The organism is Micromonospora sp. NPDC048898 (assembly GCF_043198035.1).
Classification (GTDB): domain Bacteria; phylum Actinomycetota; class Actinomycetes; order Mycobacteriales; family Micromonosporaceae; genus Micromonospora.
This window is the reverse complement of record NZ_JBICUF010000006.1, coordinates 223,021-404,345: the sequence shown is the minus strand read 5'-3', so window position 1 is coordinate 404,345 and position 181,325 is coordinate 223,021. Positions and strand designations below refer to the sequence as shown.

At 71.8% G+C, this 181,325-nt stretch carries 172 protein-coding genes and 2 pseudogenes (1 of these 174 running past the window's edge); 92 read left to right on the top strand and 82 right to left on the bottom strand.

Going from position 1 to position 181,325, the window contains the following annotated elements; translation table 11 throughout:
* Window positions 1-169: 169 nt before the first annotated feature.
* Window positions 170-1,897, top strand: coding sequence for an IlvD/Edd family dehydratase (locus tag ACGFIQ_RS19670; RefSeq protein WP_393245425.1), 1,728 nt, complete (start codon window positions 170-172; stop codon window positions 1,895-1,897).
* A gap of 79 nt (window positions 1,898-1,976) precedes the next feature.
* On the opposite strand, the gene ACGFIQ_RS19665 is transcribed toward ACGFIQ_RS19670, so the two are convergent.
* The 4 genes from ACGFIQ_RS19665 to ACGFIQ_RS19650 form a co-directional block, all read right to left on the bottom strand.
* Window positions 1,977-3,695 carry a cellulose binding domain-containing protein gene (locus ACGFIQ_RS19665; RefSeq protein WP_393245423.1) on the bottom strand — a complete coding sequence of 573 codons (1,719 nt, stop codon included), beginning with the start codon at window positions 3,693-3,695 and terminating at the stop codon, window positions 1,977-1,979.
* A gap of 124 nt (window positions 3,696-3,819) precedes the next feature.
* Window positions 3,820-4,119: a hypothetical protein gene (locus ACGFIQ_RS19660; protein WP_393245421.1), complete on the bottom strand. Its 300-nt coding sequence runs from the start codon at window positions 4,117-4,119 to the stop codon at window positions 3,820-3,822.
* Window positions 4,120-4,298: 179 nt separating this feature from the next.
* Window positions 4,299-5,867, bottom strand: coding sequence for an alpha/beta hydrolase (locus tag ACGFIQ_RS19655; protein WP_393245419.1), 1,569 nt, complete (start codon window positions 5,865-5,867; stop codon window positions 4,299-4,301).
* Window positions 5,868-5,924: 57 nt separating this feature from the next.
* On the bottom strand, window positions 5,925-8,720 hold the full coding sequence (locus tag ACGFIQ_RS19650; protein ID WP_393245417.1) for a BTAD domain-containing putative transcriptional regulator: 2,796 nt from the start codon (window positions 8,718-8,720) through the stop codon (window positions 5,925-5,927).
* Between the two features lie 65 nt (window positions 8,721-8,785).
* On the opposite strand from ACGFIQ_RS19650, the gene ACGFIQ_RS19645 reads away from it, so the two are divergent.
* Together ACGFIQ_RS19645 and ACGFIQ_RS19640 are read left to right on the top strand one after the other, a co-directional pair.
* Window positions 8,786-9,253 carry an SAM-dependent methyltransferase gene (locus tag ACGFIQ_RS19645; RefSeq protein ID WP_393245415.1) on the top strand — a complete coding sequence of 156 codons (468 nt, stop codon included), beginning with the start codon at window positions 8,786-8,788 and terminating at the stop codon, window positions 9,251-9,253.
* 108 nt (window positions 9,254-9,361) lie between these two features.
* Window positions 9,362-11,662 (top strand): LLM class flavin-dependent oxidoreductase, encoded by a 2,301-nt coding sequence (locus ACGFIQ_RS19640; RefSeq protein ID WP_393245413.1) that lies wholly within the window; start codon window positions 9,362-9,364, stop codon window positions 11,660-11,662.
* Window positions 11,663-11,685: 23 nt separating this feature from the next.
* Here ACGFIQ_RS19640 and ACGFIQ_RS19635 read toward each other — a convergent pair whose 3' ends face one another.
* A complete protein-coding gene (locus tag ACGFIQ_RS19635) occupies window positions 11,686-12,501 on the bottom strand; it encodes a hypothetical protein (RefSeq protein ID WP_393245411.1) in 816 nt (271 codons plus the stop codon).
* A 142-nt stretch (window positions 12,502-12,643) separates the two neighbouring features.
* A complete protein-coding gene (locus ACGFIQ_RS19630) occupies window positions 12,644-16,915 on the bottom strand; it encodes a hypothetical protein (protein ID WP_393245409.1) in 4,272 nt (1,423 codons plus the stop codon).
* Window positions 16,916-17,118: 203 nt separating this feature from the next.
* Between ACGFIQ_RS19630 and ACGFIQ_RS19625 the strand changes: the two genes are divergently transcribed.
* From ACGFIQ_RS19625 to ACGFIQ_RS19605, 5 genes are all read left to right on the top strand, one after another.
* The gene (locus ACGFIQ_RS19625) at window positions 17,119-17,736 is read left to right on the top strand and encodes a VOC family protein (protein WP_393245407.1); all 618 of its coding nucleotides are present in this window, start codon (window positions 17,119-17,121) and stop codon (window positions 17,734-17,736) included.
* 174 nt (window positions 17,737-17,910) lie between these two features.
* A complete protein-coding gene (locus tag ACGFIQ_RS19620; RefSeq protein WP_393245405.1) occupies window positions 17,911-18,777 on the top strand; it encodes an ABC transporter permease in 867 nt (288 codons plus the stop codon).
* A gap of 35 nt (window positions 18,778-18,812) precedes the next feature.
* The gene (locus tag ACGFIQ_RS19615) at window positions 18,813-19,859 is read left to right on the top strand and encodes a glycine betaine ABC transporter substrate-binding protein (RefSeq protein ID WP_393245403.1); all 1,047 of its coding nucleotides are present in this window, start codon (window positions 18,813-18,815) and stop codon (window positions 19,857-19,859) included.
* Window positions 19,843-20,622: an ABC transporter ATP-binding protein gene (locus ACGFIQ_RS19610; RefSeq protein ID WP_393245401.1), complete on the top strand. Its 780-nt coding sequence runs from the start codon at window positions 19,843-19,845 to the stop codon at window positions 20,620-20,622. Before ACGFIQ_RS19615 ends, ACGFIQ_RS19610 begins: the two co-directional genes overlap by 17 nt.
* Window positions 20,623-20,639: 17 nt before the next feature.
* Window positions 20,640-21,521 (top strand): TauD/TfdA dioxygenase family protein, encoded by an 882-nt coding sequence (locus ACGFIQ_RS19605; RefSeq protein WP_393245399.1) that lies wholly within the window; start codon window positions 20,640-20,642, stop codon window positions 21,519-21,521.
* Window positions 21,522-21,569: 48 nt separating this feature from the next.
* On the opposite strand, the gene ACGFIQ_RS19600 is transcribed toward ACGFIQ_RS19605, so the two are convergent.
* The 7 genes from ACGFIQ_RS19600 to ACGFIQ_RS19570 form a co-directional block, all read right to left on the bottom strand.
* Complete coding sequence (locus ACGFIQ_RS19600; protein WP_393245397.1) at window positions 21,570-22,397, bottom strand: GNAT family N-acetyltransferase; 828 nt, start codon at window positions 22,395-22,397, stop codon at window positions 21,570-21,572.
* A gap of 114 nt (window positions 22,398-22,511) precedes the next feature.
* Entirely contained in the window at window positions 22,512-23,975 is a 1,464-nt protein-coding gene (locus ACGFIQ_RS19595; protein ID WP_393245395.1) for a PepSY-associated TM helix domain-containing protein, read from the bottom strand.
* Between the two features lie 149 nt (window positions 23,976-24,124).
* Window positions 24,125-26,230 (bottom strand): cytochrome c oxidase assembly protein, encoded by a 2,106-nt coding sequence (locus ACGFIQ_RS19590; RefSeq protein WP_393245472.1) that lies wholly within the window; start codon window positions 26,228-26,230, stop codon window positions 24,125-24,127.
* 142 nt (window positions 26,231-26,372) lie between these two features.
* Window positions 26,373-26,969 (bottom strand): copper resistance protein CopC, encoded by a 597-nt coding sequence (locus ACGFIQ_RS19585; protein WP_393245393.1) that lies wholly within the window; start codon window positions 26,967-26,969, stop codon window positions 26,373-26,375.
* Window positions 26,966-28,183, bottom strand: a complete 1,218-nt coding sequence (locus tag ACGFIQ_RS19580) for a Dyp-type peroxidase (protein ID WP_393245470.1) — start codon at window positions 28,181-28,183, stop codon at window positions 26,966-26,968. Before ACGFIQ_RS19580 ends, ACGFIQ_RS19585 begins: the two co-directional genes overlap by 4 nt.
* Before the next feature lie 23 nt (window positions 28,184-28,206).
* The gene (locus ACGFIQ_RS19575; RefSeq protein WP_393245391.1) at window positions 28,207-28,806 is read right to left on the bottom strand and encodes a copper chaperone PCu(A)C; all 600 of its coding nucleotides are present in this window, start codon (window positions 28,804-28,806) and stop codon (window positions 28,207-28,209) included.
* A 65-nt stretch (window positions 28,807-28,871) separates the two neighbouring features.
* Complete coding sequence (locus ACGFIQ_RS19570) at window positions 28,872-31,010, bottom strand: copper resistance protein CopC (protein WP_393245389.1); 2,139 nt, start codon at window positions 31,008-31,010, stop codon at window positions 28,872-28,874.
* 320 nt (window positions 31,011-31,330) lie between these two features.
* Between ACGFIQ_RS19570 and ACGFIQ_RS19565 the strand changes: the two genes are divergently transcribed.
* The 4 genes and pseudogenes from ACGFIQ_RS19565 to ACGFIQ_RS19550 form a co-directional block, all read left to right on the top strand.
* Window positions 31,331-32,323, top strand: a complete 993-nt coding sequence (locus tag ACGFIQ_RS19565) for a zinc-dependent alcohol dehydrogenase family protein (protein WP_393245387.1) — start codon at window positions 31,331-31,333, stop codon at window positions 32,321-32,323.
* A gap of 187 nt (window positions 32,324-32,510) precedes the next feature.
* Window positions 32,511-32,822, top strand: coding sequence for a hypothetical protein (locus ACGFIQ_RS19560; RefSeq protein ID WP_393245385.1), 312 nt, complete (start codon window positions 32,511-32,513; stop codon window positions 32,820-32,822).
* 972 nt (window positions 32,823-33,794) lie between these two features.
* Window positions 33,795-33,974 carry a hypothetical protein gene (locus ACGFIQ_RS19555; protein ID WP_393245383.1) on the top strand — a complete coding sequence of 60 codons (180 nt, stop codon included), beginning with the start codon at window positions 33,795-33,797 and terminating at the stop codon, window positions 33,972-33,974.
* Window positions 33,931-34,507: pseudogene (locus ACGFIQ_RS19550) on the top strand (transposase); the annotation flags it as partial. The gene ACGFIQ_RS19555 and the pseudogene ACGFIQ_RS19550, both read left to right, overlap by 44 nt.
* Window positions 34,508-35,235: 728 nt before the next feature.
* Here the strand turns inward: ACGFIQ_RS19550 and ACGFIQ_RS19545 are convergent.
* Window positions 35,236-35,475: a GntR family transcriptional regulator gene (locus tag ACGFIQ_RS19545; protein ID WP_099854800.1), complete on the bottom strand. Its 240-nt coding sequence runs from the start codon at window positions 35,473-35,475 to the stop codon at window positions 35,236-35,238.
* Window positions 35,476-35,888: 413 nt separating this feature from the next.
* Between ACGFIQ_RS19545 and ACGFIQ_RS19540 the strand changes: the two genes are divergently transcribed.
* From ACGFIQ_RS19540 to ACGFIQ_RS19525, 4 genes are all read left to right on the top strand, one after another.
* Window positions 35,889-36,107 (top strand): flavin reductase, encoded by a 219-nt coding sequence (locus tag ACGFIQ_RS19540; protein ID WP_393245381.1) that lies wholly within the window; start codon window positions 35,889-35,891, stop codon window positions 36,105-36,107.
* Window positions 36,104-36,277, top strand: coding sequence for a hypothetical protein (locus ACGFIQ_RS19535; RefSeq protein ID WP_393245379.1), 174 nt, complete (start codon window positions 36,104-36,106; stop codon window positions 36,275-36,277). Before ACGFIQ_RS19540 ends, ACGFIQ_RS19535 begins: the two co-directional genes overlap by 4 nt.
* A gap of 106 nt (window positions 36,278-36,383) precedes the next feature.
* Entirely contained in the window at window positions 36,384-37,244 is an 861-nt protein-coding gene (locus tag ACGFIQ_RS19530; protein WP_393245377.1) for an alpha/beta fold hydrolase, read from the top strand.
* Between the two features lie 473 nt (window positions 37,245-37,717).
* Window positions 37,718-38,221, top strand: coding sequence for a hypothetical protein (locus tag ACGFIQ_RS19525; RefSeq protein ID WP_393245375.1), 504 nt, complete (start codon window positions 37,718-37,720; stop codon window positions 38,219-38,221).
* A 127-nt stretch (window positions 38,222-38,348) separates the two neighbouring features.
* Here ACGFIQ_RS19525 and ACGFIQ_RS19520 read toward each other — a convergent pair whose 3' ends face one another.
* From ACGFIQ_RS19520 to ACGFIQ_RS19495, 6 genes are read right to left on the bottom strand one after another with little or no spacing between them, the layout of a single operon-like run.
* A complete protein-coding gene (locus ACGFIQ_RS19520; RefSeq protein ID WP_393245373.1) occupies window positions 38,349-38,723 on the bottom strand; it encodes a hypothetical protein in 375 nt (124 codons plus the stop codon).
* 48 nt (window positions 38,724-38,771) lie between these two features.
* A complete protein-coding gene (locus ACGFIQ_RS19515) occupies window positions 38,772-39,449 on the bottom strand; it encodes an ABC transporter ATP-binding protein (protein ID WP_393245371.1) in 678 nt (225 codons plus the stop codon).
* Complete coding sequence (locus tag ACGFIQ_RS19510; protein ID WP_393245369.1) at window positions 39,446-40,450, bottom strand: ABC transporter ATP-binding protein; 1,005 nt, start codon at window positions 40,448-40,450, stop codon at window positions 39,446-39,448. Before ACGFIQ_RS19510 ends, ACGFIQ_RS19515 begins: the two co-directional genes overlap by 4 nt.
* Window positions 40,447-41,325 carry an ABC transporter permease gene (locus tag ACGFIQ_RS19505; protein WP_393245367.1) on the bottom strand — a complete coding sequence of 293 codons (879 nt, stop codon included), beginning with the start codon at window positions 41,323-41,325 and terminating at the stop codon, window positions 40,447-40,449. The genes ACGFIQ_RS19510 and ACGFIQ_RS19505 overlap by 4 nt, the downstream gene beginning before the upstream one ends.
* Window positions 41,318-42,337: an ABC transporter permease gene (locus ACGFIQ_RS19500; protein ID WP_393245366.1), complete on the bottom strand. Its 1,020-nt coding sequence runs from the start codon at window positions 42,335-42,337 to the stop codon at window positions 41,318-41,320. Before ACGFIQ_RS19500 ends, ACGFIQ_RS19505 begins: the two co-directional genes overlap by 8 nt.
* The gene (locus tag ACGFIQ_RS19495; protein WP_393245468.1) at window positions 42,307-43,896 is read right to left on the bottom strand and encodes an ABC transporter substrate-binding protein; all 1,590 of its coding nucleotides are present in this window, start codon (window positions 43,894-43,896) and stop codon (window positions 42,307-42,309) included. Before ACGFIQ_RS19495 ends, ACGFIQ_RS19500 begins: the two co-directional genes overlap by 31 nt.
* A 278-nt stretch (window positions 43,897-44,174) precedes the next feature.
* Between ACGFIQ_RS19495 and ACGFIQ_RS19490 the strand changes: the two genes are divergently transcribed.
* Entirely contained in the window at window positions 44,175-44,873 is a 699-nt protein-coding gene (locus ACGFIQ_RS19490; RefSeq protein WP_393245364.1) for a hypothetical protein, read from the top strand.
* Here the strand turns inward: ACGFIQ_RS19490 and ACGFIQ_RS19485 are convergent.
* The 3 genes from ACGFIQ_RS19485 to ACGFIQ_RS19475 are packed head-to-tail and all read right to left on the bottom strand — an operon-like array spanning window position 44,862 to window position 47,619.
* On the bottom strand, window positions 44,862-45,470 hold the full coding sequence (locus tag ACGFIQ_RS19485) for a lactate utilization protein C (protein WP_393245362.1): 609 nt from the start codon (window positions 45,468-45,470) through the stop codon (window positions 44,862-44,864). The genes ACGFIQ_RS19490 and ACGFIQ_RS19485 overlap by 12 nt on opposite strands.
* Window positions 45,467-46,912, bottom strand: a complete 1,446-nt coding sequence (locus tag ACGFIQ_RS19480) for a lactate utilization protein B (RefSeq protein ID WP_393245360.1) — start codon at window positions 46,910-46,912, stop codon at window positions 45,467-45,469. The genes ACGFIQ_RS19485 and ACGFIQ_RS19480 overlap by 4 nt, the downstream gene beginning before the upstream one ends.
* Window positions 46,909-47,619, bottom strand: a complete 711-nt coding sequence (locus ACGFIQ_RS19475; protein ID WP_393245358.1) for a (Fe-S)-binding protein — start codon at window positions 47,617-47,619, stop codon at window positions 46,909-46,911. The genes ACGFIQ_RS19480 and ACGFIQ_RS19475 overlap by 4 nt, the downstream gene beginning before the upstream one ends.
* A 106-nt stretch (window positions 47,620-47,725) precedes the next feature.
* Between ACGFIQ_RS19475 and ACGFIQ_RS19470 the strand changes: the two genes are divergently transcribed.
* From ACGFIQ_RS19470 to ACGFIQ_RS19455, 4 genes are all read left to right on the top strand, one after another.
* Window positions 47,726-48,565: a fumarylacetoacetate hydrolase family protein gene (locus ACGFIQ_RS19470; RefSeq protein WP_393245356.1), complete on the top strand. Its 840-nt coding sequence runs from the start codon at window positions 47,726-47,728 to the stop codon at window positions 48,563-48,565.
* 45 nt (window positions 48,566-48,610) lie between these two features.
* Complete coding sequence (locus ACGFIQ_RS19465) at window positions 48,611-49,408, top strand: SDR family NAD(P)-dependent oxidoreductase (RefSeq protein WP_393245354.1); 798 nt, start codon at window positions 48,611-48,613, stop codon at window positions 49,406-49,408.
* 33 nt (window positions 49,409-49,441) lie between these two features.
* A complete protein-coding gene (locus tag ACGFIQ_RS19460) occupies window positions 49,442-50,350 on the top strand; it encodes a hypothetical protein (protein WP_393245353.1) in 909 nt (302 codons plus the stop codon).
* A gap of 138 nt (window positions 50,351-50,488) precedes the next feature.
* Entirely contained in the window at window positions 50,489-51,850 is a 1,362-nt protein-coding gene (locus tag ACGFIQ_RS19455; protein ID WP_393245351.1) for a carbohydrate-binding domain-containing protein, read from the top strand.
* A 47-nt stretch (window positions 51,851-51,897) separates the two neighbouring features.
* Here the strand turns inward: ACGFIQ_RS19455 and ACGFIQ_RS19450 are convergent, their stop codons facing one another.
* The 6 genes from ACGFIQ_RS19450 to ACGFIQ_RS19425 all read right to left on the bottom strand — a co-directional run bounded on the left by ACGFIQ_RS19450 (window position 51,898) and on the right by ACGFIQ_RS19425 (window position 58,228).
* Window positions 51,898-53,721, bottom strand: a complete 1,824-nt coding sequence (locus ACGFIQ_RS19450; protein ID WP_393245349.1) for an ATP-binding protein — start codon at window positions 53,719-53,721, stop codon at window positions 51,898-51,900.
* Window positions 53,718-54,419 (bottom strand): response regulator, encoded by a 702-nt coding sequence (locus ACGFIQ_RS19445; RefSeq protein ID WP_393245347.1) that lies wholly within the window; start codon window positions 54,417-54,419, stop codon window positions 53,718-53,720. The genes ACGFIQ_RS19450 and ACGFIQ_RS19445 overlap by 4 nt, the downstream gene beginning before the upstream one ends.
* A gap of 73 nt (window positions 54,420-54,492) precedes the next feature.
* Window positions 54,493-55,722 (bottom strand): ABC transporter permease, encoded by a 1,230-nt coding sequence (locus ACGFIQ_RS19440; protein ID WP_393245345.1) that lies wholly within the window; start codon window positions 55,720-55,722, stop codon window positions 54,493-54,495.
* Complete coding sequence (locus ACGFIQ_RS19435) at window positions 55,719-56,408, bottom strand: ABC transporter ATP-binding protein (protein WP_393245343.1); 690 nt, start codon at window positions 56,406-56,408, stop codon at window positions 55,719-55,721. Before ACGFIQ_RS19435 ends, ACGFIQ_RS19440 begins: the two co-directional genes overlap by 4 nt.
* The gene (locus ACGFIQ_RS19430; protein WP_393245341.1) at window positions 56,405-57,637 is read right to left on the bottom strand and encodes an efflux RND transporter periplasmic adaptor subunit; all 1,233 of its coding nucleotides are present in this window, start codon (window positions 57,635-57,637) and stop codon (window positions 56,405-56,407) included. Before ACGFIQ_RS19430 ends, ACGFIQ_RS19435 begins: the two co-directional genes overlap by 4 nt.
* Window positions 57,638-57,643: 6 nt before the next feature.
* Window positions 57,644-58,228: a hypothetical protein gene (locus ACGFIQ_RS19425; protein ID WP_393245339.1), complete on the bottom strand. Its 585-nt coding sequence runs from the start codon at window positions 58,226-58,228 to the stop codon at window positions 57,644-57,646.
* A 188-nt stretch (window positions 58,229-58,416) separates the two neighbouring features.
* Here ACGFIQ_RS19425 and ACGFIQ_RS19420 point away from each other — a divergent pair, with 188 nt between their 5' ends.
* Complete coding sequence (locus ACGFIQ_RS19420; RefSeq protein WP_393245337.1) at window positions 58,417-58,995, top strand: sigma-70 family RNA polymerase sigma factor; 579 nt, start codon at window positions 58,417-58,419, stop codon at window positions 58,993-58,995.
* A 130-nt stretch (window positions 58,996-59,125) separates the two neighbouring features.
* Here ACGFIQ_RS19420 and ACGFIQ_RS19415 read toward each other — a convergent pair whose 3' ends face one another.
* Window positions 59,126-64,615, bottom strand: a complete 5,490-nt coding sequence (locus ACGFIQ_RS19415) for a carboxyl transferase domain-containing protein (RefSeq protein WP_393245335.1) — start codon at window positions 64,613-64,615, stop codon at window positions 59,126-59,128.
* Between the two features lie 277 nt (window positions 64,616-64,892).
* On the opposite strand from ACGFIQ_RS19415, the gene ACGFIQ_RS19410 reads away from it, so the two are divergent.
* The 7 genes and pseudogenes from ACGFIQ_RS19410 to ACGFIQ_RS19380 all read left to right on the top strand — a co-directional run.
* On the top strand, window positions 64,893-65,825 hold the full coding sequence (locus ACGFIQ_RS19410) for an amino acid ABC transporter permease (RefSeq protein WP_393245333.1): 933 nt from the start codon (window positions 64,893-64,895) through the stop codon (window positions 65,823-65,825).
* 5 nt (window positions 65,826-65,830) lie between these two features.
* The gene (locus tag ACGFIQ_RS19405) at window positions 65,831-66,586 is read left to right on the top strand and encodes an amino acid ABC transporter ATP-binding protein (RefSeq protein WP_393245466.1); all 756 of its coding nucleotides are present in this window, start codon (window positions 65,831-65,833) and stop codon (window positions 66,584-66,586) included.
* An 11-nt stretch (window positions 66,587-66,597) separates the two neighbouring features.
* Window positions 66,598-67,557 (top strand): ABC transporter substrate-binding protein, encoded by a 960-nt coding sequence (locus ACGFIQ_RS19400; protein ID WP_393245331.1) that lies wholly within the window; start codon window positions 66,598-66,600, stop codon window positions 67,555-67,557.
* Window positions 67,554-68,276 (top strand): GNAT family N-acetyltransferase, encoded by a 723-nt coding sequence (locus tag ACGFIQ_RS19395; RefSeq protein WP_393245329.1) that lies wholly within the window; start codon window positions 67,554-67,556, stop codon window positions 68,274-68,276. The genes ACGFIQ_RS19400 and ACGFIQ_RS19395 overlap by 4 nt, the downstream gene beginning before the upstream one ends.
* A 51-nt stretch (window positions 68,277-68,327) precedes the next feature.
* The gene (locus ACGFIQ_RS19390) at window positions 68,328-68,495 is read left to right on the top strand and encodes a phosphodiester glycosidase family protein (RefSeq protein ID WP_393245327.1); all 168 of its coding nucleotides are present in this window, start codon (window positions 68,328-68,330) and stop codon (window positions 68,493-68,495) included.
* Window positions 68,496-68,622: 127 nt separating this feature from the next.
* On the top strand, window positions 68,623-69,720 hold the full coding sequence (locus ACGFIQ_RS19385; protein ID WP_393245325.1) for a winged helix DNA-binding domain-containing protein: 1,098 nt from the start codon (window positions 68,623-68,625) through the stop codon (window positions 69,718-69,720).
* 58 nt (window positions 69,721-69,778) lie between these two features.
* Window positions 69,779-70,150 (top strand): annotated as a pseudogene (locus ACGFIQ_RS19380) (glycosyl hydrolase family 28-related protein); the annotation flags it as partial.
* 23 nt (window positions 70,151-70,173) lie between these two features.
* Here ACGFIQ_RS19380 and ACGFIQ_RS19375 read toward each other — a convergent pair.
* Both ACGFIQ_RS19375 and ACGFIQ_RS19370 read right to left on the bottom strand, forming a co-directional pair.
* A complete protein-coding gene (locus tag ACGFIQ_RS19375) occupies window positions 70,174-70,386 on the bottom strand; it encodes a hypothetical protein (protein ID WP_393245474.1) in 213 nt (70 codons plus the stop codon).
* Between the two features lie 56 nt (window positions 70,387-70,442).
* Window positions 70,443-70,796, bottom strand: coding sequence for a TraR/DksA family transcriptional regulator (locus ACGFIQ_RS19370; RefSeq protein ID WP_393245323.1), 354 nt, complete (start codon window positions 70,794-70,796; stop codon window positions 70,443-70,445).
* 109 nt (window positions 70,797-70,905) lie between these two features.
* Here ACGFIQ_RS19370 and ACGFIQ_RS19365 point away from each other — a divergent pair, with 109 nt between their 5' ends.
* Both ACGFIQ_RS19365 and ACGFIQ_RS19360 read left to right on the top strand, forming a co-directional pair.
* A complete protein-coding gene (locus ACGFIQ_RS19365; RefSeq protein WP_393245321.1) occupies window positions 70,906-71,496 on the top strand; it encodes a TetR/AcrR family transcriptional regulator in 591 nt (196 codons plus the stop codon).
* 125 nt (window positions 71,497-71,621) lie between these two features.
* Window positions 71,622-71,972, top strand: a complete 351-nt coding sequence (locus tag ACGFIQ_RS19360; protein WP_393245319.1) for a DUF1330 domain-containing protein — start codon at window positions 71,622-71,624, stop codon at window positions 71,970-71,972.
* Between the two features lie 123 nt (window positions 71,973-72,095).
* Here ACGFIQ_RS19360 and ACGFIQ_RS19355 read toward each other — a convergent pair whose 3' ends face one another.
* Together ACGFIQ_RS19355 and ACGFIQ_RS19350 are read right to left on the bottom strand one after the other, a co-directional pair.
* Window positions 72,096-73,043 (bottom strand): ion transporter, encoded by a 948-nt coding sequence (locus ACGFIQ_RS19355; protein WP_393245317.1) that lies wholly within the window; start codon window positions 73,041-73,043, stop codon window positions 72,096-72,098.
* 48 nt (window positions 73,044-73,091) lie between these two features.
* Complete coding sequence (locus ACGFIQ_RS19350) at window positions 73,092-73,928, bottom strand: alpha/beta fold hydrolase (protein ID WP_393245315.1); 837 nt, start codon at window positions 73,926-73,928, stop codon at window positions 73,092-73,094.
* On the opposite strand from ACGFIQ_RS19350, the gene ACGFIQ_RS19345 reads away from it, so the two are divergent.
* Window positions 73,927-74,145 carry a hypothetical protein gene (locus tag ACGFIQ_RS19345; RefSeq protein WP_393245313.1) on the top strand — a complete coding sequence of 73 codons (219 nt, stop codon included), beginning with the start codon at window positions 73,927-73,929 and terminating at the stop codon, window positions 74,143-74,145. The genes ACGFIQ_RS19350 and ACGFIQ_RS19345 overlap by 2 nt on opposite strands.
* Before the next feature lie 95 nt (window positions 74,146-74,240).
* On the opposite strand, the gene ACGFIQ_RS19340 is transcribed toward ACGFIQ_RS19345, so the two are convergent.
* From ACGFIQ_RS19340 to ACGFIQ_RS19330, 3 genes are all read right to left on the bottom strand, one after another.
* Window positions 74,241-75,098: an SDR family oxidoreductase gene (locus ACGFIQ_RS19340; RefSeq protein WP_393245311.1), complete on the bottom strand. Its 858-nt coding sequence runs from the start codon at window positions 75,096-75,098 to the stop codon at window positions 74,241-74,243.
* Window positions 75,099-75,186: 88 nt separating this feature from the next.
* Window positions 75,187-76,221 carry a phosphotransferase family protein gene (locus ACGFIQ_RS19335; protein ID WP_393245309.1) on the bottom strand — a complete coding sequence of 345 codons (1,035 nt, stop codon included), beginning with the start codon at window positions 76,219-76,221 and terminating at the stop codon, window positions 75,187-75,189.
* The gene (locus ACGFIQ_RS19330; RefSeq protein WP_393245306.1) at window positions 76,214-77,176 is read right to left on the bottom strand and encodes a helix-turn-helix transcriptional regulator; all 963 of its coding nucleotides are present in this window, start codon (window positions 77,174-77,176) and stop codon (window positions 76,214-76,216) included. Before ACGFIQ_RS19330 ends, ACGFIQ_RS19335 begins: the two co-directional genes overlap by 8 nt.
* A 418-nt stretch (window positions 77,177-77,594) precedes the next feature.
* On the opposite strand from ACGFIQ_RS19330, the gene ACGFIQ_RS19325 reads away from it, so the two are divergent.
* The 3 genes from ACGFIQ_RS19325 to ACGFIQ_RS19315 all read left to right on the top strand — a co-directional run bounded on the left by ACGFIQ_RS19325 (window position 77,595) and on the right by ACGFIQ_RS19315 (window position 82,073).
* Window positions 77,595-78,257: a hypothetical protein gene (locus ACGFIQ_RS19325; RefSeq protein WP_393245304.1), complete on the top strand. Its 663-nt coding sequence runs from the start codon at window positions 77,595-77,597 to the stop codon at window positions 78,255-78,257.
* A 120-nt stretch (window positions 78,258-78,377) separates the two neighbouring features.
* Window positions 78,378-80,375 (top strand): Xaa-Pro dipeptidyl-peptidase, encoded by a 1,998-nt coding sequence (locus tag ACGFIQ_RS19320; protein WP_393245303.1) that lies wholly within the window; start codon window positions 78,378-78,380, stop codon window positions 80,373-80,375.
* Window positions 80,376-80,573: 198 nt separating this feature from the next.
* Window positions 80,574-82,073, top strand: a complete 1,500-nt coding sequence (locus tag ACGFIQ_RS19315) for a phosphoesterase (RefSeq protein WP_393245301.1) — start codon at window positions 80,574-80,576, stop codon at window positions 82,071-82,073.
* 109 nt (window positions 82,074-82,182) lie between these two features.
* On the opposite strand, the gene ACGFIQ_RS19310 is transcribed toward ACGFIQ_RS19315, so the two are convergent.
* A complete protein-coding gene (locus tag ACGFIQ_RS19310; protein ID WP_393245299.1) occupies window positions 82,183-82,764 on the bottom strand; it encodes a MarR family winged helix-turn-helix transcriptional regulator in 582 nt (193 codons plus the stop codon).
* Between the two features lie 115 nt (window positions 82,765-82,879).
* Here ACGFIQ_RS19310 and ACGFIQ_RS19305 point away from each other — a divergent pair, with 115 nt between their 5' ends.
* The 3 genes from ACGFIQ_RS19305 to ACGFIQ_RS19295 all read left to right on the top strand — a co-directional run bounded on the left by ACGFIQ_RS19305 (window position 82,880) and on the right by ACGFIQ_RS19295 (window position 86,573).
* Entirely contained in the window at window positions 82,880-84,589 is a 1,710-nt protein-coding gene (locus ACGFIQ_RS19305; protein ID WP_393245297.1) for an LLM class flavin-dependent oxidoreductase, read from the top strand.
* Window positions 84,590-84,654: 65 nt separating this feature from the next.
* Window positions 84,655-85,272: an ArsR/SmtB family transcription factor gene (locus tag ACGFIQ_RS19300; protein WP_393245295.1), complete on the top strand. Its 618-nt coding sequence runs from the start codon at window positions 84,655-84,657 to the stop codon at window positions 85,270-85,272.
* A complete protein-coding gene (locus ACGFIQ_RS19295; RefSeq protein ID WP_393245293.1) occupies window positions 85,269-86,573 on the top strand; it encodes an MFS transporter in 1,305 nt (434 codons plus the stop codon). Before ACGFIQ_RS19300 ends, ACGFIQ_RS19295 begins: the two co-directional genes overlap by 4 nt.
* Window positions 86,574-86,845: 272 nt before the next feature.
* On the opposite strand, the gene ACGFIQ_RS19290 is transcribed toward ACGFIQ_RS19295, so the two are convergent.
* From ACGFIQ_RS19290 to ACGFIQ_RS19280, 3 genes are all read right to left on the bottom strand, one after another.
* Window positions 86,846-87,541: an alpha/beta fold hydrolase gene (locus ACGFIQ_RS19290; protein ID WP_393245291.1), complete on the bottom strand. Its 696-nt coding sequence runs from the start codon at window positions 87,539-87,541 to the stop codon at window positions 86,846-86,848.
* Between the two features lie 180 nt (window positions 87,542-87,721).
* Window positions 87,722-88,759, bottom strand: a complete 1,038-nt coding sequence (locus tag ACGFIQ_RS19285) for an L-dopachrome tautomerase-related protein (RefSeq protein ID WP_393245289.1) — start codon at window positions 88,757-88,759, stop codon at window positions 87,722-87,724.
* A gap of 124 nt (window positions 88,760-88,883) precedes the next feature.
* On the bottom strand, window positions 88,884-89,306 hold the full coding sequence (locus ACGFIQ_RS19280; RefSeq protein ID WP_393245287.1) for an MmcQ/YjbR family DNA-binding protein: 423 nt from the start codon (window positions 89,304-89,306) through the stop codon (window positions 88,884-88,886).
* Between the two features lie 154 nt (window positions 89,307-89,460).
* On the opposite strand from ACGFIQ_RS19280, the gene ACGFIQ_RS19275 reads away from it, so the two are divergent.
* Complete coding sequence (locus tag ACGFIQ_RS19275) at window positions 89,461-91,263, top strand: acyl-CoA dehydrogenase (RefSeq protein WP_393245285.1); 1,803 nt, start codon at window positions 89,461-89,463, stop codon at window positions 91,261-91,263.
* 12 nt (window positions 91,264-91,275) lie between these two features.
* Here the strand turns inward: ACGFIQ_RS19275 and ACGFIQ_RS19270 are convergent, their stop codons facing one another.
* Both ACGFIQ_RS19270 and ACGFIQ_RS19265 read right to left on the bottom strand, forming a co-directional pair.
* Complete coding sequence (locus ACGFIQ_RS19270) at window positions 91,276-91,449, bottom strand: hypothetical protein (protein ID WP_357076185.1); 174 nt, start codon at window positions 91,447-91,449, stop codon at window positions 91,276-91,278.
* 207 nt (window positions 91,450-91,656) lie between these two features.
* On the bottom strand, window positions 91,657-92,376 hold the full coding sequence (locus tag ACGFIQ_RS19265; RefSeq protein WP_393245283.1) for a spermidine synthase: 720 nt from the start codon (window positions 92,374-92,376) through the stop codon (window positions 91,657-91,659).
* 126 nt (window positions 92,377-92,502) lie between these two features.
* Between ACGFIQ_RS19265 and eccB the strand changes: the two genes are divergently transcribed.
* The gene (gene eccB / locus ACGFIQ_RS19260) at window positions 92,503-93,879 is read left to right on the top strand and encodes a type VII secretion protein EccB (protein ID WP_393245281.1); all 1,377 of its coding nucleotides are present in this window, start codon (window positions 92,503-92,505) and stop codon (window positions 93,877-93,879) included.
* Window positions 93,880-93,911: 32 nt separating this feature from the next.
* Here the strand turns inward: eccB and ACGFIQ_RS19255 are convergent, their stop codons facing one another.
* Genes ACGFIQ_RS19255 through ACGFIQ_RS19240 form a run of 4 tightly spaced genes read right to left on the bottom strand, consistent with a single transcriptional unit; the run spans window position 93,912 to window position 97,788 of the window.
* The gene (locus tag ACGFIQ_RS19255; protein ID WP_393245279.1) at window positions 93,912-94,517 is read right to left on the bottom strand and encodes a class I SAM-dependent methyltransferase; all 606 of its coding nucleotides are present in this window, start codon (window positions 94,515-94,517) and stop codon (window positions 93,912-93,914) included.
* 54 nt (window positions 94,518-94,571) lie between these two features.
* Window positions 94,572-95,438, bottom strand: coding sequence for a carbohydrate ABC transporter permease (locus ACGFIQ_RS19250; protein WP_357559530.1), 867 nt, complete (start codon window positions 95,436-95,438; stop codon window positions 94,572-94,574).
* Entirely contained in the window at window positions 95,438-96,397 is a 960-nt protein-coding gene (locus ACGFIQ_RS19245; protein WP_393245276.1) for a carbohydrate ABC transporter permease, read from the bottom strand. Before ACGFIQ_RS19245 ends, ACGFIQ_RS19250 begins: the two co-directional genes overlap by 1 nt.
* The gene (locus tag ACGFIQ_RS19240; protein WP_393245274.1) at window positions 96,394-97,788 is read right to left on the bottom strand and encodes an ABC transporter substrate-binding protein; all 1,395 of its coding nucleotides are present in this window, start codon (window positions 97,786-97,788) and stop codon (window positions 96,394-96,396) included. Before ACGFIQ_RS19240 ends, ACGFIQ_RS19245 begins: the two co-directional genes overlap by 4 nt.
* A 115-nt stretch (window positions 97,789-97,903) precedes the next feature.
* Between ACGFIQ_RS19240 and ACGFIQ_RS19235 the strand changes: the two genes are divergently transcribed.
* From ACGFIQ_RS19235 to ACGFIQ_RS19220, 4 genes are all read left to right on the top strand, one after another.
* On the top strand, window positions 97,904-98,941 hold the full coding sequence (locus tag ACGFIQ_RS19235; protein ID WP_393245272.1) for a zinc-binding alcohol dehydrogenase: 1,038 nt from the start codon (window positions 97,904-97,906) through the stop codon (window positions 98,939-98,941).
* A gap of 2 nt (window positions 98,942-98,943) precedes the next feature.
* The gene (locus tag ACGFIQ_RS19230; protein WP_393245270.1) at window positions 98,944-99,765 is read left to right on the top strand and encodes a TIM barrel protein; all 822 of its coding nucleotides are present in this window, start codon (window positions 98,944-98,946) and stop codon (window positions 99,763-99,765) included.
* Window positions 99,762-101,231 carry a hypothetical protein gene (locus ACGFIQ_RS19225; protein ID WP_393245268.1) on the top strand — a complete coding sequence of 490 codons (1,470 nt, stop codon included), beginning with the start codon at window positions 99,762-99,764 and terminating at the stop codon, window positions 101,229-101,231. The genes ACGFIQ_RS19230 and ACGFIQ_RS19225 overlap by 4 nt, the downstream gene beginning before the upstream one ends.
* Window positions 101,232-101,364: 133 nt before the next feature.
* Entirely contained in the window at window positions 101,365-102,021 is a 657-nt protein-coding gene (locus tag ACGFIQ_RS19220; RefSeq protein ID WP_393245266.1) for a DUF2267 domain-containing protein, read from the top strand.
* A gap of 227 nt (window positions 102,022-102,248) precedes the next feature.
* Here ACGFIQ_RS19220 and ACGFIQ_RS19215 read toward each other — a convergent pair whose 3' ends face one another.
* Window positions 102,249-102,872: a TetR/AcrR family transcriptional regulator gene (locus tag ACGFIQ_RS19215; protein WP_393245264.1), complete on the bottom strand. Its 624-nt coding sequence runs from the start codon at window positions 102,870-102,872 to the stop codon at window positions 102,249-102,251.
* 70 nt (window positions 102,873-102,942) lie between these two features.
* On the opposite strand from ACGFIQ_RS19215, the gene ACGFIQ_RS19210 reads away from it, so the two are divergent.
* Window positions 102,943-103,707 carry an SDR family oxidoreductase gene (locus ACGFIQ_RS19210; RefSeq protein WP_393245262.1) on the top strand — a complete coding sequence of 255 codons (765 nt, stop codon included), beginning with the start codon at window positions 102,943-102,945 and terminating at the stop codon, window positions 103,705-103,707.
* 59 nt (window positions 103,708-103,766) lie between these two features.
* Here ACGFIQ_RS19210 and ACGFIQ_RS19205 read toward each other — a convergent pair whose 3' ends face one another.
* Both ACGFIQ_RS19205 and ACGFIQ_RS19200 read right to left on the bottom strand, forming a co-directional pair.
* Window positions 103,767-104,999 (bottom strand): hypothetical protein, encoded by a 1,233-nt coding sequence (locus ACGFIQ_RS19205; protein ID WP_393245260.1) that lies wholly within the window; start codon window positions 104,997-104,999, stop codon window positions 103,767-103,769.
* 26 nt (window positions 105,000-105,025) lie between these two features.
* Window positions 105,026-105,541: an NUDIX hydrolase gene (locus tag ACGFIQ_RS19200; RefSeq protein ID WP_393245258.1), complete on the bottom strand. Its 516-nt coding sequence runs from the start codon at window positions 105,539-105,541 to the stop codon at window positions 105,026-105,028.
* A gap of 50 nt (window positions 105,542-105,591) precedes the next feature.
* On the opposite strand from ACGFIQ_RS19200, the gene ACGFIQ_RS19195 reads away from it, so the two are divergent.
* Window positions 105,592-106,083 carry a type II toxin-antitoxin system PemK/MazF family toxin gene (locus ACGFIQ_RS19195; RefSeq protein ID WP_210785052.1) on the top strand — a complete coding sequence of 164 codons (492 nt, stop codon included), beginning with the start codon at window positions 105,592-105,594 and terminating at the stop codon, window positions 106,081-106,083.
* Between the two features lie 83 nt (window positions 106,084-106,166).
* Here ACGFIQ_RS19195 and ACGFIQ_RS19190 read toward each other — a convergent pair whose 3' ends face one another.
* Complete coding sequence (locus ACGFIQ_RS19190) at window positions 106,167-106,811, bottom strand: flavodoxin family protein (protein ID WP_393245255.1); 645 nt, start codon at window positions 106,809-106,811, stop codon at window positions 106,167-106,169.
* 129 nt (window positions 106,812-106,940) lie between these two features.
* Between ACGFIQ_RS19190 and ACGFIQ_RS19185 the strand changes: the two genes are divergently transcribed.
* Window positions 106,941-107,963, top strand: coding sequence for a phosphotransferase enzyme family protein (locus ACGFIQ_RS19185; protein WP_393245253.1), 1,023 nt, complete (start codon window positions 106,941-106,943; stop codon window positions 107,961-107,963).
* Between the two features lie 161 nt (window positions 107,964-108,124).
* Window positions 108,125-109,552 carry a rifampin monooxygenase gene (gene rox / locus ACGFIQ_RS19180; RefSeq protein ID WP_393245251.1) on the top strand — a complete coding sequence of 476 codons (1,428 nt, stop codon included), beginning with the start codon at window positions 108,125-108,127 and terminating at the stop codon, window positions 109,550-109,552.
* Between the two features lie 4 nt (window positions 109,553-109,556).
* On the opposite strand, the gene ACGFIQ_RS19175 is transcribed toward rox, so the two are convergent.
* Window positions 109,557-110,207: a GGDEF domain-containing protein gene (locus ACGFIQ_RS19175; protein ID WP_393245249.1), complete on the bottom strand. Its 651-nt coding sequence runs from the start codon at window positions 110,205-110,207 to the stop codon at window positions 109,557-109,559.
* 265 nt (window positions 110,208-110,472) lie between these two features.
* On the opposite strand from ACGFIQ_RS19175, the gene ACGFIQ_RS19170 reads away from it, so the two are divergent.
* The 3 genes from ACGFIQ_RS19170 to ACGFIQ_RS19160 all read left to right on the top strand — a co-directional run bounded on the left by ACGFIQ_RS19170 (window position 110,473) and on the right by ACGFIQ_RS19160 (window position 112,675).
* Window positions 110,473-110,712 (top strand): DUF397 domain-containing protein, encoded by a 240-nt coding sequence (locus ACGFIQ_RS19170; protein ID WP_204945210.1) that lies wholly within the window; start codon window positions 110,473-110,475, stop codon window positions 110,710-110,712.
* A gap of 149 nt (window positions 110,713-110,861) precedes the next feature.
* Window positions 110,862-111,743, top strand: coding sequence for a helix-turn-helix domain-containing protein (locus ACGFIQ_RS19165; RefSeq protein ID WP_393245464.1), 882 nt, complete (start codon window positions 110,862-110,864; stop codon window positions 111,741-111,743).
* An 89-nt stretch (window positions 111,744-111,832) separates the two neighbouring features.
* Window positions 111,833-112,675, top strand: coding sequence for an SAM-dependent methyltransferase (locus ACGFIQ_RS19160; protein ID WP_393245247.1), 843 nt, complete (start codon window positions 111,833-111,835; stop codon window positions 112,673-112,675).
* A 28-nt stretch (window positions 112,676-112,703) separates the two neighbouring features.
* Here the strand turns inward: ACGFIQ_RS19160 and ACGFIQ_RS19155 are convergent, their stop codons facing one another.
* Entirely contained in the window at window positions 112,704-112,910 is a 207-nt protein-coding gene (locus ACGFIQ_RS19155; RefSeq protein ID WP_393245462.1) for a winged helix-turn-helix transcriptional regulator, read from the bottom strand.
* Between the two features lie 76 nt (window positions 112,911-112,986).
* On the opposite strand from ACGFIQ_RS19155, the gene ACGFIQ_RS19150 reads away from it, so the two are divergent.
* The 5 genes from ACGFIQ_RS19150 (at window position 112,987) to ACGFIQ_RS19130 (ending at window position 117,464) form a co-directional block, all read left to right on the top strand.
* Window positions 112,987-114,051: a LacI family DNA-binding transcriptional regulator gene (locus ACGFIQ_RS19150; protein WP_393245245.1), complete on the top strand. Its 1,065-nt coding sequence runs from the start codon at window positions 112,987-112,989 to the stop codon at window positions 114,049-114,051.
* A 2-nt stretch (window positions 114,052-114,053) separates the two neighbouring features.
* The gene (locus tag ACGFIQ_RS19145) at window positions 114,054-114,257 is read left to right on the top strand and encodes a hypothetical protein (RefSeq protein WP_393245243.1); all 204 of its coding nucleotides are present in this window, start codon (window positions 114,054-114,056) and stop codon (window positions 114,255-114,257) included.
* A gap of 98 nt (window positions 114,258-114,355) precedes the next feature.
* Window positions 114,356-115,849, top strand: coding sequence for a protein kinase (locus ACGFIQ_RS19140; RefSeq protein ID WP_393245241.1), 1,494 nt, complete (start codon window positions 114,356-114,358; stop codon window positions 115,847-115,849).
* Window positions 115,850-115,882: 33 nt separating this feature from the next.
* Window positions 115,883-116,524, top strand: coding sequence for a histidine phosphatase family protein (locus tag ACGFIQ_RS19135; protein WP_393245239.1), 642 nt, complete (start codon window positions 115,883-115,885; stop codon window positions 116,522-116,524).
* A gap of 64 nt (window positions 116,525-116,588) precedes the next feature.
* Window positions 116,589-117,464 (top strand): alpha/beta fold hydrolase, encoded by an 876-nt coding sequence (locus tag ACGFIQ_RS19130; RefSeq protein WP_393245237.1) that lies wholly within the window; start codon window positions 116,589-116,591, stop codon window positions 117,462-117,464.
* A gap of 8 nt (window positions 117,465-117,472) precedes the next feature.
* Here the strand turns inward: ACGFIQ_RS19130 and ACGFIQ_RS19125 are convergent, their stop codons facing one another.
* The 3 genes from ACGFIQ_RS19125 to ACGFIQ_RS19115 form a co-directional block, all read right to left on the bottom strand.
* Entirely contained in the window at window positions 117,473-117,970 is a 498-nt protein-coding gene (locus ACGFIQ_RS19125; RefSeq protein WP_393245235.1) for a DinB family protein, read from the bottom strand.
* 47 nt (window positions 117,971-118,017) lie between these two features.
* Window positions 118,018-118,560, bottom strand: a complete 543-nt coding sequence (locus ACGFIQ_RS19120) for a VOC family protein (RefSeq protein ID WP_393245233.1) — start codon at window positions 118,558-118,560, stop codon at window positions 118,018-118,020.
* A gap of 64 nt (window positions 118,561-118,624) precedes the next feature.
* Entirely contained in the window at window positions 118,625-119,407 is a 783-nt protein-coding gene (locus ACGFIQ_RS19115) for a carbon-nitrogen hydrolase family protein (protein WP_393245231.1), read from the bottom strand.
* Here ACGFIQ_RS19115 and ACGFIQ_RS19110 point away from each other — a divergent pair.
* The 5 genes from ACGFIQ_RS19110 to ACGFIQ_RS19090 all read left to right on the top strand — a co-directional run bounded on the left by ACGFIQ_RS19110 (window position 119,406) and on the right by ACGFIQ_RS19090 (window position 124,129).
* Window positions 119,406-120,200, top strand: coding sequence for a DedA family protein (locus tag ACGFIQ_RS19110; protein WP_393245229.1), 795 nt, complete (start codon window positions 119,406-119,408; stop codon window positions 120,198-120,200). The two genes, ACGFIQ_RS19115 and ACGFIQ_RS19110, sit on opposite strands and share 2 nt — an antisense overlap.
* A gap of 55 nt (window positions 120,201-120,255) precedes the next feature.
* Window positions 120,256-121,401 (top strand): sensor histidine kinase, encoded by a 1,146-nt coding sequence (locus tag ACGFIQ_RS19105; RefSeq protein WP_393245227.1) that lies wholly within the window; start codon window positions 120,256-120,258, stop codon window positions 121,399-121,401.
* On the top strand, window positions 121,392-122,036 hold the full coding sequence (locus ACGFIQ_RS19100; protein WP_393245225.1) for a response regulator: 645 nt from the start codon (window positions 121,392-121,394) through the stop codon (window positions 122,034-122,036). The genes ACGFIQ_RS19105 and ACGFIQ_RS19100 overlap by 10 nt, the downstream gene beginning before the upstream one ends.
* Before the next feature lie 603 nt (window positions 122,037-122,639).
* Window positions 122,640-123,200, top strand: coding sequence for a hypothetical protein (locus ACGFIQ_RS19095; protein WP_393245223.1), 561 nt, complete (start codon window positions 122,640-122,642; stop codon window positions 123,198-123,200).
* 509 nt (window positions 123,201-123,709) lie between these two features.
* Entirely contained in the window at window positions 123,710-124,129 is a 420-nt protein-coding gene (locus tag ACGFIQ_RS19090; RefSeq protein WP_393245221.1) for a protein-tyrosine phosphatase family protein, read from the top strand.
* A 21-nt stretch (window positions 124,130-124,150) separates the two neighbouring features.
* Here ACGFIQ_RS19090 and ACGFIQ_RS19085 read toward each other — a convergent pair whose 3' ends face one another.
* On the bottom strand, window positions 124,151-126,445 hold the full coding sequence (locus ACGFIQ_RS19085) for an ATP-binding cassette domain-containing protein (RefSeq protein ID WP_393245219.1): 2,295 nt from the start codon (window positions 126,443-126,445) through the stop codon (window positions 124,151-124,153).
* A 166-nt stretch (window positions 126,446-126,611) separates the two neighbouring features.
* Between ACGFIQ_RS19085 and ACGFIQ_RS19080 the strand changes: the two genes are divergently transcribed.
* The 3 genes from ACGFIQ_RS19080 to ACGFIQ_RS19070 all read left to right on the top strand — a co-directional run bounded on the left by ACGFIQ_RS19080 (window position 126,612) and on the right by ACGFIQ_RS19070 (window position 129,562).
* Complete coding sequence (locus ACGFIQ_RS19080) at window positions 126,612-127,340, top strand: MerR family transcriptional regulator (RefSeq protein WP_393245217.1); 729 nt, start codon at window positions 126,612-126,614, stop codon at window positions 127,338-127,340.
* Window positions 127,341-127,387: 47 nt separating this feature from the next.
* Window positions 127,388-128,599, top strand: coding sequence for a D-alanyl-D-alanine carboxypeptidase family protein (locus ACGFIQ_RS19075; protein WP_393245215.1), 1,212 nt, complete (start codon window positions 127,388-127,390; stop codon window positions 128,597-128,599).
* Between the two features lie 123 nt (window positions 128,600-128,722).
* Complete coding sequence (locus ACGFIQ_RS19070) at window positions 128,723-129,562, top strand: peptidylprolyl isomerase (RefSeq protein ID WP_393245213.1); 840 nt, start codon at window positions 128,723-128,725, stop codon at window positions 129,560-129,562.
* A gap of 120 nt (window positions 129,563-129,682) precedes the next feature.
* Here ACGFIQ_RS19070 and ACGFIQ_RS19065 read toward each other — a convergent pair whose 3' ends face one another.
* Entirely contained in the window at window positions 129,683-130,717 is a 1,035-nt protein-coding gene (locus ACGFIQ_RS19065; protein WP_393245211.1) for a LacI family DNA-binding transcriptional regulator, read from the bottom strand.
* A gap of 184 nt (window positions 130,718-130,901) precedes the next feature.
* On the opposite strand from ACGFIQ_RS19065, the gene ACGFIQ_RS19060 reads away from it, so the two are divergent.
* Entirely contained in the window at window positions 130,902-131,870 is a 969-nt protein-coding gene (locus ACGFIQ_RS19060) for an acetylxylan esterase (protein ID WP_393245209.1), read from the top strand.
* A 101-nt stretch (window positions 131,871-131,971) separates the two neighbouring features.
* Window positions 131,972-132,826 (top strand): M15 family metallopeptidase, encoded by an 855-nt coding sequence (locus ACGFIQ_RS19055; protein WP_393245207.1) that lies wholly within the window; start codon window positions 131,972-131,974, stop codon window positions 132,824-132,826.
* Here ACGFIQ_RS19055 and ACGFIQ_RS19050 read toward each other — a convergent pair whose 3' ends face one another.
* Window positions 132,827-134,014, bottom strand: coding sequence for a spore photoproduct lyase family protein (locus ACGFIQ_RS19050; RefSeq protein WP_393245205.1), 1,188 nt, complete (start codon window positions 134,012-134,014; stop codon window positions 132,827-132,829).
* Between the two features lie 158 nt (window positions 134,015-134,172).
* Here ACGFIQ_RS19050 and ACGFIQ_RS19045 point away from each other — a divergent pair, with 158 nt between their 5' ends.
* Together ACGFIQ_RS19045 and ACGFIQ_RS19040 are read left to right on the top strand one after the other, a co-directional pair.
* On the top strand, window positions 134,173-135,480 hold the full coding sequence (locus ACGFIQ_RS19045; RefSeq protein WP_393245203.1) for an RICIN domain-containing protein: 1,308 nt from the start codon (window positions 134,173-134,175) through the stop codon (window positions 135,478-135,480).
* Between the two features lie 66 nt (window positions 135,481-135,546).
* Complete coding sequence (locus ACGFIQ_RS19040; RefSeq protein WP_393245201.1) at window positions 135,547-136,095, top strand: hypothetical protein; 549 nt, start codon at window positions 135,547-135,549, stop codon at window positions 136,093-136,095.
* Here the strand turns inward: ACGFIQ_RS19040 and ACGFIQ_RS19035 are convergent.
* Together ACGFIQ_RS19035 and ACGFIQ_RS19030 are read right to left on the bottom strand one after the other, a co-directional pair.
* Window positions 136,083-137,042 carry a helix-turn-helix transcriptional regulator gene (locus ACGFIQ_RS19035; protein ID WP_393245199.1) on the bottom strand — a complete coding sequence of 320 codons (960 nt, stop codon included), beginning with the start codon at window positions 137,040-137,042 and terminating at the stop codon, window positions 136,083-136,085. The genes ACGFIQ_RS19040 and ACGFIQ_RS19035 overlap by 13 nt on opposite strands.
* 36 nt (window positions 137,043-137,078) lie before the next feature.
* Window positions 137,079-138,470 carry a glycosyltransferase family 39 protein gene (locus tag ACGFIQ_RS19030; RefSeq protein ID WP_393245197.1) on the bottom strand — a complete coding sequence of 464 codons (1,392 nt, stop codon included), beginning with the start codon at window positions 138,468-138,470 and terminating at the stop codon, window positions 137,079-137,081.
* Window positions 138,471-139,048: 578 nt separating this feature from the next.
* Between ACGFIQ_RS19030 and ACGFIQ_RS19025 the strand changes: the two genes are divergently transcribed.
* Complete coding sequence (locus tag ACGFIQ_RS19025; protein ID WP_357523555.1) at window positions 139,049-140,248, top strand: RtcB family protein; 1,200 nt, start codon at window positions 139,049-139,051, stop codon at window positions 140,246-140,248.
* 41 nt (window positions 140,249-140,289) lie between these two features.
* Here the strand turns inward: ACGFIQ_RS19025 and ACGFIQ_RS19020 are convergent, their stop codons facing one another.
* From ACGFIQ_RS19020 to ACGFIQ_RS19010, 3 genes are all read right to left on the bottom strand, one after another.
* Window positions 140,290-141,081 carry a maleylpyruvate isomerase family mycothiol-dependent enzyme gene (locus tag ACGFIQ_RS19020; RefSeq protein ID WP_393245195.1) on the bottom strand — a complete coding sequence of 264 codons (792 nt, stop codon included), beginning with the start codon at window positions 141,079-141,081 and terminating at the stop codon, window positions 140,290-140,292.
* A 108-nt stretch (window positions 141,082-141,189) separates the two neighbouring features.
* Window positions 141,190-142,683, bottom strand: coding sequence for an MFS transporter (locus ACGFIQ_RS19015; protein ID WP_393245193.1), 1,494 nt, complete (start codon window positions 142,681-142,683; stop codon window positions 141,190-141,192).
* 33 nt (window positions 142,684-142,716) lie between these two features.
* Window positions 142,717-143,346, bottom strand: a complete 630-nt coding sequence (locus tag ACGFIQ_RS19010; RefSeq protein WP_393245191.1) for a TetR/AcrR family transcriptional regulator — start codon at window positions 143,344-143,346, stop codon at window positions 142,717-142,719.
* 262 nt (window positions 143,347-143,608) lie between these two features.
* On the opposite strand from ACGFIQ_RS19010, the gene ACGFIQ_RS19005 reads away from it, so the two are divergent.
* The 3 genes from ACGFIQ_RS19005 (at window position 143,609) to ACGFIQ_RS18995 (ending at window position 145,442) form a co-directional block, all read left to right on the top strand.
* Window positions 143,609-143,944, top strand: coding sequence for a PadR family transcriptional regulator (locus ACGFIQ_RS19005; RefSeq protein ID WP_393245189.1), 336 nt, complete (start codon window positions 143,609-143,611; stop codon window positions 143,942-143,944).
* Window positions 143,941-144,882, top strand: coding sequence for a hypothetical protein (locus ACGFIQ_RS19000; RefSeq protein WP_393245187.1), 942 nt, complete (start codon window positions 143,941-143,943; stop codon window positions 144,880-144,882). The genes ACGFIQ_RS19005 and ACGFIQ_RS19000 overlap by 4 nt, the downstream gene beginning before the upstream one ends.
* A gap of 233 nt (window positions 144,883-145,115) precedes the next feature.
* Window positions 145,116-145,442, top strand: a complete 327-nt coding sequence (locus tag ACGFIQ_RS18995) for an L-rhamnose mutarotase (RefSeq protein ID WP_357078604.1) — start codon at window positions 145,116-145,118, stop codon at window positions 145,440-145,442.
* Window positions 145,443-145,650: 208 nt separating this feature from the next.
* On the opposite strand, the gene ACGFIQ_RS18990 is transcribed toward ACGFIQ_RS18995, so the two are convergent.
* On the bottom strand, window positions 145,651-146,436 hold the full coding sequence (locus tag ACGFIQ_RS18990; RefSeq protein ID WP_393245184.1) for a glucose 1-dehydrogenase: 786 nt from the start codon (window positions 146,434-146,436) through the stop codon (window positions 145,651-145,653).
* A gap of 119 nt (window positions 146,437-146,555) precedes the next feature.
* On the opposite strand from ACGFIQ_RS18990, the gene ACGFIQ_RS18985 reads away from it, so the two are divergent.
* From ACGFIQ_RS18985 to ACGFIQ_RS18960, 6 genes are all read left to right on the top strand, one after another.
* A complete protein-coding gene (locus ACGFIQ_RS18985) occupies window positions 146,556-147,176 on the top strand; it encodes a TetR/AcrR family transcriptional regulator (protein WP_393245182.1) in 621 nt (206 codons plus the stop codon).
* 195 nt (window positions 147,177-147,371) lie between these two features.
* The gene (locus tag ACGFIQ_RS18980) at window positions 147,372-147,785 is read left to right on the top strand and encodes a DUF6069 family protein (protein ID WP_393245180.1); all 414 of its coding nucleotides are present in this window, start codon (window positions 147,372-147,374) and stop codon (window positions 147,783-147,785) included.
* Between the two features lie 40 nt (window positions 147,786-147,825).
* The gene (locus ACGFIQ_RS18975) at window positions 147,826-148,179 is read left to right on the top strand and encodes a YciI family protein (RefSeq protein WP_393245178.1); all 354 of its coding nucleotides are present in this window, start codon (window positions 147,826-147,828) and stop codon (window positions 148,177-148,179) included.
* Between the two features lie 20 nt (window positions 148,180-148,199).
* Window positions 148,200-149,399: an RNA polymerase sigma factor gene (locus tag ACGFIQ_RS18970; RefSeq protein ID WP_393245176.1), complete on the top strand. Its 1,200-nt coding sequence runs from the start codon at window positions 148,200-148,202 to the stop codon at window positions 149,397-149,399.
* Window positions 149,396-149,974 carry a dihydrofolate reductase family protein gene (locus tag ACGFIQ_RS18965; protein ID WP_393245174.1) on the top strand — a complete coding sequence of 193 codons (579 nt, stop codon included), beginning with the start codon at window positions 149,396-149,398 and terminating at the stop codon, window positions 149,972-149,974. Before ACGFIQ_RS18970 ends, ACGFIQ_RS18965 begins: the two co-directional genes overlap by 4 nt.
* Window positions 149,975-150,233: 259 nt before the next feature.
* Window positions 150,234-150,995 (top strand): hypothetical protein, encoded by a 762-nt coding sequence (locus ACGFIQ_RS18960; protein ID WP_393245172.1) that lies wholly within the window; start codon window positions 150,234-150,236, stop codon window positions 150,993-150,995.
* Window positions 150,996-151,018: 23 nt separating this feature from the next.
* On the opposite strand, the gene ACGFIQ_RS18955 is transcribed toward ACGFIQ_RS18960, so the two are convergent.
* Entirely contained in the window at window positions 151,019-151,855 is an 837-nt protein-coding gene (locus ACGFIQ_RS18955) for a DUF3152 domain-containing protein (protein ID WP_393245170.1), read from the bottom strand.
* Window positions 151,856-151,992: 137 nt separating this feature from the next.
* Between ACGFIQ_RS18955 and ACGFIQ_RS18950 the strand changes: the two genes are divergently transcribed.
* Window positions 151,993-152,493, top strand: a complete 501-nt coding sequence (locus tag ACGFIQ_RS18950) for a SigE family RNA polymerase sigma factor (RefSeq protein WP_393245168.1) — start codon at window positions 151,993-151,995, stop codon at window positions 152,491-152,493.
* Window positions 152,490-153,242, top strand: a complete 753-nt coding sequence (locus ACGFIQ_RS18945) for a hypothetical protein (RefSeq protein WP_393245166.1) — start codon at window positions 152,490-152,492, stop codon at window positions 153,240-153,242. Before ACGFIQ_RS18950 ends, ACGFIQ_RS18945 begins: the two co-directional genes overlap by 4 nt.
* Window positions 153,243-153,314: 72 nt before the next feature.
* On the opposite strand, the gene ACGFIQ_RS18940 is transcribed toward ACGFIQ_RS18945, so the two are convergent.
* A complete protein-coding gene (locus ACGFIQ_RS18940) occupies window positions 153,315-156,095 on the bottom strand; it encodes an ATP-binding protein (RefSeq protein WP_393245164.1) in 2,781 nt (926 codons plus the stop codon).
* A 203-nt stretch (window positions 156,096-156,298) separates the two neighbouring features.
* Between ACGFIQ_RS18940 and ACGFIQ_RS18935 the strand changes: the two genes are divergently transcribed.
* Entirely contained in the window at window positions 156,299-157,747 is a 1,449-nt protein-coding gene (locus ACGFIQ_RS18935; RefSeq protein ID WP_393245162.1) for a M28 family peptidase, read from the top strand.
* A 135-nt stretch (window positions 157,748-157,882) separates the two neighbouring features.
* The gene (locus ACGFIQ_RS18930; RefSeq protein ID WP_393245160.1) at window positions 157,883-158,389 is read left to right on the top strand and encodes a hypothetical protein; all 507 of its coding nucleotides are present in this window, start codon (window positions 157,883-157,885) and stop codon (window positions 158,387-158,389) included.
* A 111-nt stretch (window positions 158,390-158,500) separates the two neighbouring features.
* On the opposite strand, the gene ACGFIQ_RS18925 is transcribed toward ACGFIQ_RS18930, so the two are convergent.
* Window positions 158,501-159,199 carry an SDR family oxidoreductase gene (locus tag ACGFIQ_RS18925; protein WP_393245158.1) on the bottom strand — a complete coding sequence of 233 codons (699 nt, stop codon included), beginning with the start codon at window positions 159,197-159,199 and terminating at the stop codon, window positions 158,501-158,503.
* Window positions 159,200-159,348: 149 nt separating this feature from the next.
* Between ACGFIQ_RS18925 and htpG the strand changes: the two genes are divergently transcribed.
* From htpG to ACGFIQ_RS18905, 4 genes are all read left to right on the top strand, one after another.
* A complete protein-coding gene (gene htpG / locus ACGFIQ_RS18920; protein ID WP_393245156.1) occupies window positions 159,349-161,277 on the top strand; it encodes a molecular chaperone HtpG in 1,929 nt (642 codons plus the stop codon).
* A 198-nt stretch (window positions 161,278-161,475) separates the two neighbouring features.
* Window positions 161,476-161,973, top strand: coding sequence for an SDR family oxidoreductase (locus ACGFIQ_RS18915; protein ID WP_393245154.1), 498 nt, complete (start codon window positions 161,476-161,478; stop codon window positions 161,971-161,973).
* A complete protein-coding gene (locus ACGFIQ_RS18910; protein ID WP_393245152.1) occupies window positions 161,948-162,133 on the top strand; it encodes a hypothetical protein in 186 nt (61 codons plus the stop codon). Before ACGFIQ_RS18915 ends, ACGFIQ_RS18910 begins: the two co-directional genes overlap by 26 nt.
* A 16-nt stretch (window positions 162,134-162,149) precedes the next feature.
* Window positions 162,150-162,812, top strand: coding sequence for a ThuA domain-containing protein (locus ACGFIQ_RS18905; protein ID WP_393245150.1), 663 nt, complete (start codon window positions 162,150-162,152; stop codon window positions 162,810-162,812).
* Window positions 162,813-162,971: 159 nt separating this feature from the next.
* On the opposite strand, the gene ACGFIQ_RS18900 is transcribed toward ACGFIQ_RS18905, so the two are convergent.
* The 3 genes from ACGFIQ_RS18900 to ACGFIQ_RS18890 form a co-directional block, all read right to left on the bottom strand.
* On the bottom strand, window positions 162,972-163,337 hold the full coding sequence (locus tag ACGFIQ_RS18900; protein WP_393245148.1) for a hypothetical protein: 366 nt from the start codon (window positions 163,335-163,337) through the stop codon (window positions 162,972-162,974).
* A gap of 123 nt (window positions 163,338-163,460) precedes the next feature.
* On the bottom strand, window positions 163,461-164,648 hold the full coding sequence (gene dinB / locus ACGFIQ_RS18895) for a DNA polymerase IV (protein WP_393245146.1): 1,188 nt from the start codon (window positions 164,646-164,648) through the stop codon (window positions 163,461-163,463).
* Window positions 164,649-164,705: 57 nt separating this feature from the next.
* The gene (locus tag ACGFIQ_RS18890) at window positions 164,706-165,143 is read right to left on the bottom strand and encodes a VOC family protein (RefSeq protein ID WP_393245460.1); all 438 of its coding nucleotides are present in this window, start codon (window positions 165,141-165,143) and stop codon (window positions 164,706-164,708) included.
* A gap of 86 nt (window positions 165,144-165,229) precedes the next feature.
* Here ACGFIQ_RS18890 and ACGFIQ_RS18885 point away from each other — a divergent pair, with 86 nt between their 5' ends.
* Complete coding sequence (locus ACGFIQ_RS18885) at window positions 165,230-166,201, top strand: helix-turn-helix transcriptional regulator (protein ID WP_393245144.1); 972 nt, start codon at window positions 165,230-165,232, stop codon at window positions 166,199-166,201.
* Here the strand turns inward: ACGFIQ_RS18885 and ACGFIQ_RS18880 are convergent.
* The 4 genes from ACGFIQ_RS18880 to ACGFIQ_RS18865 form a co-directional block, all read right to left on the bottom strand.
* Window positions 166,096-166,701 (bottom strand): GNAT family N-acetyltransferase, encoded by a 606-nt coding sequence (locus tag ACGFIQ_RS18880; protein WP_393245142.1) that lies wholly within the window; start codon window positions 166,699-166,701, stop codon window positions 166,096-166,098. The two genes, ACGFIQ_RS18885 and ACGFIQ_RS18880, sit on opposite strands and share 106 nt — an antisense overlap.
* Window positions 166,698-167,249 (bottom strand): GNAT family N-acetyltransferase, encoded by a 552-nt coding sequence (locus ACGFIQ_RS18875; protein WP_393245140.1) that lies wholly within the window; start codon window positions 167,247-167,249, stop codon window positions 166,698-166,700. Before ACGFIQ_RS18875 ends, ACGFIQ_RS18880 begins: the two co-directional genes overlap by 4 nt.
* Before the next feature lie 154 nt (window positions 167,250-167,403).
* The gene (locus tag ACGFIQ_RS18870; protein WP_393245138.1) at window positions 167,404-168,978 is read right to left on the bottom strand and encodes a glutamate synthase-related protein; all 1,575 of its coding nucleotides are present in this window, start codon (window positions 168,976-168,978) and stop codon (window positions 167,404-167,406) included.
* Between the two features lie 85 nt (window positions 168,979-169,063).
* Window positions 169,064-170,194, bottom strand: coding sequence for a peptidoglycan-binding protein (locus tag ACGFIQ_RS18865; RefSeq protein WP_393245136.1), 1,131 nt, complete (start codon window positions 170,192-170,194; stop codon window positions 169,064-169,066).
* 186 nt (window positions 170,195-170,380) lie between these two features.
* On the opposite strand from ACGFIQ_RS18865, the gene ACGFIQ_RS18860 reads away from it, so the two are divergent.
* From ACGFIQ_RS18860 to ACGFIQ_RS18850, 3 genes are all read left to right on the top strand, one after another.
* Complete coding sequence (locus tag ACGFIQ_RS18860; protein WP_393245134.1) at window positions 170,381-170,851, top strand: DIP1984 family protein; 471 nt, start codon at window positions 170,381-170,383, stop codon at window positions 170,849-170,851.
* A gap of 362 nt (window positions 170,852-171,213) precedes the next feature.
* Window positions 171,214-172,353, top strand: a complete 1,140-nt coding sequence (locus ACGFIQ_RS18855) for a hypothetical protein (protein WP_393245132.1) — start codon at window positions 171,214-171,216, stop codon at window positions 172,351-172,353.
* 212 nt (window positions 172,354-172,565) lie between these two features.
* Complete coding sequence (locus ACGFIQ_RS18850; protein ID WP_393245130.1) at window positions 172,566-173,852, top strand: MFS transporter; 1,287 nt, start codon at window positions 172,566-172,568, stop codon at window positions 173,850-173,852.
* A 40-nt stretch (window positions 173,853-173,892) separates the two neighbouring features.
* Here the strand turns inward: ACGFIQ_RS18850 and ACGFIQ_RS18845 are convergent, their stop codons facing one another.
* The 7 genes from ACGFIQ_RS18845 to ACGFIQ_RS18815 all read right to left on the bottom strand — a co-directional run bounded on the left by ACGFIQ_RS18845 (window position 173,893) and on the right by ACGFIQ_RS18815 (window position 179,255).
* Entirely contained in the window at window positions 173,893-174,279 is a 387-nt protein-coding gene (locus ACGFIQ_RS18845) for a VOC family protein (protein WP_393245128.1), read from the bottom strand.
* The gene (locus ACGFIQ_RS18840) at window positions 174,276-175,040 is read right to left on the bottom strand and encodes a hypothetical protein (RefSeq protein ID WP_393245126.1); all 765 of its coding nucleotides are present in this window, start codon (window positions 175,038-175,040) and stop codon (window positions 174,276-174,278) included. Before ACGFIQ_RS18840 ends, ACGFIQ_RS18845 begins: the two co-directional genes overlap by 4 nt.
* 189 nt (window positions 175,041-175,229) lie before the next feature.
* Complete coding sequence (locus ACGFIQ_RS18835; RefSeq protein WP_393245124.1) at window positions 175,230-175,649, bottom strand: YchJ family protein; 420 nt, start codon at window positions 175,647-175,649, stop codon at window positions 175,230-175,232.
* Window positions 175,650-175,734: 85 nt separating this feature from the next.
* Window positions 175,735-176,835: a magnesium and cobalt transport protein CorA gene (locus ACGFIQ_RS18830; RefSeq protein ID WP_393245122.1), complete on the bottom strand. Its 1,101-nt coding sequence runs from the start codon at window positions 176,833-176,835 to the stop codon at window positions 175,735-175,737.
* A gap of 101 nt (window positions 176,836-176,936) precedes the next feature.
* Window positions 176,937-177,548 (bottom strand): class F sortase, encoded by a 612-nt coding sequence (locus ACGFIQ_RS18825; protein ID WP_393245120.1) that lies wholly within the window; start codon window positions 177,546-177,548, stop codon window positions 176,937-176,939.
* 88 nt (window positions 177,549-177,636) lie between these two features.
* Window positions 177,637-178,122, bottom strand: coding sequence for a hypothetical protein (locus ACGFIQ_RS18820; protein WP_357523608.1), 486 nt, complete (start codon window positions 178,120-178,122; stop codon window positions 177,637-177,639).
* Between the two features lie 296 nt (window positions 178,123-178,418).
* Entirely contained in the window at window positions 178,419-179,255 is an 837-nt protein-coding gene (locus ACGFIQ_RS18815; protein WP_393245117.1) for an ArsR/SmtB family transcription factor, read from the bottom strand.
* A 203-nt stretch (window positions 179,256-179,458) separates the two neighbouring features.
* On the opposite strand from ACGFIQ_RS18815, the gene ACGFIQ_RS18810 reads away from it, so the two are divergent.
* Both ACGFIQ_RS18810 and rnhA read left to right on the top strand, forming a co-directional pair.
* Complete coding sequence (locus ACGFIQ_RS18810) at window positions 179,459-180,721, top strand: lycopene cyclase family protein (RefSeq protein WP_393245115.1); 1,263 nt, start codon at window positions 179,459-179,461, stop codon at window positions 180,719-180,721.
* A gap of 183 nt (window positions 180,722-180,904) precedes the next feature.
* On the top strand, window positions 180,905-181,325 hold the 5' portion of the coding sequence (rnhA, locus tag ACGFIQ_RS18805) for a ribonuclease HI (protein ID WP_357078479.1). Its footprint extends 53 nt past the window's final position; the window shows 421 of its 474 coding nt (coding positions 1-421); the start codon lies at window positions 180,905-180,907; the stop codon falls past the right edge of the window.

Sequence of the window (181,325 nt, the reverse complement as noted above, 5' to 3'; positions counted from 1 at the left end):
GATACAACACCGGTATCCGGACCAATCTCCGCCTTGCCGGATCGCCGCCTGGACTCCGCCTCGGCTCGACCGAGGGCTTTGACACAGGCCCTAGGAGCAGCTCCGGTAGGTGCCACCCCGTGACCGCCGCGCACCCCCGCGGCCGCACGCATGACAGAGAGGTGTGCTGATGTCGACGACGGATCGTCCGCTGCGCAGCGGGCAGTGGTTCGGTGCGGAGGGCCGCAACGGGTTCATCCATCGGTCCTGGATGCGCAACCAGGGTTTCGCGGACGACGTCTTCGACGGTCGCCCGGTGATCGGCATCGCCACCACCTGGTCGGAGCTGACACCCTGCAACGCCCATCTGCGCGATCTGGCCGAGTCGGTGAAGCGCGGCGTGTGGGAGAGCGGCGGCCTGCCGTTGGAGTTTCCCGCCATGAGCCTGGGTGAGCCCCTGATGCGGCCCACGACCATGCTCTACCGCAATCTGCTGGCCATGGAGTTGGAGGAGTCGGTCCGCGCCAACCCCCTCGACGGGGTGGTGCTGCTCTCCGGCTGTGACAAGACCACCCCCGGCCTGCTGATGGGCGCGGCGAGCGTCGACCTGCCCACCCTGATGATCACCGGCGGTCCGATGCTGAACGGCAAGTTCCGGGGCCAGGACATCGGGTCGGGCACCGTCGTCTGGCGCTTCACCGAGGAACAGCGCGCCGGTCGGATGACCGCGGCCGACTGCGCGGAGGCGGAGGTCGGCATGTCCCGCAGCCGGGGGCACTGCATGACCATGGGCACCGCCTCCACGATGGCCTGCGTGACCGAGGCGTTGGGCGTGCAACTGCCGGGAGCGGCCGCCGTGCCGGCTGTCGACTCGCGCCGGTACGCGCTCGCGCAGGCCGCCGGCCGCCGGATCGTCGCCATGGTCGCGCAGGACCAGCGGCTGTCCACGGTGCTGACCCGGGAGGCGTTCGAGAACGCCATCCGGGTCAACGCCGCGATCGGCGGTTCCACGAACGCCGTCGTCCACCTGCTGGCGATCGCCGGCCGCCTCGGCGTCCCGCTGACCCTGGAGGACTTCGACATCCTCACCGCCGACGTGCCCATGCTCGTCAACCTGATGCCGTCCGGGGCGTACCTGATGGAGGACTTCGCCTACGCGGGCGGCGTGCCGGCGGTGATGAACGAGATCGCCTCGCTGCTGCACCTGGAGCACGTCACCGTCAGCGGGAAGAGCGTGGCCGACAACATCAGCGGCGTCCAGTGCTGGAACCGGCAGGTCATCGGCACGATGGCCGAGCCGTTCCAGCCCGCCGGCTCGGGCACCGTGGTGCTGCGCGGGTCACTCGCGCCGGACGGGGCCGTGCTGAAGGTGTCCGCCGCCTCCGCGCACCTTCTCGCGCACACCGGGCCGGCGCTCGTCTTCGACCGGATCGAGGACTACGTCGTCGCCGCCGACGATCCGGCCCTGGAGGTCACCCCCGACACGGTGATCGTGGTCCGAAACGCGGGCCCACGCGGCTATCCCGGCTTCCCGGAGGTGGGCAACGTGCCCATGCCGCGTCGGCTGCTCGCCGCCGGCATCACGGACATGGTGCGGATCTCCGACGCCCGGATGAGCGGCACCGGGTACGGCACCTGCGTCCTGCACGTGGCCCCGGAGGCGGCCGTGGGTGGCCCGCTGGCGCTGGTGCGCACCGGCGACCTGGTCCGGGTCGACGTCGCGACGCGGCGCCTGGACCTCCTGGTCGACGACACGGAGCTGGCGCAGCGCCGTGCCGCCTGGCAACCGGCACCGCCGAGCGCCGACCGGGGCTGGGCAAAGCTGTACAGCGAGCACGTCCTGCAGGCCGACCAGGGCGCCGACCTGGACTTCCTGGTCGGCGGCAGCGGCAGCGCCGTGCCCCGCCACTCACACTGACCGTCGCGAAACGGGAGCCCCGGCGGGTTGCCGGGGCTCCCGTGACGTCGGGCCGCTTTTCAGCGTCGAGCGGTGGTGTTCAGAGGGTGAAGACGAGCGTGGAGATGCTGCGCGCGCCGACGTTGATGGTGGCCTGACCGCCGTTGACGCTCGTCGGCTGGCTTGCCGCGTTGGCGTTCTGCGAGGTCAGGAAGTGCTCGGCCTTGGTGACGTTCTGCGGTGCCTGGATCACGGCGTTGTTGACCGCGCTGTTCGACCGGTTGAGGATCACCAGGGTGATCTTGCCGTCGCCCTGGTAGGCGGTCACCTCCAGCGGTGACGCCTTGGAGCTCTTCGTCAGGCCGACCCGCTGGTAGCCGGGGCGGACGTACTTCGCGTACTGCGAGAAGGCGTACCCGCGCTTGAGCGGAGCGCCCGCGACGGTGCCGAACGCGGCCTCACCGTCACCGATGAACGAGTAGTAGCGCTTGCCGTACCACCAGATGTAGGCGCTCCAGTTGGCCTCCATCGACCGGTGCACGGTGCGCATGATGTCGTCGAGGGTCTCGTTCCAGACCGTCACGTTGGCGGGGTTGCCCCAGATGTTGGAACCGCCACCGTCGGCCTCGTGCAGGTTCCACTCGGTCATCCACACCGGCTTGTTGTGCTGCGCGGCCAACGGGTACGGCTTGAGCCGGCCGGACTCCTCGGTGCCGTACAGGTGCCCGCCGATGTAGCCGATGTTGTTGCGGGCGGTGGTGTCGTTCAGGGTCGGGTCGGTGAAGTTGTAGTTGAGGTTCACCGCCTCGGCGACCATCAGCTTGGTGTTCTGCACCTTCGTGCCCTGGTCGCGGACGAAATTGCGCAGCTCGGTGCCGCTCCAGTCCATCGAGTCGTAGTTCGGGTGCCAGTCCGGCTCGTTCTGCACCGAGGTGACGTCGACGTTCACACCCTGGCCACGCATGTACTGCACGTAGCTGTTGAGATGGTTGGCGTAGTCGTCGTAGTAGTCGGTCTTCAGCTTGCCGCCGTTGACCCGGCTGTTGTTCGTCTTCCACGCCGCCGGGGCGGTCCACGGCGAGGCGAGGATCTTCACGTTCGACCCGGACGCCTCCGCCGTCTTCAACGAGTCGACGTGCGTCGCCCACTCACTGGACTCCGGCGACAGGCCGGTCCGCACGATGGACAGCCCCAACTGGTTGGCGCCCATCCCGACGAGCGTCTGCGTGTCCGTCGTCGACCAGGCGCTGCCCCAGATCGACTGCGCGGCCCCGAACCCGTCCACGGTCTGGTACCTGGTGGCGCTGTTCACCGTGATGTCCGCCGGCCCGTTCGGCGGCGGAGTCGTCGGCGGCGGGGTGGTGGGCGGTGGGCTGGTCGGTGGTGGCGTGGTCGGCACGGGGTCACCGGTGCAGACCACCCCGTTGAGCGTGAAGCTTGTCGGAGCGGGGTTGCTGCCGGTCCACGAGCCGTTGAAGCCGAACGAGACTGTGGCGTTGGTGGCGATGGCCCCGTTGTAACTGACGTTCTTTGCGGTGACCGCGGCGCCGCTCTGCGTCAGCGTGGTGTTCCACGCCTGGGTGACGGTCTGCCCGGCGCCGTAGGACCAGCCAAGCGTCCAACTGCTGACCGGATCCCCGAGATTGGTGATGGCGACGTTGGCGCCGAAGCCACCCTGCCACTGCGACGACACGCTGTAATCCACCGAGCAGCCAGCGGCTGCCGCCCCGGCCGGCATCGCCAGGGCGACCCCGGCCGATGCCAACAGGACGGCGCTGGCCGACACCAGCGCCGTGTTTGTCCCTCTTCGTCTTCTCATGCGACCTCTCCTGACATGGTGGTGGCGGTCGACGCGTCCAAGGGCCCGACCGTTCGTCGAGCACATGGGTGGCTCGGCGACTGGGAGCGCTCCCAATCGCCTCGTTGCCAGGAAGTTAATTCGTCTAATGATGTATGTCAATGCCGTAACGTCCCGGCCCGCCGGCCGTCATCGTCCGCAGGCCCCACGCGCCATCGGGCCGCCACGTCGTCGTCCGGTCCAGCGCCACCGCCACCACGGCCACGGCCAGGCACAACGCCACCGACCACCAGGCGGTGAAGCCCAGCAGGTCCGGCCCGAACCGCCGGAGGGCCGGAGCCTCGCCGACGGTCCACGCCAGACGCACGCCCCCGTATGCCGCGGCCCAGCCGAGCACAACGTACGTCTGGCGGTGGCCCGTCCTGCGGGCGACAGGTGTCGCCATGCATCCGATCTTTACGCCGCTTCGGCGCGGACGAACCCCGCTGACAGGGGAAGGATGCTCCCTCGCGGGAGGGATCTGCTCTCCTCGCTCCGGACGCGGCGCGGCGCCGGGTCGGCACCGAGGCTGCGGCCTCCGCACCGACCCGGGTGTCCGGCACGTGCCCGGACGGCACCGCCGCGTCAGGCCGGGGCGGCCGGGCAGCTCGCACCGACCGGCGGGATGACCCTGCTGATCAGGTACCGCTCGACGAGGCTGCGGGTGCACTCGGTGCGGGGGTAGCTGGCGTGGCCCGACCCCTCGTAGGTGAGCAGGCGACCATTCGTGCCGAGTTGGCGCGCCACCCGCTGCGCCCCGTCGTACGGGGTGGCCGGGTCGTAGCGGCCGTTGAGCAGCAGCAGCGGGGTGTTCGTCCGCACCCGCAGCTGATGTTGCGGGTTGTTCGCCGTCCAGCCCAGGCAGATCGCGGTGAAGCGGACGACCACCGGAGAGGCCCGCAGGCGCGGTGCCGCGGCGCGGGCCAGTTCGAGGTACTGGTTCCACTCGGCGAACCCGTCGACCGGCAGCGACCAGTCCTGGCAGAACGCCGGCAGGGCGTACTCGGTCAGGCCCTCGTTGCCGTCGACCGGCACCATCGGGGACGCGAGCGGGTAATCCTCGCCGCGCTCCAACGCGAGAAGCATGGTCGCGAGGTCGGGCCAGGTCGCGTCGAAGAAGTTGACGAATGTCGCGAACCCGAGCTCGAACCAGCTGAGCGTCCGGCCGGTGCCCGTGTCGACAAGCGTGCCGGCGTCGGCGCGGCGCATCAGTCGGTCGTACAGCGCCGGCACGTCGCGTCCGTGCAGTGCGCAGCTGGGGGTCCGCTCGCACCAGCTCACGAACTCGTGGAACAGGGCCTCGTTGCTGGCAGCGCCGCTGCGGACGTACCCCCTGACCCCCTGGCTGTGGTCCATCACGCTGTCCATGGCCAGGGCCCGGACCCGGTCGGGGAACAACTCGGCGTAGGCCTGCCCGACGAGGGTGCCGTAGGACCACTGGTAGAAGCTGAGCTGCCGTTCACCGAGTGCCGCCCGGATGGCGTCCGTGTCCCGCGCGACGCTCACGCTGTCGAGGTGGTCGAACAGTGGGCCACTCTGCGCGCGGCAGTCGTCGCGCAACTGCCGGTTGTAGGCGCGGAGTCGCTCGAACTCCGCCGCGTTGGCGGGCGTCAGGGAGGGGTGCCGGCCCAGCAACGCCGACGAGCAGCGCACCGGCGCACTACGGACCGTGCCCCGGGGATCGAAGCCGACGAGGTCGAAGCGGCGCAGCACGTCCGGCCCGAGCTGGGTCTCGGCGGTCAGCGCCACGTCCACCCCGGACAGACCGGGACCGCCGGGGTTGAAGACCAGCACACCGATGCGGGCGGCCGGGTCGGTGGCGGTGCGCCGGGCCAGGGCCAGCTCGAAGGTCTCCCCACCCGGTCGGGCCCAGTCGACCGGGAGCCGCAGGGTGCCGCACCGCGTACCCGGATCGTCGGGCCGTTCCGGGCACGCCCGCCAGTCGATGCGGCCGTTCCACCCGCCGGTGCCGCTCCCGGCGACCGAGCCGGTGCCGCCGGACGACGCCGGCGTGGGGTCCGCGAACGCCGGTGGGGCGTTGAGCGACAGGGCGACGAGGACCGCGACGACGGCCGGAAGGCGACGAACACGTGGTGGGCGCCGGCGGTCGACCCCGCCGCGACGCCAGAGAGTGGTTCTCTTCGTGGTCAGCATTCGCCCAGCCTGCCGACGCCCGGTCCACGCCGGATCCATGCCGGTCCGCGGGCAGGCTCAGCGCGAGGTCGCCAACCGCTCGGACAGCTCCCCGGCCTGCGGATGACCGACCCGGTCGAAGATCTCCAACGCCTGTCGCCAGAGATCCGTCGACGTGTCGTGGTCGCCCGCCGCCCGATGGGTGTCGCCGAGCCGGACGAGTGTCTCGGCCCGCCCGCACTGGTCCTGAGCGCCGGAGTACAGCGCGAGAGCGCGCCGGTAGCAGGCCGCCGCCGTCGGGTGCGCACCGAGACCCTGATGGGCGAAGCCGAGGCTGTCCCACGTGTGGGCCGAGCCCACCCGGTCCTCGACCTCCTCATGGATTGCCAGTGCCTGCTCGCAGTAGGCGATGGCACGCACGTGCTCGTCCAGCCGGGCGTGACCCCACCCGATCGCGTTCAGCGCGGCGGCCACGCCGCGTCGGTCGTCACTGCCGCTGGACAACGCCAGCGCCTTCTCGGCGTGCGACAGCGCTGCCCGCGGGTTGCCCTCGGTGTCGTACACCCAGGCGAGATGCAGGTGGGTGCTCGCCTGCCCCGGCCGGTCACCGAGCCGGTCGTACCGTGCCATCGCGCTGCGCAGGTGACGGCGGGCCGCATCGTACCGGCGCAGCTGGAGGTGTGCCAGCGCGAGGTCCCGGTGTGCCACCGCCTCGGCCCGCGGCTCGCCCCGGCGTCGGGCGACCGCGACCGCGACCGACTGTACGGCGCTCAGGTCGTGCCACCGCGACATCCGGCTGAGCAGCGGGGTGAGGGCCTGGGCGAGCTGCCCGGCGTGCGCCTCGAAGCGGTGGGTGGCCGCGTCGTCGACGGCGGCCAGCAGCGCCCCCTGCTCGTTGCTGAACCAGGCCAGTGCGGCCCGGTGATCGGCGAACGTCGGTGTCGACCAGTCGGCGGGCAGCGGATCGGCCGGCTGGTGGCCGGCGTCGACAAGCCTCGCCGCGGCGAGCGCCGCCCGCAGGTAGTGGTCGAACACGCGCCTGCGCGCCGCGCCACGGTCGGCCGCGGAGTCGTGCGCCTCCGTCAGCTCCTCCCCGTAGGCCCGGAGCAGGTCGTGACAGCGGAAGCGGTTGGGGGACTGCTCCGCCAGCAGGTTCGCCCGGGTCAGCTCGTCGAGTGCCGGTCGGATCAGGTGCGGCGGTGCCCCGGCGAGGCTGGCCGCCGCCGCCGCGCTGATGTCCGCCGTGGGGTGCAGGCTGATCTGCCGGAACAGCCGGGCCGCGTCCGGGCTGAGCAGACGGTACGACCAGGAGAGGACCGTCCGCAGGTCGGTGGCGGCGTCGTCGGTGGCCAGGGCGGCGAGCCCACCCCTGCTCACGGCCAGATCATCGGCGATGGCCTGGAGCGGGAACGTGGGCCGGGCGGCGGCCCGCGCGGCCACGATGGACAGTGCGAGGGGCAACCGCGCGGTACGGGTGATCAGCTCGTCCACCGCGGCCGGCTGGGTGGCGGCCCGCCGTGCACCCAGTCGCCGGACGAGCAACTGGCGTGCCTCGGGGGTGCTGGGCAGGTCGAGTGCGACGGTGTGGGCGCCTTCGGCGGCGACCAGGCCGGGCAACGTGTGGCGGCTCGTCACGATCACGCCACACCGACTGGACCCGGGAAGCAGCGGTCGCACCTGTTCGGCGTCGCGCGCGTTGTCGAGCAGCACGAGCAGCCGTCGGTCGGCGGTCAGACTCCGGTACAGGGCGAACTGGGCCGCCGGCTCGGCGGGTATCTCCAGGGGCTTGACGCCCAGGGCGGGCAGCAGCGAGCGTACGACGACGGCGGACGGTGCGGCCTCCTGGGTGGCCGTGCCGAAACCGCCCAGGTCGACGTGGAGTTGCCCGTCCGGATAGTGGCGCAGGCTGTCGTGTGCCCAGCGCAACGCCAGCCACGTCTTTCCGACGCCTCCGGTGCCGGTGACGACGACGGTGCCGGCCGGGTCGGTGTCGTCGAGCAGCAGCGTCGTGAGCCGGGCCAGCTCGCGGGTCCGGCCGGTGAACAGCGTCGGCGGGGCCGGCAACTGCCGGGGCACGATCCGGGGCGTGGGTCGTCGCGGCGGTCGCGCCCCGGGTGTCGACACCTCCCGGTCGGCCCGCAGGATGCCGGTGTGCAGCCGTTGCAGCTCGGCACCGGGCTCGACGCCCACCTCCTCGGACAGGACCCGGCGTAACCGCCGGTACGTCGCCAGCGCGTCCGCCCGCCGACCGGCCCGGGCCAGGGCCACCATGAGCTGCCCCCAGGGGCGCTCGCGCAGCGGATCCCCGTCGATCCGCGCCCGGAGGGGCTCGATCAGCTCGTGGTGCCGGCCGGCGCGCAGCTGGAGGTCCGCGACCTCCTCCAGCAGAGTCGACCGCTGCTCCTGGAGTCGGGCCCGGACGGAGAGCAACACCCCCGCGGCGGGCAGGCCCGCGAACGGCTCGCCCCGCCACAGCGCCAACGCCCCCTCGAACGCCCGCAGGGCATCCGGGGCGCGGTCCTGCCGCAACGCCTGATATCCCTGCTGGGCCAGGTCGTCGAAGGCGACGGTGTCCACCGTCTGCCCATCGATGACGAGCCGATAGCCGGTGGCCCCCGCGAGGATGGCGGGGTCGGGTGCCCCCGGGGACCGCAGCGCCCGGCGGAGCGCCCAGACGTAGGTCTTCACGTTGCCGGCTGCCGTCTTCGGTGGGCGGCCCTGCCACAGCTCGTCGACGAGCTGGTCGATGGACCACGCGCTGCCCGGCTGCGACAGCAGGACGGCCAGCAGGCGCACCTGCATCGGCGTGCCGAGGGCCAGCCGTTCCTCCGCGGGAGACCACACCTCGACCGGCCCGAGCAGGTGGTACCGCATCGCCGGCCTCCCCCCGTCACGCTGGCCCATCACCCCACCGTACGGCCTGGCGGCGGTCCACTGTGTTGGCCCACGCCCGTGCGTTGCTGGTCGGCACGGCCGAGGGCAGGATCGCCTATATCGACGGCGATCTGCACGACCCGGCCGCGGTCATCGCCGAGGCCGGCAGGACGCTCGACTTCCAGCAGCCGATCGGCCTCATCCTCAGCGGTGTGCTGGGCCACGTGCCCGACTACGAGGCGGCCCGCTCGATCACGCGGCAGTTGCTGGCGTCGCTGCCCAGCGGCAGCCACCTCTCCCTCGACGACGGCACGAGCCTGATCAGCGCCGAGATGCAGCAGGCGCAGGACGACCACAACGACAGTGGTGCGGTTCCGTACACGCTTCGCTCGCCGGATCAGATCGCCGGGTTCTTCGACGGCCTGGAGTTGGTGGAGCCCGGCGTCGTGCCGTGCCCGCAGTGGCGACCTGACGACGCGGTCGACACGCCTGCCGACATCGACGCCTTCGGCGGGGTGGGCCGCAAGCGGTAGGACGCCCGCACGGTCGCGGAATGAGCCCGTGGGGAAAGTGTGTTGTCCAGAATACGGTCTGAAAAACAGATCGTATTCTGGACACACGACCACGGAGATGGCGAAGAGATGCCTGACTACGGGCACGAAATCCTGTTTGGGACCTTTCTGACGCCCAAGGCGCAGAACCCGGACCAGGTGGTGGCGCTCGCCGAGCTGACCGAAGCGGCGGGGCTGGATCTCACCTCCTTCCAGGACCACCCCTACAACGCCGAGTTCCTCGACACCTGGACCCTGCTGAGCTGGGTCGCGGCCCGCACGCAACGGCTGCGGATCTCGGGAAACGTCCTCAGCCTTCCGCTGCGTCCGCCGGCCGTGCTGGCGAGGGCGGCGGCGAGCCTGGACCGGCTGTCCCACGGCCGCTTCGAGCTGGGCCTCGGCGCCGGCGCGTTCTGGGACGGGATCGAGGGCATGGGCGCCCGCCGGCTGACGCCGGGGCAGGGCGTGGAGGCGCTCCGCGAGGCGATCGACATCCTGCGCGGTGTCTGGGATGTCACCGCGGCCGGGCCGCTGCGGCAGGACGGTAGGTACTACCCGACCCCCGGCACGCAGCGCGGCCCCGAGCCGGCACACGAGATCGACATCTGGCTCGGCGCGTACCAGCCGAAGATGCTGGCGTTGACCGGCCAGAAGGCGAACGGCTGGCTGCCGACACTGGAGTACCTGCGCTCGCCGGACCGGGTGACCGCCAACCGGCTCATCGACGAGGCGGCCGTCGCGGCGGGACGCGACCCTCGGGAGATCCGGCGGTTGCTCAACCTGTTCACCGTCGACGTCTCGTCGCGCAGCCGTGGCTTCCTGCAGGGGCCTGCCGAGCAGTGGGTCGAACAGCTCCTCCCGATGGTCCTCGAGGAGGGGTTCAGCACCTTCCTGATCGGCCGCGACGACCCGCGCCTCATCCAGACTCTCGGTCAGGAGATCGCCCCCGCCCTGCGCGAGGCGGTCGCCAAGGAGCGCGCGGCGGGCGGACCCGACACCGGACGGGTCCGCGGCGTCGCCGCCCTGGCCGAGCGTCACCCGGGCGTCGACTACGACGCGCTACCGGAATCGTTGGCCGCCCGGGCCGTCGAGCCGGGCGACCCGGAGTACGACGGCGTCCGTCACAGCTACAGCTGGCCCGGCTCACCGGCCCTGGTCATCCGACCGCAGGCCGTCGCCGAGGTGATCGACGCCGTGTCGTACGCGCGGACGCAGAACGTGCCGCTGTCCGTGCGCAGCGGTGGGCACGGCATCAGCGGTCGGTCGACGAACGACGGGGGAGTCATCATCGACATGTCGATGATGAACAAGGTCGAGGTGCTCGACCGGGCGACCCGCCGGATCCGGCTGGAGCCGGGCGCCCGCTGGGGGCACGTGGCCCAGACGCTCGCCCCGTACGGCCTGGCGATGAGCTCGGGCGACTACGGTGACGTGGGCGTCGGCGGCCTCGCCACCACCGCCGGCATCGGATACCTGGCGCGCAAACACGGCCTGACCATCGACCACATCGTCGCCGCCGAGATCGTGACCGCGGACGGCCGCCTGCTCCGCGTCGACGACCAGCACCACCCCGACCTGTTCTGGGCCGTACGCGGCGCCGGCGGCAACTTCGGCGTCGTCACCGCCATCGAGATGGAGGCGTACGAGGTCGACAACGTCGTCTACGCCCAACTCGTCGCGGACGCGACCGACACCGCCCACCTGCTGCGCCGCTGGGGCCAACTCGTCGAGGAGGCGCCACGGGACCTGACCAGCTTCCTGTCCCTCTTCCCCGGTCGTCGGGGCGACCCGGCGACGGCCCAGGTCACCCTCGTCTTCGCCGGGGACGACGTCGAGGCGGCGCGGTCGGCCCTGAGCCCGTTCCTGGAGATCGGACCGATCCTCGACCAGCAGGCGCAGCTCGTGCCCTATCCCGCGATCGTCGCGCCGCCCGGCAACCGGCACCGGGGTCAGGGGCTCAACGACACCCGCAGCGGGCTGCTGCACCACATCACACCCGAGGTGGCGGACCACATGGCGACCATGATGGACTCCGGCGATGTGATGATCATGCAGGTCCGATCGGTCGGCGCGGCGGTCAACGACGTCGCCGGCGACGCGACCGCCTACCCGCACCGGACGCAGAACTTCTCCGTGATCGCCGCCACCGTGCCGGACCGCAGGCCCCACCTCGACAAGCTGTGGACCGAGCTGTATCCGCACCTCGACGGCCTGTACCTCAGCTTCGAGACCGACACCGATCCGGACCGCCTGCTGGACGCCTGGCCCGAGCCCACCCTCGGCCGGCTGCGCGCTATCAAGGCCACCTACGACCCGGACAACGTCTTCAACCGAAACTTCCCGATCCCGCCGGCAGGCGTCACCGGGGACGAGCCGGTCGCCGACTCCTGACGGGCCGGGCGGCGTGCGTGCGGTCAGTGGCCGGCGGCGCGAGCGGCGACCTTGGTAAGGATCTTGTTCCAGAGAGCTTCCGGAATCGGCTCGTCGATGCTGGCCATCACCACCTGGACCTCGATGAGCGGCCCCCGGATGAACGCGGTGCGGTCGTACTGGACCAGGTCCTGGCCGGCGATCGTGCCGACGAGCTTGTTGTCCACGACACCGACGACGTTGGGTGCGCTTCGGGTCGGCGCGAGGGTGACCTTGGTGGACATGGAGTCCACGGTCCAGTCGAGCTGCTCGTAGATCAGCCGTGTGATGCGCTCCATGCAGGGCTGCAGCCTCGGGTTGGTCAACATGCCGTAATCGACGTCGAGATCAGCTTCTGATCGGTAGCTCGCCGCCACGGACTGGACGGACGCCGGCCCGCCAGAGTAAGGCTGTGACTCCACGCCGGCGACCATATTCGGGGTGGTGTCGCGTACTCCCATACACTCCGCCATTGCGAAGTTGGCATCCGGGTTGTTCAGCGTGTTGAACGACTCCGTGGCGACCCAGTCAGAAGGCACGTCCGTCGCTCGTACAATGATCTTTTGCAACTGTTGCTCGGTGGCTGGAGTCCGCTTCGCCTGTTGCGTGGTGGCTGACGTGCGCGGCGTTGTCGGCCGCCGGGTCGGCGTGGTTGACCGCCCAGGAGTGGTGGCCCGCGGTGCGGGCGTCACCGTGGGAGGAGGCGGGACCGGTGTTGTCGGTGCGGCGGCTGGTGAGGTGGCCGGATCGCTGGCCGAGGCAGCCGGGTCGGCACCGCGCGCAGGCCGCTCGTCACGTCCGCAACCGGCCAGCAGGACCACTCCGAGCCCGGCTACGCAGAGCCGGGTGAGACACCGCGAGAACATGGCACGGAATTTAGCATCCTCATATCGCCCTATTCATGATCGATAGGAATCTTTGCCGTACGGGAAAGGCTAATTGTTTGATCGGCTGCCTGTCGCGCTACGGGCAGACGGTTGCGAAGGGCCTTCCGGGGAGGTATGTCTTCCACTCATCGCTGGCCAGCGACCCGTAGAGGGAGCAGACCGTCCCGAACGTATCGGCGACGACAGCGCGGTCGGTGATGGATAGTCCGCGTATACTGATGTGCGCGATGATTTTGCCGTTCGGGCTGAAGGTCAACGCGTTGACACCCAGTGCACTTGTCAATTCGGTCGCGACGGATACCGGTCGTCCGATTTCCCGGCCGTCTGCCGGATCCCACAGGCGTACGGCGTCGTCCTGGCTGACGCCGCTGGCCAGGACGCTCCCGTCCGGACTGAAGTCGAGGCCGGAGACGCGGACGGAGTTTCCGGCGGTCATCGTGCTCAGTTGTCCGCCGGTGGCGGGGTTCCACACGCGAATGGTCCCGTCCTCACCGCCGGCGGCCAGCAGGTGTCCGTCGCGGCTGAAGCGCACCACTGTCACCGGGCCGCGATGGCCGGTCAACGGATGGCCGACGGCTTGGCCGGTGGCGGGGTTCCACAGGCGAACCGTGCCGTCGTCGCCTCCCGTGGCCAGCAGGTCGCTGCCGAAGCTCACCGCGTTCACCGTGCCCGGATGGCCGGCCAACGGGTCGCCGACCGGCTGGCCGGTGGCGGGGTCCCACAGCCGTACCGTCTGCTCGTCACCGCCACTGGCCAGCAGCGTTCCGTCACGGTTGAAGGCCAGTGCGGTCACCCCCTTCCGGTGGCCGGTCAGCGGGCGGCCGATTGGCCGGCGGGTGGCGGGGTTCCAGAGCCGGATGCTGCCGTCACTGCCGCCGCTGGCCAGGATGGAGCCCTGCGGGCTGAACGCGACAGCGGTGACGTCTTGCTGCTGGGCGTCGATCGACTTGCCGAGTGGCCGCCCCGTGGCAGGGTTCCAGAGGCCGATCGTCCGGTCGTTGCCGTTCGCGGTGGCAACCAGGCTGCCGTCCGGGTTGAACGCCACGTCGCTCAGGTAGCCCCGGCCGATCCCCGTCGACCTGGTAACCGGTTGGCCGCTTGCGGCATCCCACAGCCGGATCGTGCCGTCGCTGCTGCCGGTCGCCATCAGCTGTCCGTGAGGGCTGAACGCGACACTCCACACCCAGTTGCCGTGGCCGGTCAGCGGTGCGCCGATGGGCTTGCCGTCGACCGCGTTCCACAGCCGGATCGTCCGGTCGGCGCCGGTGCTGGCCAGCCGCGTACCGTCCGGGGTGAACGCCACCCCGGTTACCTTGCTGCCACTGCCGCTGAGCACCGGTCCCGCCGAGCCGCCCGTGGACGGCTCCCACAGCCTGACGCTGCCGTCCAGGCCGGCGCTGGCCAGCCGACCGTCGCGGCTGAACGCCAGGCTCCAGATCCAGTCGGTGTGCCCTGTCAGCGGCCTACCAACGGTGCGGCGGGTGGCCGGATCCCAGAGCTGGATCACACCGTGCCCGTCGGCCGATCGGGATGCTGCGGCAAGTAGCCGGCCGTCCGGGCTGAACGCGACCGCGGTGACCGGCCCGGAACGGGAGGTCAACGGTTGACCGACCGGGGAACCGGTGTCGGGGTTCCAGAGCCGAATGGTGCCGTCGTCACCGGCGCTGGCGAGCAGGCGATCGCGGGGGTGGAACGCGACAGTTGCCACCGGGCCCTCGTGGCCGGTCAGAGGGCCACCGACCGGGCCGCCGGTGGCCGGGTCCCACAGGCGGACGGTGCCGTCGTCGCTGACGCTGGCCAGTAGTGATCCGTCGGCGTTGAATGCCACGCGGCTCACTCTGCCCTCGTGACCGACCAGCGGGCGGCCGATCGGCAGGCCGGTGAGCGAGTCCCACAGCCGTACCGTCGCGTCGCCGCCGGCGCTGGCCAGTAGCTGTCCGCGTGGGCTGAACGTCACATCATGCACGCTCGCCGTGTGGCCGTAGAGCACCGAGCGGGGTTCCGCGATCAGCATCCGCATACTGGCGAAGGCTTCGTCGGTGGGAGCCATCCGCCATGCGGCGGCGGCCAGCCTGCCGGCGAGGAGAGGGTCATGCTGGCGGGTGACCTGACTCTGCGCGGCCAGTTGGCGCGACAATGCCACGGCCTGCTGCCGGCGCAGGTCCGCTTGGCGGCTGGTGGCAAGCCCGGCCGCCACCAGTGCCGCAATCGTCAGCATCGACAGAGCCGCCATGACCGCGCGGCGTACCCAGGCGTTGCGGTCCGCGGCCCTCTTGCTGGCGGTCAGGAACTCCTGCGTACCCGGCGCCAGCGCCGGAAACCGGTTCGCTGTCGCGCTCCAGCGCTCGGCCGCCCGCACGGCCGAGCCCAGTTGCGAGCCGCGATAGAGGAACGACACGTCGCGTCCGCGTCTGTCCCAGAGCGACGCGTCCTCCGCCAGTTCCCGATAGAGCGTGCGGTCGGCCTGTTCGGCGTCCAGCCAGCCGCGTAGCCTGGCCCACCCCAGTAGCAGGGCGTCGTGGGCGATCCGGACTGTGTGACGCTCCAGCACGATCAACCGGCGGCCGGCGAACGAGGCCAGAACCGCGTCGAGGTCTTCCTGCGGAACGCCCGTCGCGACCCCCAATTCCTCGCCGGTCGCCCGGCGGCAGGCCAGCTGTCCGCTGCCGGTGACAACCGTCAACTGAACGAAGACCGAGCGTGCGGCCTCGCGACTGGCGGCCGGTAACGCCTGGTACACCGACTCGGCGGTGCTCTGCACGGCCTGCCCGACCCCGCCCATCCGCCAGTAGGCCCGCACCGTCAGCGGGCCTCCGTCGCGCGACTCCCACAGGGCGAGCATCGCTTGGGACAACAGGGGCAACACACCGGCGTCGAAGCCGGTGACCAGCGTGCGATCGCGCAACTCTCCGAGGATCGCCTCGTCCAGGCCCCGCTCGAGTGCCACGCCGGCCTCGGCGGCCGGCCCACAGATCGCCAGGCGCAGCTCCGCCTCGGTCATCGGCCCCAGCAGGAACGAGTCGGCCTGCAACGCCTCGCGCAACTCGGGATAGGCGGCGGCCCGGTCCAGGAAATCGGCGCGCACCGCGACGACGAGCAACGCGGCGGGTAGATCGCCCGTGCGACGCACGGCCGCCATCGCCTGCAACGCGGCGACGAATGCCAACCGCACCTGCCGACCCGGCGGATCATCGGCGACCAGGGTGAACAACTCCTCGAACTGGTCGATGACCAGAACCAGACGCCCGGAGAGCACACCGTCCCCGCCGGACGCATCGCCACGCGTGGCCTGCAGCGCCAGCAACCGGGCACTGGACGGATCAGCGACCAGGGACCGATGAACCGCGGCAGCATCCGTGCCGGCGAGGTCCGCCAGATGAGCGGCCAGCTCCTCCAGCGGGTTACCGGTCGGCGTCATGACCCGGCGTGGCCAGGCGGCCGAGCCCGGGACCAGCCGATCGCCGGCCAATCGAGGAATCAGACCGGCCCGGAGCAACGAGGACTTGCCCGCGCCCGACGCGCCGACCAGGAACAGCATCTGGCCGTGGGCCAACCGGGCAGCCAACTGCTGGACGAGACGCGAGGTCGCCTCGGCGCGCCCGTAGAACACGCCCGAGTGGCGTTCCTCGAACGGCGCCAGGCCCCGGTACGGACACCCCACCCAGGGCGCCGCCCGCACGGACGCGCCCGGATCAGCGCTCGTACGAGCCTCCACGGCGGAGACCTTCTCCAAGACCAGCCGCAACGTCACCTGCTGGTCGGCAACCCGTTCCAGCCCGACACGCTGCAGTTCCTCCTGCCGACGCAGCGCGGCCTCGACACGCCACAGCGCCTGTCGCGCCTCCGCCACGACGAACCGGAACTCCGCGAACCGGCTCGCGAGCGATGCCAGAGTTTCCAGAACGCTGTCCCGCAGCTCCGCGTCGCCCGCCTCAACCAGGGCACCCACCGCGTCGATCCGCTTGAGCAACTCCGCGATCTCGGCCCGCGCGACGCTCGCCCGCTCTCCATCCTCGGACAGCACCTCGTCGAGCAGGACGATCAGCTCCCGCTCGATCGCCTCGGGCGAAGACCGATCGGGCTCAGCCCCACGCAGGTGCTCGATCGCCGTGGAGACGACGTTCGTCAGAACGTTCGCACCAACCGAGCCGAGACCCGCCGAGATCGCCAGACCGACAGACGTGTGGGTCAACCCGGCCGCCACCACGGGCACCAAGCTCGTGGCGCACAAAAGGCCGACCAGGTACGGGCCGGAGGACTGTTTGAGAACTCCGCCGCGGCGAGCGAGCCCGGCCACCGCCGCGCGCATCTTGTCGCGCAACTGCGCGTCGTCGCTCTCGCTGGTCAATCGTTCCCACCCAGGGCCGGACCTGCCGAACATCGTAAACCGGGCGGGCCCACACCGATCTGTCGGAAAGGCGGCAGCCCTCGAATGCCCGTCTGCTAGTCGGTCGCCCTGTTCGGGGTGCGCCGGGGTGTCGTCCGGCCGATGCCGGGAAGGCGGCATCCGGCACGTGGTTTCGGTGATCGGCGGATCGGGAGGGGACAGCGATGAGCCCGAAGAGTGCCCAGGGTGCGGCGAGCATCGAGAGCGTCGACGTGAAGCTGGAGGTGATCGTCATCCCGGTGTCGGACGTCGACCGGGCGAAGGCATTCTACGAACGGCTCGGGTGGCGGCTCGACCAGACACCGCCGGGCATCGTGCAACTCACGCCGCACGGCTCCCCGTGCTCGGTGCAGTTCGGCCCCGGGCTCACGTCGGCGGCACCCGGCTCGGCCGTGGCGTACCTGGTCGTGTCCGACATCGAGGCGGCTCACGACACCCTCGTCGCCGCCGGTGTCGAGGTCGGCGACGTCTTCCACGTCAGCCCGGACGGTCCGGTCGACGGGCCGGACCCGCAGCGGCGCAGCTACTTCTCGCGCGCCACGCTGCGCGATCCGGACGGCAACACCTGGCTGCTCCAGGAGATCACGACCAGGCTGCCCGGGCGCATCGAGGGAGGCCTGACGTCGTTCGGCTCCACGAGCGACCTGGCGGACGGGCTTCGGCGCGCGGCCGCCGCGCACGGTGAGCACGAGAAGCGGACCGGCCAGCACGACGACAACTGGCCGGACTGGTACGCGGCGTACCTGGTGAGCGAGCAGTCGGGGGCCAAGCCGCCCGAGTGAGCCCGGGTGGGGGTCGGCCTGATGCCGGTGGGTCAGCACGACGACTCGCCGGCGTCGTCGTCTCCCGCCGCAGGCTGAGCCCGTCCCGCGCCGAGATTCCACGCAGTGGGCGATCCCTTGTGTATATCCCACTAAAACTGTAGGAATAGTAGGTCATCCTGATCGGGAGAAGCCATGACTGTTGTGACCGCGGCGCAGACCGTGGGCTCCGATGTCGGTGCCCCACCACCGACACGTCCACCGCGGGCGGGGGAGCGGGCCGGGTGGTGGCGACGCGTCGCGCTGCGCGCCGTGTCCCTGGTCGTCCTGCTGGCGCTCTGGCAGATCCTCGCGGTGTTGACCGACAACCCCACGTTCATCCCGTCGCCGGGCGCGGTGTGGGCCCGCCTGGTGCAGACGTCCACCACGCACGACGGTGTCCGGGGCTACAGCGGTCACCTGCTGATCGAGCACCTCGGCGTGAGTCTGCGGCGCATCCTCATCGGCTCGGTGGTGGGCGTGGCCGCCGGGCTGGTGCTCGGCCTGGTGATGGGCACCGTCACCTGGGTGCGGGTCGCGACCGAACCGGTCGTCACCTTCGTCCGTGCGCTGCCGCCCCTGGCGTACTTCAGCCTGTTCATCATCTGGTTCGGCATCGACGAGACGCCGAAGCTGTGGCTGCTGTCCATCGCCGCGCTGCCCCCGGTCGCGGTCGCCACGGCCTCCGCCGTCAAGGCCGCGCCCGCCACCCTCGTCGAGGCGGCCCGGGCGTTGGGCGGCGGGCGCTGGGCGGTCACCCGCGACGTGGTGCTGCCGCACGCGCTTCCGGAGATCTTCACCGGCATCCGGCTTGCCGTGGGCATCGCCTACTCGTCGGTGGTCGCCGCCGAGACCATCAACGGCGTACCGGGCATCGGGGGGATGGTCCGCGACGCGCAACGGTACTCGCAGACCGACGTGGTGGTGCTCGGTCTGTTCGCCATCGGCCTGTCCGGCCTCCTCATCGACGCACTGCTTCGCACCGCGGAGGACCGGCTCGTTCCCTGGCGCGGTCGAAGCTGACCGCGCTGTTCCCCACCTCGCAGAACGGACGTCCCGTGCGCAGACCACTTGTCGGAACTCTCCTCGCGACTGCCCTGCTGCTGGCCGCCGTCCCCCTCGCCGGGTGCGGCAACGGCGCCGCCAGCGGCGGCGGCGACCCGCAGCGCAAGAGCATCCGGCTCGCCTACCAGGCGTTCCCGAGCGGCGACCTGATCGTGAAGAACCAGCGGCTGCTGGAGGAGGCGTTGCCGGACTACGCGATCACCTGGACCAAGTTCGACTCCGGCGCGAGCATCAACACCGCGTTCGCGGCGGGCAGTGTGGACATCGCCGCGATCGGCTCCAGCCCGGTCGCGCGCGGTCTGTCGGCGCCCCTGAACCTGCCCTACAAGGTGGCCTTCGTCCTCGACGTCGCCGGTGACAACGAGGCGCTTGTCGCCCGCAACGCCGCCAACGTCGCCACCATCACCGACCTGCGGGGCAAGAAGATCGGCACCCCGTTCGCCTCGACCGCGCACTTCAGTCTGCTCGCCGCCCTGGAGCGCGCCGGAGTCAAGGAGAGCGAGGTGACACTTGTCGACCTGGAGCCGCCGGACATCCTCGCCGCCTGGACCCGGGGCGACCTCGACGCCGCGTACTCCTGGCTGCCCTCGCTCGACGACCTGAAGAAGACCGGCAAGGTGCTCGTCACGAGCCGCGAGCTGGCCGCCGCCGGCAAGCCCACACTGGACCTCGGCGTGGTGTCCACCGCGTTCGCCGACGCCCACCCCGAGGCCGTCGACGCGTGGCGCAGGGCCGAGGCGAAGGCCCTCGACCTCATCGCGACCGACCCGACCGCCGCGGCGACCGCCGTCGGTCGGGAGCTGAACCTGGACACCGCCGCGGCCCAACACCAGCTCAGTCAGGGCGTGTTCCTCAAGCCCGCCGACCTGGCCAGCCCCGAGTGGCTGGGCTCGCCCGAGAAGGTCGGCGCGCTCGCCGACAACCTGTACAACGCGGCGGTCTTCCTCAAGGGGCAGAAGAAGGTCGACGCGATACCGGACCGGTCGGTGTTCGAGGCGGCCGTCTACACCAAGGGCCTGCCGAGTGTCCTCCAGCCCTGACGCCGCGGTCGAGGTCCGCGACGTCACCCACACGTACGGCACCGGGCCGGCGGCGGTCACCGCCCTCGGCCCGCTCGACCTCCGCGTACCCCCGGGCACCTTCCTGGTCCTCGTGGGCGCCTCCGGATGTGGCAAGACCACACTCCTGCGGCTGATCGCCGGCTTCGAACGGCCGACGGCCGGCATGGTGACCGCCGCCGGCCGGCCGCCGGTGCCCGGCCGCAACGCCGGTCTGGTCTTCCAGCAACCCCGGCTGCTGCCGTGGAAGACGGTCGGCGGCAATGTCGGTCTCGCGCTGCGCTACGCCGGTGTGCCCCGGCCCGAGCGGTCTCCCCAGGTGACCGCCCTGCTGGACCGGGTCGGCCTGCCGCACGTCGCGCACCGCCGCACCTGGCAGCTCTCCGGCGGCCAGCAGCAACGGGTGGCCATCGCGCGGGCGCTGGCCGTGGACAACCCGTTGCTGCTGCTCGACGAGCCGTTCGCGGCGCTGGACGCGCTGACCCGGGAGCGGTTGCAGGAAGACCTGCGCCGGGTCACCGCCGAGACCGGCCGTACGTGTGTGTTCGTCACGCACAGCGTGGACGAGGCCGTCTTCCTCGGCAGTCGGGTGATCGTCCTGACCCGCCGGCCCGGCCGGGTGGCCCTCGACCTGGACGTCGACCTTCCGCGCAGCGGCGTCGAACCCGACGAGTTGCGCGGCTCACCGGAGTACGCGGCCCTGCGCGCCACCATCGGCCACGCCGTGCGTGCCGCCGCCGCCTGAATGTGAGGGGCACCACCATGACCGACACCCTGCTGCACCTGACCCTGGACCCACTCGGGCCGCACTTCGGCGCCGAGGTGCGCGGCCTCGACCTGCACCGAGCCACGGACGACGACCTCGCGGCGGTGCGCGCCGCACTTGTGGACCGCAAGGTGCTGTTCTTCGCCGACCAGCGCCTCGACGACGACGGGCAGGTACGCCTCGGTCGCCGGCTCGGCGAGCTGACCGCCTCGCACCCCGTGGTCGGCGGGGTGGACGCGCGGCACCCCGAGGTGTACGCCCTGGACAGCGCCGACGACGGTTTCGCCGACGTGTGGCACACCGACGTCACCTTCGTCGCCCGCCCACCGCTCGGGTCGATCCTGCGCGCGGTGACGCTGCCGCCCAGTGGCGGCGACACGACCTGGGCGGACAGCCAACTCGCGTACGACTCGCTCGCCGAGCCGGTGCGCCGACTGGTCGACACGTTGGTGGCCGTGCACGACGGCAACCGCGAGTTCGGCTACTACCTGGCCCAACGCCGTGGCGGTCGGGGCAGTGTGTGGGACGGCGAGGTCGTCACCCGACTGGACCCGGTGGAGCATCCGGTCGTGCGCGTCCATCCGGAGACCGGCCGCCGGGGCATCTTCGTCAACCCCGGCTTCACCTCGCACATCGTCGGGGTGTCGGAGGCCGAGAGCCGGGCCATCCTGGACCTGCTCTACGCCCACCTCACCAAGCCGGAGCACCTGGTCCGACACCGGTGGCGCCCCGGCGACGTGGCGATGTGGGACAACCGCAGCACCGCCCACTACGCCAACCGCGACTACGGCGGCGCACGGCGGGTCGTGCACCGCATCACCCTGCGCGGCGACCGCCCCCAGGGTCCGGCCGATCCCTGGCGTGGCCCGCCGCGCTGAGCCGCGGTGGCCCTCCTCGCTCGCGGGGAGGGCCAGGCCAGGATGGGGTCAGGGCGCCGGCCGCCAGACCCAGTTGCGGCGCTCGTAGAGCGGCACCAGGCCGGCCCGGCGCAGATTGTCCAGCGACGGGTTCCGCGTACCGGCTGTGGGTTTTCCGGTCTCGGCGAACAGCCACCGGCACCCGGCCTCCGCCGCGGCGCGGGCGCGGGCGGCGATCAGCGCCGACTGCGCACCGAGGCCGCGGTGCCCGGGTGCCGTCGCGGCGGCGTTGAGCGAGGCCGCCTCGCCGTGCAGGAACAGGTTGCCGCCGGCCACGACCTCGTCGCCGTCCCACGCCGCGTGCGGCCGCCAGGCCGACTCGCCCACGGTCGACGCCAGCATGTCGGTGAGCCCACCGGCCGGCATGCCGAAGCCGGCGAGCAGCACGTCGGCCCAGCGCCGCGCCTCGGCCGCCGGCACCGGGGCGACCCGCAGGCGGGTCTGCGCCGCGGCGACGTCACCCGCTCGGGCGGCGAGCTTGATCCAGGTGCTGCCCGGCTCCAGCCCACGTGCGGCGGCGACCGCGTCGAAGCCGTCGGGCAGGACCGCCGGGACGAGCTGGAGGACCGCCTGGTCGACGCCCTGCTCCCGGTAGAAGTCGAGGACGCGATCCAGGACCCGCACGGTGAACGGTTCGGTGACGCCGAAGCCGAGCGCCTTGCTCCAGTACCCGCCGGAGGGGTCGTTGCGCATGGCGAGGGCGACACCGCCGCCGATGCGCGTGGTCGCAACCCCCAGATCGGTGTACGCGGGCTCGGGCGCCCGCGACTCGTAGGCGTACATGAACTCGCCCTCCACGCCCTCGGCGAGCGGGGTCAGGTCGGTCGTGTCGGTCATCAGCCGATTCTCGCCCGGTGCCGGTCCCAGGCCCGACCTACCGCATCCGATGATGAAGCCCAGCTTGTGATATATGGAGCGGAGTTGCCTCGGACGGGCAACCGGACCGCTCGGTCAGCTCCCGGCGGGTGCCGGCGAGGTGGGAGCCTCGGCGGGTCGTCGGCGTCGGGACACCGCACCGGCCACGACGTCGATGACGAGGAAGGCGAGCAGGGTGAGCCCGAACAGCGGCAGCGCCCAGCCCACCGCCACGACCACCGGTACGCCGATCAGCAGTGCCCACCGCGGCAGGCCGCGTACGCCGCCACGGGCCGGCGGGGTGCCGGCGAGGGCGCGGCGGTCGGTGCGGGTGGGTCGGCGTTGCCACCACATGCGGTAGCCCCAGACGATGACGCAGAGCAGCCCGAGGGCGAGCGCGGCGAGCAGGATCTGGTTGACCAGGCCGAAGAGCAGACCCATGTGGGCCTGGATGCCGAGGCCGCTCAGTTTGGCCAGCAGCGGCCAGTCGGCGAAGTCGCTGCGGGCGGTGATCGTGCTGGTGGCCGGGTCGACGGCGATGCGGTCCTTGGCGACCGGCCAGGTGTTGTCGATCTGCGTGACGGTCCAGGCGAAGCCCGGCTCCGGTGCGGGGATGATCTCGACCGGCCCGGAGAGCCCCGCGTCGCGGGCGACCGTCTGGACCCGGTCGAAGGCCGCCGACTCGACGGTCCCGCCCGCCCCGGCGTCACCGTGGTGGTGACCACCGCCGGTCTCGGCCGGAACGGCGGCGAGGCTTGTGGAGATCTCCGGCGTGCGGGCGTTGAGCGCGTCCAGACCGGAGGTGAAGTTCGCGCCGGCGTAGCGGGACCAGGTCAGGCCGGTGGCCGAGAGGAAGAGCAGGCCGACGGTGAGCCAGATGCCGGTGGTGGCGTGCCAACTCCGGGTGCGGCGGACGCCCCTGCCGGTGGACAGGTCCGGCACGAGCAGGTGCCGGGCGGTGGCTCGGGCGGCGCTGCGTCGCCGCCACCAGAGGATGACTCCGCCGAGCGCCAGCACCCACAGCCAGCTCGCGGCCAGCTCGGAGTAGTTTTCGCCGACCGTGCCCAGGTGCAGGTGGCGGTGCAGGTCGTCCAGCCACGTCGTGGCCGGGGTGGAGCCGAACCAGGTGGTGAGCTGTCCCTGGGGCTCGGCCGTGTACGGGTTGACGTAGACGGTGTGCTGGTTCTCGCCGAGCTCCGGCAGGGAGAACACGACCTTGGTGGTCCGGTCGCCGTCGCCGGGCTGCACGGCGGCGATGCTGCCGGTGGGGTGCGCGTTCCGCGCGGCCCCGACCTGCTCCGCCAACGGGAGCTGACGCTCACCCACCTGGGCGACTGTCAGCTTGTCGCCGTAGAGGAACGAGTCGAGTTGCGGGGTCGTGGTGTAGGCCAGGCCGGTCAGCGCGGCGACCACCAGGAACGGGGCGACGAGGATGCCGGCGTAGAAGTGCAGCCGCAGCAGCAGCGCGCCGAACGGTGACGGGCGCCGGGGCGGCCGGGTCGGTCTGTCGGGTGTGGAGGTTTCCGGCGTCGGCGTGCCGGACAGCTCGGTAAGAGACATGGTGATCCGATCGGAAGAGTCGGGAAGCACCCGAGGGCGTTTCCCGTCCTGGTCTGGTCGCCCGGTGCCGTGTCGCGTCGGCCCAGTCTGGTAGTCGGGCCATCGACCCCTGTGGTTCCCGGAAGATGTCGAAGATCGAGGCTGCGAGGTCAGGGTTGGTCGGGCCCGCCCGTGCCGCGCCGATCGCGGTGGGTGCCGGCGGCCGCGGCGAGGAACGCGTTGTAGCGGGCGAGGTCGTCCTCCGCACCGGTGGCGTCGGCCCGGTCGGTGGCCCGGTCGAGGCGGCCCTGCTCACGCGTGTCGGCGCGCATCCACTGGCGAATCAGGATGATCATGACGACAACGGCGGGCAGCTCTCCGAACGCCCAGGCGATGCCCGCGCCGAGCCGCTGGTCGGCCAGCATCGACGCCGCCCAGGTGGGGTGCACAGCGATGTACCAGTCGGGGGCGAGGACGGTGGTCGTCTGGAGCAGGACCAGGCCGAAGAACCCGTGCGCCATCATCGACGCCAGATGGATGATCACCAGCAGGGGAGGGGGTAGGCGTCGGCGGCCGGGGTCGACACCGATGAGCACCCAGAACAGCAGAAAGCCCGCGACCACGAAGTGGGTGAGCATCGCGAGGTGACCGAGGTGGGAGCGCATCAGCGCACCGAGCAGGTCGCTGAGGTACAGGCCGAACAGGCTGGCGGTGTAGACGCCCAGCGCGACGAGCGGGTGCGTGAGCACTCTGGCCACACGACTGTGCAGTGCGCTCAGCAGCCATTCGCGCGCGCCGCGTACGTGCGGGTCGGCCGGTCGACGCAGGGCGCGCAGCGCGAGGGTGACCGGTGCGCCGCCGACCAGCAGGATCGGCACCAACATCGACAACACCATGTGCTGTGCCATGTGCACGCTGAACAACACGTACGCGTAGCGGGCGACGCCGAGGTTGGTGACCGCCGCCAGCAGGAGCAGCCCGCCCAGCCAACTCACCGTACGGGTGACCGGCCAGCGGTGACCCCGCGTGTGCAGTCGGCGCACCCCGGCCAGGTAACCGGCGACGCCGAGGACGCCGATGGTCAGGAAGAACATGTCCGGCAACGGCTGCCCGAGCAAACGTTCCACAGTGGGCGCGGCGGGCATCGGGAAGCCGAGCAGCTCGGTGATCGGGTCGGCGTCGATGCCGTCGTCGGGGATGGGCGTGGGGCTGCGCGACAGCGCCACCGCCAGCCCCACCGTGGCGGCGAACACGGTCAGCTCCCCGGCGGCCAGCCGGCCGAACGCCCCGCGCCTGCCGGCGCGCAACGCGGGCAGCGTACGGACGCGGTGGGCCGCGCCGAGCGTGCCGAGGATCAGCAACGCGGCGAGCTTGCCGAGGACCAGCCAGCCGTAGCGGGACTGCCAGAGCTGGTCGACGGTGCCGAGTCGGACGGCGGCGTTGGCCAGCCCACTTGCCGACACGGCGACGAAGCAGCCCAGCGCGAGGCGACTGTAGCGGGCGACGGCGTCGGCCAGCAGTCGGCTGCGCCGCACCATCCACAGGGCGACGAGGCCACCGATCCACACCGCGGCTGCCAGGATGTGCAGGGCCAGGCTGGTGACGGCGATCTGGTGGTTGCCCGCCCCGGCGGCGTGGCCGGTGAAGGCCGGGGGCAGCACCGCCACCAGGGCCAGGATCGTGACGGTCGCGGCCAGCCCTCGGGACACCCCGGACCGGGACAGCACCGCGACGGTGAGGGCCAGCCCGGCCTGCACCGTGAGCGACTGTCCCTGCGAGATGGTGGTGGCGAAGCTGATGACCGTCGCCGGGGCGAGCGTCGCCAGCGGTTGGCCGAGCAGGTCCGAGACCGTCAGCACCAGCAGGGCCAGAGCCGTCGCGGACCAGCCGAGCGCGGCGACACCGGCTCGCCGCAGGAGCAGGTAGCCGTGCGGCGAGACGCTGCGTCCGTCCCCGGGCAGCAGGAACGCGGCAGTCACCAGCAGACCGACGGTGAGGGTGGCGAGGCCGTCGGAGAGCAACCGGACCGCCGGCAGCGCCCAGGTCGTGATCGGTCCCGCGTCGGGAAGGCCCGGCAGCGCGGCCGTGAAGGCACCTCCGACCCGGAGGCCGAGCGCCAGCAGAGCGGCCCCCGCGACGACGGCGGCGACCGCGACGAACCAGCCGGGCCGCGCAGACCCCCGCCGCCGAGCGGCGGACGGCGCCGCCGCCGTGGACGCGACCGACCCGGTGGACGGGGCCGACCCCGTGGGCCGGGTCGGCCCGCCGGACGCCACGGTGGTGGCCGCCGACGTGGTGGCGACCGTGGGCTCACCGAGGGAATCGTCGCTGGCGAGCTGCCGGGGATGTGTGTCGGACACGTGTTGACCTTGCCCTGTGAGGTGATGAGGTACCGCGACCGCGCGAGAGCGGGTCGGATCAGCGACGGGTGGCCCGCCGCCGCCACAACAGCCCGGCGGCCACCGCGACGAGGACGGCAAGCACGGCCCCCGCGACGAGTACGCCGGCACCCATGCCGCCGTCCCTCCGCACCCCGGCGACGGCGGAGGGGGTGGCCGCCGACGTACCGGCGTCGGCACTCGGCGCGGCGCTGGCCGCGGGGTCGGCCACCGTGAACGGGTACGACCCCTGCACCGGGTGCCCGTCGACGGAGACCACCCGGTAGGCGACGGTGTACGTCCCGTTCGGCAGTGTGTCGGTCACCTGGACCGTGCTCTTCGCACCGGCGACCACCGGTTCGCCGGTGGCGAGTTTCCGCTTGGTGGCGTCGGTGAGCACGATTGTCGTGAACGCGGGGTCGAGCCGCTGCATGAATTCGAGGGCGACCTCGGTCGGTGCGCTCGGCACTGTCGCGTCCCGGGCCGGCGTCGCCGACTTGAGCGAGTTGTGCGCCCAGGCCGGGGCGGCCGGGACGAGCAGCGTCACGAGGACGGCGAGCACCGCCGCGCCGAAACGGACGGCGGTGGGGCGGGACGGCGGTACGGTCACGGCGATTCTCCGGGTTGGCTGACTCATCCGAGCACCTGCTCGCCGACCCATCCGCCCGGTTGGCAGCCGGGCGGGATGGCGAAGACGGCGGACCCGATCGGCGTGGTCCACTCGTTGAGCAGGTCCCGGTCGGCCAACCGGCGTTGGATGGGCAGGTACTGCCGGGCGATGTCGGCCTGGTACGACGTGAAGATCAACCCGCTGTCGGCGTGGCCCTCGGCCGTCGGCACCCCGTCGTAGTTGTAGGGCCGGCGCAGGATCTTCAACCGGTCGTCGGTGACGTGCGCCCGGGTGAGGTGCGAGAAGTCGGGGATGACGGTGAGCCCGTCGGCGCCGGTGGCGGCGAAGTCGGGCTCGTCGTGCTCGGCGGTGCCGGTGAGGGGGGCGCCGGTGTCGAGTCGCCGCCCGATGGCCAGCTCGCGATCGGCGCGACCGAGCAGGTCCCAGGTTTCCATGTTCATGCTGATCCGCCGCACCACGAGGGTGGTGCTGTCGCGTAGCCACGCCGGGCCGTCCGGCACCCACAGGGCGGTGTCCAGCGGGGTGCCGGGCCGGGGGTTGGCGGTGCCGTCGAGCTGGCCGAACAGGTTGCGTTGGGTGTGGCCGCCCGGCTCGACGCCGGGGCTGCGCCGGAAGCCCTGCTGGACCCACCGGACGGTGGCGAAGGGCCGGCTGTCCTTGATCAGGACTCGTTGGGCGTGGGCGACGGTGACCGCGTCGTCCGCGCAGATCTGCACCAGCAGGTCACCGCCGGACCAGGCCGGCTGGAGGCGGTCGACGCGGAACGAGGGCAGGTCGGCGACCGAGGCCGGCCGACGGTCGTCGACACCGGCGGCCCGGTACAGGCCGGGCCCGAAGCCGAAGGTCACGGTCAGCCGTGCCGGCAGCAGCCCGAGTTCGGCCTCGGTGTCGGCAAGCGCGGGTTGGCCCCGGGTGAGACGGGCCGCGTCGTCGGTGAGCAGCCGCAGCATCCGACCCAACGCGGCCCGGTCGGTGCCGGCCCGCAGGGTGAACGCCACGAACGAGGCGTGCGCCTGTGGCTCGGTGGCCACGCCGGCCTGCCGGGGGCCGTGGAACGGCTCGACCAGGCCGCCGACGGTCGCCGCCAACGTCGTGTCGGCGGCGGCGGTCGCCGCCGGTGGCTCGGTCTTCCCAGCGCGGGTCGCGGCGATCGCGGCTGCGCCGGCCAGGGCTCCTCCGGCGGCCAGGGCTCCGCCGGTGAGCAGACCACGCCTGCTCACCGGCCGCACGGGTGGTGTCTCGGTCACGACGCCGGGCTCATGCTCATTCCCGGCGTGGCACTCGTGCCGGTCATGGGCTCGCCGTGCCCGGGGGCGTAGCTCTCCTGCGCGCCGGTGAACGGCTTGGCCACCGCGGTGAACTGCTGGGTCCTGCCGTCGCCGAAGGTCAACGTGACAGTCAACTCGTCGCCGGCCTGGACGGGCTTGGTGAGGTTCATCAGCATCAGGTGGTCGCCGCCGGGCTCCAGGGCGTGCGTGCCCCTGGCCTTGACGACGATGCCACCCTGCTTCTGCCGCATGACCATCTTGCCGTCCTGCATGGCCATCTCGTGCAGCTCCATCGGCGACACCGAGGTGGTGGCGCTGGTCACCGTGACATCGCTGTCGCCGTTGTTGACCAGGGTCCCGAACGCCGCCGTCATGCCCTTGTCGGCCGCCTTCACCCACGGGTCACGAATGCCGACCACACCGGCGTCGGGGTTGGCCGAGGCCGACGCGGACGGGCCCGGCTGTGCCGTCGCCGGGGAGTCGGACGAGCCGCAACCCGCGACGCCGGCCGCCATGATCGCGGTGGCGAGGACGGTGGCCGAGCGGCGTAGACCGAGCGGGCTGGTGGTGCGCATGTGTTCTTCCTCCGTTGATCGCTGCTGGCTGTTAGGTCGGCCGCAGCGGGGAGAAAGTTCCGGTCTCAGGGCACGTTGATCGTGAACTCGGCGGTGTGCACCTTCCCGGCGATCTGGAAGTCGAAGAACGCCCGGTACCGGCCCGAACTCGGTGCGGTCAGCCAGAACTTGACCGTCCCGTCGACCAACTCCTGCTCGGGGTGGACGTGCACGTACCCGAGATCGCCCTCGCGGACGACGACCAGGTGCCCGTACGCGCCCAGGTACCGCTCCAGCTGGGCGGGAATGGTCGGGTCGGCGCTGACCTGGAAGTGCATCGGCGCCGTCACCCCCACCGTCGGGGTGCCGTTCATCGACACCTTGTACGGCCCGGCCGTCGCCTCGGCCCGCGCCGGCGGCAGCGCGGTCGGGGTGTGCGCGCCGGGCACGGTGTGGTCGACGCCCAGCACCAGCGGGATCTGCGTGCCGTTGGTCGCGGTGACGGAGAAGTCGGCGTAGACGCGGTAGCCGCCGGGCCGCGCCAGCGTCAGGGGGACGCTCCAGGTGCCGTCGGGCGCCATCGTCGGGTGCAGGTGCTGGTAGCCGGACAGGTCGCGGCCGACCACGATCAGGTGCAACGGCTTGTCGTGGACGACCGCGAAGCGGGTCGCCGGCTGCCGGTCGGTCCCGACGATGCGGAACCGGTAGTCGACGCGTACACCGGGGGGTTGGGTCCGCTCCAGCGGTTGCAGGGTGTAGCCGCCGGCGCTGACCGTCGTGCCGGTCGCCAGCGCCGCGCCGGTCGCGTCGTCACCTCGATGCGTGTGCGGCCCCGTACCGGACGGATGTTGGTGCCCGTCGGTCGCGGAGCCCTCCTGCCCCGCGGCGGCCGGACCGCCCGCGGGCTGTCGGGCGTCGCGGCCCGCCGGGTTCTCGTCGCCGGTCCCGATGCGGGCCAACCCGAACCCGGCCAGCAGCGCGAGCACCAGCCCGCCGACGAGCAGCGCGAGGTGGGTGTTGCTCAGCCGGGACCCGGGCGTCGCGGCGGCGAGGTCGGTGTCGGGCCGTGGCCCGGGGTCGACCGCCGGCTCGTCGTCCGTGCTGGCGAGGGGCTTCTCCACCTGGTCGGTCGGCGTCGGCTCGACGGTGACGCCCGTGCGGGCCGTGACGACCGTGTCGCCCTTGCGCGCCGCCGGCACGGTGGCGGGCCGCCGCCTGTCGCTCGCGGTACGCGCGACGACGCCGGCCGCCGCGCCGACCTCGCCGGCCTTGGCCCCGCTGGCCCTGCCGCCGCCGGTCTTGTCCCCGGCGGTCTTGCCCCCTCCGGTCTTGTCCCCTCCGGTCTTGCCAGCGCCGGTCTTGCCTCCGGCGGTCTTGTTCCCGGTGGTCTTGCCGCCGGCGGTCTTGCCAGCGCCGGCCCTGTTCGGGGCGCGGGTGCCACCGCCGCGTCGTCCGGAGGTCGCCACCGAGGTACGGCCCCGGCCCGTAGGAGCCGATCGGCGACGCCAGACGACGAACCCGGCCACCGCCCCGACCGCCGCGACCAACGCCAACCCGGTCCAGGCCAGTGCGCCGGGACCGCTCTCGTCGGTCGACCCGGTCGCCGGGGGCGCCGCAGCCGCCGGGGTCGACGGATCGTCCGCCGTGGTCGGCACCGCCGACGCCTGCCCGGACGTGTTGTGCTGCTCGGCGGCGGCCACCAGCGCCGGGTCCGGCTGGGTCGACGGCGGGCTCCACCCCTTCGGCGCTGCCGTCACCCGCCCCTCGTAGCGGAAGGTCAGGGTGCCCCGCACGGGGTCGCCGTCCGAGGCGACCGACAGGTAGCTCACCGAGTACTGGCCCTTGGCGGGCAGGTGGGCGACGGCCACCACCGCGGGGAACCCCGTCGTGTACTCCCGAGGCTCGAACTTCCCGTTGACCAGGAAGTACTCCCGTACCGGCTTCTCCAGCGGCTGCGGCTCCCCCTGCGACCAGCCGTTGTCGACACGAGTGCCGCCCGGGGCGGTGATCGTGAAGAACGCGTTGGCGGCGGCCTTCTCGGTGAAGAGGAGCCGCACCGACGTCAACGGCTCGCGCACGGTGGCGCCGCTCGCCGGTGTGGACGTGGCGAGGGTCCCGTGCGCCGCGGCGGGTTGGGCGGACGCGAGGAGGGCGACCGCCGAGGCGAGGAGGAACGCGAGGAGGCCCGAGACCACCCGCCCGCAAGTCTGGGGGAGACGACGCATCTGGATATCCTCACCCGCGCGAGACTTTTTTCAAGAGGTGACGATCTTCTTCCTCGAACGACGAAAGTCGACGATGAGGTCGTACGCCGCCGGGGCAGGACGCCCCGGGTGGACAGATCCCCTGGCCAGCGACGCTGCCGGGAGGCGGAGATCCGCCGGAAGCACCGCCTGGCGCTGCGACGCGCACTGCTCGACGGCGCCAAAGACGACTGACAGGTGCGCGGCCCGCCGGTGGGGCGCTGGCGCGGTTCGAGGAACCCGCCCCACCGCCGAGCCGGTCGGATAGCGTCCACGTGAAGACTCGATCACGGAGAGTGTGGATGGTTATGCGCGCTGCGGTGCTGCGGGAGTTCGACGCTCCGCTGACGGTCGAAGAGATCGATCAACCCACCCCCGGGCGCGGGCAGGTGCTGGTGCGGATCGTCGCCAGCGGCGTCAACCCGCTCGACACCAAGATCCAGGCAGGAAAGGCCGCGCACGCGCGCGTCCAGCCTCCCGCGGTGCTCGGCTTGGACCTCGCCGGCGTCGTCGCGGCGGTCGGCACGGAGGTGACCGGCTTCGCGCCCGGAGACGAGGTGTACGGGCTGTGCGGGGGCGTGGGCGACCTGCAGGGTTCACTCGCCGAGTACGCCGCCGTGGACGCCCGACTGCTGGCCCGCAAGCCGAACACCGTCTCGATGCGGGAGGCCGCCGCGTTGCCACTGGCGGCGATAACCTCCTGGGAGGGGCTCGTCGACCGGGCCGGCGTCCGCGCCGGGCAGAAGGTGCTGGTGCACGGCGGTGCCGGTGGTGTCGGCTACGTGGGCGTGCAGCTCGCGCAGGCGCGCGGCGCCGAGGCGTACGCCACGGGCGGGCCGGCGAGCCTGCGGGTCATCGAGAGCCTGGGCGCCGTGCCAATCGACTACTCCTCGACGAGTGTCGAGGAGTACGTGCAGAGGTACACCGGCGGCGAGGGGTTCGACATCATCGCCGACAACGTCGGTGGCTCGACGCTCGACGCGTCGTTCGCGGCGGTGCGCACCTATCACGGGCACGTCGTCAGCGCGCTGGGTTGGGGGTCGCACTCGCTCGCCCCGCTGTCGTTCCGGGGAGCGACCTACTCCGGGGTGTTCACCCTGCTGCCGATGCTCACCGGGCGGGGCCGCGAGCACCACGGCGAGATCCTGCGCGAGATCGCGACGCTGGCCGATGCCGGTGCGTTGCGCCCGCGACTGGATCCACGCACGTTCACGCTCGACACGGTCATGGACGCCCACCGGCTGGTCGCCAGCGGCACCGCCGAGGGCAAGGTGGTCGTGAACGTCGCCGGTTGAGCCGAGCCCTTCGTTCACACCGAAGAGGTCACCTTCGTCCCCCGCGACCGATCGAGGAAGGTCAGCCGCGCGTCACACTTGGGCCGTGCGTAGGTCACTGGGCGATGGTTGGTCGATCGAACTCTCCGATGCTTGGGCGCGGGACGGTGCCGCAACGTGGCGTGCGCCTGGCCGCACAATGCGCGTCGTGCCAGGACGTCCCTGGCGGTGCGCCGATGGGGCCGACATCATCGCCTCGCTCGATGCCGAACTGCCGCCGGACCCGGCAGGCAGGGTGGGTGAGGGCGGCCGAGACGGGGTCGGCCATCGTGCCGCCTGGCTCTATCGCCAAGATGTCCACGTCAAGTTCGTCCTCTACGGCTACAACTTCACCGACAGTAGGTACTTGGAAACGGTCTTCATCAGCGCGGACACGGCCGACCTCAGTTGGGCCTTCGACGCTTGGCGTTCGGTAAATCGATCCAGCGGTTGGGGATCAGGCGACTTGCCCGCCTGGTGACCAACTGAGTGACGGTCGGTCGGTTCGGACATCGTCGAACAAGCATGGGCGATGACGGGCACCGGCATCCAGGTCAAGGGCTACGTAGCTGTCAGGCGGGCTTCGAATGCTGATCCGCTATTGGCAGTAGATGCTTTCAATCTTCGCCCGAGCGATTCCGTTAATTCGAACCCACTGACTCTTGCTGTGGCCGCGTCGATCTACCGAATGCGTGCTAGAGGTGCCCTCATATTTCCAGTTAACTCGGCAGCCTTTGTAAACGCGAAATGCGTCAGTGTCGTAGTAGTATGAGTAGTTGATGGTGCTTGATCCGACGGGAAGCTGGAAATCGGCATTACGTGCATATCGGTTGTCAGGACTCTTTACGCACGGGAGCGGATCGCCTTCGTAGACGGATGGAAAGCTGCTCGGCCAGCAGTTCGCAACTTTGATTGAATGATTGGTGCTGCTGTTGTTGGTGACAACGCCGCCGCACCCAGGTGTCCCGCAGGTGCCTGCGATTGCAGGAGTGACCACCAATCCGAGGGCGCTTAACATGGTTGCGCTGACGGCAGCAGCGAGGACGCCTAGCTTCTTAAACAATGCTCTCTCCCTGGGGTCGGGTGGTGGGGCGCGAGATCCTTCTGTCGGACCCATAATCACTGAATCTCCTGCCGGGATGACAACAATATTCGACCCGGAAGGGAACGGGTAGTGAGAGTAAAGAACCTTACATCGGCACTGCGCGTCTCTTGGAAGCCGTTGCGGTCGAGTAGTTGACAGTTAGGGAGGTCGAATTACGTGCCCGGCCAATGTCCCGCGTTGGGTCAACGCCGGCCCGCAGAGGGCATTGACGTTAGCGGAAAGCTGCTAGGCTCTGTCTCTTGGATTCTGGTCGTCATGGACGGCGTGTAACCAGTCTCTGGTTTCGATCAGGTCGAGCGTGGCTTGAAGATGAGCAGCGAGTTCGTAGCGGACGGCTAGCCAACGCCAATGTTCGCGCCGGTCTGCGGACGCGCGACGGTGACGCAGGTAAGCGGGGCGTCCGGGCGGCGGGACAGCAAGAAGACAACGCGAGCGTTGATGCGCGTCAGCTTCGAACGGCAAGCGACGACGGTCGACACCTGCACCTCGACGCTGGCCGCCATCGCTTGGCAGCAGCCGGAAGCTTGACGCCGCATCCCCTGGCGAGGGTCGGCCCGGGGTCGCCGATGGAGCGGCTGTCGACAGCAACGCTGGCAGCAACACCGCCGGACGGCGGCACCCTGATGGGGGCGGGCCCGGTCGAAACTCCGAGTGTGCACCCGTTTGCCGGGCGCCAAGCCGGCGACAACCCGCAACTGATGGCGCTGCTGGACGCGATCCGGGTCAACGAGCCCGGCCCCGGACGGCCCCGCAAGCGCCCCGAAGTGCTCATCGCGGACAAGGGGTACGCGCACGACGCAACCCGTAGAGCGCTGCAGCACCGTGGGATCCGGCACGTCATTCCTGAACGCACGGACCAGGTCGCCCGCCGGGCCGCCAAGGGCAGCGTCGGTGGGCGCCCACCGGCCTTCGACAAGGCGATCTACCGCAAACGCAACGTCGTGGAACGCTGCTTCAACAGGCTCCAACAGCGGCGCGACCTAGCCAGCCGCTACGCCAAACGGGCATCCCTCTACCGGGCCAGCCTCGTCCTGATCGCCGCCATCACCTGGCTTCCATGATCGACAGGACAGGCCCTAGGCGCGACCAGCGACGATCGACAGTGCCAAGCGTTCTTGCAGGTCAATGCTCTATGAATGTGCGATCCCGACAGCCCGGTCGCCTGGGGAAGGTCAACGCCCAGTGAGGTGTGGCCCTGCACTCTCTGGTTCTAGCCGCCCTCTGGTTTGAAGAGAGCAATCCAGCCAGCGATCGTTCCAAGGATGGTCATGGCGAGCGTCGTTCCCTCGTACACTTTGCGGGCCAGCCCCAGCATGCCGGGCGGCTCTGCTGTCGGAGGGGCTGAGTGTGAGGGGACGCGTTGGACTCGTGATGGTTGACGAGAGGCAGCCACGGTCGTCCTGCTGAAGACTCGTCTCATCTTGAAAAGGCGATGTGTGTGGCATCCAACGAGCACACCCCAGCCTGCGTTTCGACAAGGACTGCCATCCTTGCGGACCGGCTCTCGACATTGGAGCGGTGCAACGAACGCGATGTACGGCAGGAGTGCGGCGAGGACTGTGAACCACCCGTACCGCGCTTGCTCCCCGGCGAAGAACGCTGCCGCGATTCCGGCGATGACGCCACCGATGACCAGTCTGTCCGTTCTGGTTGTTCTCCGGCCCGCCACGCTTAGGAGGCTAAGCGTGATGCCATAGCTGCAGGCTGCAACAGTCGGGTTCGCGACTCATCGTGATTGGTGCCTGGTCGGTCGATGGTTCGAAGGGTCCGACGGCAGTCCGAACCGCGGCTATTCGGCGACGAAAACTCCTACGCCGGGCAGGGTCTCGGTCATCCCCTTGATCCGTAGTACCTGCATGGCTCGATCGATCACGGGCTCTGTTACACCGTAGTGCTCGATCAACTCTCGCCGGCTGGGCAGCTTGGAACCGGGCTGGAACTCGCCGGACTTGATGCGTTCGGCGAGGTCGTCGGCGATCTGCTCGTAGCGGTAACGCGGCGGCACGTGGCTCTCCTCGGTTGGCAACACGAGTAGACCACCTACGTCAGCCCTTGACTACCCAACGGTACCTGTGGGAGGTTGCCGAGGAGGTCGATTCCCTCGGTTGGCGCTGCGGGCCGTCCTCGCCGGCGTGGATGTTCGGCGCGTCCCCCGCGTTCGGGCATCCACGCCTCCAGATCGCTCCGGCACAAGGAGACGGCATTGCTCCCTTTGGCAACGACAGGGCAGACCCTGGCTAGCAGGCGAGACGAACCGGTGAAGCGAGTGTCGTACGACGAGTACCTCCTGGCCGTAGCGCTGACGCTGGCCCGCCGTCACCGGCCAGTCTGGTCCTGGCGACATTGGCGGCGCGTCTGCCGCTGCGGGGGCGATCTGCCATGCCGGAGCCGCCACCGCATCCCGATCAACCGTGGCCACTGGCCCAGCCAGGACGGCCCGCAGTGATTACTCACCACCCGATCAAGCCGGCCTGGACGTGCCGGGGCTGTGCGGGGGAGTGGCCCTGCCATACCCGACGCCGCGAGCTGCGAGCCGAGTACGAACGAGCCCCGGTGTCCCTGGCCATCTACCTGGCCGCTCAACTCGTCGACGCCGTCCAGGACCTGGCCCACGTTCCCGCCGGCCATCTGCACTACCGATTCCTCGGCTGGACCCGATGAGCATCCTGCGGTCGGGTGACGAGAAGTTCCACTACAGCGACGGCTCGCACAGGTGGATCCCGCCGGACCCGGACTACGACCAGGAGGTCTGGGACGAGCAGGTCCGTCAACACAAGCACGGCCACCTCAGGAACGAGCGCCCGAAGGTCCGCATCCAACGGCTGATCTGACGCCAAGCAGTGCAGCAGCGAAGCACAGCAACCGTGCCAGCCGCACCGAGCCGACAAGCGCGCCAGCAAGAGGTTGCAGGCAGGAGGCGCTGGGTACCCCCTGCCCATGTTCGAGGGTTTTACAGACGAGCGGGTCGACGTCGGTGAGGTGGAGCTGCGGGTCCGGTACGCCGGACAGGGTCCTGCGGTCCTGCTCGTCCACGGGCATCCGCGTACCGGATCGACGTGGCACCTGGTCGCACCGCGACTGGTGGATCTCGGCTTCACGGTGGTCTGCCCGGACATGCGCGGCTACGGGCAGTCGGGAAAGGCGCGGATCCGCCCCGACCACTCCCAGCAGTCCAAGCGCGCGGTGGCCGGGGACATGCTCCGTCTGATGAACGCGCTCGGCCATCCGACGTTCGCCGCGGTCGGGCACGACCGCGGTTGCTATGTGGCGTTACGTCTGGCGCTCGATCACCCCGACGCGGTCAGCCGGCTGGTGGTCATGGACGGTGTGCCCATCAGCGCGGCCCTCGCCCGATGCGACGCGAGGTTCGCTCGGGACTGGTACCACTGGTTCTTCTTCGCCCAGCCGGAGAAACCGGAGCGTGCCATCATGGCCGATCCCGACGCCTGGTACGACAGTGCCGACCCCGAGCGGATGGGGGCCGAGAACTATCGGGAGCTGCGGGAGGCCATCCACGATCAGGCGACCGTGCGGGCGATGTTGGAGGACTACCGCGCCGGCCTCGGCGTGGATCGGGAGCATGAGGAGGCCGACCGGCGTGCCGGCCGTACCGTCCGTTGTCCGACGTTGTTCCTGTGGTCGACAGGTGACGACATGGAAGATCTCTATGGTGACCCACTCGCCGTCTGGCGGCCCTGGGTCGTGGACCTACGCGGCGAACCGATCCGGTCCGGACATCATGTCGCCGAGGAAAACCCCGACGACCTGACAGGCGTGCTACACCGCTTCCTCGCCTGACCGTTGCCGCCGGCCCGCATCCGTGGTCGCGCTGCCGGGGAGTGGACGTGGCTCGGTCGTGCCTGGTAGGCAGGCGGTTGTGCGCATCGTTTCCCTGCTGCCGGCGGCCACCGACATCGTGGCCATGCTTGGCCTGACCGGGCATCTGGTCGGGCGTACCCATGAGTGTGACTGGCCGCCGGGGGCGCTGGCCGACATCCCGGCGGTGACCGCGACGTCCCTGCCCGAGGCCCTGACGAGCCGGGAGATCTCGGCGGCGATCGCCGGTGACGCGCACCGGGGGTCGTCGATCTACCAGCTCGACGTCGCCATGTTGGAGGACCTGAAGCCGGATCTGATCCTGACCCAGGATCTGTGCGATGTGTGTGCGGTCTCCTACGAGCGGGTCAACGACGCGGTGCGTCTGATTGATCTCGACACCAGGGTGGTGTCCCTGGAGGCGCGGACCATCGACGGCATCCTGGACACGGTCGATGCCGTGGCCGCTGACCGGCACCGAGGGCAGGGCGGCGGAGATCCGCGCCGACGCCGGGCGTCGCCTCGCCGCGTTGCCGGGACCGGTGACCGGCGCGCCGACGGTGCTGTTCGTCGAGTGGCTCGACCCGTTGATGCCGGGCGGGCACTGGGTGCCGGAGCAGATCGCGTACGCGGGTGGGCGGTCGCTGCTGCTCGGGCCGGGCGCGCACAGCACCCCGCACCGGTGGTCGGTGGTCGCCGACCTGGCTCCCGAGGTGGTGGTGTTCGGGCCGTGCGGGTTCACGCCGGAGCGCACCTTCGCCGAGGTGTCGGTGGCGGCGGCGCAACCTGGCTGGGCGGACCTGCCCGCGGTTCGTCAGGGGCAGGTGTGGGTGGTCGACGGGCCTGCTTACTTCAACCGCCCCGGCCCGCGGGTCGTCGACGGCGCGGAGATCCTCGCCGGCATCCTCGCTGGCCGTCCCGACTCCCGCGCTCGGCGGGTTTCCCCCGACGTCGGGTGACACTGCCGCTCCCGAGTGGCCAGTGCGGACAGCGTAGCCAGGAGCCGCAGTGGGGCGAACCAGCACTGCCGCCCATCGCACGGTGTCTGATCTGATCCGCGGTGCCGTCGTGGTAGCCCACCCTCGCTCAAGCGGATAGCGCCCGGTCGGTGCTGACGTCAGGCTTCGCCGCGTTCACCACCGCTCGCGCTGCCCGGCTGGTGTTCCATTCCATGAGGCCGATCATGAGCGCGACGGCGCCGCCAGGGATGACGACAACTCCCGCGCCGAGCCACGACCCGAGCGCCATGACCGCCAAACATGCCGTGGGCTGCGTCCAGCCCGGAATCTTGTTCCACCACGCGCGGCGCAGCACGGCTCGTGACCATTGCTCGACGATCCCGGCCACCGCAGGGTCCGGGTGCCGATTCCCGTGGCCGGCCCTGCGGATCGCCTCCCGTCGCTCTCCGCTCGGGAGCTGACGGAACGCCTTCACCGCGGCCCGCCGTTCGTCCTTGGTCACGTCAAAGAGCCTGTTTTCCACAGCGCCATCATGGCCGATCTCGCAGCGTCAGGTGCGTGCCCGCGCTGCTCCGGCCAGGTCGACGATCCGGTCGCTCCAGCGGTCCAGCAGGGTCTGGTCGTGGGTGATGACCAGGACACCGGCGCGCTGCGTCCGCTGATAGTCGCGGATGACGGCGGCGACGTGCGCCTGGGTGGAGGCGTCGAGCATCGCGGTGGCCTCGTCGCAGAGCAGGTAGTCGGGGCGGTGCACGAGGGCCCGGGCGAGGCAGGCGCGTTGCAGTTGCCCGTCGGAGACCGCGTGGGGACGCCGACCGCGCAGGTCCGCGGTGAGGCCGACGAGGTCGGCGAGTTCGGTCACCCGTTCCCGGACGACCGACTCGGGCGTCCGGGTGGCGCGCAGCGGTTCGGCGATCAGGTCGGTGAGGCTCAGGCGGGGGTCGGCGGCGGCGCGCGGGCTCTGGAAGAGGGCGGCGACGCGGGTTCGTAGGGCGACCGGCACGGCGTACCGGACGGCGGCGACCGGGGTGCCGTCGATGCTGACCCGGCCGTGGTCGGGGCGGTGCAGGAGGGCGAGGACCCGGACCAGTGTCGACTTGCCGCAGCCGGACGGCCCGCGCAGTCCGACCGTCTCGCCCCGGTCGATCCGCAGGCTGACGTCGTCGAGGACGACCTGACTGCCGTACCCGACGGTCACCCGGTCGGCGAGGAGGTGCGTGCTTGTCACGTGATGGCTCCGGCGACGATCGGGTGGTGGCAGGCTACCGTGCCGCCGCCGGTGACAGGTGTCGGCAGTGGTCGGTCCGCGCAGGTGTCGGTGCGGCGTGGGCAGCGGGGCGCGAACGCGCACCCCGGGGGCAGCGCGGTGAGCATCGGCGGGTCGCCCGGCACCGGACGGAAGGCCCGGTCCGGCAGGGCGTCGAGCAGCGCCGACGCGTACGGGTGGGCTGGCGTGGTGAAGAGTTCGTCGGTGTCCCGGTGCTCCACGATGCGGCTGGCGTACATCACGGCGACGGTGTCGGCGACCCGGCGTGCGGCGGCCAGGTCGTGCGTGATGAGCACGACGGTCGAGCCGTTGTCGCAGCGGCGGCGCAGCAGGTCGAGGGTGTGGTCGACAAGGGGCCGGTCCAGCCCGGTGGTGGGCTCGTCGGCGATGAGCAGCGACGGGTCGGGTGCCAGCGCGAGCGCGGTGACCAGGCGTTGTGCCATGCCGCCGGACAACTCGTGCGGGTAGCGGTCCAGGTCGGCCGGATCGAGCCCGACATCGACCGCGAGCCGGTCGGCGTCGGCACGGTCGCGGCCGTGCGCCCGCAGCGTCTCGGCGAGCAGTCGCCGTCCGGTACGGACCGGGTTCAGGGCGGTGGCCGGGCTCTGCGGGACCAACCCGACCCGGCGCCCGCGTACCCTCCGGGCCAGGTGGCGCTGGCCGCAGGTGACCAGGTCGACCGGCTCGGCGCCGGGGTGGTGCAGCAGGGCGTGGCCGGTCGTCGTGGCGTTGCCCGGCAGGAGGCCGAGCAGGGCGTGGGCCAGGACGGACTTGCCGCAGCCGGACTCGCCCACGATGGCCACCAGTTCGCCGGCCCGGACGGTGAGGCTGAGGTCGCTGACGGCACGCACGCGCGCGTCGCGGAGTCGGAACTCGACGCCGAGGCCGTCCACGGCGAGCAGCGGCTGACGCGTGGCGGCGCGGGACGACGCCGGGGCGGGAACGGATTCGGTGGTGGTCACAGGTGCAGCTCCGCTCGGACCCGGGGATCGAGGCGGTCGCGCCAGCGGGCGGCGAGGACCGCGATGGCGAGGGTGACGACGACGATGACCGCGCCCGGTGCCAGGCTGGCCCACCAGGCGCCGGTCAGCAGCGACCCCTGACCGTCGTTGATCATGTTGCCCAGCGAGGCGAGGTGCGGCGGCAGGCCGAGACCGAGGAAGGACAGGGCGGTCTCGTGCCACACCGCGTGCGGGATCATCAGGGTGGTGGCCAGCGCCAGCCGGGGCAGGACGTGCGGCAACAGGTGTCGCCTGAGGACCCGCAGGCGGCCCGCTCCGCCGCCGATGGCGGCGTCGATGAACGGTCGGGTCCGAAGGCTCAGCAACTCGGACCGGACGATGCGGGCGGTGGACAGCCAGTGGGTGAGCCCGACGGAGGCGATCACGGCACCGAGGCTGGGACGCAGCATGGCGACGATGAAGATGCCCAGCAGCAGGTGCGGCATCGCGGCGATGGTGTCCACGATCCGCATCAGGACGCGGTCCACCCGGCCACCGAGCGTGCCGGCGATCCCGCCGACCACACCGCCGAGGACTGTGGCGACGAGCGCGGCGGTCGCGCCGACGAGCAGCGACACCCGCAGCCCGTAGACGGCCCGATGCGCCACGTCCCGGCCCAGGTCGTCGGTGCCGGCGGGGTGGGCCCAGGACGGTGACAGGCGGGTCTGGTCCAGCGCGACCGCGCTCTGGTCGAGTGGCCAGACGAGCGGGGCGAGCAGCGAGCCGACGACGGCGACGAGGAGCACGAGGCCGGCCGTGACGACACCGGCCTGGCCGGGCCGCAGCCGCAGTCGGGTGATTCGGAGCAGCGGCGGTCGGGCGGCGAGGTCAGCCATCGAGTCGTACCCTCGGGTCGGCGGCGGCGTAGGCGAGGTCGGTCGCGAGGTTCGCGGCCAGCACCACCGCGGTGGTGACAAGCGTGATCGCCGCCAGCAGCGGGAAGTCGCTGCCCAGCGCCGCGGCGACCGTGACGGCGCCGAGGCCCGGCAGCGAGAAGACCGTTTCGACGAGCACCGCGCCGCCGACCAGCTCGGGCAGGTGGGTGCCGACCAGGGTGAGGAACGGCAGCAGCGCGGTCCGCAGCGCGTGCCCGAACAGCACCGTCCGACCGGGCAGACCGCGCGCCCGCGCGGCGAGCACGTGGTCGTCGCGCAGGCTCTCCGCGACCGCGTCCCGGACGAACAGCACGAACCATGGCGCCTGGGACACGGCCAGCACCCCGACCGGCAGGATCAGGTGGTGCGCCACGTCGGACCAGGAGGTGCTTGTCGCGGTGACGTCGGTGAGGCCGCCCGCCGGCAACCATCCCAGGGCCAGCGCGAACACGGCGATCGCGGCCAGGCCCAGCCAGAACACCGGCATCGACTCGACCGCGTAGGCCGCCGTCCGCAACGCACGGTCGAAGAGCCCACCCCTGCGGTACGCGGCCAGCGCGCCCAGCAGCAGGCTCGCGACCAGGACGAGGGCGAGGGTCACGCCGATCAGCAACAGCGTCCAGCCGGCCCGGGCGGCGAGCACCGAGGCGACCGGCTCGTGTCGACTTGTCGACCAGCCCAGGTCGCCCTGGACCAGGTTGCCGACCCAGCGCAGGTACTGCACCGGCAGGGGGTCGTCGACGCCCCAGTTGGCGCGCAGCTGTGCCAGGTTCTCCTCGCTGGCGGTGAAGGCCGCCGCGCCCGCGTACTGCTTCGCGGGGTCGACCGGCGACGCGGCGCCGAGGGCGAACATCCCGACGCTTGTTGCGGCGAGCACCGGCACGGCGACCAGCAGCCGACGCCGGACCACCGCGCCGGCTCCGGCCAGGCGACCGGAGCGGGTCACGACCGGGTCCAGGTGTCGATGTTCCACCAGAGGCTGTTCGCCACCCCGTGTTCGTGCGCCTCCACCCGGGGAGCCACGCCCCGCACCGAGGACTTCAGCACGTAGGTGTGCCGCAGGTAGGTGAGGAACAGCCACGGTACGTCGGCGGCGAGCTGCTTCTGGAACTGCGCGTACGCGGCCTTGCGCAGGGCCGGATCGATCTGGTCGCGGCCCTGTTGCAGGGCCCGGTCGGTCACCTCGGAGCGGTACGAGCCGGGGTTGAAGTAGCCCTGCCCGGCGAACCGTGAGCCGAACAGCTTGTACGAGACGAAGTCCGGGTCGTACGGCGTCCCGTACCCCATCAGTAGGGCGTCGGACTTCATCCGCGGGTCGATGGCGTCCCAGGTCAGCCCGGCCGGGGTCACCTCGATGCCGATCTTCTTCGCGTCGGCGGTGACGGCGAGGGCCAGGTCCTTGCGGAGCGTGTCGCTCGCCGGGTACATCAGCGTGAACCGGGCCGGTCGGCCGTCCTTGACGCGTACCCCGCCGGGGCCCGGTGTCCAGCCGGCCGCGTCGAGCAGTGCTCCGGCCGCCGTCGGGTCGGCGGTGGGCCTGCCGATGATCGAGGGGTCGGCGAACTCGGAGGTCGGGGGGATCGGGCCGAACGCCGGTTCGCCGGCGCCACCGAGGAGCCCGGACACCATCGCGGCCCGGTCGACGGCCAGGTTGAGCGCCCGGCGGACCGCGGGGTCGGCGAGGACCGGGTTGCCCGTCGGCAGCATGACGCCGCGGTAGTCGGCGGTCGGCACGCGCTGCACCCGGTACGTGGCGTCGGTGTCGAACCCGGAGGCGAGCTTCGGCGGCAGCTCGGCGGCGTCGAACTCGCCGGCCCGCATCCGCTGGGCGCGGACGTTGTCGTCGGCGACGAACGCGACCACCACCCGGTCGTTCTTCGGCCGGCCACCGAAGTAGTGCTCGTTGGCCGTGAGCACCAGGCGGTCGCCCGGCGTCCAGGACTCGACCCGGTACGGCCCGGTCCCGATCGGCTTGCGGTTGAACCCGGCGGTGTTGATGTTCTGCCCGCCGAGCAGCTTGGCCGGCACGATGCCGAGGGTGAGCCGTTGCAGGAAGGGCGCGTACGGGTGGCGCAGCCGGAACACGACAGTGGCGGCGTCGGGCGCGGTCACCGACTCCACCATGTCCAGGTCGGAGCGGAGCGTCGAGTCGACAGCCGGATCCAGCACGGCCTGGTATGTGAAGACGACGTCCTGGGCGGCCAGCGTGGTGCCGTCGTGGAACCGCACGCCGTCGCGGAGTTTCGCGGTCACGGTGCGCCCATCGGGGGACAGCTCCGGCAACGCCGTGGCCAGACCGGCGACGAGGCGGTTGTCGTTGTCCCGGCTGAGGAGGCCGTCGAAGATCAGTGCGGCGCCGTCGACGCCGTAGTTGAGCACCGGGTTCAACGCGTCCGGCTCGTCGGAGGTGGCGACGACAAGCGTCGCGCCGCCGGTGGAGCCGTTGGGGGTGGCCGGGGCCGAGCAGCCGGCGAGGACGAGCATCCCCGCCGCCGCGGTCGACGCCACCAGACGTCGGAGGGTCGGACGCATCCGGGTCACGGAGGGCTCCTGTGGTGTGGGGAGGAGTCGTTGGTCGGGTGGGCGCGGGGCCGTAACCGTTGATCATCACGGTGGCACAGTTGCCATGCTTTGGCAATTGCCATAATTGTGCGTCATGCCGAGGGCCGACTGTTGTTCACGTCGCGGTCTGGTGTGGATCACCCGCCCGGAGCTGCCTGTTTCCGCACGTTCGACACGGTGGGCGCGATCCTGCCGCCGCTATCCCGGAGCGTTTCGTGCCCCTGCCCAGACGTCGTCGACGGAGCGCGGTGACCGCCCTCCCACTGGCGGTGCTCGCCGTCGCCGCGACCGTCCTGGCCGTGCCGGCCCCGGTGTCCGGGCACCCGTCCGGTGACCCGCAGACCGTGTCCATCGCGCGCGACGACCAGCGCCCAGAGGTCGTCCGGGTGCGGTGGCGCGTCGGCGGGCCCGACGACCTGACGCTGCTCGGCGTCTCCCTCGGCCTGCTGCCGTCCGACCGCGTGCTGCTCGACGGTGCCGTGGACTACCGCGCGACGGATCCGGCGGTGCTCGCGTCGTCCGAGCTGTTCTCCGCGTACCTGCTCAGGCAGATCACGGTGGCCGACGGCACGCGTGCCTGTCCCGGCGCTGTCGCGGAGTCGAAGGCCCTGGCGAGGGTCGGTGCCACAGTCGACTACACCTGCCCCGGGCCGGTCCACACGGTCACCGTCGCGGTGCGGATGCTCACCGACCTCGACCCCGCGTACCGTGCGGCGGCCACCGGCCCGGACGGACAACGCGCGGTGTACGGCGCGGGCGAGGACTCCCACGACTGGATTCTCGACGGCACGCCGGCCGTGGTCAGCACCCGCCGTGGCAGCGGCGCGGCCGTCCCGCCGGGGATCGGGGTCACGGCTCTCGTCGGTGGGGCACTGGTGGTCGCGGCCGGGGTGCTGCTGGTGTCGAGGCGACGGCGACGAATGCGGGCCGTGGCGTCACGCCCCTGAGGTGCCGTCGACCAGCACGACCTCCAGCCGGCGTGGGCCGTGCACGCCCTCGACCCGGTTGAGCTCGATGTCGCTCGTCGCGGACGGGCCGGAGATCCAGGTCTGGGGCGCGCGCGGGTCCAGTCGGGTCAGCGCCTCCGGCAGCAGGCCGACGACCTGGTCGGCGCGGACGACGCAGATGTGCCGGTCGGGCACCAGGGTGAGCGCGCGCCGCCCCTGGGCAGGGCCGGCGTCGAGGATGATGGTGCCGGTGTCGGCGACCGCCACGGCACAACCGGTCAGGACCGCGTCCATCGTGTCGAGCGCGGCAGGTGTCAGCGGGGGAGCGTCGCGGTGCAGTTGCCCGGTGTGGCCGGCCAGCCAGTCGGCGGGGACGTCGGTGGGGACGGCGAGTCGGTCCACCTCGGTTAGCAGCCCGGCCAGGGCGTCCAGCCCACGGTGGACCGTCGCCCGGTAGTCCACCAGGCGGTCGACGAGGACCGCGACCAGGTCCGTGCGGTCGTCGGCCCGGCGGTATCGGCTGGGCACCTGCACCGGGGGCGGGTTGTCGGCCAGGGCCATCCGCAGTCGCGCCAGGATCTCGTCGCGGGCGTTCACTGCTGCTCCCACCATTCCCGGAAGGTCTGCGGCGCGGGCAGCGGCAGGTCCCGCGAGCGGGTCCACGCCGAGGCGGGCCAGGGCAGCCGGCGCAGCGTCCGGGCGCCGGTGCGCCGCTCGCGGTACGCCCCGAGAGGGCCCGCGCCGGTGCGGGCCAGGCGCAGGGCGGCGGCCCAGCGTCGAGGGCTGCGCATCACCCAGGACAGGACGCGCATGGTGGCTCGTTCCGCAGGTGGATGCGGGGCCTGCTGGCGGAGGTGGACCAGGATCTCCGGGATGTTGATCTTCACTGGGCAGGCGTCGTAGCAGGCGCCGCAGAGCGTGGACGCGTACGGCAGCGAGGCGTTGTCGGCCACGCCGGTCAGTTGGGGCGACAGGATTGCGCCGATCGGCCCCGGATACACCGAGCCGTACGCGTGCCCGCCGGCCCGCTCGTACACCGGGCAGACGTTGAGGCACGCGGAGCAGCGGATGCAGGACAGCGCCGGCCGCCCGACCGGGTCGGCCAGCACCGCGGACCGGCCGTTGTCGACGAGCACGACGTGTACGTCCTGCGGGCCGTCACCCGGGGTGACGCCCGTCCACATCGAGGTGTACGGGTTCATCCGCTCGCCGGTCGAGGAACGCGGCAGCAGTTGCAGGAAGACCTCCAGGTCGGTGAAGGTCGGCAGCAGCTTCTCCACGCCCACGACGCTGATCAGCGTCTCCGGGAGGGTGAGGCACATCCGCCCGTTGCCCTCGGACTCCACGACCACGAGCGTGCCGGTGTCGGCGATGGCGAAGTTGGCGCCGGACACGGCGACCCGGGCCGAGAGGAACCGCCGTCGCAGGTGTGCGCGGGCCGCCTCGGCCAGGGCGGCCGGCTCGTCGCTGAGGTCGGCCGGCGCGTCCGGCATGCGGCGGAGGAAGATCTCCCGGATCTGCGTCCGGTTGTAGTGGATCGCCGGCACCAGGATGTGCGAGGGGGTGTCCTCGCCGAACTGCACGATCAGCTCCGCCAGGTCGGTCTCGTACGCGGCGATCCCGGCCGCCTCCAGGGCCTCGTTGAGCTCGATCTCCTGGGTCGCCATCGACTTGACCTTCACGACCTCGTCGGCCCCGGCGGCCCGGGTCAGCTCGACCACGATCCGGCAGGCCTCGGCCGCGTCCCGGGCCCAGTGCACGGTGGCGCCGGCAGCGGTGGCGGACGCCTCGAACTGCTCCAGCAGCTCCGGCAGCCGCCGTTGGACGTCCGCCTTGATCGCCGAGCCGGCGTCGCGCAGAGCCTCCCAGTCGGGCACCTCGTCGACCACCCGGGCGCGCTTGCCGCGGATGGTGCGGGTGGCCCGGTGCAGGTTGGCCCGCAGTTGGGTGTCGGCGACTGCCGGCTTCGCCGCGGTGGGAAAGGGCAGCGGGGTGCGGATCCGCCCGTCTCCGGTGGCCGGTGCGACCGGGCGGGTCACGAGGTGGCCCCCGTCGCGGCGAGGATCTCGGCGTAGTGCAGGGCCCGCACGCCCGACCGGTGCCGGGCGAGGCCACCCCCGATGTGCGCCAGGCAGGAGTTGTCGGCGGCGGCGAGCACCCGCGCCCCGGTCTCGCCGACCCGGGCGCACTTGTCGGTGAGCATCGCGGTGGAGACGTCCGGGTTCTTCAGGGCGAAGGTGCCGCCGAAACCGCAGCACTCCTCGGCGTCGGCCAGCTCGACCAGCCGGATGCCGCGCACCTCGCGCAGCAGTCGCAGTGGCCGGTCACCCAGTCGCAGCAGTCGCAGGCCGTGACAGGTGGGGTGGTAGGTCACCGTCTCCGGGAACTCGGCACCGACGTCGGTGACGCCGAGGACGTCGACCAGCAACTCGGACAGCTCGTAGGTGCGGCCGGCCACCGACGTGGCGGGCGGGTGCAGCCGCGGGTACTGGTCGCGGATCATCGCGGTGCACGACCCGGACGGCACGACGACGGCGTCGTAGGTGTCGAAGACGTCGACAAAGTGGCGCACCATCGGCATCGCCTCGGCCCGGTAACCGGTGTTGGCGTGCATCTGCCCGCAACAGGTCTGGCCGGTGGGGAAGTCGACGGTGTGGCCGAGCCGCCGCAGGACGCGGGTGACCGCGATGCCGGTGGACGGATAGGCGAGGTCGTTGACGCAGGTGATGAACAGGGCAATCCGCATGGCGGCGTCGACCCGCCTTGACTGTGTTGGTGTGAGCGAGTACACACTGGCGAGCAAGATCCTATCGGAAACGGCTCTGCCGCCACCAGGCACCGGAGGATGGTTCGTGAGATTCATGCGCGTCGGCCCCGTCGGCCAGGAACGCCCCGTCCTGTCCGTCGACGGGCGGCACTTCGACCTCTCGTCGCTGACCGCCGACATCGACGCGGACTTCCTCGGCGGAGACGGCGTCCGGCGCGTCCGCGAGGCCACCGACCTGCCCGAGATCGACGTCACCGGTCAGCGGGTCGGCGCGCCGGTCGCCCGTCCCGGTGTGGTCCTCTGCGTCGGGCAGAACTACGCCGCGCACGCTGCCGAGTCGGGCGCCGAGCCACCCACCGCCCCGATCATCTTCTACAAGGCGCCCAACACCGTCGTCGGCCCCCACGACGACGTCCTGATCCCGCGTGGCTCCACGAAGACCGACTGGGAGGTGGAGCTGGCGGTGGTGATCGGTCGTCGGGCCCGCTACCTCGCCTCGCCGGCCGACGCCGCCGCGCACATCGCCGGGTACGTGCTGTCCAACGACGTCTCCGAGCGCGACTTCCAGCTCGCCGTCTCCGGTGGCCAGTGGTCGAAGGGCAAGTCCTGCGAGACGTTCCAGCCGCTCGGCCCGTGGCTGGTCACCCCCGACGAGATCGACGACGCGCAGGCGCTGCGGCTGCGCTCCTGGGTCAACGGCGAGCCCCGCCAGGACTCCACCACGAAAGACATGATCTTCGACGTGGCGTACCTGGTCTGGCACCTGTCCCAGTACACGGTCCTGGACCCGGGCGACGTCATCAACACCGGCACCCCGCAGGGTGTGGCGCTCTCCGGCCGCTTCCCGTACCTGGCCGCCGGTGACGTGATGGAGGTCGAGATCGACGGCCTCGGCCGGCAGCGCAACACGCTGCGCAGCGCCTGACGGCGGTGCGTCGACTCGGAGGACTGCTCAGGAGGGGAGAGAAGGATGCGGTGTGACGGTCTCGTGGCGGTGGTGACCGGAGGTGGCTCGGGGATCGGCCACGCCTGTGTGCGGGCGTTCGTGGCCGCCGGCGCCCAGGTGGGCGTACTGGACCTGGACCTGTCGGATCTCCCCGAGGATCCTCGCGTCCACGGCGTCCGGGCGGACGTGGCCGACCGGTCCTCCCTCGGTGCGGCCGTCGCCTCGGTCGCCGAGCGGTTCGGCGGCATCGACATCCTGGTCAACAACGCCGCCATCTCCGCCGTGGGCACGGTGGAGGACGACGACGACGAGGTGTGGAGCCGGGTGCTCGACGTCAACGTCTCCGGGGTGGCCCGCACGAGTGCCGTCGCGCTGCCGTACCTGCGCCGGTCGTCGGCCGCGGCGATCGTCAACATCTCCTCGATCGCGGCGACCGTCGGCCTGCCCCGACGTGCCCTGTACTCGGCGTCGAAGGGTGCCGTGCACGCCCTCACCCTCGCCATGGCCGCCGACCTGGTGGCCGAGGGGGTCCGGGTCAACTGTGTCGCCCCCGGCACCGTGGACACGCCCTGGGTGGCCCGCCTGCTCGCCGGCGCGGACGATCCGGCGGCGGAGAAACGGCACCTCGCGTCCCGACAGCCGACGGGCCGCCTGGTGACCGCCGACGAGGTGGCCGCCACCGTCGTCTACCTGGCGTCGCCCGCCACCGGGTCGGTGACCGGGTCGTCACTCCCGGTGGATGGCGGCATGTCCGGCCTGCGGGTACCCGCCCGGGTCGCCCCCGCATCCGGCCCCGCCGGGCCGGGAGCGGTCGTCTCCTGAGGGTCGCCGGCGGCCCGTGACATGATTGCGCCCATGGGGAAACAGCAGGACGTCGGCGAGCCCGACCGTCACAGCGGGTCCGACGTCACCGACCACCGTCCGATCGGTGGCGACGCTGACGCACGGCTCGCTCTCGCACAGGACCCCAGCACGCCGCAGATGACCCTCATCGACCTGGCGTCCGACCCGTCGGCCGTGGTCCGCAAGGCGGTCGCCGCTCGGGCCGACGCACCCGCGCAGGCCCTGCGCCCGCTGACCCGCGACCATGATCGGCAGGTCCGGGAGGCCGTGGCGAGGAACCCCTCGACCTCGATCGCCAACCTGATGCGTCTGGTCAAGGACGCCGACCGGTGGATCCGGTGGGCGGTCGCCAGCAACCCGGCCTGTGACGAGTCGGTCCGCCGGGCCATGTCCGAGGCATCGGACAAGGAGCTTCGCGGTCTCCTCGCCGAACGGCGGGACCTCGAACCGGAGCTGGCCGCCAAGCTCGTCGACGACGTCTCACCCGAGGTACGCGAACGACTCGCCACCCACACCCACGACCCGGGCGCGATCACCGCCCTGCTGGCCGATCGCACCGCACGCGTACGCAAGGGGGTGGCCCGCAACCCGCGGACCACCGCCGCGCAGCGCAGCGCGCTCGCCGCGGACCCGGTGGTCGACGTCCGTGCCGCGCTGGTGCGTGCGGTCGAGCTGGGCGAGGCCGACCTGGCGTTGCTGCTCGACGACCGTTCGGTCCAGGTCCGCCTGGCCATGGCGACGAGCGAGATCGTGCCGGCGCACATCCGGCAGGCCCTCGCCCGCGATCCCGACGAGATGGTGGCCAGCGCGGCCCGGGACTTCCGCCCGGGATCCGGCAACTCCTCGGCGGTGCGGGCTCCCCGCATCGCCCACCGGCCCTCCACCGCCGGCGCTGGTCGACGCGGCGGCACCTCGCGGTAGGGCGGAGCCGGTCGCCTCCCCGGGGAGTGCAGCCCGCGTACTCAGGATGGTTTCCAAACATTCACATGCGTTGTACAGATCCTCTCTAGGCTGCGAATGTCCAGTTCTTGGGCCTATGTCGGCAGGAGAGGACCAGCGGTGCGTATCAGAAGATCCAGGTCAAGGTTCGGGGCGATTGCCGCGGCGGTGACGCTCGCCGCGGCGGGGGCAACATTCGTCGGCGGTACCGGGCACGCGGCCGAGCCCTCCCCGTTCAGCGTCGTGGGCGGTGCGATCCGACCGGCGACCGGCACCCCGGTGCCCGCCTCCGGAACGCACGCGTCGCTGTGGAGCAATTCCCATCACGCCACCACGAGCGTCAACGGCTCCGGGCGGGTGCTGATCGGTGCCATCGGTGACAACTGCCAGGGCTGGCCGACCGTACGGGTGACCGTCGACGGCGTCAGTGTCGGCGAGACCACCATCGTCAGCGCGACCAGCTACGGCACGTACCCGGTCGGCACGGCGGTCGGCGCCGGCCAGCACACCGTGCGGATCCAGTTCGTCAACGACTTCCGGGACGACGCCTGCGACCGCAACGTCCACGTCGCGTACGCGCGGATGGAGACCGCCGGCGCCACCGACACGAAGTTCAGCTTCGCCGTCCTGCCGGACACCCAGCAGGAGGTGCTCAACACCAGCGACACCCGCTTCCTCAACCGCACCAACTGGCTTGTGCAGAACCGGTCCGCGCTGGACCTGCGCTTCGTGACCTCCTCCGGTGACGTGGTCAACTGGGACACCCCGGACCACGCGCAGTACGTCATCGCCCGCAACGCGATGCGGCCGATCGAGAACGCCGCCATCCCGTACGCGCTGGCCCTCGGCAACCACGACACCCAGGCCACCGGCCCCGGCGGCTCGGCCCGCGACCCCGCCCGCACCCGGGAACTCCTGCGCGACACCACCGTGTTCAACAGGTACTTCACCGTCAGCCAGTACCGGGCGGTCACGGGGCAGTTCGAGGCTGGCAAGGTCGACAACTCGTACTCGACCTTCGAAGCCGGCGGCGTGCGGTGGATGGTGCTGACCCTGGAGCTGTGGCCCCGGGTCGCGGCCGTCAACTGGGCCAGGAACGTCGTCGCCGCCAACCCCCGGCACAACGTCATCGTCGTCACCCACGACTACATCGACGGCAACGGCGCCATCGAGCAGAGCGCCGGCTACGGCGAGACCAGCCCGCAGTATCTGTTCGACAACCTGGTCAAGCAGTACGCCAACGTCCGGTTCGTCTTCTCCGGTCACACCGGCATCGCCGGCAACCGGGTCGACACCGGGGTCCACGGCAACAAGATCTACTCGTTCCTCCAGACGTTCCACTCCAACTCCACCAACCCGGTCCGCCTGGTCGAGGTCGACACCGCCGCCAACTCGCTGCGGACCTGGATCTACGCGCCGCACGACAACCGGTCGTTCACCGAGTACGACAGGTCGTTCACCGGCATCGGGGTGGTCCGCTGACGCGTACCCCTGCTGTGGTCTTGGCGGTTGGCGGCGGAACCGCCGTTTCAACCGCCGAGGCCCGGGAGTCGGATGGTGAAGTGCGTGCCCCGGCCCACCTCGCTCCGCACCTCGATCGTGCCGCCGTGTGCCTCGGTCAGGTGGCGCGCGATCGCCAGGCCGAGGCCACTGCCGCCGGTCACCCGGCTGCGCGACTCGTCGGCCCGCCAGAAACGGTCGAAGATCTTCGGCAGGTCGGCCGGGGCGATGCCGCTGCCGGTGTCCCGTACGGAGATGGTCGTGCCGTCCGCGTCGACCGCGACCGAGCCGCCGGGCGGGGTGTACCGGATGGCGTTCGAGATCAGGTTGCCGACCACCTGCCGCAGGCGTACCTGATCGGCCTGCACCACCGGGTCCGCCACGACGCTGAGCTCCAGGCGCACCCCGGCCGCGAGCGCGCTGCCCCGGTGGCTGTCGACCACCTGCGTGAGCACGTCCCGCAGGTAGGTCGGTTCCGGGTCGATGCGCAGCGTGCCCGCGTCGGCGGCGGCCAGGTCGCCGAGGTCGTCGATGATGTGCTGGAGCAGCAGCGCCTCCTCGTGCAACAGCGCCAGCAGTTGCGCGTCGGTCGGGGCCAGGTCGTCCTGCGCCGCCTCCAGCCAGGTGCGGATGTTGCTCAGTGGCGTACGCAGCTCGTGTGCCACGTCGTTGACCATGGTGCGGCGTTGCGCCTCGGCCCGTTCCCGGCGTTGCGCGGAGTCGTTGAGGGCGCGCGCCAACCGGCCGATCTCGTCGCGGCCGGACACCGGGGCGGGCGTGCGCTGATCGGCCGCGTCGGCGAGGGTGCGCAGTGGCCGCACCAGGCGCCGGCCGACAAGCACTGTCGCCGCGACGGTGGCGAGCAGGACCGCGCCGGTGACCGCCACGATTCGTCCGATGCTGCCGCCGGACAGGCGCAGCGTGGTGTCGCCGGTGCCGGGGGCGGTGACGAACAGCAACGCGCGGGGCGCCACGTACGGCCGGAGTTGGGTCCTGCGCGCTGATTCGACGCAGCCCCGCACGACGCCGACCGGCCCGGCCGGTTCGAGCAGCGACGGTGGCTTCACCTCGGTCTTCTCGTGCGCGGTCCGGACGACCGCCGATTCACCCAGATAGGCATCGAAGGTCGGCGTGATGCGCAGCTCGGAGGCACGGTCGCCGAGGTTGAGACAGCGGGCGGTCAGGGTGCTCAGCGTCTGGAGTGCCTTCTTCTCGGCCGCGCTGACCAGGCTGTCGAGCGCGAACCCGCAGCTCTCGGTCACGGACCGGGTCAGGGGTCGCTCGGCCTCGGCGCGGACGTTGGTGAGCACGACGCTCGGGCGGCCGGTCTCCGCGACCTCGATGACCCCGTCGTAGCCCACCTTGTGGAAGCAGGCCAGGCTGTTCTTGGCCACCTCGCTGAGCACGTACCGGTCTTCGGTCGGCACGACGTAGGGCCCGACGGCCCGCTCGTCGATGTGCTCGTCGCCGCCGGTCAGGCCCAGGTCGACCTGCAGCGGATCCACCACGGCCGCGGGACTGGTGTTCCGCAGCGCCGGCCCGGTCTGCGAGTCGAGGATGACCCGGTGGTCGTCGGTGGTGAGCGTGATGCGGCGGTCCAGCTCGGCGGCGCGCGATCGCACCAGGGCGGCGGCCCCGGACCAGTCGTGGTGGGTGGCCGCGTAACCGAGCAGCGCCTGGTAGAGGGCCTTCTGGTCGGCGACCGCGCCGCCCTGCTCGTAGTTGATCGCTCGGGTGGTGGTCGTCGCCGCCAGCCAGGCGGTGGCCGAGATCGCGGCCAGCGCGATGACCACGGCGGCGACCAGCAGCCGGGTCACCAGGCTGTGCCGCAGCGGCACCTGGTCCCCGCTCACGGTGTCGGGCCCAGCGCCAACTTGTAGCCCACACCGTGCACGGTGAGCAACTGCCGAGGTCGTCTCGGGTCGGTCTCGATCTTGCGGCGCAGGTTCATCATGTGGACGTCGATGGTGCGCTCGGTCGAGCTGCGATCGAGGCCACGGGTGTGGTGCAGCAGCTGCGCTCGGGTGAAGACCCGGTCCGGTTGCTCGGACATGGCGGCCAGGATGGCGAACTCGCCACGGGTGCACTCGATCCGCTCGCCGTCGACAGTCACGTGGTGCCCGACCGGATCGACGCTGATCCGACCGATCTGCCGGACGCCCCGGTCGGTCGGCGCGGGCGCGCCCCGGGGCGCGCGGCGCAGCAGGGTACGGGTGCGGGCCACCAACTCCCGGGGGCTGAACGGTTTGGTCAGGTAGTCGTCGGCGCCGAGTTCCAGGCCGAGCAGCAGGTCACTCTCGGCGCTGCGGGCGGTGAGCATGAGCACCAGGACGTCCGACTCCTGCCGCACCGTGCGGCATACCTGTAAGCCGTCCAACCCCGGCATCATCACGTCCAGGATCAGCAGGTCGGGCCGGGCCCGGCGGGCGGCGTCCAGCGCCGCCCGCCCGTCGTGCACCACGATCGTCTCGTGGCCGGCGGCCACGAGATAGCGCCGGATTCCCTCCGCGTGCCGCGGATCGTCGTCAGCGACCAGGACCATCGCACACATGCCGGCGATGATAGGCCGGCGATCCGGCACCGAACCGGTTCCAGGCCCGACCTGACAGATTCCTAACGACTGCTCAGACACTGGACAGTGACTCGGTGGGGTCGAGCGAGGCCGCCCGCATCGCCGGGTAGACCCCGGCCAACACCCCGATGATCAGCGCACCCCCCAACCCGGCGGCGGCCGCCGTCGGTGGGATGGTCACCGGCCAGTGCTGGAGGGTGGCATAACCGGCGACGGCCACCGCGCCGGCCAGCACTCCGGCCGCTCCGCCGAGCGCCGACAGCACGATCGACTCGGTCACGAACTGGATGCGTACCTGGCCCCGGTTGGCGCCCAGGGCCCGACGCAGGCCGATCTCGCGGCGTCGCTCCAGCACCGAGATGTACATCGTGTTGGCCACCCCGATACCGCCCACGAGCAACGCGATCCCGGCCAGCCCGAGCAGCAGCGAGCTGAAGGTCTGCCGCACGGCCTGCTTGGCGGCGAGCCCGTCCGAGGGACGACTGACCTGCACGTCGCTGGGATGCTCCGGGTTGGCCGTGGCGGCCAGCACCTGGCGTACCGCCACTACCTGGGCGTCGGTGGTCTGCACATAGATCCGGGTCGGGTGCCCGTCGAAGCGCAGCCAGCGGTTGGCCGCCTCCCAGCCGATCATCGCGGAGCGGTCGATCTCGGGGGCGAGGGGCACCGGGTCGAGGATGCCGATCACGGTGAACCGCTGCCCGCCGAGGTGGACCTGGAGCGGCTCGGAGAGGTCGACGGTGGCGAAGCCGAGCCGCTGGGCGGCGACCGAGCCGAGGACCACCGTCGGCAGGCGTTCCATCGCGGGATCCAGGAAACGGCCGGAGCGTACCCGGCCGTCGATCGCCGCGAGCAGGTTCGTCCTGGTGGCGACGACCGCGATGGCGTTGTAGTCGCCGGCGCCGGTCCGGTCGGAACGGGCGACGTTCAGCCCGAAGTCGGCGGTCGCGCTCGCCACCGTCACCGGCGCGATCCGGGACACCATGTCCACCGACTCGACGGGCAGCTGGACCGGTGGCTCGCGGTTGGGCGCCGGTGTGACCTGCAGTCGGTTGGTGCCGAGGGCGGCCAGTTTCTCCTCCAGTGCCCGCTGGCTCGACGCGGGGATCCCGGTGACCAGGACCAGGGTGGCGATGCCGATGGCGATGCCGAGCGCCGACAGGGCGGCCCGGGCCGTGCGCGTCCGGATGCCGAGCAGACCCAGGCCGACCAGGTCGGCCGGGGCCAGCCGGACCGGTGCGGCGTCCCGATCCAGCCTCGCCTCGTGCCGGGTACGCCTCATGCCGGCCCACCGCCCGCCGCGGAGTCGGACACCAGGCGGCCGTCGCGGATGCGGAGCTGTCGGGGCACCCGGGCGGCCACCTCGTGATCGTGGGTGATCAGCGCGATCGTGGTCCCCTCCCGGTTCAGTTCGGTCAGCAGGTCCAGCACGGCCGACCCGGTGGCCACGTCGAGCGCCCCGGTCGGCTCGTCGGCCAACACCAGGGCGGGCCGGTTGACGAGCGCCCGGGCGATCGCCACCCGTTGGCGTTCACCGCCCGAGAGCGCCTGCGGGTGGTGGTCGGCGCGGTGGGCCAGACCGACCCGCTCCAGTGCCGCCAGGGCCAGCGCCCGGCGGTGCCGGCGGTGTACGCCGGCGTAGAGCAGACCGGTCGCGACGTTCTCGGTCGCGGTCAGCCCGTCGGTGAGGTGGAACTGCTGGAACACGAAGCCCAGCCACCGGCCACGCAGGCTGGACAGGTGCCGGTCGGACATGGTGGTGACGTCCCGCCCACCGATCAGCACCCGACCCTCGGTGGGCCGGTCCAGCGTGCCCATGATGTTGAGCAGGGTGGATTTTCCCGATCCGGACGGCCCCAGGATGGCCACGAACTCGCCCGTGTCGATCCGCAACGAGACGTCGCGCAGCGCCGTCACGTCCTCGCCGTAGCGCCGGGTGGCACCGTCGATCTCCAAGACCGCGGTCACGACGTCGTCACCACCTTGGTGCCGACGGTGATGCCGGTACCGCTGATCTGCACCATGCCGTCGGCGAACAGGCCCACCTTCACCGCGGTCAGGGCACCGTCGGAGATCTGTACGCCGTAACCGCCACCGCTGAGCGCGAGCAGTGCGCCGACCGGGACGGCGAGTACGTCGCGCTCGGTGGTGCCGGTGAACCGGACCTCGACGGTGGCCGAGCTGATGTTCTGGATCGCCGAGGCGTCGTCCACCGCGATGACGACCTGCACCTTCGGCCCCTCCGCGCCCGGATTGTCGCCGTCGGACTGGGCGGCCTGGACGTTGCTGCTCACCGACGTGATGGTGCCACTGGTGTGTGCGCTGTCCGGAAGGGTGATCTGCACCTTCTGCCCCGCACGAAGGTCGTCGGCCCGGCTGGCGTCGATCTCGACGGTGACCGCCTTGGCCTGATCGCTGATCGCCATCAGGTTGCCGGTGGCGTCGTCGCCGAGTTGGGCCGAGGCGGTGCCCACCCGCACCGCACCGGGCAGCACCAGGATGTCGCCGAGTGTCACGGTGCCGGTGGCCGGACGTACCCCCTTGGCCGTCTGCCAGCGTTTCACGGCGTCCTTGAGCGATCGGGTGAAGACGGCGTCCTGGCTGGTCACGACGGTCTGGTACGCCCCCGTGCCGGAGGCTGTCGGCGGCGAACCCGGCTTGCTGGCCCCCTCGTTCGTGGCCTCCCCGCTCGTACCCTGCTCGTTCGTGCCCGGGTCGTTCGCGGCCGGTGGCGGCCCACCCTGGACGGTCACCCGGGTCCCCGGTGCGGGTTGGGAGCCGATCCGGTAGCCGAGCGCCCGAAGGTTGTCGGCCAGCACCTTGACGTCGCGGCCGACCATGCCGACCACGTCGATGTCGCGGAACATCGGCGACGACCCGTAGAAGAGGATCACCGGGCGGTCACCGGAGCGGTACATGATGTCGCCGCGGGCGATGGTGCTGCCGGACTGGGGCAACCAGGTGAGCACCCCGGGCGCGACACCCCGCAGGGTGCGCTGCTTGCGATAGCCGACCGTGCCGCTCTCGGCCCAGTAGTCGGAGAGGTCGGTCCGGACCACCTCGGCCGTGGCCACCCTGGCCGCGGCCGGCTGCGCGGCCGGAGAGTCGTCGCCGGCGCCGGCGTGGACGGCGTAGGCCACGCCGCCCAGCGCGAGCACGCCGCACGTGATGGTGATGATGAGGGATTTCGTCCGCACGGTCGGCTACCTCTGCGTGAAGGCCGAGATCTCGCACTGACGCTGGATCTCCATCCCCGCGTCGCTGTTCGCCTTCTCCAGGTTGGCCTTGGTCTCCGGCGCGACCCAGATGTTGGCGTTGTCGGTGCCCCCCTGCCGGATCTCCATCGACAGGCCCTGGTCCCGGACGCACTGCAGCTTCTCGCGCAGGTCGTCGGCGAAGTTCGGGTTCTGGTGCGGGTCCAGCTCCGGCGGGCCCAGCGGCTCCTTGTCGGCGCACGCGTCCACGGCCGGCTGATACTTCTTCTCGTCCATCTTGTAGCTGAGCAGCGGACCACCGTTTCCGCCCTTCCCCGGCGCCGACGGCACACCGTGCTGCGTCCAGCAGGCGTAGTAGGCCTCGTAGAGGCGGTCGACCTCCTGCTTGGTCGCGCCGAGGGGGAGCTGACGGTCGGCGGCGTTGCTCGACGCGGCCGGGCCGGCACTCGCCGACGTGGTCGCGCCCGGGAGCGCGGCCACCTGCGGCTCCGCCGCCTTCGGGTCGTCGCCGCAGGCCGCGAGCGACAACAGCAGGACCGCCAAACCGGTGATCTTCACATTCGCTTTGTGCATGCGAGCCAGCCTGATCGCCGCATGTCAGCTATTTGTTAGGTACGCACGCCGTTTTCGCACAGGTGCGGTCAGGTCTCGGGAACTTTCCCGGGCCGGCCACCGACCATCAGAGTGCGCGGCTGAGCGGCGCGATCCGACGACGGCATCTCGGCATGGAGGAGCGCCCGTGGCACCCAGGACGGTGGTCTGTGCGCAACGGCGCCGCTGACGACGACCAGGTGACCCGGTGGGCGCAGGAGGCGGGCCGGGGCGACCGGCAGGCCGCCACCGCGTTCGTCCGGGCCCTGCAGGATCAGGTCCGGCGTTTCCTGTCGCACCTGGCCGGGCCGGGTGAGGCCGACGACCTGACCCAGGAGACGTTCCTGCGGGCGTTTCGCAACCTGCCCGGCTTCGCCGGCCGGTCGTCGGCGCGCACCTGGGTGTTCACCATCGCGCGACGCGTTGCCGTGGATCACGTCCGGACGGCGGTCGCCCGGCCACGGTTGGCCTCGGTGGCGGACTGGCAGGCGGCGGCCGAGGCCGCCGGTGCGATCACCGCCGGCGCCGACGAGGGCGTCACCCTCCAGCAGATGATCGCCGGCCTGAGCCCGGAGCGTCGCGAGGCGTTCGTCGCCACGCAGGTGCTCGGCCTGTCCTACGCCGAGGCGGCGGACGTCTGCGGTTGCCCGGTCGGCACCATCCGTTCCCGGGTCGCCCGGGCCCGCGAGGATCTCGTCGCCGCCTGGCAGGCCGAGGGCGGCCCGACCCGCGAGCAGCGAACCGGCTGACGGTGGGTACCGCCGCGGTGCTCGACGCGCTATCGAGGGCTCAACTCTGCGGGTAGCGGGCCCCCGTCCAGCGGTAGGTGCCGGGGACCAGCCTGATCAGGCTGGTCCCCGGTCGACGCCAACCCTGGCGTTACGCCAGGCGGGCCTCGATGGCCTCGATGATGCGCGGACGCAGCTCGGCGGCGCGGATGACGGCGTCCACCGAGCCGACCTCGACGGCGCGTTGGATGTTGTGCACCCGGTCGAACTCCGTCGCCACCTCGCCGACCTTCTCGGCGCGCACCGACGAGCGCAGCTCGTCGAGTTCGGCGGTCAGCGCGGCGCGTTCGGTGCCGGCGGCGGCCGCGGCGCGGGCCTCCAGGTCCCGCACCCGGGGGTCGGCCGCCGTGCGGGCGTTGACGTCGGCGGAGAACACCACCGCGGCGGCCGGGGCGCCACCGAGCACCGAGGCGAACGAGCCCTCCAGGGCGAGGACCGTCATGTTCGGGTTCAGCGCCTTCGAGAACACCACGAACGCACCGCCGTGGTAGCGCGAGATCACGCAGAAGACGATGGGCCCCCGGAAGTTCACGATCGCCCGGCCGATCTCGGCGCCGTACTCCAACTGCAGCTTGCGCATCGACTCCGGTGAGCCGTCGAAGCCGGACAGGTTGGCCAGGACGACGAGCGGCCGGTTGCCGCTGGCCGCGTTGATCGCCCGCGCCGCCTTCTTCGACGAGCGGGGGAACAGCGTGCCCGCCGTGTAGGTGTCCGGCCCGTCGGTGGGCGGGAAGCCGTGCCGCGGCACCGACCGGGACTCGATGCCGAGCAGGCAGACCGGGATGCCGCCGAGGTGGACGTCCTGCACGACGGCGGTGTCCGCATCCGCCATGCCCGCCCAGCGCTCCAGCACCGGGTGGTCCTGGTCGGAGAGGGCCCGCATCACCGTACGGATGTCGAACGGCTTCTTGCGGTCCGGGTTGGACTCGACGGAGAAGATCTCCCCGACGGTGCGGAAGGCGCTGCCCGCGACGTCGTGCGGGAAGTCGGAGATGTCGCGGTCCGCCGGGTCGGTGGTGACCGCCCGACGCGGGGCGTCCTCACCGGGCGCGACGTACGTGTGGTCGTAGTGCGACATCACCACGTCGCGCGCGGCGGTCAGGGTGGGCGCCCAGTACTGTGCCTGCCCGTTCGGCCCCATCACCCGGTCGTAGCCGCCGATGCCGAAGTTGTCCTCGGCGGACACGCCGCCGGAGAAGTCGAGCGACTGCTTGCCGGTGAGCACCATCGCGGAGTCGGGTGTCATCACCAGGATGCCCTTGGTGTGCATGAGCATCGTCGCCTCGGCGTTCCAGTAGGGCTGCGCGCCGACGTTGATGCCCGCGACGACGATGTTGATCTCGCCGCCGGCCTGGGTGAACTCGACGATCCGCTTCAGCGCCGCGGCCACCCAGTCCATGTTCTCCGTGCCGGTGGTCATGGAGATCCGGGCCCCGGCGGACAGCGCCCACCACTCCAGCGGCACGTTCATCCGCTCCGCGAGGTCCAGCGCGGCGATCACGCGCCGGCACTCGGGCTCCGACAGGGCGCCCAGCGCCTTGGTCGGGTCACCGAGCAGCACCACCCGGGTGACGCCCTGCGGGTGCCGCTCGGTCGGCGTCGTGACCACCCCGGCCACGATGGCGGCGCTGTTGCGCCCCTTCGGCCGGTCCACCGGCACCAACGCGTGGTCGGCGTCGAGGTCGTGCTCGACGAAGGCACCGAGTCGGCCGGTCAGCTCGTACGGGTACACGGTGTTGCGGCTGCTGGCGCGCAGCACCTTGAGCCGGTACTCGTCCAGCGGCTCGATCGGCTCGACCGGCGGCTCACCGACGGCCAGCTCCGCGCCGCCCGTGGCGTCGAACGTGATCCGTACGGCGATCTTGGTCAGCTCGCCGGTCCGACGGTCGCGCTGCCGCGCGATGAACAGGATCTCCTCCAGGCCGGCACCCACTGTCGTCGGGCGGACGCGCCCGGCGATCATCTCCATCTCCTTGCGGGTCAGCTCGCTCGGCGGCCAGACGTAGACCACGATCCGGTTGGTGTTGAAGCGGGTCTTCGACGGTCGCCGCGACTGGGCACGGCGGATCGAGTCGAGGCAGGCGGCGATGGCGTCCTCGGTCGTCGGCAGCGAAACCAGGCGGCCGTCCTGCTCGCGAAGCTCGGTCAGGTCACGCACCTGCGCGAACGCGACGAGGCGGTCGTCCGCCCGGTTGTCCCGCGCCACGCACTGGAAGAGGTAGACCTCCTCGTCCGTCGCCGGCAGCCGCGTCAGGTCGAACTTGTGCAGCCGCTCCAACTGCATCCGCTGCGCGATGTACGGGTGCAGGCCACGGATCAGCCGGTCCTCGGTGAGCTGGGTGCCCGACGGGCGGAAGGTGAAGTGGTGGTGCATGACCGCCCCGCCGCGACCCGCGACGGTGGTGGTGACCCGACGCACCTGGGGCGGCAGCGGGTGCGCGGCGATGACCTCGGCCAGCGCCGCCGCCAACGCGTCGAAGTCCTCCGGCTGGTTCTCCCAGCCGAGATAGATGTCGGCGTCGACGGAGTCCTCGTCGGTGGCCAGCTCGGCCAGCCCGCGCAGCGCGCTGCCCAACGTGTCGAAGCGCACCGCGGCGGAGACGACACTGGAGTAGGCACGCTCGGCGACGACGAACGTGCAGCCCGCGACCTCGTGCGTGCGTACGCTGGTGAGCGCCCTGTTGCCGTAGTACCGCCGGGTCAGCACCTCCAGCATCACCGCGTTGTCGAGGTGGTCACGGACGAGTCGCTGGCCGAGCAGCCGGACCAGTGGTTCGGTGCTGCGGACCATCTCGGCGACGCGCTCGGCGCGGTCCGGGGCGTCCGGGTGGGCGTCCAGGTGCCGCAGGTGCCCACGGACCCCGGCGTAGACGCGGGCGCGGTTGCGGCGCAGCAGTGGCTGGGCGAACCAGGCGAACACCACGCCACGGGCGAGGTCCGCGATCGCGGGGAAGCGGACCTGCGTCGCGGCGATCAGCCGTTCCAGGGCGAGTCCGGCGGGCTCGCGCAGCGCCTCGTCCGGCGGGGTCTCCCGCAGCCAGGCGCGCAGCAGCGTCGCGATGACCGTGGCGTCGGCGGACGCGCGTTGCTGGGCGAGGAAGATCCGGAAGACCGCCGCTTCGAGGGCGGGGGAGCGCTCCAGGTCGGTGACACCGTAGTGGCCGAGCGCCTTGGCGAGCTTGGTCTGGAAGGCGTCCGGCACCCCGGCCCGCTCGACGTCGAGGCTCTGCAGGTAGGTGTGGAAGTACTCGCGGGCGCTGTGCACGTGCGCGGCGCCGCCGTCCTCGCCGGTCGGCCGGTTGCGACTCAGCTCGGCGAGGTCGGCGAACACCTCGATGAGGTCGAGTTCGGCGGCCAGGGGCCGCCGGCTGGTCGCCGCGCCCGAGGATCGCGGACCGGCCCCGGTGGCGGCCCGTCGGGCGGTGAGGTAGTCGTCGAGAACCCGCCCTTCGTCGTGCGGGTCGACGTCGAAGCCGAGCAGTAGGCCGCGCAGGTCCTCCTGACCGCGCCTGCTGCGCTCGTACGCCGGCACGTCCTCGGTGGCGGTGGGCAGGTCCAGTTCGACGGCCTCGGCGGTCGGGCCGGCAGCGGTCTCGCCTGCCTCGTCCGCGATCGGCTCCAGGCGCAGCAACGGCGCGCCCGCCTCCACCTGGCTGCCCACCGAGACGGCGCACTCCTTCAGCCGCGCCTTGAACGGCGCCCGCAGCACCGTCTCCATCTTCATCGCTTCCAGCACCAGCACGGGTGCGCCCGCCTCCACCTCGGCGCCGATCTCCAGCGGCGTGGCGACGACGAGCGCGGGCATCGGGGAGCGCAGGACGCCGCCCTCGTCGCGGCTGACCCGGTGCGTGACCCCGTCCACCTCGACCAGGTGCGTCGGGCCGTAGGTGCCGGTGAGCAGGCGGTAGCGGATGCCGTTGACGACGATCTGGCCGGTGTGCCGGTCGAAGCGGTCCAGCTCGACGTCGGCGGTGCGCACCACGGGGCCCACCTCGATGCCGACGCGGAACCGGTGCGCGCCGACCCGGGCCACGCGCGTGCGGTAGCCGACGCCGCGCAACTTGAGGTCCAACGGGCGACCGCTGGCGTGCTGCACCTGCGGGCGCCCACCGGACGCCGTGGACAGCAGCCGCTGCCGCTCGATGCGCTCGTCCTCCTCGTACGCCTCGATGGCGGCGGCGGCCAGCGCGACAGCGGAGTGCCGGTGCGTGACGAGCCGGCCCTCGGCGCGGACGCGGTCGATCCAGCCGGTGTCCGCGCTGGCGTCGATCACCTCGGGCTGGTCGAGCAGGTCGAGCACGAAGCTCTTGTTCGTCGCGCCACCCTCGATGATCACCGTGGTGTTCGCCATCGCCCGACGCAGCTTGCCGAGTGCCTCGTCACGGTCGCGGCCGTACGCGATGATCTTGGCGATCATCGAGTCGAAGTCGGCCGGGATGGTGTCGCCCTCGCTGACGCCGGTGTCCACCCGGATGCCGGGGCCGCTGGGCAGGTCCAGCCGCGCGATACGCCCCGGCGACGGCGCGAAGTCACGGTCGGGGTCCTCGGCGTTGAGCCGCGCCTCGATGGCGTGCCCGCGCTCGGCCGGCGGCGCACCCTCCAGCCGTCCGCCCGACGCGACGTGCAGCTGCGCCTTGACCAGGTCGAACCCGCATGTCAACTCGGTGATCGGGTGCTCGACCTGGAGACGGGTGTTGACCTCGAGGAACGCGAACAGCCGGTCGCCGGGGTGGTACAGGAACTCGACGGTCGCCGCGCCCCGGTAACCGACCGCGATGGCCAGTCGCTCGGCCGACGTCTTGAGCTCGGCGGCCTGCGCCGGGTCGAGCACCGGCGACGCCGACTCCTCGATGACCTTCTGGTTGCGTCGCTGCACCGAGCAGTCGCGCACGCCGAGCGCCCACGCCGTGCCCTGCCCGTCGGCGATCACCTGGACCTCGACGTGCCGAGCGCCGGTGACCAGGCGCTCCAGGAACACGATGCCGCTGCCGAACGCCCGCGCCGCCTCCTGGCTGGTCCGCTCGTACGCGTCGACAAGCTCGGCCTCGCTGCGGACCACGCGGATGCCGCGCCCGCCGCCGCCCGCGGTCGCCTTCAACATCAGCGGGTAGCCGATCTCGTCCGCCGCCGCCCGGGCCGCGTCCAGGGTCTCGACGGCGCCGCGGCTCCACGGCGCGACGGGCACGCCGACCTCCTCCGCGATCAGCTTGGAGCCGATCTTGTCGCCGAGTTGGCGCATGGCGTCCGGGCTCGGCCCGACGAACGTGACGCCGATCTTCTCGCACAGCTCGGCGAACGCCGGATCCTCGGCGACGAAACCCCAGCCGACCCACGCGGCGTCGGCACCGGTCTCGGTCAGGGCACGCTCCAGCACCGCGAGATTGAGGTACGGGCGAGCGGATGCGGGACCGAGATCGTAGGCGATGTCCGCTTCGCGGACGAAGGTGGCGGTGCGGTCGACGTCGGTGTAGAGAGCGACGGTTTCGAGCTGTCTGCCGGTTTCCGCAGCCAGCTCGCGGACCGCGTGGATGAGCCGCATGGCGGCTTCACCTCGGTTGACGATGGCGACACGGTTGAACACCCGACTGACCCCTTAACTAGACCTCGAACTGCGTACCGCGAGAGGACGGCTCCCAGCAGTGATCACCCTTCCGTCTGGAGGCGGCCAGCGCTATGGCGCAATCACCGAACCAACGCCCCCTCAGTTGTAGGAAGTGCACAAAAGTTTTTGGCTGTCGCACATCGGCGACGACAGGCCTGGCCCGTCGGGTCCAGCGTAATAACCTATTTCTCAGATAGGGATAATTGGTTAACCGGTCGTCCCTATGGTCATGGGCAACCGTGACCCGGAGGTGCCCGTGAGTCTCCTGTCCGCGCCTGCCGCAGCCCCCAGCACGACGGACCCGCCCCTGTTGACCGTGGTGCCGGCCCGCCATCCGTGGCGTTGGGTCGCCTCCGTCGTCGCGCTGGTGCTCGCGGCCCAGTTCACCCACGGGCTCGTCACCAACCCGGGCTGGGACTGGCCGACGTTCGCCGGCTACTTCCTCGAACGGTCGGTGCTCCGCGCGCTGTTGACCACCATCGAACTCACGGTGGCCGGCGCGGCGCTGGGTTTCCTCGCCGGGATCGCGCTGGCCGCCTTGCGGCTGTCGCGCAGCCCCGTCCTCCAGGCGCTCAGCTGGACCTACATCTGGGTGTTCCGTTCGGTGCCGCTGATCGTGCAGCTGCTGTTCTGGGCGAACCTCGGCTACCTCTACGACACACTGCAACTCGGTGTGCCGTTCGGTCCGGGCTTCTACCAGGTGCAGACGGCGAACCTGATCGGACCGTTCGGTGCCGCGCTGCTCGGCCTCACCCTGCACCAGTCGGCCTACGCGGCGGAGATCGTCCGCGCCGGCATCCTCTCGGTCGACCAGGGTCAACTGGAGGCTGCCGCGGCGCTGGGCATACCTCGGCACCGCCAGTTCCGCCGCATCGTGCTGCCGCAGGCGATGCGGGCGATCCTGCCCAACGCCGCCAACGAACTGATCAACCTCCTGAAGAGCACGTCTGTGGTCTACGTGCTGGCGATCGGTGAGATCTTCTACCAGGTCCAGGTGGTCTACGGCCGAAACGGCAGAGTGGTGCCCCTGCTCATGGTGGCCACCGTCTGGTACGTCGTGCTCACCGCTCTGCTGTCGATCCTCCAGTTCTACGTCGAGCGGCACTTCGCCCGGGGTGCACTGCGGACCCTGCCCCCGACGCCCCTGCAACGCCTGCGCGTCGTCCTGCGCCAGGCGGTGACGCGGTGACCGTCATGGTGGACGTGCGGGACGTCCACAAGACGTTCGGCACGCACGAGGTGTTGCGTGGCATCGACCTCACGGTGCAGGCCGGCAGCGTGACGGTGGTCCTCGGGCCGTCGGGTTCCGGCAAATCCACCCTCCTGCGGGCGATCAACCATCTGGAGAAGGTGGACCGAGGCACGATCCGGGTGGACGGTCAGCTCATCGGCTACCGCGAGGTCGGCCACCGGCTGCACGAGCTCAGCGAGCGTCAGATCCTGCGGCAACGCGCCGACATCGGTTTCGTGTTCCAGAACTTCAACCTGTTTCCGCACCTGACCGCACTCGACAACGTCGCGGAGGCGCCGCTGGCCACCAGGCGCCGACGGCGGGCGGCCGCTCTCACCCACGCCCGGGAGTTGCTCGACCGGGTCGGGCTGGCCGACAAGGTGGACGCCTACCCGCGGCAACTCTCCGGGGGCCAGCAACAGCGCGTGGCGATCGCCCGCGCGCTGGCGTTGGACCCGAAGCTCATCCTCTTCGACGAGCCCACCTCCGCGCTCGATCCCGAGTTGGTCGGTGAGGTCCTCGACGTGCTCCGCGCGCTGGCCCGGTCCGGCACCACGATGATCGTCGTCACCCACGAGATCGGCTTCGCCCGGGAGGTCGCGGACACCGTCGTGTTCGTGGACGCCGGACGTGTCGTCGAGAAGGGGCCGCCCACACAGGTTCTCGACAAACCCACCCACGAACGCACCAGAACCTTCCTGTCCAAGGTCCTGTTCTGAGGAGACGCACCATGCGCACCCGCCCCCTCCTGCTCGCCGTCGTGCTCGCCCTGGGCCTCACCGCCTGCGCCGCTCCGGAAGAGGCTCCCCGGGCCTCGGCCGCCATCCCCGGCACCGTGAACGACAGCCCCGACCAGAAGCGGATCGTCCCGGCGAAGGTCGCCGCCGTCGCCGCGCTCCTGCCGGCGGACCTCCGCGCCGGCGGCACGCTCGCCATCGGGGTCGGCGCTGCGGGTGCCGGCTCGCCACCGTTGGCTTTCACCGCTACCGACAACAGGACCCTGATCGGCAGCGAACCCGACATCGCGGTGGCCGTGGCCGGGATCCTCGGCCTGGAACCGCGTCTGGAGAACACCTCCTGGGAGAACCTTTTCGTCGGTCTGGACAGCGGCAAGTACGCCGTTGGCGTCTCCAACATCACGGTCACCGAGGAACGGAAGCAGAAGTACGACTTCGCCACGTACCGGTTGGACAACCTCGCGTTCGAGGCGAAGAAGGGTGCGGGTTGGAAGGCGACCGGGCCCAGGGACGTCGCCGGCAAGCGAATCGCGGTGGGCTCCGGCACCAACCAGGAGAAGATCCTCGTCGAGTGGAGCGCCGAGGCGAAGCGGCAGGGTCTGGCACCTGTGGACATCAAGTACTACCAGACCAACCAGGCCACCCACCTGGCGTTGGCCTCCGGGCAGATCGACGCGTACCTCGGCCCGAACCCCAGCGTCGCCTATCACGTGGCGGTCGCCGGTGAGACCGAGATCATCGGGACCTACTCGGGTGCCGGCGCCGCGCTGCAAGGGAAGATCGCGTTGACCACGAAGAAGGGCAGCGGCCTGGTCGGCGCGCTCGCCGCCGCGGTCGACGAACTGATCCGCTCCGGCGACTACGGCAAGATCCTGGCCCGCTGGAACCTCGGTGACGAGACGACCAGCAAGTCGGAGATCAACCCGCCGGGCCTGCCGATCGAGGGCAAGTGACAGACACGCACACCGACGAAGCCCTGGACAACCCGGTGTGGGCCGCGCTGACCGGCCCGCACCGGCGGTTCGCCGAGATACACGGCCGGGCCGCCCGTTACCAGCCGGACGTCGCGCCGTTCACCTGCGTCAGTGTGGGAGACGATCCCGGTGTCTGGGCCGACCTCGCCACGCTTGTCGGGCCGGGCGCGGTGGTCGCGGTGACCGGGACCGCCGCACCCCTTCCCGACGGTTGGGCTGTCGACGCCACCATCGCCGGGGTGCAGATGGTCGACGTCGGAGTCGATGCGGCCGACGACCCGGAGGCGGTGCGGCTCACCGCCGCCGACCTACCGGAGATGTTCGCTCTGATCGCCCGCACCGAACCGGGCCCGTTCCTGCCCCGGACCGTCGAGCTCGGCACCTACCTGGGCATCCGGCGGGGCGGTGCGCTGGTGGCGATGGCAGGCGAGCGTCTGCACCCGCCGGGCTGGACCGAGATCAGCGCGGTGTGCACCGCACCGGAGGTCCGCGGTCAGGGCCTGGCGACCCGACTGGTGCGGGCCGTCGCGGCCGGCATCCGCGCTCGGGGTGGGCGACCGTTCCTGCACGCGGCGGCCAGCAACACCACAGCGATCCGGCTGTACGAGTCGCTCGGCTTCAGGTTGCGGCGGCACACCACGTTCCGTGCGGTCCGGGCGCCGGGCACACCCGGGGTGGACCGCCGGATCGAAGTCTGAGCAGCTCAGGCCCGCGCAACCGTTGGCGCCGTCGCCGGCGTCAACGGGCTGATGCGAACGCTCGGCGCGCACGACGCGGTGAACCTGGACGGCGGGGGTTCGAATACGGTCGCGGTCCGCGAGCCGGGCCAGGCCGCGGCCACCGCCCGCAACAGCCCATCCGACGGTACGGAGTGTCTGGTCGCCAACGGCATCGGCATCTTCCTGAGCAAGCACTGATCGGTGCACCAGCTCGGATTCGCCCCGCCCGGTGCCACCGGACGGGGCGAATTCGCGTAACCCGGGACGTCGGGCACCCAGACTTGTCGGCCCCGGGTCGGACAATGAGGTCGACCGAAAGGACCCGATGACCGTTCTCGACACCCGGGCGCTCAACCGCGCGACGCTCGCCCGTCAGTTGCTGCTCGACCGCACCGACCTGCCGGCGCTCGACGCCGTCGCCCACCTCGGTGGCCTCCAGGCCCAGGAGCCGCAGGAGCCGTTCGTCGGGCTGTGGTCGCGGCTGCGCGCGTTCGACCCGACGGTGCTCTCCACCCTGCTGATCGAGCGGCACGTGGTGCGTACCCACCTCATGCGGCGCACCGTCCACCTGCTCGTCGCCGACGACGCCGTGGCCTGGCGTGCCCGTCACGACGCCATGCTGCGCCAACGCGTGCTCGGGGTCTACCGCGGCGAGCTCGACGGGGTCGACCTCGACGACCTCGCCGCCGCAGCGCGGGCGGTCGTGGCCGACGGTGAGCCCCGCTCGATGTCCGAGATCGGGCGGGCGCTCGGCGAGCGCTGGCCGACGCCGGGGCCGCGGGTGCTGGGCGAGATGGCGGTCGCGCTGCTCCCGATGACACAGCTGCCGCCGCGCGGGGTGTGGCGGGCGAAGGGAGGCGCGCGCTACGTCCTGCTCTCCACGTGGCTCGACCGGGAGATCGCCCCGCCGACCGCGGACGGCGCCGATCCGGTCGGCCAGCTGCTCGTACGCCGCTATCTGGCCGCGTTCGGCCCGGCGGCCACTGCCGACCTGCGGGCCTGGTGCGGCCTCGCCGGGCTGCCGGCCGCGGTGACCGCGATGCGCGACGAGCTGGTGGTCTTCCGCGACGAACGTGGCCGGAAGCTGATCGACCTTCCCGACGCGCCGCGCCCCGACCCGGAGACACCCGCCCCGGCGCGGTTCCTTCCGGCGTTCGACAACGCGATCCTCGGCTACGACGACCGCAGCCGGATCATCGACGACGCCCACCGTGGCCTCTCGGTGGCTGGTGAGCGTGTGGTGCTCGTCGACGGGCGGGTCGCGGCGACCTGGAGCGTCGAGTCGGGCACGGTGACCGTCAGTCCACTCCGCGGCTTCTCCCCAACGGACCGGGCGGCCGTGACCGAGCAGGGGCAGGCGCTGGCGTCCTTCCTCTCCGACAACGAGAGCGACCGGGTGCGGGTCGGTTCGTCTCCCCGTTGACGGGGCGGGGCGCAAGCGTGCCCCTACGGCCGAGGCGGGACGGATAGGGTGCGCGGCGATGGTGATTGGGCACGTTTCACCGGGAGGCGATCACATGACATCGATGGGACGACGCGCGGCTCTACGCGCTGGCCTGGCGGCTACGGCGCTGGCGGGCGGGGCCGCGCTGGCGGCCAAGCCGGCTGCGGCTGCGCTGCCCGCCACCGACGACGGCTGGGTCTCGGTGCTGACGCACGGAGCGGTCGGCGACGGAGTCACTGACGACACCGCGGCGATCCAGGCGGCGTTCAACGCCGCGCGGGCGGTTTCTCCGAACCTGGGTGTGCTGTTCCCGGCCGGCCGGACGTACCGGGTCAGCAACCGGGTGACACTTTCGGGGCTGACCGACACCGCGCTGCGGGGCCACGGGGCGACGTTGGCGCTCGTCGACGCCAGCCCGGTGACGGTGAAGGATCAGGTCCGGGGTGTGCTCCAGATCCAGGACTGCCACCGGCTGAAGGTGCTCGGGCTCAACCTCGTCGACAACACCGCCGCGTACTGGTACAGCGGCCTGATCATCACGGCGTCGAAAGGCATCGTCGTCGACGGGGTGGTGTCCCGCGGGTTCCGCCACACCGGCATCAGCGTGTGGGACAACACCCCCGGCACGTCCAACGACATCCTCATCACGAACTGCACCACCGAGGACGTCCGGTCAGCGGTTCCGTGGTGGACGGGTGCCGTCACCGTCGGCTGGCGCAGGCGACACACGTCCGCGCCGACGGGCGGGCGACGAGCCGTTCGGCGGGGATCGCTCGGGAGCACCGTTCGCAGCTGCCGTAGCTGCCGTCGTCGATCCGCCGCAGCGCGACGTCCAGTTCCGCCAGGCGTCGGCGGGCCGCGTCCAGGACGGCGGTGAGCTGCGCGCGTTCGAAGGCGATCGTGCTGCCCTCAGGGTCGTGCTCGTCGTCGGCGTTCGACGACCGGGACGCCTCGAAGAGGCTGCGCAGGTCACCGTCCAGGGCGGTGGCCTGCGCCTCGGTCTCCTGGCGCAGGCGCAGCAGTGCCTGGCGAACCGTGCTGGCGTCGCTGGTCATGGCCACCCACCGTACTGCGGAATGACTGTGGTCACATCGCTGGCATTCCGAGACGACCGGTCATATTGTTGTCGGTGTCAGCCACACCCGAGCGGAGGAGCGTCACGACATGGCACGACCCAAGTCGCCGGCCTCCGCCGGGACCAGGCAGCGGTTGTCCGACGCCGCGTTGGATCTGTTCCATCTGCGTGGCTACAACGGGACGAGCGTTCAGGACATCGTCGCCGCCGCCGGGGCGCCCAAGGGCACCTTCTACAACCACTTCGCCAGCAAGGAGGATCTCGCCCTCGACTCGGTGGCGAGATACTCGGCGGCGATGGGGCTGGAGATGCTGGACGAGAAGTGCGGCGGGACGCCGCGCGAGCGGATCGTCGGCCATCTCCGTTACATCACCGGCCTCGGCGACACCATGGGGGACCGCGGGTGTCTGCTCGGCAACTTCGCCAGTGAGATCCCGGCGCACAGCGACGTCCTGCGCACCGCCGTCGACGCCGGCTTCGGCCGTTGGGTCGCCGCGCTCGCCGTGACGATCGAGCAGGCGCGCGCTGCCGGCGAGATGCACGGTGACGAACCCGCCGGTGACCTGGCCGGCTTCATCGTCTCCAGCTACGAGGGCGCGGCGGCGCGGGCGAAGGCCTCCGGTGACCTGACCGCCCTCCACGAGTTCCTCGCGATCACCACGACGCGGATCCTCACCTGATCCGCGTCGGTCCCCAGCCACGCTGACGCGCGCGTCAGGCCAGCGGGCGCGGCGTGTAACAAATCTAAGACGACCGGTCGTACGCCTTCGGCCGGAGACCCATCACACACCTTGAGGAGTGCGACATGAGCACGTACCTGATCAACCACCTGCGTATCCCCGGCGGTGTGCCTACCGAGGAGTCCCTGCGTTACCTGGAGCAGGTGCAGGCCACCACCGAGCCGTACGGCGCCAAGTGGCTCGTCCTGGACGCCGAGGTGCAGGTCATCGAGGGCAGTTGGCCCGGCTCGGTCGTGTTGATCGAGTTCCCGGACGCGGCAACCGCCAGGACCTGGTACAACTCGCCCGAGTACCAGGCCATCCTGTCGCTGCGCGTCGATCACACCATCAACGACCTGATCCTGGTGGACTCCGTCGGCCCGGACTTCACGGTGGCCGGCTACGCGCGTCAGATCCGGACCCTGCTCGGCCAGTGACAACCGCTCGCTGACCTGCCGTCCGACGATCCCCGCGCACACCACGACGTGCGCGGGGATCGCCTACCTGAAGTTGCGGGGTGTGCAGGGCGGAGAAAGGGAGTACGGAGCGCGAGCGTCGGATCATCGTCTGGTGCGGGTGCCGTCCCGGTGCGGCCGGCCGTGCCCGTCGTCCCGGTCGATCCGCAACTCGCGCTCCAACTCGGCGATGACCGCCCGCAGGTCGTCCAGCCGTTGGGTGAGCGCGATGCGGTCCACCTCGTCCGGTACGCCGTCGCCGTCCTCGTCGTAGTCGGGGGCCAGTCGTTCGGTCATCTCCAACCGGCGTGCCTCCTCCATCGAGTTGACGATGACGGCGATGAGGATGTTGAGCAGCAGGTTGACGGTGATGACCACGTAACTGACGTAGTAGAGCAGCGTCCACGGTGAGATGGCCATGCCCTGCTCGATGAGGTCCGGCAGCGTCTCCAGCGACAGCAGCACGAACAACGTCAGCAGCGACCTGCCGATGTCGCCGTACTCGTCCGGGTACCTGCTGCCGAAGATCAGCCAGCCGGCCATGCCGTAGACGTAGAGCGTCACCACGGCCAGGGCGAGGAACCCGGTCACGCCCGGCAGGCTGCGCCACAGCGCGGAGACGATGGTCCGCAGGCCCGGCGAGAACCGCACCAACCGGACCATCCGGGCGACCCGCACGACCCGCAGCAGTGCGGGGTCGCCGTGCAGGCCCGGTATGAAGATCGCGGCGATCACCACGAAGTCGAAGACGTTCCAGCCGTGCCGGAAGAAGTCCTGTGGACGCCTGCCGTACGCCGCCAGCCGGATGCCGATCTCGACGACGAAGACGGCCCGGAAGAACAGCTCCAGCCAGTGCAGTGCGGTGCCCGCCGGAGTCAGGTCGTCGTACGTCTCCAGGCCGAGGACGACCCCGTTGGCGAGGATGACCACCACGATGACGATCTCGAAGGGGCGCGACCCGGCGAGTCGGGCGCAGTGCGCGGCCCAACGGGCTCGGTGCCGCTCGGGAGGGCCCGGCTCACGCCGCTGGGCGGGCACGGGGCTGGCGGGCATGCCCGCCAGCCTAGCCAAGATCAATGATCGTGGGCGACCGTGATCCGCTCAGGCGTGGCTCGTCCGCTCTGGCGTCACCGGGGCCGCGAAGAAGTCGGCGAGCGGGTCGACAATTCTGGGGTACGCCCGGTTGATGGCGTCGTGGCCGCTGCGCGCAATCGTCAACGTCCGCGCTCGTGGCAGTGCGCGGGCCAGCGCCGCGTTCTGACCCGGGTAGTAGGGCGGACCGTCGGCACCACACGCCAGCAGCACGTCGGCCCTCACCCCGGCCCACTGGCTGGCCGGGCCGTCGTGCGCTCGGATCAGCGCGGATTCGTCAAGCGTCAACGGCAGCAGGTCGGCCATCGTCCGACCGGTCGGTGTGCGCATGAACGCGCGGATGATCGCGATCTGTATGCCGAGCGGAAGCTTCCCCGCCGCCATCTGTGGGTTGATCCCAGCGGACGTGATGGCGAGGGCCCGGGCGATGTCGCCGGCCCGCAGCGCCGCCTGGGCCGCTGCGAGCCACGCCGACGGAAATCCGCCGTCGATGCAGACCGCGGCGTCGTAGAGGGCGAGCCGGTCGATCGGCAGCCGGAGCGCCGCCTCCAGCGCGATGAACCCGCCGGAGCTGTGGCCGATGACGTTGCCGGACCCGGTGTGCTCCAGCACGACGGCGAGATCGTCGATCTCCTGCTCCAGGGTGTAGGGCATCGACCTGGGTGGTGCGTCGGCCCGGCCCCGCCGGTTGTAGAGGTGCACGGTGAACCGGTCGGCGAGCGCCGTCGCCAGCCGGCGGTAGACGTCGATGGTGACACCGCCGCCGTGCACCACCACGATGCCGGGCCCGTCTCCCGAGGAGTGCAGCACGACGCTCGCGCCATCCCGTGCCTTGATCCGCTCCATGATCGCCCACCCGAACGGCGTGGTGACCCTCTTCGCCCGCAGCGAGGCCGCCTCCGGGGCGTTCAGCTTCGCCGGTGCCGACCTCGCGGCGTACCCGCACCTGGTCGCGGCGTTCCGCCAGCCCTCCGCGCCCGCGCCCCGAACGGACCTCTTCGAGCGGGCCCTGCGCAGTCTGCTGAGCGGTCTGCTGCTCGCCGAGCCGTCCGAGGCGGGCTGACGGGCTCGCCGACGCGGGCAATCGCGACGCCGCCGACGTGCTGGCCGACATCACCGACCAGGAGGACGAGGCGGAGCAGACGCCGAAATCCGGACTCAGGCCCGCACGGCCCGGATGGCGTCGCGCAGCGGGGTGCTCGGTCGACCGAGCAGCCGGCTGAGGTCGTCGCTGTCGGTCGCCAGCTCACCGAGGGCGATCGAGTGGTCGAGCGCGGCGACGAACCCGGCGGTGCCGGCGTCGAGCCCGACGTTCTCCAGGGTCGAGGCCAGTTCGGCGGTCGACAGGTCCCGGTGGACGACGGTGCTGCCGGTGACCTCCGTGACGGCCTCGGCCAACTCGTCGAAGGTGAACGCGGTGCCGCCCAGTTCGTAGACGGCGTCACCGTCCGCCGGGCGGGTCAGTGCCGACACGGCGGCTTCCGCGTAGTCCGCCCGGGTCGCGGCGGAGATCCTGCTGCCACCGGTGGCACCGAGGATCGTGCCGGTCCGCAGGTACTGCGGCAGCTGGTCGGTGTAGTTCTCGATGTACCAGCTGTTGCGCAACACGGTGTGGGTCAGACCCGACGCGGCGAGGACCTCCTCGGTGGCCCTGTGCTCCGGGGCGAGCGGGTTCGTGGTGGTGTCGGCCTTCAGGATGCTCGTGTAGATCAGCCGCTCGACCCCGGCGAGCGTGGCCGCGTCGATGACCGCGGTGTGCTGCGCGAGACGCTGACCGGGAGTGTCGCCGGAGATGAGCAGCAGGCGGCGTACGCCGGCCACGGCACCGGGCAGCATCGACGGGTCGTCGTAGGTGGCCTCGCGGATCTCGACTCCGCGCGCGGCCAGGTCGGCGGCCTTCTCCGGGCTGCGGACGATGGCGGCGATCTCGGTGGCGGGTACGCCCGAGGCGAGCAACTGCTCGATCACCAGGCGGCCCAGCCGGCCGGTGGCGCCGGTGACGGCATAGGTGGGCACGGGAAACCTCCGGTCGGGCGGTGACAAGTCGGGCCTGGCGCGGCCTACCCAGAAATTCGTCAGCGATGTCTTCGCGGGGGGTGCGGCGTCAGAGCGGGGCGAGTGCTTTGGCGATGTTCCACTCGGCGAGGTCCAGCATCCACTGCCGGTTGGGGAAGTCCGTGGCAGCGATACGCAGTGGGCCCTCGATCAGGGACAACACCTGCGCGTACCGGTAGAGCTCCAGCCGGCGCGGGTCCAGGTCGACGGGGCGCAGCGCCGGGTACGCGTCGCCGAAGCGCATCTGGAGCCAGGCGTGCTCCCACTCGACGTCGAAGTACGTCAGGCCCTCGAAGTCGATCAGGGCGGGTTCGTTGTCGCGGGTGACGAAAACGTGATCGGGGCCTAGTTCGCCGTGCACCAGCCCGTACACCCGTCGTGCGGTGACCGCGCCGCGCAGCTGACGCACATGGGTGGCGACCCGGTCGTGGGCGTCCGCGAGCCGCGCGTCGCGGGTCGCCACCGCGTCGAGATGACCGAGTGCCCGGTCCGCGACGACGTCCTCCGCGGGGCGGGTCCGGGACGCCTTGCCGTGCGTGCTGGTCGCGAGTTTGCCGTAGTGCGAGCCGAGGGTGGTGTGCATGCGGCGCAGGGAGTCACCGAGCGCGGACAGTGGAGTGGCGGCGCCGACCGGGTCACGGGCCAGCAGCGCCTCGAGTGTCAGGTCACCGACGTCCTCGACGAGCGCGATGTCGGAGGGGAGGTAGCGGCCGTCCCGGTCGAGCATCAGCAGCCGCGGGACCCGTACGCCCGTGGCGGTGAGGGCCGCATGGCTGATGGCGAACAGGTCCGCGCCGGACGCGTCGGTGAACGGGTCGTCCGGGACGGTCGGCGACACGGGCCAGAAGTTCTCGGCGGCTGCCCACACATAGAGAACCACGGTTGTCCGGTCGTCCAGCCGAATTCGGTAGACACCCTTCTTGCTGCCGCCGGTGAGCCGGTCCAGAGCGGTGAGACTCCGGGTGCTGCCAAATTGGTCCGCCACCAGGTCGCGTACATCCTCGGCCCGCAGGAAACTGCGCCGCGCGGCATCCGGCTCGTTCGTCCCGTACCCGTGGGGGTGTGCCCTGCCCGCCTCAGGCATGCAGCGTCTCGCGGGGTGGTACGCCGTAGCTGGCGTGGTAGCGGGCGGTGAACCTGCTGTGACTGGCGAAGCCCCATCGACTGGCGATCGCCGACACCGTCTCCTGTCGGGGGTCGGCGCGCAGCAGGTCGTGGTGCGCCCGAGCGAGCCGGATCCGACGCAGGTACGCCATCGGGGTGGTGCCGCGATGACGACGGAAGGCCAGTTGCACCGCCCGCAGGGAGACGCCCGCGGCCGCGGCGACGTCGGCCGCGCTGATGTCGCGGTCGGCGTACTCCTCCATGAAGGTGATCGCCCGCCGCAACGTGGCGGTGCTGGCGTCGTGTCGGTCGGCGGCTGTCGGTTCGGTGAACGCGGTGTTCGGGAAGACCGCGAGCGCCGCGGCGGCGAGCATCCGCGCGGCGTTGCCGATCACCAGCGGTTGCGTGCTGGCGGTCGGGCTGTTCAACACGACATCGCTGACGAAGCTCGTGGTGTTGCGCCACTGCCGGGCGAGCGCCGCGTCGGCGGGACCCAGGTCGGTGAATCGGATCCGACCGGGCCGCCGGGCCGGCGCGGCGGTGGCCACCTGCTCCAGAACCGAGAGATCCAGTACGCAGAGTTCCACCTCGCCGGGATGCCAGCGTACGGTGCACGGCTCCTCCGGCTTGGTGACGAGGAAGACCTCACCGGGGCCGAAGCGGTTGGCTGAGCCGGCGCAGACGCGATCGACGCGGGCGGTGCGGGTGCGGCCGAGGACCAGCCCGTCGAGGGTGGTGGCGCCGATGTCGAGTTGTCCGGTCTGGCGGGTGGTCGCGAGGGCGAAGGGGCCGGCGTCGACGCGGTGATGAGTGAGCCGGAACCTGTTCCTGCTGTGCAGGCGCAGTCTCGGGTCGTACGTGGCGGACAGGAACTCGTGAATGGCCACCGGGTCACGGCTGTCGAACTGTCGGGTCTGCACGGGTATTGACGTCATCCGCTGTCTCCGTCCGGTGGAGGTGCCGCCGGGTGGTGAACTGGTGCCGGCGGCCAGATCGGGACGTGCCGGGGTGCTCGGCGGTGACCCGGTGTGTGGCTGGCCGGCGGTGCAGTGAGGTGGAACGTCGCGAGCGGGACGGCAGCGACCGGTGGAGGTGGCGTCGTGTCGGGCTCGGTGGGGAGCGGGATATCTGTCGATGGGAATGTCACCATACGACAACCGCCCTCGGTCGTCCGACGAATCGCCGAGGTTGTCGGCAGGCCGACTTCGCTTTCCGACTAACCCGTCGGCGGATTCTGCGTCTGCTGTCCTAGCCATCGTCGTGGGGGACAGCGAAATCTTGTTCATGATTCTCCGGAGGCGTCGCCGGGCGATCGGGCGCCGCCGGGTGACCGGCCTACGAAAGGGGTGAGCCTTGGACAGTACCGATCCTGACCGCGTCGTTCGACTGGCCGTGGCGGAGGCGCTGGCGCGGGTGGCCGACGGGGACAGCCTGGGGCTGGGCGAGAGCGACGCGGTGCAGCGCCTCGGGGCCGATCTGCGCGAGGTGCTGCGCCGCGCGCTCGACAACCGGGTGCCACTGACCACACCGGACTTCGTCGACCTCTGCCGTGATCTTGGTCTGAGCCGTGAGGCGCTCGACCTGCTGGGGCACTACCTGATGACCGCGTTGCTGACCCACCACGTGGGGCCGGACGCCCTGATCCGCGTCGGGGTGCTCCTCGGCACCGTCGGGCGTTACCTGCCGGGTGCTCGCCCGGTCGCGCACCGCAACGAAGGCCCGACGACGCGCCGACGCGACGTGCGCGCGGACAACAGCGTCGTCGGCCGGTACCGCCGCGCCAAGCTGCCCGAGCACCTTCCCAACCCACCGAGCTGGACCTGCACCGGATGTGGACGTGAGTGGCCCTGCGCCACGAAGCAGAGCCAACTGCTGGCCGAGTTCGGTGGCGCGCGCACCGCCCTCGCGGTCTACCTGGGTTCCTGCCTCGTCGCCGCCGCCCAGGATCTGCCCACCGTGCCGCTGCCCCGGGTCCGGCTCCGGTTTCTCGGTTGGCTGCCCCGCGCCCGGATCTGAGCAGGCCGCCCGGTCGCCCGGAGGCTGTTTGTCCGGCACCGGGTCCGCCGTGGGCACTAGGCTAGACAAACATCGATTCGATGGAACGTGATGCGTCTGGCGCTCCCCAGGAGGACATCGATGAGGTTCACGCCGTCGTCCGTGGGCACCCGCGCACGGCTCGCCGCCGTCCTGGCCGGCCTGCTGGTGGCCGTACTACCCGTGACCCCGGTGACCGCCTCTCCCCGGGCAGCCGCCCCGACGGCGGCCGAGGCGGGGGCCCAGCACCGCCCCCGTCCGCCGCACGTGGTGGGCGACCAGACCGTTCCCGCCTACTCCTACGCCGACGCGATCCGGGAGAGCGTCTGGGTCCAGACCCGCGCCGACAGCGACGGCGACGGGGCGCCCGACCGGGTGGCGGTGGACCTCGTCCGGCCCCGGGAGGCCGCCGCCGCCGGGGTGCGGGTGCCGGTCATCATGGACGCCTCGCCCTACTACCTCTGCTGTGGTCGGGGCAACGAGGGCGAGACCAAGACGTACGACGCGGCTGGCGTGATCGCGAAGGTCCCGCTCTTCTACGACAACTACTTCGTCCCACGCGGGTACGCTTTCGCCGCCGTGGACCTGGCCGGCACCGCCCGGTCGACCGGCTGCGAGGACGTCGGCGGCCCGGCCGAGGTGGGCAGCGCCACGGCGGTGATCGACTGGCTCAACGGGCGGGCTCGCGCGTACGACGCCGCAGGGCGGCCGGTCAGCGCCGCCTGGAGCACCGGGCAGGTCGGCATGATCGGCAAGTCGTGGGACGGTTCGGTCGCCAACGGCGTCGCCGCCACCGGCGTGCCGGGGCTGGCCACCATCGTGCCGATCTCGGCGATCTCCAGCTGGTACGACTACATGCGCTACCAGGGGTCACTTGTCGCCACCGACTACCCCGGTTACCTGCACTCGGCCGTCAACGGGCGCCCCGAGGCGGCCTGCGCGGAGATGCTGGCCCGGCTGCGTGCGGACAGCGCCGACGAGACCGGTGACTACAACGGGTTCTGGGCACAGCGTGACTACCGACCCTCGGCCGACCGGGTCCGGGCCAGTGTCTTCCTGGCGCACGGCCTCAACGACCTGAACGTCACGACCAACCAGTTCGCCCTCTGGTGGCAGGAGTTGGCCGAGCAGGGTGTGCCCCGCAAGCTCTGGCTCCACCAGACCGGCCACCAGGACCCGTTCGACGTTCGACGCGCCGAGTGGGTCGCCGCCCTGCACCGCTGGTTCGACTACTGGTTGCAGGGGCTGCGCAACGGGGTGATGGACGAGCCGCGGGTCGACCTGGAGACCGCGCCGCGTACCTGGACGACCCAGCGCGACTGGCCCGCCCCCGGAACCCGGGACGTGCCGGTGGCCCTCGGCGTCGGCGACGGCGTGCCCGGCACCCTCGGCGGGCGCGGCGCGCGGCCGGGTCAGGAGCAGGCGTACGTCGACGAGCCGCTGTTCGAGGACGAGGTGGTCGCCGCACCGAGCACCGCGACCTCCGGGCGACTGGTCTTCCTGTCCGGCGTGCTGAGCACCGCGCTGCGCATCTCCGGCAGCCCGTCGCTGCGGCTGCGGGTGCGGGTGGACCGGCCGACCACCCAGTTGACCGCCCGGCTCGTCGACTACGGCACCGCCGAGCGGGTGTCGCTCGCCGGTGCGGGGGGCGTGCGGACGTTGGACACCGAGTCCTGCTGGGGTGCCTCCACCGACGTCGACGACGCCTGTTACCGGGACACCGAGGAGGTCACCGAGGTCTCCGACCACGCCGTGTTGGCCCGGGGGTGGCTCGACGCCGCGCACCACCGTTCGCTGCGGTTCACCACACCGCTGCGGCCGGACCGCTGGTACACGGTGACCATCCCGCTCAACGCGTACGACGCGGTGGTGCCCGCCGGGCACGTGCTCGGCCTGGTGCTCGGTCAGAGCGACCCGCAGTTCACCGACACCACAGACCGCGACGCCACAGTTCGCGTCGACCTCGGCCGCAGTGCGCTGACCCTTCCGGTCACCGGCCGTGCCGGACTGCCCGCCGTCGATGTCGCACCGCCGGTGGTCACCGCGCCGGTCGACCCGTCGGCCGCCCGGACGCCCCACGACACCCGGCAGGTGCCCTGACCGGCCCGGCCGGGTTCGGCCCTCCACCGGGCACGCCCTGCGGTCGAGGTGTGACCCGCTGCTATCGTCAACAGGTCTTTTGGCAGGTCAGGCCTGGGTGTTCATCGTGGACCCGCTCTCCGTACGACGGATGTTCACGACGTTCTTCGAGGCTCCTTGATCGAAAGAGCATTCGCTTGATCGAGGAGAGGCCCCCAGGTGCGAGACAAGCAACCCGAAGAGACCGAGCACACGCAGTTGTCCCGGCGCAAGCTGGTCAAGTACGCGGGCGTCGGCGCGACGCTGGCCGCGGCCAGCCCGCTGGTCGGTGCCAGCGCGGCGTGGGCCGACGAGGAGCGTCGGCCGGGCGGCGACCGGGGCAACTCCAAGAACCGGGTGTGGCGCGCCGGTGACCACCACGTCCACTCCGAGTACAGCGGCGAGTTCGACACCACCAAGAGCCCGATCGTCTTCCACAAGGGCGCCGACGCGGTCTACCCGATCGTCACCAACGCCATCATGGCGAAGAACTTCGGCCTGACCTGGGCCATGTGCACCGACCACGGCGGACCCACCCACTCCAAGGTGAACATCGAGCAGGCCTACCCCGACCTGCTGCGTTCGCGCAAGCTGGTCCCCGAGGTGCTGCAGTTCTGGGGGATGGAGTTCGACGCGCCCTCGCTGGACCACCACACGTTGATGATCCCCCGCCACGACGACGAGGCGAAGCAGCTCTTCGAGTTGGAGAGCCGGTTCGCCAAGTACGACGCGTTCCCCACCGACCCGGCCCGCGACACCGAGGCCAAGATGGTGGAGTTCCTCAAGGTCGCCCGGGGCATGCCGCACAAGCCGCTGGTGATCGCCCACCACGCGTCCCGCTCGGCGCCCGGGCTCGGCGTCTACGGCCAGGACACCCCGCGTGAGTTCCGCAACGGCAACAACGCCGCACCGGACGTCTACATCGGTTTCGAGGGCGCACCCGGCCACCAGGCCGGTCCGCTCAACGGTGGCAAGCGAGGCGGGTACGGCAACCACCCCACCTACGGCGGCTTCGACCAGATGACCGCCCGGGTCGGCGGATTGTGGGACTCGCTGCTCGGTGAGGGGCGGCGCTGGTGGATCACCGCGACGTCCGACTCGCACGTGCACTGGACCCGCGGCGGCTCCGACTTCTGGCCGGGCGAGTACAGCAAGACGTACGTGCACGCCCGTCAGGACTACGGCGACATCATGGACGGTCTGCGCAACGGCCGGATCTGGGTCACCACCGGCGACCTGATCCGCACCCTCGACATCAGCGCCAGGTCCCAGGGCCGGACCGCCGAGGTGGGCGAGACCATCACGGTCAGCCGTCGTAGCCGCACCGATGTCGAGATCGAGGTCAGGTTCCGTCCGTTGGGCGGTGTGAACGCGAACGGGGACCGGCCCGAGGTCCGTCGGGTCGACCTGATCGTTGGCCAGATCACCGGCCCGAGCGCCAGCCTGGACGCCGACACCAACCCCACCACCAAGGTGGTGGCCCGCTTCGGCCCGCGGGACTGGCGGCGCCAGGGCGAGGAGTACGTCATCCGGCACACGCTGCGCAACGTCGAGGCCGACACCTACGCGCGGGTGCGGGGCACCAGCACCGACGAGGCCGAGCCGCTCGCCGACGGGCTGGAGAGCCCGTGGGACGACCTGTGGTTCTACTCGAACCCGGTGTTCGTGCACGTGCGCTGATCCCACGCTCCGGGCACCGCGGGTCCGGCCGGCTCCGCTCGACGTACCACGTCGGGGGAGCCGGCCGGGCCCGCGTCGCGTTTCCTCCCGGCGGCGGCCGTCCGCCGGGTCAGTCGGCGCCGCGGCGACGGCCTCGGGGAGTGGCGGCCCGGCCGCCGCCTCCGGCCTTGGTCGCGGTCTGGGTCGGCTCGGGTTGGACCTGCGACACCACCTCGCACAGGTCACGCAGGGGGTCCATCGCCTGGGCCGAGCAGGCGACCCGCTGCAGCAGTGCCCGCAGCGTCTCCGACTCGGTCGGCGTGAGCGCCCCCAACAGGTGCGCCTCGACGTGCCGCAGCGCCACGCGCCGTTGCTCCCAGGCGGCGCGGCCGACGTCGGTGACGTCGACCAGCCGGTTGCGCCGGTCGGCCGGGTCCGCCCGACGGGCGACGAACCCGGGCCGTTCCAGGTCGTCGATCAGGTACGTGAGGACGGTGCGATCGATGCCGAGCTCCTCCGCGATCGCACCCTGGTTTCGCGCCGGACCGGTGCTCGCCGCGGTGAGCACCTGGTAGCCGCGGGGGCCGCCGGGGAAGTCGCTGAGCGCGTGCTCGGCCGCCCGGACGTAGCCACGGAAGACGACGCCGAGCATCCAGCCCAGGTCGTCGTCGAGCGGATCGGGCCGGTCCGGCCGGTGAGGGGCACCCGTCATCCCCCGACAATAGCGCAGTGACGAAGACCTTGTTGGCAGAATATGTTCTGCGTGGCATAAGGTTGACACCAGGCGCATCGTTCGAGGCGTCGCGCGACATTCGGGAGGCTCGCAGATGAGCGACTACGGCCACGACCTGCTCTTCGGATCGTTCGTCACCCCCCGCGGTGACGACCCCGGCCGCACGGTCGACGTCGCCGTCCTGGCCGAGCAGGTCGGTCTGGACCTGGTCACCTTCCAGGACCACCCGTACCAGCCGGCATTCCTCGACACCTGGACGTTGCTGAGCTTCGTCGCGGCCCGCACCAACCGCGTCCACGTGGCGGCGAACGTCACGAACCTGCCACTGCGCCCACCGGCGGTGCTCGCCCGCAGCGTGGCCAGTCTGGACCTGCTCAGCGGTGGCCGGGTCGGTCTCGGCCTCGGCGCGGGTTCGTTCTGGGAGGCCATCGAGGCGATGGGTGGCCGGCGCCTGACCCCCGGGCAGGGCGTACGCGCGCTGGAGGAGGGCATCGAGGTCATCCGCCAGATCTGGGACACCGAGGCGCGTGGTGGAGTGCGTGTCGACGGCGAGTTCTACCGGGTGCGCGGCGCCAAGCGCGGGCCCGCCCCGGCCCACGCGGTGCCGATCTGGCTGGGCGCGTACAAGCCGCGGATGCTGCAGCTCACCGGCCGCCGGGCCGACGGCTGGCTGCCCTCGCTGAGCTATCTCCAGCCCGGTGACCTGGCCAAGGGCAATGCGATCATCGACGACGCCGCGCAGCAGGCTGGCCGCTCCCCGCGGGCCGTGCGGCGGCTGCTCAACATCGCCGGCCAGTTCTCGGCCGTCGGCCGGGGTCCGCTGGACGGGCCGGCCGAGCAGTGGGTGCGGGAGTTGACCGAGCTGGCGCTGGGGGAGGGCGTCAGCGCGTTCATCCTCGCCAGCGACGACCCCGACGACCTGCGGCGCTTCGCCGGCGAGGTGGCTCCGGCGGTTCGCGAGTTGGTCGCGGCCGAGCGCGCGAGGGGTGCGGCACCGCAGCGTGCGCCGGAGTCGGCGCGGGAGCCGGAGCGTACGCCGCAGTCGGCGCGGGAGCCGGAGCGTACGCCGCAGTCGGGGCGGGAGCCGGAGCGTGCGCCGCAGTCGGGGCCGGGGCATGCGTCGGAGCCGGCGGCGGGACGTGTGCCGGAGTCGGGGCGTGCGTGGGAGTCGGCGGCGCGGCCGAGCCGCGCGACGGTGGCCGGCGGTGCGTTCGCCGTGGTGCCGACCCCCGACGACGGCGTGCGGCGCAGCGACCAGCAGGTCTGGGACGAGTCGACCCGCCCGACCGGGCCGACGCCCGACCCGGAGCGCACGTACACCCCTCACGAGCAGGCCACCGGCGCGCACCTGGTGCAGGTCCACGACGGCCTACGTGCCGAGCTGGCCCAGATCCACGACCTGATCGAACAGGTGGCCACCGGTGAGATCGACGCCGGTGTGGCCCGGTCCCACATCAACACGATGACCATGCGGCAGAACCGGTGGACGCTCGGCGTCTACTGCGAGTCGTACTGCCGCATCGTCACCACCCACCACACCATCGAGGACCAGTCGCTCTTCCCCCGGCTGCGGGCGCGTGACCCCCGACTCGGCCCGGTCGTCGACCGGCTGGAGCAGGAGCATCACGCCATCCACGACGTGCTGGAGGGCGTGGACCAGGCCCTGGTCGCGTACGTCGGGTCTCCGGACGGTCTCGCCGAGCTGCGGGCGGCGGTGGACCTGCTGACCGACGCCCTGCTGTCGCACCTGAGCTACGAGGAGCGTGAGCTGGTCGAGCCGTTGGCGCGGTTGGGCATCGCCTGATCGTTTCGGCCTCCGCGCCGTGGCGGGGGGTTGCCGCGCCTGATCTGAGAGACTACTTTCGAAACATGTCTCTCAAGAATCCGTACGGGGATTTCGAGATCACCGAACCGCAGGCGTTGCGGGCACTGGCCCATCCGGTGCGGCTGGCGATCCTCGAACACCTTCAGCGACACGGCCCCGCCACGGCGACCGGGCTCGCACCGCACGTCGGCGCCACACCGTCGGTGGTCAGCTGGCACCTGCGGCACCTCGCGACGTTCGGTCTGGTCACCGACTGGGATGGCGCCACCAGCAAACGGGAACGCTGGTGGCAGGCGACTGCCCGGGGCTTCCGTTTCACCCCTACCGACAGCGTTGAGGGGCAGTCCGCCAGCCACCAGCTGCGCGGCGAGATGTTCGCCCGAAACGCCGACGCGCCGCAGCAATGGCTGCTGCACGAGGAGCCCCGGTTGGACCCCGAGTGGCGCGCTCTGGCCGGCATGGCCGACACCCGATTCGTGGCCACCGCCGACGAGCTGCGGCAGCTCGAGGAGTCGATCGAAGAGCTGATCGCCCCGTACGTGCGGCGCAAGGAGGAGTCGTCCCCGGACGGCGCGCGGATCGTCCGGATGCTGCGCTACCTCCTGCCCGAGGCCGGCGACGACGCCCCGGCCGAGTCCGGCGACGCACCGGCCGCGTCGTGAACACCACCGGGACCGACACCCCGCGCGCCCCCGGCGCCGAGGTGGTGCGCGCCCCCGGCGCCGTGCCCTCGCCGGCCCTGTTTCGCGACCGGCGGTTTCGCACCTTCTGGTTCGGGCAGACGATTTCCGACTTCGGTGATCGGATCAGCGAACTGGCCCTGCCACTGATCGCCGTCACCCTGCTCGCCGCGACCCCTGTGCAGGTCAGCGTCCTCACCGCGTTGATCTGGCTGCCCAACCTGCTGGGCCTGTTCCTGGGCGCCTGGGTGGACCAGCGCACCCACAAGCGGCGCCTCCTGGTCATCGCGGACCTGCTCCGGGGCGCGGTGCTGCTCAGCCTGCCGCTGGCCTATCTGTTCGGCGCGGTCACCCTCGGCCAGCTCTACCTGGTGGCACTGCTCACCGGCTTCGGTGCGGTGCTGTTCGCGATGGCACGTCAGGCGTTCTTCGTGGCCCTGGTGCCGCGATCGGCGTACGTGGACGCGAACAGCAAGCTCAGCATGAGCCGGTCGCTGTCGTTCATCGCCGGTCCGGCCGTCGGCGGTGGACTGGTCCAGGCGCTGAGCGCCCCGGTCGCGATCGTCGTCGACGCGGTGTCCTTCCTCGGCTCCGCGCTGCTGCTCAGCCGCATCCCGGTGACCGAGGTGCCTCCGCCGCCACGTCGGACGTCCACCCTCGGCCTGGTCCGCGAGGGACTCGTGCTGGTGCTGCGGCATCCGGTGCTGCGTGCCGCGCTCGGCTGCACCAGCACCGTCAACTTCTTCACCTTCATCTCGGGCGCGTTGCTGGTGCTCTACGCCAGCCGCGAACTCGACCTGTCGGCCGGCGCGATCGGCGTCGCCCTCGGATTCGGGGCAGTCGGCGGGTTCGCGGGCGCGGCACTCGCACCACGGATCTCACGCGCCATCGGCCTGGGCCGTACCGCCATGATCGGCACGGTGCTCTTTCCCGCGCCGCTGGCACTGACCGCGCTGGTGTCCGGCCCCACGTGGACGAAGGTGGCCATGCTGGCGGCCATCGAGCTGGTCTCCAGCGTCGGGGTGATGCTGATGGACGTCAACCTGAACGCCCTGCTCACCGCCGTGACACCCGACGACGCGCGAGGACGCCGCGCCGGCGCGTACAGCGCTGTCAACTACGGAGTGCGCCCGCTCGGCGCGCTGGTCGGTGGCGCGTTGGGCACCACCATCGGGCTGCGACCCACCCTGGTCGTCGCCGGCCTGGGTGGCGTGCTCGCCGTGCTGTGGTTGCTCGCGTCACCGGTCCGCCACATCAGGACCCTGGACGACCAGACGGCCTGATCGACCCGGGCTGGCTCGCCCGGCCGTATCCCGGACGCTGACCCGCCGTCTCCCGGACCCTGGGCCGCCGTTGCCCGGGGCGCTGGTCACCGCATCGACCCGGTTGGGGATCGGCCCGCCGGCGCGATCGGAGGCGGTGCCGGAGAGGGCACCACCCGGATGAGCGATGCCTGTGAGTCATCGTTATGACTCACAGGCATCGCGGGCGATGAGGGCTTGGCGGTGCGGCCACCAGCGGCCGTTCCGGTGGAGGTCGGGCCTGCGTCGCGTCGTCAGCTGGTCTCCGTCAGCAGCACGCCGGCCAACTCGGTGGGCTGGGAGATCATCGGCCAGTGACCGGTGGCCATCGTGACAAGTCGCCAGTGGTCGCTGGTCAGCAGCTTGGCCACGGTGTCGTTGGGCTCGGGCCCGTCGAGCAGGCACTTGACGTACGTCGCCGGGAGGTCGCCCAACGGCCGGGTCAACACGGCCGGCTCACTGAGCGTGGCACCGGGATGCGGCGTGGAGCCGTCGATCAGACGGGCCACCTGCTCGTCGGTGAGCCCCTGACCGTCGAAGTCGGCCGCACCGAGCGGCGGCCAGTAGCCGCCATTGTCGGCGATCACCGACTCCAGTGCCGACGGCCCCTGCCACCACTCGGACACGAACGACGCGCCGTCGACCGGCACCTCAGAGTCGACGAAGATCACCCTGGTCAGCCGGTCACCGATTCGCCCGGCGGCCTGGCCCACCGGGATGCCCGAGTAGCTGTGCCCGACCAGCACCACGTCGCGCAGGTCGCGGCGCTCGACCTCATCGACGATGTCCCGCACGTGGGTCTGCTGGCCAGCGGCCACGCCCTGCTTGTCGGCGAGGCCGGAGAGCGTCAACGGGTAGGTGTCGTGCCCGGCCGCACGCAGTGACGGAACCACCTCGTCCCATGCCCACGAACCCAGCCACGCCCCCGCCACCAACACGAAATCAGCCATGGCCGGCACCCTAGCGCCGCCCTGTGACAGCCCGGCGGCTCAGGGCCAGGTGCGGGCCCGCGCCGCGAAGACCTCCGGTGGGCCCGCCACCGGCAGCACGCACAGTAGATGCCCACCGGGGGCCCGCAGCATCCGACACTCACGATGCATGCGGGGCAACATACCGACGCCGGTGTGCGCTCAGGTGTGGTCCAGTGCGGGCGGACCGACGTCGACCGGCATCCGATAGATCCACACCGGGTAGTCGACCGCCGAGTGCCCGCCGTTGAGCCCGGCGGTCAGGTGCAACTGCGCCACCGGCATCCAGAGCCGGGCATCGGCATCGAGCCACATCGCGTCCACCCAGGCCAGTCGGGGGTCCGCGACGAGCGTACGCACGCTGCGGTCCGGTGCGAGGGCGAGGACGCGTCGTCGCCGCACGTCGCTGAGGTAGATGGTGCCGTTGGCGTCGATGGCCGTACCGCCGGTGCTAGGCGTGTCGCACCACCGTTCGACCCGTCGAGCCATCTCGTCGGCGGACACCGACGGGTCGTCCAACCAGCGGGTGGCGATCCGGGACATCCCGCCGGAGGCCGGCTGGTAGTGGAGCCACCGCCCGTCCGGCGACACCTCCAGTTGGTCGACGTGCAGGCGTACCTCGGCACCGTCCGGGTCGCGCAGCGCCCGACCGTCGGCTACCAACGGCCCACCCACCGTGCTCGGATGCCCGTCCAGCACCCGGCGGGGCCGACCCGAGTCGAGGTCGAGCACGATGAGACCGGGCACCCCCGCGTCGCTGAGGTACGCCGTCGGGCCGTTGAACCGGACGTCGTCGACGTAGCTGGTCGGACGCACCGCCCGGTCGAGGTGGTAGACCCGGTCCACCCGGTCGCCGTCCGGGTCGACCACGATCAGTCGGGCGCCGCCTGGCACCTGCTGGCCGCCGATCTGCGGCGTACCCGAGTCGACGATCCACAGTCTGCCGTCCGGGCCGGCGCGCACGCTGTTGACGTGCACGAACGCGCCACCCGGCGGCTGGTCGGGCCGATTCCACGCGACATCGGGGTACGAGTCGCGACTGCCGTCCGGCAGCGCCTCGACCACCTGCACGCCGGGCCGGTCGGCCGATGGATAGCTCAGGAACACCCGCCCGCGCAGGGTCGTCACGCCCGTGCACACCCGGTCCTCGCGCAGCACCGGTGTCAACCGGGGATCCTCCTCGGTGGGCAGCGCCGTCATCGGCCCGCTCCTCACCCGCCCGGTGGCGTCCTCGGCTCCAGTCGGTGACCGACGGCTCCGGCCACCCGGCGCGGTATCCCCGGAGCACACCTGGCGAAACCGCCGGCCGAGCGACAGCCAGCGCTCAGCCGGTGTCCGGTGTCGGGGGACCGACCAGGGCGGCGAGCCGTTTCGGAGCCTGCACGCAGTAGCTCTCGGTGAGCAACTCGCCCACCTCGCCCCAGTCGGTGTCCCCGTCCAGGAGCACGCCCAGCACGTTCGGGCCCCAGTCCGGTTTGTAGAAGGGGTGTCCGCTGGCGAGGAGCCCGGCGATCTCGTCGAGTGGCGACCGGAAGACCAGCCGGCAGGTGGGACGGTCGAGCGCGGCGGCCCGGCCGTGCGTCACCTGGCGGTCGGGGTCGACGGTGTGCACGTGGGCGAAGGTCCGCTGGCGGATCCGCCAGCGGATGCCCACCCAGGCGGGCTCCTCGTAGGTCTCCGGCAGCCCGAGGCAGATCGGCCGCAGCCGGTCGAGGATCTCGGGTGGGACGTCTCCGGGTTCGGTCACGGGCAGCGACGGTAGTCGGGTGGTGTGACAAGTTCCGCTCGTCGACGGCCTCCCCGCCCGGTGGTGCGTGCACCGTCGATCCGCGAGGATGGGCGTGGTGATCCTGGGCCGTCGTCCGGGCCCACCCCACCCCCCGTGCCCGTTGAGGAGTGCCGTGCCGTCCAGTCTGCTCTCCCGCCGTGACCTCGACTTCCTGTTGCACGACTGGCTGAAGGTGGGTCAACTCGTCGAGCGACCCCGCTACGCCGAGCACTCCCGGGAGACCTTCGACGACGCCCTGGACCTCGCCGAGCGGGTGGCCACCGAGCAGTTCGCCCCGCACAACCGGGCCGCCGACCTCGCCGAGCCCACCTTCGACGGGCAGCGGGTGCGGCTCATCCCGCAGGTTCGCGCGGCGCTGGACAGCTTCGCCGAAACGGGCCTGCTCAGCGCCGGCCTGGACGCCTCGGTCGGCGGCCTGCAGTTGCCGCACGCCGTCGCGGCGGCCTGCTTCGCCTGGTTCCAGGCCGCGAACGTGGCCACCTCGGCGTACCCGTTCCTCACGCTGGGCAACGCCAACCTGCTGCTGGCGCACGGCAGCGCCGAGCAGGTGGACACCTACGTCCGGCCCATGCTGGAGGGCCGGTTCTTCGGCACCATGTGCCTGTCCGAGCCGCACGCCGGCAGCTCACTGGCCGACATCACCACCCGCGCCGAGCCGCAGGCGGACGGCACGTACCGGCTCTTCGGCACCAAGATGTGGATCTCCGGCGGCGACCACGAGCTGGCCGAGAACATCGTCCACCTGGTGCTGGCGCGGATCCCCGGCGGGCCGCCCGGGGTGAAGGGCATCTCGCTGTTCATCGTGCCCAAGGTGCTCGTCGGTGCGGACGGTTCACTCGGCGACCGCAACGACGTGGTGCTGGCCGGGCTCAACCACAAGATGGGTTTCCGGGGCACCACCAACGCCCTGCTCAGCTTCGGCGACGGCGCGCACGCCCCGGGCGGTCGCGCCGGTGCGGTCGGTCACCTGGTCGGCCCGCCGCACCAGGGCCTGGCGCAGATGTTCCACATGATGAACGAGGCCCGGATCGGGGTCGGGGCCGGCGCCACCGCGCTGGGTTACACCGGCTACCTCAAGAGCCTGGCGTACGCCAAGGAGAGGCCGCAGGGCCGGCCGGTCGGTGCGAAGGACCCGGCCTCGGCGCAGGTGCCGATCATCGACCACCCCGACGTACGCCGGATGCTGCTGGCCCAGAAGAGCTACGTGGAGGGGGCACTGGCGCTGGTGCTCTACTGCGCGCGGCTGCTCGACGAGCAGCAGACCGCCGACGCCGACGCCGACCGCGAGCGCGCGCACCTGCTGCTGGACGTGCTCACGCCGATCACCAAGAGTTGGCCGTCGCAGTGGTGCCTGGCCGCCAACGACCTGGCGATCCAGGTGCTCGGAGGTGCCGGCTACACCCGCGATCACGACGTGGAGCAGCACTACCGGGACAACCGGCTCAACCCGATCCACGAGGGCACCCACGGCATCCAGGCGCTGGATCTGCTGGGGCGCAAGATGACCATGCGGGGCGGTGCCGGTCTCACCGTGTTGACCGCGACGATCGGCGACACCGTCGAGCGGGGCCGGAAGGCCGGCGGTGAGGCGGCCGATCTGGCGGACCGGCTGGCGGGTGCGGTGGACCGCGTCACCGAGGTCACCCGTCGACTCTGGGCCGACGGCGATCCGGTGCTGGCGCTGGCCAACGCCAGCGCGTACCTGGAGGCGGTCGGGCACGTGGTGATCGCGTGGATGTGGCTGGAGCAGGTGCTGACGCTGCCGCCGGAGGAGGACGGCGACGGGTTCCACGCGGGCAAGCGGCAGGCCGCACGCTACTTCTTCAGGGTCGAGTTGCCCCGAACCGGCCCGCAGTTCGACCTGCTGGACAGCCGGGACCGGACGACCCTCGACATGCGCCCGGACTGGTTCTGACCGGGCCGGCCGTCATCGTCGGCCCTGGTGCCGCATCGCCTGTCGCCCCTTGACCACGCCGAGGATGATCACGATCACCAGCGCGATCAGACCGATGATGATCAGCCAGCGGACGGCCTCGAGGATCAGCCCGAGCAGGATCAGCACGCCGGCGACCACGCCGACGACCCAGAGCAGTGCACGCATGTCCACCTCCGGTAACCGGCCGCGCCTGGTGCGGCGGGCACGAAGGTCACCTTCCCGATCCGGCCGCCACCATGCCCCGCCTGCGGTGAGAAGCGCCCCTGATCGACTCGGGTTCCTTGAACTCGGGGGGTCCGGGACGCGGGGTTGACCCGACTTCCGGGAAACCGAGTCGATCACCGGCGCGCTTGACCGGGCCGCCGAGCCGGCTCAGCCCTTGGTGCGCGCCACGTAGACCGTGTTGGCGGACTCACCGCCGGTCAACGGGTTGGCGAACGGCACGACGTGTGCCCGTACGTCCACGAAGACCTCGGCGAGCGCCGCGGTGAACTCGGCGTCCGGCGGGTCGTCCGACCAGAGCGCGAACACCCCCTCGGGGCGCAGCAGGGCGGCCAGCCGGCGCAACCCGGCCGGCGGGTAGAACGCCGCGTGGCTGGGGTGCAGGACGTTGCGCGGGGAGTGGTCGACGTCGAGCAGCACGGCATCGAACCGCCGGCCGGGCACCTCGGCGTCGAAGCCGGTCGTACCGGCCACCGCCGCGAAGAAGTCGGCCTGCACGAACCGGGTCCGCGGGTCCTCGGCGAGCCCCGCCGCGAACGGCAGCAGACCCCGGCGGTGCCAGTCGATCACGTCCTCGATCGCCTCCACCACCAGCAGCGACCGCACCCGGGGGTCGCCCAGCGCCGCGCAGGCGGTGTAGCCCAGCCCGAGACCGCCGACGACCACGTCGAGCGAGTCACCTGTCACCTCGGCGAGGCCGAGCCGAGCCAACTCGATCTCCGCGACCGGGAACAGGCTGGACATCAGGTACTCGTCGTCGAGCTTGACCTCGTACACCTCGACCTGGAGGGCCGGGTCCCGGCGTCGGCGCAGGCTGATCGCGCCGATCGGGGTCTCCCGCCAGGCCAGCTCTTCGAAACGCGCGCCCACGGGTGCCCTCTCGCCGCCGGATTCGTCCCCGGATGGTACCGGTTGCCCCGGGCCGGCCACGCAGGGTCCACGCGACATCGACGCAACGCATATTCTGTGCCCGGCCGATCCACCGGAGGGACTCTCATGCCGTCGCGGCAGGACCAGCTGCACTCCTACCAGTTCAGCGTGCAGCGGGCGGTCGCCGCCCTGGTCATGCGGGAGACCGACCCGGCACAGTCACCGTTTCGGCGGCTGGCCGGCGCCGGCCTGGCCAGCGTCCTGGTCGCGGCGATCGCGCTCGGCGGCTTCGCGCTCTACGGCCTGTTCGCCGGCGGCGGCAACGGCTGGCGCGACCCGGGTGCGGTGATCGTGGAGAAGGAGTCCGGTGCCCGGTTCGTCTATCGCGAGCAGCGGCTGCACCCGGTGCTCAACTACGCCTCGGCGCTGCTGATCGTCGGCGCGGACCAGTCGAAGACCGTGCTGGTCTCCCGACGCACGATCGACGGTGTGCCGCGCGGGCTGCCGCTGGGCATCGCCGACGCGCCCGATTCGCTGCCCGCCCCCGGCCGGCTGGCCACGGCGGCGTGGACCGTCTGCTCGACGGCCCCGGCGGGCGAGGCACCCCGCTCCGCGCTGCTGATCGGCACCGAGCCCGACGGCGGCCGACTGCTGGGCGACGAGGCGTTGCTGCTGCGGCACCCCGACGGCGGGCTGCACCTCGTCTGGCACCAGCGGCGCCACCTCGTCCGCGATCCCAGCAGGGTGCTCGCGGCGCTCGCCACCACCCGCGCGCAGGCGGTGGCGGTGGCGCCCGCCCTGCTCAACTCACTGCCCACCGGCGCCGACCTCGCCCCGCTGGACCTTCCCGGGCTGGGGCAGCCCGCGACCCGGGTGGCGGGCGCCACGGTCGGCACCGTCTACCTGGTGAGCAACTCCGGTGGCGGCCGGCAGTACGCGGTGGCCGTCGACGCCGGCCTGGCCGGCATCACCGAGTTGCAGGCCGGGCTGTTGCTGGCGCGCACCGGGCAGGGCGAGCCGGTGCCGATGACGTTGGGCCGTTTCGCCGCGCTGCCCACGGTGCCCGACCTCGCCCCGGGCGGCGCCACCGCCCCACCGCCGACCCCGCCCCGGCTCGCGGCCAGCGACGACGGGGCCCTCTGCGCCCGCGTCGCCGACGACGGTGGGGTTGCCGAGGTGCGCTGGGGCGTACCGCTGCGGGACCTGGCGGCCATGCCACGCACCGCGCCCGGCGGCGACGCGGTGCTGGCCGACCACGTGGTGGTCGAGCCGGGTCGCGGCGCGGTGGTCGAGGCCGCCGCGGCGCCCGGCGCGTCCGGCGGCGCGGTGTCCGTGGTCACCGACCTGGGCCGACGGTACGTGGTGGCGGACCGGGAGGTGCTCCCGATGCTCGGTTACCGCAACGTGCGTCCGTTGCGGCTGCCGGCCGGGCTGGTCAGCCTCGTGCCCGCCGGGGCGACCCTGGACCCGGCCGCCGCACGGGCCGTCGCCGCCGGAGACTGAGGGTGACCCGGCCGATCAGGGCCGGGCCGGTGTCACCCGGCCGGGCGGCGCAGGATCGTCACCGCGAACGCCGCGTCGTCGCGCCACGGGCGCAGATCCCAGGTGGCGAAGCGCTGCTCCACGCGCAGCCCGGCGGCCACCGCGTCGGCGTCGAACGCGGTCAGCGGGTAGCCACGCTCGGTGCCGAAGCCCACGGTCAGCACGCCGTCGGGTCGCAGGTGCGCCGCCACGCGGCGCAGCACGTCCGGTTCGGTGCCGACGGCGACGAAGGCGAGCACATTGCCGGCCAACACCGCCGCGTCGAACGGCTCGGCCTCACCCTGTGACGGTAGATCCAGCTCGGCGAGGTCGGCGACCAGCCACGTCGGGCCGGGATAGTCGGCGCGGGCGGCATCCACCAGCGCGGGGTCGGCGTCCACACCGACCACCGTGTGCCCCCGCTCGGCCAGCGCGGCACCGACGCGGCCGGTGCCGCTGCCGGCGTCGAGAATGCGGGAACCGGGCGCGACGAGGGCATCCACCAGTCGGGCCTCGCCGGCCAGGTCCGCGCCCTCGGCCACGAGCTTGCGGAACCGGTCGATATACCACTGTGAGTGCTCGGGACCGGTGTCGGTCGCCCAGCGGGTCGGGTTGGCCATGAGGCCACCGTAACCGGGTCGGTGGGGGTGCGGCGGGGGACCCGGGGGAGACGATCAGCCCTTCTCCGCGCCGCTGGTCAGCCCCTCGGTGAGCAGCCGCTCGCTGGCGAAGAAGAGGATCACGATGGGCAGGGTGAGCACCACCGACCCGGCCATCAGCACCGTCTTGGGCACCTCCACCCCGTCGGCGAGCAGGGACAACCCCAGCGACACCGTCCACCTGTTGGGTTTGTCGACCAGGAACAGCAGGGCGAAGAGGAACTCGTTCCAGGCGATCATGAAGTCGTAGAGCGCGACCGCCATGATCGATGGCATGGCGAGGGGCAGGCTGACGCGGCGGATGATGCCGAGCCGACCGGCGCCGTCGATGGCGGCGGACTCCTCCAGACTGACCGGAATGGTCTCGAAGTAGTTCCTCAGCATGTAGACCGACACCGGCAGCGTCTGCGAGATGTAGACAAGCACCAGGCCGAACAGCGAGCCGCGCAGCTCGGCGAGGCTGAACACCACGAACAGCGGGATCGCGATGACGATCGACGGAAACAGGTAGACCGCCAGGAACAGGAAGTCGACCTGCCGCCGGCCGAAGAACCGCAGCCGGGCCACCGCGTACGCGCCGGGGATCGCCACCACCAGGGTGAGCACTGTCGCCGCGACCGCGACCAGCCCGCTGTTGCGGATGAACGTCAGGAACCCCTGGCCGCCGTCGTCGGTGGCCTTGAGGACCTCGGCGTACGTGGCCACCGTCAGCTCGCCGAAGCCGACGAGCAGCGCACCCGGGTCGAGCAGCAGCTGCTCGATGGGGCGCACCGAGAGCACCAGCATGTAGTAGAAGGGGAAGACGGTGACCACCAGGAACACGGCGATCACCAGGCGGCGCAGCCAACGCAGGCTCACCGTCTCGACCACGTCCCGGTCCATCAGCCCACCCTCCGTCCGAAGAAGCGCAGATAGATCACCACGAACACGATGAGCACCAGGGCCAGCACGACCGCCTGCGCGGAGGCCGCGCCGATGTCGGTGCGGGCGGTGAGGAACTCGTACACCCGCACGCTGACCACCTCGGTGCCGGCGGCGCCGCCGGTGAGCAGGTAGACGTCGTCGAACTTGTTGAACGTCATGATGAAACGCAGCACGCCGAGCAGGGCGATCACCGGCAGCAGTTGCGGCAGCAGGATGTGCCGGAAGCGTTGGGTGGGTGTGGCGCCGTCGACCCGGGCCGCCTCCTCCAACTCACCGGGCACCGCCTGGAGCCGGGCCAGCAGGAACAGGAACGCGAACGGGAAGTACCGCCACGCCTCGAAGACGATCACCGTGGTCAGCGCTGTCGACTCCTGGGACAGGAACGGCACCGGTGCGTCCCAGCCGAGCAGGCGTTGGCCCCACGCGTTGACGATGCCGAGCTGTGGGTCGAGCATCACCTGCCACACGAACGTCACCGCGACCACCGGCGCCACGTACGGCAGCAGCATGGACGCCCGCACCAGCGTGCGGCCCCGGAACGGTCGGCGGACCACCAGGGCGGCCACCAGACCGAGCAGGATCGACCCGACCGTACCGCCGATGCTGTAGATCAGCGTGACCCACAGTGTCTCGGCGAAGCCGGGGGTGTGCAGCACCCGGTCGATGTTGTCCATCGTGAACTCGCCGAACAGGCCGGTCTTGCGCAACGTGGCGAGCCGGACCCGCTGGAAGGCGAGCACCACCGTCCACACGATCGGGATGCCGATGACCGCGACGGTGACGAGCAGGGTCGGTGCGACGAGCGCGAGCCCGGCACGGGACTCGCGGCGGCGCAGGGTCAGTGGGCGACGGCGGCCGGGCCGTCCCGGCCGGTCCCGGGTGGGGGAGCGGCCGGTCTCCGGCGCGGTGGTGGTCAATTGACGCCCGCCTTGATGGCCTCGACGTCCTTCTTGGCGCGGCCGGCGGCGGCCGCGGCGTCGGACTTGCCGGAGTAGACGTCACTCAACGCCTTGGGCACCGGTAGCTCACCGAGCATGGCGCCGACCAGCTTGCCCTGCCCCTGGGTGAGCCCCCAGCGCTGGAAGGTGTCCGGGCTGCGGCGCAGGTCGGCGAGCACCTCGTCGCCGAACACGTCCGCGAGGGGCTTCTTCGCGTCCACACCGGCCTGGCTGGTGTTCCAGGCCGTCAGGTACGCCTCGGGCTCGGCCGGGGTGCCCTTGCGCACTGGGAAGCGACCCTCGGGGGACATGCCGAACCAGCGCGGGTAGCCGTCGCCGAGCATGTACTCCACGAAGGACTTCGCCGGGTCGGCCGCCGCGCCGTCGAGCACGGCCCACGAGCTGATCTCGCCGTACTGCGCCGGCTCGGTGCCGTTCGGGCCCTTGATCGCGGTGACGAACCCGCTGTTCTTCGCGAGGAACGCCGGGTCGGACTGGCACTGCGGGCAGGTCGGCTTGGCGTCGTTGCGCAGCCCGGCCAGCTCGTCGAGGATGAACGGCGACCAGATGACCATGGCCGCCTTGCCCGCGAAGTAGGTGGCCCGGGTGGTGTCCACGTCCTGTGCGCCCTTCACCGAGCTGGTGCGGATCAGGTCGCCGTAGAAGCGGAACGCCTCGACGCACTGGGGCGAGTCGAGGGTGACCTTTCCGGAGTCGTCGGCGAGCTGGCAGCCGTTGGCCAGTGCCAGGTGCTCGAAGGTCTGCTGGGTGAACACGTCGCTGGGCGAGGTCGCCGCGGTGATGCCGGCAACGCCGCCGGTGTTGAGTTTCGCCGCGGCGTCGGTGATCCGCTCGTACGTGTCGGGGGCGGGCAGGCCGGCGGCGGCGAACAGGTCCTTGCGGTAGACGAGCAGCTGCCCCCACCCGTCGCTGGGCACGGAGAGTTGTTTGCCGTCGTCGGAGGTGAGCTCCAGCGCTCGGGGGGAGAACGTCTGCTTGCCCAGCCTGTCGACGACCTCCGCGTTCGCCGAGGCGTGCAGCAGCTCGTTGCCGGCGAGCGTACGGATGCCGGCCAGGGAGACCGAGCCGACCACGTCGGGCAGGTCGCCGGCGGCGGCGTTGGCGGCGATCAGGGAGGGGAACTGGTCCTCGTTGACTGTCACGAGGTCGACCTGGATCCCGGTCTTCGCGGTGAAGTCGGCGATGATCGCCTTGGTGGCGGTGACCCGGTCGGCGACGTCTTCCAGGCTCCAGACGGTGATCTTCTTGCTGTTGCTGTCCGGTTCGTCGTCGCCGCAGGCCAGCAGGGAGGACGCAGTCAGTGCCATGATCAGGGTGGTGGCGAGTATCCGCCTCGGAGGTGCTGACATCGGTGGCACTCCTCTCGAAGGGTACATGACGGATTCAACACGTTCGATAGATCAATAACAAGACATATCGCGATTTTTTGCTATCCTGGAGCCCAGTGCTACCGGGATGTGACGCATGGGCAACTGGGTTGTCTCTCTCGCCGGGCCTCGACGGATCAGCCTCGAGCCCTGCCCGCCAGATCCGCTCGGCCCCGGCCAGGTCCGGGTCCGCACCTGCTACTCGGGCATCTCCGCCGGCACCGAGCTGACCCTCTACCGGGGCAGCAATCCCCGGCTCAGCAAGGACTGGGACGACGTCGCCCGGATGTTCGTCCCCCGACAGAGCCCGGTGCCCTACCCGCTGATCGGCTTCGGCTACGAAGAGGTCGGCGAGATCGTCGAGGTGGCCCCGGAGGTCACCGACCGGCACCCCGGGCAGCTCGTCTGGGGCATCTGGGGGCACCGGGCCGAGGCGGTGCTCGCCGCCGACGCGGTCCGTCCGCTCCCCGCCGGGCTGGACCCGCTCGCCGCGGTCTTCGCCCGACCCGGCGCCATCGCGCTGACCGCCGTGCTCGCTGGTGACCTGCACCTCGGCGACTGGGTCGGCGTCTTCGGGCAGGGCGTCATCGGGTTGCTCGCCACCCGACTCGCCGTGCTCTCCGGGGCGCGGGTGGTCGCCGTCGACCAGCTGCCCGACCGGCTGGCGCACGCCGCCCGCTACGGTGCCCGATCCACCGTGGACGTCGGCGTCGAGTCCGCCGCCACCGTGCTGCGGCACCTCACCGCCGGCCGGGGCGCGGACGTCTGCCTGGAGATGTCCGGCACGTACCCGGCGCTGCACGAGGCGATCCGGTCCACCGCACACGCCGGCCGGGTCGTGGCCGCCGGCTTCTACCAGGGCCAGGCCGACGCGCTCGGCCTCGGCGAGGAGTTCCACCACAACCGCATCCAGTTGGTGGCCGCCCAGGTCTCCGGTCCCACCCCCGCGCCGAGCATGGCCGGCCGGTGGACCGGTGACCGGGTCGCGCAGACCTTCATGGATCTGGTGGCTGAGCGCAGCCTCGACCCGATGCCGCTGGTCAGCCACATCGTCGACGCCAGCGCCGTCGCCGACGCCCTCGCGCTGCTCGACCGCGGCGCCGGTGACGTCCTCCAAGTGGTGTTGAGGTTCTAAAGATGACCACCATCGCGCTGGCCTGCCAGGAACAACTCCTGCCGGGCACCGACCTGATCCAGAAGTACGCCCTCGCGACCGCCCTCGGCTACCAGGGCATCGAGCTACGCGGGCGCGGCGACCTGGCGTTCGCCCGCCGCCTGCCCGAGCTGCGCCGAGCCCGCGCCGCCGGGGTGGTGATGCCCACCGTCTGCGTCGAGATGGACCACTTCATCGGCGACTTCGACCCCGCCCGCTCCGGTGACGCCGTCGGCAACCTGCGCTCGCAGCTCTCGGTGATCGCCGAGTTGGGCGGCGTCGGGGTGATGACCCCGGCGGCCTGGGGGATGTTCTCCCGGCGGCTACCACCGTTCGAACCGCCGCGTCCGCCGGCCGGCGACCGGCAGGTTCTCCTCGACGCCCTGGGCGAGCTGGGCGAGCACGCCGGGGCCGAGGGGGTCAGCCTCTTTCTCGAACCCCTCAACCGGTACGAGGATCACATGGTCAACCGTCTCGACGAGGCGGTCGCGCTCTGCGCCGCGCTCGGGCTGCCGTCGGTGCGGGTCGTCGCGGACACCTTCCACATGAACATCGAGGAGGACGACATGCATCGCGCCCTGCGTGCCGCCGCGCCGTACCTCGGGCACGTGCAGGTCAGCGACTCCAACAGGTTCCAGCCAGGTGCCGGGCACCTGGACTGGCCGGCGCTGGTGCGCACCCTGCTGGAGCTGGACTACCGGGGCTGGTTGGCCCTGGAGTGCCGGCTGCGCGGCGACCCGGTCCGGGCCCTGCAACAGGCCGCCACGGTCCTGCGACACGCGCTGCCCCGGCGGGCCGCCGCATGACCGCCGGTGCGAACCCGACGCGCGTCGACGGGGCCGTCACCGCCGAGCCGACGGGCGTCGATGGGAGCGTCACCGCCGACCCGACGCGCGTCGGCGCCGAGGTCCATCCGATCCGCGCCGACCCGACCCGCGCCGCCGGCGGCCCGGCCGGCTCCGGCGGGCCGACCGACCCGGCCGGGCTGCGTCGGCTCGCCGTCGACACCCTCGACGCCAACTGGGAACACGACCACACCGTGCCCTCGCGCACCCTCTACCCGCACCAGTGGAGTTGGGACTCCGCGTTCATCGCGATCGGGCTGGCCCAGATCCGCCCCGAGCGGGCCTGGCAGGAGCTGGCGAGCCTCTTCCGGGCGCAGTGGGCCGACGGACGGGTGCCGCACATCGTGTTCAACCCGGCGATGCGGGTCGGCGCGTACTTCCCCGGCCCGGAGCTGTGGCGCTCGGCCAGCGTCGAGGGCGCACCCGCCGTGGACACCTCCGGCCTGGTCCAGCCACCGGTGCACGCGCTCGCCGCGTTGCTGGCGTACCGGCGGGCACCCGACCCGGCCGGCCTGGCAGCACTGCGTCGGCTCTATCCCGCGCTGGTCGCCCAGCAGCACTACCTGGCGACGCGGCGGGACGTGGCCGGTGACGGGCTGGTCTGCATCGTGCACCCGTGGGAGTCCGGGTTGGACAACAGCCCGGCCTGGGACGAGCCGATGGCCGCGGTGCCGGCGGAGGCGTCCGTCATGCGCGCGTACCGTCGGCACGACACCGTGCACGCCGACGCCGCGCACCGCCCCACGGACCTGGACTACGCGCGCTACCTGGCGATCGTCGCGGCCTACCGGGACCACGGCTACGCCGACCGCCCGCTGGCCGACCACCATCCCTTCCTGGTGGAGTGCCCGCTGTTCAACGCGGCCTTCGGGTCCGCCGAACACGCCCTCGCCGAGATCGCCGTGCTTGTCGGCGCCGACCCGGGGCCGCACCGGGCTCGCGCGGCCCAGATCACCGAGGCGCTGCTACGACGGCTCCACGACCCCGGCACCGGGACGTTCCAGCCCCGTGATCTGCGCACCGACCGGCTCGTCAGCGCCCGTACCGTGCTCGGGCTGGCGCCGCTGATCCTGCCCGACCTGCCCGCGCGGCAGGCCGATGCGATTGTCGTCGAGGCCCGGTCGGCGCGCTTCGGGGTGGCCCGCCGGATGGACCGGCCGTTACCCACCCACGACCGCACCGCACCCGACTTCGAGCCCCTGCGCTACTGGCGTGGGCCGAGTTGGCTGAACATCGGCTGGCTGGTCCACCGCGGGCTGCTCACGCACGGGCACCCGGAGTTGGCCGCCGGGCTGCGCCGCTCCATGATCGACCTGGTCGGCGGGGCCGGCTGCCACGAGTACTTCCACCCGGACACCGGCGCCGGGCTGGGCTCGCCAGCGTTCAGCTGGACCGCCGCGCTGCTGCTCGACCTGCTGGCCGACTGAGCCCGCCCTCGGCGCGTACCAGGTGGTGGCCGTGCCCGGTCCCGGCTGCCCCGCTCGGCGCCACCTCAACGGTCGACCGCCGCTGCGCTGGCGGCGCAGTTTGTCGCGGCCGGGTGGGGGTAACCGCCCGGACGTGACCGACCGCGACGGGTTCCCGTACTTCATCGACGCGGTGTCCCGCCGGTCCGGCCTGCCGACCGAGCAGGCCGCCGCACTCGCCCGCGCCGTACTCCAGACGTTGGCCGAGCGGGTGACCGGTGGCGCGCCCGACGACCTCGTCGGGCACCTCCCGAACGAGGTAGACGGCTACCTGGCCGGTCCGGCCTCGGACTTGGGTGGTCCGGCCCCGGACCTTGTTGGCCCGGACCTTGTTGGCCCGGACCTTGCTGGTCCGGCCCCGGAGGTGGCCGGGGCGGTCGGTTCTGTCCTGGACCCGGCCGGCTCGGCTCTGGATCCCGCCGGGCTGGTCGGCCCGGATGGTGGCGTGGACGGGCTGGACACCGGGGTGGGCCTGGATGTGGGCGGCGTCGCTGCGGCTCCTGCGTCGGCGGGCGCCGGTCCGGTTCCCGCGTCGGCGGGCGTAGGTCCGGTTCCCCCGCCGGCGGGCGCCGGTCCGGCGGAGTTCCTGCGCAGGGTGGAAGAGCGCGCCGGAGTGGATCCGGAGACCGCCCGCGCAGGAACCGGCGCCGTCTTCGGCACGTTGCGCTCGGCGATGACCGTACGGGAGTTCCGACAGTTGGTGGCGCGACTCCCGCGCGACGGCGAAGGCGGAGTCGCGTACCGGCCCTGACCCGAGACGGTGCCCGCCGGCCCGGCGCGGCCCGGCGCGGCGCGGCGCGGCGCGGCGCGGCGCGGCCCGGCGCGGCGCGGCGCGGCCCGGCGCGGCGCGGCGCGGCGCGGCCCGGCGCGGCGCGGCGAGATCCACTCGTGTTTCTTGAAGTCGCGGTGTCGCGGTGACCGGGACACCCCGGGTTCCTGAAACACGAGCCGATCAAGGCAGGCTGGCCGCGCGAGCGGTCATCGCGCCCCCGGGTGGGCGTTGACGGTGTCGTCGCCGAAGGCGGCGGTGAACGCTTTCGCGATCAGCTCGGGCAGCTCGCTTCGTCCGTCGTCCTCGGCCCAGCGCATCACCGCCGTATGCAGGGCGGCGAGGCAGGCACTCGCCGCCGCCTGGACGTGGAACGCCACGTCGGGGTCGGTATCGGTGGCGTCGTCCCGGACGGCGGCGACGATGGCCTGCTGCAGGGCGTACTGGTTGTCCAGGTGTTTGGCCCGCAGGGCCGGCGTCGAGATCATCAGGCGGAGGCGGGCGAGCAGGAACTCCCGCTGGCTGCCACCGGTCAGTGTCGCGGCCGATTCGACGAGCGCGCCGCCGATGCGCCGGACCAGAGGCTGCGCGGCGGGCGCCGCGGCGATCCGCTCGGCGAAGAGTTGGCCGTGCTGGTCGAAGAGGACGAGGTCCTCTTTGGTGGGGAAGTGCCGGTACACGGTCATCGGGGACACCCCGGCGGCCTCGGCGACGTCCTGCACGGTCGTGGCGTCGTAGCCGCGCTCGCCGAACAGCCGGACCGCCTGCGCCTGGATCGTGCGTTGGGTGTCGGCTCGTCGTTGGGCTCGCAGTGTTGAGCGTTGGTCGGGCACGTGATAGACACTACCTCAGTGAGAGTCACTACCAGATTGGTGGTGACTAACAGGTTTGGGGTGGGTTGGCATGGGTGATCTGACCGGCAGGACGGCTCTCGTGACCGGAGCATCGCGCGGCATCGGCCAGGCGATCGCGATCCGGCTCGCGGCGCAGGGCGCGATGGTCTTCGTGCACTTCGGTACCGACCAGGGCGGCGCGACGGCGACTGTCGACAGGATCGAACGTGCCGGCGGCACCGCGCTTGCCGTCCGCGCGGAGTTGGGCGTGCAGGACGACGTCGAGACGCTCTTCGCGGGGGTCGAGGCCGGTCTGGCCGGGCGGCCACTCGACATCCTCGTCAACAACGCGGCGACCGCGCCGGCCGGTCCACTCGGTGCCACGACGCGGGCGGAGTTCGACCATCTCTTCGCGGTGAATGTGCGAGCGCCGTACTTCATCACCCAGCGGGCACTGGCACTGCTGCGCGACGGTGGACGCGTCATCACGATCTCGTCGGTGGCGACCCGGATGGCCAACCCCACCCAGACGTCGTTCGCCATGACGAAGGGCGCGGTCGAGACGATGAGCATGACCCTGGCCAACCAGGTAGGGGCCCGGGGCATCACGGTGAACGCGGTTGCTCCCGGTGCCACCCGGACGGCGACCAACGGGTCGGTCTTCGAGGCGCCGGGCCTGGCCGAATTCATCAAGGGTGCGACCGCGCTCGACCGGCTGGGCGAGCCCGACGACGTCGCCGAGGTGGTCGCGTTCCTCGCCTCCGACGGCGCACGCTGGATCACCGGTCAGGTCATCGACGCCAGTGGTGGCCTGTTCCTCGGCCCGCGCACCTGATCGCGGCCATCGTCTCGCCATTCACCGGGGAGCAACGGTCGGCCGGCCCACCCCCGCGCTCACGTCGCGGAGTCGTCCAGGTCCTCCGGGTCGGTGATCCAGGCGGAGAACACCGGCACCCCGTGCCACGGCCCGGTGGTGCCGTCGGCCCGGGTGTCGGTGGCGACTGCCACCACGGCGTACGGATGGCCGAAGCGCAGCTCGGCGGTGCGGGCGACGCCCTCCGGTGGCAGGCTGACCAGCCCGAACATTCCGGTCACCGCGGCCGCCTCGAAGCCGTACCGGTCGTACCGGGCCACCGCCGTCTGTCGTGCCTCGAAGCCCCGCACCGGTCGGGCCAGCGCCTTCGCCAGCGCCAGCGTGGCCGCCGGAAAACCCAGCGCCGGAGCGCTCAGGTCGTGCTCACCGCGGGCCGACCAGCAGGGGAGTATCGCCTGGTGTCGCTCCTCGCGGCCGTCGGGGGCCCGGGTCCGGACCCGTTCCTCGCGCACCGTCCACAGCGCGGTCTCGCCCAGCGGCAGGTCGAACAGCGAGCGGCTGCCGGCCGGTGGCGAGCCGTCGGCCGCGCCGGCACCGAGGTCGTACGCGACGGCCAGCACCTCGGCTGGCGACACCTGCGGTGCGGCGGCCACCGAGAGGACGACCAGCCCCGCGCCGTGACTGCTCTGGGCTGGCGCGGCGTGCACGATCACGTCACCGACCCGGGTGCCGGACACGATGGCGCACCGGTGGCCCTGGCTCGGGCTGCGCAACACCCGGCGTAACCCGCGCGCCCAGGCGCTGCCCGCACCGAGCGCGCGGGCGTCGACGTCGTCGAACGGGGTCGCCCAGGAGATGCGGGTGGCCAGCGCGCTGGCCAGGGCGAAGACCACATCCGGGCTGACCTTCAGGGGAAACGTGTCGATCAGGCCGTCGGTGTGCTCGCGCGCCCAGGCGTCCAACCCGGCCTGGTCGGGCAGCGCACCCACCTCGGTCGTCGCGGGCAGCGCGGCCCGCCACCCGGTCGACCCGCCGTCGCCCTGGCCCGGCAGGTGCCAGAGCGCGGTCGCCGAGGCGACAAGCGGATGCGGCGCGTCCAGTAGTGCCCGGGCGACCTTGGCCGCGCTGGCCAGGTCGGTGCCCAGAGCGCGAGCCAGATCCTCGGCGGCGGGGTCGGAGCCCTCGGCCCCGGTGGCGCAGACCGCGAGCAGCAGCCAGGCGCCGAGCGGGGAGGCGACGTGGTGCCGGTCGCCGATCGTGGCGTGCAACCGCGCGGCGTACGCGGAGAGCGGCCCGTGCAGATCGGTCGTCATGCCCCCACTCTGCCCGCCTGCTCGGCTCACGACCACAGCTCGAACGGCTCGTCGATCTCCTCGCCGGCCAGGAAGGGCGTGATCAGCCGGGGGAGTTGCCCGGGGTAGAACCGGTCCCGGCTGGCCACCACCTCCGCAAGCGGCCACCAGCGGAAGGCGAAGTAGTCCTCCACCTCGTAGTCGAGCCGGTGCGCCTCGTCCACGTCCGGGCCGGGGCCCGCCAGACGTACGGTGACGACCACCTCGTCCTGGACGTGCCGCACCTGACGGTGCAGGAAACTCGCCCGTCGTCGCCAGGTGGGCGCGCCCACCTGGTCAGCGGTGACCACGATGCCGGTCTCCTCGCGTAGCTCGCGCACCGCCGTGTCGCGATAGGTCTCCCCCGGGTCCATCCCGCCGCCCGGCAGCTCCCACCAGGTGCCCAGCCGGGGATGGTCCGGGTCGTGGGTGTGGAACAGCAACACCCGATCGGTGTGGTCGACGACCACCACCCGCACCGCGCGTCTCTGCAGGATCGGTAGGTCGCGGGGAAGATCGTCCATCGGCCCAGTCTGTCGCAACCCGCGGTGCGGCGGCGGGTAGGCTGCCCGCCGTGGCTGGTCTGTTGAGGAATGTCGCGGCTCGCATCTCCCGGGTGGGCGCGGTGATTCCGTCGCCCCGGCGTACCGGGCCGGCTCCCGCACAGGTGGCCCGCCGCCGTCAGGTGAGCGCGTTGCAGCGACGGGAGCTGACCTACGCCCCGGAGCGGGACGGTCAGGCCGACCCCGGCGAGATCGTCTGGACGTGGGTGCCGTACGAGGACGACCCCCGGCAGGGCAAGGACCGGCCGGTGCTGGTCGTCGGGCGACACAGTCGGACGCTGTTCGGGCTGATGCTGTCCAGTCAGAGCGAGCGGCACGGGCAGCGGCACTGGTTCGCGCTCGGGCCGGGTGAGTGGGACCGCGACAACCGGCCGAGCTGGGTCCGGCTGGACCGGGTGCTCACCATGCGCGAGGACAGCATCCGGCGCGAGGGTGCCGTGCTGGACCGGCCCCGGTTCGACCGGGTCGGGCAGGCGCTGCGCGCCGGCTACGGCTGGCGCTGACCGCGTCCGGACCGGTGGCGAACGGCGCATCCGGCTGCCCCGTAGGCGGGGCAGCCCCACAGTGACGCACCTGGTGGTCGTGCCTACTCGCGGCTCGGGCCGACCGCTGCGTCCCGTGCGTCCGGCGGCGGGTACGGCTGGTCGGCGAGCAGCCGGGCCAGGTGCGCGGTGTTGAGCGCCAGTGCCTTCGTGGTGCGGCCGGTCGTGTCCGGCTTGGGGCCGACGTCGCGGTAGTCCACCGTGTGCAGTGCCTCGCCCACCCAGTAGGTCGCGGCGGCGGCGGCGAGGGTGAACCCGACCTCGTTGAGCGCCTGCTGTACCTGACCGATGGTGTGGTGCGCACCGTCCTCGTTACCGACGACGGCGACGCCGGCCACCTTGCCGTAGGTCAGGAGTCGGCCCTCGGCGTCGGTCTCGGACAGTTCGGCGTCGAGGCGTTCGAGGACCATCTTGCAGACGCTGGCCGGCTGACCGAGCCAGATCGGCGTGGCGATGACGAGAACCTGGGCTGCCAGCAGTTTGGCGCGGATCGCCGGCCAGCCGTCACCGCTGCCCTCATCCGTGGACACACCGAAGCGCACGCCGTGATCGACGACCCGGACCAGTTCGCCCTCGACGCCCTGCGCGGCCAACTCGGCGAGCACCTCCCGGCCGAGTTGCTCGGAGCTCGACGGTGCTGGCGAGGGCTTGAGGGTGCAGTTGAGCACGAGGGCACGAATGGCCGCCACGTCGGTTCCTCCCGGCAGTTGTTTGGGATGCCGCTATCCCATACCCGGTCAGCGGGACCCAAACATCCATAAACGTGGCGGCGAAGCGATTGACGAGACGAAGTTGAGCCGTATATTCGACCGATACTGATGACTGAGGACGTCGCGCGGCGGGTGGCCGAGCAGGTCCGGGTGTGCTTCGGCCTGCGGCTGTCCGCGATGCAGCGGGTGACCCACGGTGCGGACCAGTACGCCAGTCTGTGGCTGGCGTCCACGGTCGACGGTGCCCGGTACGCGGTCAAGCTCAGCGGCGGTGGCACCGCCGCCGGTCTGGCCGTGACGGCGTACCTGGCCGGGCAGGGTGTGCCGGGCATCGCCGCGCCGGTGTCGACCCGCGATGGACGGCTGTGGGTCGATCACGATGGCCACCGTCTCTCGGTGGTGCCGTGGGTCTCCGACCGCCGGGCGCTCGACGGCCCGATGACCACGGCGCACTGGCGTGGGTACGGCGAGGTGCTGGCCGCCGTGCACGCGGTGCCGGTCAGCGACGAGTTGAGTCGACTGCTGCCGGTGGGTGGTGCGGCGTACCCCTCGATCGTGGCCGCGACCCGCGCGATGGCCGAGCGGCTGCGCGACCCGGACCCGGCCGACCCCGCCGGCCCGGTGGTCGCCGACCTCGCGGGGGTGTGGTCCACGGTGGCCGACCGGGTGCGGACACTGACCCGTGAGGTCGAGCGCCTGGCCGTCGACCAGCGGGACCGGCCCGCGCCGTTGGTCGTCTGCCACGGCGACCCACACCTGGGCAACCTGCTGCTCGGCGCGGACGGGCAGGTCTGGCTGATCGACTGGGACGACGCGGTGCTCGCTTCGCGTGAGTGCGACCTGATGTTCGTGCGCGGCGGGGTGCTCGCCTTCGCGCCGATCACACCCGAGCAGCAGCGGGCCGTCCTCGCCGGCTACGGCACGACCGACGTCGACCCGGCGCGGGTGGCCTGGTTCCTCGCGGTGCGCGCGCTCGACGACCTCAGCGACTGGACCCGCCAGGCGTTGGACACCGACGCCGAGGCCGCCGACCGGGACCGGGCGGCGCGGATCGTGCGCGGACTGGTGTCGCCGGTGGGTCTGGTCACCCTCGCCGACGCGGCGCTGCGCGATCTCGGTGCGCGTCACTGAGCGGCGACCGCGTCAGGGTTGGCGGGCAAAAAGAACGGCAAGGAGGTCATCCCCTCCCTGCCACTCCCAACATATACCGCACCGGGGGCCTTGCGGCAAGACCCGGGTGGTGCAGCAGAATCACCAGCCGAAGCTCAAATCCGGGAAAATCGGGGGATTCTGTGATCGATGTGATCATTGCCGGCGCTGGACCGACCGGCCTGTGGTTGGCCAGCGAGCTGCGGCTGCACGGGCTGCGTCCCCTCGTGGTGGAGAAGGAGGCCGAGCCGACCAGGTATGTCCGCGCGCTCGGCCTGCACGCGCGCAGCATCGAGGTGCTGGACCAGCGCGGCCTGCTGGAGCGGTTCCTCGCGCTCGGCACGCAGTACCCCGTCGGTGGCTTCTTCGCCGCCATCCCCAAGCCGTCGCCGGGCGGGCTGGACACCGCACACGCGTACGTCCTCGGCATTCCGCAGACCAGCACCGACCGCCTGTTGGCCGAGCACGCCAGCGACGTCGGCGTCGAGATCCGGCGCGGCAGCGAGCTGGTCGGGCTGAGCCAGGACGACCACGGGGTGACCGTGGAGCTGGCCGATGGCACGCGGTTGGGCGGGCGTTACCTCGTCGGCTGCGACGGTGGCCGCAGCACCGTACGCAAGCTGCTCGGCGTCGGCTTCCCGGGTGAGCCGTCGACGGTCGAGACGCTGCTGGGCGAGATGGAGGTGGGGGTGCCGCCGGAGACGGTGGCGGAGATCGTGGCCGAGGTCCGCAAGACCCACCTCCGGTTCGGTCTCGGGCCGCTCGGCGACGGGGTCTACCGCGTCCTCGTCCCCGCCGAGGGGGTGGCCGAGGACCGCGCGGTCCCGCCGAGCATCGAGGACTTCAAAGACCAACTGCGGGCGTACGCGGGCACCGACTTCGGCGTCCACTCACCGCGCTGGCTGTCCCGCTTCGGCGACGCCACCCGGCTGGTCGAGCGTTACCGGGTCGGGCGGGTGTTGCTGGCCGGGGACGCGGCGCACATCCACCCGCCGACCGGCGGGCAGGGTCTCAACCTCGGTATCCAGGACGCCTTCAACCTTGGCTGGAAGTTGGCCGCCGACATCTCGGGCTGGGCGCCGGAGGGGCTGCTGGACACCTACCACACCGAACGGCACCCGGTGGCCGCCGACGTGTTGACCAACACCCGCGCGCAGATGGAGCTGCTGTCGCCCCAGCCCGGCCCTCGGGCGGTGCGCCAGTTGTTGTCGGAGCTGTTGGATTTCGAGGACGTCAACCGGTACCTGATCGAGAAGATCACCGCGATCGGGGTCCGCTACGACATCGGCGAGGGCCACGACCTGCTCGGCCGACACCTGCGCGATGTGCGGCTGCGGCGGGGGCGTCTCTACGAGCTGATGCACGCCGGTCGCGGACTGCTGCTCGACCAGAGCGGTCGGCTCTCGGTCGCCGGGTGGGCGGATCGGGTCGACCACGTCGTCGACACCAGCGAGGAACTGGACGTGCCCGCGGTGCTGCTCCGGCCGGACGGCCACGTGGCGTGGGTCGGCGACGACCAGACCGACCTGCTCGGTCAGCTGCCCAGGTGGTTCGGCGCGCCCGCCACCTGAACGGTCAGCGCTCCACCAGGCGGGCGCTGTCGACCAACTGTCGGGGCGACCGGGCGCCGCCGAGGCTCTTCGCCTGGTACATGGCGGCGTCCGCGCGGCTGAGCGCGTCGGTGAGCTGGGCCGGACCGGTCACCGGGGCGAGCCCGACGGACGCGGTGACCCGGACGCTGCAACCGCTGAGCCGAATGGGCGCGGCGACGGTTTCACTGAGACGGCGGGTGGCGTGGTCGATCCAGCGCCGGTCGACGGTGGGGGTGGAGAGCAGCCCGGCGAACTCGTCGCCGCCGAGGCGGGCGACGAGGTTGTCCCCGGCGAAGCCGGCGAGCCGCTCGGCCACGCTGATCAACACCTGGTCGCCGGCGGCGTGCCCGTACTGGTCGTTGATCTGTTTGAAGTCGTTGAGGTCGAGCACGACGGCGATCAGCGGTTGGCCGGCCGCGTCGGTGAGCAGGGCGGCCGCCAGGCGGTAGAAGGCGCGACGGTTGGGCAGCCCGGTGAGCGGGTCGTGGCTCGCGGCGTGCCGCTCGGCGGCCAGCTCGGCCTGGAGGTGCCCGATCTCGACCTCGGCGCGCAGCGCCCGCCGACGCAGTTGCCAGGAGGAGAGAAGCGCACCGGCGGCACAGATGCCGGAGGCGACACTCATCGGATCCGGCACGAACCCTCCCATCGCCTCGACCGCCTCCAGCCTCCGGCCGACGCGGCGTGCCGCGTCGGGGCCATGTTTTGCCTGATGGTTGCCCCTGCGGGGGTAACACAAAGTGAACGGATGGCCACCGATCACGTGCGTTATCATGCTCGCCGTCCGATGCAGATGCAATAGCAGATGCACGTGCATGAACGTCCAATGTCGTTGAAACACCCCTCGCCGTCACCGCTCCTCCCACGGCCACCGGCGGGCTCGTGAGCAGAAAGACGCCTCCATGCAGCAGCCACCCAATGGCGTACCGATCCATCAGTTGCCCCCGCTGAGCTGGCAGAAGAGCCGCCGGAGCAACCCCAGCGGCAACTGTGTCGAACTCGCCGAACTGCCCGGGGGAACGGGCATCGCGGTCCGCAACTCGCGGCATCCGGAGGGGCCGGCACTGATCTACACGGTGGACGAGATCGCCGCCTTCGTGCTCGGTGCGCGCGACGGCGACTTCGACCATCTGATCAACTGACCGTTCGTCGTCCGCGGCGTCCCGGCGACGAGACCGAATCGCCGGTGCGGAGGAGTTCACCTCACTGTCGGTCCATGGCATGCTTACACGTCGGCCGGGCCGGGGCGCCCGGTCACCGTGGGTCGGTGTCCGGAGGTCCGCACGTGACGATGGTTCCTGCCGAGGGTGGTCCGACGACCGGGCCGACCGTCCTTCGGATGCTGCTCGGCGCCCAGTTGCGCCGCCTGCGGGAGTCCAGCGGGGTGACCCGGGAGGGCGCCGGCTGGGAGATCCGTTCCTCCGAATCCAAGATCAGCCGGATGGAGCTGGGTCGGGTCGGCTTCAAGGAGCGCGACGTGTCCGACCTGCTGACCCTCTACGGCGTCACAGAGGAACACGAGCGTGACGCTCTGCTCAAGCTCGCGCGTGACGCCAACAGTCCCGGCTGGTGGCACCGCTACGGTGACGTGTTGCCGACCTGGTTCCAGTCGTACCTCGGCCTGGAGGCCGCGGCGGCGCTGATCCGCAGCTACGAGGTGCAGTTCGTGCCCGGCCTCCTGCAGACCCGGGAGTACGCCAGGGCGGTCGTGCTGCTCGGGCACGGCGGGGCCGGTCCGGGTGAGATCGACCGACGCGTCGCCCTGCGGATGCAGCGCCAGCAGTTGCTTCGCCGGGACAGCCCGCCGCAGCTCTGGGCGGTGGTGGACGAGGCGGCCCTGCGTCGGCCGATCGGCGGTCCCACGGTCATGCGCGGCCAGCTCACCGCACTCATCGAGGCGACCAAGTCGCCCCACATCCGGCTCCAGGTCATCCCGTTCGCGGCCGGAGGCCACGCCGCCGCGGGGGGCGCCTTCACCATCCTGCGTTTCGGTGACCAGGAGTTGCCCGACATCGTCTACATCGAACAACTCACCAGCGCCATCTACCTCGACAAGCGCGACGACCTGGATTACTACGCGGTGGCCATGGAACGACTCTGTGTCGAGGCCGAGCCACCGGAGCGTACGGCGGAGATTCTCGGCCGACTGCTGGACGACCTCTATCCCGCCTGATCACCGACCGGGGCCGCGGCCCCGCCTGCCGTGGCGCTAGCATGGTCCACGATCGACGACAGTGCACAGACGTCATTGCGGGAGCTGCCTTGACCACCGACGCCACGGGCACGACGGCCGGTTCGCCCAGCGACCGGATCGACACCTCGGTGGCGCACCCGGCCCGCCGCTACAACTACTGGCTGGGCGGCAAGGACAACTTCCAGGCCGATCGGGAGTCCGGCGACGCGGTGGCGGAGGCTTTCCCGACCATCCGCACCGCCGCCCAGGAAAACCGCCGGTTCCTGCGGCGGGCGGTGGACTACCTGGCCCGCGAGGCCGGCGTCCGGCAGTTCCTCGACATCGGCACCGGCATCCCGACCGCCGACAACACCCACGAGGTCGCCCAGGCCATCGCGCCGGAGACCCGGGTGGTCTATGTGGACAACGACCCGATCGTGCTGGCCCACGCCCGCGCGCTGCTGACCAGCTCGACGGCGGGTGCCACCGCCTACATCGACGCCGACCTGCGCGACCCGCGGCGGATCATCGCCGACCCGGAGCTGAGACGCACCATCGACCTGTCGCAGCCGGTCGCCCTCATGCTCGTCGCGGTCCTGCACTTCGTGCCGGACGAGGACGATCCGTACGAGCTGGTGCGGCAGTTGCTCGACGCGCTGCCGGCGGGCAGCTTCCTGGTCGCGTCGCACGCCACCCACGACTACCTGCCACCGGAGATCGCCGAGGAGGCCCGGGTGGGGGCTCGCAACGGCGGCCCACACGGCATGATCAGCCTGCGCACCCGGGATGAGTTCACCCGCTTCTTCGCCGGCCTCGACCTGGTCGAGCCGGGCGTCACCTCGGTCGCCGAGTGGCGGGCGCAGAGCGAGCGAGGGCCGCGTCCCTCGGCCGCCGAGGTGAGCATGTACGCCGGGGTCGCCCGCCTGTCCTGACCCCGTCGACCGTCCCGGGCGCGGGCGGTCAGTTCTCCGGGGCGTCGTAGCGGGCCCGTCCGGCGTGCACCGCACCGATGTGCGTCTCGGCCCACGCCTTGATCGCCCGCTGCACCGGCGGCAGGCTCTCGCCCAACGGGGTGAGCTGGTAGTCGACCCGGGCCGGCGCGCCTGGTGCTGGAGCCCTGAGGCCGACGCCGCCGGCCGCCGTGCTGGCCGGCGGCGTTCTCCGGATCCACGTATTGACCGACGCCGACTGGTCGAGCTAGTCTCTGTATCGATACAGACTGAATCGATACAGAGAGGTGCCGGTGAAGCCAACACTGCAAGCCGTGGCCGACGCCGTCGGCGTCTCCCGCAGCACCGTGTCCAACGCCTACAGCCGCCCCGACCAGCTCTCGGCCACCCTGCGCGAGCGGATCCTGGATGCTGCCCGGCAACTCGGTTACCCCGGTCCCAACCCCACCGCACGCTCCCTGCGCCGGGGCTTCGTCGGGTCGATCGGGGTGCTGTTCACCTCGCACCTGTCGTACGCCTTCACCGACCCGTTCGCGGTCCGCTTCCTCGCCGGGGTCAGCGGGGCCGCCGAGCGGCACGGCACCAGCATGCTGTTGGTGCCGCTGCCGCCGGCCGTGACCGACGCCCGGCGGGCGGTGGAAAACGCCGCGGTCGACGGCTTCTGCGTCTACTGCGTGGCCGACGAGGAATGGGCGTTGGACGTGATCCGCGCCCGCGGGCTGCCGTTCGTCAGCACCGCCGCGCGCGACGATGCCGGCCCGGACGAGCGGTTCGTCGGCATCGACGAGCGGGCCGCCGCGCACAGTGTCGCCGCGCACGTCGCCGGGTTCGGCCACCGTCGAGTGGCGCTGCTCGCCGACGCCGTGCTGCCCGACGCGCCGGCCGGTCCGCTCACCCTGGCCGGGGTCGACCAGGTGCCGCACCCGACCACCCGAGGTCGGCTCACCGGCTTCGCCGACGCATTCGCCGAGGTCGGCGTCGGCTGGGCCGAGCTGACCCTGGTCAACGTCCTCGGCAACAGCCGCCCGGCAGCAGCAGCGGCCGTCGCCGGACTGTTCGACCAACCCGCACCGCCGACCGCCGTGTTGGCCGGCTCCGACGTCCTCGCGCTCGGTGTGCTGGACGCCCTGGCCGCGCGACCTGCCCATGATCGTCCAAGCGTCTCGGTGACCGGTTTCGACGACGTCCCCGAGGCCGCCGCGGCCGGCCTCACCACGGTTCGGCAGCCAGCCGAGGAGAAGGGCCGGATCGCCGCCGAACTCCTGCTCGACCCGCCCGCGGACGCCGCGGCCGGCCATGTGTTGTTGCCCACCGCACTCGTCGTCCGGGACTCCACCGGACCTGTCCCGAGGAGTTGACCATGGAACTTCCCAGCGGATACGTCACCGCGCTCGACGCCATGAACCGGCACGTCAACTCGGCCCGACCGGACGCCCCGGTCCAGGTCGAACGCGACCGTCCGGCCCTGCTCGCCCCGACCCGGCAGGCCGCCGCCGTCGCCCTGCGCCGGCTCGCCGACCGCATCCAGCCGCGGCCGTTGCCCGCCGCGCCGCCCTGCTCCTGACCCGATCGAAACTCATTGCGGCACGCACGGGACGAACAGTGTGGGTCCGGGCACGCAGGGTGGTCGAGGAGGGCGCGGCCAGGCAGACTGGTGAAGCCATGTCGCCCTTCACGCCCACCCTCCGTCTGCACGACCGCTACGTACTGCACGAGCGGATCGGCCTCGGCGGCATGTCCGAGGTGTGGCGGGCCGACGACGACGTGCTCGGCCGACCGGTCGCGATCAAGGTCCTCGCCGGGCAGCTCGCCGCCGACCCGCAACTGCGGGCCACCATCCGACGCGAGGCCCGCGCGGCCGCCCGGCTGACCCACCCCCACGTGACCCAGGTGTACGACTACGCCGAGGCGACCCTGGCCGGCGGCGTCGTGGTCCCGTACCTGGTGATGGAGCTCGTCGACGGCCATAACCTGGCCGACCGGCTGCGGACCGGGCCGCTGCCCTGGCCGGAGGCGGTCCGGGTGGCCGGGCAGATCGCCGCCGCGCTCGCCGCCGCGCACCGCATCGGCGTCGTACACCGCGACGTCAAACCGGGCAACGTCATGCTCACCGACACCGGCGCCAAGGTGCTCGACTTCGGCATCGCGGCGCTCGGCGGCCTCGACAGCCAGTCCGGCGAGCCGCTGATGGGCACACCCGCCTACTTCGCCCCGGAACGGCTGGCCGCCGGCCCGCCCGACCCGGCCAGTGACGTGTACGCCCTCGGCGCGCTGCTCTACCGCACCCTCACCGGGCAGGCGCCGCTGCCGGTGCAGAGCTGGGAGGACGCCCTGGAGGTGCACCGCCGCGGCACGCCGGTGCCGCCGCTGCGGGTGCCCGGCCTCCCCGCCGACATCGCCGCGTTGACCCTCGCCTGCCTGGCCGCCAACCCGGCCGACCGGCCCAGCGCCGCGCACCTGGCCCGCCGCTTCGGCGCCGGCCAGCCGGTCGAGCCGCCCACCGAGCTGCTGCGCGTCTCACCGGCGGCGCACCCGCCCACCGAGCTGCTGCGCGTCCCGCCGGCGGCGCACCCGCCCACCCTGATCGACCGCTCGGCGGCCCGCCCCGCCCCGGTCGCCGCCGAGCCGCCCCGCCGCCGGTCGCGCCGGCCTCTCGCCGTGCTTGTCGCGGCCGGCCTCGCCGTGCTCGTCGGTGTCGGCGCCCTGCTCGCCGAGGGCCCCTTCGGCACACCGAGCGCGCCCAGCTCGCCGCAGGTGGCCGCCCCGCCGTCGACCTCCGCCCCGAAACCCGCACCCACGACGCACTCGCCGACGCCGGCGGCGCCCTCCTCGCCCCGACCCAGCGCCAGCACCGCGCCCCCGACCGCCGGGCAGCAGCTGCCGGTGAGCCTCCGGGAGGTGACGAGCGAGTTCGACGCCGTCCTCGCCGGGGCGGTCGCCCGCGGCGACGTGGACCGCAAGACCGCCGAGGACCTGCGTGACGACCTCGCCGACCTGAACCGGCACACCAGGGACCGGTCCAGGCGAGTCGCCGACCTGCGCGCACGCATCGCCGAGTTGGTGGAACGCGACCGCCTACCAGCGCAGACGGGTGCCCAACTGGACGCTCTGCTGTCCCGGGCCAGCGGCTTCTCCGTCGACCGTACGGACGACTGATAACGCTGTCGATGCCGCTGGCATGATGTGCCGATGCGGACACGTCTGATCTTCGTGCGACATGGCGAGTCGCTCCACCAGCTCGAAGGAATCGTGGGCGGGCCACGGGGCTGCCGGGGCCTCACCGCCCTCGGCCACGAGCAGGCACACGACCTGGCCAACCGGCTCACCCGTGACGTTGCCGCCGACGGGCACGTGGCGGTCTACTCGTCCGTGCTGCGCCGAGCCGTCGAGACCGCACAACCGATCGGGGCGGCGTTCGGCGTCCGACCGGTGGCCGACTGCGGCCTGTGCACCTGGCACACACCCCCGTACGCCGACGGCCTGCCGACCGCCCGCTTCCGCACCGAACACGCGGTGGCCGGTGGCGGTGTGTTCCGGCCGTTCGAGGAGGGCAACGAGAGCTGGGCGGAGCTGGTGGTCCGGGTCAGCCGCGCGATCATGGAGATCGCCCATCGGCACCGGGGCGCCACCGTGGTGCTGGTCGGCCACAGCGAGACCGTCGAGGGCGCGTTCCACGCGCTCGCCGCGCAGCCGATCTTCCGGGCGTTCGACCTCGACGTGCCCCCGGCGTCGATCACCGAATGGACAAGCGACCACGACCCCGGCGGTTGGCCGCCGGCCCGTTGGACACTGCGTCGCTTCGGCGACGTCGGCGGGTGGGCCGGCGCGTGATCCGTGGATGTCGCCGGCACGGCGTGGTCAACCACCGCTTCGCGACGGTCGTAGTGTCGGCGGCATGACGACAACGCAGACGCACACCCTCGCCGTACCCGGCGTCGACCTGGTCTACGACGTCCGCGGCCCGCTGCCCCCGTCCGCCGGGCGCCCCGTCCTGCTCCTGATCGGTCAACCGATGGCGGCGGAGGGCTTCACCGCGCTCGCCCCGCACTTCACCGACCGCACCGTGGTCACCTACGACCCTCGCGGCCTCGGGCGGAGCGTCCGCACGGACGGTCGCACCGACCACACGCCCCAGCAGCAGGCGGCCGACCTGCACCACCTGATCGAGGCGCTCGGCGCCGGCCCGGTCGACCTGTTCGCCAGCAGCGGCGGTGCGGTGACGGCGCTCGAACTCGTCGCGGCCTACCCGGGCGACGTCGTCACGTTGGTGGCGCACGAGCCGCCGATCAACGCGGTGCTGCCCGACGCCTCGGCCGCCGAGCGCGCCCGGGCCGACTTCTACCAGGCGTACCAGACGAAGGGCGCCGGTGCCGGCATGGCCGCGTTCATCGCGATGACCTCGTGGCAGGGTGAGTTCACCGACGCCTACTTCGCCCGGCCCGCGGCCGACCCGGTGACGTTCGGTCTGTCCACCGAGGACGACGGCAGCCGCGACGATCCGCTGCTGTCGGACCTCTCCTGGGCGATCAGCGACTACCGCCCCGACGCGAGCCGGCTCGCCGCGGCGCCGACGCGGATCGTGGTGGCCGTCGGCGAGGAGTCGACGGGCACGTACACCGCGCGTACGGCTCTCGGCCTGGCGGCCCTGCTCGGCCAGGAGGCCGTGGTGTTCCCGAGTCACCACGGCGGTTTCCTCGGTGGCGAGTTCGGCTATGCGGGCAAGCCCGAGGAGTTCGCGGCGCGGCTGCGGGAGGTGTTGGACGCCGCCTGAGTCCCGCGTCACTCCGCCAGGAGCTGCTCCCGCAGGATCTCGGCGTGCCCGCAGTGCTGGGCCAGCTCGCGCAGCACGTGCAGGTACACCCAGCGCAGCGGCAGCGGGCCGCGCCGGTTGCCGCGGAGCACGTCGTCCAGGCCCAGCGAGGACGTCGCGCGGCGGGATGCCTCGCAGGCCTCGCGGTGTGCGCGCTGGACGCTGGCGATCGTGTCGTCGTCGTCGAGGATGAACGACTCGTCCGGCGTGGCGGGGATGCCGATCTCGGCGCGGGACCGGCAGGTGATGGCCTCGTCGAACCAGACCTTCTCCACGACGGTGGCGTGCTTCACCAGACCCAGCAGCGTGGTCCGGGACGGCACCAACGAGCGGCGCGCCTGCTCCTCGGTCAGCCCGTCCAGACAGCCGTTGAGTGCTCTGCGGTGCTCGTCGATGAACGTCTCGATCTGCGTCTGCGCCGGCTGGTCGATCACATCGTCGGCGAAGGTGCCCGGAAAAGTAGTCACAGGCGCAGCATTCCAACCCTCACGGTCGCGGCGCAAACACCAGCCACTCAGCCGAAGGAGAGGAGAGCACCACGCTCGTCGAAGCGGGCCGAGCCGGCCCAGGCGATCTCCCAGCGGTTGCCCTCCGGGTCGGCGATGTAACCGGAGCGCCCACCCCAGGGCCGGTCGGTCGGCTCCGCCACCACGGTCGCGCCCGCCGCGACCGCCGCGGCGAAAGCCCCGTCGACCTCCTCGCGACTGTCGACATTGCAGGCCAGGGTGACACCGGACCAACCTCCGGCCGGGGCGGGCACACCCGGCGCGGCCTCGGCGGCCAGCTCCGGCAGCCCGAAGAGTGCGAACAGCACACCACCGAGCAGGAAGGCCGACCAGTCGTCGTCGCTGGACGGCAGCTCGGGCCACCCCAACGACCGGTAGAAGGACCGCAGCACGCCGATGTCACGTGCTCCCAGCGACCTCATCGGACCCATCTCGCGGAATCCGCCCGCCGCGTCCACCAGGATCACCGGCGGGCCGGTGCCGATGCGCTCGTACGCGATGGTGGTGCCGTCCGCCGAGCGGACCGTGCCGGTCGTCGCGGCCTCGTCCACGGGCCCTCCTCGTGTCGATGACGTGGCCCCACGGTAGGCGGTGGGCCCGACATCAACGGCCCGTTCAACCGAGGCTGGCGCTGACCGACTCTCCCGGCTCGGTGCCCGCGCGCGCGACGACCTTTCCCTCCGGCGTCCACACCCCGGACCGTCCGGCCGCCTCGGTGTAGCCACCGCCGGTCGAGCCGGCGCAACTCGCCACCGCCACCCAGACCCGCTGGGCGGTCGCGATCCGGTGCGCCCGCTGGTCGATCACGGCGGCGTCGCGTGCGGACTCCACGACACCCGCCGCGTACACGTCGATGCCGAGCGTCGCGGTCCGCTCCGCGTGCGCGGCGACGCCGGTGTCCTTGCAGACCGCCAGCCCCACCCGCCAGCCGTCCACGGTGAGCACGGCGGGCGTGTGACCCGGCCGGAACCGGTGGGCTTCCGCGTCACCCAGCCACATCTTGCGGTACGCCACAGTCACTCCGTCGCCGGTCACGGCCAGCATCGCGATGTGGTCGCCCGCGACCGGTGCGCCGGCCAGGGCCAACGTGCCGGTCTCGGCGCACGCCTCGACCAACGGCGCCAACCGCGGGTCGTCGACCGACACGACCGGCGCGTCCAACTCGTACCCGGTCAGGGACAGCTCCGGAAAGACCACCACCCGGGCGCCCGCCGCCCGGACCGCGGCGGCGTGTGCCCGCGCGTTCGCCGCGACATCCCGGGGTACGCACAGTGGCTGCGCCACCGCGAGCCGCAGTGGGGTGTGGTCTTCCGCACCCCCGCCGGTGTGGTCGACCAGCGGGACCGGGCGGTCAACCGCATGGTCGGCTCTCAGGATCACTTCGTACGGTGGGTGCATGATTCGAACGTCCCACGCCGTGCTCGCCACCGGAACCCCCACCGCCGCAGCGGAACCACCGCAGGGTGGGATCGTCGGCTACGTCAGTGACCTGGTGGAACGACTCGGTGGGCCGGGGGCGGGTCTGGCCGTGGCGTTGGAGAACCTGTTCCCGCCGATCCCCAGTGAGGTGATCCTGCCGCTGGCCGGGTTCGTCGCGGCGCAGGGCCGGATGAGTCTGCTCGGCGCGATCTTCTGGACGACGCTGGGCTCGGCGGTGGGCGCGCTGGCGCTCTACCTGGTCGGCGCGTCGCTGGGGCGCGACCGGATGCGCGCCATCGTGGCCCGGCTGCCGCTGGTGAAGCTCAGCGACGTGGACCGGACCGAGGCGTGGTTCCTCCGGCACGGCGTGAAGGCCGTCTTCTTCGGCCGGATGATTCCGATCTTCCGAAGCCTGATCTCCATTCCGGCCGGGGTGGAGCGCATGCCGATGGGCACGTTCCTGCTCTACACCACACTGGGCAGCCTGATCTGGAACACCACCTTCGTGCTCGCCGGCTACTTCCTCGGCGACAACTGGCACCTCGTCGAGGGGTACGCGGGCACGCTGCAGAAAATGGTGATCGTGGTCTGCGCGGCGGCGGTCGCCTGGTTCGTCGGGTCCCGCGTGCTGCGAGCCCGCCGTGCCGCCCGCGACCCCGAGCGGGCCGATCCCGATGCCGCCGGTTACGGCGAGCCGACGCTCGGGGTGCCCGATCCGGGTGGGCGCGGCACCCTCTACCGCAGCGGTACGTGGACCTCCGACGAGCGCTAGCCGGGCCCCGGTCACCGCGGGAGTGCGGGCGACGGACTCGGCACGGGAGGTGACGGTGGAGCGTCACGTCGGACCTCGCCTTCGGCTGCCGGTTCTCGTCGCCGCCGGCAGCGCGACAGGGGCCGTCGCGCTTGTCTTCCTGGTCGTCGCGGCCGTCGCGCTCGCCGTGTCCGCGCCGGTGCCTCCGGCCGCTCGCGTGGCCGCCAGGCTCACCCAGCGGTACGCCGACCGGCTCGTCCGCCTGGAACGCGGCCGGCTCGATCGACTGCTGCCCGGCAGCGAACTGCCCGCGGTCGACGCGCTGGCGACCCGGCGGCAGGTCGGCTACCTGGCCGCCCGACTCCTGCCCGCTGCGCTCGGCCTCCTGGCGTACGCGATGCTGGGCGTCGGCCTGGTGCTGGCCGGGATCGTGCTGCGCGCGGCGGTACGCGGCGAGCTGTCCCTGCTCGACACCCTGGCGCAGGTCGCCGTCGGAGTAGTGCTGCTGCTGCTCAACGTCCAAGCGCTCGCCAGCATCGCCGCGCTGGACGTACGGATGGCACGACGGCTGCTCGGCGCGGGAAGTCGGGCCGAGCTGGCGCGGCGGGTCGACGAGCTGACCAGCAGCCGGGCCGGAGTCATCGCCGCGGTCGACGCCGAACGGCAGCGCATCGAACGCGACCTGCACGACGGCCTCCAGCAGCGGCTGGTCGCCCTCGGCATGCTGCTCGGCCGGGCTCGGCGTGCCCGCGACGCCGACCGGACCGCCGCACTGCTCGTCCAGGCGCACGAGGACGTGCAGCGGGCCATCACGGAACTCCGCGAGGTGGCGTGGCGGGTCTACCCGTCGGCGCTGGACGGCAGCGACCTCGGCGAGGTGCTCGCCATGGTCGCCCGTCGCTCCGAGGTGCCGGTGCGGATCCGCTGCGATCTGCCGGTCCGCCCCGATCGGCAGATCGAGACGGTGCTGTACTTCGTGGCCTGCGAAGCGCTCACCAACGCCGCGAAGCACGCCGCCGCTACGCTGGTCGCGGTCGAGATCGGGGTACGGGAGGGGTGGGTCCGGATGCGCGTACACGATGATGGCGTCGGCGGCGCGGACCCCGGCGGGCGCGGCTTGTCCGGCCTGGCCCGACGGGTCGCCGCACTGGACGGCCGGCTGCGGGTGACCAGCCCGGCCGGCGGTCCGACCACCGTGCTGGTGGAGCTGCCGTGCGGCTAGTCCTCGCCGAGGACTCGACGCTGCTCCGGGAGGGCCTGACGCGCCTGCTCGCCGAGGAGGAGCACGAGGTGGTCGCGGCGGTCGGCACCGCCGACGAACTGGTCGAGGCAGTCGGACGGACCCGTCCGGAGGTGGTCGTCACCGACGTCCGGATGCCGCCCACCCACACCGACGACGGGCTGCGTGCCGCCCTGGAGATCCGTCGACGCTGGCCCGACACCGGCGTCCTGGTGCTCTCCCAGTACGTCGAGCGGCGCTTCGCTGGCCGGTTGCTCGCGGACCGTCCGGAGGGAGTCGGCTACCTGCTGAAGGACCGGGTCGCCCAGGTGGACGACTTCCTCGACGCACTCGACCGGGTCGCCGCCGGGGGCACGGCGCTCGACCCGGAGGTGGTTCGTCAGGTCGTGGCCGGCTCGGAACGGCCCGACCCGTTCGGGCGGCTCACACCACGCGAACGGGACGTCCTGCACGAGATGGCACAGGGCCACACGAACAGCGCGATCGCCCAACGCCTGCACGTGTCGCAGAGCGCGGTGGAGAAGCACGTCAACGCCATCTTCGACAAGCTCGGTCTCGCGGAGGTGACCGGCTACAGCCGGAGGATCCTCGCCATCCTGCGCTATCTGGACACCTGACCCACGTACGCCGGGCGTGCGGGTGGGCCTGGGGTGCGGGGGCCTGGGGGTGGGCCTTGATCGACTCGGTTTTCTTGAAATCGGGGTGTCCGGGGGTCCGGGATGACCCGACTTTCATGAACGCGAGTGGATCATGCCCGGCTGGGTTCGGTTCGGCGGTGTCGGTGCGAGGGTTATGGGCGTTTTGTCCGCTCCTGCGGCTCTGTGGGTTGTGACCGGTCGCATCCGTGGGCCGGAATCGTGGCCGGGTCGGGGTCGTTACACACCCTGACGATCGCAGCACCGCCGGCTCGATGCCCGACCCGCAGGGGTGTGGGATGCAGGCCCGGCAGGTTGGAATGCCGACCCGGGCCCGGTCGTTGCAGTCCCCACGAACGACCGTAGGCACCGCCCCGACGAGGGTGCCGGCAGGTGGGCCAACCCGGAATGACCCCGGCCCCCCGGTCGTTACACCTGGACCCCGGCGCCACGAGCCCCCGCTCGCAGGTCGCCGACGCCGAAGACTTTCCCCCTTGTATGTGCAGTGCCGGACGAGGTGCTCACACCCGCGTCACCGTTCCCCTCTTGGTGGCCGGGTGTTCTACCCCCGAAGGAGCTACCCCCATGAACACGATCATGCGTAAGAGTGTGCTGTCCGTTGCTGGTCTCGCGTTCGCCGGTGGTGTGTTCGCCGGTCCGATCGCCGCGCACGCCAACCCCGTCGACGCCAAGCCCGTCGCGGCGGCTGTGCAGAGCACCGCACCGAAGCCGCAGGGCGAGCAGTCCCACATCACCCTCAACGGTGAGCAGACCGCGAACGTCAAGGCGATCATCGCCGCGACGAAGAAGGCCGGCCTGCCCGAGCGGGCCGCGGTGATCTCGATCGCGACGAGCCTGCAGGAGTCGAAGCTGGAGAACCTGGGTCACCTGGGCGACGCCAACGACCACGACTCGCTGGGCCTGTTCCAGCAGCGCCCGTCCAGCGGTTGGGGCACTCCGGAGCAGATCACCGACCCCGCCTACTCCACCACCGCGTTCCTCAAGGGCCTCAAGCAGGTCGACGGGTGGCAGGACATGCCGCTGACCGAGGCCGCGCAGACCGTGCAGGTCTCCGCGTACCCCGACGCCTACGCCCAGTGGGAGCAGCAGGCCACCGACCTGGTCGGTCAGTACTGGAACAGCTGACCCCCGCGCAGGACAGCGCTACCGCAGGACAGCGCTACCGCAGGATCCAGCACCACCGCAGGACATCGACCGCTGGCCGGCACCCCGCAACTCGGGTGCCGGCCAGCGGCGGTTCCGTTGGCCGGTATCGCTAGTCCGGCGGGGTGCGCGAGGCGCTGTCCGGTGGTCAGGGAGGTGACTACCCGGTCTGGTGGACCGATGTTCGGGGATCTTGGACAGTTTCCGTTCACGCTGGACTATTCCGGTCTGGACGGAAACTGTCCAAGATCTGGTGCGCGGCCATGCGGTGGGGTGGGGAACAACGTGGGCGCCGGGCCGGTTGTGGAGGGGTGTCGGTGTGACTCAGTGTCCCCGGGCCTCACCTAAATAGCCTTCGCGGAATACCGTTCGGCTGGAGCCGCGTCGTGCCACTCGCCGAGAGGCGACCTGCACACCGACACCAGCGCCGCCCCCGGCCCACCGGCCTGGGGCGGCGCTGTTGGTCGGGCCGGAGCCGGCACAATTGTCGGGTGACCGATTTTCAGCCCTGGTCCGAGCAGTCGGGTCTGCTCGTACTCCCCAGCGGGACGACAGTGCGCGGACGCCGCATCGCCGCGTCGACCTCGCCCGCCGACTTCGCCCTGCTGTTGGCGGATGGTCCGGAGCCGGCTTGGCCACATCGGCGGATCCGGTGGCCTGATTTCTGGGTGCCGACCGATCGGGCGGATGCCCTCGACGCGCTGCGGGAGGCGCTGCGGCGGGCGCACGACGGCGAACGCGTCGAGGTGGCCTGTCGAGGTGGGGTGGGGCGCACCGGAACCGCACTGGCCGCGCTGGCGATCCTCGACGGCCTACCCGTCGAGCGGGCGGTGCCGTGGGTTCGGGCCGGCTACCACCCGAAGGCGGTGGAGACCCCCTGGCAGCGGCGCTGGCTGCGCCGCGTCACCTGACCTTCACCGTACCCCGCCGCCCTACCTCTGGCCGACCATCGCCGGCGCGTTGACGTACTCGCGTAGGTGGGTGGCGGTGAGCGTGTCACCACGGGCGATCAGGTCGGCGGGCGTGCCGGTGAAGACGATCTGCCCGCCGTCGTGGCCGGCGCCCGGGCCGAGGTCGATGAGCCAGTCCGCGTGGGCCATGACCGCCTGGTGGTGCTCGATGACGATCACCGTGTTGCCGGCGTCGACCATCCGGTCGAGCAGGGCCAGCAGTTGGTCCACGTCGGCGAGGTGCAGGCCGGTGGTGGGTTCGTCCAGTACGTACGTGGTGGTCTTCTCCGCCAGGTGGATGGCGAGCTTGAGCCGTTGCCGTTCCCCGCCGGACAGGGTGGTCAGCGGCTGGCCGAGGCTGAGGTAACCCAGCCCGACGTCGACCAGCCGGCCGAGGATGAGGTGCGCCGGACCTCCGGGGAAGAACGCGTACGCCTCGGTGACCGACATGGCCAGCACCTCGCTGATGTTCTTGCCGCGCAGCGTGTACGTGAGCACCTCGTCGGTGAAGCGTCGCCCCTCGCACCGTTCGCAGACGCTGGCGACGCCGGCCATCATCGCCAGGTCCGTGTAGATCAGCCCGATCCCCTTGCAGGCCGGGCAGGCGCCCTCGGAGTTGGCGCTGAACAGGGCCGCCTTGACCCCGTTGGCCTTGGCGAAGGCGGTACGGATCGGGTCGAGCAGCCCGCTGTAGGTGGCCGGGTTGCTGCGCCGGGACCCGCGGATGGGGGACTGGTCCACGATGACCACCCCGGACCGGCCGCGCAGCGAGCCGTGGATCAGCGAACTCTTGCCGGAACCGGCCACGCCGGTGACCACGGTGAGCACCCCGAGCGGGATGTCCACGTCCACGTCGCGCAGGTTGTGCAGGTCGGCCTGGCGGATGGCGAGGTGCCCGGTGGGCTGGCGTACCGCCTCGCGCAGGGTCACCCGGTGGTCCAGGTGCCGGCCGGTGAGGGTGTCGGAGCGGCGCAGGGCGGGCACGTCACCGGTGAAGCAGATCCGGCCACCCGCGGTGCCGGCCCCCGGCCCGAGGTCGACCACGTGGTCGGCGATCGCGATGGTCTCCGGCTTGTGTTCGACCACCAGCACCGTGTTGCCCTTGTCGCGCAGTCGCAGCAGCAGGTCGTTCATCCGGGCGATGTCGTGCGGGTGCAGGCCGACTGTGGGTTCGTCGAAGACGTACGTGACGTCTGACAGGCTGGAGCCGAGGTGCCGGACCATCTTGACCCGTTGCGCCTCGCCGCCGGACAGGGTCGCGGATTCGCGGTCCAGGCTGAGGTAGCCCAGCCCGATCTCGACGAGGGAGTCCAGCAGGTCCCGCAGGTTGGCGATCAGTGGCGCCACCGATGGGTCGTCGATGCCCCGGACGAACGCGGCCAGGTCGCTGATCTGCATGGCCGAGCAGTCGGCGATGGTGCGCCCGGCGATCCGCGACGACAGGGCCGCCGCGTTGAGTCGGGTGCCACCGCAGTCGCCGCAGGTGGTGAAGGTGACGGCCCGGTCGACGAAGGCGCGGATGTGCGGTTGCATCGACTCGCGGTCCTTGGCCAGGAGGAGCCGCTTGACCTTGACCGCCAGACCCTCGTACGTCCAGTTGTTGCTGCCCACCTTGATCTTCGTGGACGGCTTGTGCAGGAGGTCGTCCCACTGTTGCGGGGTGAAGTCCTGGAGTTTGACGTCCGGGTCGAACAGGCCGGAGCCGACGATGGTCTGCCAGTACCAGGAGCCGACCGCGAAGTTGGGCACGGTGATCGCGCCGTCGTTGAGGGAACGCTCGACGTCGACCAACTGGTGCACGTCGAGGTCGGAGACCCGGCCCAGCCCCTCGCAGGTGGTGCACATGCCCTCGGGGAGGTTGAAGCTGAACGCTCCGGCGCCGCCCACCTGCGGGTCGCCGAGCCGGCTGAAGAGGATCCGCAGCATCGCGTACGCGTCGGTGGCGGTGCCGACGGTGGAGCGGGAGTTGACCCCCATCCGCTCCTGGTCGACGACGATGGCCGCGCTGAGGTTGCGCAGCGAGTCGACGTCCGGCCGGCTGAGGTTCGGCATGAACGACTGGAGGAAGGCGCTGTAGGTCTCGTTGATCATGCGTTGGGACTCGGCGGCGATGGTGCCGAAGACCAGCGACGACTTGCCCGAGCCGGAGACGCCGGTGAAGACGGTCAACCGGCGCTTGGGGATGTCGACCGAGACGCTGGCGAGATTGTTCTCCCGCGCTCCGCGTACCTCGATCATGTCGTGGCTGTCGGCGGCGGACCATGCTGGCTGCGACATGCGAACCCTTCACAGAGTCGTGGCGGGACTCGTCCCCCGCCGAAGCTGACGGGTTCCATTGTCTCATTCATCCCCACGTAGAGACTTTCGGCGAGATCGCAGCGCACGCTCTGGCAGCACGCCCCGGAAAGTCTCAAATCACGTCGTAAGCGGTACGGTGGCTGGCGTGGACGTCGCCCCGGAGGATCGGTTACGCGCCGTGGACCTGGCGGCCACCGTCGGGATCTCGGTGCAGCAGGTGCGCAACTACGTCGAGTTGGGTGTGCTGCCGCCGGTGCGGCGCACCCCGAGCGGTTACCGGATCTTCACCAGCGAGCACGCCCGGGCGCTGACCGTGGCGCGGCGGCTGGCCGAGGGGCACGGCTGGAGCCGTACCCGGGAGGTCATGGCCGCGGTGCACCAGGGCGACCTGCCGGCGGCCCTGGCGGCGCTCGACGGCGGCCACGCCGAGCTGGACCGGGAACGCGCCGAGATCCGCCGGGTGCTCGGCGCCTTCGAGACGGTGCTGGCCAGCCCACCCGCGGCCCGGCCCGCGGCACGCCACGGTGCCCGCATCGGCGAGGTCGCCGCCCTGGTCGGGGTGCGGACCTCGCAGCTGCGTCTGTGGGAGCAGCGCGAACTGCTGCGGCCGCGCCGCACCCCGGGCACCAACTACCGGGTGTACGACGAGGCGGAACTACGCGCCGCGCAGGTCATCGCGCTGCTGCGCCGAGGCGCGTACCCGTTCGAGATCATCGCGGCGGTGCTGGGGGAGTTGCGGACCACCGGCAGCGCCCAGCGGGTCCGCGCCGAGCTTGCCCGCCGCGAACAGGACCTGCACGCGCGCAGCCTGCGCAGGCTGCGGGGCAGTGCCGCCCTGCACGACTACCTGCGCGCTCGCGGCGACGCGGGTTGACAGTCATCCCGTCCCGCCGGGCGATCTTGTTGACTAGGGTCGGGCACATGAGAGCTGCGCTGCTGGCGGCCACGGCGTCCGCCATCCTGCTCGCTCCCGCGCCGGTCGCCGCCGCGGGAACGCCCGCCGAGGCAACCGTGCGCTGCCCGCGGGTGCCGGCCCCGGCGATGTCGCGTCCGCCCCGGCCCTCGCCCCCGCCCGCCGTGCCCGAGCAGCGGGTGGTCGGCGGTGCGGCGCTCGACACGGCCGGCCTGGTCGTGCCGGCCGACGCCGCCGCGCCACCGGCGATCACGGCCACGTCGTGGCTGGTCGCCGACCTGGACAGCGGCCAGGTGCTCGGCGGTTGCGGCCCACACGAGTACGGCACGCCGGCCAGCGTGCAGAAGCTCCTGCTGGCGGCCACGATGCTGCCCCGGCTGGACCCGAAGCAGACGGTCACCGTCACCGAGGACGACATGCTCATCGAGCCGGGCTCCTCGGCGGTGGGTCTGGTCGCGGGCGGCCGCTACACCATCGAGACGGTCTGGCTGGGTCTGCTGCTCAACTCCGGTAACGAGGCCGCGAACGTGTTGGCCCGGATGGGTGGTGGGGCGGACGGTGCGGCCGGCGGCGTACGCGCCATGAACGAGCAGGCCCACCGGCTCGGCGCGCTGCAGACGCACGCGGTCACCCCGTCGGGGCTGGACGGCAGGGGGCAGTTCACCAGCGCGTACGACCTGGCGCTGATCGCCAGGGCCTGTTTCGCCGAGCCGACCTTCCGCCGGTACGCGCTGACCGAGCAGGCGGAGATTCCCACCCAGGCGGCGCAGCGCACCAAGGGTTTCCAGATCCAGAACGAGAACCAGCTCATCTACCGGTACCCGGGTGCGCTCGGGGGGAAGACCGGCTTCACCGACCTGGCCCGGCACACCTACGTGGGTGCGGCGGAACGCGACGGGCGGCGTCTGGTGGTGACCCTGTTGGGTGCCGAGTCGGCGCCGAAGCGCGGGTGGGAGCAGGGTGCGGCCCTGCTGGACTGGGGCTTCACGCTGCCCCGGGACGCCTCCGTCGGCCGGCTGGTCGAGGCGGGGGAGTTGACCGCCACGCCGACGGCGGGGCCGTCCGCGCTGGCGGCACCCGGTGCGCCCCGGCCGGCGGCGGCCAGCGGGCCCGCGCGTACCGGCTCGGGGTGGTTGTGGGCGGTGACCGCGACGAGCGGCGCCGCGGTGCTGGCGCTGTTGGGTGGGCTGCTGTGGCGGCGCCGCCGCCGGCTGCCCTGAGCCGCAGACCGCACCGAGCGCCGCCGGCGGCCCTGAGCCGGCGGGTGCCCGGACGGATCGACATCGGGCGCGGGCCTCCATAGACTCCGGTCTTTCTGGCACCACGAGTCCAGGAGGATCACCGTGTCGAGTGAACTCGAACCGCGCCCCGGCGGGGCGGCCCCCCGCCGACCGCTGCGCGCCCTGTCCCGCCTCGCGGGAGCGACAGTGTTCGCCGGGGCGCTCGTCGTCGGGGCGTCCGCGAGCGCGGTCGCCGCGCCCGCCGCCCCGGTGGGCGCTTCCACCGCGTCGTCCACCGCCGCTGACGCCGCCACCCGACCGCCGCGCACCACCCACGGCCCGTGCGCGTACACCGAGACACCCGAGGAGCCCGCGGCCCGGCCGGTGCCGCTGCCGCCCGACCCGCGACGGACCCCGGACCGGGGCAGCGTCCGGGTGACCCTGAAGACCAACCACGGGCCGATCGGGCTGACCCTGGACCGGGCCGCCGCGCCGTGCACCGTGCAGAGCTTCCTGCACCTGGTCGGCAAGCGCTTCTACGACCGCACCCCGTGCCACCGGCTCACCGCGTACCCCACGCTGAGCGTGTTGCAGTGCGGCGACCCGTCCGGCACCGGCGAGGGTGGCCCGGGATACCGGTACCGCGACGAACTGCCGACCGGCCTCCCGCCGGCGCCCACCGACCCGACCGGGGAACGCCGGGTGTACGCCCGGGGTGTGCTGGCCATGGCCAACGCGGGGCCGGACACCAACGGCAGCCAGTTCTTCCTGGTCTACGCCAACTCGGCGCTGCGGCCCAACTACACGATCTTCGGCGAGGTCGACGCGGCCGGGCTGGCCACCCTGGACCGGATCGCCGCCGGGGGAGTGGCACCGACCGCCGAGGACCCGGCGCCGGTCGACGGCGCGCCCGCGCTGCCGGTGACCATCCACAAGGCCGTCCGCGCACACCACCACCACTGACCGTGCGGCGCGGTGGGCGACCCCCGGTCGTTCACCGCGCCGGCGTGGTCATCCCGGCACCCGAAATTTTCGGGATCGGACCGGAACTGGTCCACCCGGTCTCCGACCCGGTTCCGACCGTCACGACGGGCCGGACGACCCGGACGGTGGGGCGGTGCTGTCACGGACGACCAACTCGGTGGCGAGTTCCACCCGCGGCGAGTCGATGCCCTCACCCTGGGCCAGGCGCAGCACGGTCCGTGCCGCCAACCGTCCCATCTCGACCAACGGTTGGCGCACAGTGGTCAGCGGTGGCGAGGCCCAGCGGGCCTCCGGCAGGTCGTCGAAGCCGATGACGCTCACGTCGTCGGGCACCCGCAGCCCTCGGCGCCGGATGGCCTCATAGACCCCGAAGGCCATCTGGTCACTCGCGGCGAAGATGCCGGTCGGCGGATCGGGGAGGTCGAGCAGCGCGGTCCCGCCGGCGAACCCGGAGGAGTGGTAGAAGTCGCCCGGGTAGATCAGCGCGTCGTCCACCGGCACTCCGGCGCTCTCCAACCCGGCCCGGTAACCGTCGAGCCGCGCCCGGCTGCACAGCAGGTGCGTCGGCCCCGCCACCAGGCCGATGCGCCGGTGCCCGATCGCGAGCAGGTGCTCGGTCGCGGCCATCCCGCCGGCCCAGTTGGTGGCACCGATCGTCGGCACGTCCATGGCCGGGACGCCGGCCGGGTCGACGACCACCACCGGCACGTTGAGCCGGCGCAGTTGCGCGTGCAGCGGTGGGCTCAGGTGTGAGGTCACGAAGATGACGCCGTCGGTGGCCCGGGTGCGCAGGTTCTGCAGCCACTGCCGGGCGGCGGTGGGCTGTCGGTGGATCGCGGAGACCACCGTGCCGACGCCCGCGCCGTGCCCGACATCCTCCACGCCCCGGATGATTTCCACGGCCCAGGGGCTGTCCAGGTCGTTGAAGACCAGGTCGACGAGGCCGGCGCGGCGGACGCTGCGGCTGGTGCGACGCCGGTAGCCGTGGTGGCGCAGCAACTCCTCGACCCGCTCCCGGGTGCCCGGGGCGACATCGGAGCGACCGTTGAGCACCCGCGACACGGTTGGCACCGACACCCCGGCCTCCCGTGCGATCGCGGTGATGGTCACCCTGCGTCCGTCGTCCGCGCCCACCCGCGTCTCCTTCACCGAGCCGGAAGAACGACCACGAGACGTCGTCAACCGAGGATCCCGGAACGGTGTGCCCGTTCCACGCGCCATCTTGCCTCACCGACGGGGGTTGACGACATGCCAGGTCGGTTCTAGCGTTCGGCAAAGTTGCGGAAGCTTTCCGGAAGTTCGGCGGACCGAGGGCGGCATGTACACCGATCTACCTGAGGAACAGCTGCGCGACTACCGGGGCATCGTCCGGGACCCGGCGGACTTCGACGATTTTTGGGCCGACACCCTGGCGGACGCCCGGGACGCCGGCTGGCCGGTCCGGGTCGAGCCGGTCGCGACCGAGTTGACGAGCATCGACGTCCTCGACGTGACCTTCGCGGGGTTCGCCGGCCAGACCGTGCGAGCCTGGCTGCGGGTGCCGCACGGCGCCGACGCGGCACTGCCCACGGTGGTTGAGTTCGCCGGCTACGGCGGCGGGCGCGGGCACCCGTTGGAGAACCTGCTCTGGGCGGCGGCCGGGTTCGCGCACCTCCAGATGGACACCCGGGGGCAGGGCTCGGGATGGAGCCGAGGCGACACCCCGGATCTCGGCGCGGCCGGCCCGGAGGCGCCCGGCGTCACCACCCGCGGCATCACCGACCCGAAGACCTACTACTACCGGCGGCTGATCACCGACGCGGTCCGGGCGGTGGACGCCGTCCGGACCCTGCCGCTCGTCGACCCGACCCGGGTGGCGGTGCTCGGGCACAGCCAGGGCGGCGGGTTGGCGCTCGCCGCCGGTGCGCTGGCACCCGGGGTGCGGGCGGTGGTCGCGCACGTGCCGTTCCTCTGCGACATGCCGCGCGCGGTGGTGACCACCGCCGCCCGCCCCTACCGCGAGATCCGCGACTACCTGGCGATCCACCGCGACGCCGAGGAGCGGGTGCTGACCACCCTCGCGTACGTCGACGGGGTCAACTTCGCCCGGCGCTGCCGCCGCCCGGCGAAGTACTCGGTGGCGTTGATGGACGACATCGTGCCGCCGTCGACGGTGTACGCGGCGGTCAACGCACACGCCGGGCCGACCGAGTTGGCGGTGTGGCGGTACAACGGCCACGAGGCCGGCGGGATCGACGACGACGAGTCGGCGCTGGTCTTCCTCCGCGACCACCTGACCGAGGGCTGAGCCGGCACCGGGTGCCGGGCGGGGCTGAGCCGGCACGGCGTGCCGGCCGGGGCTGAGCCGATCCGGCACCCCGTGCCGGGCGGGGCTGATAGACAGGACTCGTGCGCCATCGCATCGCCGTCGTGCTCGCGTTCGCCGCGCTGCTCGGTGGTTGTTCGCGACCGGAACCCCGCCCCGCGCCGGCCGCGCCGCCGTCGACGCCGGCCAGCCCCACCCCCGCCCCCAGGCCCACCCCCAGCACGTCGGCCGCCGCCGCGCCCCGGCTGCCGGGCTTCGTGGTGCTGACCGACCTGGACCCGCGCATCCACGCCGACATCCGCTACGCCACGGCGCACAACTTCGTCGGCCGCCCGATCACCGGCTACGCCGAGCCGCTGTGCCTGCTCACCCGGCAGGCCGCCGAGTCGCTGCGCCGGGTGCAGGACGCCGCGCTGGCCGGTGGGCACAGCCTCAAGGTGTACGACTGCTACCGCCCGCAGCCGGCGGTGGACGACTTCGTGGCCTGGTCGAAGCGCCCCGGCGAGCAGCAGACCAAGGTCGAGTTCTACCCGGACGTGGCCAAGGACCGGCTCTTCGCCGAGGGCTACATCGGCGCGCCCACCGCGCACAGCCGGGGCAGCACCATGGACCTGACGCTCGTCGACGAGCCCGCCGCCGGCCAGCCCGCGTACCGGGCCGGGCAGCCGCTTGTCGCCTGCACCGCACCCCGGGGGCAGCGCTTCGCCGACAACAGCATCGACATGGGTACGGGCTTCGACTGCTTCGACTCGCGGGCGCACACCGCCGACCCCCGGATCACCGGGACGCCACGGGACAACCGGCGGTTGTTGCAGCGGCTGATGACCGACGCCGGTTTCGTCAACTACGACCGGGAGTGGTGGCACTACAGCCTGCGCGACGAGCCGTACCCGGACACGTTCTTCGCCGCGCCGGTCGCCCGCTCGTCGCTCGGGTGATCAGGTCCAGTAGAGGATCCGGCAGGCCGGCACCCGGGTCGCCAGCTCGGTGGTGAACCAGGCGCGCAGCTCGGTCATGGTGTCGCGCGGGTAGACGTACTTCACCGCGCCGAACTTGCCGCGCTTACGGCTGCGCGCCTCCTCGTCCATCTCCAGCCGGGTGCGCGGATACCAGCCGAGCAGCACCTCCTTGCTGCCCGGCGTGAACCGGTGGGTGATCAGCTCGGCGGTCAGGTCCAGCTCCGGCACCCCGTCGACCGCCGCGCGGACCTGGTCGAGCAACTCGCCGTAGCGGTCCCGCCAGTCGGGCAGCGCGATGATCGGGGCGATGGTCAGCCCGACCGGGTAGCCGTCGAGGGCGAGCCGGCGCAGTGCGGCCAGCCGCTCCGGCACCCGGGCGGTGCCGCCCTCGAAGCGTTCGCTCACCGGGGCGCAGTTGACGCTGAAGCGGACCCGGGTGCGGCCGGCGTGCGGCAGCCCGACGAAGGTGTCCACGTCGGCGTACTTGGTGGTCCAGCGCAGTTGCACCGGCGCGTCCCAGTCGGCGAAGTGTTCCACCGCCCGCCGCCAACTGCCGGTCAGGTGCTCCAGCGCCAGGGGGTCGGTGTAGCAGGACGCCTCGAAGGTGGTGCCCTCGTCGGCGCGCCGCGCGTTACGGCTGGTCACCGTCCCGCGCCCGGCGTACGCGGCCAGCCCGGCCAGGATGTCGTCGAGGTCCGCGTACACCCGGGTCACCGGTGGGCCGGACAGCGATCCGGCGAGATAGCAGTACTGGCAGTGCGCCGGGCAGCCCTCGGCGAGGTCGACCCGCCAGTCGGCGCTGGGCGCGATGGGTTGCAGGGTGCGCCGCGAGGGTGGGCTGACCACGATCGCCATGGTGGCCTTGGCCCGCGCGTACGTCTCCCGGTCGGTCTGTCCGCGTACCCCGGTGAGCCGGTTGGAGCGCAGGTGCTCCACCTCGATGCCCTGTGCCCGCACCCGCTCGACGATCCGCTGACCGTGCGGGTGGTCCAGGGCGGCCGGGGTGGCCACCACCCGACGCGGGGTCCAGCGACGGGCCGGCCGGGCCGCGGGTGCGAGCCCGGCGAGGTCACGGGTCGGCACCCACTCGCCGCTGGCGTCGTGCGGCGCGGCGGGCACGTCGACGGCGAGTGGCTGGTCGACATCGACGGCGTCCGGGCTGGTCATCCGGCCGGGGTACCCGCTGTCGCGAGAATCCCACCCGATCGGCCGACCCGCGATTGACGCCATCGGTGACACCGCATAACCTTTCGTCTATCTGTAAACCTTGTGAACAGATGCAGGTCGACGCGGCGGCGCGCGTCCCCCACCGAAGGGACGATCAGGTGATCGCAGAACTCTCCTCCCGTACCCGACGAATCCTGTCGTTGTTCGTCGCCCTCGTCGTCGCGGTGAGCGCCGGCCTCGCGGTCAACGCCTCGCGTTCCGCGCAGGCCGCGCCGACGTTCAAGGTCCTGGCCTTCTACAACGGCACCTGGGACGCCGCGCACATCGACTTCGTCAAGGACGCCCGCGCCTGGTTCCCGCAGGCCGCCGCCCAGTACGGCTTCTCCTGGGAGGCCACCAACAACTGGAGCCTGCTGAACTCCGCCAACCTGGCCCAGTACAAGGTCGTCATGTTCCTCGACGACGCACCGCCGACCGCGCAGCGGGCCGCGTTCCAGCAGTACGTGCAGAACGGCGGGGCGTGGCTGGGCTTCCACGTCAGCGCGTTCACCACCAACCCGTCGAGCTGGAGCTGGTACTACAACACCTTCCTCGGCACCGGCTCGTTCCAGACGAACACCTGGGGACCGACCCGGGTCACGATGCGCGCCGACAACCGCACCCACCCCGCCACCCGGAACCTGCCCGCGACGTTCCCCTCGTCGATCAGCGAGTGGTACTCCTGGAGCAACGACCTGCGGCAGAACCCCAACATCGACATCCTCGCCTCGGTCGACGCGTCCAGCTTCCCGGTCGGCACCGACCCCAACCAGTCCTGGTACGGCGGGTACTACCCGCTGGTGTGGAGCAACCGGCAGTACAAGATGCTCTACGCCAACTTCGGGCACAACGCCATGAACTACAACACCAACACCGGTCTGTCGTCCACGTTCGACAGCGCACAGCAGAACCAGCTGCTGATCGACGGGCTGCACTGGCTCGCCGGTGCCGGCACGGTCCCCCCGACCACGCCCCCGCCGACCGACGGCATCTCGCCGACGGCCTGGCACACCGTGGTCAACCGGGGCAACGGCAAGTGCGTGGACGCGCGGGCCGCCGCCAGCGCGAACGGCACCGCCATCCAGCAGTACGCGTGCAACAGCAGCGCCGCGCAGCAGTACCAGTTCGTGCCGACCAGCGGCGGCTACCTGCGGGTCAACAACCGCACCAACGCCGTCCAGGTGCTCGACGTGACCGACCGCTCCACCGCCGACTCGGCGCCGATCCAGCTCTGGTCCTACAGCGGCGGCAACAACCAGCAGTGGCGTGCCGAGTCCGAGGGCGGCGGCTACTACCGCCTGGTCAACCGGCTCAGCGGCAAGTGCCTCGACGTGCCCGGGGCGTCCACGGCGGACAGCGTCCAGCTCATCCAGTACGCCTGCAACGGCACCGCGGCGCAGTCGTTCCGGCTGGTGCCGCAGGCCTGACCCGGGGGAGCGCACTCCCTCGCCGGAGGGAGGTGCCGCGCACGCTCGGTTCCTAGCGTGAGCGGCATGACGACAAGTGACCGGCTGGCCGGGGCGTGGCGCGCTGCCCACGCCCCGGTGGCGGGAGTGCCCCGCTGGGCGCGAATCGCCGCGTACACCATCCCGTTCACCGTGTTGCCGTCGGGCCTCTGGCGGCTCCCGGTCGCGTTCCGCGACGGCGTCGGGTTCGACGGGCGGGTGTACGTCGTCTGCCTCTCGATCGTGGCGGAGCTGATCGCGTTCACCGCCGTCGGACTCGTCGCCGCCTGGGGAGAGCGGTTCCCGCACTGGATTCCCGGGTTGGGCGGCCGCCGGGTGCCGACGCCGGCCGCCCTCATTCCCGCGACGCTCGGGGCGACGGTCCTGGCCGTCCTGTGGACCACCGCCTTCGCCCGGATATTCGCCGGGGCCACCGTGCGAGGCACGCCGCTCCCGCCGGACTTTCCCACCCAGGGCGGCGCGTGGGAGGCGGCGATCTTCTATGCCTGCTATCTCCCGCTGCTGCTGTGGGGGCCACTGCTCGCGGCGGTCGCCTACGCCTATCACCGGCGACGGCAGGGCCGCTACGACACCTGAGCGGCCCGACCGAACCGGCCGGCGACGGCACGCACGACGGCGTGCAGCTCCGGCGGGTCGAGCACGTCGAAGTCGACCTCCAGGGTGCTGATGAAGGCGGCCAGGTTGGTCAGCGACTCCCCACCGGTGTGCAGCAGGCAGCTCCGCTCGTCGATCGCCTCCAGCAGGCCCGCCGTGCTGGGGATGCGTTGCGCCATCTGGTCCGCCGACGCGTGCAGGCGTACCCGTGCCGGATGCGGCCAGGCGGCGGAGCCGACGCCGCGCAGCACGTGCGCGACCGCGTCACCACCTGGCGGCTCCCGGGGTGCGAAGCGCGGGCCGGTCGGCACCCGGGGCTGGATCCGGTCGGCGCGGAAGGTGCGCCAGTCGGCCCGGTCGGTGTCCCAGCCCAGCAGGTACCAGCGCCGACCGGTGTAGACCAGCCGGTACGGCTCGACGTCGCGCACGGTGGCCGTGCCGTCGTGCCCGGCGTAGTCGAACCGCAGGCGCTCCGCCCGGTGCACCGCCGTCGAGATGGTGGTGATCGTGTCGGCGTCCACGGTCGGGCCACCGCCCGCAGCCGAGACCGTTGCCGCCCGCAGGGCGTCCACCCGGTGCCGCAGCCGCGACGGCAACGACTGCTCCAGCTTCGCCAGCGCGCGCAGGGACGTCTCCTCGATGCCGGTCACCGAACCGGCGGCGGCGGCCCGCAGCCCGACGGCCACCGCCACGGCCTCGTCGTCGTCGAGCAGCAGCGGCGGCAAAGCCGATCCCGCACCGAGCCGGTAACCCCCGGCGACCCCCGGTTGGGACTCGATCTGGTAGCCCAGCACCCGCAGTCGCTCCACGTCGGTGCGGACGGTGCGGGTGGTGACCGCCAGCCGGTCGGCCAGCTCCGCGCCGGACCACGCCCGGCGAACCTGTAGGAGGGTCAGCAGCCGCAGCAGGCGCACCGAGGTCTCCACCATGCCCGCGAGTCTGCCCTACCGTCGCGGAGCCGGCCCTCAGGTCGTGCGCTCCAGGAGGGTGATGCTCAGCAGCGGGTACCGCCAGCGCTGTGCCTCCCGGTAGCCGGCGCTGATCCGCTCCCGCTTGCCGGGCACCATGTCGTGCAGCGGGTCGGCCGAGGGATCGGCCCCGACGACCCAGACGCGCGGTGGTGTGCCGAGGCAGGTGGCGTCCGGGCACTCGGTTGCCAGGAACCTGCCGTCGCGGCGTTGCGGGGCGACGCGCAGCACGTCCGGGGGGCGCGGGGCGGGCAGGTAGCGCTCGTAGATGTCGCGTGGTGACCAGGGGATGCTCGGGTGGCTGTCCGGGAACACCACGACGTCGCCGGGTTGGTAGCGGGGGCCGATGACCGCCGCGATGCGGTACGAGTCCTGGCCGTGGCCGGCGTGGGCGCGCACGGCGACGTGTGCGGGGACGGCCAGGCCGACGGCCAGGCCGACCGCGACGACTGCCGACGACCGCCCGACCTGGGCCAGGGCGGACGCCGCGAGGACGGCAAGCGCCGGCAGCACGACCAGCACGTAGCGGGCCACCCAGACGTGCAGATGGGTGCCGGCGAGCAACAGCAGCACCATCGGCACGAACGCCGCGCCGGCCAGGCAGACGGACGCCGGTGCACGGCGTACGCCGAGAACCGCGAGGACGAGGACGAGCCCGCCGACGGCCGCGGAGTGGAAGAGCCGTTCCGGGAACGCCTGAAGGGCGGCCAGGTTGACAAGCGCGATCCAGGACACCTGGGCCGCCTGACCCCAGCCCCAGACGGACAGCGCGAGCGCCGGCAGCACTCCCACACCGGCCGCCGTCACCCAACGCCCCACGGTCCGCCGGCCCTGGGTGCGTCGGTGAAACTGCCACCAGCCGACCGCGACGGCGTGACCCGCGAGCATCAGCAGACCGTTGAGCGGATGCAGCAGCCCGACGAAACCGACGGCGGCGGCGTACCCGGCGAGGCACCGTCGCGTGGGCTCCCCCAGCAGTCGGATCAGCAACCACACGGCGACAGCGGCACCGAGGATCACCAGGGCGTAGGACCGGGCCTCCTGCGCGTACCGGGAGGTCACCGGCAGGATCGCGAAGAGCAGCCCCGCCAACAGACCCGTCCCGGTGCCGCCGAGTCGACGCCCGAGCGCGGTCACCACCACCGTGGCGACGGTGACGGCGGCGACCGAGGGCAGCCGTAACGCGGCCGTGGACGTGCCGGCCACGGTGGTGTACGCCTTCATCAGGGCGTAGTAGGGCGTCAGGACCGCGTCCACCGAACCGGCGAGTTGCCACAGCTGCGACCAGCTCAACCGGACCGCGCCCCAGGTGGCCAACTCGTCGGCCCAGAGCGCCGGACCGGTCAGCCGCCACCAGCCCAGCACCAGCGCCACCAGCGCGGGGGTCACCCAGCTCACCACCGCCCAGTCAGACCCCTTGTCGTACGCCTTCCGATCCGCGTCAGTCCCGGTCAGGTCCGCTGCGGTGTCGATCGTGCCGACGCGGTGCGACGGCCAGGTGGTGGTGATGGTGGTTCTCCCGGAACAGGGGCGGACAGTGCCCGCGCGAAGCTAGCCGCGCCAGGTGAGCACGTCACGTCGCGCAGTCGGACATACGGTGAACAGCGCGCCGGCAGCCGGGAGCGGCGATATCCATTGCGGACGCGCCGCAGCCCTCCTAGTCTCGTCGGTGCAAGCTCGACCGAGCACACCCGAAGGGAGTACGCCGTGCCACGACGCATCCGCACCGATGCCGCCCGGCGCCTGCTTCCTGCCGGCGCGTCTGTGCTTGGCAGTGCCACATCCTGTGCCGATGGCGGCTTGCGGGGCAACGAGCCGGGGTGGCGCGACTGACGCCGACGCTGACGCGTCCGCCGGCCGCCCATCCCACCGGGATCGGGTGGCCGTTTCGTATCCGCGCCCGCCGCCGGACCCGGCCGGACAAAACTTGATCACTATCGGTCACCGCACGACAGAAGGAGACCACGATGGGATTCACCCCCCTCGCCGGCACCCGGGCACCGGTCCGGGTCTGGACCGACCCGTACGCCATCGAGCCGCAGGCCGCCCGGCAACTGCGCAACATCGGCGCGCTGCCCTGGGTGCAGGGCGTCGCCGTCATGCCCGACGTGCACTTCGGCAAGGGCGCCACGGTCGGCTCGGTCATCGCCATGCGGCAGGCCGTCTCGCCGGCCGCGGTCGGCGTCGACATCGGTTGCGGAATGTCGGCGGTGCGCACCTCGCTGACCGCCGCCGACCTGCCGGACGACCTGGCCGGGCTGCGGTCCGCGATCGAGGCCACCATCCCGGTCGGCTTCGCCCAGCGGCAGGACTCGGTCGACACGCGTCGGATCCGTGGCCTGGAGCAGGCCGGCTGGGACGACTTCTGGGGCCGCTTCGCGGGCCTGGACCGGCGGGTGGCGCAACTGGAGACCCGCGCGCGGCGGCAGCTCGGCACCCTCGGCGGGGGCAACCACTTCATCGAGGTCTGCCTGGAGCAGGGCGGTGCCGACGAGGGCCGGGTGTGGCTGATGCTGCACTCCGGGTCCCGCAACATCGGCAAGGAACTGGCCGAGCGGCACATCGGGGTGGCCCGAGGGCTGCCGCACAACGCCGACCTGCCCGACCGGGACCTGGCGGTGTTCCTCGCCGGTACGCCGGAGATGGACGCGTACCGGCGGGACCTGTGGTGGGCGCAGGAGTACGCGCGGCGCAACCGGGCCGTCATGCTGGCCCTGCTCTGCGGTGTGGTGCGCGAGCACTTCCCGCAGGTCGGCTACGACGAGCCGATCTCGTGCCACCACAACTACGTCTCGGAGGAGAGCTACGACGGGGTGGACGTGCTTGTCACCCGCAAGGGCGCGATCCGGGCCGGCCGGGGCGACCTGGGCATCATCCCCGGCTCGATGGGCACCGGGTCGTACATCGTGCGGGGTCGGGGTAACCCGGACGCGTACTGCTCGGCCTCGCACGGGGCCGGGCGGCGGATGTCGCGGGCGCAGGCCAAGCGGACGTTCAGCACGGCGGACCTGGCCACGCAGACCGCCGGGGTGGAGTGCCGCAAGGACGCCGGGGTGGTCGACGAGATCCCCGGCGCGTACAAGGACATCACCGAGGTGATGGCCCAGCAGGACGACCTGGTCGAGGTGGTGGCGCACCTCAAGCAGGTGGTCTGCGTGAAGGGCTGAGAGGCCGCGCGGGCCGGGCCGACCGGCCCGCGCGGCGACGCTCAGAAGCCGACGAAGACCCGGCGCAGGTCATCCAGGGTGAGCGGGCCGGTGACCTCCACCCCCTCCGGGGTGTACGCGGAGCCGAGCCGACCGACCGCCAACCGCAGCCAGGCCTCGGCCGGGGCGACCAGCTCACCGTCGGCCTGCTCCGGCGCGTCGACGACCTCGACCTTCTCGCCCAGCCGCAGCCCGAACGTCCGCTCCGGTGCGTGCAGGCGAACCAGCAGGGTGGCCTCCCGCCCGGCCAGCTCCTGCGGCCGGCTGGTCCAGCCCAGCATGCCGGCGATCTGGTCGAGCAGCAGCGGCACCGCATCCGGGGTCACCGCCGCGAACGGGTTGAACGCCACCTCGGCGTCCCACTGGTGCAGCGCGAACTCGCTGAGCCGGAACCGGGCCGCGGTGGCCACGTCGACCGGTTCCGGCAGGAAGCCGAGGTCGATCCGCATCGACGCCCGGGTCTCGGCGTCCAGCGCCTCGTACGCCTCGACCAGCCGCTCGTTGGCGGCCAGGAACCCGGCGGCGTGCTCGGTCGGCGACATCGCGTCCCAGCGCGCCCAGACGCCACGGTTGAAGTCGCCGTCCGGGCCGGGCGCGCCGGTGCGGGCGGCGTCCAGTGTCGCCAGGTTGATCTCGGCGCCGCTGCCCAGGTGACTCAGCACCTGGGACACCTGCCACTCGCTGGCCCCCGACGGGCGGAGCAGGTCGTCGTCCTTGAGGCCGCGGACGAGCGCGGCCAGCTCCTCGTGGCCCGCGCGCAGAGCGGTGATGATCTGGTCAGCAGGGGTCGACATGGATCTCCTCAAACGGATTTTCGACGATGGTCGGGACGTTACCGGACACGACCGCCGGCCGGCCCACCCCACGCTCGGGGCGTCCGACCGGCGGCCACGTCGATCGGGTCAGCCCATGTGCACGGTGTTGCCGGTTGGGATGTCCTCCTTGCGCACCTTCACCAGGAACAGGGTCGCCAGGCCGGCGAGGATGATCAGTACCGCGCCCCACGCGAACGCCACGCGGTAGCCGTGCACCAGGCCCGCGACCTGGTTGACCGGGTTCGGCGCCCGGCCGACCAGGTAGGCGGCGACCGCGCTGGTGTAGAAGGTGTTCAGCAGTGCGGTGCCCAGGGAACCACCGACCTGCTGGGTGGCGTTGAGCGTCGCGCTGGCCGCGCCGGCGTCGTGCTCCGGCACCCCGACCAGGGCGAGACTGGACAGCGGCACGAAGGTGAAGCCCAGCCCCAGGCCCAGGATCACCTGGGCGGGCAGCAGGTGGGTGAGGAACGAGGTGTCCACGTCGATCTGGGTCAGCACCAGCATGGCCACGGCGGCGAGCGCGGCACCGGCGAGCATCAGCGGCTTGGCGCCCAGTCGCGGCATCAGTTGGCTGGCGCCACCCGCGGCGATCAGCACACCGGCGGTGACCGGCAGCGACGCGAGACCCGCCTCCAGCGGCTTGTACTGCAGCACCACCTGGAAGTAGAAGGTCAGGAAGAGGAACGCCCCGAACAGGCCGGCGCCGATCAGCGTGGAGGTGAGGAACGCCCCGCCCCGGTTGCGGTCCAGGACGATTCGCAGCGGCAGCAGCGGGTGGCTGGAGCGCAGCTCGATCACCACGAAGGCGGCGAGCAGGACCACGCCCGCGGCGATGAAACCGAGCGTCGCGGTGGCGTCCCAGCCGTCCTCGGCGGCCTTGGTGAAGCCGTACACCAGGGAGACCAGGCCGGCGGTCACCACGACCGCGCCGGGTACGTCGTAGCGGGTGTTGCCGTGCGCCCGGCTCTCCGGCACCAGCGGGATCGCGAACGCGATGGCGATGGCGGCGACCGGGATGTTGACGAGCAGGCACCAGCGCCAGTCGGCGTACTCGGTGAGGACCCCGCCGAGCAGCAGCCCGACGGCCGACCCGCCGCCGGCGATCGCGCCGTACACCGCGAACGCCTTGGCCCGCTCGGTGGCCTCGGTGAAGAGAACGGTGAGCAGCGCCAACGCGGCCGGGGCGAGCAGCGCGCCGAACGCGCCCTGCAACGCGCGGGCGGCGAAGAGCATGCCGCCGGTGGTGGCCAGGCCACCCAGGGCGGAGGCGAGCGCGAAGCCGGTCATGCCGACCAGGAAGGTGCGCTTACGGCCCCAGAAGTCGGCGATCCGGCCGCCGAGCAGCAGCAGCCCGCCGAAGGCCAGCGTGTAGGCGGTGATCACCCACTGCCGGTTCGCGTCGGTGATGCCCAGGTCGTCCTGGGCCTGCGGCAGTGCGATGTTCACGATGGTGGCGTCCAGGACGACCATCAGCTGCGAGACCGCGATGACCGCCAACGCGATCCAGCGCCGCGGGTGCGGCGCGCCTGTCGACGCCCCGGCGCCGGGTGCGCCAGGTGCGGTCGAGGTGGTTCCGGGCATGGTGAAGCCTTCCGTGTTGCGGATGTCGATGAGTCAGGCCTGAGATGGGCGGTCGGGCTGGTAGCGGAGGACCGGGATGAGCACCTGGTCGACGACCTGGATGAGGAACGTGTCGTCGGCGGGCAGGCCGTGCGCGACGATGCGGGACAGGGTGAGTGCCGGCGCGAGATCGTGGAACAGCTCCCGTTCGCCGGCCTCGGGCGGGATCTCCCCGCGGGCGGCGGCACGGACCAGGATGGCGGTGCTGGCCACCCGTCCGGCCGGCAGCACCTGGTGGCGCACCAGGCGTTCCAACTCGGGGTTGGTCCGCATGGCGAACGTCAACGCCTGCATCAGGTCGCAGTCGGCCACGCAGATCGCGGCCGTGGCGCGCAGCAGCTCGATCAGGTCGCCGCGCAGGGTGCCGGTGTCGGGCGGGTTGTGCACCCCGACGTGCCGGTCACGCAGGGCGGCCACCACCAACTCGGCCTTGCCGTCCCAGCGCCGGTAGATGGTGGCCTTGCTGACGTGGGCACGGGCGGCGACGGCGTCGATGGTCATCCGGTCGAAGCCGACCTCGCGCAGCAGGTCGATGACCACCGCGAACAGGTCGCCCGCGATGCAGCGAGGCGCCCGGGCCACCGGGACCCCGGCACCCGCTCCCACCTGCTGACCACCCAGCATGCCCGCACCCCCCGGCGAAACGATGTCGTACCGACCCTAGTTCGCGGTTGTGTGATCGTGCAGGTTTTCGTGAGTTGCGTCGCACCGCATCCAGGAAACGATTGCGTTTCCACGAGGAGTCCGACGGATGAATCAGGTGGTCAGAATCAGGACGGCCGCGGCGGCTTCCGCGCGATGGCAGGCGGCTTTCTCAGGGATCCGCGCTTGACCAATGGGTTGTTGATCTGCTTATGTAGGTGACATGCCTAAACGCTCCGTGCCGATGCGTGAACCCACCTACTTCATCCTCGCCGCGCTGCAGGACGAGCCGTTGCACGGCTACGCCATCGTCAAGCGCGTGCAGGACCTGTCCGACGGGCGGGTGCGGTTGACGACCGGCACGCTGTACGCCGCGTTGGACCGGCTCGCCGGCGAGGAGATGGTGCGACTTGCCGCGGAGACGGTGGTCAACGGCCGCGCCCGCCGCACCTACGAGCTGACCGCGCACGGGTTGTCCGCACTCCAGGAGGAGGCGGCGCGGTTGGCCGCTGCGGCTCGGATCGTTCGAGATCGTTCCCTGCCGTCGACGGCTGCGACCGTGCGGACGGTGCCGGCATGACCGGGCTGGAGCGCCGCTACCGGTGGCTGCTGCGCGCCTACCCTCGGGCCTATCGGCAGTACCGCGCCGACGAGATGTTGGAAACGCTGCTGGGTGAGGGTGAGACGGACCGGAGGCACCTGAGCCTTCGAGAGTCCGTGGCGCTCGTGGTGGCAGGTCTGCGGGTCCGTACCGGGGTGGACCAGCTCTGCTCCCGAGCCGCACTGCTGCACTCCGCGCTGCGACTGACCGCGCTGTCCCTGCTCGTGAGTGGCATCGCCCTCGCGGCCAAGCCCGTCGTGGTGCAGTTGCTGCTGCCCGGGCTCCCTTTCGACCTCTCGGTTTTCGCGGGCAGCCTGGCCACACCCGGTCTACTGCTCCTTGCGTTGGCCGCTGCGGCATGGGCTCGCTACCGCCTCGCGTTCGCCCTGACCGTCGGCGCTTTCGGTGCGAAAATCTGGTTCTCCGGGTGGTACGCGGATCCGGAGATGGCGGGCGAGGCACAAGCGTTGGGGCTCCAGGCAGTTCTCCATCTGGCCATGCACCTTCCGACGTGGGCATGTTTGCTGGCCGTGCTGACGATGGTGCCGCTGCTTCGAGGGCGCCAACCACGGGGCACGCGACCGTGGGCCTGGCTTGTCGGCGCGGCGATCATCGTGACGGTCCTGACGCCCAATCCGCTCAACGGATGGGAAGACCCGCTCACGCTGCCGGTCATCGCGGCCGGTGGGCTGGTGGCGGCCCTCGTGGGTGCGGCGTTGGATGTGCGGATGTCGATCGCGGCCAGCGTGCTCCTTCTGGTGCCGATCCTGGCTACGCTGCCGTACCAGCCAGCGGACTGGCAGCGCGAGTACTGGGAACTGAGCCCCCGAACTGTGCTCCTGGGAGCCGTGGCCGGGATTTTCGCCATCAACGTCGCGATCAGCAGGATGGCCGCCCGCCAGCAGGTCGCCCTCTAGACGGCGTGGTCGCTCCGCGTAGACACCTCGTACCGGCGGAGTGTTGATCTCGGCGCGGGCTGCTGAGATCATCGGTCGCTCGGACCGGCACACCGCCTGGTCCGGCGGTCAGCGCGCAATCGTCCACCACGGCCACCGGCCGGCGGACGGTGTGGGGCCGTTGATCGTGGCCCCCGGGCCAGCTCGAACGACCAGCTCACACGAGGGGGCACGACGTGCAACGTCATGGCTGCGTGATCCGACTCCGCCCGGAGCAGCGGGAAACCTATCTGCGGTTACACGCCGACGTCTGGCCGAGCGTCGAGCAGACGCTGCGGGAGGCGAACTTCCGCAACTACACCATCTTTCTCCACGGCGACCTGCTCTTCGGCTACTACGAGTACGTGGGCGACGACTACGAGGCCGACCTGCGGCTGATCGCAGCGGACCCGCAGACGCAGGAGTGGTGGAAGCTGACCGACCCGTGTCAGGAGTCGATCGCCGAGCCCGGCTCGGGGGACTGGTGGGCCCCGATGCGAGAGATCTGGCACCTGGCCGACGAGGCGCCCGCCCAGGCCTGACTTTCGGGGTGGTCGAGCGCGTCGATCATGGAGTTGTGGTGCCCGGTGTAGCGACGAATGGTCGCTTTGTCGCCCACCACAACTCCATGATCGACGCGGCGAGTGACGCGGACCCGCAGCCTCTTTCTCGGCTACCGGGGCCCGTTCTTGCGGTGGAACGTTAAAACACGGTTGCCCTGCTCCAGTGCCCACCGAATGTCCCAGATGATCAGGCGACGCCAATCGGCAGGGCGGGCCCCAGCAGCAGGCCGCCGTCGAGCACCAACTCGGTACCTGTCGCGAACGACGCCTCCGGCGAGGTGAGGTAGAGCAGTGCTGCGCTGACGTCGGCGGGGTCGCCGAGGCGCGGGATCGCGAACGGCTTCGGGTCGTAGAAGTCCGAGATCGGCCGTTCACCGGGCGCGGCTGGCTCGTGGATCAGTTTGGTCGAGACCACTCCGGGGTGGATGGCGTTCACCCGGATGTTGTCCCGGCCCAGTTCGAGTGCGGCGCTCAGCGTCAGGCCCCGGATCGCCCACTTGCTCGCGGCGTAGGAGGCGTAGAGGGCGGTGCCGCCGTACGCCATCGTCGAGCCGATGTTCACGATCACGCCGCCACCGGCTCGCCGCATCGCCGGGGTGGCGGCTTTGATGCCGAGGAACTGCCCGGTCACGTTGATCGCGAAGGTGCGGTCCCAGAGGGCCAGGTCGGTGGACTCGATCGTGGTGGCGGGATTCTGGACGCCCGCGTTGTTCACCAGGATCGTCAGCTTGCCGAAGGTGTGCTCGGCCGCGGCGACGGCGGTTGTCCAGTCGTCTTCACGGGCGACGTCCAGGCGGACCGCGAGGGCGCGTTCGCCCAGTTCCGCGGCGAGTTCCGTGGCCCTGCTCAGGCCGCCCGCCGTGCTGCCGATGACGACGTTCGCGCCCTCGGCGTAATAGGTCCGGACGTGGCTCTCGCCGAGCCCGCCGGTGCCGCCGGTGATCAGTGCGGTCTGGTTGGCGAAACGTGACATAGTGCGTCCTTTGCAGAGTGACCGTGGTGAGCTGACCGACTCACCTCACCACCTAAGGCTACGGGTTGGGGGAGAGGTGAGTCAAGTGACTCACCTCGCCATCGGGCATACTGGGGCCCATGAGCACCGTTCCCTCGGCGTACCACAGGCGCGTGGCCGAAGAGAAGCGCGCGGCCATCCTCAAGGCCGCCACCGACCTGTTTCTGGCCTCCGGCTACGACGGAACCTCGCTCGCCAAGATCGCGGAGTCGGCCGGGGTCTCCAAGGCCACGCTCTTCAAGCAGTTCCCGACGAAAGCGGCGCTCTTCGACGCGATCGTGACCGAGGCCTGGCAGGTCGAGGACGCCGACGGTCCGGAGCCGTCGGTCGAGGATCTGACGGCCGGCTTGACCACGATCGGTCACCGGTACGTCGAACTGCTCACCCGCCCGGGGATGACCGCGCTGTTCCGCATCGTCATCGCGGAGCTGCCGCGCTTTCCCGAGCTCGGAGAGGCGCAGTTCAGCCGAGGAAAGATGCCCTACTTCGAGTCGGTCAGCCGCTACCTGGCCGCCGCCAACAGTGCCGGCTCGGCGAAGGTTGACGACCCTGATCTCGCCGCGACCCAGTTCCTCGGGATGATCTCCAACTTCGTCTTCTGGCCCACGCTCCTGCTCACCGACTGGGCGCCGGAGCGAGCCGCGACAGAGCAAGCTGTGGCTGAAGCGGTCGGCACCATGTGTGCTCGGTATCGGATCTGACCGGGCCGGGCGTCACCCAGCCGGCGGTCCACCCCGTTTCGCCTCTCTGGGCGCTGTTCGTCTACCGCCCCTCCTGAGCGCGCTCGCCACAGCGGGGAAAAATATTTGGCGTGCCTGTCGATTGGGATCGGTTCAGTTCGTAGCCCTGGTGAGAGCCCGCCACCGCGGCGGGCCACACACCCACCGGAGGGCACGATGACCACCACAGCGACCGCCACCCCCGCCACCACGTCGACCCTCGGCGCGCTGATCCGGACCGGCGTCCTCGCCACGGTCGCCGCGAGCGCCGCCACCATGGCCGTCGCCGCCGTCGGCCGCGCGGCGGGGATCAGCCTCGACGTGGCCGACGCGCCGATTCCGGTGTCGGGCTTCGGTGTGCTGACCGCCGCGTTCTCGCTGGTCGGGGTGATCCTCGCCGCGGTGCTGTCGCGCTTCACCCGGCACCCGCGGCGCGTGTTCGTTCGCACTACGGTCGTGCTGACGGTCCTGTCGCTGGTGCCGGACGTGATCGTCGACGCGGGGGCGGCCACCAAGGCGCTGCTGATGCTCACTCACCTGGTCGCGGCCGCGATCGTTGTCCCTGCTGTCGCACGCCGCCTGGCCGCCTGACCGACCGCCCATTCCACAATCGAACCAGCGGAGGATCGTCATGAAGCAGTACCTGCTGTCCGTGCACGTCGTCGAGGGTGAGCCGGACCCGTCCGACGAGGAGATGCAGATCATGTTCCGGGAGACCGGCCGGATCAACGACGAGATGCAGGCCGCGGGCGCCTGGGTCTTCGGCGGAGGGCTCCGGTCGCCGGACAGCGCCACAGTCGTTCGGATCGAGAACGGCGCCACCGCCATGAGCGATGGGCCGTTCGCCGAGACGAAGGAGCACATCGCCGGGTTCTGGGTCATCAAGTGCGCGGACCTGGACCAGGCGCTGGCCTGGGCCGAAAAGTGCGCGGCGGCCTGCGGCCCGATCGAGGTGCGCCCCTTCGACGACCTGTCCCAGGCCTGAACGGGAGCCGGTCGGCCGACATGGACCTGGCGAGCATCTACCGCGCGGAGTACGGCCGCTGTGTCGCCACCCTGACCCGCCTCCTCGGTGACCTCAACCTCGCCGAGGAGGCGGTCCAGGACGCCTTCACCACTGCTGTGCAGAAGTGGCAGACCCCGCCGCCGAACCCAGGTGCCTGGATCGTGACCACCGCCCGCAATCGGGCGATCGACCGGCTCCGCCGGGAGTCGACCCGGGAGGCCCGGCACGCCCAGGCCCTGCTGTTGCACCAACAGGACCAGCCCCGAGAGGTGGGACCGGTGCAAGACGACCAACTGCGACTCATCTTCACCTGCTGTCACCCGGCGCTCGGCCCGGACGCGCGGACCGCCCTCACGCTTCGCCTGCTCGGCGGTCTCGACGTACCGGAGATCGCCCGGGCTTACCTGACCCAGGAGTCGACGATCGCGCAGCGGATCGTGCGCGCGAAGAAGAAGATCCGCGACGCGGGCATCCCCTACCGCGTACCCGCCGACCACGAGCTGCCGGACCGCCTGCCGTACGTGCTCACCGTGCTCTACCTGATGTTCAACGAGGGCTACGCGTCCACCGCCGGCCCCCTGATCAGAACGGACCTGTGCGCCGAGGCGATCCGACTCGCCCGCGAGCTGGCCGCGCTGATGCCCGACGAACCCGAGGTGCTGGGCCTGCTCGCCCTGCTGCTGCTGACCGAGGCACGCCGCCCCGCCCGGCTCGGCCCGACCGGGGAGTTGGTGTTGTTGGCCGACCAGGACCGGTCACTGTGGAACCGGACACTCATCGCCGAGGGGCACGACCTGGTCCGGCGATGCCTGCGGCGCAACCGGCCCGGCCCGTACCAGATCCAGGCCGCGATCGGCGCGGTGCACACCGACGGCGCCGCCACCGACTGGGCGCAGGTCCTGGCGCTGTACGACCAGCTCCTCGCGCTCGCGCCGACCCCGGTCGTCGCGCTGAACCGCGCGGTCGCCGTCGCCGAGGTGCACGGACCGGCGGTGGCCATCGCCGAGTTGGCGGACCTCGACCTTCCGGGCTACCACCGGCTGCCCGCCACCCGAGCCGAGTTGCTGGTCCGGCTCGGACGCGACGACGAGGCCCGAGCCGCCTACGACCAGGCCATGGCACTGACCAGCAACGAGACCGAGCATGCCCACCTGCGGACACGTCGTGCCGCACTCACCCACAGCAGGAGCGCCTCATGACCGCCACCTACACCGTCGACGTCTTCTCCAGCCTGGATGGCTTCGGCACCACCAGCGGAAACTGGGGCGGCTACTGGGGTAAGCAGGGCCCCGAGCTGCTCGCGCACCGACTGGCCACGTACGGCGCGGAGCAGCGCATGGTCTTCGGGGCCCGCACGTACCGGGTGTTCGCGCAGATGCTGGCCGCGAGCACCGAGGAGTCCGAGGTCCGCGACGCCTGGGTGACCCGGATGAGGGCCCTCCCGGCGACAGTGGTGTCGAACACGCTGGAAGGCCCCCTCGACTGGCCGGACGCGACAGTCGCGCGCGGCGACGCCGTCGACGTCGTCGCCCGGCTCAGGGAGGAGTCCGACGTGCCCCTGCGCTCGCACGGCAGCCTGTCGATGAACCGTGCGCTGATGGCCGCCGGTCTGGTCGACCTCGTCCAGGTGACGGTCTTCCCGGTGATCACCGGGAAGACCGGTACCGAGCCGATCTTCCAGGGCGCGGCCGACTTCGACCTGGAGCTGATCGAGAGCCGGACCCTCGACGGCCGCACCCAGGAGCTCATCTACCGGCCCACCCTGCACCTCTGAGCCGTCCAGGCACCCCTGCTCCCGCTGAACCACGTCGCGACGCGACGTCGGTCAGGGATGCTGGCGTGCCTCGCCGGTACGACGCTTCCGTTCTGCCGGACATCGTCCCACCCGGGTCGGCGGTCTGCCCGTCGGACCATCCGGGACACCTCGGCGGGGACGCGCGCGTCGCGTCCCCGCCGCCGGCCGGGCGGGGTCACCCACACCTTTACACCCTGCGGTACGGTGCCGGACACACCGACACCCCGGAGGTGGAGCCGTGCCTGCCGTCGTCGCCCTCTTGTTGACCCTGGCCCTCGCGCCCGCGCCGTCCCCGTCGACCACCTCGGACCCGGTGGGGGACCTCCTCGGTGGCGTCGGCCGCATCGTCGACGGCCTGCTCGGCGACGGCAAAACGCCGAGCGCGACGCCGTTCGCCACCCCGGCGGCCACGCCCGGGTCGACGGCCGACCGCCCCACCCCGGCGGGGCCCGGCGCGACCCCTGCGCCCGCCGGGTCGTCGGTCGCTGTCCGACCACCGGCGGGCCCCGCCGCCCCCGCCGACCCCGCAGCCCCTGCCGGCCCCGCTACCGGCACGGGCACCCGCGAGGCCACCCTGCCCCCGCGCGACGGCGCCGACACCACCGCCTCGGCTGCCTCGCCGGTACTCGCCAGCCCCGCTCGCGACGGTTGGCCCCTCGCGTACTCCCTGCTGGTCGCCGCAGCCCTCGCGGTGCTGGCACTGCTGTTCCTGCGCCGCCGCCGGGCGGTCGCCGCGCCCGCGCTGTCTCGCGGCCCTGAGCTGTCTCACGGCCCTGAGCTGTCTCGCGGCCCTGAGCTGTCTCGCGGCACCGCGCTGACCCTCGACCCTGAGCCGGGTTTCGACCCTGAGCCGGGTTTCGACCCTGAGCCGGGTTTCGACCCTGAGCCGGGTCTCGACGCCGCGCCGGACAATGTCCGGCGGCTGCCGACCAGCCTCAACGACATCTACGAACTGGGTCGGCTGGACGAGCGACTCGAACAGGAGCGTCGCCGCACCTGAGGCACGGCCTCCGGTCGTCGGGATCAGGGCGCCGAGTACGCGCCCTCGCGCCGTGGGATGTCGTCGTCGTACGCCCCGACCGGCCCGCTGTAGCGGACCGTGCCCTTCGGGTACGGCCAGGCGTTCGCCGTGCAGCCGTGCAGGCCCAACGTCTGCTGCTGCATCACCGGCGCCGGCCGGCCCCGCCCGGGGCACCGCTCGTGACCGAACCCGAGTTTGTGCCCCACCTCGTGGTTGACCATGTACTCCCGGTAGGTGGTCAGGCTCGCGCCGTAGCCCGGCACCGCCTTGACCCAGCGCGCCACGTTGAGCACCACCCGGGCACCGTTGCGGCACGAGGTGTAGGCGTCCGGCACGTCCTGGCAGAGCGTGTCACGGGTGCCGGGGGTCGCCAGGTAGATGGTGAAGTCGGTCGGGTCACCGGCACCCACCCGGCGCAGCCGCCACGCCCCGCCGGCCGTCCACCCGCGGGGGTCGTTCAACGTCGTGGAGATCGCCGTGGCGATGTCGCCCACCGGCAGGCCCCGGATGTCGCGTTCCACGGTCACCCGGTAGCGCAGCAACCGACCGCCGGTCCCGTGTGCGGGTGCGGCCTCGGCGGACGCCGTCGACCAGCGGTTGCTGCCGGAGGCGGGGTACGCGACCGGGACGGCGGGCGCGGACGTGGGCGGGACACCGGCGACTCCGGTCGGCCGGCCCGCGGCGGTGGTCGGCGCCGGCCCGCCGGGCGGTGGTGCGGCGGCGACGGGGTCGGCGTCGGCCGGCCCCGTGGCTGTCGGACCACACCCGGTGAGCAGCGCCACCACCAGCAGTGACGCCCCCGAGGCGGTACGCCATCGGCGGGTAACCTTCGTCGACATGTCTCTCCCCTCGCGTGCCGATCGGCGGCAGCGGAGGAGAAGACGGGTGACCGCGGCGAAAGGTTGAAGTGATTTTGGCTCAACCTTTTTCCGGTCTCGCCCGTCCCTAGCGGTGGTGGCACGGGGGAGGGTTCACGGTGGCGCGGGGTGACGCGGAGTTCGTCGAGTTCGCGAGAGCGGCGTCGGCGCGACTCGTGCATGCCGCGTTCCTGATGACCGGTGACCACCACCAGGCCGAGGACGCCGCGCAGACCGCCCTGGTCCGCACCTACGCGTCCTGGTCGCGGGTCCACGACGACGATGCCTACGGGTACGCCCGCCGCACCCTGGTCAACCACCTGGTCGACGGGTGGCGGCGACCGATGCGGGAGTATCCGACCGACGAGGTGCCGGAACAGCGGCGCGACGACGTGGCCGACGAGGTGGCCACCCGACGGTGGTTGATCACCATCCTGGGCGCGCTCAGCCCTCGTGAGCGGGCCATCGTCGTGTTGCGCTACTACTTCGACCTTCCGGAGGCGCAGGTGGCCCGGGAACTCGCCGTGTCCGTGGGCACGGTCAAGAGCACCAGCTCGCGAGCTTTGGAGAAGCTGCGCACCGCCGCGCCGCGGACGGCCGACAGGGAGGCGCGCCGATGAGCGAGTGGGAACGGCTCCGCGACGCCATGCGGGCGACCGAGCGCCCCGACACCATGCTCGACCTGACCCTGGTGATGCGCGAGGGACGTCGGCTGCGTACCCGTCGGCGGGTTGCCGGGGCGGGAGCGGCTACGCTCGCGGCCGGCGTCGCCGCCGTCGTCGTGGTGGGGGTCGTCGCCGGGCCGGGCGATCCGCCCGCCCCCGAGCGCCCACCGCCGGTCGCCGTCGGGTCGCCGTCGGCCGGTGTCTCGATGGTGCCGGAAGCGATGAAGCCCACGCCACCGCCGACGAAGCTCCGCGACGTCCCGGCCCCGAAGCCCCTGGGCCAGCTGATCGACAGCGGGGTGCGGCACGGCTCCGACCGCCGGGTCTACTACATGATCGGGCTGTCGGTGCCCGGCGAGCCGGGGGTGACCATCGGGTTGGCCGCCGGTCGCCAGGATCCGGACGGCCTGCTGACCACGGACCTCCTGGTCAACGACGTCGAAGGGTCCGACCGCAGCGCCGGGTTCCACGAGATCGGCTACGACGAGAGTTTGTCAAACGAACCGGTGCCCACCTTCGGCTACTTCGTCGGCCCCGCCGTCCGGATCATCGGCACCGTGGACGGTCGGCAGGTCGATGCCCGGTTGGCCCGGTGGAGTCTCGACAAGCAGGTGGTGATCTTCTGGTTCGAGCCGGCCACGCTGACCCCGGGGGAACGGCTCGACGGCATCATCGCCCGCGACGCCGAAGGCCGCCGACTCTGACGCGCAGGCCCGATCACGCAGGGCCGGATCGGGCCGGGCTGGCTCAGGTCGGGTCGACCGGGTCGGGCTGGCTCAGGCCGGATCGTCCAACCGGCGCTCGATGGTCACCGTCGTCCCCTCGGCGGTGGAGACCAGCCGCACGTCGCCGTAGGCGTTCATCAGCAACGCGCCGCGCCCGCGATCCATCGCCGGGCGGCGGTCCCGCCAGGTGCCGAAGTCGCGCACCGAGACCCGGATCAGCCCGCCGCCCACCTGGAGCCGAACCCGCACCTCCGGACGGGTGGGCCGCTGCGCGTGCTCGACCGCGTTGTTCATCGCCTCGGACGCGGCGAGCAGAAGATCCTCCACCACGTCCGGGTCGACGTCGAGGTCGCCGAGCGTCAGCCGGACGTCCCGACGCATGGCCGCCGCCGAGGTGGGTGTGGACGGGTAGGTCCACCCGGCGTCCAGGATGTCGCCCAGCCCGCTCAGGTGGGTCGGGACCTGCGCCAGGACCGGCGCGTCCCGCCCGCCTGCGACCGTCCGGGGTGGTGCGACGGCGTTGCGGGGATCGGGCCGCGCCGGCGCCGCCTCGACCGCCGAAGGTGGGGTGCCGGCGACGGCCGAGTGGCGGCGGGCCCGCCGGATGCCGGCCCGGACCCGGGCGATCAGCTCGGCCGCGGCGAACGGCTTCACCAGGTAGTCGTCGGCACCCAGGGTGAGGCCCTCCACGCTGGCCTGACCGCCGGCACGGGCGGAGAGCACCAGCACCGGCAGGGACCGGGTCGCCGGGTCGGCACGGAGCCGGCGGACCAGGTCGAAGCCGTCCAGCACCGGCATCATCACGTCGGTGAGGACCAGGTCCGGACGGTCGCGGTGGACCTCGTCGAGGGCCTGCCGGCCGTCGGTGACGGCCCGGACCCGCCAGCCCTGCCCGGTGAGCAGCCGGCTGAGGTACGCCCGCATGTCGGCGTTGTCGTCGGCGATGAGGATCCGTGCCCCGGCCAACTCGTCCACGGCCGGACCGGAGGCGTCGCCGGGCCCGGTCTGGTCGCCGCCCGGCTCGGTGAGCCAGCCCATCGCCTCCTGGGCGGTGGCACGGGCCGCGTCGCCGCGTCCGACCGGCGACGGCTCGCTCACCGCCGCGCGGCGAGCCGCCGACCAGGGCAGCGCCACGGTGAACGTACTGCCGACACCCACCCGGCTCGCCACCCGCACCTCGCCACCCTCCAGCCGGGCCAACTCGTACGCCAGGGCCAGGCCGATGCCCGTGCCCTCGTGGCTGCGGGAACGGGCACCCCGGACCCGGTGGAAGCGTTCGAAGAGTTTCGGCAGGTCCGGTTCGGCGATGCCGATGCCGGTGTCCGCGACGGTGAGGCGGACCTCCTCGTCGTCGGCTTCCAGGGCGACCCGGATGCGGCCGATGAACGTGTACTTCAGGGCGTTGGACAGCAGGTTCGTGACGATGCGTTCCCAGTTGACCGGGTCGACCGAGACCGGGCGGGGCAGCGGCGGGCAGACCACTTCGAGAGTCAGCCCGGCCCGCTCGACGGCGGCCCGGAACACGCCGGCCAGCTCGGCGGTGAGCGCCGCCAGGTCGACCACGCGGGCGTCGCTGCGGGCCCGTCCGGCCTCCAGGCTGGAGAAGGTGAGCAGGCTGTTGACCAGGGTCAACAGTCGGGTGGCGTTCCGCCAGGACGTCTCCACCCGCTCCCGCTGCACCGCCGCCAGCGGTGCGCTGGTGTCGGCGAGGGCGTCGGTGAGTGGGCCGAGGATGAGGGTCAGCGGGGTACGGAACTCGTGGCTGACGTTGGCGAAGAAGTCGGTCTTCACCCGGTCCAGTTCGGCGAGCGCCTCGACCCGACGCCGCTCCTGCTCGTACTCCTGTGCGTTGCGCAACGCCACGGAGATCTGCTGGGCCAGGAGTTGGTAGAAGGACCGGTACGCCTCGTCGAGCCCTCGGCTGGGGCTGACCCCGGCGAGCAGGACACCGAGCGGCTGATCCTCACCGCCCGAGGGCAGCGGCAGCGCCAACGCCGTGCGGACCGGGTCGCCCCACGGGCCGCCGGGCAGTGGCAGCCGGTCGGCGACGTCGGGCACCGCTGTCGCGCGGCCCTGCGCGGCGTCCGTCAGCCCCCACGCGCCCGCGACCGGGTCGGGGTCGGGGTCGGTCAGCTCGACGGTGTCCGGCAGTGCCCCCGCGTACCCCTGGTCGCCGCCCGTGCAGGCGACTCGCCGCAGCAGCGTGCCGTCGCGCAGGTAGATGGCGGTGAACGGCACGTCCAGCGGTTGGCTCTCGATCACCTCGGCCAGCCGGGCGCCGGTGGCGTGCACCTCGACGGTGCGCCCGTCGCCGAGAACGGACAGGTCACGCAGTAGCCGCAGCCGGCGTTCGCCGACCACCTGCTCGGTGACCTCGCTGCACACGGTGAGCACGCCGACGGTGCGGCCGTCGTCGTCGCGGACCGGGGCGTGCGAGACGCTGAAGTACGCCTCCTCGCGGTAGCCGGCCCGTTCCAGCAGCAGCCGCAGGGCGGGGACCCAACTGGCCACCCCGGTCGCCGTGGCCTGCTCGATGAGTGGGGCGAGGACGTCCCAGCCCTCGGCCAGGGTGACCCGTACGTCGTCGCCGAGCGCGGCCGGGTGCTTGTCGCCGATCAGCGCGGAGTACGCGTCGTTGTAGAGCTGGGAGAGGCTCTCTCCCCAGAGCAGCAGCATCGGGTACCGGGACGAGAGCACCATCCGGACCGCGGCGCGCAGGCTCTGCGGCCAGCCGGTCACCGGGCCGAGTGGGGTGCGTGCCCAGTCCAGCTCTGCCATCAACCGGCCGGTGTCACCGCCACCGGTGAACAGGTCGCTGCGGGGTCCCGTCACGCTCGACCCGACCCCATCGCAAGCCCCCGTTCCGGGCCCCACGACCCCTGCTGGCGTTACCTACCCATCCTGACACCTCTACTCACCTGTGCCGACGCCGGTACCTATCGTCGAAGCGGTGGCGGTTCGAAACGAACGACCGATGCTCGTGACATAGACATCTGTAAGTCTCACGGGTATCTCTCCAACCCCGAGGAGCCCCCATGAGAGGCAGAACGCTGAGCGCGGGTGTCGCGCTCGCCGTGTTCGCCGGGATGACGGTGACGCTGGCCGCCCAGCCGGTGACCGCGTCGCCCACCACCGCGACAGTGGCCCGGCCGATCGCCGCGCCCGCCGCCGCCCTGGCCGCACCGGACATCTCCGTCAGCAACGTCCAGGCCCACCTGACTCAGTTCAACGCCATCGCCAGCAGCAACGGCGGCAACCGACGGGCCGGCTCGGCCGGCTACACCGCCTCGCTCAGCTACGTCAAGACCAGGCTCCAGTCGGCCGGCTACACCGTCAGCGAGCAGTACTGCTCCAGCTGCACATACCCCTCGAACAACCTGATCGCGGAGTGGCCGGGCGGTCCGGCCGACCAGGTCGTCATGTTCGGCGCGCACCTGGACGGCGTCTCGGCCGGTCCGGGCATCAACGACAACGGCACCGGCTCGGCGACCCTGTTGGAGAACGCACTGGTCCTGGCCACGCAGAACCCGACGATGACGAAGCGGGTCCGGTTCGCCTGGTGGACCGACGAGGAGCAAGGGCTCAACGGCTCCCGGTTCTACGTCAACTCGCTCAGCAGCACCCAGCGCGGCTACGTCAAGGGCTACTACAACTTCGACATGGTCGGCTCGACAAACGGCGGCTACTTCATCAACCGGGTCAGCTCGACCACGGCGGCGCCACTGAAGGCGTACTGGGACTCGTTGGGCCTGTCGCCGGAGGAGAACGTCGAGGGTCAGGGCCGCTCCGACGACTACTACTTCCAGCAGGCCGGCATCCCCACCTCGGGCTACGCGGCGGGCGCCAGCGCCCGCAAGACCAGCTCCCAGGCGGCCAAGTGGGGCGGCACCGCCAACTCCGCGTACGACCCGTGCTACCACCGGGCCTGCGACACCACCGCGAACGTCAGCGCCACCGTGTTGAACCGGGCGGCCGACGGTGTCGCGTACGCGCTGTGGCAACTCGCCGTCAGTGGGGGTACCCCGAGCTGCACCGGCGGTCAGGTGGTCGGCAACGGCGGCTTCGAGAGCGGCGGTACGCCGTGGACCGCGTCCTCCGGTGTGATCACCAACGCCAGCGGCCAGCCGGCCCGGACCGGGTCGTACAAGGCGTGGCTCAGCGGCAACGGCAGCACCAGCACCGAGAGCCTGTACCAGTCGGTGACCCTGCCGGCCGGCTGCGCCAGCTACACGCTGTCGTTCTGGCTGCACATCGACACGGCCGAGACCACCGGGTCCAGGGTGTACGACCGGCTCACCGTGCAGGTGGGTTCGACCACGCTTGCCACGTACTCGAATCTCAACGCCGCCGCCGGCTACGTCCAGCGCACCTTCAGCGTCGCCGGGTTCGCCGGGCAGACGGTGACGCTGCGGTTCACCGGCACCGAGGACTCGTCGTTGCAGACCAGCTTCGTCATCGACGACGTGACGTTGCAGGCGAGCTGAGGGACGTCGGGTGGAGGTGGGCGGCGAGCGTCCCCTCCACCCGACATCTAGTCACACCCGTCCATCTCTGGTAGAAATCCGTCAAGGCCGGCCCCTGATTCGCAAAATTTCACCCCTCATGCGAACGGGAGTGCCATGTCATCCACCCGACCCACCCTGCGCCGCCGCGTGCTCACGCTGCTCGTGGCCACCCTCGCCACGGTCGGCGCCGCGCTGGGCCTGGCCGCCCCGGCCTTCGCCATCAGCCACTCCAGCGCCACCTCGCAGCTGCGCGCCGCCGGCATCTCCTGGACCTCCAGCGGCAACTGTAGCGACCGCAACGTGCCCACCTGCACCTCGTTCGACGGGGTGCGGCAGGCCACCATCGACGGCATCATCACCTTCAAGCGGGCCAGCGGCTGCGCGGTCACCGTCACCGCCGGCACCGAGGTCGGGCACGCCGGGGGCACGTACAGCCACTGGAACGGCTACAAGCTCGACATCGCGTTGAGCACCTGCATCCAGAACTACATCTCGGCGAACTACACCTACGTCGGCTACATCTCCGGCTTCGGCTACCAGTACCGCGCTCCCTCCGGCAACCTCTACACCAAGGAGGGCAGCCACTGGGACATCCTCTTCTACAGCTGTGGTGGCTGCTGAGCGACGTGCGTCGAGCCGGGTACGCGGGGACGAAGGCCGCCCGCGTACCCGGGGGACGGGCCGCCGCCGCGGGAGTTGGCGGCGGCCCGGTCGCGGCCGTGGTGTCGCGGGTCAGGGGAGCTGCGGGTAGAGCGCGGCGACACCGCCGGCCAGCCCGGCCTGCACCTGCCGGCTGAGGTCGTCGGCGACGATCTCGTACGCGTCCGCCTCGATGCCGTCGACGCCGATCCGGGCGATCGCCGCCGGGTCGGACTTCGGGCCGGTGACGTCGGCGGCCATGTCGGTGTCCAGGTAGCCGACGTGCAGGCCGGCCACCCGGACGCCCCGCTCGGCGAGCTGGACGCGCAGGGTGTTGGTCATCGACCACTCGGCGGCCTTCGCCGCGCCGTAGGCCCCGTGGATCGGGGCGCCGAACCAGGACAGCACGGAGAGCACGTTGAGGATCGTCCCGCCGCCGTTGCCGGCGAGGACCGGCGCGAACGCCCGGACCATCGACAGCGTGCCGAGGTAGTGGGTCTCCAACTCCAGCCGGAGCAGGTCCAGGTCGCCGTCGAGCAGGTCGGCGCGGGTGTCGATGCCGGCGTTGTTGATCAGGAGCTTGACGTCGCCGGCCAGTGTGGCGGCGGCGGCCACCGAGGCGGGGTCGGTGATGTCGAGGCGTACCGGCGTCACGCCGGGCAGGTCGACGGTGTCCGGGTTGCGGGCCCCGGCGTAGACGGTGGCGCCACGGGCGAGGAGTTCGGCGGCCAGGTGCCGGCCGAAGCCGCGGTTGGCGCCGGTGACGAGGGCGGTGCTGCCTGCGATCTTCATGGCGGCGACGCTATCCCACCTGACTTCTGTTTACCAAAGTCAGATATCTCACCAGGGTGGCCCGTCCCGATCGGGAATACGACGGGATGCGGTCACCACGCGGCGGGTGACGACTCGTATCCTTTCCGCGAACCTCCGTACGAGCCGAGATGGGAGACGGTGTGAGCAACCAGGCCGAAACGTTGGAATTCCAGGCCGAGGCGCGTCAGCTCCTCCAGTTGGTGGTCCACTCGATCTATTCGAACAAGGACGTCTTCCTACGGGAGCTCATCTCGAACGCGTCCGACGCCCTGGACAAGCTCCGGCTGGCCACGCTTGTCGACAAGGACCTCGTCGCCGACACTGACGACCTGCACGTCGCCCTTGAGGTCGACCGGGACGCCCGCACCCTCACCGTGCGGGACAACGGCATCGGGATGACCCGCGACGAGGTGGTCGCGCTGATCGGCACCATCGCCAAGTCCGGCACCGCCGAGTTGCTGCGTCAGCTACGCGAATCCGCCGACGCCCACGCCAAGCAGGACCTGATCGGCCAGTTCGGCGTCGGCTTCTACGCCGCGTTCATGGTCGCCGACCGGGTCACCCTGCTGACCCGCAAGGCCGGCGAGACCGGCGGCACCCGCTGGGAGTCCACCGGCGAGGGCACGTACTCGATCGAGGCCGTCGACGAGGCGCCGCAGGGCACCACTGTGACGCTGCACCTCAAGCCGGTCGACACCGAGGACAACCTGCACGACTACACCGCCGAGTGGACCATCCGCGAGATCGTCAAGCGCTACTCCGACTTCATCGCCTGGCCGATCCGGATGACCGTCGAGCGCCCCGGCACCGACGGCGAGGCCGCCACCAGCGAGGTGCAGACGCTTAACTCGATGAAGGCGCTCTGGGCGCGGCCGCGCGACGAGGTCGACGCGGCCGAGTACAACGAGTTCTACAAGCACGTCAGCCACGACTGGGCCGACCCGCTCGAGGTCGTGCACATGAAGGGCGAGGGCACCTTCGAGTACGAGGCGCTGCTGTTCCTGCCCAGCCACGCCCCACTGGACCTGTTCTCCCCGCAGGGACGCCGCGGTGTGCAGCTCTACGTCAAGCGCGTGTTCATCATGGACGACTGCGAGGCGCTCGTCCCGCCCTACCTGCGCTTCGTCAAGGGCGTGGTCGACGCGCACGACCTGTCGCTGAACATCTCCCGGGAGATCCTCCAGCAGGACCGGCAGATTCAGATCGTCCGCCGCCGTCTGGTCAAGAAGGTCCTCGCCACCGTCAAGGACCTGAAGGCCAACCACGCCGAGCGCTACCGCACCTTCTGGACCGAGTTCGGCGCGGTGGTCAAGGAGGGGCTGATCGACGACACGGACAACCGGGACACGCTCCTGGACATCCTGTCGGTGGCCTCCACCAACGACCCCGCCGAGCCCACCGACCTGGCCGGCTACGTGTCGCGGATGAAGGACGGCCAGAGCGACATCTGGTACGCCACCGGCGAGTCCCGGGCCGCCATCGAGAACTCCCCGCACCTGGAGGCGTTCCGGGCCAAGGGCCACGAGGTGCTGCTGCTCACCGACCAGGTCGACGAGGTGTGGGTCGAGCGGGTCGGCACGTACGACGGTCGCCCGCTGCGCTCGATCGCCAAGGGCGAGATCGACCTGGACACCGACGAGGAGAAGCAGCAGGCCGAGGCCGAGCGCGAGCAGCAGCGCCAGGAGTTCGCCGCGCTGCTCGACTGGCTGGGCACCGCCCTGACCGACAGCGTCCGGGAGGTCCGGCTGTCGTCCCGGCTGACCACCTCACCGGCCTGCGTCGTCGGCGACGCCCAGGACCTCACCCCGACCCTGGAGAAGATGTACCGGGCGATGGGGCACGAGATCCCCGCGACCAAGCGGATCCTGGAGATCAACCCGGGTCACCCGCTCGTCTCCGGGCTGCGCAAGGCCCACGAGCAGGGCAGCGACCCCGCGGCCCTGACCGAGACCGCCGAGCTGCTCTACGGCCTGGCGGTGCTCGCCGAGGGTGGCGAGCTGACCGACCCGGCCCGCTTCACCCGGACGCTCGCCGACCGCCTGGCCCGCACCCTGTAAGCCGTCCACCAGGTCGCCTCGTCGATCATGGAGTTGTGGTGGGTGACAAAACGCCCGTCACAGTGCCCAACAGGCACCACAACTCCATGATCGACGAGGCTGGTGCCCCTCGCCTGGTAACGTCGGCGACGTCAAGGTCCGCACCCTCCCGGGCAGCGGGAGGCGCAAGATCTCTGCTTTCGTGCTGGGAGTCTTGCCATGCTTGCAGACAATCGACCGACGAATCCACCGCACGCCCGTCTGCGCCTGTTGACTGCGGTCAAAGCCCGCAAGGACGCAGGCAGCAGCCCCACCGGGATCGTCGGACGGAGCCTGGCTCGGCAACTGCTGGCCGCCGGCGACAGGGTGCGGGTTCTCGCCGAGCCCGGCCAGGCCGATGACTGGCCCGACGGGGTCGAGGTCGTCGAGGGATCCATCACCCGCCCGCTTGAGTACGCCGGGGTCTTCGACGGTGTCCACGGCGTCTTCCTCGCCGGAGCCGTTCCGACGACGGCATGGGATGCCCTGGCGGCCGCCCGGGATGCCGGTGTACGACGCGTCGTCGTGCTGTCCTCGCACGGGCCGGAGTACGAAGAGAGCCATCCGCCGGAGACGTGGTTCTGGTTGGCCATCGAGCGGGCCGCCGAGTGCTCGGGGCCGGCTGACGGTCACCGATCCCGGCGGCAGACTGGTGGGGGAGACGACCACCGCCGGTGACGCGGAGCTGCTGGTCACGGCCGCTCCGACGAGCGGATGGGGCACGGTCTACTCGCGTACCGGAGACTGGTTTCCGGGTCTGTGCCTGGCCCTGTTGCTTGTCGCCGTCGCCGGGGTGCGGCGGCAGGTGTGTTCCGTGATGTCGAAATCTTCCACCTGATGGATGGAGCGCGGTCATGCCGGTCGACACTGTGATCTTCAGCGGGGAGGGCTCGCACGCCGATGCCTGGCACGCGTTCGCCGAGACGAGCGCGGCGATCGCCAACCTCGTCGGCGAGGCGGGCCAGGTGGCGATCGTGACCGCCGTCGACCACCTCGCGGCCGCACTCGACGGTGCCCGCCTGCTGGTGGTGAACGCCAGCGCCGACCGCACGGCCCCGATCGCGGAGGACCAGGAGTTCGGCCGCGTCCTGGACGACTTCCTGGCCGGTGGTGGCGGCCTGCTCGCCCTGCACAGCGCGACCATCGCGTTTCCCCAGCTCGCGACGTGGCGGTCCACGGTCGGTGCCGCCTGGGAGCGTGGCCGGACCTTCCACCCGCCGATCGGGACGGCCCTCATCCGGCGCACCGACGTCGCGCATCCGATCACCGCCGGTCTGCTGGACTTCGAGGTGTACGACGAGCGCTACACCGACCTGGAGCTGCTCGACGGCGTGGACGTCGAGACTCTCTACGTCCACGACGAGGGCGGCGCCACTCACCCACTCGTCTGGGCGCGCACGGCCGGCAGCGGCCGGGTCGTCTACGACGCGCTCGGTCACGACACCCGGTCGTACGAGTCGCCGGGGCACGTGGAGCTCCTGCGGCGCATCCTGGCGTGGCTCCGCCACGAGTGCTGACCGGCGTGGCTCCGCCACGAGTGCTGACCGGCGTGGCTCCGCCACGAGTGCCGACCGGCGTGGCGTCGTTTCCACGGCCGAACGCTCGGCCGGGTCACCGGCCGAGCGTTCGCGCGCGTGGTGCGGATCAGCCCAAGCGGTCGTACCCGGTGAATGCCGTCACGCCGCGGAGGCGGACGCCTTCGGGCCTCGCTGCGACGCGACCGGGCCGGCGTTCCAGCCCCAGCGGGGAGCCGGTGCGGTGCTGCTCTCCCCGGGCCAGCCCGTGCGGCCGTCGTCGCCGTCGATGGTCATCTCGACCGAGTCGGGAGTGCTGCGGGCCAGCCGCAGCGACTGCTCGGCGCCGTTGCGGGCCGCGCACGGCCAGGACTGCCCGGCGCACTGGAGGTTGCGGCAGTGACCCTCGTCGTCCGGCTCGTGGGCACTGAGCACGTCGATCGCCAGCTGCCACAGCAGAGGGTCGGTCACGTCGTGCGGGCGCTCGACGTGGCGGCTCGGTCGGTTGCTGGTGTCGTCGTCGGACATTCTGGGTCCCCCCTTGTCAGGCTGTACCCCACAAGGGTCACCCGTCAGCCGCGGGTTAAACCGCCGACCTGCTGTGATGTGTCTCCGGTCGCAGCGGTCGCCGGGACACGGCACGCAGATCGGTCAATCCGGCAGCAGCGGCATCTCCACGCCGGGCTCCCGGCCGAGCAGCACCGCGCGGGGGAGCGCCGCCGATCCGAACCGGTCACGGACCGCATCCACCGCCGCATCCAACTCCGCACCGGGGTCATTGTGGAACGGCAGCTCCGGCTGCACCGGATTGTCGTCCAGGTTGCCCACCGAGACGCCGATCAGTGTCACACCACGGCGATCGATCTCGGGCAGTGCGGCCCGTAGCAGCGTTCGCGCGGCAGCCAGCAGCGGCGTCGTGTCGGCCGTTGCCTTGCCGACGGTGTGCGAGCGGGTCGCCCGGGTGTAGTCGCCGAAACGTAGCCGCACCATCACCGTGCGTCCGGCCCGCCCGGCCGCCCGCATCCGCCGGCTGACCCGGTCGACCAGACCGGTGAGGATCGCGTCCAACTCCGCCGGGGCATGCGGGGTACGGCTCAGCGCGTGCTGCGCGCCCATCGAACCGCGACGGCGGCCAACCTGCACCGAGCGCGGATCGTGATTGTGGGCCAGAGCGTGCAGGTGCCGCCCGGCGCCCGAGCCGAGCAGCGACACCAGCGCGGCCTCGCCGAGCCGAGCGACCTCCCCGACGGTACGGATCCGATGCTCCCGCAACCTCGCGGAGGTGACCGGGCCGACGCCCCACAGTCGCTCGACCGGCAGCGGGTGCAGGAACGCCAGTTCGGCGTCCGGTGCGACGACCAGCAGCCCGTCCGGCTTCGCCACCCCACTGGCCACCTTGGCCAGGAACTTCGTGCGGGCCACGCCCACCGTGATGGGCAGGCCGACCCGGTCCCGAACCTCCCCGCGCAGTCGCTCGGCGATCTCGGCCGGCGACCCGACCAGCCGCCACAGGCCACCCACGTCCAGGAACGCCTCGTCGATGGAGAGCCCCTCGACCAGCGGGGTGGTCTGCCGGAAGATCTCGAAGACCGCGCGGCTCGCCGCCGTGTACGCCGACATCCGTGGCGGCACCACGATCGCCTCCGGGCACAGCCGGCGCGCCTGCCGGCCGCCCATCGCACTGCGTACGCCCCGCGCCTTCGCCTCGTAGCTGGCCGCGAGGACCACCCCGCCGCCGACGATCACCGGCCGTCCGCGCAGGCGCGGGTCGTCACGCTGCTCGACCGACGCGTAGAACGCGTCCAGGTCGGCGTGCAGGATGTGGGCGCCGGGCGACACGTACACATGTTCGCATGACGCCCGGCGAGGACCGCAGTGAGCTGGGTGAACGCCGGGTCAGTCGAGGCAGAACTCGTTGCCCTCGGGGTCGGCCATGATGAGGTGACCGGCCCCGAGCGGGGGAGCGGGCTCGTGCCGGTCGAGCCGGGTGGCACCGTGCGAGACGAGCCGGTCGGCCTCCGCCTCCAGGGCCGCCATCCGGGCGTCACCCTCCAGCCCGGGAGCGGCTCGCACATCGAGGTGGACGCGATTCTTCACCTTCTTGGGCTCCGGCACCTTCTGGAAGAACACCCGAGGCCCCGAGCCGTCCGGGTCGACCACCGCCGACGCGTCGTTGCGGCGCTCCGGCGGCACACCCATCGCCTCCAGCGCCTGGTCCCACGACTCGAAGTCGCCGGGCGGAGCCTGCACCTGGTATCGGAGCGCCTCGGCCCAGAACGTCGCCAGCGCGCCCGGGTCGGCGCAGTCGAACGTGATCTGTATGTCGCGGGCCATGTGGGTTCCCTCTTTCCTGGTCATGGTCTGCAGCCTCTCGCGGATAGCGGACAGGGTCGTTCCGCTATCCGTGCAACGATCGGCGCATGACCGTCGAGGCGACGACCGAGCGGGTCCTTCGGTTGCTGGCGCTGTTGCAGCGGCGACCGTCCTGGACGGCCGCCGAGCTCGCCGCCGAGCTGGGGGTCACCAGCCGATGTGTGCGCCGTGACGTGCAGCGTCTGCGGGTGCTCGGCTACCCGGTGTACGCGACGTCGGGCGTCGGCGGCGGCTACCAACTCGGTGCGGGCACCCGGCTGCCGCCGCTGCTCCTCGACGACGAGGAGGCGATCGCGACCGCGATCTCCCTGCGCCTCGCGTCGGGAGGCACGGTCACCGGTGCGGCCGAGGCGGCGCTGCGGGCGCTCGCGAAGCTCGACCAGGTGATGCCGTCCCGGCTGCGCGCCGAGGTGCGGGCGGTGCACGGGTCCACGGACACCCTCGTCGGCCCGGTGGCCGCTATCGACGCGGAGTTGCTGGTGACACTCGCACGGGCCTGTCGGGACGCCGTGCGGGTCCGGTTCACCTACGCCACCCGCGACGGCGGGGAGGGTGAGCGGACGGTCGAGCCGGTCCGGATGGTCACGACCGGTCGGCGCTGGTATCTGATGGCCTGGGACGTGGACCGCGACGACTGGCGCACGTTCCGCCTGGATCGGATGGGCACGGCGGTGGCGACGACCTGGCGCTTCCGCCGGGAGCACCCGGATCCGGTCGCCTTCGTGCAGCGGTCGGTGACCGCGGCGCCGTACCGGTATCTGGCCCGGGCGCGGGTGCACGCCCCGCCCGACCGGGTGCGGTCGTTGGTGCCGCCCGAGGTGGGGCGGGTCGAGGACGACCGCGACGGGTGGTGCGTGCTGGTCGTCGGCGGGGAAAGCCTGGACTGGCTCGCCGCGCACCTCGCACGCCTGGACTACGAGGTGGAGGTGCTGGAGCCTCCGGAGCTGCGCGAGGCCGCCGGCCTGCTCGCCCGCCGCCTCGCGGCGCTGGCCGGGGCGGCGTCGGAGCGCAGCGCGTAGTGGCGTAGCGACACCGGGCTGCCGTCCGGGGCGGTCCACGGCGCGACGCTGACGCCTGTGCACCGCCATCCGGTGCGCTCGTAGAGGGCGGCGGCCGAGGCGTCGCCGCAGGTCACGTCGAGCACCAGATCGGTTCCGCGGGCGCTCGCCCACTGCCGGGCCCGGGCCAGGAGTGCGCTGCCCAACTCCAGTCCTCGGGCGGCCGGCGCCACGAAGAGACGAGTGACCTCGGCCGTCGGTCGGGCCGGCGGCCCGGTCGACGGGCCGGGCAACCGGTGCACCGAGACGTGCCCGACAATGGCGGCATCGGCGTCTTCGGCGGCGGTGGCGTCAGCCGCGACGGCGACCCAGGCGCGTGCCGGGTGTGGTTCGCGCAGCCAGTGGTGGGGGTCGGCGGGCCAGTTCAACGGGTACCCGTCGACCCGGTGGACCTCGGCGAGCGCCGCGACGCATCCGTCGAGGTCGGTGGCGCGCCGCCGGCGGATGGACGGCGGGATCACAGATCCTCGAACGGGCCCGCGTAGCGGAACTCGCCCCGGATCGAGTCACGCCAGGCATGCATCGGTCGGGCCATGAAGTACTGCGGACCCCACGGCTGCGGCGGGGTGACGCCCACCTCGACGGCGGGCCGGAAACCGAAGCGCGGGTAGTAGTCGGGGTGCCCGAGCAGCACCACGAGCGGCTCGTCACGGGCGTCGGCCGCGCCGAGCACCGCGTGCATCAACGCGCTGCCGACGCCGCGCCGCTGCCACTCGGGCAGCACGCCGAGCGGACCCAGGCCCAACGCGACAGGCGCACCGGCCACCCGGCCGCGGGTGGCCACCACGTGCCCCACCACCCGGCCGTCCGAATCGGTCGCCACCAGGGAGTACGCGGGCAGCCAGCCGTCGTCGGCGCGCAGCGCGTCGACAAGTGTCGCCTCAACGGGAGTTGCCGGGACGGGCGTTGCCGGGACCGCCGCGCCACCGCCCGTGGTCTTGGCGAAGGCGGCGGAGTGCACCGCCCGGATGGCATCGATGTCGGCGGGCGTCTCGCGTCTGATCAGCACCGCGCCACGATACGGGTACACCAGAAATGACTCCACGCGTTTACGCCCGCCCCGCCCGCGTCGATCCTGCAGCTTCTGTCGCCGATGTGCTCGTAACTGCCCACTATTTGTCGCGACAGTTAAGAGCAAGATCGCGGAGAGTGGGGGATGGGACTCAGCCCACGGCGGTCGGTGAGGGTGGGGCGCTGCCGCCCTGGGGGGCCTCTGGGGTCATCAACCTTGTGATCTCCGCCTGGTCGGTGGGCGAGGGCAGTCCCCATTCCGGCCGGTAGCCGTACACCTCGTGCAGTGGGGTGGAACCGGTGCGGCCGTCCAGGATCTCCACGGCATCCGTGCCGATCAGGCCGGGGTGCTCCACGCCGCAGGCCTCGGCGACCCTGGTCAGGTCGCGGCGCAACGTCCGCAGGTAGTTCGCCGCCCGGACCGACTTCAACGCCGGATCCAGGCCCCGGGCCAGCCAGGCGTTCTGCGTCGCCACGCCGGTGGGGCAGGTGTCGGTGTGGCACTTCTGCGCCTGGATACAGCCGATCGACAGCATCGCCTCCCGACCCACGTTGACCATGTCGCAGCCGAGCGCGAACGCCACGACGGCGTTGTCCGGCAGGCCGAGCTTGCCGCCGCCGACGAAGACCACCCGCTCGTGCAGGTCGTGCTCGGCGAAGATCCGGTAGACCCGGGAGAAGCCCTGCTGGAACGGCAGCGACACGGAGTCGCTGAAGATGAGCGGTGCGGCGCCGGTGCCACCCTCGCCGCCGTCGATCGTCACGAAATCCACGCCTCGGCCGGTGTCGCGCATCAGGGTGGCCAGCTCCTGCCAGAAGCCCAGGTCACCGACCGCCGACTTGATGCCGACCGGCAGGCCCGTCTCGGTGGCCAACAGCTCCACCCAGTCGAGCAGACTGTCGCAGTCGGAGAACTCGGCGTGCCGGGAGGGGCTGACGCAGTCCTGTCCGGCGGGGATGCCTCGGGTGGCGGCGATCTCGGCGGACACCTTCGCCCCGGGCAGCAGCCCACCGAGGCTCGGCTTGGCGCCCTGGCTCAGCTTGATCTCCAGTGCCCGCACCGGTGCGCCGGCGACGACGTCCTTCAGCCGTTCCAGGCTGAACCGGCCGTGCTCGTCGCGGCAGCCGAAGTACGCCGTGCCGAGCTGGAAGACCAGCTCACCGCCGTTGCGGTGGTAGGGCGACAGGCCGCCCTCGCCGGTGTTCTGGAGGCAGCCGGCGAGCGCGGCCCCCTTGTTCAGCGCGGCGATGGCGTTGCCGGAGAGCGAGCCGAAACTCATCCCGGAGATGTTGACCACCGACTCCGGCCGGAAGGCGCGGGGCCGGCCCCGCGCCGCGCCGAGCACCTTCGCGCAGGGCAACCGCACGTCGTGCCCGGCGGTCGGCGACGACGGCGGCACGGCACGGCCGAACGTACGGTGCTTGATGATCGGATAACCGCGGGTGTGCTCGATGTCGTTGTCCGTGCCGAAGCCGAAGTAGTTGTTCTCCTGCTTCGCCGACGCGTACACCCAGCGCCGCTGGTCGCGGGTGAACGGCCGTTCCTCGTCGTTGCCGGCCACGATGTACTGCCGAAGCTCCGGCCCGACCGCCTCCAGCAGGTAACGGGCGCGGCCGAGCACCGGAAAGTTGCGCAGCAACGCGTGGTCACGCTGGATCAGATCCCGCGCGGCGAGCGCCGCGACGGCGGCGGCAGCAGCGGGTACGGCTCGACGGGCCCATCTCATACCGGCACTCTTTCCGCCCGCGCGGTGCGCCAAACCGGGACACGCTGGTGGCGGTACGGGGAGGTGCCCGCACCGCCACCGTGGCTCAGTGCCGCCGGAACGACTCGCGGACCGACCCGCCGACGACCGTGCACCACGTGCTCAGACTGAGCTTGCCGTTGCGAGGCAGGCCGTGCAGCGCCTGTAGGTCCTGCACGGCGGCCCGGGTGGCGTGGTCGTACGTCCCCGTGACGGTGACCGCGTACCCCTTGGTGGCCAGGATTTCCTGCACCGCCGTGACCGGCGCGCCGGTGGCGTGCTGGTTGAGCTCCGGGACCAGCGTCTCCCAGGTCGGGACGGTGAGGGTGGCGTCGACGTCCACCGGGATGCCGTTGCGGGCCTGCCAGTCCTGCACGGCCGCCACGGTCGCGGCGTCGAAGGTGCCGCTGACCGTCACCGCGTAGCCCCGGTGCGCGAGCAGGTGCTGCACGACCCGGACCGAGGGGGAGTTGACGAAGCGCCACAGGTCCGGCCAGCGCCGCGCCGGCACGTCACCCAGCCTGGTGCCGAGGGCCGCGTGGACCCGCCGCCGCAGCTCGGGGAACTGCCGGTAGAACGCCGCGCCCGGGCACTCGGTGGTACGGAAGTCCCAGTGCCCGAAAATATCGAAGGCGTGCAGCCCGTACTGCCGGCAGACGGCGACGCAGAGCTTCACCAGCGAGTCGGTAAGTGCCTTCGGCGGTGTCTCGGTGACGTAGGTGCCCTCGTTCTCGATGCCGATGGCCCGGCCGTTCTCGCCCGGACAGTGCGCCGAGACCATCTGTCGGTCGCCGGCTTCGAGGCGCTCCAGGCTGCCCCGGCGGCCCTCCAGCACGTAACCGCCGCGGCTCACCGTGAAGTGCTGGCCGGTGTCCGACCAGCCGTTGCCGTCCATGTGCAGGTCCTGGCAGTCGTGGGCCAGCTTCACCGCCTGCTCGCGGGAGTAGTCCGTGACGTTCGGGAACGCCATGTGATGCACGATGATCTTGTTGGTGGCGATGGCGCTCACCGACAGCGGGTCCTTCGGTGGGCGGGCGGCCCACTCGTCACAGCTGATGATCCAGTCCAGGTCGGTGCCCGGCGCGGCCTGCGCCACGGCGGGGAAGGCGAGCTCGCTGCCGACGACGGCGACCGTGGCGGCGCCGAGGCCGGCGCGCAGCAACGTCCGGCGGTCCATCTCGGAATGGTCGAGGTGCATTGACGTCTCCTCCTGCGGCCGACGGCGGGGGGATGAAAAGTAGCTCCAGTGGCCGCACGTACTCCGGAGAATATTGCCAAGACCCGCCCCGCGCCAGAGGGCGCCCGACCCCAACGGGCAGCCGGAAAACCGGTCGACCAAAAGATCAAGGTGCCGCTAGCGTGGCCGCTGACTCGGGGGTGGAAGATGAAACTTGGTGAGGCGCTGACCGAACGCGCCGAGGCGGCACGACGGGTCGAGCAACTGCGGGTCCGGATCAACGGCAGCGCCCGGTACCAGGAGGGCGAGCTGCCTCCGGAGGACGCGGCGGTGCTCCTGACCGAGCTGGACCAGGTCCTCGACGACCTGGAGTCACTGATCCGGCGCATCAACCGGACCAACGCGGCGGTGCCGGTCGACGACATCGGCACGCTCACCGACGCGCTGGCCCGGCGCGACGTCCTGCGGCTGCGGCACGCCGCCATCACGGCCGCCGCCGACGCCGCCGCCGGCAGCGGGCGTGGTCACGTGGCCCGGCAGCTCCGCTCCGAGCTGACGATGCTCGCCGCGCTGCCGGTCGCCGAGCTGCGGGGGCGCGCCGACGGGCTCGCCGGGCAGCTCCGCGACCTCGAGGTACGGATCCAGCGCACCAACTGGGAGGCTGACCTGCTGGACTGACCGGTTCCCGCAGCGATGTGGAGCAGGTAGCCGTCGTGGAGGCGTGTACACACAGGGCCGGGCTGCAATCCCGGCACCCTTCTTGGCGCGCGGTGGGCAGCGCGGGGTTCGACTCCCCAAGGACAACGCAGCCCCGCACCGAGGACAGGTGACACCGCAACACGTACACCACATCACCACGTACAGATCCACGACGGCGAGGGCGGGCTCGGGGCACTCCACATCGGCGCGACCGCGTGCTGTTCGCTCACCAGCACCCGGTCGTGCGGCCGACCCTGCCTGGTCGGCGTTTCCGCGGGTCGGGTCGGGGGTAGGTCCGGGGCTGACCGTTCCGGCTGCCCCACTCGTGAGGAATGAACCAGATGAGTGACAACGTCAGCGACGCGGTGGGCGACGCCCTCCGCTCGGTGATGCTCTTCCTGCCCAAGGCCGTCGCCTTCCTGGCGATCCTGGTGGCCGGTTGGCTGATCGCCAAGGCCGTCCTGAAGATCGTGGAGAAGGTCCTGGAACGGGTGGGCTTCGACCGCGCCGTCGAACGCGGCGGCATCCGTCGGGCGCTGAGTCGCTCCCGGTACGACGCCAGCGACATCGTCGCGAAGCTCGTCTACTACGCGGTGCTGCTGTTCACCCTCCAGCTCGCCTTCGGCATCTGGGGGCCGAACCCGATCTCCGACCTGCTCGCCGCGGTGATCTCGTGGCTGCCCCGCGCCTTCGTCGCGATCGTCATCGTCGTGGTCGTCGCCGCCATCGCCAACGCCGTCAAGGACATCATCAGTGGCGCCCTTGGCGGTCTGTCGTACGGCCGGGTGCTGGCCAACATCGCCTCGGTGTTCATCCTCGGTCTCGGCGTCATCGCCGCGCTGAACCAGATCGGGGTGGCCACCGCGGTCACCACGCCCGTGCTCATCGCCGTGCTGGCCACCGTCGGCGGGATCCTCGTCGTCGGTGTCGGCGGTGGCCTGATCCGCCCGATGCAGAGCCGTTGGGAGGGGTGGCTGAGCCGTGCGGAGCAGGAGTCGCAGTTGATCGCGTCGCACGCCCGCGCCTACCGGGCCGGCCGCCGCGACGCCGAGGCCGAGTTGGCCCGCCCGTCCGCTGCCACCGACCAGGACGCCGACCCGGCCCGCCGGTCGAGGCCGGTAGGCGATCCGGAGGCCACGCAGGTAGTGACCCGGCCGGCTGACCCGGAGGCGACGCAGGTGGTGACCCGGCCGGCCGACCTGCACCCGCCCCGGGTGTCGAGCCCGGCAGGCGACTCCGAAGCCACCCAGGTGGTCGGCCGGGGTGATGCGGACACGACCCAGGTCGTCACCCGGGACGCCGACACGACGCAGGTGGTCGGCCGGGGTGACGCCGACACGACGCAGGTGGTCACCCGGCACGACGCCGACACGACCCAGGTGATCAGCACCGGTGCCGGCGGCACGGTGCCCGGCCAGCGCACCGGCGACGACAGCGAGACCACCACGGTCATCCCGCCGGTCGACCCGCACCGCCGCTGACACACGGTGATGCCAGCGGGGCGGGGTCCCTTCCGGACCCCGCCCCGCGGCCCGTCTGCCCGGCACGCCGAAAGCGCTCGCCCACGCCGCGGGACGCGGCTAGCATCGCCGGCATGACCTGGCGACATTGATCCCGCAGCGTAGGCCGAAACCGTGGGCCACCACGGGCACCGCACGTCCGGTGCCCGTCTCCACCCCCACGGGAAGGCCTCATGATCCGCATCGCCTCGCGCGTGCCCGGCCCGCCGGTCCGCCGGCTGACGGCCACCCTCTACGGGTACGCGTTCCTCAGTGACCTCGTGCTGCTCTACCCGCTGTACGTGGTGTTCTTCGCCGACACCGGGCTGTCGGTGGGGCAGATCTCGTCGCTCTTCGTCATCTGGTCGGCGGCCGGCATCCTGTTCGAGGTGCCCTCCGGCGCGTGGGCCGACGTGGTGTCCCGCCGGCTGCTGCTGTGCCTCGCCCCGCTGGTGGCCGCCGCCGGTTTCGCGCTCTGGGTGTCGCTGCCGTCGTACCCGGCTTTCGCGGTCGGTTTCCTGCTCTGGGGGGCCGGCGGGGCGTTGGTCTCCGGCGCACTGGAGGCGCTGGTGTGGACCGAACTGGACCGGCTCGGCGCGGTCGACAGGTTCGCCCGCGTGCTCGGCCGCGCTCGGACGGCGGGTGTGCTGGGCGTGGTGGCCTCCGGAGTGTTCGCCGGCCCGGTGCTCGCCGCCGGCGGGTACCCGGCGGTCGCCGTGGCCAGTGTGCTCGCCTGCCTGCTCGCCGCGCTGGTCGCCACCCGACTCCCGGAGCACCGCCCACCGGCCGCCGGGCCGACGCGTCCAACGGCTGTCGGGTCGGCTGGCCCACCGGCCGAGCGGGACGACGGCGATGGTGGCCTGGGCTGGTGGGAGACGCTGCGGGCCGGTGTGACGCAGGTTCGCACGCGACCGCCGGTACGGGGCGCCGTGCTACTGGTCGCCGTGGTGGCCGCCGACTGGGGTGCGCTTGACGAGTTCACCCCGCTGCTGGCCCTGGACACCGGTGTCGGCGCACAGGTCGTGCCGCTGCTGCTCCTGCTGCTCTGGGCGGGGGTGACCATCGGCGGGCTGCTCGCCCCGGTGGGGGAGCGGCTGAGCCGCCGAGGCTACGCCGTCCTGCTGGGCCTGGTCGGCGTCGCGCTGGCCGGGGGTGCGCTGCTCCGGCATCCGACCGGTTTCGTGTTGCTCGCGGTGGCGTTCGGGGCCGCGCAACTGGCCACCGTGTTGGCCGACACGCGGCTACAGGCGAGGATCACCGGCGACAGTCGCGCCACCGTCACGTCGCTGGCGGGGATGGCCACCGACGTGCTGATCATCGGGACGTACGCCGGCTTCGGTCTCCTCGCCACGGTGGCCGGCACCTCCGTGGCGTTCGCGGTGACGGCCGGGCCGTACCTCCTCGTGGGGCTGGTGCTGCTGACCCGCCGTCGGCGCGGCGCGGCCGTGCCCACCGGCGGCACCGCGAGCGGCCCCGACTGACCAGGGCCCGGCGGCGGTGTGGTCGCCGCCGGGCCCACGCTCAGCCGGCCAGGTGCAAAAACGACCACTGGTGGCCGTCGAGGTCGCGGAAACCGCGCATGTACATCGGCCCGTTGACCGTCCCCGCCCCGAGTGACTCGCCGCCGGCGACCGCGGCCCGGTCGACCAACTCGTCGACCTGTTCCCGACTCCGCGCCGACAGGCCGACGATGACCTCCCGGCTGGTCCGCGTGTCCGTGGTGGCGACCCCGGTGTACGCCTCGAAGGCCGAGCGGAGGTGCAGCATCAGCCGCGTGTTGTCGGAGACGGTGAGCATCGTGCTGTCCCCGTCCGGCTCGGCCTGGTCGCTGGTGAAGCCGAGCGCCCGGTAGAACTCGGTGGCGGTGGTCAGGTCGCGTACCGGCAGGTTGATGAACGTCGTGGTCATCGGTGGTCTCCGTTCGATTCGAGCAGTGTCTTCAACGCGGCGAGCCGCTCCCGCCAGTACGCCTTCAGCTCGGTGGCCTGCTCGGCCCCGGTCAGCTTTTCGTGCAGGATGCTGACCCGGGCCTTCGACTCGCCGACCGCGTCGATGCCGACCACGATCCGGGTGGGTCCACCGGCCCAGTCGGCCCGGAAGCTGCGCGGGGCGGTGGCGGTGCGGACGCGCACCTGCACGTCGGGCAGCCAGCGGGTGCGTGCCGTCTCGTCGGCGAACGCCTCGAACAGCCGCGCCGCGGGCACCGCCACCGTCCGGCTGGCGCTGGCCTCGAAGCCGCCGCCGCGTCGTTGACCGGGCGCGCGCAGGCCGCGTGCCTGCTCGTACCCGACGGTGATGGTCTGCGCCCACCAACCTGGCACCTCGTGCTCGGCCACCAGGTGACGGGCGATCTGGGTGTGCGTCTGCTCGGTGGCGGCCGCGGCGTCGAGCAGGGCGAACCACCCGGCCCAGCCACGGCCGGTCCGGGCGCGGAGCAGGTCGTCGGCGATCCGCTCGGTCTGCGCGGCGGCTGCCCCCACGGCGTCGGGCCCTGCGGACGGCGCGGCGTCGGGCGCGGCGGTCTGTGCGGCGTCGGGCGCGGCGGCGGCGGGTTCCGGGGACGGCTCGGTGGCTCGATTGATCAGCTGGCGGCGGGCCGTGGTGTAGCTCTCGCCGGTCTTCGCCATCCGGGTTCGGACCCGGGCCTTGAACGATCTCTGGTTGGTCATCACATGCTCCCGGTCAACGGCACGGTCACCGGGACTCACGCTCCCGCCGACCCCGCCGGAGTGGGGCATGTGGCACCACGTCCCGAGGGCTCCAGGCCCCCTTTGCCTCCGCGTGGCCGGCGGCGTGAGCGCCGGGAGGGAGGTGCGGCGTAGGACGACGCCGACTCCCATCCTACGCCAGAACAGCCGTCAGGGCTGGTCGCCGTCGAGGTAGACCCATCGGCCGTCCTCGCGGACGAACCGGCTGCGTTCGGTCATCGTGCCGGGCCGGCCGGCGTCCCGGTAGTGGGCGTGGAACGTCACCGTGCCGGCGGTGTCGAGCAGCCCACCCCGCTCGGTGTCGACGATCTCCAGCCGGGTCCACCGCTGCTCCGGATCGAGCTGGAGGGAGTCGGGTCGGGTCGAGGAGTGCCAGCTGCGCAGCAGGTAACCGGTGTCACCCAGGGCGAAGGCGCTGAACCGGGAGCGCATCAACGCCTCGGCGGTCGGCGCCTGCGCGTCGCCGCCGTGCACGGGCGCGCAGCAGTCGGCGTACGCCTGGGCGGAGCCGCACGGGCAGGCCGGGCCCGTCGTCGCGTTCGCCCGTCGTCGTGTCGCACCCTTACCCACGCCCCCCATCCTGCCCCACCCCGACCCGCCCGCGCTCCCGCACCCCGCGCTGCGGCGGGCCGGGCGCCGGGCGGGGCGGGGGTGGTCAGAGCCAGCCGGAGCGGCGGAACAGGCGGTGCAGGGCCAGGGCGACCACGGCCATCAGGCTGAGGGCCCCGGCGTATCCGTAGCGCCAGGCCAACTCGGGCATGTGGTCGAAGTTCATGCCGTAGATGCCGGCGATGCCGGTCTGGGTGGCCGCGATGGCCGCCCACGCCGCGATCTTGCGCATGTCGTTGTTCTGTTCGACGGCGAGTTGCGCCAACCGGGACTGCACGATCGACGTGAGCAGATCGTCGTACGCGGCGACCCGGTCGACGGCCCGGGCCAGCCGACCGTCCACGTCGACGAACCAGCGGTGCAGGGTGCGTGGTGGGCCGTCGGGGTCGAGCAGCGTACGCATGGGTGCCTGGAGGGGCAGCACCGCCCGTTTGAACTCCACCACCTCCCGCTTGAGCTGGTAGATGTGCTGGATGTCGGCGCTGCGGTCGCGGGCGAACACGGCCTCCTCGACGCGTTCCAGATCCCGCTCCACGTGCCCGGCCACCTCCAGGTAGGAGTCGACCATCCGGGCGCACACCGCGTACGCCACCGCCCAGGGCCCGGCGGCCAGCAGCTCGGGACGCCGCTCGATGTCGGCGCGGACACTGCGCAGCGCCCCTGCGGCGCCGTGCCGCACGGTGATGGCGAACCGGTCTCCGAGCAGCACCATCACGTCCCCGGTGTCGATCACCTCGGAGGTGTCGGTCAGCTCGTCGTGTTCCACGTACCCGGCGGTGCGCAGCACCAACAGCGTGACCGACCCGTGCCGCTGCACGGTGGGCCGGTGCCCGTCGGACAGTGCCTGCTCGACGGTCAACTCGTCGAGGCCGAAGGTCCGACCCACCGCGGCGAGCACGGCCGGACCCGGGTCGTGCAGGCCCAGCCACACGAAGGCGTTGCGGCCGTGCCGCGCCCGGGCGTACGCGTCGGCGTAGTGCGGCTGGCCGGGCTCGCGCCGACCGTCGACGTACACGGCGCAGTCGACGACGGCGTCCGGGTTGGACCGTCGCGGGGTGGGGGAGTCGTCCTCGACCTTGCCGAGCAGTCGACGGGCCAGGGCGCGTACGCCTCGACCGGCCCGGTCCCGTACCGGTCGCTGATCCACCGCGTGTCTCCCCCGTCGTCCGCGCACCGCCCCGGTCGAGGGCATGGTGTCACCGCATTCTGCCGAGCGGGGTCGGGCGCCCGACAGGCGGGCGACTGTGCTCAGGCGGTGCGGGTGGCGAAGACGACGACGTTGTCGACGTAGTTGCCGGTCGTCGCGTCGAACCGGCCGCCGCAGGTGATCAGGCGTAGTCCGGCGGCGTCCGCCGGACCGTAGACGAGCGTGGTGGGGAAGTGCTCCTTCGGGTACGCCCGGACGTCCTCCACGGTGAACGTGGTGACCTGCGCGTCGGCGCGGGTGATCCGAATCTGCTCGCCGCTGCGCAGCCGACCGAGGTCGAAGAAGACCGCCGGGCCGGCGGGTGAGTCGACGTGTCCCACCAGCACGGCGTTGCCGGTCTCGCCGGGGCTGACCCCGTGCCGGTACCAGCCGGCGAGGGTGGGTCGATCCAGTGGTGGCACCTCCAGCACGCCGGTGGCGTCCGCGCCGACCGGGATGACCTCCGCGCGTACGCCGATGGCGGGGATCTGCACCCGGACCGGCGCGGCCCGGGGCAACGGTGCCAGGTCCGGTGCGGGGTGGATGCGTCGGGGCGCGTCGGCCGGTGGCCGTGGTGGCCGCGTCGGGTCGCTGGTGAGGCCGACGGTGATCAGCCCCAGCCCGGTCACGCCGAGCAGGGCGACCACGGCCGGTAGGGTCCGCCGCCACCACACGTGGGCACCTCCCGTACGGCATCGTCGGGGTGCCCGCTCCGGTGTCACCGGCGCGGGCACCCGTCCTCAGGGATGGAACGGTCGCCGATCAGGCGACAGTGGACACCGGACGTCGCCGGCGGATCAGGACCACCGCGCCGGCGAGGGCGGTGCCGAGCAGCGTCCCACCGGCGGCAAGGGCGCCGGTGTCGCGGCTGTCACCGCCGGAGCCGGCCGGTGCGCCACCGATCGGGGTGACGGTGAACGTCGCGGTGCCGGCGGAGCTGCCGTCGCCGCAGGTCGCCGCCACCGTGTACGTGCCCAGGGTGAATCCGGCGGTGAAGAGTTCGGCGCTGAGACCGCCGCCGGCGGCGGCCGTGGTGGATCGGACGTTCTCGTCGCGGTTGGGGCCGGTGACCCGGAAGAGGGCGTCACCCGACTTCGGGTTGCAGGTCGTCGCGGTGAGCACGACGGTCCCACCGACCGGGGTGGTGGCCGGCGACACGGTGGTGTCGGCCAGTGCGGCGCCTGGCAGCAGGAGCGTGCCGAGGCCCACGCCGAGCGCCGCCGAGCAGAGTGCTGTTGAGACCTTCATACGCGTCTTCCCTCACTTTTCGTCCGCTGACTGCGTGGGACGTCGTTCGGGTGGCCAACTCCGTGACTAGCACCGGTGTGCCCAACACTAGGTGGGTTGGGTCCTCGATCAGGTGAAAATGAGAAATCCTCGTTGCCGTCACGTGTCCACCCGAAGGCCGGGAGAACTGCGGGCTGTCTCGGCTGGGCCGATGGCGAGGTATTGCCGGCGACGGCGGAAATGCGAGAGCCTGCGTCGTCCCCCAGGATCCGCAAAGAACAGGGATGGAGGGGCCTCGCGCGTGATTTCGGCTCGCGTCAGTGGGCGGAATTCGCCGAGGTCGGTGCGGGGATCGGTTCGCCGGTCTCCACCAGGGTCTTGAGGCTGGCCAGCAGTTCGGGCCAGCCACCGCTGCCGTCAAGCTGCCCGCTGACCGCCCGGTGCATCTCGCTGTCCGGGGAGAAATCATCGTGGATGACCGTCAATCGGACCGCCGAGTCGCCGTGCGGTTCGATCTCGAAGGTCACCTTCGACCGGCGCTCGCCCAGCCGCGCCGCCAGATCCTCGGGTGACCAGCCGAAGTGCTCGGCGTGCTCGGGCTGGAAGCCGTGCCAACTGTAGGACAGGCGACGGTACGGCTCGGCGACGAGCACCCGCTGACCGAGATCGCGTGGCTCGCCGTCGGGCGCGTCCTGCCACAGCACCGGCGACCCGACCTGCCAGTCCGACACCAGCGCGACCCCACCCCAGTAGCGGCGGGTGAACGCTGGCTCGGTGAGCGCGGCCCAGAGGCGTTGCGGGGTGGTGGTGACGTACGTGGTGTAGGTGAACGTCGGGCTCTCCACGGGATGTCGCTCCAATGCTGTGGTCAGGTCCGCGAGCGCAGCGGCCCGCTGGCGGTCGTAGCGGCTGAGCCACCGGTCGGCGATGGCGTTGATCGGGGCGGCGTTGAGGTAGTGCAACTTCTCCCTGCCCCTGCGCACGGTGGTGACGAGGTCGGCTGCCTCCAGCACCGACAGGTGCTTGCTGACCGCCTGCCGGGTGGTCTGCAGTGCGGCGGTGAGTTCCCGCAGGGTCTGGCCGTTGCGTTCGTTGAGCTGGTCGAGCAGTCGACGTCGGCTGGGATCGCCCAACGCGCGGAACGTCTCGTCCATCGACCCTCCCCCGACAGGCAACCCATTGGTTGCCTGTCAACGTAGGCAACCGGTGGGTTGCCTGTCAATCCGGCTGCGGGTGGCCCTCTGCCGACGGGATGATCTCCGCCGCCTCCCGGTCCCGCGGTCGCCCGCCCCGGTGGCCTGAGCACCCGCCCCGGTGGCGGCGCGCGCCCGGCCCGCCGGTGTGACAGCGTGAAGCGGTGACCGATCCCGCGCCGCTCGACGTCGACCTCGCGCTGCTCGGTGGCGGCGGCGCGGCCTCGCTGCTGCTCGCCGCACTGGACCGGCACGGTGTCCACGGGCTGCGGGTCGCCGTCGTCGACCCGGTCCGCCGGCGCGGTCAGGACCGCACCTGGGCGTTCTGGGGCCACCCCGACACCGACCTGGACCCGCTGCTCAGCGCGAGCTGGCAGCAGGTCGAGGTGGCCACGGCGGCCCGCCGCCGCGTCCTGGACCTCACCCCGCTGCGGTACGCCATGCTGCGCTCCGGCCCGGTCTACGACCGGGCTGCCGAGGCCGAGAGCCGGCTGAACGCCACCCGGATCGTCGCCCCCGCCGACACGGTGACCGACGACGGCACCCGGGTGCGGGTGCGCGTCGGCGACGGGCGGACCGTGCGGGCCGGCTGGGTGCTCGACTCCCGCCCCCGCCCACCGGCACGGGCCGGGCGGACCACCTGGTTGCAGCACTTTCGCGGCTGGTGGTTGGAGGCCGACCGGCCCGTCTTCGACCCGGCGCGGGCGGTCCTGATGGACTTCCGGACCCCGCAGCCGCCCCGGGGCGTGTCCTTCGGGTACGTGCTGCCGGTCAGCGACCGGTACGCCCTGGTCGAGTACACCGAGTTCTCGCCCCACCTGCTCACCGACGCCGGGTACGACACGGCGCTCGCCGGCTACCGGGACCTGCTCGGGCTCGAACCGACCGGGCTGCGGCTGCGCGAGGTGGAGAACGGGGTGATCCCGATGACCGACGCCCCGTTCCCGGCCCGGCCGTCGCCCCGCGTGGTCCGGCTCGGCACGGCTGGTGGTGCGACCCGCCCGTCCACCGGCTTCACCTTCTCCGCCATGTACCGCCAGGCCGACCAGGTGGCCCGCGCCCTCGCGGCGGGTCGACCGCCGGTGCCGCGGACGGCGTACCCGCGCCGGCACCGCTGGATGGACGCGGTGGCGTTGCGGGCGCTGGACCGGGGCGGGGTGGGTGGTCCGGAGTTCTTCGACCGGCTCTTCGACCGCAACCCGGCCGAGCGGGTGCTGCGCTTCCTCGACGGCGCCACCACCCCGGCCGAGGAGGTCGCGATCATGAACTCCACCCGACTGCTGCCCATGATCACCGCCACCGCCGGCGACGCGGCGCACCGCGTTCGCGACCGGCTGCGCCCGACCCGCCCCGCACCGGCCGTCCCGCCCGCCGTGGTGGGCGACCCGCTGGGCTCGGAGCCCGGGCGGACGGAGCACGCCATCTGACCTGACCGGCGTCCATCTCCTGCGCCACCTGTAGAGCTGCCCCGGGAGTGGGGCACCCAAATGCGGTGCCGGCCCTGACCTCGGGGTGCCGGCCTCCTGGCCTCGGCGTGCCGGCTCCCCGGCCTCGGCGTGCCGGGGCCCCGCGCGGGGAGGACGAGGTCGTCGCCCGGTAGGTTGCCGGGCATGGTGGACGCGGCGGCCGGCAGGGGCGTGCAGATCTGGACCGACGGGGCGTGCAGTGGCAACCCCGGGCCGGGCGGTTGGGGTGCGCTGCTGCGCTACGGCGACCACGAGCGGGAGTTGTGCGGCGGTGAGGCCACGCCGACCACCAACAACCGGATGGAGCTGATGGCGGCCATCCAGGCCTTGGAGAGCCTGAACCGGCCGGTCACCGTGGAGTTGCACACCGACAGCACGTACGTGCGCAACGGCATCACCAGTTGGCTGGCGTCGTGGAAGCGCAACGGCTGGCGGACCGCCGCGAAGCAGCCGGTGAAGAACGCCGACCTGTGGCAGCGGCTGGAGGCGGCCTGTGAGCGGCACGAGGTCACCTGGCTGTGGGTCAAGGGGCACAACGGTCATCCGGAGAACGAGCGGGCCGACG

What these genes read in the sequence shown, in the direction of transcription:
- ACGFIQ_RS19250 (WP_357559530.1), bottom strand. Translation starts at nt 95,438, where the DNA reads ATGGACCGGGACGTGGTCGAGACGGTGAGCCTGCGTTGGCTGCGCCGC.
- ACGFIQ_RS18870 (WP_393245138.1), bottom strand. Translation starts at nt 168,978, where the DNA reads ATGAGATGGGCCCGTCGAGCCGTACCCGCTGCTGCCGCCGCCGTCGCG.
- ACGFIQ_RS19345 (WP_393245313.1), top strand. Translation starts at nt 73,927, where the DNA reads ATGATCGCCCACCCGAACGGCGTGGTGACCCTCTTCGCCCGCAGCGAG.
- ACGFIQ_RS19625 (WP_393245407.1), top strand. Translation starts at nt 17,119, where the DNA reads ATGAGCCCGAAGAGTGCCCAGGGTGCGGCGAGCATCGAGAGCGTCGAC.
- ACGFIQ_RS19365 (WP_393245321.1), top strand. Translation starts at nt 70,906, where the DNA reads ATGGCACGACCCAAGTCGCCGGCCTCCGCCGGGACCAGGCAGCGGTTG.
- ACGFIQ_RS19270 (WP_357076185.1), bottom strand. Translation starts at nt 91,449, where the DNA reads ATGCGTGCACTGCTCTGGGTCGTCGGCGTGGTCGCCGGCGTGCTGATC.
- ACGFIQ_RS18955 (WP_393245170.1), bottom strand. Translation starts at nt 151,855, where the DNA reads ATGTCGACGAAGGTTACCCGCCGATGGCGTACCGCCTCGGGGGCGTCA.
- ACGFIQ_RS19060 (WP_393245209.1), top strand. Translation starts at nt 130,902, where the DNA reads ATGTACACCGATCTACCTGAGGAACAGCTGCGCGACTACCGGGGCATC.
- htpG (WP_393245156.1), top strand. Translation starts at nt 159,349, where the DNA reads ATGGGAGACGGTGTGAGCAACCAGGCCGAAACGTTGGAATTCCAGGCC.
- ACGFIQ_RS19330 (WP_393245306.1), bottom strand. Translation starts at nt 77,176, where the DNA reads ATGACGTCAATACCCGTGCAGACCCGACAGTTCGACAGCCGTGACCCG.
- ACGFIQ_RS19570 (WP_393245389.1), bottom strand. Translation starts at nt 31,010, where the DNA reads ATGCGTCGTCTCCCCCAGACTTGCGGGCGGGTGGTCTCGGGCCTCCTC.
- ACGFIQ_RS19660 (WP_393245421.1), bottom strand. Translation starts at nt 4,119, where the DNA reads ATGGCGACACCTGTCGCCCGCAGGACGGGCCACCGCCAGACGTACGTT.
- ACGFIQ_RS19285 (WP_393245289.1), bottom strand. Translation starts at nt 88,759, where the DNA reads ATGACGGCGCTGCCCACCGAGGAGGATCCCCGGTTGACACCGGTGCTG.
- ACGFIQ_RS19235 (WP_393245272.1), top strand. Translation starts at nt 97,904, where the DNA reads ATGGGCAACTGGGTTGTCTCTCTCGCCGGGCCTCGACGGATCAGCCTC.
- ACGFIQ_RS19565 (WP_393245387.1), top strand. Translation starts at nt 31,331, where the DNA reads ATGGTTATGCGCGCTGCGGTGCTGCGGGAGTTCGACGCTCCGCTGACG.
- ACGFIQ_RS19460 (WP_393245353.1), top strand. Translation starts at nt 49,442, where the DNA reads ATGGGGAAACAGCAGGACGTCGGCGAGCCCGACCGTCACAGCGGGTCC.
- ACGFIQ_RS18845 (WP_393245128.1), bottom strand. Translation starts at nt 174,279, where the DNA reads ATGACCACGACGTTCATCAACCTGCCGGTACGCGACCTGACCACCGCC.
- ACGFIQ_RS19075 (WP_393245215.1), top strand. Translation starts at nt 127,388, where the DNA reads ATGAGAGCTGCGCTGCTGGCGGCCACGGCGTCCGCCATCCTGCTCGCT.
- ACGFIQ_RS18900 (WP_393245148.1), bottom strand. Translation starts at nt 163,337, where the DNA reads ATGTCCGACGACGACACCAGCAACCGACCGAGCCGCCACGTCGAGCGC.
- ACGFIQ_RS19140 (WP_393245241.1), top strand. Translation starts at nt 114,356, where the DNA reads ATGTCGCCCTTCACGCCCACCCTCCGTCTGCACGACCGCTACGTACTG.
- ACGFIQ_RS19360 (WP_393245319.1), top strand. Translation starts at nt 71,622, where the DNA reads ATGAGCACGTACCTGATCAACCACCTGCGTATCCCCGGCGGTGTGCCT.
- ACGFIQ_RS19350 (WP_393245315.1), bottom strand. Translation starts at nt 73,928, where the DNA reads ATGGAGCGGATCAAGGCACGGGATGGCGCGAGCGTCGTGCTGCACTCC.
- ACGFIQ_RS19390 (WP_393245327.1), top strand. Translation starts at nt 68,328, where the DNA reads ATGCGAACGCTCGGCGCGCACGACGCGGTGAACCTGGACGGCGGGGGT.
- ACGFIQ_RS18990 (WP_393245184.1), bottom strand. Translation starts at nt 146,436, where the DNA reads ATGTCACGTTTCGCCAACCAGACCGCACTGATCACCGGCGGCACCGGC.
- ACGFIQ_RS18850 (WP_393245130.1), top strand. Translation starts at nt 172,566, where the DNA reads ATGATCCGCATCGCCTCGCGCGTGCCCGGCCCGCCGGTCCGCCGGCTG.
- ACGFIQ_RS19655 (WP_393245419.1), bottom strand. Translation starts at nt 5,867, where the DNA reads ATGCTGACCACGAAGAGAACCACTCTCTGGCGTCGCGGCGGGGTCGAC.
- ACGFIQ_RS19145 (WP_393245243.1), top strand. Translation starts at nt 114,054, where the DNA reads ATGGAACTTCCCAGCGGATACGTCACCGCGCTCGACGCCATGAACCGG.
- ACGFIQ_RS19530 (WP_393245377.1), top strand. Translation starts at nt 36,384, where the DNA reads ATGTTCGAGGGTTTTACAGACGAGCGGGTCGACGTCGGTGAGGTGGAG.
- ACGFIQ_RS19400 (WP_393245331.1), top strand. Translation starts at nt 66,598, where the DNA reads ATGCGCACCCGCCCCCTCCTGCTCGCCGTCGTGCTCGCCCTGGGCCTC.
- ACGFIQ_RS19290 (WP_393245291.1), bottom strand. Translation starts at nt 87,541, where the DNA reads ATGGCTGATTTCGTGTTGGTGGCGGGGGCGTGGCTGGGTTCGTGGGCA.
- ACGFIQ_RS19320 (WP_393245303.1), top strand. Translation starts at nt 78,378, where the DNA reads ATGAGGTTCACGCCGTCGTCCGTGGGCACCCGCGCACGGCTCGCCGCC.
- ACGFIQ_RS19020 (WP_393245195.1), bottom strand. Translation starts at nt 141,081, where the DNA reads ATGTCGACCCCTGCTGACCAGATCATCACCGCTCTGCGCGCGGGCCAC.
- ACGFIQ_RS18855 (WP_393245132.1), top strand. Translation starts at nt 171,214, where the DNA reads ATGAGTGACAACGTCAGCGACGCGGTGGGCGACGCCCTCCGCTCGGTG.
- ACGFIQ_RS19165 (WP_393245464.1), top strand. Translation starts at nt 110,862, where the DNA reads ATGGTTCCTGCCGAGGGTGGTCCGACGACCGGGCCGACCGTCCTTCGG.
- ACGFIQ_RS19050 (WP_393245205.1), bottom strand. Translation starts at nt 134,014, where the DNA reads ATGACCAGCCCGGACGCCGTCGATGTCGACCAGCCACTCGCCGTCGAC.
- ACGFIQ_RS19650 (WP_393245417.1), bottom strand. Translation starts at nt 8,720, where the DNA reads ATGCGGTACCACCTGCTCGGGCCGGTCGAGGTGTGGTCTCCCGCGGAG.
- ACGFIQ_RS18935 (WP_393245162.1), top strand. Translation starts at nt 156,299, where the DNA reads ATGAGAGGCAGAACGCTGAGCGCGGGTGTCGCGCTCGCCGTGTTCGCC.
- ACGFIQ_RS18945 (WP_393245166.1), top strand. Translation starts at nt 152,490, where the DNA reads ATGAGCGAGTGGGAACGGCTCCGCGACGCCATGCGGGCGACCGAGCGC.
- ACGFIQ_RS19505 (WP_393245367.1), bottom strand. Translation starts at nt 41,325, where the DNA reads ATGGCTGACCTCGCCGCCCGACCGCCGCTGCTCCGAATCACCCGACTG.
- ACGFIQ_RS19210 (WP_393245262.1), top strand. Translation starts at nt 102,943, where the DNA reads ATGGGTGATCTGACCGGCAGGACGGCTCTCGTGACCGGAGCATCGCGC.
- ACGFIQ_RS19585 (WP_393245393.1), bottom strand. Translation starts at nt 26,969, where the DNA reads ATGAGTCAGCCAACCCGGAGAATCGCCGTGACCGTACCGCCGTCCCGC.
- ACGFIQ_RS19605 (WP_393245399.1), top strand. Translation starts at nt 20,640, where the DNA reads ATGACCGACACCCTGCTGCACCTGACCCTGGACCCACTCGGGCCGCAC.
- ACGFIQ_RS18905 (WP_393245150.1), top strand. Translation starts at nt 162,150, where the DNA reads ATGCCGGTCGACACTGTGATCTTCAGCGGGGAGGGCTCGCACGCCGAT.
- ACGFIQ_RS18885 (WP_393245144.1), top strand. Translation starts at nt 165,230, where the DNA reads ATGACCGTCGAGGCGACGACCGAGCGGGTCCTTCGGTTGCTGGCGCTG.
- ACGFIQ_RS19110 (WP_393245229.1), top strand. Translation starts at nt 119,406, where the DNA reads ATGATTCGAACGTCCCACGCCGTGCTCGCCACCGGAACCCCCACCGCC.
- ACGFIQ_RS19085 (WP_393245219.1), bottom strand. Translation starts at nt 126,445, where the DNA reads ATGTCGCAGCCAGCATGGTCCGCCGCCGACAGCCACGACATGATCGAG.
- ACGFIQ_RS18925 (WP_393245158.1), bottom strand. Translation starts at nt 159,199, where the DNA reads ATGAAGATCGCAGGCAGCACCGCCCTCGTCACCGGCGCCAACCGCGGC.
- ACGFIQ_RS18815 (WP_393245117.1), bottom strand. Translation starts at nt 179,255, where the DNA reads ATGGACGAGACGTTCCGCGCGTTGGGCGATCCCAGCCGACGTCGACTG.
- ACGFIQ_RS19575 (WP_393245391.1), bottom strand. Translation starts at nt 28,806, where the DNA reads ATGCGCACCACCAGCCCGCTCGGTCTACGCCGCTCGGCCACCGTCCTC.
- ACGFIQ_RS19005 (WP_393245189.1), top strand. Translation starts at nt 143,609, where the DNA reads ATGCGTGAACCCACCTACTTCATCCTCGCCGCGCTGCAGGACGAGCCG.
- ACGFIQ_RS19300 (WP_393245295.1), top strand. Translation starts at nt 84,655, where the DNA reads ATGTCTCTCAAGAATCCGTACGGGGATTTCGAGATCACCGAACCGCAG.
- eccB (WP_393245281.1), top strand. Translation starts at nt 92,503, where the DNA reads ATGCCGTCGCGGCAGGACCAGCTGCACTCCTACCAGTTCAGCGTGCAG.
- ACGFIQ_RS19010 (WP_393245191.1), bottom strand. Translation starts at nt 143,346, where the DNA reads ATGCTGGGTGGTCAGCAGGTGGGAGCGGGTGCCGGGGTCCCGGTGGCC.
- ACGFIQ_RS19440 (WP_393245345.1), bottom strand. Translation starts at nt 55,722, where the DNA reads ATGAGGCGTACCCGGCACGAGGCGAGGCTGGATCGGGACGCCGCACCG.
- ACGFIQ_RS19115 (WP_393245231.1), bottom strand. Translation starts at nt 119,407, where the DNA reads ATGCACCCACCGTACGAAGTGATCCTGAGAGCCGACCATGCGGTTGAC.
- ACGFIQ_RS19555 (WP_393245383.1), top strand. Translation starts at nt 33,795, where the DNA reads ATGTTCGCGCCGGTCTGCGGACGCGCGACGGTGACGCAGGTAAGCGGG.
- ACGFIQ_RS19670 (WP_393245425.1), top strand. Translation starts at nt 170, where the DNA reads ATGTCGACGACGGATCGTCCGCTGCGCAGCGGGCAGTGGTTCGGTGCG.
- ACGFIQ_RS19015 (WP_393245193.1), bottom strand. Translation starts at nt 142,683, where the DNA reads ATGCCCGGAACCACCTCGACCGCACCTGGCGCACCCGGCGCCGGGGCG.
- ACGFIQ_RS19595 (WP_393245395.1), bottom strand. Translation starts at nt 23,975, where the DNA reads ATGTCTCTTACCGAGCTGTCCGGCACGCCGACGCCGGAAACCTCCACA.
- ACGFIQ_RS19025 (WP_357523555.1), top strand. Translation starts at nt 139,049, where the DNA reads ATGGGATTCACCCCCCTCGCCGGCACCCGGGCACCGGTCCGGGTCTGG.
- ACGFIQ_RS19035 (WP_393245199.1), bottom strand. Translation starts at nt 137,042, where the DNA reads ATGGTGGAGACCTCGGTGCGCCTGCTGCGGCTGCTGACCCTCCTACAG.
- ACGFIQ_RS19640 (WP_393245413.1), top strand. Translation starts at nt 9,362, where the DNA reads ATGCCTGACTACGGGCACGAAATCCTGTTTGGGACCTTTCTGACGCCC.
- ACGFIQ_RS18860 (WP_393245134.1), top strand. Translation starts at nt 170,381, where the DNA reads ATGAAACTTGGTGAGGCGCTGACCGAACGCGCCGAGGCGGCACGACGG.
- ACGFIQ_RS18840 (WP_393245126.1), bottom strand. Translation starts at nt 175,040, where the DNA reads ATGACCAACCAGAGATCGTTCAAGGCCCGGGTCCGAACCCGGATGGCG.
- ACGFIQ_RS18865 (WP_393245136.1), bottom strand. Translation starts at nt 170,194, where the DNA reads ATGCACCTCGACCATTCCGAGATGGACCGCCGGACGTTGCTGCGCGCC.
- ACGFIQ_RS18965 (WP_393245174.1), top strand. Translation starts at nt 149,396, where the DNA reads ATGACCGCCACCTACACCGTCGACGTCTTCTCCAGCCTGGATGGCTTC.
- ACGFIQ_RS19305 (WP_393245297.1), top strand. Translation starts at nt 82,880, where the DNA reads ATGAGCGACTACGGCCACGACCTGCTCTTCGGATCGTTCGTCACCCCC.
- ACGFIQ_RS18915 (WP_393245154.1), top strand. Translation starts at nt 161,476, where the DNA reads ATGCTTGCAGACAATCGACCGACGAATCCACCGCACGCCCGTCTGCGC.
- ACGFIQ_RS19170 (WP_204945210.1), top strand. Translation starts at nt 110,473, where the DNA reads ATGCAGCAGCCACCCAATGGCGTACCGATCCATCAGTTGCCCCCGCTG.
- ACGFIQ_RS19040 (WP_393245201.1), top strand. Translation starts at nt 135,547, where the DNA reads ATGACGACAAGTGACCGGCTGGCCGGGGCGTGGCGCGCTGCCCACGCC.
- ACGFIQ_RS18930 (WP_393245160.1), top strand. Translation starts at nt 157,883, where the DNA reads ATGTCATCCACCCGACCCACCCTGCGCCGCCGCGTGCTCACGCTGCTC.
- ACGFIQ_RS19355 (WP_393245317.1), bottom strand. Translation starts at nt 73,043, where the DNA reads ATGCCCGCCAGCCCCGTGCCCGCCCAGCGGCGTGAGCCGGGCCCTCCC.
- ACGFIQ_RS19425 (WP_393245339.1), bottom strand. Translation starts at nt 58,228, where the DNA reads ATGCACAAAGCGAATGTGAAGATCACCGGTTTGGCGGTCCTGCTGTTG.
- ACGFIQ_RS18970 (WP_393245176.1), top strand. Translation starts at nt 148,200, where the DNA reads ATGGACCTGGCGAGCATCTACCGCGCGGAGTACGGCCGCTGTGTCGCC.
- ACGFIQ_RS19205 (WP_393245260.1), bottom strand. Translation starts at nt 104,999, where the DNA reads ATGACGACCGATCTGCACGGGCCGCTCTCCGCGTACGCCGCGCGGTTG.
- ACGFIQ_RS19405 (WP_393245466.1), top strand. Translation starts at nt 65,831, where the DNA reads ATGGTGGACGTGCGGGACGTCCACAAGACGTTCGGCACGCACGAGGTG.
- ACGFIQ_RS19445 (WP_393245347.1), bottom strand. Translation starts at nt 54,419, where the DNA reads ATGTGTGCGATGGTCCTGGTCGCTGACGACGATCCGCGGCACGCGGAG.
- ACGFIQ_RS19465 (WP_393245354.1), top strand. Translation starts at nt 48,611, where the DNA reads ATGCGGTGTGACGGTCTCGTGGCGGTGGTGACCGGAGGTGGCTCGGGG.
- ACGFIQ_RS19375 (WP_393245474.1), bottom strand. Translation starts at nt 70,386, where the DNA reads ATGAGGATGTCGTTGGACGTGCCGGGGGTGTTGTCCCACACGCTGATG.
- ACGFIQ_RS18980 (WP_393245180.1), top strand. Translation starts at nt 147,372, where the DNA reads ATGACCACCACAGCGACCGCCACCCCCGCCACCACGTCGACCCTCGGC.
- ACGFIQ_RS18985 (WP_393245182.1), top strand. Translation starts at nt 146,556, where the DNA reads ATGAGCACCGTTCCCTCGGCGTACCACAGGCGCGTGGCCGAAGAGAAG.
- ACGFIQ_RS19200 (WP_393245258.1), bottom strand. Translation starts at nt 105,541, where the DNA reads ATGGACGATCTTCCCCGCGACCTACCGATCCTGCAGAGACGCGCGGTG.
- ACGFIQ_RS19095 (WP_393245223.1), top strand. Translation starts at nt 122,640, where the DNA reads ATGAACACGATCATGCGTAAGAGTGTGCTGTCCGTTGCTGGTCTCGCG.
- ACGFIQ_RS19000 (WP_393245187.1), top strand. Translation starts at nt 143,941, where the DNA reads ATGACCGGGCTGGAGCGCCGCTACCGGTGGCTGCTGCGCGCCTACCCT.
- ACGFIQ_RS19370 (WP_393245323.1), bottom strand. Translation starts at nt 70,796, where the DNA reads ATGACCAGCGACGCCAGCACGGTTCGCCAGGCACTGCTGCGCCTGCGC.
- ACGFIQ_RS19335 (WP_393245309.1), bottom strand. Translation starts at nt 76,221, where the DNA reads ATGCCTGAGGCGGGCAGGGCACACCCCCACGGGTACGGGACGAACGAG.
- ACGFIQ_RS19185 (WP_393245253.1), top strand. Translation starts at nt 106,941, where the DNA reads ATGACTGAGGACGTCGCGCGGCGGGTGGCCGAGCAGGTCCGGGTGTGC.
- ACGFIQ_RS19310 (WP_393245299.1), bottom strand. Translation starts at nt 82,764, where the DNA reads ATGACGGGTGCCCCTCACCGGCCGGACCGGCCCGATCCGCTCGACGAC.
- ACGFIQ_RS19230 (WP_393245270.1), top strand. Translation starts at nt 98,944, where the DNA reads ATGACCACCATCGCGCTGGCCTGCCAGGAACAACTCCTGCCGGGCACC.
- ACGFIQ_RS19665 (WP_393245423.1), bottom strand. Translation starts at nt 3,695, where the DNA reads ATGAGAAGACGAAGAGGGACAAACACGGCGCTGGTGTCGGCCAGCGCC.
- ACGFIQ_RS18975 (WP_393245178.1), top strand. Translation starts at nt 147,826, where the DNA reads ATGAAGCAGTACCTGCTGTCCGTGCACGTCGTCGAGGGTGAGCCGGAC.
- ACGFIQ_RS19385 (WP_393245325.1), top strand. Translation starts at nt 68,623, where the DNA reads ATGACCGTTCTCGACACCCGGGCGCTCAACCGCGCGACGCTCGCCCGT.
- ACGFIQ_RS19475 (WP_393245358.1), bottom strand. Translation starts at nt 47,619, where the DNA reads ATGCGGATTGCCCTGTTCATCACCTGCGTCAACGACCTCGCCTATCCG.
- ACGFIQ_RS19525 (WP_393245375.1), top strand. Translation starts at nt 37,718, where the DNA reads ATGCCGTGGCCGCTGACCGGCACCGAGGGCAGGGCGGCGGAGATCCGC.
- ACGFIQ_RS19535 (WP_393245379.1), top strand. Translation starts at nt 36,104, where the DNA reads ATGAGCATCCTGCGGTCGGGTGACGAGAAGTTCCACTACAGCGACGGC.
- ACGFIQ_RS19620 (WP_393245405.1), top strand. Translation starts at nt 17,911, where the DNA reads ATGACTGTTGTGACCGCGGCGCAGACCGTGGGCTCCGATGTCGGTGCC.
- ACGFIQ_RS19135 (WP_393245239.1), top strand. Translation starts at nt 115,883, where the DNA reads ATGCGGACACGTCTGATCTTCGTGCGACATGGCGAGTCGCTCCACCAG.
- ACGFIQ_RS19495 (WP_393245468.1), bottom strand. Translation starts at nt 43,896, where the DNA reads ATGCGTCCGACCCTCCGACGTCTGGTGGCGTCGACCGCGGCGGCGGGG.
- ACGFIQ_RS18820 (WP_357523608.1), bottom strand. Translation starts at nt 178,122, where the DNA reads ATGAAGGTCTCAACAGCACTCTGCTCGGCGGCGCTCGGCGTGGGCCTC.
- ACGFIQ_RS19240 (WP_393245274.1), bottom strand. Translation starts at nt 97,788, where the DNA reads ATGTCAGCACCTCCGAGGCGGATACTCGCCACCACCCTGATCATGGCA.
- ACGFIQ_RS19130 (WP_393245237.1), top strand. Translation starts at nt 116,589, where the DNA reads ATGACGACAACGCAGACGCACACCCTCGCCGTACCCGGCGTCGACCTG.
- ACGFIQ_RS19600 (WP_393245397.1), bottom strand. Translation starts at nt 22,397, where the DNA reads ATGACCGACACGACCGACCTGACCCCGCTCGCCGAGGGCGTGGAGGGC.
- ACGFIQ_RS19225 (WP_393245268.1), top strand. Translation starts at nt 99,762, where the DNA reads ATGACCGCCGGTGCGAACCCGACGCGCGTCGACGGGGCCGTCACCGCC.
- ACGFIQ_RS19255 (WP_393245279.1), bottom strand. Translation starts at nt 94,517, where the DNA reads ATGGCCAACCCGACCCGCTGGGCGACCGACACCGGTCCCGAGCACTCA.
- ACGFIQ_RS18890 (WP_393245460.1), bottom strand. Translation starts at nt 165,143, where the DNA reads ATGGCCCGCGACATACAGATCACGTTCGACTGCGCCGACCCGGGCGCG.